Here is a 230,686-nt window from a genome sequence, read left to right on the forward strand (position 1 = left end):
AGGACAAGCCAAAGCACGGGGAAGCCTATGACGCTGGCGGCGACAAAGAAGTTCACATAGCCGAAGGCGTCTATATATTGACCCGAGAAGCCCGCCACAAACTTGGGAAACAGCAGCATGATAGAGGAGAGCAGCGCATATTGGGTGGCGCTGTAACCACTACTGGTGAGGCTTGATAGATAGGCGATAAAGGCCGCCGTGGCGATCCCGGCGCTGAAGTTGTCGATGGAGATCACCGCTGTCAGCAGCTGCAGGTTATAACCAATCATGGCCTGATAGGCGAATAGTAGGTTGGTCACCGCTACCATAAAGGCCCCTAGAAAGAGGATCTTCATGGTGCCATAGCGGGCCAATAATATACCGCCGGCACCGGCGCCCACCAAGGTCATGATCAGACCATAGACCTTGCTCAGAGTGGCGATCTCCGTCTTAGAAAAGCCCATATCCACGTAGAAGACGTTAGCCATGATCCCCATGACGATATCTGAGATCCGGTAGCAGGAGATAAGCAGCAGGATTAAGATAGCGCTGCGGCCATAGCGTTTAAAGAAGTCGATAAAAGGTAAGATACTGGCGGTGTACAGCCAGGATGCGGCGGCCGCCACGACCCTAGGGTAACGCTCAGATAATCTTTGTTGCAGCGCCGATTCTACCTCGTCGGCGTCTTTAGTATCGACCTCAGGCTCACTGCTCGCCAAGGTGGTTAAGATACCGATAAACATCAGGCACGCCATCGCAAAGTAGGCGGTCTGCCAGGAGGTGAGATTATAGCTGTCGCTAGTGGGGTCGACCCAGGCGGCAATGGTGAGCGCCCCTGCGGTGGCAACAATCATGGCGCTGCGATAACCCACCTGATAGGCGGCGGCGAGGGCGGCCTGCATCTTTTGCGGCGCCGATTCGATACGAAAGGCATCGATCACTATATCTTGGGTGGCCGAGGCAAAGGCGACCATTAAGGCAAATAGTGCCAGATGCTCGAGATCGGCGACCGGGTCGCTCTGGCTCATGCCTAAGATGGCGCACACTAACAGCGCCTGGGCGAACAACATCCAAGCGCGTCGCCGACCAAGCAGCCGGGTCAATATCGGTAATGACAGCCGATCCACCAGAGGTGACCAGGCCCACTTGAAACCATAGGCCAGGGCGATCCAACTGAAATAGCCGATGGCCGTTCTGTCGATCCCCGCCTCTCTAAGCCAAAATGAGAGGGTGGAGAACACCAGCATCAGTGGCAGACCGGCAGAAAAGCCAAGTAGCAGCAGAATCAGTACCCGTTTGTGACAATAGATAGTAAGGGCGTCTTTAAATCGGGATACTTGGGATGAAATCAAAATAGAGTAGGCTTTATAAGGCTAGGTGGGGTTAGCTTAAACGCTGACGCGACAAATAAAAAGTGAAAAATCCATCATGAAAAAAGCCCAGTCTCGAGAGACTGGGCTTGGCTTTCATAATTAAACGTTTTAAGACGTGAATTATGATATTGAGCTAGGTCGTGTTCCGACACAACAGCTAGGACATTGGCCGCCAAGACTGAGGAAATCACAGCAATCGTCTATCTGCTTGCGCAGAAACTGGTTGCCTTTAATTGTCCAGTCAGGCCATTTGTCGAAGGCGTGTATCAAGTGCCAAAACACTCGCTCGATATCGGTTTGCGCATCACCTTGATGATTGAACTGTTGCCACTCTTCCAAGGTGTCCCATAAGTAAAGCTGGATCTCATTGAAATCGAGTTGATTATTTAAGAACGCTTTTCCATATTGAGCCAGCTGGGGCGCTTTATTATCGATGAACTCATCTGGGGTCATCGTTCGCCTCCTTGCCACTACAGGGCTAATTATAGCCAGTGGATCTACCGGCGTTTGTCTGAGATAAAAAACTTAGCGTTCTGTTTTATGGCACTTTAGTGAAAGCGCCATTAATTTTGAGTGAACCCTAAGCCGTTGCTAACTTACTCTCTTGGGAGCAGGGTCGCCTTGTTCAGGATAATGGGGTTCACCGGAAAGTCGGCCCGGCCTAGCTTAGTGTTGATCTGTGTCTCTACCTCTGACATCGCCTCTAACACTTCCATCCCTTCAACCACCTCACCGAACACGGCGTAGCCCCAGCGGCGCTTGGAGGGATCGAGACGCTTGTTGTCGCCCACATTAAAGTAAAACTGCGCGGTGGCTGAGTGTGGGTTGTCGTCGCGGGCCATGGCGATGCTGCCCAGGCTGTTGCTGAGACCATTGCCCGACTCGTTTACGATTGGTTCACCGTAAGGCTTCTCTTCCAGCTTAGGGTTGAGTCCGCCGCCTTGTACCACAAAGCCTGGGATGATGCGGTGAAATAGGGTGTTGTCATAGTGGCCTTTGACCACATAGGTGAGAAAATTATCGACCGTAATGGGCGCACGTTTGCGATCCAGCTCGACGATGATATTACCCATGCTGGTTTCCAGCTTCACTTTGGGGTAGATGGTATCGCTCTGAATATCCAGAGCCTGAGCCAGGCTAGAAAATGACAACAGCAGCAGGGAGGCGAGCCAGATTCTCATGTAACACTCCTTATCTTATGATTATTGTTGGATAAACTCGTTGAGTTCGGGGTCGTTGATGATCTTAGCCGTGAGATCGCTCAGTAGATCGTTTACCGATAGCTCCAGAGTGGCAAAATCGGCACTAAAGGGGCCTGAAACCAGGTTGCGCGCCGTGTATCGCTTGGTAAAAGTCTTACTGGTATTGCTGGCGATCACATTGATGATGATGTCATTGGTGGCCTGATAGCCGAAGGTGGTGTCGCTCACATCGGTTAGCAGTTTCTCCAGCTGCAGCTGCATATGGTTTACCGAGGCAGGGTCGATGCGATAGCCAGCCTTGGTAAAGCCGTCTCTGAACACTTGCTCCAGCTGACGACGGGGTGACTCAGATGGGCTGACGAGTCTGGCGGCATCACCTTCATTATTAAAGCGGGCAATAAAGTTTGCCGAGCGGGTATCTATCATCTCGATAGCGATTGGCTTGCTGGGAATGCCCTGAGACTGTACCACAGGCAACTGAGGGTTCAGCGCCATATGGGTCGGAGTATGGCTGGCGCAGCCAAAGAGTAGGCCGGCACAGGCGATGATAGGAATAAAACGTTTCATAGCGATAAATCATGCTGTAAAAAGGTGGCATCAGCATACCAGAATCCTCATTGGATGCCAGCCTGAGGCGCTATTGTTAAGACTATGTTGCTCGGTAGGGTTTTAACTTAAACGAGAAAACGTTAGAGTAAAAATTCAAGTTTAAAATAGGCGGCAGACAGCCATTCGGCCCGATAATAATGACAAGCGATAATAAGCGATGAAGATGGATATTCAACCCGGTGCACTGCACACCCTGATCGCACCAGATAGCCTGATCTCAAATACGGGGCAGGTGCAATTTGGTCATTTTGATGGCCCGGTTAAATCGTTCGGGTTAGAGCATTTTCACTATACCAATGTAATGGATAAGCCAGCCAGTCACCTTGCCAGGCATTTTCATTTTAAGCAGTTTCAGTTTGTCTCTGTGGTTACCCCGAGATATGTCATTGGTGTCGCGATTGCAGACATTCGCTATGCCGGTACAGGTTTTTGTTACCTCTACGATATTAAAGCCAACCGCTTGGTAGAAACCAACTGGCTTAAGCCTCTGACGCTGGGCTGTAAGGTGGCTGAGTCACCTTGGTCGGGACGGGCGCAGCTTGCCAGTGGCAAGGGTAAGGTGGTTATCGATATCGAGCAAGGCCAGTGGCAGCTCCAGATAGATACGGCGCAAATTAAGGCCGAGCTCAGCCTGACCCCTATGCCGCTTAGCCTACCCATGGCCATGTGTAACCCAACGGGTTACAGCGGTTGGACCTATACCCAAAAACACAATGGTCTCAAGGTTGGTGGTAAGTTAACCATTAACCATGAGCCACAGCCTCTTAATCGTGCGCTCGGTGGCTATGATTTTTCGGCGGGCTATATGCGCCGCGAGACCAGTTGGCGCTGGGCGAGCATTAACGGCTATCAAGGTGACTCATTGGTTGGGCTCAACCTGGCTGCCGGGGTAAACGAAACCGGCTGCAATGAAAATGTCTTCTGGGTCGATGGCCAGCGACACCTGCTGGGGCCTGTGCACTTCGAATTCAGCCGCGCCCCACAGCATCATGATGATGCCAGCTGGGCTATTCGTTCGTTAGATGGTCGGGTGGACTTAAGTTTTCAACCGTTAAATTGTCGTCAGGAGAAACTCAACCTCTGGCTGCTTAAGAGTAACTTCAGACAATATCTGGGCTATTTCGATGGCCAGATCAAAGATGGCGAGGGGACGACTCACTATATCGATAACCTTTTGGGCTTGACCGAAGATCATTTTGCCCGTTGGTAACCCAAGGCTTACGTATTACTTAGGGACATAAAGGAATAATTAGATGGATTTTAATTCACTCATCACGCACCCAGAGGTGTTGCTATTGGTGCTGGCACCGCTGTTTTTCGTTTGTATCTTACTCGAATGGTATTTTGGCGATCGTAAGGGTCACCTGCCTGATAACGCCCGTTATCAACTGCCGGAAGTCTTGTGTAATTTTACGCTTGCGGGGCTGCATCAGGGGGCTGATATCCTGACCGGGCTATTGATTGCCAAGCTGTACCTTTGGTTTTTCGATTGGCGCCTGTTGGATATCCAGATGGGATTAAGCAGTTTTATCGCCCTGCTGATCGCGCAAGATTTCTGTTATTACTGGTTTCACCGCGCAAGCCACCGCGTGCGTTGGATGTGGGCAGCCCATGTGGCTCACCACAGTTCGGAGCGAATGAATTTCAGTACGGCCTTCAGGCAGAGCCTGATGTATCCCTTTGCCGGTATGTGGATCTTCTGGTTGCCGCTGGTGGTGCTAGGCTTCGATCCAAACTGGGTCGTGTTTGCCGTATTGCTTAATCTGGGTCTGCAATTTTTCGTTCACACCCAAGCGGTCAAGACGCTGGGGCCGCTGGAGTGGATCTTTAACACCCCCTCCCATCACAGGGTGCATCACGGACGTAACCCACAATATATCGATAAAAACTATGCCGGTGTGTTGATCATCTGGGACCGCTTGTTTGGCACCTATATTAAAGAGGAGGAGACTGTCGACTATGGCATTACCAAGCCGGTCAAAAGTTTCAACCCTCTGGTTGTGACCTTTAGCGAATGGCGCGACATGTTTAGCGAGGCCTTTGCGCCCGGCCTCAGCCTAAAGCAGCGTTGGCAGTTGTTATTTGCACCGCCACTCAGTAACTCTGATGTTAAGGCGACAGAAAAACGAGACGCTGCATAACAAAACAGGGCCAAATGGCCCTGTTTTGTTATCTTGAGTCATTAGCGTTATTCGGTTGCTGTTGAAGCATTTGCAGCCGTATTTACAGCTTTAGTCGCCTGAAGAATGACAAACTTACCGTTCGAGGCCACTGTGGTGCAGTTTTTAAATATGCGCTTGAGTTTCACATGGTAGGCCAGATGACGATTACCCACCACCTGCAGTAGGCCGCCTGGCCTTAACTTATGAAAAGCGTCTAAAAACATCTGCCAGGCAATATGGTCCGTGATGGCCTCTCCCTGGTGGAAGGGCGGGTTGCACAGCACCAGATCGGGTTGCAGCTCCTCACTTAAGTGGGTCAGGCAATCGTCCCAATGAAAATGTGCCTGTGGCAGGGGCTGATTTGCATTATCTAATTGGTTGCTCTGCCAGTTAAGCTTCGCCGAGGCGATAGCCATCTCAGAGTCGTCGACAAAATGGAGTATCGCGTCTGGATAAAGCTGTTTTGCCCTCAGGCCGAGAATGCCGTTGCCGCAGCCCAGATCCACTATGGTATCAAACTGCCCCTTGGGCATATTATCCAGCATGATACGGGCGCCGATATCCAGCTTATTGGCGGCAAACACGTTACTGAGATTACTGATAGTGAGATTAAACTCCTTCACCGGCCAGCAAACCTCGCTCGGCAGGGCTCTTGGCGTGCCGTCTGCGATACAGGTGATCACCCGGGTCTTCTTCCACGCTAGGCTGGCCGAGGCGGGACCTAAGTGCTGGGCGATGGTTTCAAGTAGTGCCTTATTGATCGATTTAGCCTTGGCGCCAATATAGACAGGAGTGCCAGGTGCCAGCGATCTTGAGAGGCGTATCAGCTGATGGGCAAAGTAGCTCAGGTTTTTTGGCAACTTCATCAGTACTAAGCCTATCCCTTGTGGCAGGGTGTCTCGGCTATTGAGCCAGGTGAGATTATCATGGCTCAAGTTGTTGCTAGCAAAGTTTTCCAGGGTGCCCAGGTGACTGGTCTTGGCATCGGTTTCGACCCACAAGGGCCAGTCGGCGGCCTGAGTGGTGAGCACCGCGCACAAGGCTCCAAAGCTATCGTTGATGATGGCAGTATTAACTTTTTCTTGCTCTATCTCCTGTAAGTGTTTTATCAGGTGCTCATCTGCCGCATCCCATGCTTGCAGGTTAGAGGCCTGCTTGGCCGGATAGCGAGAGAGTTGAAGCGTGATATCGGCGAAGGAGAATTGAGTTGTCATCACTTGGCTGCTACTTTGAAAATTAGGGTCGCGATTATCGCAGATTTACCCAGTCAGGTATATGCCCAGCACAAAGGGCAACAGGAAGAGAGATGCATCAACAAGACCTTGGTTTTGAACTACCGGGCACGGCAACCACAAAGCCGCCTATTAGCCTTATTCCCGGGTACCTTAATCAGGCACAGCAACAAGCGCTGATGCTTGAGGCCGAGCACTATCCCTTTAGCCGACCTGAGATAGCCGTATATGGTCGTATGCATCCGATCCCAAGGCGTCAGGTGTGGTTTGGTGATGATGGCTGCGACTATCAATATTCTGGCCTGTTTATTCGCGCCTTGCCCTGGCCTAAGTATGCTTTGCGTCTGCGAGATAAACTGGCGCATGACTTTGGCCTGATTAGCAATGGGGTCTTGGTCAATCACTACAAAGATGGGGCCGACACCATGGGGTGGCACAGTGATGATGAGGCTGAGATCATGCCAGGCTCTGATATCGCCTCCATCACCTTGGGGGCGAGCCGCCCCTTCTTTCTGCGCCATAAGCAGAGCAAACAGAAAGTGGAATTGCAGCTCAATAGTGGCGATCTATTAATCATGCACTGGCCGATGCAGGCGAGTTGGCAACATTCTTTGCCAAAAAGGGCCGGGGTGACTCAGCCTAGGCTAAACTTGACCTATCGCCATTTAATTCCACACTTTCATCAGGGATAATGTGTAAGGCTGAATTGTAACCTGGCTCTCACTCTTGGGGCGATGAAAGGTCTATCCTCAGGGGGAGCCCACAGCTCGAATAATCGCTGGATAATGAGACAAGCCCATCAAGGAGTCTGCTATGAATAAGATGTTCGTGACAACGGTAACCGGCACTGTCACCCCTGGAGTTGTGAAGGCGATGGCCAAACTGACCCGAGATGCCGGAGGCGAGTGGTTAAGCAGCAAGGTGATCAAGATGGATGCCTGGTTTGCCGCCATGATGAAGGTGGCAATTACTCAGGATAAGGTGGCGCAGCTACAGGCCAACTTTGTGCAGGAGTTTCCTGAGCTTACTTTTAGTTTCAGCGATATGGCGGAGCTACATAGCGAACACACCCGTAGCTTGAGATTCAATGTCGATTGTTCAGACAGACCTGGGCTGACAAGGGAGATAGTCGATATTCTCTCTAACCTGGATCTCGAAGTGGATCAGATGGAGTGCAACCGAGTACATGTCTCTACCCTAGGGCAGACGGTGTTTTCCGCTAAGTTGGCGGTATCCGTGCCCGATGAGATCAGCGGGGACAGCATCATAGAGTTACTGGAGAATGTCTCTCAAGATGCCAGAGTCAGCCTGACCTGATCTGAGGTTAGTGCTCTGCGGTGGGGACCGATGAAGATGAGTTGATCTTTTGATCCACTCAAAGTACTCTGCTGCCACTTAAGTTTTCTACTCGACAGAGATGATGACCATGTCAGTAAAACAGCAGATAATCGATACGCTCACAGAGGTTCTATCCCCAGTTCACCTAGAGGTGATCAATGAGAGCGACAACCACCACGTCCCACCTAATTCAGAGACTCACTTTAAGGTGATCGTTGCCAGCGCGGCTTTTGAAGGTAAGCGACTCATCGGTCGTCACCGCGCGGTCAATGAAGCGCTGCAGCCTCAGTTCGATGCTGGACTGCATGCCCTGTCTATGCACACTTTTACGCCTGACGAATGGGAGCAAGAGGCAGAAGTGCCTGATTCGCCTAAGTGTCGCGGTTAATCTAAGTCTCTCGGTTAACCTAATTGTCGCGGTTAACCCATGATTGTGCGGGCATAACAGTCCTTTAGGTGTTGATGAGAAATAGCTAGTTTAAAGCCACAGCAGGCATGGCCGCTGTGGTTTTTTATTGGCCGGGTTTTGAGATATGTTCACTTTACTTTGCTCGGCACCTACCGCATATTGTGTAGGTCAGTCGGCGGCTGAAGCTATCAGTCGGTCGCACTCAATCTAGGTGCCTTGGCAAACTCTGAGGTGCCTTTGTTTATGGGAGAAAAATAATGCCGTTACTCGATAGCTTTACCGTAGATCATACCCGTATGAATGCCCCTGCTGTGCGCGTTGCCAAGACGATGACCACCCCAAAGGGCGATACTATTACCGTTTTTGATCTGCGTTTCTGCGCCCCGAATAAAGATATTCTGAGCGAGCGCGGTATTCACACCCTAGAGCACCTTTTTGCCGGTTTTATGCGAGATCACCTCAATAGTGATAGCGTCGAGATCATCGATATCTCTCCTATGGGATGCCGCACCGGTTTCTACATGAGCCTTATTGGCACCCCCAAAGAAGCGGAAGTGGCCGAGTGCTGGCTGGCTGCCATGGAAGATGTGCTAAAGGTAAAGCAGCAGTCTGAGATCCCTGAGTTAAACGAGTACCAGTGTGGGACTTATGAGATGCATTCTTTGGAGCAGGCTAAGGATATCGCCAAAAATATCATCGCCGCCGGGGTTAATGTCAATCGTAACGATGAGCTTAAACTTAGTGACGATATTTTAAAGGGACTCTGATCTCAGCTCACCTTTTACCTGTTCAGAGACAAAAAGCAGCCGTGGCTGCTTTTTGTTTTTTTAGCCTGTTGGTGGTCGTAGAGGTGTTAAACAGGAAAAACCGGTAAATTCACTGGTTAAACTTTAGTCGAACAGTGTCGGGTTTTGTTGTTTTTTTGTCCAGCGAAATTCGCCAAAATAAGGCCGTGAAAAAGTAGATTTTTGGCTACTCAAATTCATATAACCCTGCTAGGACAGGGGGCTAAATTAATTTCCATTTACCTAAATCATAAAAATCACAGGAACTGTGATCTACTCCTCACTGTAGAAATCCCCTGAGTCCGTTTTAAAACACCCGTATTTTTCATAGCGATAAGGAATTATTTACGGTAAAATGCGCCCGACCAGCGTGATTGCGATCGCATTTCTGTAATAAATCTGCGCTAGCTCAATGCGATAGCTTCTGTTTGAAATCTATCTCATTTAGCAGGAACGCGACGCATTATCTTTCCTTCATAAACGTAGTGCTTGTGGATATGATTACAATAAAGAAAGGATTGGACCTGCCTATAACAGGTGGACCAGAGCAAGTTATCCATAATGGCCCAGCCATTAAACACGTAGCTACTTTGGGTGAAGAGTATATTGGCCTGCGCCCCACGATGAAGATCAAAGTGGGTGACAAAGTGCAAAAAGGTCAGGTGATTTTTGAAGACAAAAAGAATCCTGGCGTTAAATATACTGCTTTAGCCAGTGGCACAATCTCAGAAATTAACCGGGGCGCCCAGCGTGTTCTTCAGTCTGTCGTCATCGAGGTAGAGGGGGACGATAGCGTTTCTTTCGCCAAGTACGATGCCGCAGCATTAGACACCCTTGACCCGCAATTAGTGCGCGATAGCCTGATCGAATCAGGCATGTGGCCCGCCTTGCGTACGCGTCCTTTCAGCAAAGCACCTGCAGTTGACTCAACGCCTGCTGGTATTTTTGTGACCGCTATCGATACTCAACCTCTTGCTGCCGATCCTGCCGTTATCATTAACGAGCACAAGGAAGATTTTGCCAATGGCTTAAAAGTCCTTGCAAGATTGACAGAAGGTAAGGTGTATCTGTGTAAGGCGCCAGGAACCGATATTCCTGCAGCCAACGCACAAGTTGAAGAGTTTGCCGGTCCGCATCCTGCGGGTCTTGCCGGTACTCATATCCATTTTGTTCTGCCCGCATCGGCTAAGCGCACCGTTTGGCATGTTGGCTATCAAGATGTGATCGCAATCGGTCAACTATTTACTACTGGTGAGCTAAACACCCAACGTGTGGTCGCGATAGCAGGTCCTAAGGCGCTGAAGCCTAGACTGGTGCGCACTCAGAGTGGTGCATCTATTACCGAATTGACGACTGGCGAAGTGGCCCAAGGCGATGTTCGTGTAGTTGCAGGTTCAGTGCTCAACGGTAAAACGGCAACAGGCCCACATGCCTATTTAGGTCGTTTCTTTAACCAGATTTCTCTGCTTGAAGAAGGCCGTGAACAAGAGTTTATTGGCTGGGCGATGCCTGGTCCTAACAAGTTCTCTGTTACACGTGCATTCCTGGGGCACCTGTCACCGTCTCGTCTGTTTAACATGACGACCAGCACTGGTGGTTCTGACCGTGCCATGGTGCCAATTGGCAACTATGAGCGTGTTATGCCTCTCGACATTCTTCCTACCATGCTATTGCGTGACCTGGTGTCAGGTGATACCGACGGCGCTGCCACTTTAGGCGCGTTAGAGTTGGATGAAGAAGATTTGGCACTATGTACTTTCGTATGTCCTGGTAAGTATGACTATGCGTCGTACCTACGCGACTGCCTAGATACGATTGTGAGGGAAGGCTAATGGGCTTGAAACAATTTTTCAAAAGTATTGAACCCCAGTTTGAAAAGGGTGGGAAATACGAGAAGTGGTATGCGCTCTTCGAAGCGGCATACACGGTATTTTATACACCAGGCCACGTAAACAAGGGCCGTACTCATGTGCGTGATAACCTTGACCTGAAGCGTATGATGATTACGGTTTGGGCCTGTGCATTCCCTGCGATGTTCGTAGGTATGTACAACGTAGGTCTTCAGGCACAAGAAGCTTTAATGGCTGGCTTTGCCACTCCAGATACCTGGCAAGTGGCTTTGTTTGGCTTGTTTGGTACTGAGCTGACTGCTGATTCAGGTGTTGCTGCACTCATGTGGTATGGCGCCTGCTGGTTCCTCCCTATCTACGCGGTGACCTTTGCCGTGGGTGGTATCTGGGAAGTGCTGTTTGCTATGGTTCGTGGCCATGAAGTTAACGAAGGTTTCTTCGTCACCTCGATTCTGTTTGCGCTAACCCTGCCAGCAACCATTCCGCTATGGATGGTAGCGCTGGGTATCACCTTCGGTGTCGTCGTTGCCAAAGAGATCTTCGGTGGTACGGGTCGTAACTTCCTTAACCCTGCACTGGCCGGTCGTGCCTTCCTGTTCTTCGCTTACCCGCTAAACATGTCAGGCGATACCACTTGGGTGGTTGCAGACGGTTTCTCTGGTGCAACGGCGCTAAGCCAAGCGGCACAGGGCACTCTGGACTACGGCTTTAACCAAGCTTGGTGGGATGCCTTCCTAGGTTTCATTCCTGGTTCTGTGGGTGAAGTGTCTACTCTGGCGATTCTGCTGGGTGGTCTGGTGATTATCTACACCCGTATCGCGTCATGGCGCATCGTGGGTGGTGTGATGGTCGGTATGATTGCCGTTTCTTACCTACTTAACTTTATCGGTAGCGATACTAACCCTATGTTTGCTATGCCTTGGCACTGGCACTTGGTACTGGGTGGCTTTGCCTTCGGTATGATGTTTATGGCGACTGACCCAGTTTCTGCGTCTTTCACCAACCAAGCTAAGTGGGCGTACGGTATCTTGATTGGTGCTATGGCCGTGTTTATCCGTGTCATTAACCCTGCTTTCCCTGAAGGTATGATGTTGGCTATCTTATTCGCCAACCTGTTTGCGCCGCTATTCGACCACTTTGTGGTTCAAGCGAATGTTAAGCGGAGGATTGCTCGTGGCTAGTAATAAAGATTCGTTCGGTAGAACGCTGTTTGTTGTTGTTGGATTATGTTTTATCTGTTCGGTATTCGTTTCTACCGCGGCAGTACTGCTAAAGCCAACACAGCAAGAAAACAAATTGCTTGATAAGCAAAAGTACATTCTTGAAGCGGCTGGCTTGGTTGACACTAAGTCTGGCGAAGTGAGCAAGGATCAGATCCTTAATACTTATGAAAAGTATGTCGAAGCTAAGCTGGTTGACCTTAAGTCTGGTGACTGGGTAGAAGGCAACGCCGATACTTTTGATACTGAAAAGGCCGCTCGTACACCTGAGACCTCTTTTAAGCCTGAAAATGATATCGCTTCAGTGAAGCGTGTGGCGAATAAAGGCGTGGTCTACTTGGTTCGCGATGACGCTGGCACGCTACAGACTGTGATCATTCCGGTTAAAGGTTATGGTCTGTGGTCTACCATGTACGCTTTCCTAGCTGTTGAAGCCGACCTGAACACGATTCGTAGCTTAGTGTATTACGACTTTACCGGTTCAGGTGAAACCCCTGGTCTGGGTGGTGAAGTACAGAATCCTAAGTGGATTGCTAAGTGGGAAGGTAAGAAGCTTTATGATGACCAGGGTAACTTGGCGATTAAAGTGACTAAGAACCCTGTCGTCGCAGAAAGTGTGCACGGTGTAGATGCATTATCAGGGGCGACGCTTACCGGTAATGGCGTTCAAAACTCACTTGACTTCTGGTTAGGAGAAGAGGGTTTCGCTCGCTTTATCGAGAAGGCGCGCAACGGAGGGCTTAGCTAATGGCTGACGCTAAAGAACTTAAACAGGTTCTAACTGGACCTATTATCAGTAATAACCCGATTGCGTTGCAGATCCTGGGTGTATGTAGTGCGCTGGCGGTAACCAGTAAAATGGAAACCGCACTCGTGATGACCATTGCTCTGACTGCCGTAACGGCCTTGTCTAACCTGTTCATCTCGATGATACGTGGCCACATTCCAAGCAGTGTGCGTATTATCGTTCAGATGACCATTATCGCTTCATTGGTGATCGTGGTTGACCAGGTACTGCAAGCTTATGCCTATGACGTGGCTAAGCAGCTTTCGGTATTCGTGGGTCTGATCATTACCAACTGTATCGTAATGGGCCGCGCTGAAGCTTATGCGATGAAGACACCGCCTATGATGAGCTTCATGGACGGTATCGGTAACGGCTTGGGTTATGGTGCCATCTTGTTGTCAGTTGGCTTCGTGCGTGAATTGTTTGGTAACGGTTCGCTATTTGGCGTCGAGATCCTAAGCAAGATCTCTGACGGTGGCTGGTATCAGCCAAACGGTCTGCTACTGCTACCGCCAAGTGCGTTCTTCCTGATTGCTGCGTTAATCTGGATCATTCGTACCATCAAGCCAGAGCAAGTTGAAGCAAAAGGATAAGCGTAATGGAACATTTTATTAGTCTGTTAATTCGTTCTGTTTTCATTGAAAACATGGCGTTATCCTTCTTCCTTGGTATGTGTACTTTCTTGGCTGTGTCTAAGAAGGTAACCACAGCCATGGGCTTGGGTGTCGCTGTTATCGTGGTATTGGCTATCTCTGTACCCGTTAACCAAATTATCTATCAGAGTATTTTGGCACCGGGCGCCTTAGCCTGGGCTGGTGTACCTGATGCGGATCTGAGCTTCCTTAAGTTCATCACCTTTATCGGTGTGATCGCGGCGCTGGTTCAAATCCTTGAGATGACATTAGATAAGTATTTTCCACCGCTATACAACGCGCTGGGGATCTTCCTACCGCTAATCACCGTAAACTGTGCGATTTTTGGTGCGGTATCTTTCATGGTTGAGCGTGACTACAACCTGACTGAAAGTTTAGTGTTTGGCATAGGTTCGGGTATTGGTTGGGCGTTGGCGCTTGTCCTACTGGCCGGTATCCGTGAGAAGTTAAAATATGCTGATGTCCCTAATGGTCTACGTGGTCTAGGTATTACCTTTGTGACTGCAGGTTTGATGGCTCTAGGTTTCATGTCGTTCTCAGGTGTGTCTCTGTAAAGAGACACCTTAACGGCTTCTGAATTTGAACCTTAAAGGATAAGTTAATGGGTATTATTGAATCTACTCCAATCGATGTATACCTCGGTGTGAGTATGTTTACAGCCATTGTACTGGTATTAGTTTTGGTGATTTTGTTCGCCAAGTCTAAGTTGGTACCAAGTGGCGATATTACTATCGGCATCAATGAAGATGCGGATAAGGCGATTAAAACGGCTGCAGGCGGTAAACTGCTTGGCGCATTGGCGGAAAACGGCATCTTCGTTTCATCGGCCTGTGGTGGCGGTGGTTCTTGTGGCCAGTGTAAGGTGATCGTTAAGTCTGGTGGCGGTGATATTTTGCCAACAGAACTCGACCATATCTCTAAGGGCGATGCCCGTAATGGCTGTCGTTTATCTTGTCAGGTAAACGTTAAGTCAGATATGGAGATCGAGCTGGAAGAAGAGATCTTCGGTATCAAGAAATGGGATTGTGAAGTTATCTCTAACGATAACAAAGCAACCTTCATTAAAGAGCTTAAGCTGCAAATTCCTGATGGCGAGTCTGTACCTTTCCGTGCCGGTGGTTACATTCAGATCGAAGCACCTGCTCACCATGTTAAGTACGCCGATTTTGACGTACCTGAAGAATACCGTGGCGACTGGGAACACTTTGGCTTCTTCAAGCTAGAGTCTAAGGTTGATGAAGAGACAATCCGTGCGTACTCAATGGCGAACTATCCTGAAGAGGAAGGTATCATCATGTTGAACGTACGTATCGCGACGCCGCCTCCACGTAACCTGTCACTGCCTTGCGGTAAGATGTCTTCATACATCTGGAGCCTGAAGGCGGGCGACAAGGTAACTATCTCTGGTCCATTTGGTGAGTTCTTCGCTAAAGATACCGATGCGGAGATGGTATTCGTCGGTGGTGGTGCGGGTATGGCGCCTATGCGTTCGCATATCTTCGACCAACTTAAGCGTCTTAAGTCTAAGCGTAAGATGAGCTTCTGGTACGGTGCACGTTCTAAGCGTGAAATGTTCTATGTTGAAGATTTCGACGGCCTAGCGGCTGAAAACGATAACTTCGTATGGCACGTGGCCCTGTCAGATCCTCAACCAGAAGATAACTGGGATGGTTACACAGGCTTCATTCATAACGTCTTGTATGAAAACTACCTGCGTGACCACGAAGCGCCAGAAGATTGTGAGTACTACATGTGTGGACCTCCAATGATGAACGCAGCGGTTATCGGTATGCTTAAAGATCTTGGCGTTGAAGATGAAAATATCCTGTTGGATGACTTCGGCGGCTAAGCAACAATTCTTGTGATAATATTGCCCGCGATTATCGCTCTCCCTAAGACGCCACTGGCGCCCTTAGGGAGAGTATTACCGGGTTATCATTAAGGACAATGGTCAATATGTATAAGACCTTTATTAAGGGGTTAGTCCTGGCGGGACTAGCCTTTTTTATTTCAGCCTGTACCCAACCTGTTAAGACGATCTCCCTGTCTGGGCAGACCATGGGCACGACTTACCATATTAAATTTGTCGGCGATCAACAGATGCCTGACGAACAACTGCTGCAGGCGGAGATCGACCTGGCGCTGGAGCAGGTGAACGATCAGATGTCCACTTATCGCACGGACTCAGAGTTGTCACGCTTTAATCAGATGACGCTCGAAACTGGTCTGGCGGTATCGCCCGATACGGCCAAGGTGGTGCAGACGGGGATCGACCTCTATCGTAAGACTGACGGCGCGTTGGATATTACCCTAGGGCCACTGGTGAACCTGTGGGGCTTCGGACCCGATAAGCGTCCAACACGAGTGCCGAGCGCGGAACTTATCGCCCAGACCAAAGCTAAAACGGGTATCGAATACCTTAAGGTCGATGGCCTCAAACTGAGTAAAAGTAACCCTGACCTCTATGTGGATCTTTCCTCAATCGCTAAAGGTTTTGGGGTCGATAGGGTGGCCAAGCTGCTGAGTAAGTATCAACCCAAAGGATATCTGGTTGAGATAGGCGGCGAGATCAGCCTCTATGGCGTTAAGCTTGATGGCAGTGACTGGGTCATTGCTATAGAGCAGCCCGATGAGGATGAGCGCTCGGTGCAGCAATTGATCAGGCCAGGCAACATGGCCTTGGCAACTTCAGGCGACTATCGCAACTATTATGAGGAAGAGGGGCAGCGCTTTACCCATATCATTGACCCGCGTAATGGCTACCCCATAGACCACAAGCTGGCTTCGGTCACAGTGCTTGCCAAAGAGAGCATGATTGCTGACGGTTATGCTACGGCGATGATGGTGATGGGCACCGAGGCGTCGCTGGCACTGGCTGAGCGCGAAGGGCTGGCGATCATGTTGATTGAAAAGCAAGCGCAAGGTTTTAAGGTCTACTATAGTGATGCCTTTAAGCCTTTTGTGGGTTTGTGATAGAATAGGCCCCACTGGTGCGTCAGCTAGTCGTTTAGGGCTGGCTGAGCGCATTGTTGAATTAATAGGCATGTAAGTGGGTCAACCACTTATGTGTATCTGGAGTAAGTGATGAGCACTTTTTTAGCGGCTTTCGTGGTATTACTACTGTTTTTCGTTCTTATGTCTATCGGCTATCTGGTGAAGAAAAAGGCCGTGGCTGGTAGCTGTGGTGGCCTAGGGGCACTAGGCATAGATAAAGCCTGTGACTGTGATGACCCATGCGATAAGCGTAAGGCGAAGATGGCCGAAGAAGAGGCCCGCCGTGAAAAGCTGGCTAAAGATCGTATCATCTAGGTTAATAGACTCGTCCCGATTAAAGGTTCCATTTTGGAGCCTTTTTTATTGCTCTGAATTTGTCGACTCCCACTAATTTCTATCTATTTTTGAGTGCTTGAGCCTGACGTCGCTGGGGCAAGATGGCGCTTAACAGTCTGGATCTATTATCTTTAACCTCTTACTTTTTTATCGCTAATCAAAGCGCGAATAAGAATGATTATCTTTGATAACCAATTGAAACATAATGTTTATTTGTAATTGCCTTAAAATTGCTCTAGTCTTAAATATTGATTTAGATCAAGTTTATTAAGGAGATCAAATGAAGGGTCATCCGAATGTCATTCGTCAGTTAAATAAGATACTGACCTTTGAATTGACGGCAATCAATCAGTACTTCCTGCATGCGCGCATGTATAAAAATTGGGGTCTGGAAGAGCTCAATGAGAAGTGCTACAAGAAGTCGATTAAAGATATGAAGCACGCCGACAAGTTAATTGAGCGGGTGCTATTTCTCGAAGGCCTGCCTAATCTACAGCAGCTTGAAAAATTGCGTATCGGTGAGCATCCAGAGGAGATGTTGCAGTGTGACAAGACCATGCTTGAAGAGCAGCTGGTTGAGCTTCGCAGCGTCATAGACCTGTGCGAGACGGAGCAAGATTATGTCAGTCGTGAGATCCTCGAAGATCTGCTGGAAGATGAAGAGGAGTACCTTGACTGGATCGAGGCGCAGCAAGATCTCATTAAGATGACAGGCATTCAAAATTACCTGCAGTCACAGATAGAGTCGGAATAGGGAGTCAATATGAAAGGTAACCAAGAGGTGATCAACACACTGAACAAATTATTGACCGGCGAGCTGTCGGCAATGGATCAATATTTTGTTCATGGCCTGATGTATGACGACTGGGGACTGACCGAGCTGCATGAGCGTATCTCTCACGAGTCTGACGATGAGCGCGAACACGCCAAAAAGTTGGTCGAGCGCATTTTATTCCTCGAAGGTACACCCGATGTGGCCAGCCGTGAGGCACTCAACATAGGTAAAAACCCGCAGGAGATGCTGCAAAACGACCTTAACTATGAATATCAGGTCGCCAATAATCTGCGCGCCGCCATTGCGCTATGTGAAGAGAAGAAAGATTACGCCTCTCGGGAGTTGTTAGAGGTCTTGCTGGAAGAGACTGAGTCGGACCATATGTACTGGCTAGAGAAGCAGTTAGGCCTGATTGATAAGGTCGGCCTGCAGAATTATCTTCAGTCCAAAATGTAAGGCTTGAGATGTAAAATACCAGTCGCTGCATGATTGCCATGCGGCTGATTCAGATAAAGCCACCTTAAGGTGGCTTTTTACTGGGCGCAATTCAGTGCCAAGCTATCACCTTAGCGCAAAGCGATTGAATACTGTTTAAATGTACAGTATTCTTGGCGCTGGAGGTATTAAGGTGAAAAAGATTATTCATGTAGATATGGACTGCTTTTTTGCGGCGGTCGAGATGCGTGATTTTCCTGAGCTCAGGGGCAAGCCCATTGCCGTCGGTGGACGCAGCGATCGCCGCGGTGTGATCAGCACCTGTAACTATGAGGCGCGCAAGTTTGGTGTGCGCTCGGCCATGGCCTCCGCCTATGCCCTCAAGCTCTGCCCAGATCTTATCTTGGTGCCCGGCCGCATGTCTGTGTATAAGGAAGTCTCGGCGCAGATCCGAGAAGTGTTTGCCCGCTACACAGAGTTAATCGAGCCCCTCTCCCTGGATGAAGCCTATCTGGATGTCAGTGATTGCACTCAACATCAGGGCTCGGCCACCTTGATCGCCGAGGCAATACGCCAGGAGATCTTTGAGCAGACAGGACTCACCGCCTCAGCCGGTATCGCGCCGGTGAAGTTTCTGGCCAAGATTGCCTCAGATCTCAACAAGCCTAATGGCCAGTATGTGATCACCCCGCAGATGATCCCCGAGTTTGTGAAGACATTGCCACTGATCAAAATTCCCGGCGTCGGTAAGGTGACAGGCGCTAAGCTGGAGACCATGGGGCTGAAAACCTGCGCCGATGTGCAGGCTTGTAGTCGGCAGAGCCTGATGGAGCGCTTCGGTAAGTTTGGTGGTGTCTTGTATGACAGGGCGCAGGGGATAGACCCCCGCGGTATCTCGCCCCACAGAGAGCGTAAGTCTGTCGGCGTTGAGACCACGCTCGCCAAAGATATCTATAGCTACGAGCAGTGTCAGGCGGTGATGCCGCAGCTGATCCAGGAGCTATCCGGCCGTATTAGTCGCAGCGCCAAGTCGCGGCGTATTCACAAGCAGGTGGTTAAGCTCAAGTTTGATGACTTTAAACAGACCACCATAGAGCAGCGTAGCGACGAGGTGTCGGTGAAGTTGTTTTACGACCTGCTCAGCCAGGCTTTGGAGCGCCGCGCCGGGCAGGGCATTCGCTTGCTGGGAGTGTCGGTCGGACTCGAGAGTGCCGATGCTAGCCCTGGCCAGGAAGATGAAGTGCATGGGGCACAGATGGATCTCGGGTTTTAGCGTTAACCCTATTAACCTTTTTGACTCGTAGCTTGGACGGTTATTGCACCTGGTTAGATTTTTGAAGCTTTACCCTTCATGGCAATCTAACGCCTGCCCGGCGGGGGTTGTGCAGATACGCCTGTGACACGCTGTGCGCCATCTGATCTGCAGGGATGCTGGAGAGGCAAGTGAAGGTCATACCTTCGCTGTAATTAATAGCCTGCGGCTCGCTTTTGTGCAGATACATCTGCTACACGCCGTGAATACAGTGTAAACACATTTGTGACCTTCCGAGGCATGGATGCCGAGGCAGAGCTCACAAGGATGTGCTCGTAGCGTGTCACAAATGTGTTTGCACATGAGCCTGCCGCAGGCAATTCAAAACAATGAAGGTTAACGCTGGAGTTCGTTACGGTCAGAGCTATACCGTTGAATTCGGCACCAAAGAAGCAAAAAAGGCGTCTTGTTAGACGCCTTTTCTTATCAATGACCTTTTACGCTTTCTCTGGAATACGTTCCAGTACGGCGAGGAGTAGCTTCCAGTATTGGTCGACGGTTTCGATTAACACCATCTCATCAGGGCTGTGTGGGAAGCGGATGGTGGGGCCAATGGAAACCATATCCATCTCTGGGTAAGGTTTCTTGAACAGACCACACTCCAGACCCGCGTGGATCACCATGATGACAGGCTCTTTGTTGTAGATAGACTCGTAGGTGTCTTTCACAATCGCCATCACAGGAGAGCTACTGTCTGGCTTCCAGCCAGGGTAGGCGCCGCTGAATTCTACTTCGGCACCGGCCAGGTTGCTCAGTGCGGTGAGGTAGCCTTCAACTTCTTCGCGGCCTGAGTCGATTAGCGAGCGGATAAGGCAAAGTATGCTCACCGATTCGCCTTCTGTGGTGATCACACCAACGTTAAGCGAGGTCTCGGTGACCCCTTGGATCTCATCGCTCATGCGCATTACGCCATTAGGGCAGGCGTGTAGTAGATCGATCAGAGTCTGCTGTGTGGCTTCGCTCATTACCTGAGTGGCGGCTGGGATCTCACTGAGAGTCAGCAACATACCAGGGTCGGCGATGGCCAGTTCCTGACGTACCAGATCGGTATATTCCTGCATCAAGGCTTCGAGGCGTGGCAGGTTTTCGCTCGGCAGCATGAAGCTGACGCTGGCCTCACGAGGGATGGCGTTACGCAGTGAGCCGCCGCTAAAGTTGGTTAGCTCCAAGGCTAACTCGTCGGTATAGTTAAACAGGAAGCGCGCCAACAGCTTGTTGGCGTTGCCGCGGCCCAGGTGAATGTTCACCCCTGAGTGACCGCCTTTTAGCCCTGACAGGGTAAGGGTGTAGGTAGACAGACTCGGCTCAGCCGCCTGCCAAACCATAGGCACAGTGATCTGAGCATCGACGCCACCGGCGCAGCCCATGTAGATCTCGCCTTCTTGCTCAGAATCTGTGTTGATCAGGATCTCGGCGTCAAGGTAACCGGCTTCAAGGCCAAAAGCCCCTGTCATGCCTGCTTCTTCATCTATGGTCAGCAAGACTTCCAGTGGGCCGTGGGGGATATCGTCACTGCCAAGGATCGCTAATGCTGAGGCCATGCCGATGCCGTTATCTGAGCCCAGGGTGGTGCCTTTGGCCTTTACCCAGTCGCCGTCAACATAGGCTTCAATTGGATCTTTCTCAAAATCATGAACCTTGTCGGCATTTTTCTGCGGCACCATGTCGATATGTGCCTGCAGGGCGACAACTTTACGGTTTTCCATACCCGGTGTTGCGGGCTTCTTAATGATCAGGTTACCGACCTTATCTTCGACAACACTAAGTTGTTTGTCTTTGGCCCAGTTTTGGATGTATTGGCTTAGTGCCTGCTCATGCTTAGACGGGTGGGGAATGGCGCAGATCTGTTCAAACCACTGCCAAAGTGCCTGAGGTTGCAATTGACTTAATGTGCTCACGGACAAACTCCTCTGTAATAAAGGTCTTTGAGGTCTAATTTGGCGATAGTCTATCATAGACTCTGAGGCGTCGGGGGGATTTGCCGCGCCCAGAAGTGCGCAGGAAAGCGCGGAGCTTATGGGTAAAGTGTCATACTAAGTTGCCACCTGTTTCTGGGAGCCTTTGGGGCTTACATCATTATTTTCATTTGGCTTTAGTGCCAGATAGGAGAATAATGCCAACTCTCACGACGATTTAGCCTTGGCTGACATGGCCTTAACCCAACCCTCAAATTGCGGGTAAGTGGCCATATGAGGTTACTGAAATTTGGCTGGGCTAATGGCTAATGTCTTATGTCTTAGGAGCTAGGGCTAAGGGCTTAGCAAGACTCTGTATCGTCGCTAGAAGCTAGGTTGATATTCACGATAGGCAGGCACAGATCTGTCGAAAGGTAAGGGCACTTGTATCACTTATATAGGTGTCAGTTGATTCGGCTAAGACCGAAAAACCGTTAGATGAAAAGGATGAGGCATGACCGGGGTTAAATTTATAGATGTAACAGATTCAGAAGCTATTTTTGACGATAACCAGTGGGATGCTGTGGTCGTTGTGACCCATGGCCTAGACGCCATCGCTCAAGAGGAGCTGGCGATGCTTGCCAGCCATGGTGCCCAGGTGGATGCTAGAGTCGGTCGCTCGACCACACTATTGTTTGCCCCTGGGCTGGCCGGTGGTCGTCTGATCGTCGCGCCGCTAGCTGACAGCGACAGCGATATTCAGGATGTGCGGGTCTATAGTGATGCGGCGCGTCAAGGGATCAAGGTCGCCTTCGATTCGGGTGCCAGACGTCCCTTGTTGATTGTCACGCCATCGACTCAGGCGAGGTATCAGCAATCTTTGGGCGTTGCGGCGCTCGGCTGTGCCCAGGCATTGTGGCAGGCGCTGGAGCGCCGCGAGGCCATGGGGGAGATGGACAAGATTTCTCAAATTGGTCTGCTGGTTGACGACAAGGCTGGCGAGCTGCTTAGCGCCATCGAGGCCGGCAAACATCTGGCCCGTGACCTTTGTGGCACTGAGCCTGAGCGCATGTCTGCGCCAGCCTTTGCTCAATACTGTGTCGATGCAATGCAAGGGCTTGATCTGAATATCTTTGTGGTTGAAGACAGAGACGTGCTGGAGCGTGACTATCCCTTGCTGAGTGCAGTGGGCCGCGCCTCTTTCGCCGTACCACGACATCAGCCAAGAGTGGTTAAGCTGGAATATAAAGCCGAAGGGCCTATAGAGCGCAGCTATTTCTTTGCTGGTAAAGGTGTGGTGTACGACACGGGCGGCGCCGATCTTAAAGTGGGTGGTGCTATGGCGGGAATGAGCCGAGATAAGGGCGGCGCAGCCGCTGTTGCCGGCCTGATGAAGACTCTGGCATTGCTCAAGCCTAAAGGTGTGCGTGTGGTAGCCGAGCTTGGCCTAGTGCGTAACAGCATAGGTAGTGAGGCCTTTGTAACCGACGAGATCATCACCAGCCATGCTGGTGTGCGGGTACGTATCGGTAATACCGATGCCGAGGGGCGTTTGGTGCTGGCGGATCTCTTATCCCATCTTAGGCTCAAGGCGCAGCATGCGGAGGCGCCGCAGCTGTTTTCGGTGGCGACCCTGACTGGACATGTGGTGCGCTGTTATGGCGGCTATACGGCACTGGTGGAAAATGCGGTGGCGCGAGAGCAGAAGGTAGGACAAAACCTGCAGGCGATCAGCGAGGCCTGGGGCGAGCCGGTAGAGCTGTCGCGTCTGCGTCGTGAAGATTATCAGAAGATTGTTGATCCCTCTGGGGCGGCGGATATCTTGTCATCAAATAATGCGCCGTCGTCGGTTACCGCCAGGGGCCATCAATATCCGGCGGCCTTCCTGCTGAAAGCCTCTGGCCTTGAGGAACATGGGCTGACAAGCGACAAGCCGCTGGCTTATACCCATGTGGATATTGCTGGCAGTGCAACCGAAGGAGACCCGCTTTATGGCACGCCAACAGCGGCACCATTAGTGAGTCTGTGCCAGTTGATCCGCAGTTAAACGGCAAGAAATTTGACCGGGGCAGCCATCGCGCTGCCCTTTTTTATTGCCTGATCACTATTCAGCTGAAGTTTGTGATCTCGATCCATCCTGAGTAAGTGTTATTTTGTTGTAAAATTACATTTTGAGGCTGTTTTTAAAAAAAAATGGAAAAAATTCTTGTAATAAAACTACATTTAAATATAATGGCTCTCGTTGGTTAGACACAGTGTCTTCCACCTCAGGTCTATCCAGGACGGATAATTCTCCAAGGAACCGAGCGACAAGTTGAATACTGCGGCATAAGGCCTTCGATGAAGGTTTGCCAAGTTTCACTAGAGATTTTTTTTCAACTTTGTTAGGAGTTAATGACTATGGCTTATACCGGAATTCAGCACATTTATTGGCAGAATACTTGGTTTTGTACTGATGCCCTTCGTGGCGGTCTGTACGCTATGACTTTTAAGGGTTAACTACCCCTAAGATCATTTGGACCTAGTTCACTTGATTAAAGTAGTTGCATCATCCATCAACCTTGCCCCGTTTGGGGATTTTTAGACTCAAGTAGTCTATTGCTCATTGAGCGATAGACCAGTGTAACCCGCTAGCGCGGTAACTCTTTCCTTTCGGAACACTTGAAACATGTCTCGCCTGCTCTTTGAGCAGGCTTTTTTTTGCCTGAAATTTGCCGTTTGGTCCTCGCTGACGTGCCAATAAATCTGCTGTAGATCACCTTTATGAAACAGGCTTGAGTTATGGCTCTAAACTGGCTCGCGTTTGGTTAATTTTTGCGTATATAATCGTCGCTCAATATCAGGCTGTTAACCTGGTATTAACTTTACCCTACCTAAATAAACAATAATTAAATCAAGGAACCATGTTCCATGTTAGAGAAAGTATTCAAGTTAACCGAGCACCAAACGACGTTAAAACAAGAAGTTGTAGCCGGATTGACCACATTTTTAACCATGGCCTATATCATCTTCGTCAACCCTATGATGTTGGCTGATGCGGGTATGGATCACGGCGCCGTATTTGTCGCAACCTGTTTGGCCGCGGCAGTGGGCTGTTTGGTGATGGGGATTGTGGCTAACTATCCCATTGCACTGGCACCCGGCATGGGGCTTAACGCCTTCTTTACTTATACCGTAGTGGGCGAGATGGGCTATAGCTGGGAGACTGCGCTGGGCGCGGTATTCCTCTCGGGTATCTGCTTTTTGATCTTGTCTCTGGTGAAGATCCGTGAGTGGATCGTCAATAGTATTCCTATGTCGTTGCGTTTAGGGATCGCCGCCGGTATCGGTCTGTTTCTGGCGCTTATTGGCCTCAAGAGCGCCGGTATCGTGGTGGCCAGCCCGGCAACTTTGGTCACTATGGGCGATGTCACCGCCTTACCGGCTGTCATGTCTGTGCTTGGCTTCTTTATCATTATCGCCTTGGTACACAGAGGTTATCAGTCGGCGGTGATCATCAGCATTTTATCGATCACAGCGCTTGGGCTGTTGCTGGGGGACGTGCAGTATGGCGGATTGGTCTCGGCGCCACCCTCTATCGCACCGACCTTTATGAAGATGGATCTTGCCAATGTGCTTGAGATCAGCATGCTCTCCGTGGTGTTTGCCTTCCTGTTTGTGGATCTGTTCGATACCTCGGGGACCTTGGTGGCCGTGGCGCAGCGTGGTGGCTTTCTCGATGACAGAGGCAGATTGCCCCGACTTGGCCGTGCGCTGACCGCCGACAGCACGGCAACCATTGCCGGTGCCATGCTAGGCACGTCGACCACCACTAGCTATATTGAGAGCACTGCTGGGGTGAGCGCTGGTGGCCGCACCGGACTTACGGCCGTGGTGGTAGGGATCATGTTCTTGTTATCTCTGTTTATTTCGCCATTGGCGGGTATGGTGCCAGCCTACGCGACGGCAGGCACCTTGTTCTACGTAGCTATCTTAATGATGTCGGGACTGGTGCATGTGGACTGGGAAGATCTGACCGAGGCCGCGCCAGTGGTGGTGGTTTGTATCTTGATGCCGCTGACCTTCTCCATTGCCACTGGTATCGCGATGGGTTTTATCGCCTATGCGGGGATCAAGCTGTTTAGTGGCCGTTATAAGGATCTCACTTTCGGCGTGCTGATATTGGCGGCGCTCTTCTTAGCCAAGTTTATCTATGGATAAGCACAGCTAGGGTTAAGTTTAGTTATCGTTAGCTGAGTTTCTTGGTGAAAAGATTAAAGGTCATACAATGTATGGCCTTTTTTATGGGATTTTTTTGAAGGAAAGTAGACTTGCTCTAATCTTTTATCTACGCCGCTACCATTTGGTTTAGGGATTGGGTATAACTTGAGGTTCGGTTTTTTTCTGTCGATATGTAAATGAACTTAAGTGAGATAGGCTACCGCCGAGTGGTAGTGAAATTGGGCACCAGTGTGCTCACCTCTGGCTCGCGCCAGCTGGACAAGGCGCATATGGTGGAGCTGGCCAGACAGATGGCCAACTTGATGAAGGCGGGGGTTGAAGTGGTGCTGTGCACCTCAGGTGCCATCGCTGCGGGACGCGAACACTTAGGTTATCCGCAATTGCCCGATACCGTGGCCAACAAGCAGCTCTTGGCTGCCGTGGGGCAGAGCCAATTGATCCTCGCTTGGGCACAGCTGTTTAGTATCTATGGCTTGCATGTGGGCCAGCTACTGCTGACCCGCGCCGATCTGCATGACAGAGAGCGCTACCTTAATGCCAGAGACTCGCTTAACGCCCTGCTGGCGAACGGCATTATTCCTATCATCAATGAAAACGATGCCGTGGCCACCAATGAGATTAAGGTGGGTGATAACGATAATCTGTCGGCGCGGGCGGCGCTGCTGTGCGATGCCGATCTATTAATTTTGCTGACGGATCAGAAGGGCCTGTTTGATGCCGATCCCAGAACCAATCCCGATGCCAAGTTGATTAAGCAGGTGGTGAATATCGACGATAGCCTTCGCAGCCTGGCAGGCGGCGCAGTGTCTGGCTTGGGCACGGGGGGCATGGCGACTAAGTTACAGGCGGCAGATATTGCCCGCCGAGCAGGCATCGAGGTGGTGATCGCTTCGGGCCATCATCCTAAGGTGATTCTCGACGCCGTTTGTAAACAGCCTGTGGGCACTCACTTTACCGCGCTCGAAAATCCGTTGGAGAGCCGTAAGCAGTGGATTTTGGCGGGGCCTGCGACTAAGGGACGTTTGGTACTGGATAGCGGCGCCGTGAATGCGGTGACCCAGAAGGGGCGTAGTTTGCTGTCTAAAGGGGTGTTGTCTGTCAGTGGCGTGTTTGAACGGGGGGCCACCTTGCAGCTGGTGGATGAGCAGGGGCGTGAACATGCCAGGGGCATGAGCCGCTACAGCGCCAAAGATCTGCATAAGATAGCCGGTAAACATTCTGATGAAATTGAGTCGCTGCTGGGTTACGACTATGGCGATGCCATAGTGCACCGTAACGACATGGTGGTGTTGTAAGTGCTTGGCCAAATAGAGCGATGTGAGTGGAAGAGAAGCAATGGACGATAAACAGCAATATTTAAACACACTGGGCGAGCAGGCCAAGGCGGCGAGCTATGCCATGGCAAGCCTCACGGGTCAGCAAAAGCGTGAATTGTTGCGGGCAATTGCGCGTAAGCTTACCGACAATAGTCAGCAGATAGTGGCGGCTAACCAGCAAGATGTGGCCAAGGCACGAGAAAATGGCCTGAATGATGCCATGATCGACAGGTTGCTACTCGATGATGAACGTCTATCTGGGGTTATCGCGGACATAGAAAACGTGGTGGCCCTGGCCGATCCTATCGGTAGCGAGTTGGAGAGTCAGCTGCTGGAAAACGGCCTGCGTCTATCCCGTCGCCGTGTGCCGCTGGGGGTGCTTGGTGTTATCTATGAGGCGCGCCCCAATGTCACCGTAGATATCGCCGTGCTGGCCCTGAAGACAGGCAATGCGGTGATTCTGCGTGGTGGTAAAGAGACGCTGGCCTCTAACCAGGCCTTGAGTGAAACGATTCGCGCCGCTATCGCCGAACAGGGGCTACCGAGCGATGCGGTGCAGCTGATCCAAGACCCCGACAGAGCGCTAGTCTCAGGGCTTTTGAAGCTTGATAACTATGTCGACATGATAGTCCCAAGAGGCGGTCAAAACCTGCAGCGGCTGTGCGCCGAGCAGGCGACCATTCCGGTGATTTTAGGCGGTATCGGTATCTGCCATCTGTTTGTCGATAGCCAGGTGGATCAGGACAAGGCGGTTGAGGTCATTGCCAATGCCAAGGTGCAGCGGCCTACCGTGTGTAATGCCCTGGACACTGTGCTTATCCACAAAGACCTTGCCAATAGCTTCTTGCCTAAACTCTACGCTCATTTGCAAGGGCTTGGCGTGAGTTTTTATGCCTGCCCGCAGGCTAAGGCTGTGGCTGGTGACGCTGGTGTGGAGACCTTTGAGGCGAGCGATGAGACCTTTGGTACCGAGTGGTTGTCGCTGAATCTTGGCGTCAAGGTAGTCGATGATATCGATCAGGCGATTGCCCATATTCGCCGTTTCTCAAGTGGTCACTCAGAGGGGATCTTGAGCGATAACATTCATGCCACGGCGCATTTTATCAATCAGGTGGATGCGGCGGCCGTGTATGTCAATGCCAGTACCCGCTTTACCGATGGTGGCCAGTTTGGCCTGGGCGCCGAGGTGGCGGTATCGACTCAGAAGCTACATGCCAGAGGGCCCATGGGGCTTGAGGCGCTGACCACTTATAAGTGGATTGGCGTTGGGGATTACACCGCCAGAAGCTAAAGCAGAGGCCAAATGCTGGCCTAAGAATTGATGATAAAAGGAGCCTTATGGCTCCTTTTTGCTTTTAATCCAGTAAGCCATTTATGGTATTTAATCTGAGTGATGAATTTCACCAGTTATCTTGGTGAGTTTCACGATTTGTTTGCCTGGCTGTTAACTGATTATGTGCTATTTTTCTATAAAATCATTTAAATACAATCTGTTAGGTTTTTGGCATCTTGTTTGCTAGGTCTTATCTATTCTCACAGGGAGTCGATGAAGGGGCTTAAGATGAAAAGCAATAAGATAAACAAGATGTTGGTTGGAGCCAGTTTAGTGTTCGGGTTAATGAGCGCTGGTGCTCAGGCGGCATCTAGCATCACTTTAAATGATGAATTTGATTATCAGGGCCAGAAGGTGGTGTTGGACATGGAAGTTGGCCAGGCGGAATTGATCGCCAGCGACCAGGATATGGTGCGGGTTGAGGTTGAGGTGAAGCCCAGCAACTCTAAGTGGTTTGGTTTTTGGCAAAATACTGACGTGAGTTCGGCCAAGTTTGATGTGATCGATAATGGCGATCGCCTAGTGCTTAAACTGGCTGATCAAGATGATGTGAACCAGAAGTGGCGCATTTATCTGCCCCGTGACGCCGCATTAAAAGTTGATGCAGGTGTCGGCGAGGTGATTGTTAATGGTCTGAGTGCCAGCATAGAGGTCGATGTGGGTGTGGGCCGCGCCGAGATCACCCACCAGGCCAAGTATGGTGAGATCTCGCTCGAATCAGGCGTGGGTGAGGTGAAGGTACGTGATGGCGGTGAGCAGCTTAAGGTGGAGCGTAGCATGGTGAGCCAGAGCTATCATCAACGTGGCTCTGCCGGTGATGAGCATCTGTATGTGTCAGTGGGTGTGGGCGAGATTGACGTGCGTAACTAAGGCCCTTGCGAGACGGGCTTGAGTGCCTGTCTCTTACAGAGATTGTCTAAGTGACAAGCCATAAAAAAACCGACGAAATGTCGGTTTTTTATGGCCTTAAGAGTTGATGGAGGACTCGTTATTTGGCGGCATAGTATTGTCGAGCGTGACTGGTATCTCGGCGGCCAGGGTGGCTTTGGCATACCGCTTGGCGCGCAAACGACTTAGCTGTGGCAAGAGCTGCTGCAGCGCCAGCGCCGTTAAAATCAAGCCTAAGCCGATAAAGGTCGATGGCGTAATGGTCTCTTGTAAGATCCAGGCGATAAAGCCTACCGACAATACCGGCGTAATAAAGACCAAGGTACTCATGCTGGCGGTGCGATCCGCTTTTTTCAGCGCCACCAACCAGAGAACGAAAGTCACCCCCATTTCAAACAGGCCAACATAGATGCCCGCGCCAAAGGCTTTAAGATCCCAGCTGGGTAGCGACTGGGTCAACAGCAGCGTCACTAGGATAAAAGGCAGCCCCACCATGAAACTCAGCAGCAAGCTTACCACCGGATCGCCTTTATCTTTGGTGTTGACTATCCAATACAGCGACCAAAGCAGAGTACTGGTCAGTGCCAACATTACGCCTGTGGCACTCTCGAAGCGCATACTGGCGATTTCGCCATTGGTTGCGATAACAAATACCCCCATATAGGCGATAAGCGCTGCGGTGAGATCGCTCTTACGTAGTTTCTGCTTGAGCAGCGGCACTGCTAACAGGGGCAGCAAGATAGCCCAGGTGTAGTTGAGTGACAGGGCTTGTTGGGCGGGTAGCAGGGCGTAGGCTTTAAACAGCACCAGATAATAGAGAAACGGATTGAGCAGTCCAGTCTGTAGGTAAAACCAGGGGCGATTGACAAATTGGCGTCGAATCAGGTGTAGCTTACCCATTGCGGCCAAGATAACCCCTAAGGCCACGATAGAGGTAGAGACGGCGACAAACACCAGCTGCAGCGGAGTAAAGTGGCTCAGCGCCAACTTAAAGGCGGTGGCGACCGTCGACCAGAGTAAGATGGCCGCTATGGCGTAGAGATAAGCTTGGTTGGATGATTTCACTGAATCTTCTCACAAAACGAGACAACTAAAAAAATCCCGCAGGCTGGGCACAGAGGGACATTTACTTCGATTGCATGCATTATACGCTGCTTGTTGGTCACTCGGCAGCTTTTAAGATCAAAAAAATACTCAATTAAGTTAATTTTTATCTTTCTTGCCCTTGTAATCCCAATCGCTGTCCCAATATAGGGTGTTAAGGAAAGATATTGGCTTGGAAATATAGGCTTGAAAACAACTTCGCCTATCCCCATATCTGAATCAGATAACAAAGTTAGCGTAAGTTAAAAGTTTTTTGGAGGACTCCATGGGTAAAATTATTGGTATCGATTTAGGTACAACTAACTCTTGTGTAGCTGTACTTGATGGCGATAAAGCACGCGTAATTGAAAACGCGGAAGGCGATCGCACCACACCATCGATCATCGCATATACCGGCGAGGAAGTATTAGTTGGTCAGCCTGCGAAACGCCAAGCTGTAACAAACCCAAAGAATACCTTCTTTGCTATTAAGCGTCTTATCGGTCGTCGTTTTAAAGATGACGAAGTACAGCGCGACGTAGACATCATGCCATTTAAAATCATCGGTGCAGACAACGGTGATGCATGGGTTGAAGCGCACGATAAGAAGATGGCACCACCACAGGTTTCTGCAGAAATTCTGAAGAAGATGAAGAAGACTGCTGAAGACTACTTAGGTGAGCCAGTGACTGAAGCGGTGATTACCGTTCCAGCATACTTCAACGATTCACAGCGCCAGGCGACTAAAGATGCTGGCCGTATCGCGGGTCTTGAAGTGAAGCGTATTATCAACGAGCCAACCGCTGCGGCACTGGCTTATGGTATCGATAAGAAGCAAGGCGACAACATTGTTGCAGTATACGACTTAGGTGGTGGTACTTTCGATATCTCTATCATCGAGATCGATAGCGTTGATGGCGAGCAAACTTTCGAAGTGCTTGCAACTAACGGTGACACTCACTTAGGTGGTGAAGACTTTGATAACCGTCTGATCAACTACTTGGCTGACGAGTTCAAGAAAGAGCAATCACTGGATCTGCGTAACGATCCGCTAGCGATGCAGCGTCTGAAAGAAGCTGCCGAGAAGGCGAAGATCGAGCTATCTAGCACCACGCAGACTGAAGTTAACCTGCCATACATCACGGCAGATGCGACAGGTCCTAAGCACTTAGTGGTTAAGATCACTCGCGCTAAGCTTGAGTCTCTGGTTGAAGATCTGATCCAACGTTCACTTGAGCCGCTAAAAGTTGCACTGGCTGACGCAGACCTGTCTGTATCAGACATCAACGAAGTGATTCTGGTCGGTGGTCAGACACGTATGCCTAAGGTTCGTGAAGAGGTGTCTAGCTTCTTCGGTAAAGAGCTGCGTCAAGACGTTAACCCTGATGAAGCGGTTGCTATCGGTGCTGCGGTTCAGGCGGGTGTACTTTCTGGTGACGTGAAAGACGTACTGCTACTAGACGTTACACCACTATCTCTTGGTATCGAAACCATGGGTAGCGTAATGACTAAGCTTATCGAGAAGAATACGACTATCCCGACTAAGGCTAGTCAGACCTTCTCAACGGCTGATGACAACCAGAGCGCGGTAACCATCCACGTGCTACAGGGTGAGCGTAAGCAATCTAGCGCGAACAAGTCGCTGGGTCAGTTCAACCTGGAAGGTATCGAGCCTGCTCCACGTGGCATGCCACAAATTGAAGTGGCCTTCGATATCGACGCCGATGGTATCTTGCATGTGTCAGCAACTGACAAGAAGACAGGCAAGGCACAGAACATCACCATCAAGGCCTCTTCTGGTCTGAGTGATGAAGAAGTGGAAGCCATGGTACGTGACGCTGAGGCACACGCCGATGAAGACGCTAAGTTCGAAGAGCTAGTGACTGCACGTAACCAGGCTGATGGCATGGTTCACGCAACCAAGAAGCAGATCGAGGAAGCGGGCGACGCATTGCCAGCAGAAGATAAAGAGAAGATCGAAGCAGCAATGGCCGAAGTCGATACAGCCTCTAAGGGCAAAGACAAAGAAGCCATCGAAAAAGCAACGCAAGCCCTGATGGAAGCGTCTGCCAAGCTGATGGAGATCGCTCAAGCTAAGGCGCAAGCTGGCCAAGGCGAGCAGGCTCAGCAGTCTAATGAAGCTCCTGCTGACGATGTTGTCGATGCCGAGTTTGAAGAAGTTAAAGACGACAAAAAATAATTCAGGCCCAGCCTAAATTATTTCCAGCGGGCGTTATGGGGTAACTCTAACGCCCGTTCGTACAACTTTAGGGTCAGTTGACCTTTGCTGTTTGTTTTTGCAGTTATTTGTTGGTCAGTTATACAAGGCAGAGCCTGTGCGGTGTAGTTATTCTGCATAAGCAGGCGATAACGCCGTAGAAATGGCCAACAAACACTGTCCAAAGGATTCATCTAAACGCGCCTTGCCCAGCGTTATGTGCGACTTACATAGAATAACTATGCTACGCAGCGAGCGCCTTGGGCACAATGTTTAGATTGAACAAAAAGTAAACCTAAAAGGTCAACAGACCCTAGCGCAGAAAGTATGAGACTATGTCAAAGCGAGATTATTACGAAGTATTGGGCGTAGGTCGTGACGCCAGCGAGCGTGAGATTAAGAAAGCTTATAAGCGCCTCGCCATGAAATTTCACCCAGACCGCAATCCGGGTGACAAGGCAGCTGAAGCCAGCTTCAAAGAGGTAAAAGAAGCCTACGAAATTCTAACCGATAGCGATAAGAAGGCGGCCTATGACCAATTTGGTCATGCGGGTGTCGATCCTAATCGCGGCGGCGGTGGATTTGGCGGCGGCGCTGACTTCGGTGATGTATTCGGTGACGTCTTTGGTGACATTTTCGGCGGTGGACGCCGTGGTGGTCAACGCCAGGCGGCGCGCGGTTCCGATCTGCGATATAACCTCGAATTGTCACTGGAAGAAGCGGTCCGTGGCCTAACCAAAGAGCTACGCATTCCGACGTTAGCCACCTGTGATCTTTGTGATGGTAGCGGCGCCAAAAAAGGTAGTTCGCCAACCACATGTGGTACCTGTCACGGTCAGGGCCAGGTGCAGATGCGCCAAGGTTTCTTTGCGGTGCAGCAAGCCTGTCCTACCTGTCATGGCCGCGGCAAGATCATCAAAGATCCTTGTGGTAAGTGTCATGGTGAAGGCCGCGTAGAGAAGAGCAAGACACTGTCGGTGAAAATTCCGGCGGGTGTGGATACCGGCGACCGTATTCGTCTGTCGGGCGAAGGAGAAGCGGGCGAATTTGGCGCGCCTCCAGGAGATCTCTATGTGCAGGTTACTGTGCGTGAGCATGCCATCTTCGTGCGTGACGGTAATAACCTCTACTGCGAAGTGCCTATCTCCTTTAGCACAGCAGCACTGGGCGGTGAAATTGAGGTACCAACCCTAGATGGTAAGGTTAACCTGAAGATCCCATCGGAGACTCAGACTGGCCGTATGTTCCGTCTGCGTGGTAAAGGGGTTAAGTCTGTGCGCAGTCATGCGGTCGGCGACCTGCTGTGTAAGGTGGTGATGGAAACGCCGGTGAACTTGAGCGACAAGCAAAAAGAGCTACTACGAGAGTTCGATAACACCCTGACGGGTTCATCAAAGAAGCACAGCCCTAAGGCGGAAGGCTTCTTCGATGGCGTGAAGAAGTTCTTCCAGGACTTGAACAGTTAAGCCCTGCTGATACACAATAAAAACCTCGCAATGCGAGGTTTTTTTATGTCTATTTTTTACCGCTATTTTTAGTAGATACTCAAATAGCCAAGTTTCATAATCAGAAGGAACGAAAGATGAAGCAGTTAACCGCGGTGCTGGTGGTCCTACTATTAGTCGGTTGCGCAATGACACAGTCGCCTACTGGGCGCAATCAGACTCTATTGTTTTCATCGCAGCAGATGGATCAGATGGGCGCCGAATCATTTGCTCAGATGAAAAAGCAGCAGAAGGTGAGCCAGGATAAGCAGGTTAATCAGTATGTGACCTGTGTGGCCGAACGTATCACTTCCGTTTTACCAGGCCGTCAGCCAAATTGGGAGGTAGTGGTGTTTGAGTCCGATCAGGTTAACGCGTTTGCCTTGCCTGGTGGTCATATTGGTGTCTATACCGGGCTGCTCAAGGTGGCGAAGAACCAAGATCAGTTGGCAACTGTGATAGGTCATGAGGTGGCCCATGTGCTAGCGAACCACAGCAACGAGCAGGTATCAAGAGCCCAGTTAACGGGTGTGGGTATGCAGATCGCCGACGCTGCCATCGATGTTAGCGGCTTAAGTAATAAGGATCTCTATATGTCGGCCCTGGGACTGGGTGCCCAGTATGGTTTTATCCTCCCTTATGGCCGGGCACAAGAGAGTGAAGCCGATGTCATGGGGGTTGAGTTAATGGCACGAGCCGGTTTCGATCCTAGCCAGAGTATCAATCTGTGGCAAAACATGGCGAAGGCGGGGGGGAGTCAAGGCCCTGAGCTGTTATCGACTCATCCTTCTCATGGACATCGCATTGCCGACCTGCAACAGATGTTGCCTCAAGTAACGCCTCTGTATCGCACCGCGAGTGCCAGTGTAAAAAATCGCTGTGACTAGGGGCAATTTATGGGTTTTTTATCGCCGACTGTGATAAAATCCGCGCGAAATTAATTGAATAAATGAGAGTACAATCATTATGTCTGATAAGTTCACCACTATTGAACAGCACGCCAGCTACGGTGTTGGTCGCCAGTTAGGCGAGCAACTTGCAGCTAACTCATTCGAAGGTATCGATATTTCAGCTGTTCAAGTTGGTCTGGCAGATGCGTTTGAAGGCAAAGAGAGTGCTGTGTCTATGCAAGATCTTCAAACTGCATTCACAGAGATTAGTCAGCGTATTCAAAAGGTTCAGGAAGCTGCTGCTGCGGCGGCCTCGGCAGAAGGCGATGCCTTCCTTGCTGAAAACCAAAAGCGTGATGGCGTTGTGACCTTAGAGTCTGGTCTACAGTATGAGATCATCACCGAAGGTACTGGTGACAAGCCTGGTTATGATTCTACCGTTCGTACTCACTACCATGGTACTTTCATCAGCGGTGACGTATTTGACAGCTCAGTGCTGCGCGACCAACCTGCTGAGTTCCCAGTATCTGGTGTGATTGCTGGTTGGACCGAAGCCTTACAGCTAATGCCTGTTGGTTCTAAGTGGAAGCTATATGTTCCTCATCACCTGGCCTATGGCGAGCGTGGTGCTGGTGCCTCTATTCCTCCATATTCGGCGCTAGTGTTCGAAGTAGAATTACTCGACATTATCTAATAGAAAAGCCTAAGCGTTCGCTTAGGCTTTTTTTTGAATTGATTTGGCGTTAGCCTTAAGCCCAGTGGAAACCTTGAGTGTTTAGGAGAATTAGATGACAGAGCAAGTAAGAGTGGCAATAACCGGTGGCAGTGGTCGCATGGGCCGAACTCTTATTGAATCAGCAAAACTCAGCAGCAATATCTATTTAGGTGCAGCGGTTGAGCGTGCAGGTTCTACATTAATCGGTGTCGATGCAGGTGAACTTGCCGGTGTCGGTGCCATGAATGTTGCCATCACTGATTCGTTAGACAATGCCGTAGATGACTTTGACATCCTGATCGACTTTACCTCTCCCGAGGCTAGCGTGGTACATACCGATTGGTGTGCACGTAACGGTAAGGCGATTGTTATCGGTACCACTGGCTTTAATCATGCTCAGAAAGAGCAGATTGCTGCCTATGCCGAAACCACGCCTATCGTGATGGCGCCCAATATGTCTGTTGGGGTGAACCTGATGTGGCGTCTGCTTGAGCTAGCTGCCGAGGTGATGGGTGATTACACAGATATCGAGATTATCGAAGGCCATCATAGGCACAAGAAGGATGCACCTTCTGGTACCGCGCTTAAGATGGGTGAAGTGATCGCCGAGGTGCTGGGTCGTGACCTGGAAAAATGCGCTATCTATGGCCGTGAAGGGATCACCGAAGAACGCTCGCGTGAAACGATAGGTTTCTCGACCATTCGTGCCGGTGACTTGGTGGGTGAGCATACGGCAATGTTTGCCGATATCGGTGAGCGATTAGAGATCACCCATAAGGCGTCTAGCCGTATGACCTTTGCCAATGGTGCCATGCGTGCCGCGTTCTGGTTGGGCGATCAAGGCCCCGGATTATACGACATGCAGCAGGTCTTAGGCCTGAAGGATTAGTATTTAAAGAAACGCCAATTTGGCGTTTTTTTTTGAAAGAAAGTACCGCTTATCTGTAGACGATTTGCTTAATTACCTATAGAATTGACGGAATTTGTCAAAATTTCGTATTTAAGCGGAAATTGGTATTTTAAATATAAAATAAAACCCTATTATTCAATGGTTTGGCTCTTTTCGGAGGTCGCGTTGACAAAGTCTGCCTTACTCGTACTCGAAGATGGAACCGTATTCTCTGGCACAGCAATTGGTGCCGATGGACTCGCAGTTGGTGAAGTGGTGTTTAACACTTCAATGACGGGTTACCAAGAGATCCTTACGGATCCTTCCTATTCTCGTCAAATTGTTACTTTAACCTACCCACACATTGGTAACACAGGTACCAATAGTGAAGATGTCGAATCTGAAGCCGTACATGCTTGTGGTCTGATCATTCGTGATCTGCCATTACTGGCCAGCAACTTCAGAAATCAGCAATCTCTCAGCGATTACCTCAAAAGCAACAATGTGGTCGGCATTGCCGATATCGATACGCGTAAATTAACACGTATCCTAAGGGAAAAAGGGGCACAGGCGGGTGCTATCCTTGTTGGGGATATGGATGAAGCTAAGGCGCTAGCAGCGGCCAAGGCATTCCCTGGTTTGAAAGGCATGGATTTAGCCAAAGAGGTGACCACGGCGACGCAATACCAATGGCGCAGCGGTAGCTGGCGTTTAGTGGGCGGTCTGCCAAGTGACACACCTGAGTCTGAACTGAAATACAAAGTCGTGGCCTATGACTACGGCGTTAAGCGTAATATCCTACGTATGCTGGTCGACCGCGGTTGTGATGTAACTGTGGTGCCTGCACAAACTCCAGCGTCAGAAGTTTTGGCGATGAATCCTGATGGTATCTTCCTGTCAAACGGTCCTGGTGACCCAGAGCCATGTGATTACGCCATCGAAGCGATTCAAAGCATACTCAAGACTGACATTCCCGTATTTGGTATCTGCCTGGGCCACCAGTTGCTGGCACTGGCATCGGGTGCAAAAACCTTGAAGATGAAGTTTGGCCACCATGGTGCTAACCATCCGGTGAGCAACCTGGAGAAGGGCAATGTGATGATCACCAGCCAGAACCATGGTTTCGCTGCCGATGAAGCCAGCTTGCCAGCCAATGTGAAGGTGACCCATAAGTCACTGTTCGACGGTTCGTTGCAGGGGATTCATTTGACCGATAAGCCCGCATTTAGCTTCCAGGGTCACCCTGAGGCTAGCCCGGGTCCCCATGATGCCGCGCCATTGTTTGATCACTTTATCGACTTGATCGAAACATATCGTCACAACGCTAAGTAGTCCGGGAGAAAGATTCAGCAATGCCAAAACGTACAGATATAAAAAGTATTCTAATCCTGGGTGCCGGCCCGATCGTTATTGGTCAGGCGTGTGAGTTTGACTACTCTGGCGCTCAGGCCTGTAAGGCGCTTCGCGAAGAAGGTTACCGGGTTATTCTGGTGAACTCAAACCCTGCAACCATCATGACCGACCCAGAGATGGCCGATGCGACCTATATCGAGCCTATCCACTGGGAAGTCGTACGTAACATCATCGCCAAAGAGCGTCCCGATGCCATTCTGCCTACCATGGGCGGACAGACTGCACTGAACTGTGCGCTGCGCCTCGAGGCGGAAGGGGTTCTGGCCGAGTTTAACGTTGATATGATTGGCGCCACCGCCGATGCCATCGACAAGGCCGAAGACCGTAGTCGTTTCGACGCGGCGATGAAAAAGATTGGTCTTGAGTGTCCTCGAGCCGGTATCGCCCGCAGCATGGAAGATGCCTATCAGGTGCTTGAGCAGGTTGGTTTCCCTTGTATTATCCGTCCATCATTTACCATGGGTGGTTCGGGTGGCGGTATCGCCTACAACAAGGAGGAGTTTGAGGAGATCTGTTCTCAGGGTCTTGAGCTTTCTCCAACTAACGAACTGCTGATCGATGAATCGCTTATCGGTTGGAAAGAGTATGAGATGGAAGTGGTTCGTGACCGCAACGATAACAGCATTATCGTCTGCTCTATCGAAAACTTCGATCCTATGGGCGTGCATACCGGTGACTCTATTACCGTTGCGCCAGCACAGACCCTGACAGACAAAGAATATCAGTTAATGCGTAACGCATCTTTGGCGGTACTGCGTGAGATTGGTGTTGAAACCGGTGGTTCAAACGTACAGTTTGGTATTAACCCGAAAGATGGCCGCATGGTGATCATCGAGATGAACCCGCGTGTATCGCGTTCATCGGCGTTGGCATCTAAAGCGACTGGCTTCCCTATCGCTAAGATCGCGGCCAAGCTGGCGGTTGGCTTTACCCTTGATGAGCTGAGCAACGATATTACTGGCGGTGCGACACCTGCTTCGTTCGAGCCTGCCATCGACTATGTGGTCACCAAGGTGCCACGCTTCAACTTTGAAAAGTTTGCCGGTGCAAATGACCGCCTGACCACTCAGATGAAGTCAGTGGGTGAGGTGATGGCAATTGGTCGTACTTTCCAGGAGTCACTGCAAAAAGCATTGCGTGGTCTGGAAGTCGGCGTAAATGGTCTCGACTCTATCGTCGATGTGGAAGATAACGATGCCTTGTCACGTATCCGCCACGAACTGAAAGAGCCAGGTGCCGAGCGTATTTGGTATATCGCCGATGCCTTCCGTGCTGGATTGAGCCTTGAGGCTATCTTCAAGCTGACCAATATTGACCCTTGGTTCCTGGTTCAGATCGAAGAGTTGCTGACCCTTGAGAGTCAGGTAAAAGAAGCCGGTATGTCCAACATGGACAAAGACTTCCTTTACAAGCTTAAGCGCAAAGGCTTCTCTGATGCGCGTCTGGCTGAGTTGCTGGGTGTGAGCGAATCAGAGATGCGCAAGCTGCGTTATCGCTACGAAGTGTACCCTGTATACAAGCGTGTCGATACCTGTGCCGCCGAGTTCTCAACCGATACCGCCTACATGTACTCGACCTATGAGGAAGAGTGTGAGGCCAATCCTTCTAACCGTGACAAGATCATGGTGCTAGGTGGTGGCCCTAACCGTATCGGCCAAGGCATTGAGTTCGACTACTGCTGTGTTCACGCCGCACTGGCGCTACGTGAAGATGGTTATGAAACTATCATGGTTAACTGTAACCCTGAAACGGTTTCAACCGACTATGACACCTCTGACAGACTCTATTTCGAATCTGTGACCCTGGAAGACGTGCTGGAGATCGTGCGTATCGAGCAGCCAAAAGGGGTTATCGTTCAGTATGGTGGCCAGACACCGCTTAAGTTGGCTCGTGACCTAGAGGCTGCTGGTGTACCAATTATCGGTACAAGCCCAGATGCCATCGACCGCGCCGAAGACCGTGAGCGTTTCCAGCAGGCGATTCAACGCCTGGAGATGAAGCAACCTGAAAACGATACCGTGACTACGGTTGAAGGGGCTGTCCTCTCTGCCGAGCGCATCGGTTATCCACTTGTGGTACGTCCATCTTATGTGCTGGGTGGCCGCGCAATGGAGATCGTTTACGACGAGCAGGATCTGCGTCGTTACTTTAACGAAGCGGTGAGTGTCTCTAACGCCTCTCCAGTATTGTTGGACCACTTCCTCGATAACGCTACCGAAGTGGATATCGATGCGATTTGTGACGGCAAGACGGTAGTGGTTGGCGCCATCATGGAACATATCGAGCAGGCGGGTGTTCACTCGGGTGACTCGGGTTGTTCTCTGCCACCTTACACCTTAAGCCAAGAGATCCAGGATCAGATGCGCGAGCAGGTGCGTAAGCTGGCGATGGAACTCGGCGTTGTGGGTTTGATGAATGTGCAGTTCGCGGTACAAGACAACACCATCTACATGATTGAGGTTAACCCTCGTGCGGCGCGTACCGTGCCATTTGTCTCTAAGGCAACGGGTGTTCCTCTGGCTAAGATTGCCGCGCGCGTCATGGCCGGTCAAACACTGGAAGAGCTGGGCTTTACTGAAGAAGTGATCCCACCTTTCTACTCAGTCAAAGAAGTGGTGTTACCGTTCAACAAGTTCCCTGGTGTTGACCCGCTACTTGGCCCTGAAATGCGCTCTACCGGTGAGGTGATGGGCGTGGGTGATACCTTCGCCGAAGCTTATGCCAAGGCAGAACTGGGCGCGACCTCTGAGGTGCCTAAGTCTGGCCGTGCACTGCTCTCTGTGCGTAACAGCGATAAGAATCGTGTTGCCGACCTGGCTGCCAAGCTGATTGAGCTGGGCTATGAGATCGATGCGACTCACGGCACTGCGGTAGTGTTAGGCGAAGCGGGTATTAATCCTCGCTTGGTGAACAAGGTGCACGAAGGTCGTCCGCACATTCTTGACCGTATCAAGAACGATGAGTACACCTATATCGTCAACACCACAGAAGGTCGTCAGGCGATTGAAGACTCGCGTCAGCTGCGCCGTGGAGCACTGCGTTACAAGGTGAACTACACCACGACCTTGAACGCTGCCTTTGCGACCTGTATGGCACACTCTGCCGATAGCCGTACCAATGTGACTTCGGTGCAGGAGTTGCATCAGCGCATTAAAGGCTAATTCGCCGTTACCATTTAAAAAGGCCGCATTAGCGGCCTTTTTTATGGGCGGGTATTGAATCTAAGGCCTCTGTGTGGAGGATTGCGGCGGGTGAGACCATGGTCTTGGCCAATAATCACTAGCGCTGGGCGCGCTAAGGAACACACAGTTCTGGGCGCGCGATAACAAACTCTTGGTGATCCGATAGCTTCTGCCGTCGTCAGGGTATAGAATAGATTCATTCCAAGCGTTCTTTATTCCTAGTCAGTGGCCCAAGTGGTCAGGCTGACTAGGTTGCTTTTGTTTTAAGGAGACGAGTGTTCCTATGAATAAGGTTCCAATGACAGTTGTTGGTGCAGATCAACTACGTAAAGAGTTAGATTTTTTGAAGTTTGAGAAGCGACCAAAGATTGCTGAAGCCATTGGGGTTGCACGAGAACTTGGCGATCTGAAAGAGAATGCCGAATACCATGCGGCGCGTGAAGAGCAGGGCCTGTGTGAGGCGCGCGTGCGCGATATCGAAGGCAAGCTGTCTAATGCTCAGATCATCGATGTGACTAAGATGGAAAATACTGGTCGAGTGATCTTTGGCACAACTGTGACCATCTTAAATCTGGATAGCGAAGAGGAATTTACCTATCGTATCGTGGGAGAAGACGAAGCTGACATCAAGGCTAACTTGATCTCGGTAACGTCACCGATTGCTCGTGGTTTGATTGGAAAATCAGAAGGTGATGAAGTTTCTATTCAGACGCCGGGTGGCATGACAGATTATGAGATCACTGCGGTAGAGTATATTTAAGCACTGATGCTCAGCGACAAAAAAGCCGCTATCTCTAGCGGCTTTTTTGTGTAGCCCAAGAGTTATTTCGCTCTTGGCACGGCAATCTTCATCTCTGGAGATTGACGGAATAGGACCAATACGTGACCGATGAGCTGAACCTTTTCAGCTTGAGTTTCGCGTACAATGGCGTCAACGACTGCATTTTTTAGCTCTCTGTCTCCAGAGGCAACTTTCACTTTGATTAATTCATGATGAGAGAGTGCATTATCAATTTCAGCCAGTACACCTTCAGTCAGGCCATTGGCACCAAGCTGTACAACAGGCTTGAGGTTATGCGCTAAGCCTTTTAGATGCTGTTTCTGTTTGGTTGTTAAGTTCATTTCTACCAACTTTATGCTGAGTTACTGTTGAAAAACCGCTATTCTACCCTCATATAGCCTTTGTGTAACTCATATTTGTTGCGGATTTTAAATGTCAGGTAAAAAACGAACAGCCAGTTCCGCCCGTTGGATGCAGGAACATTTCGATGATCATTATGTTAAGTTGTCGCAAAAACGGGGATTGCGTTCGCGCGCTGCGTTTAAAATTGAAGAGATACAACAAAAGGATAAGCTGATCCGTCCGGGCATGACAGTGGTTGACCTTGGGGCTGCTCCCGGTGGTTGGTCGCAGATTGCCGTTAAGTTGGCGGGTGACACGGGTAAGGTTATCGCCTGTGATATCTTACCTATGGACCCAATAGTGGGCGTTGACTTTCTTCAGGGAGATTTTCGTGAAGAAAAGGTACTCGACGCCTTACTTGAACGGGTAGGCGATGCTAAAGTTGATGTTGTGCTATCGGATATGGCGCCCAATATGAGTGGTACAGGTGGTGTGGATCAGCCGCGCGCCATGTATTTGGTGGAATTGGCACTTGATATGTGTCATCAAGTGTTGGCACCAAATGGTAGTTTTGCTGTCAAAGTCTTTCAGGGGGAGGGCTTTGATGAGTATATGAAGGCGGTTAAAGAGGCATTTACCACCGTCAAAACACGTAAGCCAGACTCGTCGCGACCGCGTTCGCGTGAAGTCTATCTTGTGGCGACAGGATACAAGTTGTAGTAACCTAACGTCAGTAACCGCAAGACTGTATGAGGTCTAGTAATTTTGAGTGATATGGCAAAAAATTTAATTCTCTGGGTTGTCATCGCCGTTGTGTTGATGTCAGTGTTTCAGGGCTACTCCCCCTCTTCATCGAATTCCATGAAGATGGATTATTCAACATTCTTGGACGATGTGCGTTCTGGACAGATTAATACTGTCGAAGTGAAGAGCGACCAGCGTACTATCGAGGGTACCAAAAGAACCGGGGAAAAATTTACCACCATCATGCCTATGTATGACCAGGATCTGATCAATGATCTTGACCGTAAGGGCGTGACCATGAAGGGGCAGGAAGCGGAAGAGTCTGGTTTCTTAACGCAGATCTTTATCTCTTGGTTCCCTATGCTATTGCTTATCGGGGTATGGATCTTCTTCATGCGCCAGATGCAAGGCGGTGGCGGTAAAGGCGCCATGTCTTTTGGTAAGAGTAAAGCCAAGCTGATGAGCGAAGATCAGATCAAGACGACCTTCGGTGACGTTGCTGGCTGCGACGAAGCGAAGGAAGATGTCAAAGAGCTGGTCGATTATCTAAAAGAGCCAACCAAGTTCCAGAAACTGGGTGGTCGTATCCCGACGGGCGTGCTGTTAGTGGGCCCACCAGGTACAGGTAAAACCTTGCTGGCTAAAGCCATTGCCGGCGAAGCTAAGGTACCTTTCTTTACCATTTCGGGTTCTGATTTCGTAGAGATGTTTGTTGGTGTCGGTGCATCCCGTGTACGTGACATGTTCGAACAAGCCAAGAAGTCGGCACCATGTATCATCTTTATCGATGAGATCGATGCTGTAGGTCGCCAGCGTGGCGCCGGTGTCGGTGGTGGTCACGATGAGCGTGAGCAGACCCTTAACCAGATGCTGGTTGAGATGGATGGTTTTGAGGGTAACGAGGGTATTATCGTTATCGCTGCAACCAACCGTCCCGATGTGTTGGATGCCGCCTTGCTACGTCCGGGTCGTTTTGACCGTCAAGTGGTGGTTGGCCTGCCAGATGTGCGTGGTCGTGAGCAGATCCTTAAAGTGCATATGCGCAAGGTGCCTTTAGCCGATGATGTTAAGGCAAGCGTCATTGCCCGTGGTACGCCAGGTTTCTCTGGTGCCGACCTGGCTAACCTGGTGAATGAGGCAGCACTATTTGCCGCACGTGGCAACCGTCGTGTCGTTGGTATGGAAGAGTTTGAAAGTGCCAAAGATAAGATCATGATGGGCGCTGAGCGCCGTACCATGGTGATGTCAGAGGAAGAGAAGGAGATGACTGCCTATCACGAAGCGGGTCACGCTATCGTTGGCTGTCTGGTTCCTGAGCATGATCCTGTGCATAAGGTCACTATTATTCCTCGTGGCCGTGCTCTTGGGGTAACCTTCTTCCTGCCTGAAGCCGATGCTATCAGTCAGAGTCGTCGTAAGTTAGAGAGCCAAATCTCGGTAGCCTATGGTGGCCGTATTGCTGAAGAGTTGATCTACGGTAGCGAGCGTGTGTCAACGGGAGCTTCTCAAGACATTAAGTATGCGACATCCATTGCGCGTAACATGGTGACCCAATGGGGCTTCTCTGAGAAGCTGGGCCCAGTCCTCTATGCCGAAGATGAAAATGAAGTCTTTTTAGGCCGTAGTATGGGTAAGTCACAGCATATGTCTGATGAGACTGCCAAGGTTATTGATGACGAAGTGAAAATTCTTATCGATAGCAACTACGGAAGAGCTCATACTTTCTTAACAGAAAATATGGACATCCTTCATGCAATGAAAGATGCCTTGATGAAGTACGAGACTATCGACGCGACACAAATTGAAGATCTGATGGCTCGCCGCGAAGTGCGCGCACCAGCCGATTGGAACATGGATGAAAACGGTTCTAACGGCAAGGGAAAAGGCGGTCATGGTGAAGCTGTTGAGACTACTGATAAGGCCGAGCAAAGCGTTGAGGCTGAGCCTGCCAGTGAGCCAAAAGAAGGTGATGAATCACCTGTGGTTAAGTAAGCTTCATTGCGATAGATAAAACGCATAATGTCAGAAAACCCCGTCAGGGGTTTTCTTGTTTCAGTTAACCAGTAATAGATTAAGGGGCCTGTCTTGCAACAAGGGTTTCAACTCGTCAGTGGCGATAAATGCTTGGATCTTTCACAGCCTAGGGTGATGGGGATCCTCAATGTTACTCCAGATTCATTTTCAGACGGTGGCCGTTTTACTAGCATAGAGCGCGCTTGTCGCCATGCCGATGAGTTGGTGGCTCAAGGTGCCTGTTTTATCGATATTGGCGGCGAGTCAACCCGCCCCGGTGCTGCCGAAGTCAGTGTTCAAGATGAGCTGGAAAGAGTTATTCCGTTAGTCGAATATGTCAGTCGTCATCACGATGTGTGGATATCGGTGGATACCAGTAAACCTGAGGTGATGGCTGAGGCGGTCGCCGCTGGCGCGCATTTGATTAATGATGTACGCGCCTTGCAAGAGCCCGGTGCTTTAGCGGTAGCGGCAAAGCTGAATGTGCCTGTTTGTTTGATGCATATGCAGGGACAACCCCGAACCATGCAGGACTCGCCTGTTTATCAGGATATCATCAGTGATATCAGTCAGTTTTTTGAGCAACGAATCAGCGCTTGTTTGGCGGCTGGAATTAGACGAGAAAACCTGCTCTTGGACCCTGGCTATGGTTTTGGCAAGACCTTATCCCACAACTATGAGTTATTGAATCGTCAGGGTGAGCTCGCGTCTTTTGGTTTGCCTGTGCTTATAGGGTTATCGCGCAAGAGCATGATAGGCAATCTGTTAAATGTTCCTGTGGGTGAGCGACTGGCCGGCAGTCTGACCGCCGCGCTCTTGAGTATTCAGCATGGCGCGCATATTATCCGTGTCCATGATGTAAAACCGACCATGGATATGATCAGGGTCATGCAGGCTACGGCCAATTATCAGGCATTATAGATTAAAGTGCTGCCTAGAGGGCGGCAAGAAACGAGTGGATCACAGACATTAGCTCCTGGGAGGAGCCGAGGTAGAACAAGTGAGAAAATTTTTCGGAACCGATGGTATTAGAGGTAAAGTTGGCGCGGGTAAGATGACCCCTGAATTGGCGCTTAAACTTGGTTGGGCGGCTGGACGAGTCTTATCCCGTATCGGCACTAAGAAGGTGATCATAGGTAAGGATACTCGTATTTCAGGGTATCTGTTCGAATCCGCGATGGAAGCAGGTCTGTCTGCGGCAGGCTTAAATGTGATGCTGATGGGGCCTATGCCAACACCTGCTGTCGCTTACTTGACCCGCACCTTTAGAGCCGAAGCGGGTGTGGTGATCAGCGCCTCTCATAATCCTTACTATGACAACGGTATCAAGTTTTTTTCTACCGACGGCAGTAAGCTGGATGACGAGGTTGAGCTAGAAATCGAGCGAGAACTGGAAAAACCACTGGAGTGTGTTGAGTCACACCTGCTGGGTAAGGTGTCTCGTATTGATGACGCTGCAGGTCGTTATATCGAATACTGTAAGGGTAACTTCCCGGCAGAGCATACCCTAAATGGCCTAAAAATCGTGGTCGATTGTGCCCATGGTGCCACTTACCATATCGCACCGAGTGTGTTTCGTGAGCTAGGTGCTGAGGTGATCGCCATTGGCGATAAACCCAATGGCATCAATATCAATCATGAGGTAGGTGCTACCTCTATGGGTAAGATACGTGAAACCGTGATCGCCGAGAAGGCGGATCTGGGTATAGCGCTCGATGGCGACGGTGATCGTATCATGATGGTTAATCGTCATGGTAAGGTGATTGACGGTGACGAGATCCTCTATATCTTAGCTTGTGATGCCCAAGACAGAGGCGTGTTAAAGGGCGGTGTGGTAGGCACTCTGATGTCAAACCTGGGTCTCGATTTGGCGCTAAAGGCGCGTGATATTCCCTTCGCCCGCTCAAAGGTGGGTGACCGCTATGTGATGGAGCTGCTCAAAGAGAAGGAATGGCGTATCGGCGGAGAAAACTCAGGTCATATTCTTAATCTGGATCATGGCACCACAGGCGATGGCATAGTGGCCGGTATCTTAGTGTTGGCAGCCATGTGTCGTAAGCAGGCGACGCTTGAAGAGCTGACCGAAGGCATTAAGATGCTACCCCAGGTGCTGGTAAACGTGCGCTTCGAAGGGAGTCATGACCCTCTCAAGGCTGACAGCGTGTTAAACGCTCAAGCGGAAGTTGAGGCTAAGCTAGGTGACCGTGGCCGCGTACTCCTACGTAAGTCAGGTACTGAACCCTTGATCCGCGTGATGGTTGAAGGTGATGTAGCCAGCGATGTGAAGGCCCACGCCAACTATATTGCCGAAGCGATCAAGGCTTTGGTTTAACGCTTCGAACAGGAATTAGCCTTGTCGGGTTAATTCCTGCCCTATTTTTTGTGTGTGAGAATAAAAAGTAATCGCTTCGACGGTTTATCGCAAAAAATCGAGATTTAGGTATTGTAACTTAACAAGTGGTTCGCTATTATTCAGCCCGCTTTCAGAAGGAGACAGTGATGGCCCTAAGACGCCCAATGGTCGCTGGTAACTGGAAAATGAACGGTACTGCGCAACTAGCGCAAGAGTTATTTACCAAGTTTGCTACCAAGCTTCAAGATGATTCTGCGGAAGTGGTCTTATGTCCGCCAACTATTTTTCTTGAAAGTGTACGTCAGCAGTTAGACGCTAATAAAGAAGCCTTAAACGGTTGTCTGGTTCGGATGGGTGCGCAAAACCTAAGTCAGCATGACTTTGGCGCCTATACCGGTGAAGTGTCTGGGCAGATGTTAAAAGATTCTGGATGTCGCTATGTGATTATCGGTCACTCAGAGCGTCGTAGAATGTACGGCGAAACCAGCGATATCGTGGCGGAGAAATTTGCCGCTGCACAGAAGCATGGTTTGACCCCTATATTATGTGTAGGTGAGTCTGGCCCAGCTCGAGAAGCAAGACGCACCTTTGAGGTGATTGCGGAAGAGTTGGATGTGGTCATCGAGAAGAATGGCACCATGGCTTTTGATAATGCAATTATCGCCTATGAGCCGCTTTGGGCTGTAGGGACAGGTAAGAGCGCTACGCCAGAGCAGGCGCAAGAAGTACATGCGTTTATTCGCAAGCGTCTCTCTGAAGTGTCTCCGTTTATCGGAGAGAATATCAGGATTTTGTACGGTGGTAGCGTAACACCGAGTAATGCAGCAGATCTATTTGCGCAGCCTGATGTAGATGGTGGACTGATAGGCGGTGCTAGCTTAAACTCTACCGAGTTTTTAAGTTTATGTTCGATAGCGATGAGCGCATAATATGTACGAAGTTCTAATGGTTATTTACTTGTTGGTTGCGTTGGGCCTGATTGGCTTAATCCTCATCCAGCAAGGGAAAGGTGCTGACATGGGAGCCTCTTTTGGCGCCGGTGCTTCAGCAACATTGTTCGGTTCTTCTGGTTCGGGTAATTTTTTAACTCGTTCTACGGCGATTCTGGCGATTGCTTTCTTTGCCCTAAGTTTGACAATTGGCAATTTGAGCGCGAACCACACCAAGGCTGAAGAATCTTGGAAAGATTTAGGTGCCGACGCGGCAGCAGTGACTGAACAAGTGACTGACGCAGCACAAGATGCACCAAAGTCAGAAGATAAAATCCCTGACTAATTGCTCGAAAGAGCAAACGTAACCCTAGGTTACGTGACTGGAAGACTCGAGTAGCCTCACTACTCAAAAACAGAATCAACCAGTCTAAGTAATGATCACATGCGGATGTGGTGGAATTGGTAGACACGCCATCTTGAGGGGGTGGTGAGCTATGCTCGTGAGGGTTCAAGTCCCTCCATCCGCACCAAATTTAGATTGAGTCTTACTTAATCTGAATCGGTAAAGTAAAACATGAGTTTCGCTTTATCATTGCAAATATTGTTCTCTATCAATATAATTGCAGCAGTTGACGCGGGGTGGAGCAGTTTGGTAGCTCGTCGGGCTCATAACCCGAAGGTCGTCGGTTCAAATCCGGCCCCCGCAACCAGCTTCCCAGTGATGAAGTTTATCTTCATTTCTGTTACAGGTTCTGAATGATATGACCTCGTGATTACGGGGTTTTTTGTTATCTGGACTTTTGAAATATCGTCATTTGATGATGTCGTACTGGGGCTTTATGCCCTTTTTTGTTTTTCGGGGGGTAACCTTGGCAACTTTAGAAAGTAAGCTGGAACAGATGCTTATCGCACCAGTTGAAGCATTGGGCCATAGTCTGTGGGGACTTGAGTATGTGCAAGCAGGCAAGCATTCAGTGCTGCGTGTATATATAGATAATGAAAACGGCATTTTTATCGATGATTGTGCCGATGTCAGTCGCCAGATCAGTGCCGTGCTCGACGTCGAGGACCCGATCTCGAACGAATACACATTAGAAGTTTCTTCGCCTGGTGTAGATAGACCATTATTTACTGCAGAGCAGTATGCGCAATACACAGGTGAAACCGTAAAGGTACAACTGACTATGCCTGTCGCTGGTAGTCGTAATTTAAAAGGGACCGTCACGGGCGTTGAGGGGCAGATGCTGACTCTTACTGTTGATGGCAACGAACTGATTATTGCCTTGGATAATATCCGTAAGGGCAACCTAATCGCTAAGTTTTGATGGATTCGAGCTGAACGAGGCAAGAGAATGAACAAAGAGATTCTGCTAGTCGCTGAGGCGGTTTCAAATGAGAAGGCCGTGCCACGCGAAAAGATTTTTGAAGCGTTGGAAATCGCGTTAGCTACAGCAACCAAGAAAAAATATGAAGGCGATATTGAGGTTCGTGTCGCTATCGATCGTAAGACTGGTGAGTACGAAACCTTCCGTCGTTGGATGGTGGTTGAAGATCATGGTGAGGCGCTGGAAAATCCATTCCGCGAGATCACGCTTGAAGCCGCTCGCTATGAAAACCCAGAGATCCAAGTGGGTGATTATATCGAAGACGAGATTGAGTCAGTTGTCTTTGACCGTATTACTACACAAACTGCTAAGCAAGTGATTGTGCAGAAGGTGCGTGAAGCAGAACGTGCACAAATCGTTGATCAGTTCCTCGAAAAAGAGGGTGAGCTAATCACGGGTGTGGTGAAGAAGAGTAACCGCGAGAGCGTGGTTGTCGACCTCGGAAACAATGCCGATGCCGTGCTGTTTAAGGAAGACCTTATCTCGCGTGAAAGCTTCCGTCCGGGTGACCGTGTACGTGCGCTGCTTTATGCAGTGCGTCCAGAGGCGCGTGGTGCGCAGCTGTTCCTGACCCGTACCAAGCCAGACATGCTGATTGAGCTGTTCCGCGTAGAAGTACCTGAGATCGCCGATGAGATGATCGAGATCATGGGCGCTGCTCGTGACCCAGGTTCTCGCGCTAAGATCGCGGTGAAATCAAACGACCGTCGCATCGATCCTATCGGTGCCTGTGTGGGTATGCGCGGCGCGCGTGTTCAAGCGGTTTCAAATGAATTAGGCGGCGAGCGTGTTGATATCGTGCTTTGGGACGACAACCCTGCGCAATTTGTGATCAATGCGATGGCGCCCGCCGATGTGGCCTCTATCATAGTTGACGAAGATAACCATTCAATGGATATCGCGGTAGAAGCCGATTCACTGGCGCAAGCCATTGGCCGTAACGGTCAAAACGTACGTTTAGCCACTCAGTTATCGGGCTGGGAGCTGAACGTGATGACAGTGGAAGATATGCAGGCTAAACACCAGGCAGAAAGTGCCAAGGTTGTTAACCTGTTCGTTTCTGCACTGGATGTCGATGAAGATTTTGCTCAAGTATTGGCTGATGAAGGTTTTACCTCACTTGAAGAAGTGGCCTATGTACCTGAGTCAGAACTACTTGAAATCGACGGCTTCGACGAGGAGATCGTTGAGGCACTCAGAGAGCGCGCTAAGGCTGCAATCTCTACACGGGCTTTGGCATCCGAAGAGGCACTCGATGGTGCTGAGCCAAGCGAAGATTTACTTGCCCTAGAAGGTTTAGAACGTCATTTGGCGTACGTGTTGGCAAGTAAAGGCGTAATTACGCTTGAAGATTTAGCCGAACAAGGCATTGATGATTTGATCGAGATTGAAGAATTAACAGAAGAAAAGGCTGGTGAGCTCATCATGGCAGCCCGCAATATCTGTTGGTTTGGCGAAGAAGCTTAAGTCGATCAACAGAGGGGATTTTACAGATGTCAGATACCACAGTAGCAAAACTGGCCGAGGAAGTAGGGAAAAGTGCTGATCGATTAGTTGAGCAGTTTTCTGAGGCAGGAATTAAGAAGAGTAAAACAGATACTGTTTCTGAAGAAGAAAAGCAGAAGTTGCTTGAGTTTCTTAAGAAGCAACATGGCGGCGATGCAACGCCAACCAAGATGACACTACAGCGTAAATCCATTTCGACACTGAGCGTGTCGGGTAGTGGTGGTCAGTCTAAAGACATCAAAGTGGAAGTGCGTAAGAAGCGTACTTTCGTGAAGCGTGACCCAGCGGCAGAAGCCGAGGCGGAAGCCAAAGCTAAGGCTGAAGCGGAAGCTAAAGCGGCGGCAGAAGCCGAAGCTAAGGCCAAGGCAGAAGCGGAAGCCAAAGCTAAGGCTGAAGCAGAAGCCGCAGCAAAGGCCAAGGCTAAGGCCGAAGCTGAAGCTAAGGCGAAGAAAGCAGCCGAAGGTAAGCCAGTGGTTGAAGAGACTGCAGAAGAGAAAGCCGCCAAGGTGGAAGAAGCTCGTCTGTTAGCTGCTAAAGAAGCCGCTGCTAAGGCTAAAGCCGATGAAGAAGCTAAGGCTGCGGCCGAAGAAGCGCGTCGTCTTGCCGAAGAGAACGAAAAGCGTTGGGCTGAAGAAGAGCGCATTCGTAAAGAGTCAGAAAAAAGTGCCGATCACCATGTGACCACTTCAACTGAAGCGCGCGCAGCAGAAGACACTGCCGACATGAACGCAGAGAAGCGTGGCCGCCGTGCCCGTAAGCCTGCTGGCGGTAAGAAAGAAGCTCTGAACAAGAAGCGCGGCGGTAGAGATGCCCGTGGCGGTCGTAATCAGCGTAACCAGCGTAATGCGCCTGAGTCTATGGACCATGGCTTTAACAAGCCAGCAGTGGCTGTGACTCGTGATGTGAGCATCGGCGAGACAGTGACTGTTGCCGAGTTGGCACAGAAGATGGCGGTTAAAGCAACTGAGATCATCAAGCAGATGATGAAGATGGGGACTATGGTCACCATCAACCAGGTGCTTGATCAGGAAACTGCGCAGTTGGTTGCCGAAGAGATGGGCCACAAGGTTGTACTGATCCGTGAAAACGAGCTTGAGCATCAAGTACTCGCTGACCGTGACGGCAACGTTAAAGTTGAGCCTCGTGCGCCAGTGGTAACCATCATGGGTCACGTTGACCATGGTAAGACATCACTACTTGACTACATTCGCCGTGCGAAAGTGGCATCTGGTGAGGCCGGTGGTATTACCCAGCATATCGGTGCATACCATGTTGAAACCGGTAATGGCATGATCACCTTCTTAGATACGCCAGGTCACGCCGCGTTTACCGCAATGCGTGCTCGTGGAGCTAAGGCGACCGATATCGTGGTATTGGTTGTGGCGGCCGATGACGGCGTGATGCCACAGACCATCGAAGCGATTCAGCATGCTAAGGCCGGTGGTGTTCCACTGATTGTTGCAGTGAACAAGATAGATAAGCCAGAAGCAGACCCAGATCGCGTTAAGTCTGAACTTTCACAGCATGGTGTCATGTCTGAAGATTGGGGCGGGAACAACATGTTTGTTCACGTGTCAGCTAAGTCTGGTGAAGGTATCGACGAGTTGCTTGAAGGCATCTTGCTTGAAGCCGAAGTTCTTGAGCTTAAAGCGGTTCGTGAAGGCATGGCGGCCGGTGTGGTTGTTGAGTCTAAACTTGATAAGGGTCGCGGCCCTGTTGCCACCGTTTTGGTACAAGAAGGTACCCTGAAGCAGGGCGATATCGTTCTTTGTGGTCTTGAGTACGGTAAAGTCCGTGCGATGAAGGATGAGAACGGTAAGTCAATCACCGAAGCAGGTCCATCGATTCCGGTCGAGATCTTAGGCCTTTCTGGTGTGCCATCAGCTGGTGACGAAGCAACGGTTGTTCGTGACGAGCGTAAGGCGCGTGAAGTGGCGCTATACCGTCAAGGTAAGTTCCGCGATGTTAAGCTGGCACGTCAGCAGAAGTCTAAACTAGAGAATATGTTCGCTAACATGACTGAAGGCGAAGTCCAAGAGTTGAACATAGTGCTTAAGGCCGATGTACAAGGTTCTCTGGAAGCGATTTCTGACTCGCTCAACAAACTGTCTACCGATGAGGTGAAGGTAAATATCATCGCCAGCGGTGTGGGTGGTTTGACCGAGACTGATGCAACGCTTGCTGCGGCATCTAACGCTATTATGGTGGGCTTCAACGTTCGTGCCGATGCACAGGCGCGTAAGACCATCGAGAGCGAGAGTGTTGACCTACGTTACTACAGCGTTATCTATCATCTGATTGATGAAGTTAAAGCGGCCATGGGCGGCATGTTGTCTCCTGAGTTCAAGCAAGAGATCATTGGTCTTGCCGAAGTACGTGATGTGTTCAAGTCTCCTAAGATCGGTGCTATCGCCGGTTGTATGGTCACCGAAGGTACCATCAAGCGTAGCGCGCCTATCCGCGTACTGCGTGATAACGTGGTGATCTTCGAAGGTGAGCTGGAATCACTGCGTCGCTTTAAAGACGACGTTAGCGAAGTGCGTAACGGCATGGAGTGTGGTATCGGCGTGAAGAACTATAATGACGTCAAAGTTGGCGATCAGATAGAGGTCTTCGAAACGGTCGAAATCGCTCGAACCTTATAATCATAAAGGGGCGGCGTAAGCCGCCCTTTTTGTTCAGGCATGACCCAGAGTCAAGACGCGACCCAAGTAGCAGTGGTTGCAGCTTCACCGAGCCGGTCACCTGTTTTTGAGATGGCAAATATTATGGCAAGAGAATTTAGTCGTACTCGTCGCATCGCACAGCAGCTTCAGCAGGAGCTGGCCCAAGTGCTGCAACGCGACATCAAAGATCCGCGTATCGGCATGGTGACAGTAAACGATGTTGATGTGTCACGGGATCTTAGTTATGCAAAGGTCTATGTCACCTTCTTCGAGGAAGACAAGGCCGTTGTCGAGGAGAAGTTGGCGGCATTAGAGACAGCATCAGGTTATGTACGTTCTCTAGTGGCTGGCAGAATGAAGCTGAGGGTGATGCCCGAAATTCGCTTCATTTACGATGCCTCGTTGGTTGAAGGTATGCGTATGTCTAACTTGGTGAGTCAGGTGATCACTAAAGATGAGGCAAAAGCGCGGGAGCATGGTCGTGAAGATGACGACCAGGAAGCATCTGAGCAAGGTGATAAGTAATGGCGCGTAAACCTAGAGGTCGATTGGTCGACGGCATAGTGCTGCTGGACAAAGACACGGGAATGAGCTCCAACTTTGCCCTGCAAAGAGTTAAACGTATCTATAACGCGGCGAAGGCGGGCCACACAGGCGCGCTAGATCCACTCGCCACTGGCATGCTGCCTATCTGCTTGGGGGAAGCTACCAAGTTCTCCCAGCATCTGCTAGATGCCGATAAGCGCTATCTGGTCACCGCTAAATTGGGTGTGCGCACCGATACCAGCGATTCAGATGGTGAAGTGGTGCAGACGCGTCCTATCGACTTTACTCAGCAGCAACTCGAAGAGGCGCTTGAGTATTTTCGTGGTGAGACCATGCAGGTCCCTTCTATGTACTCGGCGCTCAAATATCAGGGCCAGCCTCTGTACAAGTATGCCCGTGAAGGCAAAGAGGTGCCCCGTGAGGCGCGTCCTATCACAGTGCATGAGCTTAACTTTATTAAGCTCGAAGGTGACGAACTGACGCTGGATATTCATTGTTCCAAGGGGACCTATATTCGCACGATCACAGACGATCTGGGTGAGATGTTAGGTTGTGGCGCGCATGTGATCATGTTACGCCGCACCGGGGTGGCAGGTTATCCTTATGACAAGATGGTGACCCTGGAACAACTAGAGGCACTGCTTGCTCAAGCTCAAAGTGAGGATGTTGCACCGAAAGTCTTACTCGATCCTTTATTGCTACCTATGGACACTGCGGTCAGCGATTTGAAAGAGATCAATGTCAGCGATGAGCTGGCCCATTATCTGATGAATGGTAACCCTGTTCAGGTAGCGAATCTGCCCGTCGATGAGCTGGTGCGGATCACCTTAGGTGAGGCAAGGCGATTTGTCGGTATTGGTCAGATGAATGACGATGGCTTACTGGCGCCAAAGCGCCTGGTGGTTCTGCATGACGAGCAGGCTTAATGCTTGCTTAATGGCCATAAAATCGGTAATATAGCGCGCTCTCTTCGGCTGAGTTAGTGATCGGCTGAAGCATTTATATACTTTTGGAGAAAAAAATGTCACTAAGTAAAGAAGTAAAAGCACAAATCCTGGCTGATTTCGGCCGTGGTGAGAATGATTCTGGTTCTACTGAAGTTCAGGTTGCACTGCTAACTGCACAAATCAACCACCTACAAGGTCACTTCAAAGAGCACATCCATGATCATCACTCACGTCGTGGTTTGCTTCGCATGGTTAACTCTCGTCGTAAGCTACTAGCTTACCTGAAGCGCACTGAAAACGAGCGCTATCAAGAGCTTATCAAGAAGTTAGGTCTACGTCGCTAATCAATCGATTAGTGCTGTAGTGAAAAAGGAGGCTTAGCCTCCTTTTTTTATGGATGTTTTTCGTGTGAACTTGATGTCAGTTGCGGCTAAATTTGGCTGATGCTGGCGGTATTGGGCGCGATATATTTTTCTTCGAATTCAGTAATATCCAGGGGCTGACTGTAGTAGAAGCCTTGACCTATTTCACAATCCATCTGCTTTAACCAATCGAGTTGCTGTTCGTTCTCTATGCCCTCCGCCACAATGTGCAGATTCAGTTGTTTGCCGAGCATCAAGATAGTAGAAGCGATGGCGCTTTCGTTGGGCAGATCGGTCACAAAACAGCGATCAATCTTCATCGTCGTGATCGGTAGATGGCGCAGATAAGAGAGAGAAGAGTAGCCAGTGCCGAAGTCATCGACCGCGATACCAAAGCCTGCACTCTTAAGTTGCTCGAGCTTATGAATAGCAAGCTCAATATCATTCATCAATGAGGTTTCGGTGATCTCTACCTCTAACAGGCTGGGGTTTATTTGATATCTCAGTGCAAGTTGTTTGATGTCAGGCACTAGGCTGGCATCGGCAAATTGCTGTGAGGCCACGTTAACGGCGATGGGGATGGCGTAGTTGTAGCGTTTGCGCCAGTGCTTTAGCGTGCGGCAGGCTTCTTCGATCACCCAACGTCCCAGTGGGATGATAATCCCCGTCTCTTCGGCAACGGGAATAAAAGACATTGGGCTAATGAGTCGGCCATCTTTTTTCCAGCGGATCAGGGCTTCACAAGCGATCACCTTACCGGTTTTGATATTAAATTTGGGTTGGAAGTGCAGTAAAAACTCGTTGTTCTTTAAGGCATCGTGAAGGGAGGCTTCGGTTCTTAGACGCACCGCGGCTCGTTCAGTCATCTGCTGCTTAAAGAAGGCCCATTGGTTCGACCCCGCCGCTTTGGCGCTGTACATGGCTATATCGGCGTGGCGAATCAAATCTTCGGCGCTCAAGCCATCGTCTGGGTAGATGGAGATCCCCACTGAGGCCGCAGGGTGAATCGTGTGTTCATTGAGTTGAAGCGGCACGTTGAGCTGCATCAACAGCTTGTCGACAAAGTCAGCCGCCTGATCTGGCGTTCTGGCATCTTCGGCCAAGATAACAAACTCATCGCCGCCGAGGCGGGCGACGGTACCACGATCGCCAACGACACGCTCTAACACCCTGGCGATACGCGCCAGAAATTGATCACCCAGAGCATGACCAAGTGAATCATTAACGTTTTTGAAGCGGTCGAGATCGATAAACAACATGGTAAATTGATGTTTATGTACTCTCGCTCTTTGAATCGATACCGCTATGGTTTCTAGTAGCAAGGTGCGGTTGGGCAGACCGGTTAAGGGATCTCGGGTGGCCATGCGGCGCAATTTGCTTTGGGTTTGACCAAATTGGATTAAGATTTGGTTAAATTTTGATGTCACTAATCCCAGCTCATCGTCCTGGTGGGCAGAGGACGTGGGCAGTAGGTTTTCATCCGGTAGTTCAGGGTCGATTTTATCTATCGCTTCACTGATCTCGGCAATGGGTTTAGTGAGGAAGCGATGGAAGATGATCGACAGAGCCATGGTTACCAGTAGGGCGCGGGCTAAGGTCGCCAGAAAACTGAAACGCAGCTGGGAAAAGAGTGTATTTGCCAGTTCCTGGGTGTTATAGAAAATGGTGAGTGTACCTATGACCTGCTGCTTCTCTGTTCCCTCAAAAAAAGAGGGCCGATATAAGGTGCGGCTGAACTGTTTTAAATCGCCAAACAGTTTTTCGCTCACTGTGCGGACTAAGGGGTTATCGGTAAAAGGATTATTCATTGAGACAAACATGCTGCCATCGTCGAGTTCGATCACTGCTTCGCCGACATGTTCAACCTTAAGTATTCCCTCAAGGGTTTGGGCGGCAAGATTATCATCAAGTGCCCAGACGGCATTGGCGGCGGGTTGTTCAATGGAATCTAGGAGTTCTTCTTGAGCAACGATAAGTTGTTGACGGGCGGAGATGCCGACAAGCGCGACTTCGACGATAAAAATAGCAACGGCAAAAAATAACGCTGAAAACACAACCAGTGTTGTTTGTTTCCATGTTAACGATTTGAACCGTGTGCTCATTTGCCACCCCTTACATTCTTAGTGACCAATCACATTCTATTTTTTAGAAAAAGCAGCGATAGACAGAAATTTATCTTTATCTACCCACTTTAGAGAAAAGATTACGCTTTGTCATCTACATGTGCTCTTTATCTATTGATTAGACTTGCAGTATACTTAGCCGCGAAATTAAGGTTATTAAATTAAGGAAAGGTTCACGTGAATCCAATCGTAAAGAGTTTTGAATATGGTCAGCACACAGTCACGCTAGAGACTGGGGTTATTGCACGTCAAGCAGACGCAGCTGTTTTGGCAAGTATGGGTGATACAACAGTATTGGTAACTGTTGTTGGCAAGAAAGCTGAAGAGCCAGGTCGTGACTTTTTCCCGTTAACCGTTAATTACCAGGAAAAAACTTACGCTGCGGGTAAAATCCCTGGTGGATTTTTCAAACGCGAAGGCCGTCCTTCAGAAGGCGAAACCCTTACTGCGCGTCTGATTGACCGTCCTATTCGTCCACTATTCCCGAATGGTTTTAAGAACGAAGTTCAAGTCATCATCACTGTGGTTTCTGTTGATCCAGAGATCAGCCCAGAAGTTATCTCTATGATAGGTACCTCTGCGGCGCTGTCTATCTCAGGCATCCCATTCAACGGTCCACTAGGTTCAGCCCAAGTTGGTTATGTCGATGGCGAATATATCCTCAACCCAACGGTTTCTCAGTTAAAAGAGAGCCAACTTGAGCTGTCTGTTGCTGGTACCGAAAATGCGGTACTTATGGTTGAGTCTGAAGCCAGCGCTCTGCCTGAAGAAGTTATGCTAGGTGCAGTGGTTTATGGTCACGAGCAGCAGCAAGTGGTGATCAATGCCATTAAAGAACTGCGCGCCGAAGTAAACAAGCCAATGTGGGACTGGAAACCAGCTGAAGTTGATGCTGAGTTGGTTGAGAAGATTCGCGTATTGGCCGAAGATGGTTTTACCAATGCTTACCAGATCACTGCTAAGCATGAGCGTCGTGACGCCGTTATCGAAGTGAAGCAAGCGGCTATCGCTAAGCTGGTAGAAGAAAATCCAGACGTTGATCTTGCTGAAGCCGACAAGCTGCTGGGTAGCCTTGAGAAGAAGGTTGTTCGTAGCCGCATCATCGCTGGTAACCCTCGTATCGACGGCCGTGAGCCAGATATGATCCGTGCCCTGAGCGTGATGGCTGGCGTACTGCCACGTACTCACGGTAGTGCACTGTTCACCCGTGGTGAAACTCAGGCACTGGTCACTTGTACCTTAGGTACTGAGCGTGACGCACAGAAGATCGATAGCATCATGGGCGAGCAAACCAGCCGCTTCATGCTGCACTACAACTTCCCACCATACTCTGTTGGTGAAACCGGTATGGTTGGTTCGCCTAAGCGTCGTGAAATTGGTCACGGTAAGCTAGCATGGCGCGGTATCAATGCCGTTATGCCAACGGCTGAAGAGTTCCCATACAGCGTACGTGTAGTGTCTGAAATCACAGAATCTAACGGTTCAAGCTCTATGGCTTCTGTATGTGGTACTTCTCTGGCACTGATGGACGCTGGTGTACCGATCAAGACTTCGGTTGCCGGTATTGCTATGGGTCTAGTGAAGGAAGGCGATGACTTTGTCGTTCTATCTGACATCTTGGGTGATGAAGATCACTTAGGTGACATGGACTTTAAAGTAGCCGGTACTCGTGACGGTATCACTGCACTGCAGATGGATATCAAGATCGAAGGTATCACTCAGGAGATCATGCAGATTGCACTGCAACAAGCCTATGGTGCTCGTGTGCATATCTTGAACGTGATGGACCAAGCTATCTCTGGTCACCGTGCAGATATCTCTGATCACGCTCCACGTATCACCACTCTGAAGATTAACCCAGAGAAGATTCGTGACGTGATTGGTAAGGGTGGCGCAACCATTCGTGCGCTAACCGAAGAGACTGGCACTACCATCGAGCTGGAAGATGACGGTACTGTGAAGATTGCTTCAGCTAACGGCGAAGCGACTAAAGAAGCTATCCGTCGTATCCAGGAGATCACTGCAGAAGTTGAAGTCGGTACTGTTTACAATGGTAAGGTTGTTCGTATCGTTGACTTCGGTGCCTTCGTGACTATCCTTCCGGGTAAAGACGGTCTGGTGCATATTTCACAAATCGCTGAAGAGCGTGTTGCTAACGTTTCTGACTACTTAGAAGTTGGTCAGGAAGTGAAGGTTAAGGTGATGGAAGTTGATCGCCAAGGCCGCGTACGTCTGTCGATGAAAGAAGCTCAGCCGAAAGAAGAAGCGGCAAGCGAATAATCGATAGCTAAAGCGAGTTGAGATTAAAAGGAGACCAATAGGTCTCCTTTTTTATTGGTTTTTACTAATTGAAGATAGCCGTGACTAGTTGGTATTGCTATGATTGGGGCTATTGCAGCGGTGAAAAGGTTAAATGGATGACTTATAAATTGCGCTCGGTCTCGTTAGCTATGATGACTGGCTTAAGTTTGTTACTAACAGGATGTGTATCGACTCAACCGGCGGCAACGGCGGAGCAGGGTAAGTTAATGGTCGCCCCCGTTATGCCTGACTACAAACTTGAAGTCACCCTGGCAAGGCTCAATGATATCTTAGCCTCTGCAGAGTTAACTCCAGAGCAGCGTGCTCGTTTTCACTATGATCGCGGCGTTATTTATGACAGTGTTGGCCTGCGCATTCTTAGCCGTATCGATTTTCACCAATCATTAAAACTCCAGCCTAATCTTGCTGATGCCTATAACTTTATCGGCATCTATTACACCCAGGAAGGCGAATTCGAGAGTGCCTATGAGGCGTTCGATGCCGTGCTCGAGTTATCACCCGAATATGATTATGCCTATCTGAATCGTGGTATAGCGCTTTACTACGGACAGCGTGATGAGCTTGCCGTTGCCGACATGCAATCTTTCTATCAGGCCAATGAGCAAGATGGCTATCGCGCCCTGTGGCTTTATATTACCGAGGTTAAGCGTGATGCCGAGCAGGCAAAGCTACACTTAGCTGAAAATCGAAGCAAGCTTGATGACTCTCAGTGGTCTACAACCTTAGTGGATTTTTATCTCGGTAAGCTGAGCCGCGACCAAGTGTTTCAGATCGCCAAGCAGGGCTTAAGTCATCCTAATGAGTACGCCGAGCGTCTGTGCGAAGCCTACTTTTACATCGCTAAAGTGGCTCAGAAGCAGGGTAACTACAGCGATGCTGCCAACTATTTCAGGCTTGCCTTAGCGACTAATATCTATGATTTCGTTGAACACAGGTATGCCAGGGTAGAGCTGGCAAACATGAGTGAGTTGCTCACCCAGCCCTAAGACGAGCGAAAGTTCAGTTAAACAGTGCTAAAGGCCCTTTTTGTGTGAAAGGGCCTTTCTCTTTCCGGCAATTGGGACACACCCTGTAAGGCGTCGCTAAGCCCTGCAGATTCCGGTTGCTAAACTAGCCATAAGCTAAGCTTGGCGCTATAATTGCCGGCTTTTAGCACTCCATCAAATTCGCAGGTAATCATGTCAGGCAATAAAGTTGAAGTCGACAAGCGTCGTACTTTCGCCATCATCTCGCACCCCGATGCGGGTAAAACCACTATCACCGAAAAGGTCTTGTTATTCGGACAGGCTCTGCAGAAGGCGGGAACGGTAAAAGGCAAGAAGTCGGGACAGCATGCCAAGTCTGACTGGATGGAGATGGAAAAAGATCGTGGTATTTCGATTACTACCTCTGTGATGCAGTTTCCCTATCGTGAAGCCCTGGTCAACCTGCTGGATACCCCGGGTCACGAAGACTTCTCGGAAGATACCTATCGTACGCTAACCGCGGTGGATTCTTGCCTTATGGTGATCGACTCGGCTAAAGGTGTAGAACAGCGCACAATTAAATTGATGGAAGTGACACGTCTGCGTGATACGCCTATTGTGACTTTCATGAACAAACTTGACCGCGATATCCGCGATCCTATCGAACTGATGGATGAAGTGGAAAACGTACTCAATATTGCCTGCGCGCCGATCACTTGGCCTATCGGTGCTGGCAAGGAGTTTAAAGGTGTCTATCACCTGCTGCGTGACGAAGTGGTACTGTATCAGGGCGGTATGGGTCATACCATTCAGGATTCTCGTGTCATCAAGGGACTGGATAATCCAGAACTCGATGAGGCGATCGGCAGCTATGCACAAGATCTGCGCGACGAGATGGAGTTGGTACTCGGTGCCTCTCACGAATTTGATTTAGAGGCTTTCCTTAAGGGCGAGCTGACGCCGGTATTCTTCGGTACTGCACTGGGTAACTTTGGTGTTGACCATATTCTTGACGGCATTGTCGAGTGGGCGCCGCGTCCTCAGGCGCGTGAGTCGGATCTACGTAATGTTGAGCCGGACGAACCTAAATTCAGTGGCTTCGTGTTTAAGATTCAAGCAAATATGGATCCTAAGCACAGAGACCGTGTGGCCTTTATGCGCATCTGCTCAGGACGTTACGAGCAGGGAATGAAGATGCACCATGTGCGCATAGGTAAAGATGTAAACGTAAGTGATGCCTTAACCTTTATGGCGGGTGACCGTAATCGCGCTGAGGCGGCTTATCCTGGCGATATTATCGGATTACACAATCACGGAACCATTCGCATTGGTGACACCTTTACTCAAGGCGAAAAGCTGCGCTTTACCGGTATTCCTAACTTTGCGCCTGAGATGTTCCGTCGTATCAGGCTTAAAGACCCGCTCAAGCAGAAGCAATTGCTTAAAGGTCTGGTTCAGCTCTCAGAAGAAGGTGCTGTGCAGGTGTTCCGCCCATTGGATACAAACGATCTGATTGTGGGCGCTGTCGGTGTGCTGCAGTTTGAGGTGGTAGTACAGCGTCTTAAGAGTGAATACAAGGTTGAGGCTATCTATGAGGCGATCAGCGTAGCCACGGCGCGTTGGGTGTACAGCAAAGATAGCAAGAAACTGGAAGAGTTTAAGCGTAAATGCAGTAATAACCTTGCACTCGATGGTGGCGATAACCTGACTTATGTCGCCCCGACTATGGTTAACCTTAACCTGTCGATGGAACGTTATCCGGATATCGAATTTGCCAAAACGCGGGAAAATTAATTCCGATAAAAAAGCAGCCTAGGCTGCTTTTTTTGTGCACATTTTTTGTTCGTTAAGTATAGTGATGATGATGTTTAAACCACTTGGGAGGAGATATGTTGGTTAAGTGGTGGCAAGCCTATGTGGCTTGGTGTGATCGTATGGGACTGACGCCGGAAAATCAGCGTTGCTGTGCTCCTAAACTCAGTGAGCCTGACTTGGTGTCGACTAAGCAGTCAAAAGCTGAAGCTGAGGCTAAATCAGCCGATACAGAAGCGTTGAAAGATGATGCCAAGCCCTAAACAAGCTTTATCGGGTGTCGTCCCTCCAGAGCCTCCCTTAGCCATGATCGATAGTCATGTACATCTGGACTTCGATGAGTTCGATGCTGACCGGGATGCCTTAGTGGCATCGCTTAAACGGGCTGGGGTCAGGCAGGCTGTGATCCCAGGTGTCAGCGCACAGAAGTGGGCGAAACAGTTGCTTGTCGCCTCTTCGTATGATTTTAGCTATGGCTTAGGCGTTCATCCTTGGTATTGCAATCACAATTGGCAGCAAGATATTGAAAACTTGTCTAAACTGCTTGAAGTGCAGGGCGATGATCCTCGTTTGGTCGCTGTGGGGGAGTGCGGGTTGGATGGCCTCCATAGGCAGAGCTGGGGCTATCAGCTTCCCTGTTTTGAGGCGCAATTACAGTTGGCGCAACGACATAAGTTACCGGTGATCTTACATAGCGTTAAAGCTCACAATGAGGCGCTTGCGTTACTTAAGCGGTATCCCCTGGTGAAAGGAGGTGTCATACATGGCTTTTATGGCTCGATGCAATTGGCTCAGCGCTATGTGGATGCGGGGTGTTACATAGGAATTGGCCATCTGTTGTTAGAGGAAAAGGCGAAAAAATTGCAAGAAACCCTTGTCAAGTTACCGTTAGATCATCTGGTGATAGAGACTGATTTAGCCCTGGTTTCGCAGGTTAAAAAGCCAGACTTTGCCGATAAAACCGGCGGTTCCAGCTTAATTTTGCGTTTGCTAATTCAGAAAATCGCTAAATTGCAGAAAAAATCTAGCGTTCGCGTCTCAGAACAGATGTTTCAAAATACGCTGCAACTCTTTGACCTCTAGTTTATTTTTAAAAAAACAGATGTTAATCGCACCAAGTTTTTTTTGTAAGGTCTTGAAATAAAACTTCAAAAACTTGATCAAAACGACGATTTTAGCCATACGGTCGGGTATAATCTGACGGTGAAAAAGGTTGGTTAACAACATAATTAAAAAGTATTAACAATAGGGTGATGGTTAATGGATATTTTAATGAGTTTAGTAGGGGTGGTCGTCCTACTCGGGATCGGTTTTTTACTGTCTAAAGACAGAAAAGCTATCAATATGCGTACCGTATTTGGTGCACTAGCGATTCAGGCGTTCTTCGCTGGTTTCGTGTTATATGTGCCAATCGGTAAAGACATTCTAAAAGGTGTTTCTGACGGCGTATCAAGCGTGATCAGTTATGCTCAAAACGGTATCAACTTCCTGTTCGGCGATTTAGCCCAGTTTAAAGTTGGTTTCATCTTCGCGATTAACGTTCTACCTGTTATCGTTTTCTTCTCTTCTCTAATCGCTGTGCTTTACTACCTAGGCATCATGCAGTGGATCATCCGTATCATCGGTGGTGGTCTACAGAAAGCCTTGGGTACCAGCCGCACAGAGTCTATGTCAGCAACTGCTAACATCTTCGTTGGTCAAACAGAAGCGCCACTTGTGGTTCGTCCGTTTATCGCGACTATGACTCAGTCTGAACTTTTCGCCATCATGGTGGGTGGTCTAGCGTCTATCGCTGGTTCAGTTCTTGCTGGTTACGCGCAGATGGGTGTACCAATTGAATACCTAGTAGCGGCGTCATTCATGGCTGCTCCAGGTGGTCTATTGATGGCTAAGCTGATGCATCCTGAAACAGATAAAACTGTTAACGAAATGGGAGAGCTGCCAGAAGATCCTGACAAGCCAGCTAACGTATTAGACGCTGCAGCAGCAGGTGCTTCATCTGGTATGCACCTTGCGCTAAACGTTGGTGCAATGTTGATCGCTTTCGTAGGCTTAATCGCTATGATCAACGGTATCATCGGTGGTGTGACAGGTATATTCGGTCTAGAAGGTATTACGCTAGAACTAATCCTAGGTTACATCTTCATGCCTCTGGCATTCCTTATCGGTGTGCCTTGGAACGAAGCCCTTGTTGCCGGTTCTTTCATTGGTCAGAAGATTGTTGTTAACGAATTCGTGGCTTACCTAAACTTTGCTCCATACCTAAAAGATGTTGCTGATGGCGGTATCTTAGTTGAAGCAACAAACGCGGTTATGTCTGACAGAACCAAAGCGATTATCTCATTTGCACTATGTGGATTTGCGAACCTATCTTCAATCGCCATTCTGCTTGGTGGTCTGGGTGCAATGGCTCCTACACGTCGCCACGACCTAGCTAAACTTGGTCTACGCGCTGTGGTTGCAGGTTCACTTGCTAACCTTATGAGTGCAACGCTAGCAGGTCTATTCCTAGCGTTATAAGTCTCAGGTAATTCCTTGGGGGGATGCCCCTGAACGGCGACTCTGTCCTGCAGGGCAGAGTCAGCGTTAACCCAACCATTTTTCGTAAAATTTTTGTAACAATATGGCGGTTTATCAGTCTTGCTGATGGAGAGCCATGTGTAAATGAACTTCGATTCAGTGGGTGATTAATCACCAATATTTGAGATAAATCAGAAGTTTGTTTTGATGTTAGAATTTTGTGTTCGCATTTTTACATTAATTATATTGTGATTTAATCCAATTTGAGTAAAATGCGGCGCCAACAAAGAAAGAAACGCTGACTCATAAAGAGCAGTGAAACCATAAAATAATGGGGTTGATGATGAAAAACGTTAAAACTTTAGCTTTAGCCGCTACGGCCGTAGCAGCAATGTCTAGCAACGCTTTTGCAGCTGATCGCTCAGATATCTACGCTACCGATTACAAGTGGATGCAGTTCAACGCTATGTACTCTGTAGATGAGCACCCAATTGCAGATGGTGTTGATGCGCACCACAACTACCTAGAGATGGAATTCGGTGGTCGTAAGGGTATCGTTGACCTATACGGTTATGTTGATGTGTTCAACCTAGGTAACGAAAGTTCAGGTGACAAAACTAACAACGCCAGCAAAATCTTCATGAAGTTTGCACCTCGCTTCTCTCTAGATGCGATCACTGGTCAGGACCTGTCTTTCGGCCCAGTACAAGAAGTTTACTTCTCAACTCTGTTCAACTGGGGTGGCGGCGGAATCACCGGTAACTACACTGCTTCAGACAAAGATTTCAATGAATTTGCTGCTTACACCAAGGGTGACGTAAACATGTCATTCTGGGGTCTAGGTGCTGACGTGAACGTGCCTTGGTTAGGCAAAACTGGCATGAACCTGTACGCTACTTACGATCTAAATGCAAAAGAGTGGAACGGTTATCAATTCTCTATGAACTGGTTCAAGCCTTTCCACTTCTTCGAAAACAAGAGTTTCCTATCTTTCCAAGGCTATGTTGATTGGCAGTTCGCGATGGATGAAGATGCAAGCGGCTTCAATGATTTTACCGGTAAGACAAATAACTCTTCTCACGGTGGTGCAGCCTTCTTCGGTCTATATTGGCACACTGACAACTACGCACTTGGTTATGGTGCTAAGTACTACAACAGAGTATACGGTCTAAACAACCAAGCATTCGCTAACGAATTCTGGGGTGGTCTGGACACTACTGGTTGGGGTCACTACTTCACTGCGACTTACAAGTTCTAAATCGAGCTAATGTAAGTCTTAGGAGCCGCGATATGGCGGCTCCTTATCTCTCACTCTGATTTGTCAAGATTGTTTAATCAAAGTGGGTAATCTTTATCTAAGCATGGACTATATTAAATAGAGTTTGTTTACATAAAGGTTAGTAGTTTTACGCGCTAAAAAGGATTTTTCGCGGAAAGGCTGGAACACTGCTCTACAAAGTATAATTACTCGTTCCCCCTTCCCGGTCTTCAAGGATTCAAGTCGTGACCCTTGTGTCAGGATCGCTTCTGGCTAATACCAGGGCATTGAATACCTGAATTAGTAAACTTGTTATGTCTTACTGATAAAACAAATTTACGGCAACGCCTGAAGGCCCGGCCATAAAAATAATCAAAAGATGCCAACTCTAGGTGCTGTCATACGTCAATTTTTTTATTTCTGAATTAATAATTTACGTTTCGGAGAGCTAATATGAGTGCTTTAAAAAAAGCAGCACAAAAAGCCATTGAGCTAATGGACCTGACTACGCTAAATGATGATGATACCGATCAGAAAGTGATCGAGTTATGTCACAAGGCGAAGACACCTGCAGGTAACACAGCTGCAATCTGTATTTATCCTCGTTTTATTCCTATTGCTCGCAAGACCCTAAATGAAATGGGTTGTGAAGAGATCAAAATTGCGACAGTCACTAACTTCCCCCATGGTAACGATGATATCGCGATCGCTGTGCTAGAGACCCGTGCGGCCGTTGCCTATGGTGCCGATGAGGTGGATGTGGTGTTCCCATATCGTGCTCTGATGGAAGGCAATGAGACTGTGGGTTATGAGCTGGTCAAAGCCTGTAAAGAAGCCTGTGGTGACGATGTATTGCTTAAGGTGATTATCGAGTCTGGCGTATTACAAGACCCAGCACTAATCCGTAAAGCCTCTGAACTGTCTATCGATGCAGGCGCTGACTTTATTAAGACCTCTACCGGTAAAGTGGAAGTGAACGCCACCTTAGAAGCGGCTGAGATCATGATGACGGTTATCGCCGAGAAGAACCCTAAAGTCGGATTCAAGCCAGCCGGTGGCGTGCGTGATGCTGCGGCTGCAGAAGAATTCTTAGGCGTTGCTGAACGCTTGCTAGGTAAAGACTGGGCAACTCCACGTACCTTCCGTTTTGGTGCATCGAGCTTGCTGACTAACTTGCTACACACTCTGGAGTTAGGTGAAGCGCCACAGGGACCTCAAGGTTACTAATCAGCGTGGTTAGCGTTATTAGTTAAGTGTGATCTAAATCTATTTGATAACGCCAAAACTTGTATATAGTTATTGTAATTAAATTACGGTTTTGGCGTTAAAAAAGAGAGTTTGTCACTAAAAAACGATTTTTTGTGACAAATTCGGAGGCAGTACCATGTTTCTAGCACAAGAGATTATTCGTAAAAAACGTAATGGCGAAGCTTTGTCGACCCAGGAGATCCAGTTTTTTGTTCAAGGGATCACTAACAACACGGTTTCAGAAGGTCAAATAGCCGCTTTGGGTATGGCGGTCTATTTCAAAGACATGAACATGGATGAACGTATTGCGCTAACCACAGCCATGCGTGACTCTGGCACCGTTCTCAACTGGAAAAACCTTGGCCTGGATGGTCCTATCATCGACAAACACAGTACTGGTGGTGTGGGTGATGTGATCAGCCTGATGCTTGGCCCCATGGCCGCCGCCTGTGGTGGTTATGTGCCAATGATTTCAGGTCGTGGCCTGGGTCATACAGGTGGAACTCTGGATAAGTTCGATGCTATTCCCGGTTACCAGACAGAGCCAGACAGCGACCTGTTCAGAAAAGTCGTGAAAGAAGCGGGTGTCGCCATCATAGGCCAAACCGGTGATCTGGTTCCCGCCGATAAACGTTTCTATTCTATTCGCGATAATACCGCCACCGTTGAATCCATTTCTCTCATCACAGCTTCTATTCTTTCCAAAAAACTTGCCGCTGGCCTCGATGCACTTGCCATGGACGTCAAGGTAGGTAGTGGCGCCTTTATGCCGACCTATGAAGCCTCTGAAGAGCTTGCCCGCAGTATCACTGCCGTGGCTAATGGTGCAGGCACTAAGACAACAGCCCTGCTCACAGACATGAACCAAGTTTTGGCATCATGTGCCGGTAACGCGGTAGAAGTAAAAGAAGCGGTTGATTTCCTAACCGGTGCTTATCGTAATCCGCGTCTTTATGAAGTGACCATGGGTCTGTGCGCCGAGATGTTACAGCTAGGTGGTCTTGCGGCAAATGAAGCTGAGGCTCGCGATAAGCTGAATAGGGTGTTGGATAACGGTAAGGCTGCAGATGTCTTTGGCCGTATGATCGCAGGCCTGGGCGGCCCGGCAGACTTTATCGAAAACTATGCTAAGTACCTGCCACAATCGCAAATTATTCGTCCAGTGTATGCTGACCGCAGCGGATTTGCTGCTGCGATGGATACCCGGGAGCTTGGCCTGGCGGTGGTGACCTTAGGTGGTGGCCGTCGTAAGCCTGGTGATGCACTCGATTATAGCGTAGGTCTGACTCAGGTATGTGCCCTGGGTGATGAGATCACCGCAGACAAGCCGATTGCCATGGTACATGCGCAATCGGAAAGCGCCTTCGAAGAAGCGGCTGCAGCCGTGAAGAAAGCGATTCACATTGGCGATGAAGCGCCAGAAAAAACACCAGAGATCTATCGGTACATTCGTCAGTCAGATCTCTAGGAGAGTAAAAGATGAAAAGAACAGTCATTATGATGCTCGACTCTTTTGGAGTGGGTGCAGCAAAAGATGCGGAAGCCTTCGGCGACACGGGCTCAAATACCTTCGGTCATATTGCTAAGGCATGTGCCGAGGGGAAGGCAAACGAAGGTCGTGAAGGTCCGCTTAAGCTACCTAACCTGGCCAAACTTGGCCTGGCACTTGCCGCCAAAGAGAGCACTGGCAGCTTTGCTGCTGGCTTCAGTGACGATGTTGAAGTGATTGGTGCTTACGGTCATGCCGATGAGTTGAGCTCGGGTAAAGATACGCCGAGTGGTCATTGGGAAATGGCGGGTGTGCCTGTGCTTTATGAGTGGGGCTACTTTAGCGACTTGAAAAACTCTTTCCCTAAAGAGCTGACCGATAAGATTTTAGAGCGTGCGGGTTTATCAGGTTTTCTGGGTAACTGCCACGCGTCAGGTACTGCGATTCTCGAAGAGCTCGGCGAAGAGCATATGCGCTCTGGACTGCCTATCTTCTATACCTCGGCAGACTCAGTGTTCCAAATCGCTTGTCATGAAGAGACATTTGGTCTGGAAAACCTCTATACCTTGTGTCAGATCGCCCGTGAAGAGCTTGAGCCATACAACATCGGCCGTGTTATAGCCCGTCCATTCGTTGGTAAGGACCCAAGTGATTTCGCCCGTACCGGTAACCGTAAAGACTATGCGGTTGAGCCACCATCAAAGACTGTACTCGACAAGTTAAAAGAGGCCGGTGGTGAAGTGGTGAGTGTGGGTAAGATTGCCGATATCTATGCCCATTGCGGTATTACTAAGAAGGTCAAGGCTACAGGTCTAGAAGACTTGTTCGATGCCACTTTAGAGCAGGTAAAGCAGGCCGGTGACCGTACCATCGTCTTTACCAACTTCGTTGATTTCGACTCTCACTATGGCCATCGCCGCGATATCGCCGGTTATGCTCGCGCGCTGGAGTACTTCGACAGCCGTCTGCCAGAGATGCTGGCTCTGCTGGGTGAAGAAGATCTTCTGCTGCTGACTGCTGACCATGGTTGTGACCCAACTTGGCAGGGTACAGATCATACCCGTGAGCGCGTGCCCGTATTGGCCTATGGCGCTGGCTTAGCACCAGGCTCTTTGGGGCGCCGTAATAGCTTCGCCGATATCGGTCAGAGCATTGCGACTTACTTCGGTCTGGAGCCGATGGAATACGGCGAATCATTTGTCGCCTAGGTGATAAGGATGGCTTCAGGCCATCCTGCTAACATATTAAGATTTGGTGGCTTCATTCGGCCACCGCTACTAGAAAAAGACTTAAGTCTAAAAATAGGGGTTATATAGATGGCTACACCACACATTAATGCAGTTGACGGTGCATTCGCTGATACAGTGTTATTCCCAGGCGATCCACTACGTGCTAAGTACATTGCAGAAACTTTCCTTGAGAACGTTGAGCAAGTGACTGACGTGCGTAACATGCTAGGTTTCACAGGTACTTACAAAGGCGTACGTATCTCTGTGATGGGTTCAGGCATGGGTATTCCTTCTTGCTCTATCTATGCGACTGAGCTGATCAAAGATTACGGCGTGAAGAACCTGATCCGCGTGGGTACTTGTGGTGCGATCAGCACTGACGTTAAGGTACGTGACGTGATCATCGGTATGGGTGCTTGTACTGACTCTCAAGTTAACCGTCTACGTTTCAAAGGCCAAGATTTCGCGGCTATCTGTGACTATGGTTTGTTAAGCGCCGTGGTTAAGGCTGCCGAAGCCAAAGGCACTAAGTACCGCGTAGGTAACGTTTTCTCTGCTGATCTTTTCTACACGCCAGATCCAGAAATGTTCGACGTGATGGAGAAGATGGACGTACTAGGTGTTGAGATGGAAGCCGCTGGTCTATACGGCGTTGCCAAAGAGTTTGGTGCTAAGGCGCTATGTGTGGTAACCGTATCTGATCATATCCGCACCGGTGAAAAGACCTCTTCTGACGAGCGTCAAACCACTTTCAACGAAATGATCGAAATGACACTGGAAGCGGCAATTACACTGTAATTATCACGCAAGTGTTCAGTAAAAACGGGCCTATTGGCCCGTTTTTTTGTGTCTGCTCCGAGATGTTCTAAGGCTTAGCCCGGCTTATGCGGCGCGGAAGAATTGTCTTTATCTTTGGCCAGGGACTGTTTCTTAGCACTGCCTTGCGCTGAGTCACTGGCAGCATCTGGGGAGGTGTCGTTGCTTTCCTGCGCATCACCCGACCCCAAAGTGGCAGCGAGTTTCTTACCCAGTCTGATCTTGGTCTTGCGGCGGTCAAAGTCGGCCCGCTTAAAGGAGAGGGCGCGCGAGAGCAGCATGCCAATCAGGCCGGCGATGATCAGCATCATCTGCTGTTGCTCCATGTTGAGCTGGTGCGCCTCTTTGATCTCGTTGAAGAAGCGCTGCGGCACCAGTCGCACTTCGATATAGCCGAGATTTTTATCATCTTGCAGTACGGCTTCGACATAGGGTGGGTAGGCAGAGAGCAGTGCTTTTAACTCATCAGATTCAGGTTCTAATGGCTCATCGGTGAAGCTCTGGGCGAAGGCTAGGCGTTGCCCTTGCTCACTAAATATGGTCGCCGACATCACTTTAGGATCCAACACCAAAGCGCTGGTGAGCCACTGCAGTTGCTCGTCATTTTGCAGTTGCAGGGCTGGGGCAGCACCATAGGCGGTCTGCTGCACTAATAAACGTGCCATCTTTTGGGTTTGGGACTTTAGAAGCTGCTGGCCTTGTAGTAGGCTAGTTTCCCATAACTGAAACAGCCCCACCATGAGTGCAATGGCGACACTGAACTGTAGCAGTCGCGTTAGCCTTTGGGTCTTTTTGAGTCCTTTAAGAAAAAACACTTTGTACCTGAAGATGATAAGGGTTTTATTAATCATAATGGATTATCTACAAACCCGATACCCGGAGAAGCATGACTAATGGCAAATCAGCGACAAAACGCACTGTTTTCATGGATATACGATGAGATCACCCCAAGCTTTACCTTAGGGGACTGTCATCTATTGCGCCACCAGGAAGCCAAGGCTCCTCAGGCTGGCTTGCGTCTGCGTTTGGTATATCAAGAGCTGATAACAGAAGCCCTGATTGCCGAGCGCATCGCTGCAACGACCAAGGCGTTGAGCATTGCCGTCATCTCGCGTCAAAATGATCTTTACTGCATCGAGCTTTGCCTCGACAAAGAGCCGGGGCAGCTTCTCGCCGAAACCCTTGCGACACTGGATAATGTTGAGCTGTTTCTGATGAGTGAACAGTCACCTAGATTAGACCTGCCTGGGCTCTTGGTAATGGATATGGATTCGACGGCGATTCAGATAGAGTGCATCGATGAGCTAGCTGCCATGGCTGGAGTGGGTGAGGCGGTTGCCGAGGTCACGGAGCGTGCCATGCAGGGAGAGCTGGATTTCGAGCAGAGTTTACGCGAGCGTGTGGCTAAGCTGGCTGGCGCCGATGCCTGCATCATAGATACCCTGTGCGGTAACTTACCTTTGATGCCTGGTCTTAAGGCCATGGTGGCTGAATTACAGGCCCATGGTTGGCGTCTGGTGTTGGCCTCGGGTGGTTTTACTCCCTTTGTCGGTCATCTCAAACAGCTGTTAAATTTAGATGCCGCCTATGCCAACGAGCTGGTGATTGTCGATGGCAAGCTCAAAGGAGAAGTGATTGGCACTGTGGTGGATGCGCAGTTTAAGGCTGACACTGTGCTGCGTAGCGCCGAGACCTGGCAGATACCTCAGGGTCAAAGGTTGGCCATCGGTGACGGTGCCAACGATATCCCCATGGTGCAGGCGGCCGATTTTGGTATTGCTTACCACGCCAAACCTAAGCTTGCGGCGGCTGCCGATGGCAAAATAGCTCAGCTGGATCTGCGCGTGCTGCCCTATATGTTACTCAAGTTGGACTAGCTTACCTATTAGACTCCTTAAGCGGCCCGGGCAGATATTGCCCGGGCTATGAGCAAGTCTACCTACACCCGGGGATTAGGGGTTACGAGCTTAAGGTATCTGGGGGGCTGCGTTTAAAACCTGCGATTTATCATTGATCTGAATACCTTTATTTTTTAACGCTTGTTTTTATTGTCTTGCGAGTGTTTTTCCTTCTTGTTTTATCCCTTTTAACTCAGTAAGTTAAGTTAAAAATTCTAACGGCAGTTTTATTTTGAGTCTCATCCAAGAATCCCGCTTTATTCCCTATCGACAAGGGCAGTTGCATTTGCGCCTGCTTAAGCGTCCCGACGCCGATATGACCCAGGCTCCTATTCTGATGCTCCATGGTGCCATGTCCAACGGCAGGGTCTTTTATAGCGAAAAGGGCAAAGGCCTGGGCTGTTATTTAGCCGAGGCGGGCTTTGTGGTGTATGTCCTCGATACCCTTGGGCGAGGGTTGAGCACGCCCAAATTAAGCGCTGGTGCCAGCCATGGACAGGGCGAAGTGATCCGCGAGCAGCTTCCCTTAGTGCAACATTATATCTTGTCTCAGCACCCAGAGACTCACAAGGTACATTGGTGCGGCCACTCATGGGGAGGGGTCTTGATGGCCAGTGCCATCGCCCGCTTTGATTTGTTCCAGAACAGTGTTGCTTCCTTATTGACCTTTGGTACCAAACGAGCCATCAAGGTGCGCTCCTTTAAAAAATGGTTGATGGTGGATTTAGCCTGGAATCGATTGGCACCGGCAATTGCCGCAGGTCATGGTTATCTGGCTGCCGATCGTTGGCGTATGGGGATGGATAATGAGACTAAGAACTCCTTGCTGCAAAGTATCGACTGGGTCAGAGGCGAGTGGATCGATCATGACGATGGCTTTGATTATGCCAAGGCAGCTAAGGCCCTCGCGGCAGAGAGGGGCTGGCCAAAGGCCTGGTTTATTGCTGGACTCGGCGATGAGGTGCTGGGGAATCCGGCCGATGTGCAGCGGATGATCAAAGAGTGTCACTTTAAGGAGGTGCGTTATACCTTACTATCTAAGGCTAATGGCAACTTACATGACTATGGTCACGCCGAGATGCTTACCCATAAAGACGCCATTAAAGATCACTTTCCTCTGGTGCTGGCTTGGTATCACTCGTTTTAGGTCGGTGATGCCGCTTGCAGCTCTGGGTAGCGCAGTAACACCTCATCTGTGATATCCAGCAGTTCGCCAACCCCTATGATTTGCCACATTAACTGTTCCAGTTTTTTGGCCTTGTGCTGTGCATGCACACCGATATATTCCAGCTCGCGCTTGATATAGTGAATATCCGGCTTACCGGCTGCGCCGCGATAGATACGTAGGGCCATGAAGCGTCCAAGGTTTTGGCTCTGACGGATAAAGTGAATTTGAGCCTGCTTGTCGCCTATCTCTCTTGCCTGTAGACATTTTATCTTGATACGCCCTTGAGATTGGCGAGAGATCTGGACATAGGTTTCAAAAAACTCCAGTCCATGCTGGGGCTTCATTTGCCGAATGGGATTAATAAAGTCATCTTTTAAGTGCCCTTTATCCAGCAGGGCGCTGAGATCATATCGCAGCGCTTCCTGGGTCGTGGCGGCAAAGAGGTCTGCGATCGCATTGGAGTGCTTGCTGACACCTAAGATACTCAATTTCGCCGATTTGCTGGTTTTCTCGATAAAGTAAGGCACTGAGGCCAGCTCTCGCATCAGCAGATTTTTCAGGCCATCGGAGAGTTCCTTCGTATCGCTGTTGGCTTCGGTGAGCTTTCTCAGCTTATCGTGATTGGCCTGGATCAATCGGTTCAGAAAGGCGACCCCCACGTGCGGGGTATGGCCGACCATGGCAGCGAGGTGTATGGTCACGCCGTTCTTACGGGTGCGGATCAGGCGATAGGGCAGCTGCGCCAGGCGAGTTTTACCTGCCAGATGTTGTAACTTGGGAAAGGCGATCATCACGGGCGCCGTGGTATCAAAGTTGGCCGGTTCATCCAGAGTGACCTGCAAGCCTTTACCTGAAATATCTAAGGTAAATCCATGATGTGTCTGTTTATCTTGGCTGACGGTGACCAGCGTCTTAAAGGAGAAACGCGCCTCGTTGCGCCGCTCAGTAAATTGCAGCGACAACAGCTTAATCTGGTCCTCTTGCAGTTTTTGCTGCCCAAAGCGTTTCAGCTCGTTGGCTTGATGACCTTTAGCGTCCCACTGTTCATAATGCGCCAGCACCTCTTCATTGGTCAGATCTATCAGTTGCAGCACATGGGTAAAGCGTTTGAGCTGCGCCTCTGTCAAGGAGGAATAGTAGCTGGAGTCTCCCGGCAGTATGCTGGATTTGTAGGAGGTGTGGTGGTCTATCTCGTGGCTAACGATCTTAAAGATGCGCCAGCTGGCCTTTGTGGTGCCAAAAGACAGAAAGAGTCCCAATAACTCGCTCTGTTTAAGTTCTGCCAGGCTAGCGGAGTAGAAGAAGATGGCGCCTTGAGCCTGAAAGGTAAAGCAGAAAAACAGATTGTGATCAGGGTCCAGAGGCGCATTAAACAGGGCTTGTAAACGCTCATGAGTCAACATGGCACCTAGCTGGCTGACCGATTTCTCATCGACAAAATACTGTTGTAGTTTCTGGTTGTCACGACTTAGTAGCTTATGGGTGATCTTATATTTCCCGTCCAGCTGTTCCACATACAGTGGAAGGTGTGGCAGATGGGGCAGGTAGTGACGCTCAAATCCCAGGCCGGTAGCGGCCACCAGGATGTCATTAATGTCGACCTTATAGCGGAATTTATATCCTTGGATCAGGTTGCCCAGCATGTCTGACAGGGCGTCGCTGCCGCCGATGCGCTTAAGGCGCATCCAGCTGTATTCATGATTGCTCTCAATATCGACCACCTGATATTCGACCCCTTTTTGCAGATCGTCGAAATAATATTCGGCGCTCAGTTCGAGCAATTTGACGATCAGAGGCTGGTCGGTATTGAAGTCGTGATTAACTGGCAAACGAATGCGGGCACCGCCGACCGAGAGGTCGACTGTGATCCCTTTGACCTCGGCGCGTCCAGGTTGTAACACACCGATACGAATCGCATAGTTCATCCGCTCTTCACTACGATTGAAGTAGCTGCCTAAGATGGCACCTCTGGCCACAAAGGGGGTGAGGGCCTTATCGGCATTGGGGTCGCCCTCGCGCGCACGTTGACGGCGCTGCTTGTGCGCCTCCATCACCTGCTCGTAAACCCCTAATGTATATTGCCCCTGATACAGGGCGAGCACTTGCACAAAGTTTTCTTTGGCCGGGGCGTCGAGAAAATGGGTCTGGGCACCACTGCTAAAGGGTTCACAGGCTAACTCAGATTTGTCTCTGAGATCGATAACCCGGGTGCAAGGCGAGGCGAGTCGGTTGAGTTCCATCTTGAGTAAGAAGCGGGTCGAGTTTGATTCTCCCGAGGTCAGGTGCTCAAACAACTCCTGGAAATTGGTTTCCATTAACAGAGGCTTTAGTTGTTCGATTAAGGCCTTATGCTGCTCTAAACTCATGGATAATATCTTTTCGACTCGTAATTGATGGTGCGGCTTATCTACCTGTGTCGGCAGGCTAAGTAAAAACTTGATAGCCCTATGTTTATTAAACACAATTTGCCGACTTTTTCGGCCAACGCGGCTTAATGATAGTCTTTGTAGCAGTGTAAGGTATTTTAACGCCGCTGTGGGAGGAAATTTTATCCGCTGTCGCCTTATTCCCCCTTCGCCGTGCCTGTTGTAAAGGGAGACTACAGCCTGGTTAGATACTCATGTAGAATGCGGCCAAGACGCGGCGTCGATAACAGAGCCCTTAGTGCATCATAAGAGCAAGCGGTTCTCGGCCCCCAAATGGAATGTAAAGATGGCGATCAGATAACAATATGGCGAAGAACAAAACAGCATACGTGTGCAGTGAATGTGGTCAGGACTTTCCCCGCTGGCAGGGGCAATGTAATGCTTGCGGCGAATGGAACACCATCACCGAAGTGCGTCTGGCACCGGCCAAGTCCAATAGCAGCTCAGTTGCCGGTTACGCGGGAGCGGTAGGCGGTGGCTCTAAGAAACTCAGTGAAGTGGAGGAGTTTGAGGCCAAGAAACTGCTCACCGGCATCGGCGAACTGGATCGTGTGTTGTGCGGCGGTCTCACTACAGGCTCGGTTAATATTATCTCTGGCGATCCTGGCGCCGGTAAGACCACCATCTTGTCGGATCTGGTGTCACGTATGTCGCAGCTCATGCCATCGCTTTACTGTACCGCTGAAGAGTCTTTATCGCAGTTTAAGAACCGGGTTAACCGTCTCAAGTTACAATGTAACGAAGATAATCTTTACTTAATGGCTGAGACCAATGTGGAAGCCATCATTGCCGAGCTGGAAGCCAAACAGGTTAAGTTTGCGGTGATCGACTCGATTCAGGCCGTAGTGACCGACTTGGCTAACGGCAGCCCAGGATCGCCGTCTCAGGTCAAAGGCAGTGCCCAGGCGCTCACCCAATACTGTAAGCAAAACAATGTCACCATGTTCCTGGTGGCCCACGTCAACAAGAACAATGAAACCGCCGGCCCGCAGACCCTTATTCATATCGTCGACTGCCTAACCCATCTTGAGTGTAACGATGGTCAGGTGCGTACCCTGAGGGCGAACAAGAACCGTTTTGGCGACGTGGATACCGTGGGGATCTTCAGAATGACAGAGCGGGGTATGATAAGTGTCGATAATCCCAGCGAGATCTTCTTATCTGGTTCCACCACAGAATCACCCGGCGCGGCGATCACTTGTATTCGTAAGGGCAATCGAAATTTACTGCTGGAGATCCAGTGTCTGACTACTGAGGTGGAAGGAGAGTTTCCCCAGCGGGTGTGTGTGGGTCTCAATATGAATCGGATCAAGATGCTCACCGGCATATTGCGCAAGCATACCCGCACCAAGATCTATCACGATACCTATTTTAACTTGGTCGGCGGGCTCAAGATTGATGAGTCGGAGACCTGCATCGACCTGGCCTTGGTGACAGCCCTGCTGAGCAGCTTGAACGAGTTTGTGGTGCCCAGAACCACCTGCATCATGGGTGAGCTGAGTCTCAATGGCGATGTCCGCCCTATCGACAGCGGCGTGCCCAGAGTCAAAGAGGCGGTGCAGCATGGTTTTACCGAGATCTTTATTCCCTATCGTAACTATCATAAATCGATGGAAGGGCTAGGTGCCAAGATCAATCCTATTAAGACAATCCACGAGCTGCTAGAGCTGATTAGTTAGTGCTTAGGTGTTCAAGGTAAAGATGCAGATAAGAATACGAAACGAAGTACCGGCTGATATTGCCGCAATTTATGCGCTGACAGAGGCGGCTTTTCTCGATGCGCCCCACACAGACCATACCGAGCAGTATATCGTGAATGCCCTGCGAGAGGCTGGCGCGCTGGCGATATCATTGGTTGTAGAATGCGAGGGGCGCTTGGTCGGTCACTTAGCACTCTCATTGGTGACCATATCGGATAACAGCCCACACTGGTATGGACTCGGTCCCATCTCAGTGCTGCCCGAGATGCAGGGAAAAGGGATTGGCAGTCAGTTGATGCAAGCGGGTATTGAAGCGTTAAAAAAAGCAAAGGCCAACGGCTGCGTCTTATTGGGTGAGCCCAAGTTTTATCAGCGTTTTGGCTTTGCACCTAAGACCGGGCTCGTGTTGCCGGGTGTACCTGAGGCGTATTTTCTTGCCCTTAAGCTTGCCGCTGAGCAGCCTGTGGGTGAGGTTAGCTATCACGCTGCCTTTCAGGTGAAAGGTGAATAGTCGTAATTAACATTGCCTGTCACTCGTTAAATGCCGCGACTTTGAGATTGGGTAATTTCGCTTGTTTGGCAATGCCCCTTTTTCGGCAGAGGTTTGGTTTTTCACAGAGATTAAAAAGGGGACGCTATGTCCCCTATTATTTGTATTGAGCTTAATGCCCTACTTATGCCCTAAGTAATGCATCTACCCTTGATCATGTACTTCGATAAACATCTTGAGTTCGCGGTCAAGCAATGAGGCGTCACCAATATTGAGCTCTAACATGCGCCTTAAGTGGCTGATGCTGTCGATATCGATATGTGAACACTCGAGTCCCAACTGCCCGCCTTGTTGATGGATAAGTTGGGTTTCCATGGTCACTTCTACATCCGAGCCGTCCAAGGTGAAGCTGAGTTGCAGCGGGCCAGGGCTTGGCGCGAAGTCTTGTGGCTGTTCGACCAAGGCTCCATTTAGGCTAAGGTCATGAAGCTTGGTCGACCATACTTTATCTTCTTGGGTAAGCGTCGCATTGACATCGAAGAAGATGCGCGAAAATTGCCGCCTTTCATCCATAATCTGTCCCTTGCTTCAGTGTGTGAGCCTTGCTTTATTAAGCTAAGCATAAGCTAACATGGGCCGAGTGTAAAAATCTTGATTTATATTTAGCTTTAGGCACTTGAAGCTACATTTTTCGACTCAAACTTCCTCGTGATGTTCTGATGCGTTAATCCCCCTGTTTTAATCGCTAGGTCTTGATCCCAATGCCTGAGTCTGTGATGGGTAAAAGCCGCGTCAGATCTCATAATTGAGATAAAGCTTATATGCAATTATGAAAAATTGTGAATAATAGCCTTAACCTTTATTTAACGTGTCTGGGAGCGGGGTCATGGCCCTAACTTCGTTACAACCTTGTGTGCTTGTGGTCGATGATGAGGCGGTGATCCGTGCTCGCCTAAAAGGCTATTTCGAGAAAGAGGGTTACCGTGTACTCGAAGCCGCCGACGGTGAAGAGATGTGGCAGCAGTTTAGTCAGCAACATATCGATCTCGTGATGCTGGATATCAATCTGCCAGGTGTTGATGGCTTAAGCCTTACCCGTGAGCTGCGCAGCCGCTCCGACGTGGGGATCATTCTGGTTACCGGACGCGATGAGGCGATCGATAAGATCATCGGTTTAGAGATGGGGGCGGACGATTATGTGACCAAGCCGTTTGAGCTGCGTGAACTATTGGTTCGGGTAAAGAATCTGCTCTGGCGCATCTCTCTGGTGAAAAAGGCGCAGCAACAGGCGATTGCGGAGCTTGAGCGCTGTGATGACCTTATCGAATTTGAAGACTATTGCCTGGCGCTTAACAGTCGCAAGCTCTCCAAGGGGGAGGAGGTGATTAAGTTAACTAAGGCCGAATTTGAACTGCTCACTGCCTTTGTGCTGCATCCGCAGCAGGTGCTGAGTCGCGAGCGTTTGATGCAGCTGACCAGTCATCGCAATCAGGATGTCAACGACAGAACCATAGATGTGATTATTCGCCGCCTGCGTAATAAGCTAGATGCTGAACTCTTTGTGACTGTGCATGGCGAAGGGTATCTGTTTGCCGCTAAGGTTGACGACTAGCGCTGGGTGCGTCGACCCGGTAGATGGGGTAGAAATCTGCCGGGGCCAGGCTGCCTGTCAGTTTTTTGATCTCGATATTATCTGGGGTCAGCGTCTTTATCTTGGGGCCGATATCGCCAAAGGGCCCTTCGCCTTCGAGTTCCCGCACCGTAATATCTATGGCAAGCCTGCCTTGTAATATCACCTGATCGTCACTGCTAAACGCGACCTTATGCCGATAGAGCCCTCTGAGGGTCGCCGGAGAAAGGTAACTGCTGACCAGTGCAATATTTGCGGGCGTGGCTTGCTGTGCCAGAGCGCCGATGGCGGCCTCTATGGCGACGGCGCTGCCGAGGATATAGTCAGGTTGATGATCGCCCAGTAGATGGTGTAGCTGATCCCGGTAAAGGTCGCGGTTGTTATCGGCATGGCGGTTAGAGGAGATAGTCACTTGACTGCCTTGCAGGGCGGCCATGATGCCTTGCTCAACCCAGGCACTCCCCCCCAGTTTTTCCGGGCCGGTCAATAGCGCTAGGCGTGCAGCTTTGTCTCCAGCGGTGCGGCGGATGTAATCGCCGGCGTGCCAGCCCATCTGATACCAGTTGACGCCGATTCGTGTGGTTACCAAGGGACTGTCTAGCCGGTTGACCAGGGCGATGATGGGTTTACTGATCTGCCACTGATAATGATTCATTAGCAGCGGATCGACCGTGCCAAGTAAGATGGCGTCGAAATCATTTTTCATGCAGTAATTGAGTTGCTCTAGCTGCTTGGCCTTACCGTAGTAGCTACCGGCTTCAAACAACTCAAGGGCAATACCTAACTGCTTAGCTCGGCTAACCAGGCCATAGTCTATGCCGATCCAGTAGGCATCTTTGAGATGAGGAACCAAGACGCAAATTCGCCAAGGGGTTTGTGCCTTAGTTAGTGGCTGATAGGCCAGTTTATTGACCTCCTGTATTTTAGCGTTGTAGGGGCGTCGCTGCTCAAGGGGCCAGGTGGTGTCAGCAAGAGCCTGAGCCTGCATGCACAGGCAGGCAAAAAACGTCAGCAAGGGCAGGAAAAATCGATATTTATTATGCTTCACCACGGGGCACTCAGTATAATGTAACCAGACGCATGTTATTGATTCATTGTAACAGTTAAACGGGAGCCATGTGGGCGCTTTATCACTGTCGGGGAAAAGTTTAGTCGGCCGTCTGATGCTGGCATTTGGCCTGTTGGCCGTGCTGCTACTGCTGCTGGTGACCCTGGGCAGTGTCTCCCTCTATTGGGTCAAGGTTGCCGACAAATACCTGTATGAGGAGGCCTTGCCTGCCTCTGAAGCGGCCCGTCAGCTGATGCAATCGGCCAATGCCTTGCTGGATAACGCCCAGGGGCTGGAGCGGGTCGAAGAGGAGGCGCAGCGCGCCTTTGTTGGCCGCAAGTTATCCATAGAGAGTAGTCATCTGCTTGGTGCCATTGCCAGACTCAAGACGCTGGATCTGAAAGGTGATGGCCATCTGGAGCTGGCCGCTGGTGAGATCATTCATGATCTTAGTGTGCTGGGGCGGCAGGTGGGCGAGCGTCTGACCTTGGCGAAACAGTTAAATCAAGATGGCCTTGCCCTGGCTGACGCCGCCAGTCGCTCGATAGAGCTGCTTGAAGCCGAGCTGGCTGTGGTGGATTCGGCTGTCTTGGCTAAGTTGAGTCTTGCCTATCCACAGGTGGCCGGTGAGCGTCAAAGTGGTTATCTGCTTGATACCATCATAGAAAAAGATCTCGAGATTCAGGCGCGTCTCAATCGTGCACTGGCGCTTATTCATCATCTGGCGCTGGTGGGCCAGCTATTGCAAACCCCTGAGCAGCACCTTGGTCTCAATAAGGTGTTGAGTAGCATGTCTCGGGTGCTGACCCAGCTGCCTGCCAGTGAATACCGAGTGCAGATGCCCGCCGGGCAAGCTGGTGCATTAAGCGACCAGGCTGATGGCCTTAATTTACCCAATCTGATGCCACTTGAGCTGCTAAAAGGAGTGGTGCGCGATCCGGTGCGGGCGACCGAGCTTGAGCATGAGTTAAAGGTTTTGCGCGGTGTTGGCGATAAACTCAGACTTCAGCAGCGCTATACCCAGGTGCTCAACACCCAGACCCAACAGCTGCAACGTCTTACCGATAAACTTGGGCGCCTCAATACCATGGTTGATGCTTCTATGACGGCGCAGCAGGCTCAGGCTGAACAGGCGCGGGGAGAGTTCTTACGGCAACTCTTCTGGGCGAAGGCTGGGCTGTGGGGCACGGGTTTGCTGATGCTGGTATTGATCTTAATGGTGGTCTACCGGGTGATTTACAAAGGGATCGCGCTGCGACTTCATGAGGCGACCGACGCTTTGTCTCGGCTGAGCCGTGGCGATACCCAGGTAGAACTTGATCCCCACGGCGATGATGAGCTAACGGCCATGGCCTCGGCCATAGATGCCTTCAAGCAGAAGACAGATCACAATCAACGTCTGCAATCGGCGCTGCAGGAGACAGCCTCAGAGTTGTCGGCCCATAAGGCATCACTGGAAACCACGGTCGAGGAGCGTACCCAGGCGCTGGCGCAAGCGAACCGACGCCTGGATGCCGAGGTGAAAGGCCATGCCCAGGCGAGGCAGATGGCTGAGGCGGCCGATCAGGCCAAGTCACTCTTCTTGGCGACCATGAGCCATGAGATCCGCACGCCCCTCAATGGCCTGCTCGGCACCTTGACTCTCTTGGCCGAATCAAAGCTGCCCACGGCGCAGAAACAGATGTTGGCACTATCTCAATACAGTGGTGCCCTGTTGCAGACTGTACTGAATGATATCTTAGACTTTTCCCGGTTGGAGCAGGGCAAACTCAGTAATGAGCCGCGTCCCGTCGCCATCAACGAGTTGCTCGACGAGGTGGTGGCCATCATGCTTGCCGGAGCCGGCAACGCAGGTCTTTCGCTGCGCTTGCAACGTGATCCCTTACCCGAATGGATCAGCCTCGATGGCCCCAAATTGCGTCAGGTGTTGTTTAACCTGCTGGGCAATGCCATTAAATTTACTCCCGCAGGGGAGATCTGCCTCAAGGTGCGTCAAGCTGGCGATCGACTCATATTCTCTGTGAGCGACACAGGCCTTGGGATCCCCGAAGATGCCAAGGCGCGGCTATTTACCGCCTATAGCGCCCAGCCTAATCAAGGACGCAGTCGGGGCACAGGTTTGGGGCTTGCCATTAGCAAGGAGTTGGTCTGTCTGATGGGGGCTGATGCCGAGGCGATCTGGGTCGAGACCAAGGTGAACAAGGGCAGCACCTTTGGCTTTAGTTTACCCTTGGTGATCTGTGAGGCGCCCAAGCTGAGCGCAACCGATATCGTGCCCACGGTATCGCCTAAGCGGGTACTGGTGGTGGAGGATAACCAGGTTAACGCCATGGTGGCTCAGGGCTTTTTAGCACATCTTGGCCATGAGGCGGTATTGGCCCAGAGCTGCGCCGAGGCCTTGAACGTCTGCCAGGCAGGGCGTTTCGATGCCGTCATGTTGGATATACAGCTCGCCGACGGTTCGGGCATAACGCTGCTCAGTCGTCTGCGGGAGATAGTCGATCCCGCGGTGCGCTTTGCCGCCTTTACCGCTCAGCTTCAGCCGCAAGATATTGAGTGCTATCGCCAGGTAGGGTTTGATGAGATTTTAGCCAAGCCTTTGAATATGCAGTCTCTAATGCACTGGATTGGCCGCGCCGCCCAAGAAGATGGCACCCCTGATATCCAAGATGATAGCAGAGGCGCCAAGCCTGGCTCGCTGGCAAGTCCTGAAGAGTCAGCAAGCCCCGAAGAGCCAGTAAGCGCAGCGCCCTTGCTCGATAGCGAGCAGTTTAGCGCCGATCTCAGCTGTCTTGGGCAGGCGGCGATGGAGCAGATGTTGACTCTGTATCGCAGTTCGAGTCAGGCGCAGATGGAGCAATTGGCTAAGCAGCCTTCCGAGGCGCCGAAACTGCTGCATGGCCTCAAGGGCAGTAGCGCCAATATGGCGATGCTGCGGCTGGCCGAGCGTTGCCAGCAACTGGAGAAGCGGAGCCTGCAACCTGAGGATATCGAGTCGTTAACCGGGCTGTGGCGTGAGTCGCTGGCTGAGTTTGAGCGATGTCTGTTCAGCCAATCCTAACCGGTATGGCTTAGCGCCTTTATGGACTAGTGCCGGGGCGCAAATCTGCTAAACTTGCGCCCCAATGGCCAACACATGTAGATCGTCACCTATGTTATTTTCACAAATGTCTCTCCCTGCGCCGCTGCAACAGGCGCTTAGCTCCCTAGCGTTTGAGCAAGCCACGCCGATTCAGGCTCAGGCGATCCCTTTGATCCTGGCCGGTGAGGACCTGTTGGCCTCGGCGCAAACGGGTACAGGCAAGACGGCGGCCTTTGCCTTGCCATTGCTGGCCATCTTGAGCCAGACCCCAAGCCAAGCACAGTCGCCTAAGGCGCTGGTGTTGGTGCCCACGCGGGAACTGGCGCTGCAAGTTCATCAATCGATTCAAGCACTGGGGCAGTTTACCTCCTTGTCGGCGGTAGTGATCTATGGCGGCGTGAGTATCGAGGCCCAGTGCCAACAGCTCAGCGCTGGCGTAGAGATCATTATCGCTACCCCGGGCCGGCTGCTAGACCTGCATCGACGCGGTGCGGCAAACCTCAATGAAGTGGCGCACCTGGTGTTCGATGAGGCCGATCGCATGCTGGATATGGGCTTTGCCGACGAGATAGCCCAGCTGATGGCCCTGCTACCGACTGAGCGTCAGACCCTGCTGTTTTCTGCCACCTTGGATGACAAGGTATTTAACTTGAGTCACAAGTGGCTTAATCAACCTAAACGCATTGCGGTGAGCCCAGAAAACAGCGCCAGCAAGGACGTTGAACAGCGGGTGTACGCGGTCGATAGTGAGCGCAAGTTTGCCCTCTTGTGTCATCTGATCAACAAGGGAGATTGGCAGCGTGTGCTGGTGTTTAGTCGCAAAAAGGTGGCGGCCGATAAGCTGGCGGAGCGTCTGTCGCAGCAGGCGATCAGCGCGCGGGCGTTTCATGGCGATCTGGGCCAAGGCGTTCGCGAACAGGTGCTAAATGGCTTCCGCCAAGGGGAGATTAAGGTGCTGGTGGCCACAGATGTCGCGGCTCGAGGCATAGATATCGATGCCTTAGATTATGTGGTTAACTATGAGCTGCCCTATGTGGCTCAGGACTATGTGCATCGTATTGGCCGTACCGGCCGAGCGGGTAAGCAAGGCGTCGCGGTGACCCTCTATAGCGAGGAGGATGCACTATTGCTGGAGGAGGTCGAGGCTCTGCTGGATAAACGTTTGCCTCAGCAGTGGTTGCCGGGATTTGAGCCCGACCTAACCAAGGCAGATCCCAATCCAAAGCGTCACGGTAAGGCGGCGCAGAAACGCCGTGCCAAGCGTCGTGGTCAGGGAGGCAGGCGTTAGCCCTGTTGGTAGTAAAGCATCTGGCCCTTAAAGCTGGGGGACATCTCGGCGGTGGGGGCGATTTTTTCCTGATGGTGACTATAGCCCAGGCTGCACATCTTCTTGCTAAAGGCGGCATGGTTACCACGGCCCGGGTCGACTAAGATCACCTCGCAGGCGGGCGCCGCATGGCGATGGATAAAGGTCGATAACAGCTCAATATGCTCTCGTTCGTAGAGCAAGTCTGCACCTATGATCAGGTCAAATTGCCCCAGACCATCGCTATGGGAGTCCCAGCTGGTGCGCAGAAAGGGAATAGTCTCGCCTTGGTTAAGACGCACATTTTCCCGTAAGAAGTTACCGGCCTCTGGGTGGTAATCTGTGGCGGTAATATCGGCTTGACGGCTGTTGAGCAGCAGGCTGGCCAGTGCCATGCCACAACCCACCTCTAAGATGCGCTTGTTGTCGATATCGAAACTCACCATCTGATCCGCCAGTGCCTTACCCGAATCCCACAGCACGCCAAACAGTGACCATTGGGCGGAGGAGATCCCTAATGACTCGGCCTCCCCAAGGGGATCTGAGTATTCCTGTCGGTCTCTGAGGCTGCGGATATGTATGTCTGTGTGGGGGTATTCCAGGGTCTGATAGCGGACGCGTGGCGCACTCATGGCGGTTAAACTCCTTGCGTTAACGGTAAACGCAACAAGCCTAGATCGATATCGATTCGCTACGTGTCGAGCGGCTACTATAAGGGGTATTAGCGCAAATAGCTATCGAGATGAAAAAGGCGCCGACAATGAGCGGCGCCTTTTGTGTGGGATTGTTATTCAATCATATTGATACTTATTGATTTTTTGACGAATGCTCGCAAAGCGCCTCACAATCGGCCTGTACCCAAAGTTTGGTGAGCTGAGCCAGTGCGCCATAAAAGGTCCCCTTATCGACCTTGGCCACCTGGTCGGCAAAGCTAGCTAACCAGGCATTCAGGTTCGGCGCGATAAAGGCCAGCTGGCTGGCATCGTCACGCTGACAGGCCTGGTGGGCCACATAGGCCAAGATCACTGCGATATGATCTGCGGGCTCGGGGAAATCCTTGTGCAGCTGAAGCTGACTCTGGGCTAACGTCTCCAGCATCGATTGATGTTGCTCACCAAACAGCAGGGTATTTGCCTGCTCCGCTTGGCTGAGGTACAAGCTGGCATAGGGGTTGGCGCTTAGTTTGCCGCCCACCAGAAAGAGTGAGCAGTAATCTGCAGCCAGTTCCAGCAGCTCTCTTTCGCTATTTAAGCTGCTTAATTTCTGCCTGAGTTGGCCAATCGACGTCGCCAGCTGGGGATCGGCAGCCAAGAGGTCAAAGAAGGCCTGCGCCTCAGGGCTGGTAAGCCGCTGTAGACTCTGGCTATCTATCTCGCGGGCGAATAGATCTGACAGTAGCGCATATACCTTGCCCCGAGCTTGGTTCTGGGGCGTATCATGGCGGTTTGTGCTGTGCATCTGTGTATCTCCTTTGACTTTGGCCACAGGGTTAGAGCGACGTCTCGATAGGGCCGCTAAAGGCGCTGACTTCTGGGGCCTTGCCGGTAAACTTCTCAAACTCCACCTGACAGGTATAGGCGGCGCAGGCCTGCGCCAGCTTAGAGCTGCCGATATCCTGAGTCAGGGTGTTGGGGTCGCCATAGCTGCACAGGGCACCTATCTCATTACCGCCTTGCTTGCTGCCATCCTTACCGACAGGGCCGTACCAGGCGCCTTCATGGATACGGATCACCCCCTGAGGGAAGCGGTTTGATACCCTCGCACCCGCCAGTAGCTGTCCTCTGTCGTTGAACACGCGCACCAGATCGCCATCCTTGATGCCGCGGGCTTTGGCGTCCAGCGGATTGAGGTAGACGGGCTCACGTCCCTGGACGGTATAGGTTTCACGGTACTCCTGCGACTCACACATCTGTGAGTGTAGACGCTGATCCGGGTGACAGGATTGCATCCAGATGGGGTACTTGTCAGAACCTGGGCCGCCGTGGCTACGCTCGTTCTTCTCCATCCAGGTGGGATGACCTGGGCAGTCGTCATAGTTGAACTGGGCGATCTTACGGCTGTAGATCTCGATAAGGCCCGATGGCGTGCCTAACGGGTTAATTTCGGGATCATCTCTAAAGTCGCTGTGGCGCGTCCAGGGCTCTCCTTCACCGAAGTGTACATAGCCCTGCTGCCAGAAAGTGTCGAAATCTGGCATCTCGAACTTACCGGCGTTGGCAGCCTTACACTCGTCATAGAGTTTTCTCAGCCAGTCGAATTCCGACAGACCGCGGGTGTATTGCTTCTCTTTGCCCATGATCGCGGCAAAGCGGGTGAAGATCTCAAAATCTGACAGACTCTCATACAGAGGCTCGACCATCTTCTGCATCGCCAATACGCCGCGGTTGGCGTAGCTGCCGTAGACGTCGATATCGTTGCGCTCAAAGGTGGTACAGGCCGGCAGCACGATATCGGAGAAGCGGCAGGTGGCTGTCCAGTTCACATCTATGGTGACCACACACTCCAGCTTATGGAAGGCGCGCTTCATCTTGTTTCTGTCTTGATGATGGTTCCAGGGGTTGTTGCCCGAGAACACCATCATCTTGATGTCGGGGTAGGTGACCTTGCTGCCGTTAGCATCTATGGTCTTGCCCGGTTCTAAGATGGCATCTATCCAGCGTGACACAGGAATCGTGCTGCTGGCGCCTTTGAAGTCTGTGCTGTCAAACAGCGGCTTTTGGCCTTCATCCAGGTTACGTGGGAAGGCGCCTGGCGCTGCCGCACCCGATGATGGTACGCCTATGCTGGAGTAGTGGTGACCATAGCTGATGCCGCCGCCCGGCAGGCCTATTTGGCCTATCATGGTGGCCAGTACCGCCGCCATCCAGTAAGGCTGCTCGCCATGTTGCTGGCGCTGAATACACCAGCCCATCATGATCTGGGTGCGCCCCTTGGTCATTACCTTCGCCAGATCTTTGATGATCTCGACGCTCACGCCAGTGATCTGGCTGGCCCACTCAGGGGTCTTGGCCACGCCATCTTTCTCGCCAAGCAGGTAGGGAAGGAACTGGTCGAAGCCCAGGCTGTAGCCTTCGATGAACGCCTTGTCGTGCAAGTTTTGGCTCACCATCTCGTGGGCGATACCCAGCATCAGGGCCACGTCGGTCTGTGGGTTGATGTAGAGCTGCTCACAGCCCAGGTATTTCTGGGTCTTGGTCACCACAGGATCTATGCTGATCACCCGAATCTTGCCCTGAGCCACTTTCTCTTTCAGCTGCGCCAGATAGCGGTAGGACTCGTGAGTCTCGGCATTCCAGCCCACCTGCAGATTCTTATAGGGATCGTTTGACCAGAGCACTATGGTGTCACTGTGCTCGAGGATCAGTGGCCAAGAGGTTCCCTGGGCATAGACCTCGGTCGAGCCGAGCACATAGGGCAGAATTGTCTGTCCGGCGCCAGTAGAGTAGTCGCCCACTTTCTTAACGAAGTTACCATGCATCCCCACCGCGCGTTGCATATGGCTGGTGGAGGAGTGCAGCTGACCGGTGGCGCGCCAACCCGTCTGACCCGCATGCAGCCCGGACGGGCCATACTTGGTCTGGATCTCATCTAATGAGTCCTTAAACAGTGATAAGGCCTTGTCCCAGGTGACGCGCACGAAACGATAGTCGCCGCGCTCCAGGGTGTTGCTCTTATGACCATTGAGCAGGAAATCGAGGCGCACCATAGGGTAGCGCACACGTGAGGGGTTATAGACCAGCCCCTTGATGCCCTTGATCATATCTGTAGGGTGATCATCTAAGTCGAAGGGGATCACCTGGTCGATGACGCCATTTTTACGTGTCATCTTAAAGGCGCCGAAATGGGAGCCCGTGGTTTTCCAGACTTCATCTGTACCCGTACTGGCCAGAGCGTTGAGCGGTGCCAACAGTGACGAGCCGCTTAGGGTGACATAGGAGCTGGCCGCGAGGCCTTTTAGAAAATCTCTTCTGTTCATGATGCTATCCTGTTAGTGCGCTGAGGTGGCAAAAGTCGATGAATGTTCTTGCAGGTATTTCTGCACTAAGGCCTGGGTGTCTTGGTCCATGTTGACGAAGGCGATCATTCCCTGAAACATACCTGGCCAGGTGTTGGCGTCGAAATGCGCTTCATCGGGCTGGGTGTGACAGACACTACAGCTGCTGGAGTAGGTTTCGCGGGCGTAGTCCCACAGTGGCTGAAGATCTTTGACCAGATAATCGCTATCTACCCAGATCTGCGCCTCGACCCGCTGCCAAGTTAGGCCGGTAAGGGGATCTTGTTGCTCTTCAAATACTTCCATCACGCCAGGCTCAAGTGCGGCATCTTTCGAGAGCTGGGCCGAGAGGATATTCATGCCGAAATCGAAGTAGATCACCCGGCCTGCGCCGATTTTTTTACGCCAGCCATCGATACCTATCTTGGCCCGTTGACCCTTGAGTTCGAGTACCTTCACCTTAGTGGCGATGTTGAGTGTGCCCGCCTCGACGTCGGTTTTCTCGTTGAAGAAGAGTGGCTTGGTTAGGGCGCTGAAGTAGCTTTCACCGAGTGTCAGGCTGCTCTCACCGGATCCCACCTGGGCGATAAGTTCAGGTGCGCGTGAGGTGCCCATGTCTGGCAGTTTGTGGGCGATCCCCTTGTGACAATCGATACAGCTTTGATCCAGTTCGGCGGCGCGTTTCATCTGCTTCTGGGCCAGCTTGGACATCTCGTCCCACTTCATCGAGTCATAGTTATGGCAGTTCTTACAGGCGAGGGAGTTATCGCGATCGAAACGTTTCCATTCGCGGCTCGCCATCTCCAGGCGCTTGGCCTCGAACTTCTCTTCTGTGTTAACGGTTTGCAGCAGCCAGCCCCACATGTCGTGTGACGCCTCTATCTTGCGTCCTATCTTACGGCTCCAGTTGTGGGGAACGTGACAGTCGGGGCAGGTGGCACGTACGCCAGAGTGATTCGACCAATGCACTGTGTTTTGCAGCTCCTGGTAGGGCTTACTCTCCATGCTGTGGCAGCTGATGCAGAAGGCTTCTGTGTTGGTTGCCTCAAGCGCGGTGTTGAAGCCGCCCCAGAAGATGATTCCCATCAGGAAGGCTGACAGGCTTATGGCACCTAGGGTAAGGGTTTTGGCGGGCTTATTGAGGGTACGCCAAAGGGTGATAAACCACTTCATAGCAAGATCCTTTCTCAAGTTGGTAATGGGTTAATGGGCGACGACGCCGCCAAAGGCCTGGATCATCCAGATAATGAAGCCATAGGCGCTAATGCCCGTGACGGTCAGCATCGGGAAGAGCAGCACTATGATGAAACCAAGGGCTTTGAGCTCTTTGGCCTTATCTTGCTTTGGTGTTTCGCTTATTGGGTGTGATGACATGACAGACTCTCTTAGTTGATCTTTGTCTATGCCTGCATGGTAGAGAAGGGATATGAATAGGGGTGATGCTGGGAATGAACCAAGAGTGACAAGTTATGAAAAAATATGAACAAAATTGAGTTGTAGCAGGGGGCGGGAATTTTTAGTTAATTAACGTGCTGATATCCCTAGAAATATTGTTTAACTCTTGTGGAGGAATGTCAGCTATAGTTGGTGCCATCTCAGCCTTAAAAAGCATTAGCACGAAAGTTGAACAAAAGTTTGGCGAATTGTTAGCTCGCTCTAGTTTATCCGCCCTGCTTTGCTGTAGAATGCGCCGCCAACAAAGGCTGTGTTATAGGTAAGTATTTGCTTACCTGAAAAGGTCGGTATCTCCTCAGTTACCGATTTGCAGGTCACGTAAGGTACACCAATAAGTACTTAGTGGATCTCTCACCCATGGATATCTGTCCTGGGGCTCTAACTTGCCATAGCCTTCCAAATTAAGAGATCAAAAAAGGTAACTACTATGAAGTCTGAACAGACTCTCGCTGCACCCGCTGTACCTGCAAGCTCCCTGCTTGACCGTTATTTCGCCATTACCGCCCGTGGTAGCACATTGCGCCAAGAGGTGATTGCCGGCTTAACTACCTTCCTTGCCATGGTCTATTCGGTGATCGTGGTGCCTAATATGTTGGGCGCGGCGGGTTTCGATCCCGGCGCCGTCTTCGTGGCCACCTGTCTGATTGCTTCCTTCGGCTCCCTCTTGATGGGGCTGTGGGCTAATCTGCCGATGGCGATTGGCTGCGCCATCTCACTGACCGCCTTTACCGCCTTTAGCATGGTGCTGGGTCAGGGGATCTCGATTCCCGTGACCCTAGGCGCCATCTTCCTTATGGGGGTGGTATTTACCCTGGTGAGCGTAACCGGTGTGCGTCAGTGGGTACTAACCAATCTACCTAAGGGGATCGCCCATGGTACAGGTATCGGTATCGGCCTGTTCCTGCTACTTATCGCCACCAACAGCGTGCACCTGATCGTGGCTAACGATGCAGGCCTGCCGGTGAAACTTGGCGACATTCATAGCTTGCCTGTCATCGCCACTGTAATTGGCCTTGCAGCGACCATAGGCCTTGAGCGACGCGGTGTGCCAGGTGGTATCTTATTAGTGATCATCGCTCTGTCACTCTTTGGCCTAGTGTTTGACTCAAGCGTGACTTATCAAGGTTTCTTTGCCCTGCCAGATTTGATGTCTGACAAGTCGCTTATCGGTCAGCTGGATATCATGGGTGCGTTAAACCCTGTGGTGCTGCCTATTGTGCTGGCGTTGGTGATGACGGCGATTTTTGATGCGACCGGCACTATCCGCGCTGTTGCAGGTCAGGCAGAGCTTTTGGATGAGAAAGACAATATTGTTGGCGGCGGTAAGGCGCTGACCTCTGATTCGGTGAGCAGCATCTTTGCGGGTGCCGTTGGCGGCGCGCCGGCAGCCGTGTATATCGAGTCGGCAGCGGGCACAGCCGCTGGTGGTAAGACGGGTCTGACGGCAACTATCGTCGGCGTACTCTTCCTGCTGATGGTGTTCCTGGCGCCGCTAAGCTACCTGGTACCGGCTTATGCCACGGCGCCTGCGCTCATGTATGTGGGCCTGTTGATGCTGAGCAATGTCACTAAGCTGAATTTCGATGACAAGATAGATGCCATGGCCGGTCTAACCTGCGCCGTGTTTATCATCCTAAGCTGCAATATCGTGACTGGTATCATGCTGGGCTTTGTGACCTTAGTGATCGGCCGTCTGGCCAGCGGTGAGTGGCGCGCACTGAAGCCTGGTGTGTTAGCCATCACTATCGGTCTGGTGGTCTTCTATATGGGTGGCTGGGCGATTTAAGCCTATATCGAATCCAAGGCTATTGGTTTAGCCGCGACGCCGATAAGATAAACCCAGGTCAAATGACCTGGGTTTATTGTTTAAGGCTTTCGATAAAGGCTTTTTAAAGAGGATTTTCACCAAGGGATTCGAGGCATTTAATTCAGCCCTTGGTTGAGACAAACGAGCGCTATGGCCGCTCTGGGTTTACCTCATCCTGGCTGAAGGCGCGCAGCAGATCTTTCCAGGTGATGATGCCAACGATTTTGTTAAAGCTCAGTACCGGCAAGCAACCTATGTTATGGGCCAACATCAGCTGGCTAGCGGTTTTGATATCGGCCTCGGGCGCTATGGTGATGGGGTCGCGAGTCATGACCTGATGGGCGCGGCGTTGCAGGGTGTCGCTGTCACGCTCTGTCTCACCTATGCTGCCTATATGAGGGCTAAGAGTGCGTAAATAATCGCGCTCCGACAAGACGCCCTGCAAGATGTCGTTCTCGATAACCAAGAGGTGGTGAAAGGGGGCGCTGTCAAAGATCTCTTTGACTATAGTGAGCCTGTCATCCATCTCTATGGTGACGACCCTGCTGCTCATGATCTCCGCTACCCGTATTGTCATCGCCAACTCCTAATGGGCTTAGGTTTTACTGAGTTTTGTATATATCTCAGAGACTTTGGTGAAATATCATCCTTGTTCAAGTTATAACAGATAAATGAATGTTCAACAAATGACCATCTAAATTTCACATAAATGTCATGGGCTTGCCTTCTAATGGCTGGGACTATCGCTACGCCTGAGGAATAGGATGAATTCTATGTCATTGGCTCCCCAATTAAGCCAGCCGAATTTGAATCAACATAAAGCGGTGCGTTACACCAGCGAACTGATTCGGCGGCGCTCTATCACCCCGGAAGATGCCGGTTGCCAGCAGTGGCTTGGCGCTAAATTGGCGGCACTGGGTTTTAAGGTATCCCATTATCAAGACCAAGGGGTGAGTAATCTGTTGGCCGAACTGGATGAGCGTCCGGCGCTGTTGGCATTGGCAGGTCATACGGATGTGGTGCCGCCTGGAGATCTGAGCCGTTGGCAGAGCCCGCCGTTTGCCGCTACTCTGGCGGGGGATCTGTTAATTGGCCGCGGCGCCGTGGACATGAAATCTGGGCTTGCCGTCATGTTGGCGGCGGTAGAAGATCATATCAATTGTCATGGAATGCCGGGGGCTAATTGGCAGTTTATCGTCACCAGTGACGAAGAGGGGGAGGCCGAGTTTGGTACCCGGGCTTTGGTGGAGCGTCTAGCGGCCCTGGGGCGTTTGCCCAAATACTGTGTGGTCGCTGAGCCCACCGCCGATAAGCGCGCCGGTGATGTGATTAAGATAGGTCGGCGCGGCGCCATCTCTGCACGCCTCAGTCTGAAGGGAAAACAGGGGCATGTGGCCTATCCGAAGAAGGCGGTGAATGCCCTGCATATGGCGGCGCGGGTGATGCAGGCGCTTGAGACCCTCAGTTGGGATGAGGGCAGCGACGATTTTCCCGGCACCAGCCTGCAGGTCACCCATGTGGACTCGGGTGAATTTACCGACAATATCGTCCCTGGAAGCTGCGAGATCTGCTTCAACATCCGCTATAGCTATCGTTACAGTCAAGGGGACATCATTGAGCGCATTCAGCGTTGCCTCGATGATCTGGCGCTGGGTGAGGATGCTATTTGCTTGCAGTGGGAGCGTGGCTGTCAGCCCTATCACACCCAGGAAAATGATGGCCAGAGCCTGATCGCCCAGGTGGAGTCGGCTATCTTTGAGGTGACTGCCAGCTTTCCGCGTCTCTCTACCTCTGGTGGTACCTCGGATGGGCGTTTCTTGTCATCGCCTCAGACCCAGGTGATTGAGCTGGGGCTGCCCAATCACACCATACATCAGGTCAATGAGCGGGTGGAGATTGCTGAAATAGTGCGCCTGTATCAGATCTATCGCGCCTTGTTGAGGCGTTTCGATGATCATGGTTAGTCTCAATATTTAGTTATAAAAAAGACGCCCATGAGGCGTCTTTTTCACTTTCTCTTAGCTAAAAATACTACTTGAGCAGGCTCTCTTCACCGCGAGTATTGAGCTCCGGCAGATGGCAGTCGATGTAGCGGGCACGTTTCTTGGCCTTAAGCTTATGGGTGTCGACCAGCACCAGGCCATCGATACAGTCGCCAAACTCGGGGTCGATACCAAAATCGAGGAAGCTCACACCTAAACCGTCGCACAGCTCGCCATATTGCTTGTACAGGGCTGGGACCGCCGCGCCCATGCTGGCCAGCGCCTGTTTGAGCTGCTTAAATTCCGTCTGATAGTCTTCGCCAGGAAAGAGGGCATCGAGCTGCTCATGCTGCTCTGGGGTAAAGCGGTAACGGCTGTTGGCATGGGCCAGTTCCTGCACCGGGCAAAAATGTGCCTGATAGAAATAGACCAGCATAGCCTTCGCCTGTTCGGGCAGGGCATCACTAATAGAGACAGGGCCAAACAGGTAGCGATAGTCGGGATTTTTGGCGAGGAAGGCGCCTATGCCGAACCAGAGGTAGTCCAGGCTGCGCTTACCCCAGTATTTGGGCTGCACAAAGCTGCGTCCCAGTTCCAAGCCCTGCTCGAAGTAGGGGCCAAACTCGTCCCGATACTGAAACAGGGATTGACTGTAGAGGCCTTGGTTCTCGCTTTGGTAGAGGTTTTTGGCGCTGGCAAAACGATAGGCGCCGACGATCTCCAGCACCTTGCGATCCCAAAGTACCAGGTGCAGGTAGTCGGCGTCATATCTGTCGGTATCTCGCCGCTTGCCGCTGCCTTCCCCCACGGCGCGAAAGGCGATTTCACGCAGCCTGCCTATCTCTCGCATGATGGGATTACTCTGCTTGTGGCGATAGAGATAGATGAGTTTCTCATCGTGGGTCTCGCCCAGTAGTTCACACTGAGACAGAGCTTCAATCAGATCGCTGCGCGACTCGGGATGGGCGATAGCATTCTGTGTCTTAAATAGCGGACTACGGTTCTTGCCGATGCGATAGAGATGGTTCTTGAGCAGCTTTACTTGGGTCTTGAGCGGGAAGTCGCTGCTGGCCACTATCTCCTTAGGGATCAGCTGACCGATACGTAGCGGCATGGTGCGTTTAGCCTGCTTAAACATCTCTTTCACAAGCAAGAGACTGGCCAAGGGCTTGTAGATCATCGAGGCGCCGTAGAAGGTGGCCGAGTTCTTGGCGTCGGCAAACATGGGCAGCAGCGGCGCCTGACAGGCCTTGGCAATCTTTAAAAAGCCGCTGTGCCAGTGCAGATCCCTGACGCCATTGGGGCGCAGACGCGAGACCTCGCCGGAAGGAAAGATAAGCAGGGCGCCTTCGCTCTTGAGATGGTGGTGGATGTTATCCAGATGCTGTTTGGGGGTGCCGCCTGTCATGTTACGCACAGGTAATAGTATGGAATGTAGTGGCTCCAGCGTCATCAACAGCTCGTTGGCCACCACCTTGATATCCGGTCGCACCTTGCTGATCAGTTTGATCATCGCCAGGGCATCGAGCGAGCCAATGGGGTGGTTGGCATAGATCACCACCCGGCCTTCGCTGGGGATATTCTCAACCTCAGTGCTGGGCACACTATAGGTGAAGTTGAAGCTGGCCAGTACCTGCTCGATAAAATCGACTCCCTCGAGATAGGCAAACTCCTGGGTGATGGCATGACACTCCTTTTCCATCAAAAAGTAGCGCAGCAGCGCCTTGGTGGGTGGGGCCAGCCAGGGACTTTGGTTGATCTTAGGCAGGTTATTGGCAACGACATCATCTACGGTAAAAATCATCTTTTGCATGGGATGGCTCACTGTGTTTGGCGCGGAGGCTGTCGAAAAACAGCCTCTCCATAGCAGCAGAGTAAGAGGGGAGTTTGACTAAGGGATGAACAAATTATTGCAGCCTGATGACGGCTAGCGCACGATGAGGCTGTCAGGCAGAGTGATGACAAAGGTACTGCCTTCACCTTGTCGAGAGGTGATGCTTATTTCCCCCTTGAGTACCTGAGTGACTATGTTGGAGACGATATTCATTCCTAAGCCACTGCCGCCTTTACCCCGTTTGGTGGTAAAGAAAGGTTGAAACACCTGGGCCTGGATCTCCTCTGACATGCCGCAGCCATCATCTTGATAGGTGATACGTATCCCATTCTCGCAGCGCTCCACCTCAAGGCTCAGTTGCCCCGCCTTGCCATCTGGATAGGCATGGATCACCGAGTTGTTAAACAGGTTACTGATGATCTGGTAGAAGGCTCCCGGTGTGCTGTTGATGATCAGTTTTTCAGGGCAGTGGTAATGATATTGATGCGGTGTACGCGACAACATAGGGTTGAGGGAGATAAAGATCTCTTCCAGGTAGGCATGCAGGTCAAACTCGCGCACATCTTCATGGGATTGATCCACCGAGACCTGCTTAAAGCTGGCGATAAGTTTTGAGGCGCGCTCTAGGTTAGCCAAGATCAGTTTACAACACTCGGCCACCTCGGTTTGGTATTGCTCGAAGTCTTCTTCGGTGATCTCGCCTTTGCGATAGAGCTGGTCGAAGTGTTTGACGCTCTCCTGCAGGTGGGAGGCGGCGGTGACGCTGATCCCTATGGGAGTGTTGACCTCATGGGTAATACTGGCCACCAAGCCGCCAAGGGCCGCCATTTTCTCCTTGTCCATCAACTCGCCCTGGGTATGCTCCAGCTCATCGAGTGTGTGTTTTAACTCATCGTTACGCATCTGCAGCTCTAGGGTGCGTTCGATGACCCGCTGTTCAAGTTGTTGATTGAGTTCTCGCAGCGCATGTTCCGTCTCTTTCTGCTGTTGGATATTCTTAATGGTACCGGCCACCCTCAGGGGGCGGCCCTGTTCGTCGCGCTCGACTACCTGACCGCGATTGAGTACCCAGAGCCACTTCCCACCTGGTGCCAGACCGCGATAGGTGAGAGAGAACTTATCTATTTGATCGCTCAAGCACTCTTTTACTACTCGTGAAACTTTCCGAATATCATCAGGATGCACGCAGGTGGTGATAGTTGTTTTAAGTTCTCCATCCTGCTCGGGATACTGCAAAAAGGTGTTGGTACGGGTGGCGATCCCCTTGGGTATGTTCCAGTCCCAAAACTCATCACCGCTGCCCCAGAGTGCCAGTTGCAATCGCTGCTCGCTCTGTGCCACCTCTTTTAGTAATAGTGCCTGTTGCTGATATTGAGACCACTTGCGAAAGAAGATGATGCTCACCAACATCAAGGTCAGCATGAAGTAGAAGGTGTAGGCGAAGGGGGATTGCCAGGGCGGCGGATCGAGCATGATCTTTAGCCGCCTGACAGGGCTGTATTGTTGATTGATATCTTTGGCCCGGATCTCGAACAGATAGTGGCCGGGATTGAGGCCGGTAAAGTAGGTGACCTGCTCTGGTGAGCTGGTGATCCAAGTATCATTTAACCCAAGCAGGCGATATTCATAACTGAGCCGGGTGGCGTTGTGTAGATCTGGGCTGTGATAGTGCAAAGAGAAGATATCAGCCGTGTGGGCCAGGGTTAAAGCAGGTGGCAAACGGGGCGTTGAATGCATCATATCCGGCAGTGGGTGAGCCTGGTCCAGCACAAACAGCTCGCTGATCACCGGCATAGTGGGCGGCTGGCGGGGGGGGATCTGCGCCGGATTGAAATGGTTGAAACCATTGACGCCCCCGAGGTAGAGAGTGTTGTTACTGCCCAGCGCCGCGGCGCCAAAGTTAAACTCGTTGTCCTGAATACCATCGATATCTGTGTAGTTGGTGGTCTGCAGCGTGTCGGGGTCGAGCTGGGTTAGCCCTTTGGTGGTGCCGAGCCAAAGGTGACGGCGCTGATCGGCAAACAGCAGATAGATGGTGTTGTCGATCAGGCCATCGGCCGTGGTCAACAGACGGCTACTGAAGTCTTGGGTATTGAAATGTAACAGTCCCTCGTTGCTGGCGATCCACAGAATATGATTGTTATCGGCGACGATGGAGAAGAGATGCTTCTTGGGAATAGTTGGGCTGGTATGCAGGGATAAATGGGTGATTTCACCGTCTGCTGTCAGTCTAATCAGTCCGTCACGTGATGAGGTGAGCCAGTAATTCCCCTCGCTATCTTGCAGCATGTCTGTGATAGTGGTGATAGGCAAAGGAACGGTGACAAACCCCTTTGTTATCCCCTCATATTTGGCGACACCGCCATCGCTGCTGGTGACCCAAGGGGTGCCCTGCTGGTCGAAATAGAGCGCGTACAGCTGATTGTTTGGCAAGCTGTTAGGGCTGTTAGCATCCGCTTGGTAATGTATGTAGCTCTGTTTGTCTGAGGTATAGATAAACAGGCCATCTCCCCGAGTGCCGATCCAGAGTTGGCCGGAGGCATCTTCCTTGATGAAGCTGATAAAACTTCGCCCCAGAATGGGGTTTTGCGGGTGGAAGGGCACAAAGCCGCTGAGTTCTCCTGAGGGATTTTTTTGTCCTTGGTAAACGCCGTTGGCGGTACCGACCCATAGCGTACCTTGTTTATCTTCTAGCAGGCTGCGGATATCCACATTGAGCAGGTTGTTGTCACTGAAGCTAAAACCGTGAATATGGCCGAAATACTGGGCGTCTAAAAAGGTTTTACTCATGCCGCCGCCCTTGCTACCGATCCACAGCTGTTGCTCGTTATCAATCCAGAGCGAGGTGATTACCGGGCTGTTGATACTGTAGCGGTTTTCGGCGGCCGAATTAAGCCTGTGGATCTCATTGCTGCTAGGGTTGTACCTTGCCAACCCTTGGGCGCGAAAGCCTATCCATAGGCTACCAAACTTATCTCGCTTAAGGGCGGCGATGGAAAAGCTGGGGCTAGCAGGTACGGCGCTGATCGCCTTGGTTTGATCATTGGTGATATCGAGTAAAAACAGTCCCCTGGTTTGGGTGCCTACCCAGAGTGTATTGCTCTTGCCCGCCTCGATGGCAGCAACCCCACGCAGCACCTCTTGGCCGTACGGAGTGACTTGCCATGCATTGTCTGTCTGTTTAAGGCTGGCCAGTCCGTTGAGTGTGCCTATCCATAACCGCTCTTGAGGATCGCGATATAAGGTGTTGATGCGTCCACTCGGCAGGCCTGGGGTGTTTGTACTCTCCAGAGTCGCCAGCACTTTGTTGCTGGTCGGTGAAAAGTAAAGCAGGCGATTGTCTGCTGTGGCTATCCACAGATTGCCTTGGGCGTCTTCGTTAAGATCGATAATATCATCGGGCAATGGGCTGTTGTTGCTGTTAAAGAGTTCAAAGGTTCCGCTCTTTTCATGGTATCTATTGATGCCGTCGTTGCGGGTGATCACCCATAGTGTGCTGCGGCTAAAATGTAGCTTTTTAATAAATCTCGCCGAAGGACCGAACTCATCGCCGCGGGTATCGAATATCTTAAAGTGCTTACCATCATAGCGGTTAAGCCCGGCCTGAGTTGCTATCCACAGATGTCCTTCTTTGTCATTGACGATATCTGTGATGGTGTTCATCGACAGCCCCTCTTTGGCGCCGAAAGAGTCAAATTGGGGCTGATAGCTGAAGGCTAGGCAACGGCTGCTGACTAAGCACAACAGGAAGAGAATGATTGCTCTCATTGAAGCGCGCCGAAATAGGTGTTTTTGCAATGCATTACTTGGCCCTTATGGTTAGCCTTTGTGTCCTTTGCTTGATCGCAGGTGTTACTGGTATATCCGCATAGCTTGACAAGATATGTCGCCGAATATCTCCGTCGAGAACATTCGATCAAATAGGCTGCTTATGAGTGTTTAAGTTTAGAAGTGTTTTGCGAAATTGCGAATTGAATGAATAAGATATTGTTGTGTGGCAGGCATAAAAAGGGCAGCTTAAGCTGCCCTTGATGAGATGAAGTCTCTTTAGAAAATGAGGTGTGCGACACCTGCAATCACAGGTAGGGTGACCAAGGTTCTTAGGATAAAAATCACAAACAACTCTGCGATATTCACCGGTATCTTACTGCCAATCAGTAGGGCGCCCACTTCACTCATGTAGATCAACTGGGTGACTGACATGGCAGCGATAATGAAACGTGTCATATCTGACTCGATGGCGCTGGCAAGAATAGAGGGAATAAACATGTCAGCAAAGCCCACCACTATGGTTTTAGAGGCTTCAGTCGCTTCCGGTACCTGTAGTAGTTCGAGTAATGGGATGAAAGGCATGCCCAAGTAGTCGAAGATCGGCGTATATTCGGCGATCATCAAGGCTACTGTGCCTATGGCCATGACCACAGGGATCACACCAAAAATCATGTCGATGACATTTTTCAGGCCATCTTTAAAGGTATGTCCTATACCATTGGCCTTGGCTGCCTTAGCCAGTGCCTGCTCCAAGCCCCAGGCGAATACGCCTTTGCCCTGTGGGATCACTTCATCATCAGGATGGCGTGGTGTCTCGTCTATGTAGTGATCTTTTTTCCACGACAGTGGCGGTAGTTTAGGCACAATAATCGCGGCAACAATACCAGCTAGACACACAGTTAGGTAGAAGGGAACAAACAGGTGTTCCAGTTTAACTTGAGAGATCACCACCAGAGAGAAGGTAATAGAGACCGCCGAGAAGGTGGTACCTATGACAGCCGCTTCTCTTTGAGTATAGAAGCGTGACTCATATTGTTTGCTGGTCATTAGAATACCGACACTGCCATCACCCAACCAAGAAGCCATACAATCGATGGCGCTACGACCCGGGAGGTTAAACACGGGGCGCATGATTTTGGTGAGTAGGGTACCGAAGAGCTCAAGCAAGCCGAAGTTGAGCAGCAGCGGCAACAGCATACCGGCAAAGATAAAGACGCAGAATAGGACGGGTAACAGGTCATTGAGCACCAAGGCCCCAGTATTACCTGAGTGAATCGCCTCCGGGCCAGTGCCGGTAAAAGTCAGTACGATAAAGATGGCACCTAATAGGCGAACTAATGTCCACATGGGGCTGACATTAAGCAGTGCCTTAAAAAAGGGGTAACGTGTCAGTATCTTGGGATTAAAGAGTTTGCAGGCCAAAGTGGCAAGAGCCGTTACTACAACTATGATGGTGACGATCGCGGTTATGCTGTCGCCTAATAGGTTTTGTAGCCCTTTAGATACGATGGCGATGGGAATCGTAATGGCATCTTGGTAGCTAATGGGAGTCATGAACAGTAACAGTCCGATAATAGATGGGACTAGAAACGTCAGCAGTGTTTTTATGTTATGGGTTTGTTTTTCAGCCACTTTATTTAGCCTATATTTTTGCTTCCCAACTTCGGGTAGCCATCTAATCTAATATCCGTTAATCAATACACTTTGAATATCCATTCAAGCGTAAGCGGGGAAGGTTACCCCCTAAGTCCAGTGATGTAAAACGATTATAATGCTTGGTAAGCCGTTTCACCTTTGCAGCATAGTTATTAGCACTTTATGACTATTTATATTGTACCTAAAAATACGTCGGGTGCGCTAGGTGAAAAATAGTTAAATTCTTTTAAAAACAAAGTTATGTGGCTGTGCTTTGCGTGTTAACGTGGAGCTAGGTGGTTGGTGACGATTTTTGAACCAGAACCTCTAGTATTAGTATGAGTGAATGTTGTTTGGATTTTATCCAGTGAGTGTTAGAAATATGCGCTAGACCTCGGCATAAATTTCTGATTCCATATATGGTTATGCAATGATGAATACAAAATATAAGGACCCTATGACTTCAAAAGAGCAGAAACTGTCTAAATTAGCATTTAGGTTTGGCTTGCTTGGACTCGTAGGACATCTCATTGGCTTGGTCGTCGCTGTGTTAGGCTTTAGCGACTATAGTGGCCAGGGGTTTAGTTTCTATAATTTTTCCTTGAGTGAGCTTGGCCAGTATGGTCATTCAGAGTTGGCCGTGGTGTTTAATGGTGGTCTGTTTTTCGGTAGTTTGAGTTTGACGCTCTTTGCCCTGTTTGCGCTGCAAAATAGTGATGGCCCCTGGGTACTAACCAGTTTCTTGCTTTTGGTTTTGTCACTGTTTGCGCTGACCTGCGTCGGTTTGTTTCCCATCAATGTCTACCATTTACACATACTGGGTATTGAGTACTTCTTCTATTTTTCTACCCTGTGTGTTGTTTTATATCTGGTTTATTTGCTACGTCATTGGCGCCGCCCAAAGCGCTTTGCCCTGCGTGGTAGCCTGGTGCTGAGCCTTTTGACTTTAGGGTTCTTGTCGAGTTTTATCTTGATGGCGCATAGCGATCAAGGTGTGGTTGCCAGCGGCATTTGGTTTTATCAAGATATGGTGATGGTAGAGCCCAGACCCGATATGCGCTGGCCTGTGATGGTGGAGTGGGGGGCGTTGCTCAGCTATATGCTGTGGTTGTTTTCTTTGGTGTGGACTCAGAGAGAAGCACGCCGAATCGCCTAAGTTTTCCCCGGCGCTTCGGCGTCTTGTTGTGAGTTACTCGCTCAGTGCCAGACCCGGTAGCTGATGCCAGTAGCCATTGCACTGCATATCCTGCTTGTCCGATTTTGTGGGTAAGGTTTCTGCCAAGGCGATGGATGCCATGGAAGAGGGCGAGATTCGGAAATAATCGACTCCCATCGCTTGCATCTGGGATTGCTGGCCGCAGAGATCCATATAATTTGCCGATTGTGTCTGAATACCGTTCAATCGCAGCAGTGGCTGATCTTCCTGAGTTTGCACCAGTAGGCCTTCCGGGTTTTCGATACAGATGGTTTGGCACTTGTCTTTAGTCAGCCCTTTGTGGCGAGCGGTAAAGCAGCGTGCCGAGTGAGCCAGCGGCATGAAACCATGACCAAAGACTTCCACTTCAACGTTTCGCGGTGCGAGATCGTCAAGCACCTGAGTGAGCCATGCCTTTGATAACTCCAACGGCATGACGAATCGCTGCATGCCCCAACTGGCAAATTTCTTCAGTGTCGCGGCGTTATAGCTGTTGATGCTGGGACCGCAAACGAAGGGCAATCCCTGCTCTTTGGCAAGATAGATGGCACCGATATCGTTGGCCTCTATGATAAATTCACCATTTTCTACCTGCTTCTTGAGTTCAGTAAATTCAGATTGAGCTTCAATCAGCGTCAAGGTGGAGAGCACCACCTCCTTACCTGAGTCCTTTAGCATCTTCGCCAAGGCCAGATAATCGCCGAACTTTAGCTCGCGGCGACGACTACAGACAGTCTCGCCCAAGTAGACGAGTGGGACATTGCTTTGCGCCACGGCTTGATAAAATTCGACCACCTTGTCTTTGGGCCAGCAATATTGAATCGGTCCTAATGAGGTTTTCATCTTGTTATCCTTTTATCTTTATTGCTCGATGTTATTGCCAGGTACGTTCGTAAGCGCCGAGCGTAGTGACCTGCCCTTCGGAGACTTTTGCTAAGGCGTTATCCCATTGGGCCTGTGTGGTATAGGCCTGCGGGTCATTTAAGTAGGTATCGATTGCTTGACGCCACACGCGGGTGACCTGCTCGACATAGGCTGGGCTACGTTGACGCCCTTCAATCTTGAGCGAGACCACCCGCGCCTTGGCTAGCTCAGGGATTAGGCTGAGGGTGTTGAGACTGGTGGGTGATTCCAGCAGATGGCTCGCCTCTTTACTGTCGCTGGTGGTGTATCGCCCCTTGCAAACCACGGGGTAACCCATCTGTTCATCTTTACTCGATTGATCGATTAACACATGGTTGAGCCGCGTCTGCTGGTTGTTACCCACCTCCTGCCAGCGCACATGCTTAGCCGGTGAGCAGGAGCCACCCGTGTTAGGGGATTGTCCCGTTACATAGGAGGAGAGATGACAGCGTCCTTCTGCCATGATGCACAGGCTGCCAAAGGCGAAAACCTCCAGATCCACTGGGGTTACCTTGGCGAGATCTCTTACCTGCTTCATCGACAACACACGGGGGAGCACCACACGTTCGATATTGAACTCTTTTTTATAGAGACTTAGGGCGCCTAAATTGGTGGCACTGGCCTGCACCGATAAGTGCAAAGGCAGATGGGGATAGCGGCTATGGGCATAATCAAGCAGGGAGAGATCAGCCATGATCAGCGCATCCACACCTGTGTTGGCTGCCAGGTCAATCGCCTGATACCAGCGCTGTTCTTCGCCAGGCTTGGGGAAGGTGTTGATGGTCAGAAAGATCTTCTTGCCCGCCTGTTGGGTGAGTTTAGCCGCTTGTGCTAATTTCTCTGGTGTAAAGTTAAGCCCAGCGAAGGAGCGGGCGTTAGTGTCATTCTTTAGCCCAAGATAGACGGCATCTGCACCGGCGTTTAAGGCGACTTTTAGTGAGGCAAGGTTACCCGCCGGACAAAGAAGTTCCATATGCTGTTCTCTCTTAAAAAGTGTGAAGTGTAAAAGGGAATGGCTGAACAATTCTTGATGTAAAACAGGTTTGTGATCATAAAATCTGGTTAAAATTGATTTCCGTATCACTTCCGATAGTTATTGTCGGGAATCGAGCAAAATATAGATCGAACTCATTATATCGGTCTTCAAATCGAGTAGGAGAACCTCAGTCATGCAGCGAAGTGTGTTGGCAAATATGGCCAAACATCTATTGCAATATGGGCCAAAAGTTATAGCCAAGCCTTTAAATTTAGTTCCATTTTCGATCAAGTCGCAGTTGTTGGAGCGGATATTGAATCTGCTGATGTCAGCCCAGATTAAAGATGGCGAACTGGATTTTTTGCATGATCGCTGGGTGAAGATCTCGGTAACCGATCTGGAGCTGAGCTTCGAGGTGAGCTTCGATGAGCGACTGATCGTCAGAGAGCGTGGTGAAGCCGAAGTGAGTTTCAGTGGTTGCAGTCAGGAGTTGCTGCTGATAGCTGCTGGTAAGGAAGATCCCGACACCCTGTTTTTCCAGCGCCGTCTGGCGATTGAGGGGGATACCGAGCTGGGGCTTGAGGTGAAAAACCTGTTGCTGAGCATAGAGTTCGATACCATGCCAGTGTTTATGCGCCAAAGCATCACTCAGGCGGCGAGCATGCTGACTCAGTTACAGCGTCAGGCCAATATGCCTTGGGCCTAAATGAACTCTTAAGCTAACGACTGATGAGTCATTAAAAAGCGAAGCTAATGCTTCGCTTTTTTGTCTCTATTTTTTATCTTTATTTTTGTTGCTCTAGAGGTGAGTGATTTATCACTCGAAGGGTTGGCGCCGCTTCGTCTTCGCGCGTTAATCGATGGGCTTGCCAGTGATCAGGTGATATTTGACCAGGAGTTCATCCTCAGATTCCACATGGGCCGGATCGGGATCGATACAGTCTATCGGGCAAACAGAGACACAGGTCGGCTTGTCATAATGACCGATACACTCGGTGCACAGGTTGGGATCTATCTCATAGATCTCTTCACCCATGGTGATCGCCTGGTTAGGACACTCAGGTTCACACATGTCACAGTTGATACAGCTGTCGTCGATCAGTAATGCCATTTTGTTTGTAACACCTTGTTTCTATCTTTAATAACAATCGCTTACATATAGTTCGGATTGTTGTCGATACTTTACGTTAGGCCGTATAAGGGCCCTTGCTTCACTTTGATTTTCCATTTTCAGTAACACAAAATAGCAACACAAACTTGGCCGAGTTTAATGTGATTCTTCTAAATCCAAATGAAGAATATTGCTATCTTATTTAGTGGGGAAAATGGCTTGAAACCTATTGTATCACAGCGTTCAGATAGACCTAGCTTATCAGATTATAAATTAGCATTGGCCAAGTGGGAGTCACTTACACCACCTTACTCGGCTACACACATACAATCTTGTGTTACGGCGGCGAAAAAGATTCTGGCTTATGATGGAAAGCATAGACGCTCAAAGTATGAGAAACAGAGCTTTTTGCGCATTGACTTTAATAAGACTGGGAAGGTTACCTACTATACAAGCTATCCACCAGAACTCGGTGTCAGGAACAGAAAGCTGGGTTGTTTTCCTCAATTGCAACCTCAGGTGGCGAGAATCAAGGCTGTCGAGATTGCAAATGGAGCGCGAACAGATGATACAGTTCATAGTGCGTTTGCCGTTTATTATGAAGACTTGAAGCGAAAGTGTGCCTCAGGAGTGTTAACAGAACGTTCCGTCGAAACATATGATTGTAGATTGAAAAAGTTAAAACTTTATTTTTCGTCAAAGACGATTTTCTCTGAAATCACGATAAGTGATTTCGAATCTGTTCTTCAGGAGATCATTGCTAACGAGTCTGCTAATTACGCGAATGAACTCTACGCCGAGCTTAGGAGAGTTTGGCGGTTTTGTGCCGGTAGATTTGCCGATGGTAATGATGTTGCCAAGCTTTGTGCGGACGATTATGTATCCTCTCGAGTAAAAAGACCCGGGCCATGTCGTTTATATACTGACTTGGATAGTATGAGCATTCTTTGGAATAAATTAGCCTTAACTTCGAGTCCGCATCAACGAAATGCAGTTAGATATATGATTATTACAGGCCTGAGACCTGTTAATGTGGCTTCGTTGAAGTGGGAGTGGATTAATGATGAATCTAATCCAACAAAAATATCTTATCCTGCAGGCGTTATGAAAAATAGTAAGCCTTTTACGCTTCCTGTAACACGCCAGATTAGGCAAATTCTGAAGGAACAAAAAAGCTGGAGAGATAGCGTAGCCCCCAGCTGCAATCTTGAGTATGTTTTCCTTAAACCTAGTGAGCCTATGGATGGTTTTTCACAGCGTTCCCTAGATGCGCTAGTTAAAGATTACTTCCCCGTCGATGGGGTTTTGGGAAAACGGACTGAACATACAGTGAAAGGTCGTGACGGCGCATTTAATACGCTGTGTCGAAAGTTTGTTCGAAGTCACGTTAAGGCGATATTTAGGCAGCAGGGAGAGACTTTGCAGGAGGCGACAAATGTCGCGAAACTTTGTTTACATCACTCTGGACATGTTGATGATAATCTACAGGAGTCATATGATTTTTCTGAAGAGTTATACGCTCTAGAGTTTCAGCTTATCAATAAAGCTCTTCAAATACATGAAGATAGAATTATTGAGAATGCTGATAAATTAGTCGATACTACAAGGCTAATAGGACTCGAAGTTCGTAAAAAAGCGGCTGAAAGGGAAAATAGTGAACGCCAGGAAGTGAGAAAGTTAATTGTCGACAGAGTTGGTCGAAATCGCTACCGAGCTTTTGTTGAGTCTTTTATCTGTAATTATTCATTAAAAATAAGTGACTTAGTTAAAACGCCTGATGGGCGAAAGCAAGTCATTAATTTCCTTTCCAAATAATACAAAGGGTTCTCTCTGCGATCCCTGTAGAGAGAACTTCTAGTTGCTTAATGAGCGCTAGTGGCTTTTACATCTTTCGATGAACTCATAAACTGATTTTTTACAGTAACGTACATTTTTGTGTGATAAGCGATAAACCGTCAAATATCTACGTAATTGGTGTTTATTGCAGTATTCACAAAGTGTTTTTCTACTAATATCTAAAATTTTGCAGACTTCGTCAGGCGTCAGAAACTCAGGCCAATCTTTAGAGCTGTTATCTGAATCTCTACTTGAACTATTATGCATTCATATTCCTTTTTTAAATAAGAAAAACATTCTCTCAACGAGCGGTTTTCGATGTAACCCGTTGATATGATGAAATGCTAAAGAGTATTTTTAAGACTGTAAACTGAGTAGATGTACCATTTTTTTAATCCTTAATGATTTTTTATGCGAAATTAATGGTTTTTTAACGACAGCTGTTTCTGATTGTTGTTTGAACAATCTTTGGTGGAGGAGTCGATTTTCAGTTTTTCGTGTATTAGGATTCTCTAATTGGTGTTGATGTCATTAGAAAAAAGCTGCTAAGAATCAGTTAGATCTTGCTAAGAATCAGTTACATAAAGTTGGTCAGAAAATAGAAATGTAGTTTTTGTGATAAAAACTACATATTGTTTTTATGCGGACAAGCTGTTTTTTTCTACAAGTGTAAATTTATGTAAAGACATTAGGGTTGTTGCAACTGAATTTTGCGTCTTTAAGTTAAAACTAGCTATTTCAATGGTTTATACTTGGCTGTCTATGGCCATTAACTTTTGACTGCTGACTTCCATTTTTCTCTCGTTAGAGGGTCATTACTATCTGAAATTGAGAGCAATGTGGTTTTCTTGCGATCTAAAATAGTTTACGGTGGCTAGTAAGTACTATCTGACAACTCACAGCTGAAGTGAAAATGGATGTTTACTGCTGGAACGAGCCGGGCGCTTACATCGACATCATCGCCTTGCCAATGGTGATCCCATCACAGATTTCTCTGCCGATTGGGGGCGTCTTTTAACGGATCACTTCAATGACGATCTCCACTACCATATCCATCATGAGAATCATAATCTCGAGCGAGCGGCTAACCAATTCTCCTTGTATCAGAGTCTGCTGGCACAGCAAGCAAAGTTGTGGACTTATCTATAATGAATCGGGTCAACTCGCCGTCCATGTTCCTTAAGATTGCTTCACATGTTTCTTCTACGTTGCTTTCGCTGTGCGTGGACGGTATCTAAATGAGCTGCGAGTCTGAGCAAACCTTGTTGAAGTGTTTGATAGTGTAGGGTTTCGTCAGCAGCTGTTGATGCTGAGAGGGGTTTGTTCGCCCAGATCTTGGTTATCTGCATGATCAAGGCCTCAGCCTGATTCAGTTCATCGTGGGCTAATTGCTTTGCCACCAGAAGCCGAAAGCAGTCAGACAAGAGGGTTAGCAGCAAGGTATCGGGTATTTCCGTCTCGTGGCGAAGGTAGACTTCTTTGTATCCTAGGGCTGTGATGAGGTTGGCAACAGTCGTTATGCTTGTGGCTCCGACAAACAGTGCCAGCACTTCGGGATCGTCCATGAGTTGTTGCTCGATTTTTTCGGCAAGCTTACCTTGCTGCCATTGCCTGCCTATAGCCTTGAGTAACGCCATTACAATGCCCTTTATGTGAGGTTGAAACTAGCGGTATAGCCGCGCCGAAATTGGGATAAGTTGTAAGCGCTGGCACAATCCATCCAGGTAGGCTTGGCTCAGTAGGGCAATACCAAGATAGAAATCGGTTCGGGCATGTTGTTGCATCAGGGTTAAGCAGCGACCTGACCAGGGCAATAGGTGTTGTTGCAATAAGATAAAGCAGTTGCGTTTAATGATTTCACTTTCTTCCGCTTGGGCCCATTGACTCAGCATCTGATCCAGCACAGCAAAGAAGAGACCGATATGGTCGACAGGTTGATTGTTATCTAGGTTGAAGCCAATCCCTTGCTCTTGATAAAAGGACTTAAGCGCCATAGTAGACTTGTCATTGAGCAGCTGTCTTTCGCTAAGATAAACAGATCCCCAAGGTGCGGCGCTAGGTTCACCCGGGCCATAAAATAGCTGCCCATAGTCCAGTTTGAGCGCCTGCTGTTGTGTCGGTGCCCACTGAGTCAGATAGTCCGATAGCAAGGTTTTTCCCCGGTGCTCTAAATCAGAGCAAGTGAAGTTGGGCCAGCTCTGAATCACCTGATGATCGATCAGGTCTTGGATAAAGGCTGGGCTGGGGTCATAGAACAGCGCGTGGTGGAGAATTCGGGCAATACCCTGGAGTTCATGAATCTCTTGTTTGTTAAGGAGTTGCATCTTAACCTCAATCTTTAGGAAGAGTAGTTGAGTGAGACTGAAAAAGGGTGCCAGCCCATTGCTTGGCACCCGATCAATCTTACACTTCTGAGTAGTTCAGCACTTCGCCATCGGTAGCGCCGCTAGGACGAGAGTGACGGTTAGGCGTGATCAGCAGGTTGGGCGTTGTGATACTGCTTTCTGGCAGAGGTGCGACATTTGGCGAGATTGCGCCAGGATATTTCGCCTTCAACTGTTCCATTGGCCCGAAGTCGATGGCTCGCATAGGGCATGATTCGACGCATGATGGTTGCTTACCCTCGGCCAAGCGCTCAAAGCAACCGTCACACTTAGTCATTACCTTACGGTCTTTATCTATCTGAGGTGCGTCGTAAGGGCAGGCTCTGGCACAGCTTTCACAACCGATACAGAGATCTGTGGCTACATGCACTAAACCATCTTCGCGTCGCTTATGCATGGCGCCGGTAGGGCATGCCTTAACGCACACAGGTTCAGAGCAATGGTTGCAGCCGATAGACATGTAATAGGCGAATACATTTTGGGTGACAGTACCATCACCGTTTTCTGTCCATTGGCCACCGCCATACTCATAGACGCGGCGCCAGTTAATGCCGACAGGCAGATCTTTGCGGTCTTTACAGGCGACCTGACAGGTCTTACAACCAGTGCATTTACTCGCGTCGACATGAAAGCCGTATTGGATATTGTTGTTCATTGTTAACTCCTATCAAGCCTTACGGATTTCAACCAGGTTGGTGTGTTGCGGGTTACCTTTGGTTATTGGGGTAGTCCGCTGCGTCGTGAGTACGTTGAGACAGCCGCCCTTATCGACGTCACCGCCGCCTTGGAACCAGGCGCCCTGGCCCAATGCTGTGACGCCGACCATGATGCGAGGAGTCACTTTGACTTCGACTTCGATGGTGCCGCGATCATTGAACACATGAACCCTGTCGCCGGTTTTTAAGCCGCGCTGATTTGCATCCAGTGGATTCATCCAGATTGCATCCTGTACCACTTCACGCAGCCAGGGCACGTTGTGGTAGCTAGAGTGGGCGCGGCCCTTGGTGTGGTAACCGGTTAGCTGTAGTGGGTATTTCTTTTTCGTTTCAGCATCTTCATAGCCTTCCCAGGTGGGGACATACTTAGGTAGAGCGGAGATGACATCGCCTTCCTTTAGCTTCCAGGTACGGGCTTTTTCGGCCAAACGTGAAGAGTAGATCTCAATTTTGCCCGATGGCGTGCCAAGTGGGTTGGCTTCAGGGTCTTTACGGAAATCTTCAAGCACGATATAGCTGCCGTTTGGCAGGTATTTACGGTAGATGCCCTGCTTGAGCATGACCTCCTTGCTCGGCAAGCCAGGTGTTGCGGCTTGAGATTCGGCATAGAATTGATCTAGCCAGTCTTTACGGCTCTTGCCTTCGGTAAATTCTGCTTCGACACCCATGCGCTTAGCGAGATCGACACAGACCTCATAGATTGGACGGCTTTCGAACATGGGTTCGACGCCACTACTCATCTGCACTAAGGTGGCAGTGTCACCGGCGGCATAGCTTTGGTAGATAAGGTCTTCCGATTCTAGCCAGGTCACATCGGGCAGGAGAATATCGGCAAACTTGGCACTTGGTGTCATCCAGTTGTCGACCACAAGAATGAATTCGCACTTGGATTCATCCTGCAATAGCTTCTCGGTTTTACGGACTTCAGAGTGCTGGTTAATCAGCGCGTTACCACCGTAGTTGATGATCGCTTTGATGTCTGTACCGAGTTTGCCATCGCCATTTTCATCAAGGTCTACCCCTTGTACCCCGTCAGCCAGTACCGTCATGTTCTTACCGTCTTCAATGGCTTGGGTGAAGGTAAAGAATGAGATGGCCTTTTTGACCGGATTTGACCCAGTAGGCATGAAGGGGGCATGCAAGAATGACCCTTTGCACAGGCCACCGCAGTTAGTCCCTGGTAGGCCTAGCTGGCCGAGTAAGATAGGGAGCATGTAGCCTGCGCGCGTGTTGTTTTCACCAGCCGCCTGACGGTTGAGTGATGCGGCAATTTGGATAAAGGGCGCGCGCGCTGCGGCTAACTCGCGGGCGAGTTCTTTGATCACATGGGCTTCGATCCCTGTGATCGATGCCGCCCACTCAGGGGTTTTTGCCTTAATACCAGGGGTAAGATCGCCAACTGTGGTGTTGTCGAGAATATAAGCCTTGTAGCTCTCTTCATAGCCGATACCGTCTGGCATGGTATTTTCGTCGTAGCCGACACAGTACTTGTCGAGGAAGGCCTGGTTAACCTTATTGGTGGTGATCCATTCAAAGGCCAGTGCTTCAAATAGCGCGGCGTCAGTGCCGGGGCGAATCGGTATCCATTGATCTTCTTTACCCACAGCCGAGTCTGTATAACGGGGATCGATTAGGATGGTTTTAAAGTTGTTTTTCTTCTTCTGCATCAAGAAGTCGTAGGCTTCACCCGAACCACTCATGCGGATCTCTGAGGGGTTATACCCCACCATCAGCACCAGATCTGAGTTCTGCATCTCTGACACACTACTGCCTTGCCAACCTGGGCCCGCAGAGCCATAAGTTTGTCCTGCTGCCTCATAAATTTGCGACCAACTGTAGTCGCCGTAAGCGTTGAGGTAGCCACCTTTGAGATTCATCAAGCGGTAGAGGCATTGCTTGCCCGAGAAATGGTAGCGGGCGCCAGAATTATAGGTAAAGTGAATCGACTCGTTACCATATTGATCTATGGTGCCTTGTAGTCTTTCCGCCACGATATCCAGTGCCTCATCCCAGCTGATACGTTCGAACTGACCACTACCACGTGGGCCAACACGTTTCATTGGATATTTAAGGCGATCGGGTGCGTAGACGCGTTTTCTTAGTGAGCGGCCGCGCAAGCAGGCACGTACGTCATGGTCACCATATTTATCTGTGGTGGTAAATTCAGATTCGACGCGGGTGATCACGCCATCCTGAGAGTAGACTTTGACCGGGCAGTTTGAACCGCAGTTAACCAGGCAAGCTGACCAATTAAGGTTTTCGCCGGTAACAGGCGGTTTAGGTGGGGTGACCTCGACCTCTTTAGAGCCAGAGTTACAGCCTGAAACTGTTGCTGCACAACTGAGTGCCGCACTCATTTTTAAGAAACTTCTGCGTTCCATTATTTTATCCTCATTGCAGTTATGATTAGCACTGGTTGCATTAACGCAGTTGGTAGCTAAACGACAACATCACTTGGTGCGCGTTATAGTTATGGTTCAGGTTGCCTAAGGTAGTCAGTCCCGGAACGGTATCGACATCAATTTGCGCGTAATCGGTGTCGTAGTAGCGCTCATACTGGTAAGCCAGTGATAGCGCCATCTCATCTGTGAATGCGTAGTTGGCACGCAGCTTCAGGCTGTGGTTAAACGCGTAGTAATCTCCCTGAGGTATGCTGGTAGCATGAGTCACCATGGTGTTGCTATCTGAGTTTGCAAACAGGTAGTCTCCGCCTATGCTGAGCTTGTCTTGCAATAAGCCTGAATAGTTAAAGCCCATGCCCAGGTTGATGAACTCATCTTCGATATCGGCTTGCCAATCGGCAGTCGAGAAAGCCTGACTGCCGTTTTGTTTGCTGCTAATCCATTGTTGGCCGACGAAGGCATAGCCAGATAACGATGGGTTCATCTGCAGGCCCAGGTTGATGTCGTAGCCATAATCTTCCGATTCGGTAAGGCCGATCTGGGTGTTCTTGTAATCGTCGAAGGCATAACGGCCAGTTATGTTTAGATTTAGCCATGAGGCTGGATTGTGATTGAGCTGGGTTTCAAAAGCGGTGCGAGACCTATCGGCAAGGTAGTATTTGCGTAGCAACGGATTGGTCTCCGATGAAGTCAGCGCCTGGGTTTGATATTCGCTGCCGCCGCGATTGTCTAAGCTAGCTTTAAACCTAATCTTAAGGTTGTCCAAGGCGCGAACATTAAGCTTGCTCCAAAGAGTGTCATCATGGGTCTGTTCCCGCTCGCTGTGGCTGCGCTCCATCACTTTGCGGTCATAGCCTGCTTGCAGGCGATAGTTGCCATTGAAACGGTAAGCGGCGTTGAGCTTCAGGCCACGACGCTCGGTGTCTAAAGGAGCATTTTGTTTAAATGCGCCGGTTAGTCCGTTGACTTCATATTGTGGGAACTCCCACACCGACCCTTGGTTGTCACGCTTGGCGTAGTCGATGCTGCCGCCCACTCTGAGTTTGTTGTTCAACTGGGAGGTGGCAGACAGTTTGCCATCTAAGATGGCGATTTCACCATCCCAGCGTTGCAGCGGGTTGCCAGACATCTGAATTAAGTCATCATTCTGAGTCATTTTTCCCGTCGCCAGGCGAGCACTCATCACGGTTCGACCCAGTTGATATTGTCCAGATAGATTGAGTTGCTGCGCCTCATTGTCAGGTGATGCCGCATAGACGTCATACCGATAGGGCTGGCTTAAGTTGTCAATGGCGTTGTGGTACCGGCTGACAAGATAATTGAGATCTGTCGTCCAGTTTACACCAGACATAGACATGCCTGCGGTGAGCTTGTCGGTGTCGGCATCGACAGGGAGACCGAAATTGACCGGCCGCGGCGTCACCATGCTGGCGCTTTGGTAACCTGTCTTATTTTCATGCTCATAGCGAACATATGCCTGATAAAAGTCTCGCCCAAAGTTCAAGCCTAGGCCTGCTTGGTTTCGCTGCAAAGAGAGAGTTTGGGTCTGCGTGTATTCACTGGGGGTGAGCATGTCGTCTTGGTACCACAGCTGGCTACGAGCATTACCAGACTGGTAGTGAGTAAGCTGCTGAAAATCGGCGACTAACTCATATTGATCTGGCTTGCCTGCTTCAAGGTGGGCGAAACCATTATCCAGTCCCAGACGGTGTGCCTGAAACCTAGCTTTGTAGCCTGTTGCATTTTGATAGTTGAGGTCGGCATCAATGCTGGCATTGGCACCGTCTTTATCGGTTGAAAATGCATTGCCAGCGTGAATATCGTCACTGTCGATATATGCGGCATTGAATCCAACAGTGCCAGTGTAACCGTCGATTTGAGGGCAACGCTTACACTGAAACATCTGTTGCTTGACCTGGCTGGTGTTGGCCTTGTTTACCCCAAAGTCAGCCGCAAATGCTGAGCCTGTCATACTGCCTGACATGGCGAGCAGTGATAAGGTGATAAGGTTTAATTTACAGTTCATGTTAGTGACTCCCTAATTAGCGCTGCAGTTTGCTGCCGGCGGGATGGTTGGAACCATGGATTTGGCTGTGGCAATTAAGACAGCTTTTGCCGCCGCCGAAGGCATCCGCGCCACCTTGTTGAACGGCACGACTGGCATGGCCATCGTCCATGTGGCATTGCTGACACAGTTGAGGTGCTCTATGGGTCAACATGGCTTCATTTACGCTGCCATGGGGGTTGTGACAGGTGCCGCAGTTCTCGGTGACAGGGGCATGCTCCCATAACACTGGTCCACGCTTTTCTGCGTGACAGCTGTAACAGGTATCATTGACGGTAGTGTGGTTTAGCGCGCTTTCATTCATTGAACCGTGTGGGTTATGGCAATCGATGCAGGTCATCTGCTCCCATTTCAACGGATGAGATGAGCGTTTGTTCATGTCAGCGCCTTGCTGCGAATGGCAAGTGGTACAGCTATCATTGATGCTAAGGCGATCTAGCATAGGATCTTTGGCAGTGTGAATTTGATGGCAGTTGCCGCAGGCTATCTCGTCGAGATTATGGCTGCTGTTGTGCCACGCCAATTGTTTAGTGTCGTTATGGCAACCCAGGCAGACGCTGTTTTGGCTTTGAGCCGATAGTTTGCTCTGCTTGCCAAAGGCGATCATAGGTTCTTTCCCGCCTTGGTTATGCTTGCCTAGCGGGCCATGACAAGCCTCGCATTGTAGGCCAGCCATTGGCGATTGAGAGGTGTTGCGGTTAGCGTGTGTGCCGGTGAAGAATGCCATGACCTTGTCATTTTTTTTATGGCACATCAGGCAGGTGTCAGCACCTTTCTTGGAATAGTTACCCTGTGCAAATTTCTCTGTTAATTGCTGTTCCAGCTGTTGTGGCGTAAGCGTGTCCCAGGGGGCTGCCTGAGCTGACAAGGGGAAGTGCGATAAACTTAAAATCCCAAATATCAACCCAGCGATAATATATTTACTCATCATCTTGGCCTTAGTAGTTAATTATTTGTAATTAGTGTGGTGTTTGTTAAATATCTTTTAATTAAATTCTACGAGGTAATTAAAGCCCTTGGAAGTTATTACTAAAGAGGTATTTTTATAAATGTGATCATTATTTTAAAATGTGTCTTACCGTGACTTGGTGCTTTTATGCGCAAAAGCTTTTTTAACTTGTGTTAATTTAATTTCTTAATCAGTTGGTCGTTCCTATCTATTTGATTTTAAATTATTTATACTTTTCACCTGTCTGTGGTGAAACTTTGTCTCTTGTGTTTTTTTGTAATTGATAATCTGTTCTAAATATATTTTTTTGTTAATTGTTGTGTAAATTTATTTTTATTTTTTCATATTGTTTTTATTTCTGTTCTTAATATTTTTTAAGTTTTAATATTTATTCTTAAGTTTTCATATCTTTTCATAATGACTTTATGGCTGAAGTTTGGTTGGTGTTTTGTTATTTTAAATTCTTGGTGTTTTTTTATTATTAATGGGTATGTGTACTCGATAGTATGATGGGCATCGGCGCCATCCCTGATGCCGTGCTGTCCTGCTTCACGGGTCATAAAGATCTTGGAGTGATACCGATCTCTTTTCCGATGGCGTGCTGAATCTGGTCGAGCAGGGGGGATCAATAACGATCGTAAGAAGGTGCATCTGGGAAAGCTGGTTATCGGCTTTGCCCTGAGTAGTCAGCGCTTGTATGACTATGTGAACGATAACCCTTCCGTGGTCTTCGTGGATATCGAGTAGGTCCATGACACCTAGATCATTCGTAAGAACTTCAATGTGATAGAGATCAACTCGATGCTGCAGGTGGGTATCTCGGGACAGATCTGGGCCGGCTTTCGAGGCACCGGTCTCTCGGAAGCCGGCCGCTCGGTAATCGCCTAGCATGGCGGCGGGTGGTAAGGTGTCCCACATCGCCAGCATGCTCTCTCCAGGTGCTGGTGTAGTGACCACTCGGGCCCATGTGCACTACATAGTCACAGAATATGGCTCGGCTAATTTGCGCGGCAAGTCGTTACGTGAGCAAGCCAGGGCGCTGATCGATATCGCCCATCCCAATTTCAGGGAGCAGCTTTGTAGGGAGACCTCGACATTTGGAAATTAAGGGGTTAGCGTGCCTTCCTATAACGAATAAAGCCCCTTTTCAATATACAATAAGGGGGCTTTTTCTTTTTTCTCATTTTTTACCTCAACCCGCCCTTTGGGTTAGGGAACGACAAAGAATTGAAATTCAGTGTTAATTTGCAGTCAGTTGAGGCTTTGTCATTAAGATATTGGAGGCGATGGCAAACAGGTAGTAGTCGGTGAAAAACCAGAAGCCGATTTCGAGCTGGGCGTGCATTATGATCAGGCTACCCATCTGCTTCTCAGCGTTACTGACAAGGTAGCTGATTATGATGGCTATCACAAATACATCGCCATGTTCCACTTGCCTATGACGTTGGAATAACATGTGAACAAAGTTGCCATGCTGCCTCTTGCGAAAACCAGTACCGCCTGTGTTAGTAGTTTTATAGGGGGGGGGATCACCGAGAAGGTGGCTATCAAGATGTCGACCAGCAGGTTACCGCTTTGCATCAGATCTTGCTCGGTCCCTAGTATGCAGCGGTGCTTATGATAGATTTCTACCTGACCCTCAACTAGTTAAAGCCGAGAAAGGCCGATACGGATCCCTGCACGCCGGACACTTCGTTGTTTTCTGTCATCAGCTATATGCTGGTCTGGGCAACTTGGTTTTGTCTGCCTAGTCATATAGCCTCAGCATGCGCAGGCTGAGTTTGGGGATAAGCAGGGGCGTGCGATAAGAATCACCAGTAATTGAGGCCATTAATTCCGTTGTGACATGGGGTCTCCATTTATCTAATCTTGCATAGGTTTCTAGATTAATTGGCTTGAACATCGGCTGAATTTCGCCGTCCATTTAAGAGCTAGCTTTTACCATTTCTAGACTCGGCTTTGAATCCCGGTCACTGCACATGAGCAATATTCTTTGCATCAGTGCAGGAGGAAGCCCTGTAGTCTTTTATGTTTTGAATGTAGAGAGTAGTTTAGCTCGAATAAAAATTTTGGCTGTAACACAAAAAGTAACACAATTTATTTTTTTCAACTAAGAGATTGTTATTAAAGTAAAATAAAATTGTTCTCACACATGTCGCAGTTAATACAGCTGTCGTCGATCAGTAATGCCATCTATTTGTCTTGCCTTCTAAAAAATCTCTATTAGTGCCTTGGGTCATGACCCCGTCAGGTAAGCGTCTTGGCAGACCGCCTGTCGGCCGGCCATTATAGCACAGGCACAGAGTAAGCCTAATCACCAGCTTCGTCTCTACTAAGCAGTATAGGAAAAATGCCAGGGTCCCCAAGTGACTGCTTGAGTCCAAAGGCCGTTGGGTTAAGCTTGGGGAGAGGCTCATAAAAAAACAGCCCGAGAGTCTCGGGCTGTTGCTGTTGTTTTACGGATGGGGCTGGCGAGTGCTCTGGCCATCGGTGAGGTTACGCATCAAGATGGCGCGCTCAACCTCGACTTCGGCGGGTACCGGTAAGTAGACGAAGTGACCCGAACCTAGCCCTGCCTCGACGCTCTCACCTTTGCGGTTTTCCAGGTGTTCTATGGTCAGATTCATGTTGCCCTGTGGCGTCATCAACTCGACGCTGTCGCCCACGGAGAACTTGTTCTTCACATCGATTTCCGCCATTCCTTTAACGTTGCGCTTGCCGGTAAATTCGCCGACAAACTGTTGGGTGTCGCTGATAGAGTAGCCGTAGTCGTAGTTTTGGTACTCGTCATGTACGTGGCGACGCAGGAAGCCTTCGGTGTAACCACGGTGCGCTAGCCCTTCGAGCTGATACATGAGCGCTGGATTAAACTCACGGCCCGCAGCGGCATCTTCGATTGCCTGGCGATAGAGCTGGGCGGTACGCGCCACATAGTAGAAGGACTTGGTACGACCTTCAATTTTCAGTGAATCTATGCCCATCTTAGTCAGACGCTCGACGTGCTGAATGGCGCGCAGATCCTTAGAGTTCATGATATAGGTGCCGTGTTCATCTTCGAAGGCGGGCATATATTCGCCCGGACGTCCGGCTTCTTGCAGCAAGACCACTTCGCTGCTCGGCGCACCTTCGCCCAGAGTTGGATTATGCATCTGCACCTCAGGGTTTACCGCCACTATGTCACCCGTTTCGGTTTGCACTGCTTCGTGGGCGTCATACTTCCAGCGACAGGCGTTGGTGCAGGTGCCTTGGTTAGGGTCACGCTTGTTGATATAGCCAGAGAGCAGGCAGCGTCCAGAGTAGGCCATGCACAGGGCGCCGTGGACGAAGACTTCGAGTTCAATATCAGGGCAGCGCTGGCGGATCTCTTCGATCTCGTCCAGCGACAGCTCGCGAGAGAGGATCACACGTTTGATGCCTTGCTGCTGCCAAAACTTGACCGAGGCCCAGTTGATGGCATTGGCCTGTACTGACAGGTGAACGGTCTGATCCGGAAAGGCTTCGCGTACCATCATGATAAGACCTGGGTCTGACATGATCAGCGCATCGGGCTGCATGGCCACCACAGGCTCCATATCCTTGATATAGGTTTTGAGCTTAGTGTTGTGGGGGGCGATATTGCTCACCACATAGAGTTTTTTGCCTAGGCTATGGGCCTCTTGGATACCTGTTGCGAGGTTTTCCATCTTGAAATCATTGTTTCTGACACGCAGGCTATATCTCGGTTGGCCTGCGTAGACCGCATCGGCGCCATATGCGAAGGCATAACGCATATTTTTAAGGGTCCCGGCAGGAGACAGCAGCTCAGGTTTAAACATCATTTCTCTCAATTAACAGGTATCGAACAAACTTGGGGCGGGCATTTTACTCAATGGGGCAAGGCTTATGCAAATCAGAAATTGATTATTTTATGTTCAATAGGTGGCAAAGGCGGTTGAAGGCCTCATATTCTGATAAAAATAAGGCAATTAATAACCTATAATCTGAAACTTAGCTAAAATTACACAAATTCTTAACTGGATGGGTGATTTTTACCATCGCGGTTAGCAAGAGTGCTGATATACTCTGTGGCAACATCATTTAGGGTATAGTTTTTTAAGGAGTTAGAATGTCTAGCGAGCATCAACTACTGGTTGGGTTACTCAAAAAGTTAAAGGCGGATGCGCTAATTCTGCCCACTTTGCCCGAGGTAGCAATGCGCGTTCAAGAGGTGGTCTCCCGCCCCGACTCCAGCCCGAAGCAGGTGGCCGAAATTATTGGTCAAGACGCTGCCATTTCGGCTCGTATGATCAAGGTGGCCAACAGTGCCATGTACAGCCGCGGCATTAAGGCCGAAAACATTAATGCAGCGGTGACCCGTATCGGCCTGACTCAGATCAAGGCAATTGCCACCTCGGTAGCCATGGAGCAGCTCTTCATCTCGACCAACGAGATGGTGTGGGAGGTGATGGATGAGGTGTGGCGTTCATCCATTGAGGTGACTTCAGCGGCCTGTGCCTTACTGCTTAAGTATTCTAAGACCCATAAGCAGTGTGGTTTAAACTATGACACCTTGACCCTGGCTAGCTTGGTTCACAATATCGGCGCCTTGCCTGTGTTAACCGAGGCTGAGGCAAACCCACACTTGTTTACCAGTATCGAGCAACTCAGAGCCTTGGTGAGAAAGATGCAGGGCCCACTGGGGCGCGCTGTACTCAAGAGCTGGGACTTCTCACCCGAGGTGATGGAAGTGGTCGAGCGCTGGGCCGATCTCCCTTATCTTCCTGATCATGTCACCTACCTGGATTTCGTGCGTTCTGCGGCCTTCTACACTGGCGAACTACGTGCCGGCCATGAGCTGGAAGAGCGTCTGGATGTGTTTGTAAAACGTGGTTTGCCTGTGACGCCTGAGTATCTGGGATCGGATGAGTTTCTCGATAATTATCATTCGATTAAGTTAAGTTATGAATAGTCTAGCGAGCTATGCATCAGGCATAGCCGCTTTTGTTGTTTCTCCTTTCAATTAAGCACTAGGGATAGCGTGGCTGCGACTGAGCTGATTTGGTTAATTGTATATCTGATAGCAATCGGCATCGCTGGTATCATTTATTGTTACTGGCATAGGCGCACTGAGCTTAAGTTTCTTAAACGCTTGGTTACTCAGCTGAGTCAGCAACATAAAGTGCGCCAGCCCCTCAATCTCGTCTCCATTCCCTATCGTTTCATTCCCTTGTATGTGCAGCTACAGCATCTGCTCAAGCAACTGCCTCCCCCAAAAGGGCGCGATAAGCTGACCGGACTGCTGAATCGGGTCGGTCTTAAGGCCGAGCTGACTCGCAAGATGCCGCTGACTCACGGAATGTTTGTGCTTATCGATATTCATCGTTTTCGTTATGTAAACGATCTCTTTGGCTTCTCCCTGGGAGATAAGCTACTGCAGGCGCTGGCGGAGCGATTGGCGCGCCGTATCGGCCATAAAGATATCTTGGCGAGAATGAATGAAGATGAGTTTCTGATCTATTTTAAGACTCCCATGAGTGAGGCTGAACTTAGCGTTTTGCAGCAGAGTCTGCAGCAGCCAATCGGTATCAAAGGGACTGTTATTAATCTGCAACTGCAAATTGGATATTTGGAGTTATCTTTACACCACGCCGATGTCAGCCAGATGCTGCGCCGTCTGGATTTGGCCTTGGTGCGAGCTAAGGAGAGTAGCAACTATATCGCCGCCTACCGTGAGGGGGATGATCGCAGCCAGCACAGGCAGTTGACCATAGTCAGTTGCTTCCCTAAGGCGCTTGAGCAGAACGAGCTCTATCTGGTGTATCAGCCCAAATATAACCTGGCAACGGGCAATTGTACCCATGCCGAAGCCTTGATCCGTTGGGAGAGTTCGGTACTGGGCACACTCTCTCCCGGGGAGTTTATTCCCTTGCTCGAGTGTGCCGGGATGATCAGTCTGCTGAGTCAGTGGGTGATCGATCAGGTGTTGCAGCAGCAGCTGCGCTGGCAAGAGAGCAATATTAGGTTGCAGGTGGCTATCAATCTGGCGATTGACGATCTTAGTGAGAGGCAGCTTAGCGAGCGAATCATCTCACGGCTTAAGCAGCAGGGCCTTAGCGCTAACCTGTTAGCGATAGAGATCACCGAGAGCCAGCTGATGACAGACATGGTGCGCACCGTTGCGGTATTGAATCGCCTTAAACGCGCTGGTGTAAATGTAGCCATCGATGACTTTGGTACAGGGCACTCCTCCTTGGCCTACCTTAAACATCTGCCTGTGGATGAGGTTAAGATAGACAGAGCGTTTCTTATGGGACTGGAATCTGACCCCCGAGCCCAGCATATCGTGAGCAGCGCCATCGAATTGGCGAAAGGCTTAGATTTCTCGGTAACGGTTGAGGGAGTGGAGCAGATGAGCGTGTTTAATCTGCTTAAAGATATGGGGGCGGATAAGGTGCAGGGGGATATTTTCGCTAAACCTATGACGGCGGCAGAGCTAGAGATGCACTGGCGCCGGCTTAATCGCCCCATAGGTGAAAAGGCCTCTTAGGTTCATCTGCAGATGTTACAGGCTAATAGGCTGATCAAAACTTTGGCTCAGCTTGGCAATAAGTGGCCCTGACATTGGGGACAGTTGCCTTGCCTTATTCATACAAACCATTTCGATATGCGCCGTAACAGCAGGCTTCTTACCATTAGGCCGCCAGATCTCTTGTTGCCATATGGTGCGGTATTTACTCTCAAAATAGAAGCGGGTACGCACATCTATGATGTCGGCAAATTCCACGCCCTCATGGCACAGCATGTCACTGCGGTAGACGGCAAAGCCGAGCCCTTCTTGATGCCATAACTGAGCCAGATTATCGGCCCCAATCACATGCTCGCGAGCTCGCTCGAAATATTTGAGAAAGTTGGGGTGGTAGACCACACCTGAAAAGTCTGTGTCTTCGTAATAGATCTGAACCGGGAAGTGAAAGGTGGCGCTGAATTTCTCTTGCTTACTGCTCATCTACACGTATGCCTAGGCTACAAAGAAAGGCGCTAGCTTAGCATATTCTTATTGTAACTCGCGCCCTAATCTGTCCCGATCGCCTTGAGACTGTTCATGATTGCCTGATAACTACCATCTTGTTTTAAAGCGTTTAGTCCCTGGTCTAATTTTTCGGCGTAGTGCTGAGCATTGGGGCTCTGTTTAGAGAAGGCGACATAGAGATCGCCGGTATGATTGTGCACGCTTGGGCCAATCACTCGATCAACCCCCATTTGCTGCAGGTATTGCTTGGCAACCTCGTCATACATAATGGCGGCGTCAATGCGATTGAGCAGTAGTAAATTGATTAACTGATTATGATTGTCCAGTTCGATCAATTTGAGTTGATTTAGCTGCTCTAGCTCGTCGCCGTATTCATATCCCTTGATAATGCCGACCACAAATCCTTGGGGCAGGTGCCACTTGTCTTCGGCCGTTATCGGGTGAGCATTATTTTGATAAAAAGAGGCCGATGCAGTAAATAGGGGCTGCTTACCGAAGATAAACTCCGACTCTGTTTTACGCTCTTTATGCAGGTTAAACACCCCATCGACAAGCCCTTGTTTGGTCATGACCACCCCTCTCGCGTAGGAGACCACTATACTATCGACATCGATATCAACGCGGGCGAAGGCCTGCTTAACCAGCTTGTGGGATAGTCCTTTGCCATAGGGATCGGCAAATGGGGCCCAATTATCTTCCGCCGCTAGTCTTACTTTGGTCGGTTCTGTGGCCACTTGGGGGGCTAGTTGAGATTGGGTCTCGGCCGTAACGCTACAACTGACAAGCGTCAGCAGCAGGCTCAAGCTGAGTCCAAAAGTGGTGAATAATTGCAGCATCAGATTCCTTGCAGAGTGCGCATCCTTAATGCGCCCATGATAAGGGGTTTTTAGGGGAGATCAACTGCGTAGCTTCGTGTTTTCTAATGATTTTTGTAGCCTTATTGCTACAGTTGGGCAGATTTGCGGCGTGTCTCGCTGCAACTTATACCAATCTTGGTGTGATCTCCTGTAGTGAAGGCTGCGCAGGAAGGAGTGAGTTACTTTCAAAATCATTGGCTTAAACTGATTTTTGTCAGTCCTTTTTTGTGGGGCTTCTGCTACACTCAGATTGATGTTATCAGATTGATAATAAAAACCTTAGATCCTCTATGAACCAAGATATTTTATTTGCGCTTTCTCAAAATGCCGCACTCTTGTTGATTTTGGTGTTTATCTACGATGCGGTGCCTCGTCAGCAACGCAGCGAGTATTTTCTATTGTGGCGTTTGGGTATAGGTGTCGTTATAGGTGCCATGACTGTGTTAATCATGGTCACCTCCTGGGAGTATCAAGAGGGCTTTTTCATTGATACCCGCTCAGTCGTCTTAGCCATTAGTGGTCTCTTTTTTGGTGGCTTACCGACCTTTATTGCCGCGTCGTGTGCCGCAGCTTACCGCCTGATTCAAGGTGGAGAGGGCATGTTTCTTGGACTAATCGTCATCATTGCCTCCGCCTTGTTTGGCAGTATTTGGCGCTACAATCGAAAGAGTGCTATTGCCGATTTAACTTTTACCGAACTCTATCTGTTTGGTTTTTTACTCCATTTTTCAATACTTTCTCTGCTTTTTGTTGTGCCATTCGCAATGTTTGTTGAGCTCCTGCTTCAGGTAGCTCTACCTGTGATGTTGATTTTCCCCTTGGTGACCGCGTTGATCGGGCTGCTGCTTGCAAGGCGGCTGGAGATTGAGCGCGACGCTAAGATCTTGCTACAAGACGATTTTATTTTTCGTTCGCAGTTTAATGTCGGCAACATGGGGATCGCCATTACCTCAGTCGATCAACGTTGGATGAAGGTAAACCCTCGCTTGTGCAAGATGCTTAAATACACAGAGGCTGAGCTGTTAAATCGTACCTGGTCGGAACTCACCTACTTTGAGGATCTTAATGCTGATTTAGAGCAGTTTGAGCGCATGCTTAAGGGGCAGATTGACGCTTACGAGATGGATAAACGTTTCGTTGCCAAGGATGGAGAGATTGTCTATACCCACCTGACCGTTGGGTGTCGACGCACCCACAATATGGTTGATATGGTGATTGCTGGTTTTATCGATATTACCGAACATAAAAGGGCTGAAATGGCGATGCGTACCAGTCAGGAGCGGCTAGCCTTGGTACTGGAGAGTAGCGATCTTGGCCTGTGGGATTGGGATATAAAGAGCAATCAAACCAAACGTAACCTATGGTGTGCCAGGGTGCTGGGTTGTGAGCTGGAGCAGCTCAATCAGGATAGTCGACTCTGGATCGACGCGATTCATCCCCAGGACAGAATGGAGGTGCTTAATTCTATCGAGCGCCATCTGAAAGGGGAGACGCAAAAACACAGCATAGAGTATCGCTTGATAAGCCACAGCGGAGAAGAGCATTGGATTTTAGATACGGGTAAGGTGGTGAGCCGGGACCGCAATGGTTTACCTACCCGTATGTGCGGCGTGCATTCAGATATTACCGAGCAGAAGCAGGTGCAGGAGTCACTGGAATTGGCAGCATCTGTGTATAACAACTCGAGCGAAGCTATGAGTGTGCAAGATGACCAGGGGTTCATCATCACCATCAATGCCGCCTTTACCTCAATCACAGGTTATACAGAAGATGAGGCGCTGCAAAAAAATATCCGTATCTTACAGTGCTCGCGGACGCCCAAAAGTCAATATGATGAGATGAACCGCGCCATTCGCGACAGTGGCTATTGGCAGGGGGAGCTCTGGATTAAGAGCAAGAGTGGTGATGAATACATGGTCTGGCTCACCATTAATACCATTTTCGACCAGTACGGTGAGGTTTACCGCCGGGTGGCCTTATTCTCCGATATTACCGAGAAGAAGGAGGCGGAGCAGATCATCTGGAAGCAGGCTAACTATGACCCGCTGACAGGCTTACCTAATCGCCGTATGTTACTGGAATACTTAAGTACCGAGATACTGCGAATCGATCGTAATAAAAGTCATTTTGCGCTGATGTTTCTCGATCTGGATTTCTTCAAAGAGGTTAACGATACCTTAGGCCATGATATGGGGGATCTGCTTCTGCAGGAAACCGCTAAGCGCCTTAAGGGCTGTATTCGTGAGTCGGATGTGGTGGCACGTTTAGGCGGTGATGAGTTTACCGTGGTGCTGACGGGCATTGATGCGCCCAGCGGCGTCGAGCGGGTGGCGCAGAGCATTCTGGAGCGGATTGCCGAACCCTATAGTTTAGGCGATGAAACCGCCTATATCAGTGCCAGTATTGGTATCACCATCTATCCCGACGATGCGACCAGTATCGAAGGTTTGCTTAAGCATGCCGATCAGGCGATGTACGCCGCCAAGGAGCAGGGACGCAATCGTTTTCACTATTTCACCCCTTCGATGCAGGAGTACGCCCGCTATCGTATGGCTTTGATTAAAGATTTGCGTAATGCCATCAATCGTAAGGAATTTGAGCTGTATTATCAGCCGATTGTCGATATGCAAAAGCAAGGTGTCTATAAGGCGGAAGCCTTGATCCGTTGGCAGCACCCCGAGCGGGGGCTGGTGTCGCCGGGTGAATTTATTCCTATCGCCGAGGAAACGGGATTGATCAACGATATCGGCAACTGGGTATTTGAGAAGGCGGCCCAGCAGAGTGCACGTTGGCGCACTCAGTATGGCGTTGAGATCCAGATCAGTATCAACAAGTCGCCCATCCAGTTCCGTGATGAAGGAGATACCTTTGCCGAATGGCTGGCGCTGCTGCGTCATTTAGAGCTATCGAGCAATGCGATTTGTGTCGAGATCACCGAGGGCTTACTGCTCGATGCCTCCATGGGGGTCAAAGATAAGCTACTGGCTTACCGTGATGCGGGGATTCAGGTGTCACTGGATGACTTTGGTACAGGTTATTCTTCTTTGGCTTACCTGAAAAAGTTTGATATCGATTATCTCAAGATTGATCAATCCTTTACTCGCCACCTTGAATCAGACAGCGATGGTGTCGCCCTGTGTGAGGCCATCACAGTGATGGCCCATAAATTAGGGATCAAGGTCATTGCCGAAGGGGTTGAGACTCAGTTTCAGCATGACATTCTCGCTAACGCCGGCTGCGATTTCGGCCAGGGGTATCTCTACTCACGGCCTGTATCGCTGGCTGAATTTGAACGCTGCTATGTGGTTAATCGTGATAGCTAGCCCTTTCCTACTCGATATAGCGATACCTTTAGTCCGGCATTTTTGCTAGACTCCGCGCTCACTTTTTGTCACCTCATAGGTCCCCCATGAATTTTGATGCACTCTCATTAAACCCACTGCTCGCTCAGGCTGCCGAGGCATGTGGTTATCAGGCATTGACTCAGGTGCAGGCCAAGGTGATCCCCAGCGCCTTAGCTGGGCTGGATCTGATGGCCTGTGCCGAAACGGGCACGGGCAAGACGGCGGCCTTTAGCTTTGTCCTCTTGCAGCGTTTGCTGAATGAGCCAAGAAGGCTGGGACAGCTCACGGCCTTGGTATTGACCCCGACTAGAGAGTTAGCCATGCAGGTCGCTGAGAGTATCAGCCGCTACAGCCAGTTTACCGAGCTGACAACCCTGGCCGTTTATGGCGGCGCCAACATCAATCCTCAGCGTAAGGCTTTAGCCAAAGGGGTGGACATTTTGGTAGCGACCCCAGGACGCCTATTTGACCTGATTGGTCAGCAGGCGCTGGATCTTGGCGAGGTCGCGCATCTGGTGATCGACGAAGCGGATCGCATGTTGGATATGGGGTTTGTCAAAGATATCGAGCGAACCAAGCGTCTGCTGGCTGAACCTCATTCCACTATGATGTTTTCCGCGACCTTTAGCCCGCAGGTCAAAGCCCTGGCAACCACTATGCTGGATAACCCTGAGTGGATTAACGTTGTCCGCCAAGGCAGTGGCCCCAAGATAGAGCAGAAGGTCTATACCTTGGATGGCCGTCGCAAGGCCGAGCTGCTCGCCGAATGGGTAGGGCGTCATAACTGGCAGCAGGTGCTGGTGTTTGTGAACACTAAGGAGAGCGCCGAGCGCCTGCACAGGGAATTGACGCTGGATGGCATTAAAAACGCCGTATTTCATGGTGATAAAACCCAGGGAGCGCGCAATCGAGCGTTAGAGCAGTTTAAGGCTGGTGAGCTCAGGGTATTGGTGGCAACCGATGTGGCCGCCCGTGGTCTGGATATTGCCGCCTTGCCTTTGGTGATCAACCTGGAGCTGCCAGATGATCCTCAGGATTATGTACACCGCATAGGTCGTACCGGCCGTGCAGGGTTAAGCGGTGTTAGTATTTCTTTGGTGGCCAAGAAAGATGAAGCCGCCCTGGCGACCATAGAGAGCCTTATCGGCATGACACTAGCGCGTCATGTTGAGCCTGGCTATGAACTCGGGGCGCCACTACCAGCCAGATACCGTGAGCTGGAGAGTGCGTCTCAGCCGAAGGCTGCAAAACGCGATAAGTTTAACAGCAAATTTAAGGGTAAGTCCCAGGGGCGATCAAATGGGGGCAAGCCTGACGGCGCGAAACGTGGTGCGGGGCGTACACACAAGAGCGGCCCTAAAGTAAACAAAGGCTGACCCAAACGAGACGCCAATTAGCCCTGCTGTGTTATTGAGTCCTTATATATCCTAGGACGTGTCGTGATATCTTGTTATCACTCGCGCCGCCCTAGTGATTGTTGATGTTGGAGCCTTGCATGATCCTCAAACCTATACCTTCCCATGTTATCACCGGCTTTCTTGGCGTAGGTAAAACCAGCCTTATTAAATATTTGCTGTCGAATAAGCCTGCCGATGAAACCTGGGCCGTACTGGTGAATGAGTTTGGTGAGATAGGCATAGACGGCGAGCTGTTAAAAGGAAGTGATACGGGGATTGCCATCAAAGAGGTGGCGGGTGGTTGCCTGTGCTGCGCCGCTGGCGTACCGACTCAGGTGGCGGTGAATCAACTGATTGCCCGGGCCAAACCCGACAGACTCTTGATTGAACCGACGGGTCTTGGGCACCCCAAGGAGATCGTCGAGGTGTTAAGTCAGGGGCATTTTCAGCAGGTGATCGCGCTAAAGAGCACTATCTGTCTGGTGGACCCGAGAAAACTACAAGATGATCGTTATCTACAGAGCAGTCTGTTCATCGATCAGTTAAGGATTGCCGACCTTATCCTGGCGACCAAGATGGATCTTAGCGATGAGGCGGATCTTACGCGTCTGCAAGGGTTTTTAACCCAGCAGGGGATCACGGCAGCTCCCGTACCTGTCAGTTTGATGCAGACACCTAAGGTGGGTGAGCAATCTCTGTTTGCTTTTATTTGCAGCCACTATTTTGAGCGGGCTACGGCCTGGCACACTCAGCCTGAGATCAAGGCGCCTGCTAACGCTATGATGCGGCCAGCACTGCCGTTTGAAGAGGCACCAGAAACAGAGATTGCATTTGATGAGCAGGGGATCTACCGCGCCAGTAATCAGCATGAGGGAAACTATAGCGCCGGTTGGGTGTTCGATTGCCGGTTTGAGTTTGATTTCGAGGGGCTGATCGCCTGGGTGAAGGGACTGGAGTGCTTACGTTTTAAGGCTGTGGTGATCACAGATGAGGGGATTGCCGCGCTTAACTTGGTGGATGGTCAACTGACGGTGATGGAGCTCGATGATAGTCTGGATTCTCGTCTCGAATTGATCGCCTCAACGGCTATCAATGTGACTGATATCGAAGCGGCGCTGCTGCAGCTATCTAAACCGCTCGCTATCTGATATCTTCGCATCCCAACAGCCGTTTGTGTCGATTTATTAACCCCTATGCTTGAAAGCAGCCAGAGTTCTCCCTTAGCCACTGAGCCCATCCCTAAACTGGTGTGGCGTTATGCTATTCCCACCATTCTCTCTATGGTGGTGACAGGCGTCTATGTGGCTATCGACGGTATGTTTGTGGGCCACTATCTGGGCGAGGTGGGGCTGGCCGGCATGATGTTGGCCTATCCTGTGGGCGCCATTCTCTATGCCATCGGCGCCCTGATCGGCATGGGTGCTGCTGCGTTAGTCTCGATTAATCTCGGGCTCAACGACGTTAGCCGGGCCAGACACCTGTTGGGTAACGCCTTTACTCTCTGTTTGCTGGCGGGGGCGGTTTTTGCGCTGGTGGGTACCCAATGGAGCGAGGCTGTGCTGATCTGGCTTGGCGCCGAAGGTGAGGTGCTGAGTAGTGCTCTGGAATATCTGTTTTGGTATTTTGCCCTCGGCGTCTTCCCCATCCTCGCCATCGCCTTTACCGCTTTGCTGCGAAACGATGGCAGGCCAGGATTTGTCACTGTTGTATTGATTATATCCGGATGCCTGAATGTGTTGTTAGACTGGCTCCTGATTGTCGTTTACCCCTTTGGATTAGCCGGGGCGGCGATTGCGACCATGATCTGTCAGGCCGTTACCGGGCTTCTTTGTCTGCAGCATTTCTTCACGTCTAAGACACGCCTGGGGATTAACTGGCAGCAGATGCGTCTTAATCTGGACCACTGCATTAATATCCTCAGGGTGGGCTTTCCCAGTTTCCTGATGAACCTCTATCTGTCTATCGTGCTCACCTTGCACAATATGGCGTTTCTCTGGGTGGGCGGCCCTATCCATGTGGCGGCTTATGGTGTGGTCAGTTATGCCGAAGCCCTCTTTTATCTCATTTTCGAAGGGATAGCTTTTGGCACCCAGCCACTTTTGAGTTTCAATACCGGGGCTAAGCGTTTTGACCGGGTCTTTGAGACCCTGAAAATCGTTATCATCATGACGCTGGTAACGGCGCTGGCGGGTGTTGCCTTTATCTATTGGGTACCAGAGTACCTGGTCTACATCTTTGCCGGCGATAACCCGGAATTAACGCCTGTGGCGATTGAGGGGATGCGTCTCTATTTCTGGGGGCTGCCGTTCGAAGGGCTGATCTTGGTGGGCGCGGCGTTTTTCCAGGCCATTAACCGTCCGCGCGAGGCGTCGATACTGACCGGCAGTAAGCTCGTGTTAATTGCTCTGGTGCTGTATCTGTTTGCTTGGTTGTTTGGCGTAGCTGGCGTGTGGGTCTCTCTAGCGACTTGCTCTTTAGTGCTGACACTTTGGATGATTTACGTTATGAGTAAGCTTTCAAAGGATTTAAGTCAGTCCTGATTCCTGATACCCTAGAGGGGATTTTCGTTTCCAGACCGAGAGTGGATACGCAGGATGTGCCAAGGTGGGCCTATCCTGGCTGTTAGCGGTAAGGCTGACAACGGAAACCTATGTTGGACGTTCACAAATAAGGATATTTGTTCATGAAAAAGTTTTTCTCCGGTGCCGCGTTACTAGTCTGCGCGCATCTTATTGCCCCGTTTGGCATCGCTTCCCCTTTTAGTGACAGTTACACAGCCTATCAGCAGGCACTTGCCGAGCAAGATAAGGCGAAGGTGGTGCTCACCGCAGCGAAAGCCTATGAGCTTGGGCAGGGCTATTTTGAGCCAGGCAGTGTGGATGTCGCCAACCTTGAGCTTAATTTGGCCACGGCGCTACAAGACAATGATGAGATACAGACTGCTCATCAACACTTCAACAATGTTATTGAGATCTATCGCCAGCACTTTGGTCGCGATGCCTTGGAGCTTATTGACCCCTTGATCGGTGCAGCGCAGACCATGGAAGCTTCTAAAGAGAAGGTGAAATTATTCCAACAGGCGATCTCTATCGCCCAGGATAGCGATAAGCCTTTGCTGCAGGCAGAAGTAAAGATGCTGACTTTTCATGGTTTGGTTTCGACCCAATTCTATACTCGAGATATTCGAGACGAGGCCTTAGAAGCCTACCAAATCTATCGTCATGAGCTGCCAGCCGATGCAATGGCGCGGATTAAGGCAACTTACTATGCCGGGATGATTAAGGCGGCGGAGAAAGATGAGGATGAGGCGATCGCCCTGCTGGAGGAGGTCGTCAAGCAATTCTCTGTACTGGACTATAGTCACCCCTATAAACTGGCCGCCCATGCTCGGTTGGTGGAGCTTTACGAGGCAGAAGGCCTCAGTGACAAGTCGACTCAGCATTGTGTGGCCATTGGCAGCATGAGGCCTTGGTCAGATGAACAGGATCAGGCACCTATCTACCGTGAGCCACCTAAATACCCTCTCTCATACGCCAGAGATGGCCGGGAGGGGTGGACTCAGATGAGCTTTACTGTGGATGAGCAGGGCTTTGTGCGCGACCCAGTGGTGCTTGCCTCTGAAGGGGGACAGTTGTTTACCCGGGAATCGTTGAAGGTGATCAAACGTTGGCGATATGCGCCTAAGTTTGTCGACGGAAAGCCGATACCGGCAGAGGTCACAGTGCAGCTACACTATCAGCTGAATTAATCTTAACGCCCGAGCTAAGCTCGGGCTTTTTGTTGCCAGTCTATAATCAGCTTTACCCACTTGAATTACTTGCTATATCGCCGCAGAGTGTTTCAAGCGAGGTTAAAACAGCTTGCTGCCCCAGCCAAGCTTGTTTCTTAGTACGTGGAAATAGTTGTAGCCCTTGGGGTGGATCAGTCTGAGCCGCTCTGAGCTGCGGCGCACTATGATCTCATCGCCAGGCAAGACTGGCAGGGTGACGTGACCGTCACAACTAACCTCTAAGGCGTCGCCATTATGGGGAGACACGACCAGCTTGATGATGCTGCAGGCGTCGACCACGATAGGTCGGCAGGAGAGGGTGTGTGGGAACATGGGGACTAAGATTAGTGCCTCAAGATTGGGCGTCAAAATCGCACCGCCAGCCGATAGCGAGTAGGCGGTCGAGCCTGTTGGCGTCGAGACTATCATGCCGTCGGCGCGCTGGCTGTACATGAACTTGTCGTCGATGTAGACCTCAAATTCGATCATATGGGCAATCTTTCCTGGGTGAAGTACCGCCTCGTTGACCGCGGTATTGCTGGACTTCATCTCGCCGTGCCTGTGCACCTCAGATTCCAGCAGGAACCTGTGCTCAGTTTCGTACTCGCCTTGCAGTACCTTGCCCAGTGCCTCTTCGAAAGTATCAGGGGGGAGATCGGTCAGGAAGCCTAAATTGCCGCGGTTAACTCCGATGACGCCGATATCGAAACGCGCGAGCACCCTTGCAGCACCCAGCATATTACCGTCGCCGCCTACGACAATGGCGAGATCGCAATATTCGCCTATTTGCAAAAGATCGACCGATTTGACCTGAGGGCCAATCTCTGCGGCCACCCGCTCTTCGACGTAAACATCATAAGACTGCATGGTTAGCCAATGATGCAGGCGTTTAAGGGTCTTATGCGTACCTGAATGGTGGGGTTTGCCGATTAAGCCGATTGTTTGAAACGCTTTGCTCATATTTCTGTTCGATCTATGCCTAGGGGCTATTGATCTTTCCTATTTGTTTTTGCAGCAATTTGTGGGCGATTTATATCAGGCAGAGCCCGAGTCGTTATTCTACATAAACGGGCGATAACCCAGCAGAAATCGCCTATATAAAGTTGCCTGAAGGGTTCATCTAAACGTCCCCAGCTCTGTGTTGCGTGCTATTTACATAGCATAAGGAAGCGACACAGTACGTGCCTTGAGCAAAACACGTTTAGATTGAACAAAAATCAAATCTGAAAGATAAACAGACCCTAGGGCTTGAAACCTCAAATTTGATCCCCATAATATGCCCAGAGCATGCAGAAACAAAGCATTTTTAGCTGGAGTAACAATGAGCAAAGAGTCAGACAAAGCCCAAGAACCACAAATTGAAGAAACTGAAGCTGTAGAAGTTGAAACCGAGGTGGTTGAAGATGCAGCCAGTTTGATGGACGAACTTACCCAAGCTAATTTCCGTGTTGAAGAGCTAGAACAAGCCCTGGCAGCTGCCGAGGCTAAAGTGGAAGAGCAGAAGGATTCTGTTATTCGCGCCGCTGCCGAAGTGGATAACGTACGTCGCCGCGCGGCTATCGATGTCGAGAAGGCGCATAAGTTTGCCCTGGAGAAGTTCGCAAATGAGCTTTTGCCTGTGATCGATAACATGGAGCGCGCCCTGCTAGGTACCAGCCCCGAAGATGAAGCCACTAAGGCGATCTATGAAGGGGTAGAGTTGACGCTGAAGAGTTTTACCAGTGCGGTAGAGAAGTTTGGCCTGACCCAGGTGAATCCACAAGGTGAGGCGTTTAACCCTGATCATCATCAGGCGATCGGTATGCAGCCAAGCGAAGAGTTCCCGGCTAATACTGTGATGATGGTAATGCAAAAAGGTTATATGCTGAACGAGCGTCTATTGCGTCCTGCCATGGTGATGGTGTCTCAGGGCGGCGCGAGCGTCGATACTCAGGCATAAGTTGATTGCTTTAAGAGATTAAAAAAGGCCTCATTAAGAGGCCTTTTTTGTGGGCTGAGGATCAGGCTTAGTCCGCCAGATAGGCGCGGATCTGCGCTTCGATACCCGGGCCATCGAGTTGCAGTTCGGCCAGGATCTCGCCGCATTCACCATGCTTGATAAACTCATCGGGCAGGCCGATATTGAGCACAGGCATAGGTTGCTTCAGCTGCTGTAGTACTTCCAGCACACCAGAGCCAGCGCCGCCCATGATGGCGTTCTCTTCCACCGTAACCAAGAGGTCATGACTGTCTGCCAGCTGTTTAATCAGCGCCACATCCAGTGGTTTAACAAAACGCATGTCGGCCAGGGTGGCATCTAAGGCGTCTGCGGCCTGACGCGCCGAGGCGAGCGTAGTGCCAAAGTTAAGGATGGCAATCTTCTTACCCTGACGTTTGATGAGGCCCTTGCCTATCTCCATCGCCGTCATGGTTTCAACCTGAGGCTCACCTGTGGCACTGCCTCTTGGATAACGTATGGCCGTGGGGCCCTCGTTATAGCAGTAACCTGTGTAGAGCATCTGACGACATTCGTTTTCATCCGAGGGCGCCATGATCACCATGTTTGGAATGGCGCGCATATAGCTGAGATCGAAGGCCCCTTGGTGGGTTGGTCCGTCTGGACCTACAATACCGCCGCGGTCGATAGCAAAGATCACCGGTAGCTTCTGTAGCGCCACGTCGTGGATCAGCTGATCATAGCCGCGCTGCAAGAAGGTGGAGTAGATAGCCAGTACTGGTTTATAGCCTTCACAGGCAAAACCTGCGGCTAGGGTGACCGCGTGTTGCTCAGCAATGGCGGCGTCGAAATACTGTTTCGGGAAACGCTGAGAAAATTCCACCATGCCAGAGCCTTCACGCATGGCGGGGGTGATCCCAAGTACCTTGTCATCCTTCTCTGCCATGTCACACAACCAGCGTCCAAACACCTGAGAGAAGGTGGGGTTAGCGGGTTTCGCGGCAGGTTTGGCGAAGGTCGATGGGTCAAACTTAGGTACGGCATGCCAGCCGATAGGATCTTTCTCGGCAGGCTCATAACCGCGACCTTTCTTGGTCATGATATGCAGTATCTGCGGGCCTGAAAGGTTACGCATGTTGCGTAACGTCTCGACCAGACCGTCGACATCATGGCCATCGATAGGGCCGATATAGTTAAAGCCGAGCTCTTCGAACATGGTGCCAGGGACAACCATGCCTTTTAGGTGTTCTTCGGTGCGCTTAGCCATCTCTTTGATGACTGGCATTCCCTTGAGCACCTTCTTACTGTTTTCGCGGATCGTGGTATAGAGACGACCCGACATCAGCTGTGCCAAATGATTGTTGAGTGCACCGACGTTTTCCGAGATAGACATCTCGTTGTCGTTGAGTACGACCAGCATGTCGTTGTGCAGATCGCCGGCGTGGTTCATGGCTTCAAATACCATGCCGCCTGTCATGGCGCCGTCACCGATGACGGCAACCACCTTACGACCGGCTTGCTCTTTTTCAGCGGCCACGGCCATAGCTAGCGCGGCACTGATAGAGGTGCCAGAGTGTCCTACGCTGAAGGTGTCATATTCACTCTCTTCACGCCAAGGGAAGGGATGAATACCGCCCTTTTGGCGAATGGTGTGCATTTTATCACGGCGGCCAGTGAGGATCTTATGGGGGTAAGCCTGATGACCCACATCCCAGATCAGGCGATCGAATGGCGTGTTGTAGACATAATGCAGCGCCACTGTCAGTTCAACCGTGCCAAGGCCAGAGGCGAAGTGGCCGCTGGAGATGCCTACCGACTGTAGGAGGTAACTTCTGAGTTCATCAGCAAGTTTTGGTAGCACCCCTTGTGGAAGCTGTCGTAATTCGTCGGGGGTGTCAGCCTGTGCCAGCACAGGGTATTTCGTAATATCCAAACTCATAGCGAGATTCTTTGGCTCTTTATTATACTCTTCGCTCAATGATGAAACGGGCGAATTCGGCAATTAACTGACTATTGTATGGTAATTTAGCCAGCGCTGATAGGGCGTCTTCAATCAAACTTTTTGCAGTCTCTTGTGCCCCGGATAAACCAAGTAGTTTCGGATAGGTACTTTTGTTCGACTCACAGTCCGATCCCTGGGGTTTCCCTAGTTCTTCTGTGCTGGCAATAATATCCAGTACATCATCTTGTACCTGAAAGGCGAGGCCTATTGCATCGGCAAATGTTAACAGATGGCGAGCTTGTTCATCTGTGACCTTGGCAGCAATGATAGGCAATTCTACTGCGCAGCGAATTAACGCACCGGTTTTTAATCTGTGAAGTCGTTTTAATGTGTCGAGATCTATCTGCTTATCTGTGGCGTTAAGATCCATCGCCTGACCACCACACATGCCGCTGTAACCCGAGGCTTTGGCGAGAGCCCGTACCATGGCCAGTTGCTGCTCGGCGGTGAGTTCGCTCTCTTCTCGGCTGATGATTTCAAACGCCAGGGTTTGCAGGGCATCACCTGCCAGTATGGCCGTGGCTTCATTAAAGGCGATATGTACAGTCGGTTGACCACGACGCAGGGCATCGTCATCCATGGCGGGGAGATCATCATGGATCAAAGAGTAGGCATGAATACATTCGATGGCAGCGGCGCAGGCATCGAGTCTTTCCAGTGGCACATTAAGCATTTCGCCGATGGCATAGACCAGAAAAGGGCGGATACGCTTGCCGCCGATTAGGGCGCCATGTTTCATGGCGGCCTTCAGTTGTGGCTCAGTCTCGTCTTGTGCCTTGATAAAATGGCGCAGCTGTTCATCGACGCGCTGCTGGTATCGCGTTATCGCTTCGTTTAGCAATTATTCGCCCTCTGGCAGATAGGGTTGCAAGCTGGGTTGATCCTGTTCCTGGGTCAAGATGGAGACTTTCTGTTGGGCCTGCTCGAGTTTGCCTTGGCTATTTCTGACCAGATTGATGCCGCGTTCAAATTGTTTGAGGGCGTCGTCTAAAGCCACATCGCCTTGCTCTAAGCTGGTGACGATCTGTTCTAATTCTGTGAGCGACTCTTCGAAGGTCAGGTTTTCAGGTTTTTTGGCCACGGTGATTTTCCCAAGAATTTAGCGACAGACAAAGTATCTCAGTCGACCCTAGGGGTCAAATTGCGCTGTCGTATATTTGTGCAATAGCACGCTTTAAGGAGGTTTTTTTATAAAAAATTGAATTTGTAGCTAAACTTGCGTGTAAGCTGTCCGATAATTGAATTAGAACAATACTCAATTTTGTCAGATATTATATCGTAAACTCCCGCCTGCGGTTAGGTGAATTCATGTCTAATTGGCGACTTTTATGTCACCACCCAGCGCAAATGAGATGTCTTAGATTATAAGAGTGAGTAGAGTGGATATCCGTCTCGAGATGATTATGGTGTTGACTGAGAGCTTGGTCATTAGGCCGAGATATTAGCAATAGCCGATACTGTATAAGAGGAAGAGTTGTGGATTTAGCGACCCTGATAGGCCTAATTGGTGCGTTTGGTTTTATTATCGGAGCTATGATCGGTAGTGGCGGCATTGCCATATTTATCGATGTGAATTCAGTGCTAATCGTATTGATAGGCTCGCTGTTTGTGGTGATGATGAAATACAACCTCAAACAGTTCCTCGGTTCGGTCAAGATCGCGGCCAAAGCCTTTATGTTTAAGATAGATAAGCCGGATGAGCTGATCGAGCAGGCGGTCACTATGGCCGATGCCGCGCGTAAAGGGGGCTTTTTGGCCCTTGAAGAAGCGGAGATCAGCAACAGCTTTATGCAAAAAGCGGTCGACATGCTCGTCGATGGGCATGATGGTGACGTAGTACGTGAGGCGCTGGAAAAAGATATCGCCCTCACCGAAGAGCGCCATAAAACCGGAATCGGTATCTTTAAGGCGCTGGGGGATGTGGCGCCCGCCATGGGGATGATTGGTACCCTTATCGGTCTGGTGGCCATGTTGTCTAACATGGATGATCCTAAGTCCATTGGGCCCGCGATGGCGGTAGCCTTGTTGACCACTCTCTATGGTGCCATTCTTGCCAACATGGTGGCCTTGCCTATTGCCGACAAACTCACGCTACGCATGAGTGAAGAGATGCTCAATCGAAACCTTATTATGGATGCGGTTTTGGCCATTCAAGATGGCCAAAACCCAAGGGTCATTGAGGGATTCTTGAAGAATTACCTCTCGGAGAAACAGCGAGAGATAGACACGACGGACGGGGAATAGCCAGATGGCTAAGAAGGTCAAATGCGATTGCCCTCCAGCCGGGGCGCCTATGTGGTTGGCAACTTTTGCCGACCTCATGTCGCTGCTGATGTGTTTTTTCGTCTTGCTGCTCGCCTTCTCTGAGATGGACGTCATGAAGTTCAAGCAGATCGCCGGGTCGATGAAGTATGCCTTTGGGGTACAGAATAAGGTCGAAGTTAAAGACATTCCCAAGGGAACCTCGGTGATCGCACTGGAGTTTCGCCCTGGTAAACCAGAACCCACACCGATTGAGATCATTAACCAACAAACCAACGAGATGACTGAGCCTACCATTGAGGTGCAGGCCGGTGAAGATGATAGCGCCGGCGGCGTGCAGCAACAGCAGGGTGAGCAACGTGGTGGCGAGGCATCATCGACGGCTCAGGAAGAGTCTGACGCTGAAGCGCAGGCCAAGCAACAGCAGCAAGAGGCAGCATCACAGGATCAGATCAATGATCAGGTGAAAAAAATGGCCCAGGAGCTCAATAAGGAGATCGTCGATGGGGCGATCGAGATTGAATCTCTCGGGCAGCAGATCATCATTCGCATCCGAGAGAAAGGGGCTTTCTCATCGGGTTCCGGTTTCCTTCAGCCTAGGTTTAAGCCTGTAGTGCGCCGCGTGGGTGAGCTGCTTAAGGATGTGCCGGGGATCATTACCGTCTCGGGTCACACCGACGATATGAAGATCAGTAACGAGCTTTACAGTTCTAACTGGGATCTCTCCAGCAAGCGTGCGGTGGCCGTCGCCCATGAGCTGGTACGCGTTTCAGGGTTTGATCAGCAGCGTATGAAGGTTGTTGGCATGGCCAGTACCGCGCCGTTAGTGCCCAATGACTCCGCCGATAACCGCGCTCGCAACCGCCGAGTTGAAATTGCGATTGAGCAAGGCAAGGCGAAGGAGTCTGATGAGATCCTCGTTGGGCAGTAAAATGAAATAAAGCTCCATAATGAAAAAGTCCACTTAGGTGGACTTTTTGCATTTCCATTACTCAGGCTAGGCCCTATCCCTTGTGAGCTGGCAAGGCATCGCTGAATAAAAATTGCTCACTTCTGCCTGACATGGCAGAAAATCCTTCCCGAGCCGCTGATTTATGGGCATTTGTGCAGTGGGCTTGGTATAATGGCAAGATTGCTGTTTAAATTTATTCCCTCGGAACGCCCATGAAATTTATCGTAAAACTGTTTCCTGAAATCATGATGAAAAGCAAACCGGTAAGAATGCGTTTTACCAAGATGCTTGAAACCAATATCCGCAATGTGCTGCGTAAGGTCGATGAAGAGGCCAAAGTACAGCGTCAGTGGGATAAGATCATGGTCAGGGTGCCAGAAGACAAACCAGAGATGATTGAGCGTTATGCCGAGCGTCTCGCCTGTATTCCAGGTATTGCCCATGTTCTGCAGGTGCGCGAGAGCACCTTCGAGTCAGTCGACGATATCTATCAGCAAACCTTGGCGCTTTATAAAGAGCAGTTAGCCGGTAAAACGTTCTGTGTGCGGGTTAAGCGTAGTGGTCAACACGATTTTAACTCGATAGAAGTTGAGCGTTATGTCGGTGGTGGGCTAAATCAGTTTACCGAAGCGGCTGGGGTTAGGCTTAAGAATCCCGATATGACGGTCAATCTTGAGATAGATAAGGAAAACCTATATCTGGTTGAGAAGCGTATCCAAGGTCTGGGAGGCTTCCCGATGGCAACTCAGGAAGATGTATTGTCATTGATCTCTGGCGGCTTCGACTCTGGCGTTTCTAGTTTCCAGTTTATCAAGCGTGGTTCTCGTACCCATTACTGTTTCTTTAATCTGGGCGGCGACCAGCATGAGATTGGTGTGAAGCAGGTGGCCTATCATCTGTGGCAGAAGTATGGCGAGTCACACAAGGTGAAATTTATCTCAGTTCCATTTGACCCTGTGGTGCAGGAGATCCTGGAGAAGGTCGATAACGGTCAGATGGGGGTTATCCTCAAGCGTATGATGATGCGTGCGGCTAGCCTTATCGCTGAGAAGATGGGTATTCAGGCCTTGGTGACGGGTGAAGCTATGGGGCAGGTCTCGAGTCAGACCCTGACCAATCTAAACGTGATTGACCGCAGCACAGATATGTTGATTCTGCGTCCGTTGATCGTGATGGATAAGCAAGACATCATTAATATAAGTCGCGAGATAGGTACTGAAGACTTTGCCAAGTCGATCCCTGAATATTGCGGTGTTATCTCGCAAAAGCCGACGGTGAAAGCTGTGATGGGTAAGATTCTCGCCGAGGAGGAGAAGTTCTCCGAAGATTTAATTGAGCGCGTAGTGGCTGCTGCCGAGGTGATTGATATTCGCGATATCGCTGCCAGCATGGATACTAAGATCACCGAGACCGAGACGGTTGATGCGGTGTCGGGCGGTGAAGTGGTGGTGGATATTCGCGCACCGGAAGAGGAAGAGCAGAGTCCGCTTGCCCTTGATGGCATAGAGGTGAAGTGTATTCCCTTCTTTAAGTTAGCGACACAGTTTGCCGATCTGGACAAAGAGAAGACCTATCTGCTTTATTGCGATAGAGGCGTCATGAGCAAGCTACAGGCGCTTTACCTGCAAGAGCAGGGATATCATAACGTTAAGGTCTATCGTCCTGTATAGCGCTTTTTAGGTGTCAGTGTAGTGACGAGAGCTAAGTGTTAAAGATAGAGGCTGCCAGTGGGCAGCCTTTTTTATGAGCGACTCTCACTATTACAGCTATAAATGCTTGGATTTATTGAGGGGCTGGCGTAATTTAACTGGGCTGATGCCTCACTCGTGGGTAACCGTCTTGGGTAACCATGAGCATAAAAAAGCCGCATCGAAGATGCGGCTTAATTGAAAAGGCTTTGAGATTATTCAGCGCGTTGAGCACTGATGCTGGTTTCTTGCTGCTCATCTTTTTGAGCGACCAGAATAGCGTTAAGGTCTTCGTTAAGATCTTGTTGCATCTGTTCTAAGCCTTCGGCCAGTTGTGCACTGATAGATGCATGCAGATCTGCGGTGTCGATAACTATCTCATCGGCGGTTGCAGCTGTTGATGCTGAGAGCAGTGCGATGGCAAATACAGTTTTAAAGTTAATCATAGTGGTCGCCTCCGGGCGGCATATCTTGGGGTGTCAGACACTCCCCATATACGTCGTCGAGGCTGTCTAACTATACTCATTTCGTTGGCGCAAAATTTAACCAAAAACCCTTCCCTTTACAAACGATAAAATGTAACAATACGGATTAGAAAAACTAATTAAAATGTGAGACAAGGATCACTATGTCGAGACGTTTACCTCCATTGAATGCAGTGAAGGCATTTGAAGCTGCTGCCCGTCACTTAAGCTTTACGCGCGCCGCGGAAGAACTTTTTGTGACACAGGCTGCGGTAAGTCATCAAATTAAAGCATTAGAAGAATATTTAGGGCTAAAACTTTTCCGTCGTAAGAACCGTTCCTTGCTATTGACCGAAGAGGGGCAGGGCTATTTTCTCGACATCAAAGATATTTTTGTTCAACTTGCTGATGCCACAGATAGATTATTGGCTCGAAGTGCCATCGGTTCCCTAACGGTAAGCACTTCACCGAGTTTTGCTATTCAGTGGCTGGTGCCTCGTCTGGCTAATTTTAGTGAGAATAATCCCGATATCGATGTGCGTATCAAGGCGGTGGATGATGAAACCAGTAGCCTGACCGATGACGTAGACGTGGCCATCTATTACGGCATGGGCAACTGGCCTGGCGTGCGTGCCGATAAGCTAAGAAACGAGGTGTTGATCCCCGTTTGTTCTCCGCTTTTACTTAATGGACCTAAGCCTTTATCTGAGCCGAGCGACCTGAGACATCACACCTTATTGCACGACTCCAGCCGCCATGATTGGCAGGCGTGGTTTAGACAATGTGGGATTAATGATATTAATGTGAATCAGGGGCCTATCTTTAGCCACTCCTCCTTGGTGTTACAGGCTGCTGCTCATGGTCAGGGTGTCGCGCTGGGTTATAGTGTATTGGCCCGACCCGACATCAAGGCTGGACGCTTGGTCTGTCCTTTCCCCGAAGTGCTCGTTAGTAAAAACGCTTACTATCTGGTGTGTCAGCAAAATCATGCCGAGATAGGTAAGATCGTGGCCTTTAGAAAGTGGATGCTAGACATGTTTGAAGAGGAGTCTCGCAGCGAGTTGTTGCCGGGATAATCTATTGGCGAGCATTTTAGGTGCCTCGCCATTATTAAGGGATAAGATGAGTTTTACGCAAGTATTGAATGAACGGCTTGGCGCAGCCGAGTTACCGCCTAGCCAGTGTCTGTTTTCGGGCCCAATTAAGGCGCAACAACTCGAGTGCGATACCCTGGTGGTGTTGGCGCACGGGGCCGGGGCCAACATGGAGCACGACTTTATGGCGCTGATGGCCGCTAAGCTCGCAGAGCAGGGCGTGGCCGTGGTCAGGTTTAACTTTCCTTATATGCGCAATAATGCCATTGATGGCAAGCGCCGCCCGCCGGATCGCGCGCCTAAGCTATTAAAAGATTTCTCTGTGCATCTCGATACCCTGCGCCAGGTATATCAGCCCAAACGCTTAGTGGTCATGGGGAAATCTATGGGAGGACGTATGGCCGCCATTCTGGGGGCTGAGATGCCACTCGATGGGGTGATCTGTCTAGGTTACCCCTTCGTGCCGCTTAAAGGGGGTGACCCCAGACTTGAGCCTATCGCCAAGTGCCAAGCACCGCTACTGATCCTTCAAGGTGAGCGGGACAAGTTTGGCGCCAAGGGGCAGGTGGAACCTTGGCTTGCCTCCTATAGTGCAAAACTTGAGTGGTTAGCCGATGGCGATCATAGTTTTCAACCAAGAAAGTCGTCAGGTACCAGTCTAGGCGCTAATCTGGATCTAGCTGTCTCACATAGTATCCATTTTATTAGGGGGTTAGATGCGTAAAGGGTTTTTATTGCTAGCAGCGCTAAGCGGTTTTTTAGCCGTTGCCTTAGGGGCTTTTGGTGCTCACGGACTAAAGCAGGTCACGACACCCGAGATGCTCGACATTTTTAACCTTGGGGTTGAGTATCAGTTTTATCATACCTTTGCCCTGATAGCCGTTGCCTTTAGTGGCCATTGGCTCAAGTCGCGTTTGATTGACTGGGCAGGTTATCTGTTTCTGTTGGGTATAGTACTGTTTTCCGGCTCGCTTTATCTCTATGTGCTGGTCGGCAGTAAGTGGACGGGCCCGGTAACGCCTATGGGCGGCGTTTGCTTCCTGGTCGGCTGGTTGTTTATTGCGGTGGCCGTGTGGCGTAATCGCGTAGTGGAGCTGGATGATTAGCCTGTGGCTAAAGCATTAAGATAATCGTATTCATTTTCGAGAAAGTGTAGAATGGCGGCCAATTGTGTGGGTCGCCATTTTTTATTCAGGATGTTCTGATGATAAACCTATTTTTATATTGCCGTGCCGGCTACGAGAAAGACTGCGCCGCCGAGATTCAGGAGCGGGCCGCGGAGCTGAATATTGGCGGCTTTGTAAAGACAAACCGTAACGATGGTTATGTGATCTTTCAGTGTTTTCAAGCGGGAGATGCGGATCTCTTGGCGGAGCAGCTAGAGCTGGACTCTTTGATCTTTACCCGCCAAATGTTTGCCGCCAATGAGCTGCTAAAGGATCTGCCTGAGGGTGATCGGGTGACGCCTATCGTCGAAGCGCTGGCGAAGGTACATAAGGCGGGTGAACTGAGGGTTGAGACGCCTGATACTAATGAGGCCAAAGAGCTCTCCACCTTCTGCCGTAAATTTACCGTGCCTTTGAGACAGGCACTGAAACGCAGCGGCGCCCTGCTTGAGAAAGAAAACCCTAAGCGACCCATTATCCATGTCTGCTTTGTTGGCCCGGGAACCGCTTATGTGGGCTATTCGCTTAGTCATAACAGTTCGCCCTATTTTATGGGGATCCCGAGACTCAAGATGGCCAGCGATGCGCCGAGTCGCTCGACGCTCAAGTTGGATGAAGCCTTTATCCACTTCATTCCTAAGTCAGAACAGGAACAGCGCCTGCGCAGTGGTATGAACTCGGTGGATCTCGGTGCTTGTCCCGGTGGCTGGACCTATCAGTTGGTGCGCCGCGGTATGTTTGTGGCGGCGGTTGATAACGGCCCCATGGCGCAGAATTTGATGGATACCGGTCAGGTGAGACACTATCAGGCCGACGGATTCCGTTTCGAGCCGCCAAAGAAGAATATCTACTGGCTGGTGTGCGACATGGTTGAAAAGCCTTCGCGTGTGGCCGAGCTGATGGAGGCCTGGGCGATTAACGGCTGGTTTAAGGAAGCGATCTTTAACCTTAAGCTGCCGATGAAGAGCCGTTATAAAGAGGTGTCGACCATCTTGGCAACCATGAAAGAGGTGCTGAGAGAAAATGGCATCGATGACTTCCACCTAGCCTGTAAGCATCTTTATCACGACAGAGACGAAGTGACTGTGCATCTCTGGTTGCGCCCAGGCGTAGGTTTTAATTTCGGTTAGCTTTGCTCAGCGTGCTAGCTAAGTGTGCTAAGTGTGCTAAGTGTGGTAAGAGAGCTAAGTGATAAAACAGCTAATAAAAAGCCCCGCGTTAAGCGGGGCTTTTTTGTCACTGATAGACCTTCAGGTGTCGATTACAGACGTTCGATAACCGCCTGAGTAAAGTCAGTCGTACCATGAGTACCGCCCAAGTCGCGGGTAGTACGGTCGCCTTCTTCGATAACGGCTGAAACCGCGTTACGAATAGCTTGTGCCTTGTCTGACATACCTAAGTATTCCAGCATCTGAATCGATGCCAGGATCACTGAGGTAGGGTTCGCCAGGTTCTTACCTGCGATATCTGGCGCACTGCCGTGAACCGCTTCGAAGATCGCTGCGTTTTTACCTATGTTGGCACCCGGTGCCATCCCTAGGCCGCCAACCAGACCGGCGCAAAGATCCGATAGGATATCGCCAAACAGGTTAGTGGTTACGATCACGTCGAAGTTTTCTGGGTTCATCACCAGTTTCATACAGGTCGCGTCGACAATCATCTCTTCAGTGGTGATGTCTGGGTAACGCTGGCTTACTTCGCGAGCCACTTTCAGGAACAGGCCTGAAGTTGACTTCATGATGTTAGCCTTGTGTACGATAGTGACCTTCTTACGACCCTCTTTACGCGCTAGCTCGTAGGCGAAGGTAGTGATCTGCTCTGCGCCCTGACGGGTGATGATACTGGTGGCTTCGGCGGTGGCACCGTCTTCAGAAACCGTTTGGCCTAGGCCTGAGTACATCCCCTCGGTGTTTTCACGTACCGTGATGATATCGATATTGTCGTAACGAGCCTGAGTACCTTTAAAAGACAATACAGGGCGTACGTTTGCGTAAAGGCTGAATTTTTTACGTAAAGTGACGTTGATTGAGGTAAAGCCTTCGCCAACTGGGGTGGTTAGCGGCCCTTTTAGGGTGATACGGTTCTTTTCAATTAGGTCTAGTGTGCGTTGGGGTAGAAGTTCACCTTGCTTCTCAAGTGCGGCTAGGCCAGCATCGGCGAACTCGTATTCGAAATCACATCCGGCTTTATCTAAGATCTTGATTGCTGAGTCGATTATGCTCGGGCCAATCCCATCACCTGGGATAACGGTAATTGTTCTTTTTGACATGGAGAGTCCTTCCACGGTTGGTCGTTACTGCTATTGTCTGACCATGTCGAAAGACACGGTTTTATGACTATGAATTTTTAGAATCTTATCAGCTTTATTTTAACTACTTTCGCGCAAATTTTACAGGAAATAGTGAGCAATCTCACGTTTTTTTGTGTAGGCTAACTTGCAATAATAGAGGCTAATCACGATGATTGATCCTTAAGCGTTAAAAAAGTCTACTTTAGTCTAACGTCCGTTAATAACAAGTTAAAACGAGGAAGACCTTGAAGCCATTACCAACCCTATCTTTGTTATGTGCCAGTCTTTTTTCTTGCGCCGCATTTAGCGCCGATGTGACACCCGATGTCATCATGAAATTCGAATCCCTCAATAAACCTGTCCTGTCGGCAAAAGGCAATGCTTTCGCCGTAGAGGTAAGCCCTGATAGAGGCGATAGCCATGGCTTGGTGAAACGTCTCGATGCAGACACTAGCTTTAGCGTGGCAGGTGCCAGCAAACCTATTATCAGCCACGATGGTCGCTTCGCCGCTTTCACCTTGGCGCCTAGTCTACTTGAGCAGGAAAAAGCCACGCCCAAGGCGCGCAAAAAAATGAAGTCAGGCGTTGTCTTAGTCGACACTCAAACGGGTAAAGAGACTCGCTATGACAAGGTAAAGCAGTTTGCCTTTAATGAAGCGGGGAGTCATTTGGCCATCTGGTATGAGGCGGGTGAAGAGGCCGATAACGACGCGGATGATGACGGGCAAAGTAACGATAAGAACAGTAAGCCTAAGGCGTCTGAGGCAGAGAAGCCACCAAAGGTCGACAAGTTTGATGAAGGGCGGACCTTAGAGCTGGTCAACCTAAAGACCGGCAGCAGTGAAAAGTTAGCCCATGTTACGGCTTACTATTTTGACAAAGTGGGTCATTCCTTGGTGGTTGCGCAAAATGATGCGGCCAACAATCTGCACAGGGTTCAGCGCCTGGACCTCAATAGCGGCGACTTGCAGGTGGTCTCGGGATATGTGGATCAGCAGATCGGCGCTGTGTCGGTCAGTGAAGATGGTAAATACATCGCCTACACCTATGGCAAGGCAGCTGATGCGCCTTGGGGGCGTGAATATCACCTAGCCTTGTATCAGACGGCAGATGAGACGTTGCACCAGGTGGCTAACCCCAAGGAGTGGACCTTAAATCGTTACAGCGAGCTGACCTTCTCAGACGACAGTAAGCGACTCTTTTTCGGCCGTGTGCCTGAGGTGAGCCAGCAGCTTGAGTTGCCTAAGGTGACCAAGAGTGAAGATCTTTATGACAACCAAGTGATCACCGGACAGCGTGAGCTGAGGGTTTGGCATGGTGATGACCCGCGCATTAAGCCTAACGAGGTAAAACAGTACAAGAAGGAGCTTAAACGCACCTATTTGGCTGTGCTGCATCTGGGCTCCAAGCAAGTGGTGCAACTGGCCGATCAGACGGTGCCTGATATCGAGTTAGGTCAACAGCAGCGCTTCGTGCTAGCCAGCACTGATGTGCCATATCTAAAGATGATCACTTGGGCGGGTTTCTACCGCGATTACTATTTGGTGGATCTCAATACGGGACGCAAGCAGGCGTTCTTGATCCAGCAACCTGTAGGTCAAAAGCCATCGCTATCACCTAACGAGCGATTCGTCGCCTATTACCAGCAGGGTAATATTTTCCTTTATCAGATCGCCCAGGATAGTCGGGTTAAACTGACTAAAGACTTTAAGACGCCATTTGCTGACGAAGACCATGACTACCCTTCGGCAGCACCAGGTTATGGTCTAGGGCCTTGGCTTGAAGATGGTTCGGCGTTTCTTGCCTATGATAAGTACGATATCTGGCAGTTCAATACCGACTCTTTCGATGCGTTTCGCATAACCGCAGCCAAGGGACGTAAGGCGCAGATCCAGTATCGTGTCACAGGTCTGCTAGAAAGAGAGGACAAGCCGGATCTGCTTAAGGAAAACCAAACCTTGCTGCTTCACGGCTACAACGAGCGCACCAAGGGTGATGGGTTCTATGAAGCCAAAGTAGGTGTCTCTGGCGTTAAGCCTTTGATGGAAGGCGATTACAAGCTTAAGTTGTTGGCACGCGCCGAACAGAGCGATGCCATTCTCTTTTCCAAAGAGCGTTATGATCTCTACCCAGATCTTTACGCCAGTAAGCTGTTGAGTCCGCAGCAGGCAAAGCGTCAGACACGTTTAGACGATCAGAAACGTCAACTTGACTGGGGCAAGGCCGAGTTGGTGCATTGGACTAATGGTGACGGTAAGCCACTCGATGGTGTGTTGATTAAGCCATCTAATTATGTGGCGGGTAAACGCTATCCTGTACTGGTTTATTTCTATCGCTTTATGAGTGACAGGCTGCACGCCTTCCCTGATATGAAGCTTAACCACAGACCTAACTTTGCCTGGTATGCCGATAATGGTTATGCCATCTTCTTGCCCGATATTCGCTTTGAAGTAGGTTACCCTGGCGCCAGCTCAGTGCAGGCCTTGACCTCTGGTGTGCAGAAGTTGATTGATATGGGCATTGCTGATGCCGATGCCGTGGGTATTCAGGGGCACTCATGGGGTGGTTATCAGACAGCCTTTGCCGTCACTCAGACCTCTATCTTCAAGGCGGCAGTTACCGGTGCTCCTGTATCTAACATGACCAGCGCCTACAGTGGTATTCGTCACGGTACAGGTCTGGCACGTCAGTTCCAGTATGAAACGGGTCAGAGCCGTATCGGTGAGAGTCTGTTTAAGGCGCCGCAGAAATATATCGAAAACTCACCCGTTTTCTATGTTGAGCGCATTAAGACACCTATGATGATCATGTTTGGTGATAAAGATGATGCAGTGCCTTGGGAGCAGGGCGTTGAGCTGTACCTAGCGATGCGCCGCGCGGGTAAGGATGTGGTGTTCCTGCAGTACCAGGATGAACCTCATCATCTGAAGAAGTACCCAAACAAGCTCGACTATAGCCTGCGTATGATGCAATACTTTGAGCATTATTTGAAAGGCAAGCCAGCGCCTAAATGGCTCTCTGAAGGAGAGGCCTATCAGGAGTATAAGAAGGCGGGTTAACCTCTTCTCGATACATCAAGCCGGGCAAGTGCCCGGCTTTTTTGTGCGAAGAAATGGTTGGTTTGGTCAGGAGATAGCGAATTTATGGAGAAGCATATGACAGGAGAGGATCGTCGAGGGGCCAGTGTAAAAGTGCCGCCACCGTTAATTTTTCTGGTTGCCATGGGGGCTGGTTACGCCTTGGAGCGGATCTGTCCACTAGCGCTAACACCTCATCCGGTTGGCCAGGTCGGCGGCGGGCTAATCTTGCTGGCTACTTGCTTGGTGTTATTACATATCATGTTGATCTTTAAGCGGCGTCAGACGGCAATCGAGCCGTGGAAGCCCACGAAACACATCATCACCTCTGGCTATTACGCTTATAGCCGCAACCCCATCTATGTGGCTTTTTGTGGCTTTCCTGTGGGGCTGGGGATCATGCTGGGATCCCCCTGGTTATTGCTCAGCACCTTGCCTGCCTGCGCGGCAGTCGATTGGCTGGCTATTCGTCGTGAAGAGGCTTATCTGTTGGCTAAATTTCCCAAGGAGTATGGTGCGTATCAACAGAAGGTGAGGCGCTGGTTATAACAGCGCCATTTCGAGGTGTAGTGGTCAGCCGCCGATGGGAGAGTTGAGATATTGCTGGTAAGTATCTTGTCCCCAGGCGATTAGCTTATTATTTTTAAACAGCAGCGGCGTACATTCATCTCGGGTGGTTTCACCATCAGATTTGCTGTGGTGGGTACGATAGAACAGCACCTGTAGTGTGTCGTTGTTACTGCTTTTTGCCTCGGAAAAGTCAGCCTTACCCAAGAGGGTTTTTATCTGCTCTATGGGTTGACCGATAGATAACTCAGTGAGTTTTGCATTGTTGTAGGCTTGCCTGTCCTCCCAATCCATATCATCGGGTGTTGGCTCATAAACCAGCACCACGACGGCGACAAAGGCAAGATAGGCCGCAAAGATAGTGCCTATGATCACTGGGACTTTAGATTTCATATTTCGTAGAGATCCTTCCATGTAGCGTGCGCATCTGCAGTGAATAATCCACCGCAACATATTGGTTACAATATAAAGCAGATGAAAAACGTATGGTAGTACCGTTTTCGCTTGTGATGGCCTGAAAGCCAAGAAATAAGTAACCGAATGTTTACGCCTGAGTCGGTTGTTCTGCCCTGAAATTCGCCAGGCGGGTGTTTAGGGGGATATCGGTTTGCAGTTGCACCAGCTTGTAGCTAAGCCTGGCCATTGGCCTGCCGGCTTCGAGTTTCTTAGCCTGTTTGGCGCCAATCTTATCGAGAGAGGCATACACATTGGCCAAAGTTCGAAAGGTTTTGAGTAGTTCACAGGCTGATTTGGGGCCTATTCCGGGTATGCCGGGGATCTTATTGCCGCTATCGCCAGCCATGGCAAGATAATCGATGAACTGACTACGATCGACGCCCAATTGCTGCTCGCGATCTTCGATAGTGATCTGTCGCTGGTTAAAGTAGTCCCATAGGCTAATGCCAGGGCCAAGCAACTGGGTGAAGCCTTTATCGGTAGAGATGATCAGCGCTTCCCCCTTAGCTTTAACCGTCTTACTGGCCAGGGTTGCGATCACATCATCGGCTTCGGCATTGGCATCGATGGAGTGAAATCCTCGCTGCGCCAGATGCTCTTTTAGATTAGGTAGGGCATCGCTTAAAGCCGTGGGCATCGGCTTGCGGCCTTTCTTATAATCTTGATATAGCTGTTTACGCCAGGAGATGGCATCGCCGTCCCATACGAGGGCTACATGTGTGGGTTGATGTTTGGCCATGAGTTTACGACAGGCAGATGTCACGCGCTCTGGTAGTCCATTGACATCATTTTCATCGGGCTGGGCGGCGTGTATGCGCCGCACCAGGTTGAGTCCATCTATGATTAAAAATCGATTCATCGTCTATCTAGCGTTAAGTTAAGTGGCGATCCGGTAGCAGGGCACATATTCGCTGCCGGGCAGCTTCATACGTTGCTGACTGACGAAAGCCTGTAACAGGGTGTCCATCAATCTCATTAACTCTTTGTCGCCTCTGAGCTCGAAGGGGCCTAAACGCTCTATCTCTCTCATGGTATCCATCTTGACGTTACCCGCGACTATACCAGAAAAAGCACGTCTCAGGTTGGCGGCCAGCTCAGCCTTGTTGTGCTGAAAGTAGAGATTGAGATTGCCCATGATCTCATGATCCGGGGTAAAGGGCAGCTGAAATTCAGGTTCTATCTTGAGTGACCAGTTGTATTGATAGGAATCGCCAGTATCTCTACGGTGTTGCTTAATCACAGTCATACCATGGCTCATGATCCGCGCAACGCGTACAGGATCGTCGATAACGATTTCATACTTGTTTTGTGCCTCTTCGCCCAGGGTCGCGCCAATAAACTCATCTATCTTAATAAAGTATTCGGCGCTGTCTCTCGGGCCTGTGAGCACCAAGGGGAATGGAATGTTGGCGTTCTCTTTGCAAAGTAAGATCCCCAGCAGATAGAGTAGCTCCTCCGCGGTACCCGCGCCGCCGGGGAAGATCACTATGCCATGACCTAAGCGCACGAATGCCTCGAGGCGCTTTTCGATATCTGGCAATATCACCAGCTCATTGACGATCTGATTGGGAGGCTCGGCGGCAATAATGCTGGGCTCAGTCAAACCGATATAACGCGCAGTGCGTACCCGTTGTTTGGCATGACCAATGGTGGCGCCTTTCATCGGCCCCTCCATGGCGCCGGGTCCACAGCCGGTGCAGATATCCATGCTGCGTAGTCCCAACTCATAACCCACTTCGCGGGTGTATTGATACTCTGTTGAGTTGATACTGTGCCCCCCCCAACAAACCACTATGTTAGGCTCTTGGCGAGGAATAACCTGAGCGTTACGCAAGATATCGAACACCACATTGGTGATATGGTTAGAGTTGGTTAAATTGATATTTTTGAGGTTGTCGTAGCGATCGCTGATATAGACGATATCCCTCAGCACGGCAAAAAGATGTTCTTGAATGCCTGCAATGATATTGCCATCGACAAAGGCTGCTTCGGGCGGGTTAACCAGTTCAATTTTGATGCCGCGTTCACGTCGCAGTACATTGATATTAAAATTGCGGTACTGCTCAAATAAACTGCAAGCGTCATCGCTCTCTAATCCAGAGGCGAGCACTGCCAAAGAGCAGTTGCGAAAGAGTTGGTAGAGTTCACTACTGGCATTTTGCTTGAGGCGATCGACTTCCAACTGGGAAAGTTGATCCATGCTGCCTCTGGGACTGATATTGACGATCATGGCGACTCCTTAGCAGTAGACGCAAGCCATGACACCGGGGGAGGGATGAAATACCCAGGTTGCCCTGGGTTAGGCGTCAATAATCACTCTGTCTCTGCTTTCATGTTTGGCCTTGTAGAGTGCTGCGTCGGCGCGTTCGAAGGTTTCGCTTATCTGTTCATTTTCAAGAATTTGTGCAGCACCTATTGATACTGTAACTGTAATTCTCTGATTTTTAAACTTAAAAGGAATATTTTTTACTTTCTCACGTACGCGGTTCAACAGGTGCTCAATATCGCTGGCCGAGACGTCAGGGATAAGTAGCACAAACTCTTCGCCGCCATAGCGAGCCACAAACTCAGATTCACGCAGCGAGTTCTTTAGCGCCATGGCAATCACCTGCAGCGTCTTATCGCCAGTGCTGTGACCAAAGTTATCATTGATCGATTTGAAGTGATCTATGTCTGCCACGGCGACCCAGAGTGGATGACGATGGCGCTGGTAGTTGCGGAACTCCTGTTCCATACGCTCTTCCAGCGCCGCACGATTGGGCAGCTGGGTCAGGGTATCGAGCAGATTGAGCTTTTGTTGTTCAAACAGGCGCTCTTTGTAGGCGTTGGCTTCTTTACTCAGCTCGTTAAGCTCATCGCGCATGGTTTCCATCGACTTGCGCAGCATCGCCTGTTCACGTTGTTCGAGCGCTTCTTTGCGCCCTAGCGCGGTGCGAATCGAGGCGAGCTGTTCGGTGACCTGTAACTTGAGTTGGCCGAGATCATCAATGTCGATAATGGCATCACCAACGTTATCGACGCGCGAATTGATCTCGCGGTTGAGCTGCTTCTTGAGCTGATAGCTGCGCTGGTTGCTGTTATAGGAGTCGTTGACCACCTCACGCACCGCGGAGAGGGCATCATTGAGCGCGTAGAGAAATTCCTGTGAGGCACTTTTTTCTAGGGCGATATTTTCCAGCAGCAGTGAGAGTATGGTCTGGTAGGCATCTATTAGCCCATCAACATCAATCTCGGCGGCCAGATAATCTTTGATCACTAACACCTGATCGCGCTGATCTTTACGAAACTCGATCTCTGAGATCATCTGCGCCAACTCATGAGCCTGCTGTCTGTGCTTGGGTAGTACGACTAACTTATCGCCCTGGTTGAGCTGCTCATTCATGATGGCTTCGAAAAAGCCAACCAGCCGCTCTACTTTGGGGAAATAATCCCAATAGGTATGAAATGGTTTACTGAGATCTTGCTTATAATAGGCGAGCTCTTTTTTCAGTTTTTCCGGTACGGAGTCGACACGCTGTAGCTGACGAATCACCTTAGAGAGACTGGTCCGCCCCTCTTCGAGCTGACTTATTACATGGTGGTATTGCTGCTTGAGAAGTTGCTCCACCTCGAGCAGATCGGGTAATGCTTCATCGATATGTTCGATAGTGCTCAGGTTGTGGCGTAGCTTGGCCAGCTTGTTGTCGAGTTCAATGCTTTGACCCTTACAGGCTAGGCTAAGGTGACCAATAAATTGCAATAGTGAGTTTTGGCTTTGGGCTTTTTGTTCTGTGAGTTCAGCTAATGCAGATTTGGCAGAATGAAGTTTCTGCTGAAGGAGTGATACCTTGGAAAGGCTTGTCATCGCGTCTTTCATTCTAGACCTTGTAAATAAGCTTCAGCGTAGGTTGAAAGTTGAAACTTCTATTTGGTAATGCGCTTAGAAGTCGCCGAATTATTTTACCATTGGCTAATAGAGACCTGTATGACTTCAATGGTATCCGATCCAATAGGTTATGCAAATAAACGTTAGAGGGTATGTGACCCACGCAGGATAGTTTCGTTAAATTATATCTACAGCTCATTATTTGCTCCCTGCCATTTGGGCCATTGGATGAGGGCCTTGTTCTCGTTGCTTTCGACCTTAACCAAGCCTCGGCCAATTCCTTTTTCCAAGTGTAAGTATAGCGGGTTAGACAAAATTGCAGCAGGAGCAAAATTAAGTGGCGTAATGGTGACATAACAATCTTTGTGTTTACCTAGACTCATTGCGCCTGCGACCAGCATCTGTAGTACGTTAAAATAGGTCTCAGGTGTCACTTTTATGTCGGGATTGCTTAGTAAAGGCACCTTGATAACGCCCAGGCTGAAATGAACGGATTGCATCTGAGGCTGTTCATCCAATACTGTTCGCATCTGTTCCAGCAAGGCCTCTGGTGACTTGAACTGTTTGAGGCTGATCAGCAGATGACCAGGGCGGATTAAGAAGCTTTCCCCGTCTAAGTTGCGATTCAGGGTATCCATTAACCTTGCCGTGGTCTCCAAGTAGATGTCGCTGCCTAGAGTGAGATCTTGTTTATAGCCGCCATCGAGAGAGATAAGAGCTAACTGCACCGTTTCCGTACTGTGGGCAAAATGTTCGATAAAGCCGTTATAACCGGGCAGCTGAGTCATTGGCTCCTGCTTCACTTTTTGCTTCAGTGTGGCCAACTCCTGTTTCAGTTTGGCTTTGCCGCGCCATTGGTTGAAGCCCACCAGCGCCAGTAGCAAACTGATGATAAAGATGAGGCTCGCTGCTAGTCTGGATTGATGGTTCTGCTTCTCTTGCGCTTTAGCTTCTGATTGCAGTTGGTTCAACTGCAACTTGAGTTTCTGCTCTGCCAGCACGCTAGGGTTATAGTCGGAAGGCGGGGCGCTGTTTGTGACGAGTTCTTGGCTGAGCGTGCTTAACTGATCCAGAGCATCGAGGGCTTTTTCGATATCGCCAAGCTCCTTTAGGGCGCGCGTTTTATACTGTAATGCCTCGAACATCTGTTCGGGGAGTTGCTTTTCTCGCGCCAACACGAAAGCTTTGGCTGCATAGGCATTAACCATGCTCCAATCACCTAATTTAGTGGCGACTTGGGCGATCAGCAGATCGTTATAGATAAGGTAATGATTGCTCTTTTTTTGTAAGAAGAGGCCGTTGGCCTTGAGCAGGTTAGTCAGCGCTCTTTTAGGCTCATTATTGTTAAAGTAGGCCTCGCCTAAGTTGTGCAAGTTCAGCGCTTGGGCGGTGAGGTTGCCGCGTCTGACATCTATCTGTTGAGCGTTGAGGTAATAATCGATCGCCTGGTTCCACAGTTGCTGCTCACCATAGACCATAGCGATCACCGTCATGGCGCTGGAGAGGAAGTTGTCTTTACCTATCAAAGTAAATCCATCTGCGGCTTTATGAGCATAGGTGAGGGCTTCGTCCCAAGACTTAAGATCTCTGTATACCCTTGCTAAGCGCAGCGATAAGATGGCATTTAAGAAGGGTTTGTCTAAACCTTCGGCTAGACGAATCGCCTCAGTATAATGCTGTAGTGCCTTGGCATATTGCTCCTCGCTGTTGTAATAGCGGCCGAGTGTCGCCTCAGCCTTGGCAATCAAATAATCGTCTCTTAGTTGGTAAGCGAGTTCACGGTATTGATTCAAGTGAGTGAGAGCCGCGCTTTTTTGCAGAGTAATACGATAAACGTCTCCCAATTGGTATTGAATACTGTGTAATAACAGTTGAGTGGGGAGATCTTCGCTCTGCTTTAACTGCTCTAAAGCCTGTTGATAGTAGATGATTGCTTGCTGATAATCTTGCTTGTCTCGACCGGCCTTTCTGCCCTCTAGCATTAATAGGTAGGCCTTGTCGTATGCGGTATCGGCGATGCTCCTTAGTTGGGTCATGATGCGCTGCGCCTGCTCTAGCGCATTGTCTGCGCCGATGCCTGGCTCCAGATAGACTCGTGCAAGCCATTGCAGTTGTTGCTCTAACTCTTCTGGGCTGTAGCCTTGGGCCTCTGCCAGTCGGTTAAACTCTATCTCATTGGTAAAATCAATCGGGAAGGAGAGGCTGGCACTGATCTCTTGATAAAATTCAGCTGCCGATTCTTTAAATTTGACCTCTTTGCTGATCAATTGGCTGAAGGCCGCGTTGGCCGTGGCTGAGTAGCAAAAAAACAACACAAGGCTATAGAGAAAAATGCGCATTTTGTAGCATCACCGAGCCGCAGGCGGGCATATTATGTTTTTAGAATTCTGTCCGCAGTGGCGGGGTAAATCGGGTTATACTGACGAACTTCACATAACAACTATGATAACAGAAGGAAGCCAGAGTGAAACTAGCTGTACCCTTGATTTTGATTTTTAGTCCTTTTTTCCTATCTCAAGCCCACGCAGATGTTAATTATAAGATCGATCTGACAACACCAGACCATCACCTGGCCAAGGTGGAAGTTGCGTTTCCTGCCTCTAACGCTAAACAGCTTAAGATCAATCTCCCTGTATGGCGCACCGGCAAATATCAGGTATTACCATTAGCCGATGCCATTCGTCACTTTAAGGCTGAGGATGATTCAGGTAAGGCGCTCGAGTGGCAGCGCACCGCGAGCGGCGAATGGCAGGTTAGTCTCGTTGAGCCCTCTCAGGTTAAGGTTTCTTACCAAGTCTATGCCAACACACTGGGTCAACGTGTGACGCATATCGATAGCAGCCATGCCTATTTAGATGCCAGCGGGGTGTTTGTCTACAGCCCTGAATTTCGCGACCAGCAGGTTAAGGTGTCGCTAGAGGTGCCTGAACAATGGCGTAGCTACTCAGGTATGGACGCAATCGGCCCACATAGCTTTAGCGCTGACAATTATGATGTGTTGGTGGATTCCCCCATTGAGACTGGGATTAACCAACATAGACGTTTTTCAGCTGATGGCCGCGACTATGAGTTAGTCGTTTGGGGAGAGGGCAACTATGACATCGACAAGATGGTTGAGGATCTCACTAGGCTCAGCGGACAGGCAAAAGCAATTTGGGATGGTTATCCTTTTGAGCGATATGTATACATGGTACATGCAACGAGCGGGGCAAGCGGCGCGACAGAGCACCTTAATTCAACCGTTATCCAGCGTCCGCGCTTTAGTTTTCGTGAGCGCAAAGATTACTTAGGTTTTATCAAGACCGCCTCCCATGAATTTATTCATACCTGGAATGTGAAGGCTTATCGTCCTCAGGGATTGGTACCCTATGATTATCAGGATGAGGGGATCACCGAGCTGCTGTGGATTGCCGAAGGCTCGACCAGCTATTTTCAGAGTCAGTTGCTCCTGCGTGCAGGCGTTATCACGCCGAAAGAATTTTTAGAGGATCTGGCCAAACGCATCGGCCGTAACGAACAGACTCCTGGGCGCGAGGTGCAAGCGATTGCCGAGGCGAGTGCCGGTCAGTGGGTGAGTGGTGGGGGAGATTATGCCCGAAATCACAGCAGCAATATCTATTCAGAGGGGTATTTGACCTCATTGGCGCTGGACTTCAGTCTACTGAGCGAGACTCAACTAAAGGCATCTTACCGGGATCTACATGCTAAGTTGTACCAAGAGTACAGGCTACCGGCCGGTTACCGCGTTGCCGATGTGCAGCAACTGCTCGCTGACTTGTCCGGCAAAGATTATGCTGACTGGTGGCAGCGCCATGTCAATCAGCCCCTGGCGCTAGATTTTGACGCCTTGTTGGCAAAGGCGGGTCTGCAGCGAGACTATGGCAAAGAGAATAAGGCGATTGCCGATGCTGGCATGGAGATCGCCGGCAGCTTGCGCCTGAGTCATGTGAGGCGTGAAGGCCCGGCTTGGCGTGCTGGCATAGTGGCGGGCGATGAGCTGGTGGCGATTAATGGCCTTAAGGTGACGGCCAAGGGATTTGAGGCGCGTATTAAAGACTTTAAGCCGGGCGACACTATCCGAGTGACCCTGTTTAGCAATGACACCCTGAAAGAAGTTTCCTTAACCTTAGGCCAGCAGCCGAGTGAGAAGCTAAAACTGACCAGTGTAGATAAGCCTAACCGTCAACAAAAAGCCTTCTTCAAGGCTTGGCTTGGCATTGACTGGCCCTTTGATGCGTCGGGCAAGTTGCAAGATTAAGTCGGCGCGAATAATAAAAAACCACCCATTCGGGTGGTTTTTTATTGCCTTACTGTGAAAAGCAAAGCTTGATATGACTGGCTTACAGACTATCTTCCAGGCCGCCAAGCACTTCAACTAGCGAGTTCATCAAGGCGATCAGTTCGCTGCCCATCAGGGCAAAGTCGGCATCGAGACGGGCGAGCGGGTCTTCGTTACCCACTTCGTCATTGTGAGCCCTAAACTCTTCGGAGAACTTAAGGCGTTTGATGCCAGCATCTGATTGCAGCACGAAGGCGATAGACTGACCGAAATGCAGCGCCAGTTTGTGAACCTGTTTGCCTACCTCGATATGTGCAAGCACCTCGTTTTCGGTCAGGTCTTGTTGCTTAAAGCGCACTATGCCGCCTTCATCAGAATCAGACTTGAGCTCGGCTTCATCTTGCATCTCAAAAGGGGCTGGCGTGCTGTTGCTCTTGAGCCACTCGGTCATCTGGGTCTCGATAGGCGTCTTGAAGCTCATAGGGATCACAGGTAGCGAACCTAAGGCTTTACGCAGCAGAGCCAGCAGTTCTTCTGCCTTAGTGGCGCTGGATGAGTCGACTAAGATCATCTCGATTTCAGGCAGGATCAGCGCGTGGATCTGGCTACGACGAGAGAAGGCGCGCGGCAGCAGGGTAGTGGTGATCTCATCCTTAAGGGCGTCTTTCTCTTTCTTAGCCAGTTTGCGGCTTTCTTCGGCTTCGATCTGCGCTACTTTTTCATCTAAGGCTTCTTTGATCACCTGTGATGGCAGGATCTTTTCCTCTTTCGTGGCACAGATAAGATGTCTGTTTTCGGCGCTGTGTACTAAGGTGTGGCCGAGTTTGCCCAGTGCCTTTGAAAAGCCAAATTTGCTGATGTCCTGGCTGGAACAGGGAGAAAAGGTAAAGTCTTCCAGGGACTTCTCTAGCGCTTCGGTATCGACAGAGAAAGGTTTATTAAAACGATATACAGTAAGATTCTTAAACCACATGATAGGCGCTCAATCAAAAATAAAGCCGCAGTGTAAGCCATTGCGCCGCGCGGGTAAACCGCTAACATTTTTCGCCAAAATGTCACAAAAAACGCCCAGGTGACATAATTCATTAAACTGTAATATTTCTAATCCTTGCTCTGAAGTGCCCATGGTTACTGGGGTTGCCGCTAGCGGGCCTCGTTGACTTCTATTCAATTACTCAGTCGCTAAATACTTGAAATAAAACTGCAACATAAAAATTGCAAACTTTCGGCCGTCCAAACCAATAACCAAGACGAACAAACGTCGAAAGGATTAAATGATGAACGTTTTTTGTAAAACACTACTCGCTTCTGCGCTAGCTACTGCCACTCTTGCTTCTGCACACGCTGCAGATCCTTTGACTGTTTACGGCAAATTAAACGTAACGGCTCAATCCAACGATGTAGATGGTGATGCAACGACGACTATTCAGAGCAACGCTTCTCGCTTTGGCGTGAAGGGGGCTTTCGAGCTAAGCAGCTCGCTGGAAGCTTTCTACACTGTTGAGTATGAAGTGGACACTGGTGATGACGTTAAGGAAAACTTCAAGGCTCGTAACCAGTTCGTTGGTGTAAAAGGTAACTTCGGTGCTGTTTCTATTGGCCGTAATGACACCATGCTTAAGATTTCACAAGGTAAAGTTGATCAGTTCAACGACCTGTCTGGTGACCTGAAAAACCTGTTCAAGGGTGAAAACCGCATTGAACAAACAGCGACTTACATGACGCCTAATTGGAGTGGTTTCAAGTTAGGTGTGACCTATGCTGCTGAAGGCGCAAGCTCACAGTATGGACAAGACGGTTTCAGTGTTGCCGCAATGTACGGTGATGCCAAGCTGAAAAAGACCCCAGTATTTGCCTCTATTGCCTATGATGCTGACGTTAAAGGTTACGAAGTTGTTCGTGCCACCATTCAAGGTAAGGTTGCAGGCCTGAAGCTTGGCGGTATGTACCAGCAGCAGGAAGAGACTTATAAGAAAGATGGTACTGAGGTTGTCGGTGCAGACAGCAAGACGGGTTACCTGTTTAGCGCATCTTACACAATTGATGCGGCAGTACTAAAAGGTCAGTATCAAGACATGGAAGATAAAGGTGATTCTTGGTCAGTCGGTATTGATTATAAGCTAGGTAAGCCAACTAAAGTGCTGGCATTCTACACTAACCGTGATTTTGAAGGTGACGACACTACCGATAAGTTCTTTGGCGTAGGTCTAGAACACAAGTTCTAAGTTATTGATAAATAATAGTCACTCGCGAGTCGGGTACTTGATAAAGGGAGGCTGATGCCTCCCTTTTTAATGTAAGATTTATGACAAAATTAGCCGTTTTATGACAAACTAGCCCGGCGGTTTCATAATTTTGTAATAAAAAAGACCAATAATGGACACGTGGGAATTCACAGATAGAAGATCGCATATGACTGCTAGGATTTTGATAGTTGAAGATGAGCTAGCCATCCGAGAGATGTTAGCTTTTGTTTTAGAACAACATGGATTCACGACAACTACAGCAGAGGATTTCGACTCGGCATTGGATATGTTGTCAGAGCCCTATCCAGATTTGGTATTGCTTGATTGGATGTTCCCAGGTGGAAGTGGTATCCAGTTAGCGAAGAAGCTACGCCAGGATGAGTTTACCCGTCACATCCCGGTTATCATGCTGACGGCCCGTGGTGAAGAGGAAGATAAGGTCAAAGGGCTCGAGGTGGGCGCCGATGACTATATCACCAAGCCCTTCTCACCTAAGGAGCTGGTGGCACGTATCAAGGCGGTTATGCGCCGTGCTGCGCCGACGGCTCTGGAAGAGCCAATTGACGTACAAGGATTGGTACTCGATCCTGTGAGCCACCGCGTGACGGTAGGTGAGCAGGTGCTTGAGATGGGACCGACCGAATTTAGGTTGCTCCATTTCTTCATGACCCATCCCGAGCGCGTCTATAGCCGCGAGCAGCTGTTGGACAACGTTTGGGGCACCAATGTGTATGTCGAAGACAGAACTGTCGATGTGCATATTCGTCGACTGCGTAAGGCGGTAGAACCGTCGAACCATGATCGCCTAATTCAAACCGTTCGTGGGGCGGGGTATCGTTTTTCGACCCGTCTATAGGGCCTGTATATTTGTGGCTTACTTTATGTTCAGGCTAAACACCTTTAAGCGGTAGTAATGAGAAAAGGTGTTTAGATGACCCTTAGGGGCAGCGGCTATTATCTCTTTTTTTCAGTAATCGCATGATGATATCGAGTAAGGATATTACTCATGTTTAGCCTTGAAAAAACATAATAGCGCGCTGCAGACACATACAGCAAAGGTCAACAGACCCTAGCAAATGGATAGGCACAAGAGGCAATATAAGCTATCTTGTGCCCATTCGCTCACTATGGCTTATCTATGTTTGATTCATATTCAGGGTATCAACTACTCACTCGACTAGTGATATATCTACTGCTCTGTCTTGCCGTTGGATTACTCATAAATCAAGTGCTGTGGATCATGTTGCTCGGCAGCCTCGCCTTGCTCGCCTGGCACTATAAACAGATATCTAGACTCAATTATTGGCTATGGCGCGATAAGCGTCTGACACCGCCCAATGGCAGTGGCAGCTGGGAAGGGGTGTTTAATGGTATCTATCGCCTGCAAGGGAAAAACAGAAAGCGCGTTAGTCAGTTAGCCTATCTTCTCGCCCGTTTCAGACAGGGGGCCGAGGCATTGCCCGATGCGGCTGTGGTGCTCGATTCAGAAAACAATATTGCCTGGTGTAATAAGCTGGCACAGCTGCTACTTGGCCTGGTATGGCCCCAAGATAATGGTCAGCGGATCGACAACCTAATCCGTCACCCTGACTTTGCTAAATACCTAAGGCAAGCCGATTTCGATGAGCCATTCGAGTTGATCGATACCCATAGCGATGGCCGAGTGTTAGAGATACGCATCATGGACTATGGCTCGGGGCAACGTTTGCTTATTGCCAGGGACATTACCCGTATTCGGCAACTTGAAGGGATGCGCAAGGAGTTTGTGGCCAACGTCTCTCACGAGCTCAAGACGCCGCTGACGGTGTTGCAAGGATACCTCGAGATGATGCAGGGGATGGCTGAGCCAGATTCGCCCAATCTCAAGGCGGTTTCACAGATGCAGCAACAAACCAATCGCATGCGATCTATGGTCGAGCAGCTGCTGGTGTTGTCGCGCATCGAAGATGGCAGCGCCGTTAACCTGGAGACCAAGGTGAATATGGGGCACCTCATCGATACCTTAAAAGAGGAAGCACTGGCCTTGGCCATGGATCAGTATGAGCTGACGATTCAGGCCGAACCCGGGCTGAACCTCTATGGCAGTGAGGTGCAGTTACGAAGTGCCTGCTCTAACTTGGTGTCTAATGCGATTCGTTATACGGAGCCCGGCGGCAAGATCACCATCTGCTGGAAACGGGTGCCTCTGGGGGCCGAATTTAGCGTGACCGATACGGGAGAGGGGATAGCGCCCCAGCACCTTACCCGACTGACCGAGCGCTTTTATCGGGTCGACAGCGCCCGTTCGCGTCAAAGTGGTGGAACCGGACTTGGCTTGGCCATTACTAAGCACGCCCTTAGTCACCATCAGAGCGATCTCATGATTGAGAGTAAGCTAGGTGTGGGGAGTCGCTTTAGTTTTATCATTCCTAATCACCTGCTCGATATACAGCGTTAGTCAGGGTAAGCTTGCTCACACGCCGTCATTATTGACGGCGTTTTTTATGGCGGCCAACCATGACGCAATCTTGACGATTTAATGTCAAACTCAATATAAAGAGGTGAAAATCGGCGTTTACGACAAGTTTATTAGCAGTTGTCATCTAAGTGTCACATCACAGTCATAGACTTGTCACTGTTGCGATTGATACTAGCTGCAACTTAAATGAAACGAGTAAGCAAGTCCGCTTAACACTGGAGCATAGAATGAAACTTAAACAGCTTGTCGGTGCGGTGAGTTTAACAGCCGCTAGTGTATTCTCAGCAGCCTCTGTGGCCGCTCTTGATCCATCACTGCCAACTTATGAGAAGAGCAGCGGTGTATCAGGTAACCTATCTTCTGTAGGTTCAGACACTTTAGCCAACATGATGACCCTATGGGCGGAAGAGTACAAAGAGATGTACCCTAACGTTAACATTCAGATTCAAGCCGCGGGTTCTTCTACTGCGCCACCAGCACTGACTGAAGGTACTTCACAGTTCGGCCCTATGAGCCGTAAGATGAAGCCTAACGAAATCGAAGCCTTTGAAAAGCATTACGGTTACCAGCCAACAGCTATCCGTGTTGCTATCGATGCCCTGGCGGTATTCGTACACAAGGATAACCCAATCAAGGGCCTAAGCATCGAGCAGATCGACGGTATCTTCTCTGCAACACACAAGTGTGGTGGTAGCGATGTTCAGCGTTGGAGCGATGTAGGCTTGGACGGTTCTTGGGCGGCTAAAGACGTACAGCTATATGGTCGTAACTCAGTATCTGGTACTTACGGTTACTTCAAGAAGAAGGCTCTTTGTAAGGGCGACTTCAAGGCTAACGTGAACGAGCAGCCTGGTTCTGCATCAGTGGTTCAGTCAGTTTCTCAATCACTTAACGCTATCGGTTACTCAGGTATCGGTTATAAGACAGCAGGTGTGAAAGCGGTTGCTATCTCTAAGAAGGGTGACAACTTTATCGAAGCGACTGCCGCTAACGCCGCTGACGGTAGCTACCCACTATCACGTTACCTGTACGTATACGTGAACAAGCATCCTAACAAAGATTTGGCACCACTTGAGCGTGAATTCCTGCGCTTCGTACTGTCAAAGCAGGGTCAGCAAATCGTAATGAAAGACGGTTATGTACCACTACCACGTAGTGTGACAGCTAAAGACCTGGAAAAAGCGGGTATCCGTCTGTAAGACTACCGCTTGATATAGAAAAGGCCTCCTAGTGAGGCCTTTTTTGTCTTCCAAATAAGACGATATTTTGTTTGCTTGAGTCGTATTTGACTGCAATCTCATTTGTTGAGTGTGTTTGAATGGCTCACCTTCATGGCAAGTTAACGCCTGCCGGGCGGGTGCTGTACATGGAAGTATCAATGTCGCGGTCACATGGTCAGTGATGTTCCATACATTACTCTGACATTTCCCACATCCCTATGGGTCAGATGTGATGGAGCGACGTATGTGCAGATTGTTAGAAGTTGAAACGTCAACCTGAGGATTAGCTTGATAGGTTTTTGATGGTCAATCCATTACTGTTACTAATAGCCTGCGGCTCGCTGATGTGCAGATACATCTGCTACACGCCGTGCATCCGTCCGTGGAGGCTCGACGATGGCATCCCTGCCATCGACGTCCGCAGATGCATCTACACTTGGTATCTAACGTATCTTCGATTTGGCCGTGTTTGGGGGTGACAAAGGGAATGAAAAAGCTGATTTGGTTTTGCCCCGAAGTGAGTTGTTGGTCAGCCAGTAAATCGCAAAATTACTACTCAATAATTTCTTATCTAAGTCCTGTTTGTGCGATTCACCACAAGAAGTAGAAACTGGACAGATACACAGTCATATTTAAATTATGTGACTTTTGGGTGATTTTAAGCCTAAATTCGTGCGCGTTTTGCCGTTGTTGATGATGTAAACCATCTTAAAATCAACTGATTGCAATCCTTGTCAAGTAGATAATAGGTTTGGAAAAAGCGCATGCGCGTTTTTCCAGATGGATTACTTATATGAAAAGCGGCAAAATATTGATAAGTTCATTACATACAGATAGTTAACTGTGCGCGTTTTCACTGGTCCAACGAGGTAAATGCGCATGCGCACTAATAAAATGTTATGAGTATTGATATGGAATACAGTGTTCATTTTTCACTGACTATTCAAAGTCTTGATGGTTCGAAAGCGGCATCGTTCGGTAAGCGAATGACGCTGCCGTTTGTGCCATTTATAGGTCTGCGATTGGCGGAGAGAGAAGGAGCCACTGATCCCGTGGTATCTGTGGTTTGGTCCGCATTAGATCAGGAGTTCCGCTGTCATATCGACTCCTCAGAAGTTGAAATGGCCGACGGCTACGATTTGGACATGGCCTTTCTGATCGACCAAGCAAAAGCCAATGGCTGGGAAGGAGCTGGTCGTATTTATGACACCAACTCATAACAAGGCCATTAAGGTCGTTCCGGGCCGATGGCCCTCCACCGGACGGCTTTCAGCCGCCGCTTATGGCTGGCGTTAGCTCTATAACAGAAATGGTAACCGAATGAATGATCTATATACTCAAGTGATCACCGTCTTTTTAGGTTTTTTTGCCATCATGAATCCTATCGCTAATACCGCAGCCTTTGCTGGTCTGGTAGGAGGTAAAAGCAAAGCAGAGCAAATTAAAATTGCATCGAAAGCACTCATTATTACATTTATTGTAATTCTATCTTTTGCTCTACTTGGAAAGGCAATTTTTCATTTATTTAGCATCACCATCTCCGCATTGAGGATAACTGGGGGCATTTTGGTGTTTCTTGTCGGGTATCACATGCTTAATGGGCATAGTTCCAAGATGCATTCAGCTGAAGGTAGTGAAGAAACGGATATCGCGGTATCGCCCCTGGCAGTCCCTCTTCTTGCTGGGCCTGGAACCATAGCAACGGCAATGAATTATTCTTCCTCAGGAGGAATAGCGGGGATATTAGTGACTGTTTCTGTATTTGCAGTTATGTGTCTTATCACTTTCGTCTGCTTTATTTTTAGTTCAAAGATTCTGGCAGTAATAGGTGAAAGTGGTCTTAGTATTGTCACTCGACTAATGGGGCTAATTCTTGCTGTCATGGGAACGCAAATGGTGATTACTGGGGTAACCACTGTTGTCAGTAACATCAGCTAGCAAGGCCATCCCAAATCGCCCTTCAGGCAGGACGTCGCTGACGCTCCGCTTTTTTAGTGGCGTTATCACATAGAAAACTCACATATATAGATCTGAGGTTCTAACTCGGTGTGAACACAGTTATGACCTTGTGAGGCACATCCATTTATTGACATCTATGTCTAACGCCCTGTTTGGCATCCATGTCTCTTGTTCATAGGTATGAAGCTTGGCATCAGTCACTGTGTCACAAATGTGTTTGCACATAAGCCTGCCGCAGGCAATTCAAAACCATGAAGGTAAATGTCGGCAAATTCAGGATAAAAAAAAGCGACCTTGATGAGGTCGCTCTAAGTTCCAAATTCGGAATCTAAGGATAGTTGCGCTAGAAACTATCTAAAGGGAATGATGATGAACGGTCAACACACTGATGATTAATTAAGACCTGTCACTGGATTAACTAATCGATGCAAATTCTGTTCATATAATCAGAGTACTTTCATCGGGTTTAGTTCAGAAAATTTTTTAAATATTTTCATATTTTTCAAAAAACCTCATTAAATCAATTAAAAAACTTCATGTTAAGCGTTGCCTAAAGTAGGCTTGGGTATCTGATTCATTCGCGACTTTAGGGACAATCTTCCATGAAATCTTCTTTCCTAACTGTGCCATTCGCGCCATTAACCATATTCTGCGTGAGTATCACATCCTTCTGCCTAGCCGCTGAGCCGATAAAAGCTGAGCAGATAAATGCCGGGCAGATAGTGGCAGGAGAGAGGGCGGCAGGGGAGAGCGCTTTAAGTGCGATTGAGCTAGGAAAGGTTGAAATCCCCCGCACTCAGGTCTTTGAGCTCACAGACCCCGTGAGTAAGCGGGTGTATCCACTTTGGGTCAAGTTACCGCGCTCTTATCAGCCTGATAGCACGAGGCGTTATCCTGTGATCTATGTGTCCGATGCGCCTTACGCCTTTCAGATCGTCTCGGGCATGACCCGCTTTCCCATGAATAGCGGCAAGATGCGTGAGGCCATCATAGTCGGGCTCTCCTATGCCAAAGGAGATAAGGGGCCGCAGAGCCGAGTGCGCGACTATACCCCATTCACCGATACAGATTGGAAGCTGACCACTGGCGGCGCCAGCCACTACGCAGATTATCTGCAGACTCAGGTTTTGCCCTTCATGGCCGAGCACTACCGGGTGGATGACAAGGAGCGCACCTTCGTGGGCAACTCGCTCGGTGGCCTGCTGGGTGCCTATCTGCTGCTTGAACGGCCGAATCTGTTTGCTAATTATGTGCTGGGCAGTCCGTCGGTGTGGTTTAAAGGCGAGCAGATCTTATCCCTGAAGGCCAAGGAGAGAGCCAAGGAGAAACAGCTGCTAAAACGCCGGATCTTTTTGGCGGTCGGCGCGCTGGAGACGCCGGATAAAGGTGACATGCAACACGACATGGTGGCCGGGGCGGATAAACTTAGGGCGCATTAAAAGCATCAGCTAGGCGATCTCATAGAGCTGGAGTCGCTCACCATTGAGGGAGCGCGTCACGAAATCGCCTTTCCCACCACGGCGAGCCAAGGCCTTTATTGGCTCTTGGCACGTGATGGTCAAAACAGCACTCGGTAAGAGGCTTAGCCTTAAGGCGTTTGATTTGAAGAGGCGCTGGCTGGATTCAGACGCTTAAGCCAGGCCTGAAATTCTGCATCCATGCTGGTGCCCCATTGGGTAACCAGGGCCTGATACCTGGGGTAGTCGCCCTTGCGGGTAAAGCCGAGCATAGTCTCTATTTTGTCTCTGTGGTGCTCCATCATGAAGCGCACCGCCAGATAACCCCAGCGATAGATGCGATCTGTCCCGCCATTTTGCTCATAGCTGGTGTTAAACAGCTCGCTGAGTTCGAACTGCTGTTTGGCGATGATCGCTATGGCCGCCGGGTTGTCATCGCCCTGTGAGATATATTCTCCCAAGCCTTCACTCCACCATACTAAATGAGGCAGTAGCGGCGCAGGTTTAGGGCAATACTCGGGGGCGCTGTGAGAGTCATGTAAAGATGCGCAGAAATCGCCATAGAGATTGAAGTGACCGTCGAGGTAATGCACATACTCGTGGGCCAGATTCCAGATCTGCCCGTTGCGCTCGTAAGCCACAAATTCGGCCTGATTACCTTCCTGATGAGGCAGTCCCTCTAAAAACATGCCGCCGTTGTCGCTGGGCACGTTAAAGTGCGCCGTGACATAACGGGTGTAGTCCTCGCGGCTGTGGTAAACATTGGCGCGCATGCGCTGATTGTTGTCATTGGCTACCGGCTTACCTTGGGTACCAAATAGCTGGTGGAACTTGGCCTCTTGTTTCTGCATTAGTGTGCAGGCTTGGGTGATTTGCTCCTTAGTCAAAGCCTGGGAGCGTATGGTGATCGTGGGGCTGCAGTCGTGGTGTTGACTTAAGACCTGTTGCAAGGAGGCAACGGGAGAGGTTTCACCTGCCTGCAAGGCAAAGCAGGTCAGCAAAGGCAGAGCCATCGCTGTAATACGTGTTAGGGCTGGCTGAGACACTGGGGTTTCCTTATTGTTATTTTTGTATAAAATATCCCAATTGTTCCATTTTCAATCGGTGAAGTCAATTTACACCCGCTTATCAAGATGAGCCCTTTGCTAGCGGCGATGACATTCGAGGCTACCGGGACTAAAATGGCACCAGCCCTTCATCATAAAAAAAAGGATTCCTTGTGGCAGAGCAGTGGGATAATCAACAAGACCATCATTCGTTTGCTAATGTCGATGACCTCAGGGTCACACACCTGAGTCTGGCCTTAAGCGTCGACTTTGCAGCGCAGCAACTGAGTGGCAGCGCCCGTTTAACCTTGGACTATCGCGATGGCGATTGTCGCAGCCTCTATCTCGACACGCGTGAACTGACTATCAAGAGTGTGCATGACCAGGCTGGTAATGCCTTGGCATTTCAGCTCGACCAGCAAGATAGCGTGCGCGGTCAGCGCCTGGTGATCACACTCGTCGAGCCCAGCAGCGAGGTTATCGTCAATTACCATACCTCGCCTCAGGCCCAGGGCTTACAGTGGTTATCGCCAGAGCAGACCAGCGGCAAGCTGCTTCCGTTTCTGTTCAGTCAGTCGCAGCCTATCAATGCGCGTAGCTGGGTGCCACTGCAAGACACCCCAAGGGCCAGAATCACCTTTGATGCCGAGATAAAAGTGCCCAAAGGGATGCGCGCCGTGATGAGTGCCATGAATCATGGTGATGCCCCCTTAGAGGGAATATTCCATTTCGAGATGGAAAAGCCAATTCCTACCCATCTGTTGGCCATTGCCGTCGGGGATCTGCACTTTGGCGCTATCGGTCCTCGCACTGGGGTATACGCCGAACCTCAGATGTTGAGTGCGGCGGTGAAGGAGTTTGAAGATACCGAGAAGATGGTCGAGATCGCCGAATCCCTGCTGGGGCCTTATGCCTGGGGACGATACGACATGTTGGTGTTGCCGCCAAGCTTTCCATTTGGCGGCATGGAAAACCCCAGACTCGCCTTTATGACGCCGACGCTGATCGCAGGAGACAAGAGCCTGGTATCGACCGTTGCCCATGAACTGGCACACTCCTGGACTGGTAATCTGGTCAGCAATGCCACCTGGCGTGATCTCTGGCTAAACGAGGGCTTTACCACCTATTTCACTAACCGTATTGTCGAAGCTGTGTATGGCAAGGAACTGGCTGAGCTTGAGGTGGTACTGGAATATGGTCGCCTCAAAGAGGAGCTTATCAGTATGCCTCTCACCTCGCAGACTCTGCCGGCCAATGTGCAGGCGGGTGACCCAAATGATGCCTTTAACCGCTTTACCTATGATAAGGCCTCCATGTTTGTTCATGAGCTGGAGCATCGCCTTGGCCGCGCCGACTTCGACCGTTTTCTGTTTGATTATGTAAATCATTTTGCCTTTCAGGCGATCACCACAGAAACCTTTGTCGAGTACGCCAAGTCAACCCTGCTGACCCAATATGGTGATAAGTTAACTGAGGCCGAGTTGCTGGAGTGGCTCTATGGCACTGGGATGCCATCTTGGTTTGTGCCGCCCACTTCCAATAGTCTGGAGAAGGTCGATCATCTGCGTACTGCCTGGCTCGCCGGTGAGCCCCTCAATAAGGCCAATACGGCTGATTGGCGCGTACACCATTGGCAATATTTTTTAAACAGCCTGCCCGAGGTGCTCGACCAGCAGGCGCTGATCGATCTCGATACCTGTTTCGATTTCAGCCGTAGCACCAATGCCGAAATCGCCTGTGATTGGTATCGAGTGGCGATCCGTAATCAATATGATCCTGTACTGCCTTTCGTTGAGGCATATTTGATTAAAATAGGTCGGGGGAAGTTTGTCAGGCCCCTGTATAACGAGCTGTTGCTGGCGGGATATCAGCAGGAGGTGCGTAGCATCTATCAAAAAGCGAGAGGAGGGTACCATCCATCGCTGTCGGTACACCTAGATAAACAGTTGCTGGGCTAGGTAAAAAAAATGGCAACCCAAGGGGTTGCCATAACAATTAATATGGAGAAAGAAACTTGTGCGCTAGCGAAATTTCTTGGCTCCAGAGACCAACAAGGTCTCAAAGGGAGATGATGAACAAACAATGATGAAAAATCTGTTACTCCTTATCAGAGTCATCATCTTTCACTTAGTTCCCCAGTGATTCAAAAAAAATTGATAAATTGTCATTTTCTCGCCTTAGGCGCTTCCAGGCTCAAAAATCCCATCAAAAAGACAAAAAAAATGGCAACCAAAGGTTGCCATAAAGCTAAATAGTGTCGAGTTATTAACCTATTGCGCTAGCGAGGTTAATGCTCTTGGGACCAATCGGTCGCCAAAGGGAAATGATGATGAACAATGAAACATAAACCAGGTATTCGCAGTAAAGCTTACTTTGCAACGAGTTACCCAATCCGCTAATCCGTTCACTTAATCAGAGTCAGCAAGTCCCGATTAGTTCAATAAAGCTTATAAAAATTTCAGATTTTTTTTCTAAGTCCCAGGAAAGTGGCCATTTTTATGGGTTTTCAACGGGCCTGTATCTTGAGGCCTTGTATGCCTCTGTCCAACTTAGATGTCCATTCGATGACAGACATTTAACGACTAAATTTTAATTAACATTATGATAATTATGGATTAATAAAAAAAGGCAACCAAGGAGGGTTGCCTGTCGATCTATGCAGATCTAGGGGGACTGCGCTAGAAGTCCCTGGGAGAATGATGAACATGAAAAAGCAAATCTTCGCGTTCAATATTTGGAGTATTCAAACAGTGATAAGTTCAAAAAATAAACAAAAATGTTTGAAAATATTTCCAACATTCTCTTATCTACTTGGATTGGTTAACTAAAGCTGAAATTTTTTCTGACAATGATTCGGGGGTCGTGGTGGGAGCGAAGCGCTCCAGCACTTTTCCTTCGCCATCTACCAGAAATTTAGTGAAGTTCCATTTAATCGATTCGCTACCCAACAGGCCTTTAGCCTCACGTTTGAGGTATCGATACAAGGGATGTGCCTGGTTGCCGTTAACCTCTATCTTGGCAAATAGCGGAAAGTTTACGCCAAAGTTTAATTCACAGAACTGACTTATCTCACTTTCGTCTCCCTGCTCCTGCTGACCAAACTGGTTGCAAGGAAAGCTAAGTACGGCAAATTTTTCCGGGCCAAACTGGTCATAGAGTGCTTGTAGGGCCTGATATTGCGGCGTAAAGCCGCACTTACTGGCGGTATTGACGATAAGCAGTACCTTACCTTTGAAATCTGCCATCGACTGGGTGCTGCCGTCGATACGGGTCAGTGAAAAATCATAAATAGACATAGTCGCTTCCTCTCGTTGATGGGATTAGCCTAGCAGTAAAATAGATTGCGCGCAATTTAAATAAGGTTCATTAGGGAAGACACCGACATTGGAGGTGGACTGTGCGGCTTATCTGTTAGCCATCTTTGTAGGTGGTTTATTTCAGTTGTAATAAGGTATCGTTAACTTATGTGGTGAAATGTTATAAACCCCTTTTAAAACAAGTTGATGAAGTATATTTAATGGTGGCATCTGCATCAGTTTGATACCCTGCGGCGATAGTAAAAAGACCTATCAAGGGGTGATGATGAAAACAAAATTGGCGCTGATGATTGTCGGCTGCTTCAGCCTGACGGCTCAGGCGACTAACCTGAACGTGGGGATCAATGATGATGTTATATCCACAGATCTGCAGATGGAGCTTAGTCCGTCGGCCAATCTGGTGATGGGGTATCTTTATTCTGATGATGAAGGCCATAGTATCTCGGCGGCGGCCCATATGACTCATGATGCTGGGGCTCATCATTTTGAGGTTGGCCCTAAGTTTTCGCATTATTGGGCGAAAAACAGCAGTAACGGCAGTGCAGTCGCCATTGGTGGCCGCTATTCGTTAGCGCTGGGATCAAACATTGCGCTAAAAGCCTCGGCTTATTATGCGCCTTCGGTACTCAGTTTTGGCAGCGTCGACGGGCAGTATGAGTTAGATGGTAAGGTCCAGTATCAGGTAAATCCAAGCCTGGGGCTATTTGTCGGTTATCGCAACATACGCTTGCAATATGATGATCGCCGTGACAATACCTTTGACACAGGTTTCTACATTGGCGCGAGCGCCAGTTTTTAAGAAGGTTTCCCCGGTGAACGCCAATTGGCGTTCACGCGCGGCTTGTCAAAGCGCTAAATCTTAACGCCACAGCTTATCCCAAATCTCTTGGTCGAACTCGTCATCATGCTCGTAACGCTTAGGCTGATTAGATTGATGTCGACGCCTCAGCTTGCTACGTAATTCATCCTGGGCATCGAACTCCCACGTTGGGGTTTCTCTAGATGCCATCTCAAACTCATCATAGTGTGACATGATCTCACCTATCTCTTGTGATTGAACCTTAATGCAAGTGGCATGGTAAATAGGCAAGATGACGTTTAGGTGACAGGGAAGAGACGAACTCATGACACGAGCGCCGTGAGGCCACGGCGCTGAAGAAGCTAGGGGACGACTAGTCTTGGCGTATCATCTTAGCGACAAACATACCGTCGCTATCTGCCTGATAGGGCAGTACGGTCAGCATTGAAGTCGCCTCGCCGGTAAAGGGATGAGTCAAGGTCTGCAGACTAAAATCAGTACGCTTCTTTAAGAAGGCTTCTACCACGGCCTGGTTTTCAGCTGGGCTGATAGAGCAGGTGGCATAGACCAGCGCGCCGCCGGGTTTTACTGCCTCACAGGCGCGACTTAAGATATCCAGTTGTAGGCTGGCCTTGTCCGTGATGGCGCTGACATCATCTAACCAGCGCATATCTGGGTTGCGACGCCAGGTGCCGGTGCAGCTGCAGGGGGCATCGACCAGTACGCCATCGAAGTGGCGAGCGGGTACCGGTAGGGCATCTGACAGCCAAGGCTGGGTGGTGATCCCTTTGAATTTGGCGCGTTTGGCGCGTTTGGCCAGTTCTTCGAGTGGCTTGCGACGAATATCTGAGGCAATCACCTTGCCACTGGCCTGCTTATCTTGTTTTAGCATCAAGGAGCGCAGTTGCAGACTCTTGCCGCCGGCGCCGCTGCAGGCGTCCCACCAGATCTCATCGGCCTTTGGCGCGCAGATATTGCCTATCACCTGAGAGCCCAAGTCTTGGATCTCTACCTTTCCCTCACTATAGAGAGGCAGGGCATTGAGGTTGAGACTCTTGTGACCCAGGTTGATGGCATCGCTGAAAAAGTCGCTGCCGCTTGCCGTGATGCCTTGCTCGGCGAGTTGGGCTTGAGCCTTTGCTAGGGTGATCCCTTGCAGACGGCCCCAGATAGGCGGACGGCTACACAGGGATTCAACCAGCTGTTGGCGCATCTCTGGTGAAGCAGGAAAGTGTGCCCAAAACCAGTCGGGTGCCAGGTCGTCAAATGCAAATGCTTGGCCGGGAATAGAAGTTTCAAGCAGGGCCTGTTTTTCTGTCAAATTGCTGTCGGGCTTTAACTGGCCAAGCTCAGCTAAGCCGCTAAAACCGCGCCATGCCTGAATGATCTCCTGCCAGCCGTGGGATTCAAGGGTGGCGGTCAGTGCGAGCTGGGCAAACCAGTGTTGGGTGGCGTCTTGCTGAGGCAAGCCTTTAAGCCAACCATGCCAGCGAAACAAGCCAAACAGGCTCTCGCGGATCACTCGTCTGTCTTTCGAGCCATGTTTCTTATGGGCGCGAAAATAATCGGCCAGAATACGATCCCCTGGCAGTTTGCTGTTCAGCGTCTCACAAAATAGGTGATGTATGGTCAGGCTATAACTTAGGGCGCGTTTTTCGGCGCCGCTTTGGGCGTCCACCGCCTGATGCAGCGCTTCACCCGATAGGCTGGCAATGGCCAGGTGGGTGGCTGGTGGTGTGTTTGTCGAAGATGTGGAGTCGCCCATGAATATACGCCTAAGCTAAGATCTATTACTAAGGGCGCAAGTGTACCAGAAGTCGGCCTATTTGCTATCACCAAGGTGGTTGCTGACTTCTTAAGATAAGGGGCTCAGGCCTTCATCTTGCTCAAGCATTTTTTCATCTTGTTTGACGCTGTTAATTTCGACTGTCGGTGATCCTTGAGCCCTATTGCCTTCTCAAAGTCTAAGCCAAGGCGGTGGATGATTTATCGCCGTGCTCAGCCTTTGTCATTAGTGCAAAAGCAGAGCAAGTGATAAGCTAGTATTGCTTTTTTTCTAATTGGGGCATGAGTCTGGAAATTTTTTCTGGTATGGTGCGGCTGAAACGAGAGGAGATTATGGAAAAGTACGAACAACTACTGATTTCGCTGCGCCGCGTGATCCGCGCCATCGATATACATTCTCGGCAGCTCAATAAGCAATCAGGTCTTACCGGGCCCCAGCTGATGGTGATGCAGACTATTGCCGCCTATGATCGCCCGCTAGCCAAGGAGATCGCCCAGGAAGTGGCGCTGAGTCCGGCTACGGTTGCCACCATTATCGACCGTCTCGAGGCACGAAACTTGGTGGTGAGAACCCGCAGCGAGTCAGATAAGCGCAAGTGGCATCTGTCGCTCAGTGAGGCTGGTATCGAGATTTTAAGGGCAGCCCCTAAGCCGCTTCAGGAACATTTTATCAAGCGTTATCAAAACCTTGAAGATTGGGAGCAGAGCCAGTTACTTTCAGCCGTTGAACGTATTGCCTCTATGATGGATGCCCAAGAGCTAGATGCCGCCCCTGTGTTGTTAGTTGGGCAGATCCAGGCGGAAGAGTAAGTGGCTAGCGCAGATTCTCCATCGCTTCATGCGCCTGAGCAGCACAGAACAACGGGTCACAATAGTGATGTGTACGCTGGCGAGCGAAAGATAGATAACTGCGCCTTGGTATTGGAAGGTGGCGGGCTGCGCGCCATCTACACCGCGGGTGTGCTCGATGCCTTTTTACAGGCTGGGCTTCATTTTCAGTACTTGGTGGGCGTGTCGGCTGGTGCTATTTATCCTGCCTCTTATCTTTCACGCCAACAGGGTCGTAACCTGACCATTCAACAAAATTTTCTTGCCGATAAGCGCTATATGGGGCTTAAGCATCTGCTGCGCACCGGCAACTATGTGAACACAGATTTTACCTATCGTCGCATGGCCCATGAGTTAGTGCCCTATGATTTTGACGCCTTTGCTCACAGTGAGGCTGAGTTTAAGGTGGGCGCCTTTAACTGCCTCACTGGCGAAACTGACTTTTTTGGCATGAGTGACTTTAGCGATCATGACACCTTATTAGAGGTGCTTATTGCCTCAAGCAGCCTGCCTTTTATCTCAAGACCGACCTGGCTCAAGGGAACGCCCTATCTCGACGGTGGTATAGGCGCGCCGATCCCCTTGGCACAGGCTCGTAAAGATGGTTTCAAGCGCCAGGTGGTGATCCTGACCCAGGAGCAGGACTATCGAAAATCGGCCTTTAAGGCCAAATGGCTGGCTAAGCGTCTCTATCGTCGCTATCCCAAGGTGGCCAATGCCCTGATTGAACGTCACAATACTTACAATCGGGCGCTCGATGAGTTGGCACAGGCGCAAGCTGACGGCACGGCTTTGGTATTGCAGCCCGCGACGCCCCTTGGGCTGTCTCGTCTTGAGCGGGATGTGACTAAGGTAGAGGCCGTTTACCGCCGCGGTCTTCGAGAGGGTGAAGCCTTTATCCCTCAGCTGATGGCGTTTATCGCTAACACCTAGCACCTAGCTACGAGCTACGAGCTACGAGCTACGAGCATCTTGCACGAGTTCCATATTGTCCTGCCACGTAAGGCGCAATCTTTCCTGCAAGCGGCAAGCTCAATCAATATAGCCGCAATCTATCCCTTAACCTTGGTATTAATCAGCTCTGGTGCTTTAGTCGCATTGGCATTGATTTAGGTTGACCTTTGGCTGTTTTACAAGCAACTTAAACAGCTGTTTTATTAAAGTATCAATTTAATCATGATGTTAAAGGAGTCCCCATGGATAAGGCCAAATACGATCAAGGGTTAGCCATCAGGCGCGAGGTGATGGGCGATAGCTTTGTAGACAAGGCGCTGTCATCGGCCAGCGATTTTACCCAGCCACTACAAGAGTTGGTGACCCGCAACGCCTGGGGAGAAGTGTGGGCCAGAGAGGGGCTCGACAGGCGAACCCGTAGCCTGATCACCATAGCCACCCTTGCGGCGCTCAAGGCATCTACCGAACTCAAGGGGCATGTACGCGGCGCACTGCGTAACGGCTGCACCGTCGAGGAGATCCAAGAGGTGTTGCTGCACTCCACCGTTTACTGCGGCATGCCGGCGGGCGTCGAGGCGTTTCGCGCGGCGAATGAGGTGATAGCCGAGTGGGACGGGGAGTCATAAGGGGACTCTTGCCCTTTTGTTTCTGTTTTTTGCGATTACCGGGGTTGTTGTTTGAAGGGGCGTTGAAGGTCGAACCTTCACTGTAATCTATCGCCTGCCCGGCGGGTGCTGTGCATGGATGTACCAATGTCGTGATCACATGGAAGTGAAAGAGCGACCTTATGTGCAGATACTGCTGTGACACGCTGTGCGCCATCTGACCTCCAAGGATGGAGGGAATGCCGAAAAATGTCGGGAACATTTTCGGCCCTGTTTCGGAAGCTCACCGGCGTATCTACACCGAGTATCTAACGTCTCTTCGATTCATCGTCGATTGTTTTCGATTAGGAGGCAGCATTTGGCCACATTTATATTTGTGAGGGATTTGAGGGTCGTACCTTCATGGCAATCTATCGCCTGCCCGGCGAGGGATGTGCAGATACACCTGTGAGACGCCGTGAATAAATCCCTTTAGGCTCTACCGAAACATCCCTGTTTCGGAAGCTCACCGGCGTATCTACACTCGGTATCTAACGTCTCTTCGATTTGGCCTCATCTGTTTTTTGCTGATACAAGTTATTAGTTTTAAGGAAAAAATGCATTGAAATGTGACCTATTATGTTGAATGCCAGCTAGAAGATAGATTAAAGTATCACCAATTACGGACAGAGCTAGGCCAACTCGAACCACATATCGACTACGCCATTCAGGGAATGAAAAAGCCAACCACATGCGCCAATCTCCTCCTTTAGAAGATTACTCTGACCCCCCACTTATTTACATGCTTGGTCTCCTACCTAACAAGGTAGCGTACCTTGCAAGGTCTCACTAATAAGTTGTTAAATTCAAGGAGTGATTATGAAGGTTCAAGGTAAATCAATAAGGTCAGTCACTAGATTAGTGGCCGCTGCTCAAGGATGCGAAGAAATAAAGATCGTATACAAAATATCCGAAGAAACTTCTGAAGTTCTTGAAGCCATAGGGTTTGATGTAGACCCTGAGGTGGGTGATTATCTAATACCTCAGCCTGTGGGGAAAGTGACGGCAAAGAATGCATATGGGAAAGATATTATCCGTAAAGACCTTCCGATGGAGCCTGAGCCTAGGTCTTACCATCGCACGTGGAAAGATTGGCATGGACAGGAACATTCGGGTATTCAAACTAGGTATATAAACATGTACCCAAGAGAGTACCAACCAGCGGAAGAAGAAACGCTGCACATTATCCAAATAAATGATGATAAATACGTTTCCACCGACAGTTTGGTGGTCGATACCGAAAATGAATCTCGAAACATTCATATTTCAAATTTAATGCTGGAGTGCTTTGGTGGTTTTGAAATTGTTGACGCCAAAGAGGGTAGTATTATAGGTGCTAAAGTAAAGCAATTGCATTGGGATATATTGCCGCCAGGTGAGTACCCATGGGCTAGGGCAAAGCCTCTCGTTGGAGAGGTCACGAAAAGACTTAAAGACTCTGAGAAAGGAGTTGTTGAGTCAAGAATGCAAAGTATCACGCGGTACAACCCAGATTTTCTTGCTACTGGTCGCGCAGGTTTTAGTGGCTATTTCATATATGGATTTGCTACCAAAGGAATATATATTTTAGAGAGCATCCACCTCGATAATGCTACTTATGTTTTTGGCGATGATTGGGAAAGACTTTCTAAACTAACAAAGAACCAGATTATAAACGGCGATATAGAGCACCAAAGAATCATCCATGACAATAAGTGGAATAGAGAAATTCGAAGCTTGTTGGTAGGTAGAATTTAACAATGTATTACAGCGGACGAGCCGCTTAATGCGGCGTTGGGGCGAGCTTGAGCTTTTGCTAGGGCTCGCCTTGTTTGTTTTAGCCCTTAAGGCATGACGCTGTGTTAGCCGTTGACGGCGATGATGGAGGGGCGTTGTTCCATCTTGGCGAGCCAGGCGGTGAGGTGGGGCTGGTCGTCGCTTGGGGTGATCTCCAGGTGTTTGATGAAGCTCATCATTACGTAAGCGGTGATGTCGGCGATGGAGAATTGCTGGCCGGCCACAAAAGGCTGCTCGCTGAGCTGTTTCTCAAGCGTGGGTAGAAATTCTATTACGCGCTGGCGGGATTCTTGGCCCCAGGCCTCGACGCAGCGCTCTCTGTCTTCATATATCTTGGTGATGTTTCTAAAGGCCTGAAAGGCGACGAACAGGCCTTGCAGCTCACAGATCCGCTGCCACATCTCAACCTGTGCCTTCTCCAGCGCCGTATCGCCAAACAGTGAGTGACTTGATGTGGTGATCTCGTCGAAGTAACGACAGATAGCAACCGATTCACATAGGCTCTGACCGTCGTCGAGTTCCAGCACCGGAATGCGGCCATTGACGCTAATGGCCTTAAATTCATCACTTAGGTTGTCACCCCCGCGCAGGTTAAGACTCACGCGCTCAAGACCTATCTCTTGCTCGTTGATGCCAAGTTCCTTAAGGAAGATATTGACGCGTCTGGCGCTGGGGGTCATGGCTAATTCGTAGAGTTTCATCTATCCCTCTCTGACTCTTGTGAAAGTTGTTGTGGTGGTCTCAGTTGAAGGTTTTTGCTTTAACTGAACGCTCGTTTAGAATAGAATCTAATTCATAACTGAACGTTCGGTCAAGAAACTTGTTGCGAACGCTTAACTAGGGTCTGTTGAACTTTTGCGTTTATTTTTGCAGCATTCTGTATCGATTTTATACAAGGCAGAGCGATTGCAGTGTAGTGTGCTACATCAATGAGTGATAACGCAGGAGAAAAATGATACAGACGCTGCCCGAAGGGTTCGTCTTGAGTACGTTCAACTTTTTGTTACTCGGCTTTTATATAGAATTACTATACCTCAAGCCTGGTGCCTCAATTTGAACGTACTCAATTAGAACAAAATTTGTTCTCAAAAGATAAACAGACCCTATAAACTCAGAGCAAAATCATCTATGGCGAGAAGTTGTAATTTTGATAGGCAGGAGAAGCTGATAGCGGCCATGGAGCTGTTCTGGCAGAAGGGTTATGCCGATACTTCGGTAGCGGATCTGGTCGAGCACCTTAAGATCAATCGTTTTAGCCTGTATAACAGCTTCGGCGATAAGCTTAGCCTGTACCGTGAGGCGCTGGGCTACTATTTCAATAACCACGCTATGCCTAATCTTTCACCGCTGCTGGCCGAAGAGGCGGGCCTAGACGAGATAGTGACCTACCTTGAAGCCTTTATCGTCAAGCAATCGACCCAGCCTTTTGGCTGCTTCTTGCAAAATGCCGTGCTGGAAAAATACCTCAGCGATGAGGTAGTGCAGGGGATCTGCGCCCGCCTGTTCGATGAGCTGCACCAGACGTTTGAGCGTGTGCTCGGCGCCGCACAGCAAAGGGGTGAGTTAGTGGCCAGCGCCCAAAGTGCGCAGCTGGCCAGCTTTTTGGTGATGCAGATGCAAGGAATACGCGTGTTGGGCAAGGCCAGGCAACAGGCGCGTATCGCCCAGGCGCGTGAGGTGCTCATGAGCTATCTTCATTCGCTTAAATCGAACACACCTGTCATCTAAGACCGATTATTTGGCACCTTTAATCAGAGGGATGCCGTTGGTGCCGACCGGAATATAGACAGTGGTATGGTTGGGCGAGTCGGCCATCTTCAATTGGGCATTAATCGCCTCGTGTTGCAGATAGTTAGGCGTTAGGGTCTCGTTGATGATCTGCTGCGCCTTGGCTATCCCCTTGGCCTCTTCGATACGGATCTCCGCATCCTTCTGGGCGATCTCTTTCTGGGTTTCTTTCTCCGACAATAGCTGCTGGGCGGCGAGTTTTTTCTCAACCGCGATAGCGACTATGTCGGGGTAGTTGATGTTACCGACAATCACATTGTTGAGCTGGAAGGGTGAGGTCTTGAGGTAGCCGTTGAGTTTGACCGATACTGCCTCGGCGATCTCCGAGCGGTTCTCTTTTAGCGCCACACTGTCATAACGCTGCACCTCGTCACGTACATAGGTACGGAAGGTCTCGCGCACGAAGCGGACATACCAGTTTTCAGCGCCATATTTTTCCACCACCTCTTTTACCGTGCCTGATTTGATGGCGATCACCGCATGAAAGTTAAAGCTGATATTGAGATCGTCCTTGGCGAGGATCTTAAAGTTTTCCGTGTAGGTGTTGGGGCGCATATCTATGTTGATCACCTCGTTGCGCCACAATGATACCCCATAGTTGCTTGGGCCAATCAGGGTGCCGCGATAGCCACCAGCGCCAAAGATACGCGGTTTCTCAAACACATAGCCCTCTTCTCCCGCAGGGGTGTTGGGGTTGGTACAGCCCGTTAGGCCTGTGGCCAGAGGCAGTACGATAATCAGCGGCGCAATAAATTTTAAGCCTTTGGCGTTAAAGCCTTGCGGGGGAAATAGCTTGTTGGGTTTGCGGTTAAACATTAAAAGTCCTTTTTAATAATCAAGATCCAGGGCAAAACAGAGGTAGCCCATCAGTTTATTGACCTGGCTGAATTGCTCGGCGCACCAGGTATCGAAGTGGTTGGCAAACAGCTGCTGTGGGTCGAGTGGTTTGATAGCGATAAAATCTTTGCGTTTAAGCTCATCTAGCATGGGGTGATGCTTGTCATAGCCCTTGGGCGGCCGCTGCAGGCTATCCCCCTCCATGACAAAGCCCGCAGCGCTGAGCTGTTTAAGCGCTTGTTTGTAGGCATTAGGGTTGTCGTCGATGCAGCTGCGAATTTGGCTTAGCGCCTTGCTGTCGGGGTGCCAGATCCCCGCGCCGAGAAAACAGCCGTCGTTGGCGATATGCAAATACAGTCCAGGAGCGTGTACATCTTTTCCCTGAAAATGGCGAAACTGTATGCCGACGTTAACCTTATAGGGGGTCTTATCCTTGCTAAAACGGGCATCGCGCTGAGGGCGCATTAAGCTGCCGCCGACCTTCTTAGGCACGGCAGTCAGCCGCGGCGAGAGCTGCTTGATATGAGGCGCCATAGCATCGATAAACTTGAGCGCGGGAGTGCGTACCTTAGCCTCATACTCGGCTTGATGGGTCTTGAACCATTCGCGCTCGTTATTGCTTGCCAGCTTGGCGAGAAAATCGAGACAATCCGGGCTAATTAGCGCTTCCTTGGGGGCTGATGTGGTCATAATCTATCTAATAAAAATCAATATCTTGAATAAATTACCATAATAGTTCCCTAGAGTGTTAATACCGCTTGCTGAGGAATAAGGTCACTCGTTATAAAGCGCGATAGCTATGCTATAGTGCTCGCAGCCATGATTGACTGTGATGACAGGAAGAAGAGATGAAGATTTGGGTCGATGCCGATGCCTGCCCCGGCGTGATTAAAGAGATACTGTTTCGCGCCGCCGAGCGCGCCGAGATTGCCGTGACCTTAGTGGCGAACCACGCCATGCGTATTCCGCCGTCGCGCTTTATTCAGCTGGTGACCGTCTCCTCCGGCTTCGATGTGGCCGACAATGAGATAGTGCGCCGCGCCGCCCCAGGCGATCTGGTGATCACCGCCGATATCCCTTTGGCCTCGGAGGTGATCGACAAGGGCGCCTTGGCGCTTAATCCAAGGGGTGAGCTCTATACTGAGCAAAATATTAAGTCCATTCTCAACATGCGTGACTTTATGGATACCATGCGCGCCAGCGGCTTACAGACCGGCGGCCCGGCGGCTATCGGTCAGAGTGAGAAGCAGGCCTTCGGTAACCAGTTGGATCGCCTGATCACTAAGCACCATAAGCGTTAAGCTGCGCTGCCACTCGATTAATGAGCGCCTGTTTGGCGCTTTTTTTGTGGCTAAAAGTGAGTACTTGCTGACGCCTCAGTGCCTATCAAGATGGAATATCTGCTGCAGGTGAATGAGGCGAACTTCACATAACTACTTGATTCTGATTTTGTTTCTCTTGCGCCTTCTGTTCAAATCGATTACCTTAAAACAAAAGTTTGCCATGCGAACATTTGTTTGTTGTGGCGAGCGATACCTATGCTTAGAGAGATCGCCTGAATGACGGAACGTGAATTAGAAATCTTAGCACTACTCAAGCAAGACCCTTTGATCCCACAGCAGGAGCTGGCCGACCGCATTGGCATCAGCCGCTCAGCGGTGGCGGGACATATCATGAATCTGACCCATAAAGGGGTTATTCGTGGCAAGGGCTATATTCTGGCAGAAGCCAGGTATGCCGTGGTAGTTGGCGGTGCCAACATGGACATTCTCGGTCGCCCCGCGTCTAGTCTGCGGGTGGGGGATTCTAACCCGGGTAGCGTAAGCTGCTCGCCTGGCGGAGTGGGGCGTAACATCGCCGAGAACCTGGCTCGCTTGGGGTCTGATACCCGTTTGATGACCGCCGTGGGTAAAGATGCCTATGGTCAGCAGATCGTCGAGCATTGCCAGCGCGCCGGTATCGACATGAAACCTAGTCTCCAACTGAGTGATGGCGTGACCTCAACCTATCTTTCCGTGCTCGACGGCGATAGCGACATGCATGTGGCGATCAACGATATGGCGATTCTCGAACGCCTGAGTGTGGATGTGCTCAAGGCTCAGCAAGCCATGCTAAAGCGGGCGAGTCTTATCATAGTCGATGCCAATCTCAGTGAGGCGGCTTTAGCCTATCTGCTGAGTAACTTTGCCGATATTCCGCTGTTTGTCGATACGGTTTCCTGTGCCAAGGCGGAGAAGATCAAGCCCTATCTTAGTGCCGTGCATACCCTTAAGCCGAACCTCAAAGAGGCGGAGCAGCTTTCGGGGGTCTCAATCGCCAACTACAACGAACTGCCTACGCTGGCCAACTGGTTCCACGACCAAGGCGTTAAGCGCGTTTTCTTGAGCCTGGGAGTTGACGGCGTCTTCTACAGCGATGGTCTGGAGCAGGCGCATATTCCGGCCATTCCAGTTGATATGGTCAATGCCAATGGCGCCGGTGATGCCTTCCTGGCGGGCCTAGCCCACGGCTTTATTCAAGACTGGTCGACTCGCAAGTCGACCGAGTTTGCCATGGCGGCGGCAGTGGTTGCCCTGTCGGATCTGGCAACCATCAATCCCAATATGTCAGAAATATCAGTTAACCGAGTTATCAAGGAGTCTCTATGTTAGCGCAGTACCTAGATATCAACCCTGAAGTGAAAGCGGCACTGGATGCCGGCCGTCCTGTGGTGGCGCTGGAATCGACCATCATCTCTCACGGTATGCCCTATCCGCAAAACGTCGAGACCGCTCTTAAGGTGGAGCAGATCATCCGTGACAACGGCGCGGTGCCAGCCACCATCGCCATCTTAAAGGGGCGGCTCAAGGTGGGCATGACCCATGACGAGATCGAGTATCTGGGTAAGGCGGGCCAGGCGGTGATCAAGACCAGTCGCCGTGACATTCCCTTTATCGTTGCTAAACAGGCCGATGGCGCGACCACTGTGGCCTCGACCATGATTTTAGCGGCGATGGCTGGCATCAAGGTATTTGCCACCGGCGGCATTGGCGGTGTGCATCGCGGCGCTCAGCAGACTTTTGATATTTCTGCCGACCTGCAGGAGCTGGCTAATACCGATGTGGCCGTGGTGTGCGCTGGCGCCAAATCGATTCTGGATATCGGTTTGACCCTGGAATACCTAGAGACCCAAGGTGTGCCGGTAGTGGGTTATGAAACCGAGACGCTACCTGCTTTCTATACCCGCGAGAGTGATTTTGGTGTCGACTATCGTCTGGATACGCCTAAGCAGGTGGCCGATGCTATGACGGCCAAGTGGCAGATGGGTCTCAAAGGTGGCGTGGTGGTGGCCAACCCTATTCCGGCCGAATATGCCCTGGATAAGGCAATGATCGATCAGGTGATTAAAGATGCCGTGGCAGAGATGGACGCCAAGGGGATATCAGGTAAGGCCTCGACGCCATTCCTGCTCGCCAAGGTGGCCGAAAAGACAGAGGGCAGCAGCCTGGCGGCCAATATTCAGCTGGTGTTTAACAATGCCAAGTTGGCGGCGCAGATCGCTTGCGAGTACAGCCGTTAATTGCTAGCAATAGGTATAAAAAAGAGCGCTTAGGCGCTCTTTTTTGTGGGGTTACGGGCAGTTTATCTTGAGGTGACTTTCATTAGTGAGTAGCTCATCGCGGATCAGCCTGAGTAGATAGGTCTCGCGCTCGATAGACAGTCCCTTCTTTTCGCTGTGGGCCATAGTGTGCTCGTTATGGGCAATCGCCTGGTGTATATCGATCCAGACCGGGCGCATGCCATTTTGCAGCTCATGGCTCTCAAGTTTGGTATCGCCCAGCTGTTCGCCAATGGTGCAAACAAAGCAGAAAGATTCCATCTGCACAAAATCGAACCTAGGCTTGTACCAGGGACGAAACTCTTGATAGCGGCCGAACTCGCTTAATATCTCAATAGTGTGGGCGCCGGTTTCCTCTTCCAGCTCGCGCATCAGGGCCTGGCGAATATCTTCGCCCTCATCCACGCCGCCACCGGGAATACTGTAATCGTGATAACGCGCCGTGTAGAGCATCAAGATTTCACTGCCCCTGAGCACTATGGCGCGCGCCGCGCGGCGGGTGAAGCCTTGCCCGACTATCGCATCGGGCGTAGCGGCATTAAGGTCGGGATGGATAGTGGATTTAAGCAGGTGCATAAATGGACTCGGTTGAAGATGATAAAGAGCAAGCCTTAGATGCCAAGTTGATTGAGCTGAGCTTGGTAATCTTGAATGGCGCGGCTGAGCAATTGGCGTTGCTCGATTGGATTTTCGCCCCTAAGCACCTGGGTATAGTGGGTTAATAGGCGAGTAAGGTAGGTTTGCTGAATCGCCATGGGCGCCGATGACCATAGCCCATCGCCAATCGCCGTGATGGGATGCTCTGCCTGACGCGCCAGATGTAACAGCTCATAACAGCGCTTATTTTCGCTGATAAGTCGCTCATCGAAGCGCTTTAGCCCGAGTGCATTGAGCCTCTCTCGGAGTTGATAGGTGTGATGCACAGGGCAGAGCAGAAATTCGATTTTTTGCCCTAGGGTATCGGCTTTTTGCTGAATAGCGCTCACCAACTCATAGGTTAGCTCACCACCAACGCCTGCGATGATCACCAGATGGGCCGCATCGGTAACATAGTTATCAAGCGGAAGTTTGGCCACATCCATGCAGTGCACCTGCCAGTCGGCGCTATCTGGTCTTGGCGGATAAAAGCGCCTTAGCTTGTCGGTGAGGCCTTGCATGATGTCCGGCACAATATCGACAAAATGTATGGTCGGTGCGGCCTGGCGTTTTAGCAGGGCCGCGCCGAGCAGGCCGTGATCGCAGCAGCAATCCCAGATATGGCCGTAGCGACTATCGACCATGTTCTCTAGCTGAGTGAGGCGTTGACTGAGTTTCAAGCGGTGGACTCGTTATAACCTTAAAGAGGGGCTCTTGGCATGACTGGCGTGAGTTTCCTGCCTTGCGTTACAGCAGGTCGATTTCCAGCAGAATATCGGTGCAGCCTTTTTTGCAAAACACGCCGTAGTGACCGGTTTTTGCCTTTTCGGTGGGCACGACTAACTTTAATGGTTGTTTGCAGGTATCACACTGGGCGCTGTTGCCCTTAAACAGTCGCTTGATCAGATTTTTCTGCTCGTTAAAGGACTTCGCCGTGGTCTTGTTGATGGCGGAGAAATCTAGCTTCTGGGTGTTGCTGCTACTTGGCTCTGTCATGCTCAATATCATCAGTTGATAAATAATGGCACTAGTATACCAGTCTGAGTTTCAGGCAAAAGGGGGTCTATGGCCTATTGTGGCCATATTAACTCTGGGAGCCAGTCTATATTAGTTAGCTATACTTTAGAGCAAGCGAAGGTATATAAGGTTGAGTGACTGGTTATATGCGTAAGTTCTCTGTGTCTGTGGCGCTATTAATGTTTTGCTCTGCCTGGGTGAGGGCTGTTCCTCTTGAGGTCGTCGCCATTAACTACCCACCGTTTACGCAAGAGTCCCAAGCTGATGGCGACCATGGGACGGCGTTCGGTATGCTGGCACAGGCGTTAGCCGATTCTCAGGTTACCTTGAAACCACAGTTTTATTCTGCCGCCAGGGCCAATAAGTTGATTCATTCTGGGCAATGGTGCGCCAGTTTCTATCCGCCTAAGCAGGCCTCATCTAACTATGTTCATGTTCCCTTATCTAGCCAACCAGTTGAGTTGGGCTTATATCGTAAGCGTCAAGCAGAGCCTTTTTCCTGGCAAGACTTGTCTGATCTAGCGGGCAGCCGCATCGCCTTTTTAAGAGGGTTTTCTCGTGATGGTCTGGGACTTAAGTTTAATCAGGCGGGGATAACCCTGTTTAATGTGGAAACGATTCGCCAGGGATTACAGCTGTTGCTTAAACAGCGAGTCGACTATGCCTTTGCCGATAATATTTCAGGCCCCATGCTCTTTAGTGAGTTGGGTGTTGATGCTAAAGACTATCAATTTTCCTCGACTTTGCTGGACAGTACACCCGTTGGCATCTGGCTAAATCTTGGCTGTGACGAGGCGGCTAAGGCGCGAAGAGACCTCAATGTCAAGGGGTATTAGCCTGACTTATCCTGGCTGTAGTGCTGGTGTTTGTTTGATAGTTAAACCTTATGTGGAAGGAGAGAAGACTAAATCAATCATAGTCCAGAAGCATTTAAAATGTACCATGGTGCAACATATGTTTATTTATTGTTAATATCTTGTTGCTATTGAGTTGGTGTGATAGCTTGTTGCTTGTTGTGTGGTAGTAAATGCCAAATTAGGTCGCAATATAAGAGAGATATACCGCGGCATTTGCTATTCAGGGAAGTTTTAATAAAAGACTCTTAACAAAATAAATATAATGGAGAGACCTCTATGAAGTTAACTAAATTGGCAAGTGCCGTAATGGCGTTAAGTGTAGGCCTGTCAACTCAGGCATTTGCCGATGATGATCGTTACATCATCCAGGTAGACAATGGCAGTAAAGGTGTTGTTAAGGCACTGGCAAAACAGTTAGGTGCACAGATCCATGTAGACGGTAACGGCTTTATTGCTGCGACCTTTGCTGGTAAAGATCTTGCCCAGGTCAAAGGACTGTTAAACAATCCACACGTTAAATTAGTAGAGGCGGATCAGCGTCGTCATCTGATGGGCTTTAGCGATGATGCGGGCAATCCTATGACTCAGCAGGTAACGCCTTACGCTGTTTATCAATCGCAGGCAGATCAGGTGGCCTTCAATGCCGCTGCTGGCATGAAGGTATGTGTTATCGACTCAGGTCTGGACGCGTCTAACCCAGATTTTGTGTGGAACAACATCACTGGCGACAACGACTCAGGCACAGGCAGCTGGAACGTTAACGGTGGTCCACACGGTACACACGTTGCGGGTACTATCGGTGCGGCCGACAACAATGTGGGCGTGATCGGTATGGCGCCAGGCGTCGACATGCACATCATTAAAGTATTTAACGCTGAAGGTTGGGGTTACTCATCTGATTTGGCTCACGCCACTAATTTGTGTAGTGCGGCCGGTGCCAACATCATCAGCATGAGCTTAGGTGGCGGCGGCGCTAACTCGACCGAATCTAATGCCTTCCAGGCGTTTGTTGATGCGGGCGGCCTAGTGGTTGCGGCAGCAGGTAACGACGGTAACAGCGTTCGTTCATACCCTGCGGGTTATCCATCTGTGATGATGGTGGGCGCAAACGATGCGAACAACAACATCGCCGATTTTTCTCAGTTCCCATCTTGTACTTCGGGCCGTGGTCCTAAGGCCACTACAGACGAAACTATCTGTGTGGAAGTGACCGCTGGTGGTGTCGATACACTGTCTACATATCCGGCAGGTATGGCAACCGCAGCTAACCTAACCGCTGATGGCGCTTCATTTGCCAGCAGCGCGATGGAAAACTCAGGTTCGGTTTCAGGTAGTACCTATTACATGGGCACCGCCGAAGCGACCGATTCGGGCGCTAACGGTAATATCTGTGTGATCGACCGTGGTGTGATCTCATTCCATGACAAGGTTGCTAACTGTGAGAGCTCTGGTGGTATCGGCGCGATCATTATCAACAATGAGCCAGGCATGTTGTATGGCACCTTAGGTGACACCAACAGCACTTCAATCCCTGCTGTCGGTACAGCGCAGGAAGATCGTGCGGCGCTATTGGCGGCAAGCACGGCAACTGTGGATATCGGTACCTCGGATTATGGTTTCATGAGCGGTACTTCTATGGCAACGCCTGCCGTATCAGGCATCGCCGCCCTGGTTTGGTCTAACCATAACCAATGTACTGGTAGCGAGATCCGTGCGGCGCTGAAAGCGACAGCTATGGACAGTGGTGCAGCGGGTAAAGATGTGTACTTCGGTTATGGTATCGTTCAGGCTGCAGCCGCCGATGCTTACCTGACAGCTAACGGCTGTGCTGGTGGTGACAATGGCGGCGGAACAGGTGGTGATTTCACCCTGTCGGCAAACGGCTACAAGAACAAGGGCGTTAAGACAGTGGATCTGACTTTCTCTGGCGCCGCTGGTGCAAACGTAGATGTTTACCGTGATGGCAGCATGATCGCGACCACTTCGGCAAGCAGCACCTATACCGACACTATCAACACTAAAGGTGGCGGAACTTACACTTATAAAGCTTGTGATGAAGGGACTACGACCTGTACTGCTGAACAGACAGTTGTCTTCTAAGTAAAGCTTTTGAGTCACACTAAAAACGCAGCTTAGGCTGCGTTTTTTTATGGTTAACTCATTACCCAATAAATGGGAGCAATGAATGGGCCGCAAATGAATGCGTGATGCCCTGAGTGTAAGCGGCTAAGTGTTCGCTTTGCCCAGTTTTCTTTGCAGATCTTGCTTGACTATCTCTAATGCCGCCAGTGCTACATCTGGTTCAATCTCATGACTCTCCAGAAGATAAATAAGGTTTACGGCGAGTTTTATGTCGTCACTCGCGTCATCAAGACCTGTCTTAGCTGTGGTCGAGTTATCTGCTGCTTGTGTCATATCCTTCCCTCAAATGTCTGCTGTCGATTCTCACATAGGCCGTCGATGGGAACAAGTTACTTAGGCTGTCCCTTGTACGCATCTATGTGTGGCTAAATAAAAAAACAGGCCATAAATGGCCTGTTTTTAGGGTGAGGAAGCGATACGAGATTAGTAGGTATATTTTGCTTCTAAGAAGACGTAACCACCATTAAAGCCAAATGGCGTATTGGTTAATGGATAGACGAAGATACCATTGAAGTTGTTGCTGTCCGGACGCTTCTCTGGATAGACATCAAACAGATTTTGCGCCCCGGCGGTAAAGCTCAGCGCCTCAGTTGCCGCATATTGCACTGACAAATCCATTACCCATTGGTCGCTATAAGTTACATCGCCAGAGGAATAACCCACGGTGTAATCGCCAAAATAGCTTAGACGAACGTTGGTTTTGAAGTCGCCAAGCCTATGGGTGAGTCCCAGGTTGCCTGTGTTGTTTGGCGTGGCCGAGGTCATACGGGTTTGTTCGATACGATCGAAGAGTTCTTTACCTACGCCGTCTAAGACTTGCGGGAAATGAATGTCTTGAATTTCCGTTTTGTTATAGGCATAGGCCAGGTTGGCCTGCAGATCGCCCCAAGCACCGATATCAAAGTCCTGGCTTATCACCAGGTCAACCCCTCGGGTACGGGTATCGACGGCGTTAATGAAGAAGCGTGCCGATTCGGCATTCGTGCCAGCCAAGGCTTGTGCAACGGCCGGTGAATCATCTGGCGTGACTGAGCTCGACAAGATGATACGATCATCGACCGATATCTGATAAGCGTCCAAGGTCAGTGCCAGGCCCGCGTCATTACGATAGACCAGACCGAGACTGAAAGATTGTGATAACTCTGGCTCTAGCTCATTGATCCCTAGCCCTTTTGTCACGGGGGATAGCGTGTTGAAGGTACCCGACTCTGTCGGTACTAACTGACCCGTGACAGGATCAGGGTTAAACAGGGTAGAGATATTGCTGAAATACAGCTGCTGTACACTAGGCGCTCTAAATCCTGTGTTGATGGTGCCGCGCAGGGCCAGGTTGTCGGTAAAGTCATAACGACCCGCTAGCTTCCAGCTGGTGTTGTCGCCGAAGTCTGAATAGTTTTCGTAACGCAGCGCCGCCGCCCAGTAAAAGCCATCGGTTAATTGGTTTTCTAGCTCGACATAAACGCCCGTGTTATCTCGAGTCTCGTCGACTTGAGTTTCTGGGGTAAAGCCCGAAAAGCCCTGGCTGCCAGCGGCGCGATTATCAAAACCCCCATTGACGTAGGAAGCAGTCTCGCCTGCTTCAATTTGGTAACCATTTTTACGCCATGACACACCCGCGGCAAAGAGGATCTCTGAGTCATTTGCAAAGGAGAAATAGCGCGACGCATCGACATTTACATTGGTTTCACGGGTCGACAAAGTGCCTGCATCAAACTCGGTTGGGCTGTCGGGGCCTAAAGATGCGTTTAATGAGTTAACAATATTGTAGTTAAATGAATTCTCGCCATGGCCTGCGGAAGTATCTATGTTCCATTCACCCAGGCTGAACTCATAGCCAAGTACTAACGAGGTATCGATAATTTCAGGGTTGATCTGGGGTAAGAAACCATCGGGATAAACCTCGGTTAAGTTACGTTTATCCAGGGCTCTGCGGTAGAAGGCGCCAGATTTGGTTTCGCGTTGGCTCACGCCACCGAAGGCGTATAGCTCGCCGTTGTCCGAAATAGCCTTGGCTGCGTTGATGAACAGCCCTAGGTTGTCGTATTCGGCATCGCCAACTTGGTGACTCTTGCGATTAAAAGTGGCTTCGCGAGGATCCGGCGAACCATCGGCTAGCTGCGGATACTGCTGGCGAGGATCTAGCCCTGCGCGGTTAGTGCTATTTTTATGGTGGGCCTCGAGAGAGACATTAATGAAGCCATCGTCACCCAGGGCTATGCCGTGGTTGGCGCCCACTCGCCACTGTTCACCGTCACCCGCGTAGGTCTGGCCGGCTTGTGCCGATACGCTACCACCTTGTTCACTGTCTTTTAGCACCACGTTGATGACGCCGGCAATGGCATCGGAACCATATTGCGCCGATGCGCCGTCGCGTAGGATCTCGATACGCTTGATAGCGGTCATCGGAATGGCGTTTAAGTCGACGTTAGATGAGCCTTTACCTACAGTGCCACTTAAATGGACCAATGCCGAACCGTGACGACGTTTACCATTGACCAAGACTAAGGTGTGATCCGGTGACAGGCCGCGCAGGCTTGCCGGGCGCACCGCATCTGAGCCATCGGTTACCGATGAGAATGGAAAGCTGTAACTTGGTGCGGCAAATTGCAGTGCCTTAGCCGTTTCTGTCATCCCCGTCGATTCGAGCTGCTCGGCGGTAATAATGTCCACTGGTGCCACACTATCTGTGGCGGTACGTAGTGCGATACGTGAACCTATGATCTCGATTTTTTCGAAGCTGGCTTGTTGATCTAAGCTGGCTTGTTGATCTTCAGCGTGGACGCCAGGAAGGATGAGTGCAGATGACACTGCTAATGCGGAAACAGCTAAGCGCATAAGGCCTCTTAATAATTTGTATGTAAAACAATAATGAGAAGCGCGGGATATTATCACTGTAACAATTGTTACATTTAGAAGGATATGTACTAACTCATTGCAGACGGTTCTATTGGGAGCTCGCAATAGCGTATCGGAGGGCAATCTTATGTCGCCTAACGCCGCTACAGAGCTTGATGACGTTTTTAACGGATCTTTGCGAGCGTTTTTGTATGGACCTATGAGTAGCTCTTTCTGTATGAGCCTTTCTGTATCGGTCTTTCTGTATCGGTCTTTCTGTATGGACCTCGCTGCATGGATTTAGGTATCGCCTTAATCCAGGCTGGAAGATTAACCTCGCGGCCTCCAGATAAGAGTGCACTAAGCATGAAAAACGACGGCTGCTTTGGGTAAGCAGCCGTCGTGTAAAAGACTCATCTGGATAGATTATTCAGCATGGTTTATTCAGGATAGCAGCGAGTCACTGTCAGCGGTGCACTGCGATGCTTCTCGGAATCTGTGACAAAACACTTATCACCGCTTATCCAAAGCTGCACGATTTGTGGCAGCTCAAAGTTGCGGCCCATTAACAGCTGCCCGTTAGGATCCGTATGGGGACTGCGCTCCAGGGCTAATCGACTGTTTTGAGTGAATGCATCGGCGGCTAGGGTCACCTTCTCCATCTGTAACAGTTTGGCGATGGCGTTTTCCAGCTCAGTCAGACTCTCAGCACTCGGTTCGCTGACTATGGCAGGTACTGGGGCAGGCACAGGGTCTGGCAAAGCAGCGTCTTGTGCCTGCAGTGAGCAGCCAAGGAGGGTTAACGGCATTAAGCCGATCATGATACGAACTATGCGTTTCATCATAAATCCTATTCAGGCTGAGTCAGAATCCGGCTATTTAACAGCAGATTTTGCTTGCGCGTATCTTCGAGAATGTAACCTGTGTCGATAAATCCTGGTTTGACTTGGCTACGTGCTGCGCTTGCAACCTGGGCTGGACAGAAGTTGCTATCGCGATAGTAAAGCGCCGCCGATAACAGACCTTCATTTTGGTCACCTAAAGCGTGGTTGAAGTCATCAGCCACATCACAACCAGGTACTTCGCTTGCTAGCGTTGGATTGCTGCTGGGGACAAAGCCGTCAGAGTAATCACCAAAGCCTTTATCGTTCTCACCCTTAAATTGAATGGTGAAATAGGTGGTGCCACAGTTTGGTGTTGGGTAGAAGCCATAGGGCTTACCACAGGTGGTGCCGCCAATTTGGATCACCTCAACATCGATACCGCGCAGGCTGTTGATCAGTGCCTCACTGGCTGAGCAGGTGTTGTCGGTCGTGAGGACAAATACTCGTGACAGATTAAGTGTCGGTAAACTCTGACCGCTTGATAGAAGGCCTGGATTAAAGCCAAGAGACTCATCGATGAAAGGCATTGGGGTCAAGGTTTGGCCTGTGACAGGATCTTTGGTTGGGTATTTGTCGTTAAAGGTGCTGCGCTCAAAGATACGATTTTGTGTCGCTTCTTTACCGGCAATCATATAGCCCAGCTGGCTGGCCATGGCCAGTAAGCCACCACCGTTGTATCGCAGATCCAGCACTAGGTCGTCAACCTTAGCGGTTGCCAGAGTGTTGATGGCATCGAACAGACCGCGCTCAGCGGTGGCGATGTGGGAATTGAACTGTAGATAGCCCACATTACCTGTTGGGGTGCTCACAACTTTAGTATTTTGCACTGGGGTTGAAACCACAGTTTGCGCCGTCAGTATCACATCTCGGGTCTGACTTGCGCCCAGATCTTGTATCGTGAATCGAGTCTCTTGTCCGGCATCGCTAGGGAACAAGCCATTATTTAAGGTATTGATTGACGCCATGTCATTGGCATCTTTTACGCTGACGCCATCTATGCTAACGATGACTGCCCCGCGGGCGATATTGGCATTGCTTGCAGGAGTGTTTGGTTCAGTGTAAGCAACGGTCACTTTTCTGTCTGTGGTGGCAGTGAGCTGCTGAAGATGAACACTCATGCCATAGCCGACCGATGCACCCGACTGATTAAGTTGTTCCCATTCGCTGGTAGGCATAGAGAAATGGAACTGGTCTTTGGGGTTGCCTGATGGCGATAGGTTTTCGGTTTTCAGTAGGCTGAAATATTCCAATACCTGATAAGGCGCCGGATCTCTGTCGATTATCTCGCTGTACCAGAGGTAGGTGTCGTTACTCCACGAACGTAACCAGAGTTTCTCCTTGAGACCCGTATCGCACTGAGCCGCTAACTGTGTATAAGGGGTAAATTCACCCTCGACCCATGTCACCGTGCCGCCCGACCCCGTGCCGATGGAACCGCCGTTGCCAGAGGTATCACTACCGCTGCCTCCTCCACTACAGCCAGTGAGCAAAAGGCCTGAAGCGAGCAGGCTTGTAAACAGAGCATTAGAGATTGACTTCATAAATAATCCTTTATTCTTAGACTCTTGTAACTTGGCACGTTGCGATTGTTATCGGCTCTTGCAAGTGGATACGCGGCTGCAACATAATTTTCACTATCTTAGCTAAGATTTGTGAGTAGGTATAGCCTGAGCGCGAGAGTGCGTAGACCTTTGTGGTTTGTTTTTGAGCTAGTTTGTAGACGATCCATAGAAACCAAAGGGGGTGACGCCTAGTGATTCAATATAAACCGTCGATAACACAGTAGAAATGGCTGATAAAAGCGCAGAGAGCACGATTTTAATGTTTTATCGGTCACCCTCTACAAAGCAGTATCAATTGCAGCGCTTTATAATTCACTTTCTATCTCCTGTGCTGATACGACCGCGATGTATCGCTCTGGTGGTAGACAATACCCTAGATAACAGAGTCATAGTGGCTTAAAGGTAAATAGAACCTAGGAAATAGAGTTGCAATATCAATAGGCTATGATTAAATGAAATGAGGTCTTCTGGTAGCCGGTTGCCATAGTTAACAAGTTGAATCCATGATGAATAATTATCTGCTCGATCTCATTGCTGTGATCTGTTTCTTTAGTTGTTGGATCGGGTACGCCCGCTTTGCCCGTCAGAAGGCTAAGACAACCAACTGTATTGCCCGTTGTTTGCACCAGCACAGGGTGCATTGGATGTATCAGTTACTTGGGCGCGAGGTGAGGGTGGCCGAGGCCGCATTACTGGCTAACTTAGAGCGTAATATTACCTTCTTTGCCAGTACCACTATGTTGGTGCTCGCCGGTGTGTTAACCCTGTTTGCTCAGGTCGAACGCCTGGAGGCTGTCATTACCTCAATCCCACTGACGGCGCCCCCTGTGCATCTGCTGATCCAGTTAAAATTGGGTATTTTGACCTTTATCTTTGTGATGGCCTTCTTTCAATTTACTTGGTCTATGCGTCAATATGGGTTTCTCAACGTGATGGTGGGGGCGACTCCGGTTGATAAGAGTGGCAACGACGAACGTCTCAAGGATTACGCCTATCAGATGGCGATAGTACAAGATAGGGCCGCCCATGCTTACAACTATGGCCTGCGTTCCTACTATTTTTCGATGGCGGTGCTGGGGTGGTTTTTCCATCCACTGCTGTTTATCGTCTCTAGCCTAGTGGTGGTCTATACCCTGTATCGCCGCGAATTTAAGTCCAGAGCGGTGCAGGCGATCACTCACGGGATGTTGATCCTCGATGAGCGCGAGCAGACGAAAGCAGCCAGCACTAAAGGCCTTTAATTATTAAAGGGGTATTGATTTCTGCATCTGGATGGCAAGTTGTAACCTTTGGGTTTCACTTGTTATCTGGCTGTTAATTGTTGTTTTTGATAATGTTTTTTTGCTTAGCTTTTATGAAGTTTTTATTGCGCTATTCCTAAACTATGGCTTATCGTTAGCGCCGCTAGGAGAGCACAGGATATTTATTCTTATAAATATCAGAAAATTACAATGGATTGAGTCCATCACCTTTCTATTTTTATCTTTTATTCTCCTAGCTTCATAAATATAAGGGAATACATTGATGAAAAAATCAGTAACAGCCGTTGCCATTCTTCTTGGTCTAAGCAGCATGAGCGCACTCGCGGTGCAAGACAACGCCTTTCAACACGAAGCTGGTTTGAACTACCAGTCGAACTCTGAAGAGTTCGGCGATGGTCTGTGGAAAGCAAATTACCGTTACTATGTGACGCCAGTGGATCAGAGCAGCAGCCCATACGTCCTAAATGGCTTCCTGGCGCAAAGCTCTAATCTGGGTGCTTACTACAGCAACTTTGACGATGCCGACCTGGACTCTTACGGCATCGACGGCACCTATGTTTTCGCCTCTAAGTGGTTTGTTGGTGTGAACTATCAGAAGCACGACTATGCTCACTTCGATTTCGACACCTATGGCGCCGAAGTGGGTTACTACTTCAACGACTCTTCAGCAGTTTCTGTCTTCTATGCCGATGGCGATGAAGGTGTCGAAGAGCGCTACGGTGTGAAGGTTCGCAGCTATATCGCGCTACAATCTACTGCCGGTGTGGATCTACAGGCTAACTGGACTCACAGTGACAATGACGACATGATCAACCTGGGCGCCGATTGGTATGTGAACAATGCTTGGTCTGTGGGTCTGGGTTATACCGATACAGAGTATGATGATGCATTTGATGTAAGAACCGCTTACTGGCTGCGCATTTCTGATAACGTCTCGGCGAACTTCCAGGTCGCGCGCGTGTTGGATTCTGACTTCGACGGCGTAAACATTGGTCTTGGCCTAGTAGGTCGTTTCTAAGACTAAGCCATGATTTGACTGTAAGGCCTGCTGGCGCCCTGGCTTGGCAGGCCTTTACTTTTACTTTGGCGATGCCGAATGTATCGCTGGGGTTGTTTTACCATCGCCTGTAAACCTTACTCTGCTAACCGATTGCTTTAACCTCGGCATCTTAAAGCCAAGTCTTAACCCACTTTGACTTATGGTATTCAGGCTTACTTCACATGGATTCAGGCTTACTTCACATGGATTGAGGCTTTAACTGCCTAAAACTCTGTGGAGTCAAAGGTCTTCTGAATCTTTATCACCTCGGGGAGCGCCTCATTTAGCGCGGCGACACAGCTGGCGTCTAATTTGTCTCCAGACAGTCTATTCAATTCGGCAAAGGCGTCGGCGTTCGTCCAGGCTGATTTATAGGGACGTTCGCTAGTGAGCGCGTCAAATACATCGGCCACCGCCACAATTCTTGCCTCAATGGGGATCGACTCACCGGCCAACCCGGCAGGGTAACCCTAACCGTCTATGGCTTCATGATGATAGAGCACGATATTGCGTAACACCTGAGTGTGATCCAGGTTGCTCAAGTGGTAGTTACAGAGCAGCTTGTCGATCAAGTTTCGCCCCGCCTCACAGTGTTTTTGCATCTCTTTGCGCTCTTGTGAGGTGAGTGGGCCACGTTTAAACAATATCTCGTCGGGCACGGTGATCTTGCAGATATCATGTAGAGGCGCAAACAGGAAGATATGTTCGATAAAGTGGTCGTTTAAATTTCTGTCATCGGCAACGCGTTGAGCGATCAGCCGAGAATAGTGGGCCATGCGGCTGAGATGGCCAGCGGTTTCCGGATCGCGAAAATGGGTCACATCGATGGCTGTTTTCATGGTCGAGGCGAGGGTCATGACCTCGCTTAATTCGTTGATCACCATTAGTGCCAGCAAGTTGCCGATAAGATCTAAGTGTTCAAGACAGCGTTTATCGAAAACATCTTTATCTTCGCTATTAAAGAAGATAAAGCCTAGCAGGTTGGTGCCAGACAGCAGCGGTAGGGTATAGCTACTGCGATAGCCTGCCTCATAAATCTTGATGGCGTGTTCGTGTTGGCTGTCCTCATAGATGCTGAGGTCTTGTACTACTCTGGCGGCGCGGGATTTGGCTATCTGTAATAGCGAGTGGCATTGACTGAGATTGGCTTGATAATGATTGAGCGGCGAAGGTTTACCGCTGTAAATAAAGGTGCGTACGAGATCGCTTTCTTCGTCAAACAGAGCGATGGCAATGCGAGTGATTTGTGGCAATTTTTCTTGTGTGGAGGTATGCAAGTGAGCCAGCTTGCTCATGAGTGATGAGTGATGAGTGATGAGTGATGAGTGTTGATTAAGATCCGTAGAGGTGTAGTACATGTGCCGCTCCCTTGCCATGCGGGTCGCTTGTTAAAGCCAAATGTCGCCAATACTCATTATAGTCAACAGATATGCATAGTTAGCACTATACCAAGGTATTAGCTAAAAAAGGCGTAAAAGCATGACCTTAATCAAGATACCGAGCCAATGGCCCGGTATCTGAGGTCTGTAAAGGAAGTTTATAAAAGACGCAGGGAGATGGGGTTATAGCGCCTTATCCAGGGCTTGAGACACATCCTGAATAATGTCATCGATATGCTCAATGCCAACTGAGATACGAATTAGGTCTTCTGATACCCCCGCCTTTGCGAGTTCCTCACCGTTGAGCTGCCTGTGGGTGGTGGTCGCCGGATGGCAGGCTAAGGATTTGGCATCGCCTATGTTCACCAAGCGTAGGATCATCTGTAGCGCATCGATAAAGCGTCCACCGGCGGCTTTTGCTTCTTCGCTGGTTTCGGCCTTGATACCAAAGCTTATGATGCCAGAGGCCTTGCCAGAAGTGATCTTCTCACAGTTACTACGATAGGGACTGTTTTGTAGTGCACCATAGTTGACCCAGCTTACTCTTGGGTCTTGTTCGAGAAACTTCGCCAGCGCCAGTGCATTATCGCAGTGGCGTTCCATACGAAGGGCCAGGGTTTCTAATCCTTGCAGCAGCAGGAAGGCACTCTGAGGGGCGAGGGCGGCACCAGTGTTGCGCAGCGGCACCACGCGGCAGCGACCAATAAAGGCCGCCGGGCCGAAGGCCTGGGTGTAGACCACACCATGATAGGAGGGATCTGGTTCGTTGAGTAAGGCAAAACGTTTAGGTTGCGATGCCCAGTCAAACTTACCTGAGTCGATGATCACCCCGCCTATGGTGGTGCCGTGGCCGCCAATATATTTAGTGAGCGAATGGATAACGATATCGGCGCCATGCTCGAAGGGGCGACAGAGCACCGGAGTGGCAACGGTATTATCTACGATCAGCGGTACGCCATGCTTATGGGCCAACTCGGCCAAACGGGCGATATCGACAATATTACCCGCCGGATTGCCGATAGACTCGCAAAACAGCGCCTTGGTATTGTCATCGATATGGGCTTCCAGCGCCTCGAAATCGTCGAAGGCTGCCATGCGCACCTCTACTCCTTGCCTCGGCAGAGTGTGGGCAAACAGATTATAGGTGCCGCCATAGAGCTGACTTGTGCTAACAATGTTATCGCCCACTTGGGTTAGGGCTTGAATGGCATAGGTGATGGCTGCCATCCCCGAGGCGAGCGCCAGTGCGCCTATGCCGCCCTCGATAGCGGCGAGACGCTGTTCGAGCACATCTGTGGTGGGGTTCATGATGCGAGTGTAGATATTGCCTGGCACCTTAAGGTCAAACAGGTCGGCCCCATGTTGGGTATCGTCAAAGGTATAGGAGGTGGTTTGGTAAATGGGAACCGCGGCCGCTTTGGTCGTCGCTTCCGATGTATAGCCGTGATGCAGTGCTAAAGATTCGAGTTTCATCTTGTTCATCCTATCCTGAGTAGAAAACCTGTGACCAAAAATGACCATAGCATTTAGACTTCTAGATGTCTAAATCTTTTTTGTTCGCTGAGATTAGTGCTTAAAGTCCCAGATATCGCAATCAGTTTTGTCTTTATTAGTCTCAAATCTTTGGTTGCACCTGCCTCAATTAAGGGACAAAAAAATAGCAATTTTGTTATGCCTTATAGGGGAATTTTTGTCCCACTTTTAATACTTTAGTTGCAACTAAATAAGGTGTATCTGCTTTATTGGTTTTATCGTTATAAAACTACATTGTTAACAGTTCTCAGGATTGGCTGGCGATCAAGATCACATTTTCAATCTAAAAACTGTTGTTAAGTTACAGCTTGGTGTCGGAATGTGACCTCAATATCGGAATCAAAGTTAACAAACTTTTACCATAAGGCATCCCAGTTTAGTAACGGTTGATGTTTGCGATGGCAGCTTTTCCAGACAAGATTAAGACGATAAAGAAGGGCTTAGATGTGCCTATCGCAGGTGAGCCTCGGCAAGAGATTGATTGCTGCGCTCGACCTGCAAAGGTAGCACTGCTAGGTGAGGAATATGTTGGCCTAAAACCCACACTCTTGGTGGAGGTTGGCGATCGGGTTAAGAAGGGCCAAGCGCTGTTCGAAGACAAGAAGGCACCAGGTGTGCGCTTTACCGCGCCGGCCAGTGGCCTGATTGTCGAGATCAATCGCGGCGAGCGCCGTGTATTGCAATCGGTCGTGATCCAAGTGGAGGGCGAGGAGCAGATCACTTTCCAAGCCTATTCAGACCTTAATCTGCTCAGCCGTGATGCCGTAAAACAAAACCTAGTAGAGAGTGGTCTATGGACCGCGCTACGTACCCGTCCTTTCTCGCGAGTGCCCCTGCTGGACAGCGAGCCTGTGGCAATATTTGTCAACGCCATGGACACCAATCCTTTAGCTGCCGATCCTCGGGTGATCATTAAAGATCAGCAAGAGGCCTTCGCTGCCGGACTCAAGGTGCTTAGCTATCTGACGCCGGGCAAGATTCATCTGTGCCACGATGTCGGTGAAGCCCTGCCTGGTGCAGACTTGCCTCAGGTTGAAAGCCATCAATTTGCCGGCGTGCATCCCGCCGGACTGGTTGGTACCCATATTCACTTTATTTCACCTGCTAGCCTGGAGCGTCCAGTCTGGCATCTGGGTTATCAGGATCTCATCGCCTACGGCAAGTTGTTCTTGACCGGTGAACTCTATACGGATCGCGTGGTCGCTCTAGGTGGGCCGACGGCGCTTAATCCAAGGCTGCTGCGCACTCAGCTCGGCGCTCAGTTAAGCGAGCTGGTAAAAGGCGAGGTTAAGCCTGGCAGCAATCGTATAGTGTCAGGCTCTGTATTGGCTGGCCATACCGCCGAAGGCGTTCATGACTATCTGGGCCGTTTCCATCAGCAGATCTCAGTGCTCGCCGAAGATATTAAGCATCAGCTGATGCCATGGGTACGTGGCGGCCGCGATAAGTTTTCTATTACCCGCGCCGTGACCTCTCGTTTTAAGGCCACTAAACGTTTGTTTGACCTGACCACCAACGCAGGCGGTTCTCATCGCGCCATGATGGCCTTTGGCCAGCTGGATCGCGTCATGCCGCTGGATATCTTACCCACGCTTTTGGTGCGCGATCTCGTGGTGCGTGACACCGATGAGGCTCAGGCCTTAGGGGCCTTAGAGCTGGATGAGGAAGATTTAGCCCTGTGTACTTTTGTCTGTCCCGGTAAGTATGACTTCGGGCAGGAACTGCGCATCTGCCTAGATATTATTGAGAGGGAAGGTTAATGAGTAAGCAAGACAATAAGCCAGATGTGCAAGAGAACTACTATGCCCATGGCTCGTCGATGCGCAGCTTCTTGCGCTCGCTGCTTTATGCCCATGGCCGCAGCACTAAAGGCAAGGTGCATGTGCGTGACGCGATTGATGTCAAACGTACCATGACCTTAGTGGGCCTTTGCCTGCTACCCGCCATATTGTTTGGTATTTATAACATAGGTTTACAAGCGCAGCAGGCATTGGCCGCTGGGCTGACGACACCTGAGAGTTGGCAGTTATGGGTGTTCAATGGCATTTCTGGAGGCCTCAGTGAGAAAACTGGGCTTTTAGGGCTATTTGCCTATGGCCTGAGCTTTTTCCTGCCCATCTATCTTACCGCGCTGGTGGTAAGCCTGTTTTGGGAAGTAGTGTTTGCCAAGGTGCGTCGTCAGGAGCTGCATGAAGGCTTCTTCGTTACTGCCTTGCTATTTACCTTGATTCTGCCGGTATCAACACCGCTTTGGATAGTTGCCCTGGGCATCACCTTTGGTGTGATCATGGCCAAGGAGGTGTTTGGTGGCATGGGGTATAACTTTTTAAACCCTGCGCTGGCCGGTTACGCCTTTATCTATTTCGCTTATCCGACAGAGGTGGCGCAGATTGCTCAGTTTGTGGCGGTCGATGGTTTCTCTGGCGCGACTGTGCTGCACGAAACTGCGGCGGGTAAGATGAGCTTTGAAGGCTACACCTGGTATCAGGCCTTTAGCGACCCGCTTTGGTGGGATGCCTTCTTTGGCTTCACCGTGGGATCGATTGCCGAAACCAGCACGCTGGCCATTCTTTTCGGTGGCCTGCTACTGCTGTTGACCCGTCTGGCCGACTGGCGTGTGGTGACAGGTGTAATGGCTGGCATGCTAGCCACTGCTCTGCTGTTTAATCTCATCGGCTCAGATAAGAACGCCATGTTCGCCATGCCGTGGACCTGGCATCTGGTCACTGGTGGTTTTGCCTTAGGGATGATGTTCATGGCGACCGACCCGGTCACCACTGCGTACACCCGTCAGGGTAAGTTTGCCTATGGTGCTCTTATCGGTTTCATGACTGTGCTGATCCGCGTGCTGAATCTCAAGATGCCAGAGGGGATTATGCTAGCGATACTGTTTGCCAACTTGTGGGCGCCTATTTTCGATTACCTGGTGGCGCGCAGCAATATCAAGCGGAGGCTGAAACGTAATGCCTTATAAATCTGAACATATGTTAAGGATCCAGACCGCCAACTTTTGGTCGTCAATTCTCGCATCCTTTTTGTTTCGTCGTTCCAGCCGCGCCGAGCGCGACACTATGGAGAAGCAACGCTAATGGCATTTAAGAAAGATACTGTTGTGGGGACCATGATCTTCACACTCGTCCTCTGCCTCTCTTGTTCTTTTATGATCACAGGTACGGCCGAGGTACTCAAAGAACGTAAGTTGGCCAAGAAGCGCGATGAGCTTAAGCGTTATGTACTCATTGCCGCCGATATTGATATCGGGGGAGATAAGGACTTTCGCGCCATCTTCGAGAAGTCGGTGACGCCTATGCTGGTGGATCTCGATTCTGGCGAGATAGACACTCAGGCCAATGTACTGGATTTTGACGACCGCATGGCGGCCATCAACCCGCAGACCTCGATCAAGCCTAAGAAGGATATCGCCAAGATTAAGACCCGCGCCAACCAGGCTCGCGTATTCAAGGTGTTTGACGAAAAAGGTGAACTCCATGCCGTGGTGCTACCCATCTATGGCAAGGGGCTCTGGTCGATCATCTATGGTTATGTGGCACTTAAGCCAGACCTGAACACTATCGAAAACGTGGTCTTCTATGAGCATGGTGAAACGCCTGGCATAGGTGATTTTCTCGATGACTCAGCCTGGACCGATAAGTTTAAAGGCAAGCAGCTGTTTGATGATAAAGGAAAAGTCTCTTTCAGTGTGGTTAAGGGTGGCGCTGAGCCGGGTGATCTGCATGGTGTTGATGCGGTCAGTGGCGCAACCATGACGGGACGCGGCGTACAACGTGCCGTGCAGTTCTGGTTCGGTGTCGAAGGTTATCAGACCTTCCTTCACAAGCTAAAAGCGTCGGAGGTTTAAGATGAGTAAGAGTATGACGGCGACGCGGGATATTTTAACCACGCCCATCTTCGCTAACAACCCGATTGCCATGCAGGTACTGGGGGTCTGTTCGGCGCTGGCGGTGAGCAACTCGATGCAAACCGCTTTGGTGATGACGCTGGCGGTGACCTTTGTGTTGGTGTTTTCCAACCTGATCATCTCCACAATCCGTAACTTTATTCCTAACAGTGTGCGCATCATCGCTCAGATGACAGTGATCGCATCCCTGGTGATTATCGTCGACATGGTGCTGCAAGATGTGGCCTATGAACTATCGCGCCAGTTGTCAGTGTTTGTGGGCTTGATCATTACTAACTGTATCATCATGGGCCGCGCTGAAGCTTACGCCATGAAGATGCCACCACATCTGGCCGTAGTAGACGCCATGGGTAACGCCATGGGTTATGGCGTTATCTTGCTCAGTGTCGCCTTTGTGCGTGAACTTCTGGGCTCGGGTACCCTGTTTGGCCATGAGATACTTAAGACTGTAGAGAACGACGGCTGGTATCTGGCGAACGAGATGTTCAAGCTACCGCCGAGTGCATTCTTCCTGATTGGCTTACTGATCTGGGCCATCAATGTTATCCAGCGTAAGCGAGGTTAAGGCTATGGAACACTATATTAATCTCTTTGTTCAGGCGGTCTTTATCGACAACATGGCGCTCTCTTTCTTCATGGGCATGTGTACTTTCCTGGCCGTGTCGAAAAAGGTGTCGACCTCTTTTGGTCTGGGTATCGCCGTGATTGTGGTGATGACACTCGCGGTGCCGCTAAACCAGCTGATCTATGCCAACGTGTTGGCACCTGGCGCGCTGGCTTGGGCCGGCTATCCCGAGCTTGACTTGAGCTACCTGCAGCTGATCACCTTTATCGGTGTGATCGCCGCACTGGTGCAGATCCTGGAGATGTTTCTGGATAAGTACATTCCTAGCCTCTATCAGAGCCTGGGGATCTTCCTGCCGCTGCTAACGGTTAACTGCGCTATCTTTGCCGGGGTGATCTTCATGGCAAACCGCGACTACAGCCTGGCTGAGTCAGTGGTGTTTGCTACTGGGTCGGGTTTGGGCTGGGCGATGGCGATTGTGCTGCTGGCCGGCCTGCGTGAGCGGATGAAGTTCCACGCCATCCCCGCGGGGCTGCAAGGTGTAGGCATCACCTTTATTACCACGGGCCTGATGGCATTAGGCTTTATGTCTTTCTCCGGCATTTCGCTCTAAGTGGCGTGCTTAAGTCAGTGCATTAAGAAAAGGGTTATTAGATGGAAATGGCAATAGGCATAGGCATGTTCACCATAGTCGTGTGCATGCTGGTAATAGTGATTTTAGTCGCCAAGAGCAAGTTAGTGATCAACGGTGATGTCAGCATTCGCATCAATGATGACGATGAGAAGAGCATTACCACGGCGGCGGGCGACAAGCTGCTGGGCGCGTTGGCAAGCAAGGATATCTTTATTCCTTCTGCTTGCGGCGGTGGCGGTACCTGCGGTCAGTGCCGAGTAAAGGTGAAGTCTGGAGGCGGCGATATTCTGCCTACCGAACGCGACCATATCAACAAGAAAGAGGCCAAAGAGGGTTGTCGTCTGGCCTGTCAGGTGGCGGTGAAGACTGACATGGAACTTGAGCTGGAAGAGGAGATCTTCGGCGTCAAGAAGTGGCAGTGTGAGGTGATCTCGAACGACAACCAGGCCACCTTTATCAAGGAGCTGCTGCTTAAGCTGCCCGAAGGTGAAGATGTTAAGTTTAAGGCCGGTGGTTACATTCAAATTGAAGCGCCGGCTCATCAGGTGAAATACAGCGATTTCGATATCCCGACCGAGTACCGTGACGATTGGGAAAAGTATGGCCTGTTCGATCTGGTTTCGACCGTAGATGAAGATGTGCTGCGTGCCTACTCTATGGCTAACTACCCTGATGAGAAGGGCATTATCATGCTGAACGTGCGTATCGCTACGCCGCCAGCCGATGGTTTGCCGCCGGGCAAGATGTCTTCTTATATCTTTAATCTTAAGGCGGGTGACAAGGTCACTATCTCTGGGCCATTTGGTGAGTTCTTTGTCAAAGAGACAGATGCCGAGATGGTGTTTATCGGTGGTGGTGCTGGTATGGCGCCGATGCGCTCACATATCTTCAACCAGCTTAAGGGTGAAAAGACCAAGCGTAAGATGACTTTCTGGTATGGTGCTCGCTCATGCCGTGAGATCTTCTATCAGGAGGATTTTGACGCACTGGCGGCTGAGAACGATAACTTTGAGTGGCATGTGGCTCTGTCGGATCCGCTCCCTGAGGACAACTGGGACGGTTACACCGGCTTTATCCATAATGTGCTCTATGAGAACTATCTGAAGAATCATAAGGCGCCGGAAGATTGTGAGTTCTATATGTGTGGCCCTCCAATCATGAACTCCTCGGTGATCAACATGCTGGAAAGCCTAGGTGTTGAGCAAGAGAATATCCTGCTGGATGACTTCGGCGATTAACCCTGAGTCTGTTAAGAAATAAAAAACGCAGCCATTGGCTGCGTTTTTTGTGGGGAATTTATAACTTTTCTTGCAAATACTTTATTGCTTTTTGATTACCACCATCCGCACTTTTATTCATCCAGGTTTCTCCTGCAGTCGTGGATTCTCTGTCCAGCAAATATTTCCCTAATCTATATTGGGCCTCACTATCGTTATGTTCAGCGGCTTTTCTCAGCCAGGTTAATCCCAATTCTTCATTAACGGGGATGCCTTCACCCTCAAGATAAAGTTCACTGAGATTTAACATGGCTGTTGTTTGCCCATGCCACTCTGCGGCAGAACGATAGAGGCTAACGGCTTGCTCAATGTCTTGCTTAACACCAAGGCCTAGGCGATACATCTCTCCAAGATTATTCGCGGCAGTTGAATCTTGTTGCTTGAGTGCCAATTCGTAAAAATGACGGGCTTGTAGGTAGTCCTGCTTAATCTCATTTCCAAAGAAAAAGAGATTTCCAAGTTTCATGTTTTCGTTATAGTTTCGTAACTTGCAAAAAGTGGTGTAGAGCTCAAGGCCATATTGCATGTTTTGAGGCACGCCTTCTCCGTTCATATAGAGTAGACCTAACCGCATATAAGCATAAGGATGTTCTCCTTCAATGCCTTTCTTATACCAAGCGATAGCTAGGTCTAAATCATGATGGTTGGGGCTACCATATTCGTATAGTTGACCTAAGTTAACGGTCGAGTCAATTTCTCCTTGTGAGTGAGCTTTCTCAAAATATGCAATGGCTTTATCAATATCGTGCTCGACTAAATCGCTTTTGTAGTAGATGACCCCTAGGTAGTGGGTTGCTAGGGAGTTACCTTCAGCTATCTCTAATAAGTAGGGGAGTGCGAGTTGATCATTTTTTTCTGTTCCTAAGCCTAAATGATAGGCTTTACCTACTTCAAAGTAGGCTTGCTCTAAGCCGAGATCTGCTGATTGTTGAAAAAGAGACAAGGCTTTAGTTCTGTCCCGCTTAACAGAGTTTCCATCTCGATAGATGGTGCCCAAATTATATAAAGCTTGGGGATTATTCATGGTCGCCGCTTTATTGAAAAGCTCTAGCCCTAATGCCGTATTTCGTTCAACATGATTGCCATTGAAGTAGATAGAAGCCATGTTGTTTAGCGCTAGTGCATTATTTTGTTGAGCCGCAAGCTGGTATAACTTTAGAGCCGTATCAATATCTTGAGGAACGTATTGTCCAGATTCAAAATAGGTCGCTAAGTTAACCATAGATCCCGCATCACCTAATTCCGCGGCTCTCTGGTAAATCTGTATAGCTAACTTCTGGTCTTGCTCTACAAACCAACCGAAATCGTACATATTGGCCATATAACCAACAGCAGATTTATGGTTTTGCTCAACGGCCAATAGAAGGTAATGTACACCCTTCTCGGGGTCTACTTTGGTGGCTACGCCATCGAAATATATAGTCGCCAAATTGTACTGAGCAGAAGCATTACCTGCGTCGGCAGCGAGTTTGTACCATTCAAATGATTGCTTAACGTTGTCTTTTTCAAAATGGTAGAGATACGCTAAACCTAGATAACAGGAAGCTAGCTGTTGCTTAGCACCAAGTAAAAAGTTTGCCTCGGCCTTTAGCAAGTCCTTCCTGGCTGGCTCGTCTAAATAGAGAAATCCTAACTCGCATGAAGCCATTGGAGCGTTCAACGAAATTGCTCGCTGATAATAATCTATCGCTTGATCGAGGTTTTGATCGACAAACTCACCATTTCGGTAAAACGCTGCAAGGTTTATTAAGGCTTGGGTATCATGCTGTTTTGCGGCTTTTAGATACCAGTGAAATGCAAGTTCGTTGTCTTCTTTAATACCTAGTGCGCCAACATCATAGATTAACCCTAATTCACTCTGAGCTCTGGGTAGTCCCTCGTTTGCAGTCTCTTTATATAGCATGAATGCTTTTTCGGGCTGACCACTTTCATAGTATTGCTGCGCTAGCGTTAGCTTTTCCTCGCTTGTTAATTTTGAGCTTTCTACCTGTAGATCGATAGACGGATTACTAGCCATCTCGGAGGAAGGGGGGTTAGTGTTAGTTGCAACGCAAGCACTTAGGATTCCTAGGCAAAATAAAGTCGAAATGGTACGGTACATGTCATTCCTTTAACATTTGTTTAATGCTTTTGCATCATATCGTTAGGGCTAGGAAAAAGTAAATGTCTATATTGCGGCTCAGGCAATTTAGGGACTGTCATTATGGTTTGATCTACATCAAGGAGCCTGTAGTTGGGGATCTCTATATTGTTTTGTTATCTAAAGGTTAATAAAGCGAATGATATGAGCGACGAGCTAGCGGGCAGTGAGAGCATAACGCCAAAGAGTACCTATACCGTGTCGGCCAGGGGCAAGGCCGATCACCAATCTGTGATGAAGTTTTTAAGGCAACACTTTGGTGCAGTGCCACTGGCCCAGGTAGAGAGCGTATTTGGTTTTGTGGAGCGCTCTAGCCTATATGGTGGCCGTTTTTATCTGATGCGACAGTTGTCTGAGCGGGATGTAGGCTTGTTGGCTGATAACAATATTGGTATCAGGATCCCTTTTACCAACCACTTTGCCACTAAGGAGGAATTTGACGCCAATCGATCCTTGCTGGCCAAATATCATCACAAACGCAATTCCATTATCTGCACCAATGACGACCTGGCTTATTGGATTAAGCAGGAGTTTCCCGACTATGACATCGAAGCCAGTGTGATTAAAAATTTAACCAAGGCCGAGCAGGTTGAGGAGGCGTTTACACTCTATGACACTGTGGTCTTGCCCATGGTACTCAATGATGACGAGGCGTTCTTGAGCGCGCTGCAACATAAAGATCGCATCCGTCTATTCGCCAACGCAGGATGTGCCTATACCTGTCCGGCTCGCACCTGCTACAAGTCTATCTCTAAGTTTAATAAGGGCAATGGTGGCGAGTTTAAATGTTCGCAAGACCTCAAGGCCCGCGAGATGCAGGGCATGGTAGATTTTGACCTCACCCGACTCAGACGTCTGGGATTTCATAAGTTTAAGCTGCTTAGGGCCAGGGCGGGAGAGCAGACGGGCTATTAGCAGCGCGCGTCCGATAACCTATCGATTTAGGTTATCGGTCATTGTGGTTTATCGGCCGATGATTTCGCCTTTAAGCGAGTAGGCGGCGAGCAGTAATTCCTGCTTCTCTTGTTGTCCCACCTGATGTTTATCTAACACCAGCATAATGTCGTCCAATACGGCTAAATACTCCTTTTCATTGATGTTCATGGTCTTGTGCGTCTCAATCATGCTCTTACCCGTATATTCCTGTGGCCCGCCGGTTGCGGCGCAGAGAAATTCCGTCACCTTTTCTATTACGGCGTGACGATCTGAATTGAGGTAACGGCTGGCGATATCGGGATTGTCTGCATGGGTATCAAAAATATCTGTCGCTATCTTGGCTATCTGAGTCTCACCGCCAAGACGTTCATAAAGCGTGGCATCACTCATAGTCTTGCCTCACTGGTTGCCGACACCTGGAGGTCGGTATCTCCTTACTTAGATGATCAATTGTAGTTGTCATCAGGAGAGGCGATGCTGCGTTAGCCGCGTCAGTTACCGTGAAGGCGAGTTAATTTGTAAGCGGATGATTCTTTAGGGCTTCTGGCTATTAAAAGCTTGTCTGCAGGATGATATTTGCCTAAGCAGCCGTTTTTTAAGGGCATGAGATGAAGGTGGTGAGCAGGCGTTGCACTCCTGTGAACCTTACAATTTGTTCACATTTTGATTTACACCTGTTTTTATTTGGGTATATTGTATACAGAGTATTTTATCTCTTAGGTAATGTTGTTATTCGTCTGGAGGGAAGCTAATACACCAAGGATATGGCTAATTAACCTAAAACCTAACAATAAGAGTGACTAATAACATGACCCATAAACTTACATTAGCCATTTTGGCTGCCCTGTTAACGAGCTCTGCCAGTGTGAGCGCCAAACAACCTGAATTTGCTGCCGACCATTGTAAGGCTGGCGAGATCAATGCTCAGCATTATCGTAATTTCCCCGCCGCTTTAGATGAGGCTAAGGCGCGCCATGCCAAGTTGTTTGAGCGTAAGCGTGCCATGGCTAAGCCTGGTAGCGACGCTCTCGAAGAGCTGGGGGATACCCCCCAAGCGCTGGCGCTGTCGACGACACCAAACTATGTGATTCCGGTGGTGTTTCATGTCTATGGAACAGAGTTCAATGGCAAGACAGTCAACGATGCGGTGATCATCGATGCGCTTAACAAGACTAATGAAGACTTTCAGGGACGCACAGCGGATTTTGCCGATATCGATCCCGAGTTCCAGGGGGTAAAGCAGGCGCTCAATATCGAGTTTCGCCTAGCCAGTATCGATCCTAATGGTAATCCCACTTCCGGTATCATCTATCATCCGGCGTCTTCTGGGGCGGGCAACTACTCAAGCTCCGACGTGAAACGGGATCATTGGGATAACTACAAGTATATGAATGTCTACATTCAGAACGATCTCTATGCCGATGGTGTCACCAATAACTCTGGTGTGGCCTGGTATCCGGACTCCACCATGTCCAATGAAGGCCTGGCACGTGTGACCTACAACGGCGCCTATTTGGGGAGCAATACCGATGAGAACTTCCGCTCAGTATTGACCCATGAGTTCGGTCACTTCCTGGATCTGATCCATACCTTCGAAGGTGGTTGTAAGCGTGGCATGGAGCGTCGCTGTGATACCACAGGCGATCAGAACTGTGACACGCCGCAGCAAAACAGCTGGCAGATGAACCCAGGTGATGGCGGCGTAGTGAACTGCATGGGCCAAACCATCAACTGGCAGAACTTTATGGCTTACTCAGATCAATATGCCAATTTCACCCAAGATCAGGTAGCCCGTATGACCAATGGTCTGGATAGTCAGGCTCGTGTGACCCTCTGGTCGGCGCCAAACCTGGCCGCGACTGGTGTGGCTAACTAATACAGAAAGCCATTAAAAAACGCAGCCTTGGCTGCGTTTTTTTGTTTGGGTTAGGCTGGTTTGCTTTGGATTAGTTAAATTGCTAGACAAATACCGGGGCGTCATATTCATAGCCCTCGTCGGTATAGGCAGTCACTATGGCATCATCCACTAAGCCGGCGGGGGAGCTTACCTGAGTCTCAAAGAAGTGCGTGATCTGCTGGCGACGACCGTGAGCCGCCCAGCTTTCGCCATCGGCCCAGATCTCGTTGAAGACGATAGGATAGTCGGTGCGGCTGGCACTCGGATGGTCTATCTGACGGGTGAGAATGTACTGAATACACCCCTGTTCCCGCAATGAGTCGGGCTCCAGTGCCTTGAGTACTTCAAAGAGTTCGGCTTCCTTGCCCGCCTTGGGGCGAAACTGGGCTATCACAAAAACACGAGTGGACATGGGTAAGTTCTCCTCAGAATAAAGACCGAGTTTAGCCTAGTTTTTCTATGGGTTGAAGCCGAGGCCTTTTTGCTACCTGTCAAAGCCATTGGTGAAGGAATCACTAGCCCTGTTAGGTCGACAATTTATTGGGAGTCACATTATCTCACCCTCATTATTTTGGGGCTGCGAGCAGTATTTGGCGAAGTATGTGAGCGACTGGCGAGGCAGGAAGGCTGACTTTGGCAGGTGGGTGAGCAGACAGGTGACGGCGAGTCTAGCTCGCCGCCTGAGTTGGTTTTAGTGATCTCGCTGTTTAATACGACCTTGCTGGCTGTGAGACGCTGCGCCGCGGGCCTGTGTGGACTGATGGCTGTTATTTCGCTGATAGCTCTTTGGCTGAGGGCTTCGCTCTCTTTGAAAGGCGTTGGGCTGAGGGCTCCGCTCTCTTTGAAAGTTATTGGGCTGAGGGCTCCGCTCTCTTTGAAAGTTATTGGGCTGAAGGCTCTTGTCACGTTGAAGCCCTTTATCACGCTGATAGCCGCTGTCGCGCTGAGGGCTCTTATCTCGCTGATAGCCGTTGTTGCGCTGAAGGCTCTTATCACGCTGAAGGCTCTTATCCCTTTGCCCTTGGCTCTGATGTGACCAATCCTTGGTTTTATTGCCCGAAGCTCGGTCGGCCTTTGGCTCGCCTTTTAGGTTGAGCTTGTCCCTTTTTTCATAGTATTTGGTCGGCTGCTGATGTTTATCGGCGCGAGTGACCTTGTGCTGACGAGTATCACTTAGTTTGTGGCTAAAGTTTTGCTCTCGACGTGCTTGGATCTGCGCTGAGCCTTGATGTTTAGCCGGATTCATTTTGTCATGGCGTCCGACATTTTTGTGCTGCTTGACATCATAACGGTTTGGGCGATATTGACCATAGCGAGCCTTGACCTTAGGCGAGCGGTAGGCAACACCGTGTCGATGTGCCGGTTTATGGTTCCAGCGCTGTGCGCCGTGACTAGTCACTATGCGTTTGTGGGGACGATAGTGCGCCGTATGGTGATGGTGAGTCACCACAATGTGACGGTGTCTCCAGCTAAAGGCACTGAAAAAGAAGTTAAAACTGATGCGAATCCCGCTGTTCCAGTAAAAGTGGCTTGAAAAATGCCCTGGGCGATAGTAACCATAGCTCGGTGGATAGGCCCAATAAACGGGTGGGTAGTTATACCAGTGCCAGTGTCCATAGACCACACGGGTGTCATAGTAAGGCACATAGATCACCTCCGGCTGCACCGGCTCTATGATGATCTGACGATTGACCTTAGTGACGCGCATATTTTTCATCTCATCGAAGGCGTCGGCCTCTTCTGCCTGCTGTCTCAGGCCTTGAATGCTATCTAAAACCCGACCCTCATCTTGCAGGAAGGCATCGCCGAGTTTCTGGGTCCATTCAAGATCGTCGCTCAGGCGTTGCAGCACATCGGGAAAGGCAACCAAAGCGGTGACGCTGGGATCCCAATCTTGCTTCTCTGCGCGTTTGACTGCTTCAGCGCTGTCTAAGTTTTGATGCTTGTCACGCCAACGCTTGGCCTGAACGACCTCAAGCGGGTAGGTGGAAGCAATCAAAATATGGGTGAGCAAACTGTCTGGATATAGTGCGATTGGAGCCAGCATCTGTGCTAACTCGGCGTTGCTAAACTGTATCTCCTGAGCAGCATCTTGCGCCCCTTCCAGTGCCGATACTGAAGGACTAAGCAGTGACTGTGAAACGGCAAAGAGCAGGAGCAAAGTCCATTGTCTGATGCTTTTCATAACGTCTCCTAGGCTTATCTGTCATTGGATTTGATCAGATGATAAACCGCCCAAGATGAACATTAGCTGAAGGCTATTTTATTCCTGAGATACCTATTGGTTGACGTAAGCCATGTGATGGAGAAAAGCGAAGAGCGAAGCACATGAAAAGCAACTATAGTTGTAATCATATCAGCTTATTAGCCGTAATGATTCGGTGTGTTAATAGATATAAAAGCTCAAGGTAAACAGGGGAAAAATAACTAACATCATCCCCCTGCGGGAGAGAATTATGGGGCAGACGGAGAGCGGGTGCTAGGTGAGTATTCAGAAAAAACTATTAGGTTTGCTGACGCTGTTATTCCTATTTGTATTTGCCAATATATTCATGGCTTACTTTTTAGAGCAAAAGAGTGAGCAGAAATTGAGTTGGGTTAATCATACCCATACCTTGCTGTCCTACTCAGATCAGCTTTTATTGGCGCTGGCCAATGCCGAGACGGGGCAGAGGGGGTATCTGCTCACGGGCCAAAGGCATTATCTTCAGCCTTATAACCTTTCGCTTAACACCATCGACGACTTGCTGAATAAGCTCACAATACTCACCCAGGACAACCTGAAACAGCAACAACTGTTAGGGCGCTTGAGCGCAGAGGTGGAGTTTAAAATAGCCGAGTTAAAAGAGTCATTAGCGCTTTACGAGCAAGACCAAGTTGCTGCTATGGCACTGGTGCGCAGTAATTTGGGCCAAGAATATATGGATAATATTCGTCATTATATCGATGATTTTAATCGCGAAGAGCAGCGCTTACTCGACATTCGTGTGGCCGAGCTCAGCGAGGTGATAAGTGATATTAGGACTGTTTTTATCATTGAAATCATAGTGACTCTGTTTTTGGCATTGGCAATCTTTGTGCTGATCAGAAAAGATTTGTTTGCCCCCTTAACTAAATTAGTCGATGCCACAAAGCGAATGGAGGCGGGGGAACGTCAACACCTGACCGATTTCTTGCCCAACAACGAGATCAGTTACTTGATGTCCTCATTTTACAAAATGAGCGAAGCCGTGTTTCAAAAGCATCAGCAACTGCATAAACAGGCGCATCTCGATGAACTCACGGGAGTCAGTAATAGGGTTTGTCTGTTTAAAGACATAAGCCATGCGATAGAGCAGGCGCTGCACAAAGAGACTATTTTGGCATTACTGTTTTTGGATATCGACAATTTCAAACAGATAAACGACAAGCATGGTCATCATTGCGGAGATCAGCTTTTGAAAGTGCTGGCAACAAGACTAACCCAGAGTTTGCGGCGCAGCGACGGTATTTATCGCTACGGTGGTGACGAGTTTATTATCTTGCTCAGTGATATGAGCAGCGTAGAAGAAGTTCATAAAACCCTAGCTGGGGTCGTCGCAAAAATGCAAGGTAGCTTTAGTTACCAAGGGGAAGAGCTGCCGCTGCACTTCAGTCTCGGTGCCGCACTGGTGCCTCAGGACTGCCAAAACAGTGAAACCTTGATTCGATATGCCGATATTGCCATGTACGTGTCTAAGCGAGAGGGACTGCAAAAACTGGTCTATTTCGAGTCCAAGATGCTTGAAGACAATAGCCAACAGCATACGGAGTCTTAACCTTGAGCAGTGCCAGCAAACCTTGAGGCTAACCTTAGGCCAGCATTAACTCGCAAATTGTTGTTCAAACATGAGTTCAAACTTGGCGCCACCTAAGCTCTTACTCTCATCTATGGATAGTGAGCCCTGATAGCTGTCCACCAAGTCACGCACTATGGCCAACCCGATACCATGTCCCTTCGCATAGGTGTCGGCGCGCTTTCCCCGTTCTAAGATGGTTTGCCGCTGAGCCGGGCTAATGCCTTGCCCATCATCTTCGACGCTGATAATGAGCTTGCCTGAGCGGCTTTCAACACTGAGTTCGACTCGTGATTGCGCGGCTTTACAAGCGTTATCCAGCAGGTTACCCAACATCTCGGTCAGATCGCTCTGATCGCCATAAAAGATATCTTGGTTGTCAGGCACCTTGCCATAGTTCAGTTGCACATCAGGGTGGATCTTGACCAAGGTACGCAGCAGTTTATCTGAGACTTGATTGACCTTAATCCCCAGATGCCAGGCGTTACCGGCCGCGCTTTGCGCCCGTTTGAGCTGATGGCCTATGGTGCGGTTAATCTGACTCACCTGTTCCTGTGAGGTCGCACTGAGATCTTTTTGACTTTGAATCACGGCTAAGGGGGTCTTCAGGCTGTGGGCCAAATCAGAAAGCGCATTACGATAGCGGCTGCGCTGGCGCTGCTCGGTACTGAGTAGGGTGTTGAGCTGTTTGGCCACATCCTGCAATTCGTTGGGGTAGTGACCGCTGAGCTGCTGCGCCTCGCCGCGCTGTACTTGTCCAAGCTCCTCTTTAAAGCGGGCCAGGGGTTTTAGTGTCCAGGCCAGCCAGGCAAATTGCGTCGCCAGCAAGACGGTCGTCAAGATAAACAGCCAGGTCCAGAGGTGTTGACTAAAGACCTGTTGTTGCTGCTCGACACCAGCCAAGTCTTTGATGATGTGGACGGTAATGGGGGCACTTAATGATTGCGGCTCAGTCGGGGCAAAGCGCACGCTAAAGCTGTAGATGAGATGGGGTTTGCCGTCCACCGTTATATTGCCAAATTCGCTGCGTCCCACCTTAGGGTGTGGCAGTGGTGCTGTCAGGCTAAGGCCAAGAAAAGAATTAGATGACCAAAGGAGGGCATTGTCAGTTGCGCCGTCGCCTTGGCGGTTGCTAGCAGTTAGGTTATTGCTCTGACGAACAATAATGGCATAAAGGCCAGAGCCGATAACATTAAATTGATTTTCCAGCAGCGCCTCTGGCATATAGAGTTTGTCGTCTTCCATCTCAGTCACGGCTAATACCGAATAGAGGTAGGCGCTCAGCTGCTCATTGACGTTATTAAGCACCTGTTGTTTAAAGGCGTTATTAAGAGTAAAGCCGATGGTGGGTAACAGCAGCAGGATTAATAGCAGCGCGCTGATGATCAGGCGAACCCTGAGGGAGTTAAGTTTGCCCTGTGGGGCTCGCAGACTGCTCATGCAATGGCCTCGGCTTAGTTGTCGTTGTCCAGTGGTTTGAGGCGATAGCCCTGGCCACGCAGGGTCTCAATCAGACCATAATGACCGTCTGGGTCGAGCTTTTTGCGCAGGCGGCGGATAAAGACCTCGATAACATTGGAGTCGAGATCGAAGTCCTGATCATAGATATGTTCGATAAGTATGCTCTTGGACTTCACTTCACCGATATGCAGCATGAAATACTCAAATAGCTTGTACTCTGAGCCGCTTAGACTCACGTTTTGTTCGCCAAATTTAATCTCATGGCTGCTGGTATTAAGGGAATAGGGGCCATTTTGGATTAGGGGACTGGACTTGCCTGCCGCCCGGCGGATCAGCGCCTTGAGGCGAGCGATCAGTTCTTCGGGGTGAAATGGCTTGGTTAGATAGTCATCGGCGCCGGCGTCTAACCCTTCAACCTTGTCCTGCCAGTTGTCGCGGGCGGTGAGTATCAGTATGGGATAGTCTATGCCCTGTTGCCTAAGTTGTGCGATGAGGGCGATACCGTCTAGTTTCGGCAAACCGACATCGATAATGGCTGCGTCATAGGGATATTCCTGCCCCTGAAACAGACCCTCTTCACCATCGCTGGCGATATCTATGGTGTAGTGGGCATCGAGCAGGTGCTGCTTCAAGTTTTCCTGCAGGGCTAAATCGTCTTCAACCAGTAGTAATCGCATTGGCGTGTCCTTTGTTGTTAATCTGGTCTATTGCCTGCGCATCTGCCCGGTAACCGCGTCGATGGCGACATAAAAAACGACACCATCTTGGCTGAGCAATTTAGCGCGGTAGCCGGGATTGCCGTTGACTCGCGTCGATTGTACGCTGAGCACTTTGGCGTTATAGCGTCCCTTTACCATCTGTGTTGCCTGCTGACGATTCTTAACTCTTAGATTTTGATGAGTATTTTTTTGAGCAGCGATTAACATGCTGCTCGTCGACGCCGATATGCCCAAGCCAGAGGCATGCCCTTGCAGTGGCAATATCAGCGTAAGGGTAGCGAGCAAAATTAAGGCTGTTTTCATCAAAATCACCTGTGTTGAATTCTCCGAACAGTGTAAAAGATCCTATAAAAATAAGAAACATATGCCTTCAAACGCGATGTGAGTTAAGAGGTTGCGGGCAAAGGTTAACAAGCATTATGGCTAGTGCCAGATGAACGCTACCTGAATGCTGTAATTGCCGCCATCTTATTGAATTGGTTAATTTTTAATGTTCAGCTTATGTTCATTTTCAATCCTTTCTAATGGCCTTAAGCAAGGCAAAAGCCATTTGATGGAGATTGATTATGAACAGATTCACGATTGAAAATAGTGCGGCCACGGCGGATAACTCTCGCGATGGCCTGGGAAAGCTGGCAAATGCTGTGCAGGCAGCGGCCCTACTCGTGATGCTGGGCAGTGGCGCTGTGATGGCGGCGGATGATTGGGTAAGCTCTGCATCGGTCAGTGTGGCACAAGATCAGCAGACGTTGTCACAAGGTTTTAGCCGCGCCGCACAGGTGATGACTGACACCCAAAAGGCAAGCGCCGAACAGCTTAAGTTACAAGCGGTGACACCGGCGCAGCGCAAGACCCGTGATCAGGTGATTGCCGAGCGCCAGGCATATACACAAGTCGCCGGTAAGACGTTAAAGTCGTCGGCCCAGCGGCTCGAGGCCGGGATTTACCATGAATTTGCTATCTACGAGGCCAGTAGTCGTCTGTTTGAAGATGTTGACTATGACGGCTTCTATCGCACCTTTAGTGTGACCTTCGATGCCGATGTGCATAGTTATTATCTGGGCGAGCATGCCAATGTTTATGCCGATCTCTATCTGAGCCGCAATGGCGGGCCTTGGGAGCTCTACCACACCACTGATGTATTCACTATTGTGGATGATGCCAGTGACGATGACTTTGAAGTGTTAACCACATTACATGCTGGCTATCCAACGGATCATTATGACGTGTTGATCGATCTCTATGAGGTGGGTTACAGCGATATCGTGGCGACCATCAGCAGCGACGATGTGGATGATCTCTATGGTTTGCCGCTAGAAAGCGCCGACCGTGACCAATATTTTGTCGATGAGGAAGTGGTGGTGAGTGGTGGTAGTCTCTCGATGGGATGGCTGGCGAGCTTGCTGGGAGTCGTGGGCATGAGTTATCTCAGACGTCGCCAGCAGGGCTAGTGGTCGCCTTTTGTTCATTAGCTAATTTAATCACTGAATCCAATACTCGGCTAAACCAATCGGACAAGGCTAGATAATCATGAAAATATTGTGGTTATTTAGCCTGCGAATGAAGCAAATTTCACAAAATTTTGCCCATGACAGGCGTATATTACCAATCACTAGGTACACGTCTGTGAAATGGGGGAGACGATGACACAAGAGATTAGGGCCGAACAGGTGAAGGTATACAAGGTGTGGGACAAACCCACGCGTATTTTTCACTGGGTTAATCTTGCATTGGTTATGACGATGATTCTTATCGGCTTTGTGATGCTATTTAAGGGTGAAATAGGCATCAGCGGACTCGAGGCTAAGATAGGCTTGAAGACGCTGCATGTCTGGGTTGGTTACTTGTTTGCGGTTAACCTCACCATCAGGCTGATCTGGGGGGTTATTGGCAGCAAGAGTGCTCGGCTGAGTCAATGCTTGCCGGATCTCAATGGGTTAGCCAAGTATAAGGCCAAGCTGGCTAAAGGGCAGTCACCTCAGTATTTAGGCCATAACCCTATGGGGCGTTTGGCGATATTTGCCATGATGTTATTGTTGGTGACCATAATGCTAACTGGATTGGTGCGCGCCGGAACCGATATCTATTATCCACCATTGGGCGGCGCGATCAGCGAGTATATCGCCCAGCCAGGTGTGGATGGTGCCAGCATTAAACCCTATGACGATACTGGCGTCGATGCGCAAAAAGTCGCGATCTTAAAACCTTTTAAGTCACTGGCTGGTGAGATACATGTGTATAGCGTTTATCTTTTGATCTTGATGATAGCCCTTCATGTGGCAGGGGTGATCGTTGCCGAGCTAAAGCATCAGCCAGGATTGGTTTCTGCAATGATCTCTGGCAATAAGGGTCTTACTAAGCCTGCCGAGGATGAGGAGCAGTAAACCTATTGCCGGTCCAGCCACTATCCTATGGCTGAGTCCTATTTAAAATTTGCAGCTCAGGCTGCATTTTTTATGGCCTGTGACTTGATCAGATTTGGGTGAGTTAACCCCATGGCGGTATTTTGCACTAGGTGGAATTAAAGACTTAATTTTATGCGATTTTTGGTCTAGTATGTTAGCTACTTGTAAATGTTTCGTTTCCGGGGGAAGCATGAAGCGCGCATCTTTGCTGGCACTGTCTTTGGCAAGCCTTACCGCATCAGGATCTGCGATGGCGGTTGCCGATATCAAGGGATATTACTTAGGGGCCATGGCGGGGTATTCCCAGCTTGAGGCGGGAGATTTTGACGAGTCAGCCGTGAGTTACGGTCTCTATGGCGGTTACTACTTCAGTAAAAACTTCGCCCTGGAGAGCACCTATGTGCTGACCGATAATTTTGTCGATGTGGGTGATGTGAAGGCCAATCAACTATCGCTCGCCGCTAAGTTTCATCACTATTTTGATAATACCTATTCGATGTTTATCAAGGCGGGGATGGCGGCCACTAAGGTCGATGCCGATCTCGACTATGATGGTGATGGCTGGCTCTGGGGAGCAGGATTTAATATGGCGTTTAAAAATGGCGTCAATGTTCGTATCGCCTACGAGATGCTCTATACAGATCTTGATGCCAGCGGGCTTGAACAGCAGGTTGAAAGCGATTGGGGCAATGTCTATCTGGGCGTACACTACCAGTTCTAGTCCGAGAGGATGATGTAAAAAACGCAGCTAAGGGCTGCGTTTTTTTGTGTTTGTTCGGCTTAATTGAGTGCGTTATTTACCCGGTAAGTATTTAAATCTGGCCATCTGTTCGCCGTGATGCTCGACGATTTTCGCGACCTGCTCATCACTCAATACCTGACGCCACTGATTCTTACTGCCCTGGCGGAAGAAGGATTTAGCGTTTTCATGTTTTTCGACGAATCCTCGCTTGGTTTCTTGAGCCTTGAGCTGGGCAAATGAGGAGTGCTTAATGGCGTTCTTGAGTCGGTTGGGGTCTTTCTTTAGCCCGAGGAAAGACTCTATTTTGCGAAATACCTTCTTGGGGTTATCTAAGATATCTTCATAACGCAGGATCAGCTTGGCGTCTTCGGGATCTTGAGTCCAACTAGAGACATGCATCGACCAGGAGGTGATCACCTGGGGCACGTTTTCGGGTTCGTTGGGGGTGCCTGTCATCTCTTCCGCCATATAGGCGATGGTTTCATCTATGCTGTAACCAAAGTAGTTAGCCATAGATACCGTCACATCCAAGGGGTTTCGCACGATATAGATGGAACCTGAAGTGACCGTGGAGTTATGCAGCGGGTGATCATTAAAGGTTCCCAGGTAGTTATGGGTCTTTACAAAGGTGGTGCCGTGGGCCTGTCTGGCGATATCGGCCTGCACTGTTGGTCTCAAGGCGCAGATCTCTTCCAGGCTAAGATCGGTTGTCTGGCGACCGTCCTGAAGATGGGCTTGAAAACGGTGCGCTGCTGACTCTGCGGTCGAGATAGTGTGCATTGTGTTGATATCTATCCCTTGCTCGGCATTTTGAATGTAATTCTCAAGAAACGCACGAACCCAAGTGTTGCCTGATTTGGGATAGGAGGCGACCCAAAGTATATTCCCCATCAATAAGTCCTTTCATTATTCTTATGACCAGCTGGACGTAGGTGTGTCCGAGTACAGGGATAAGAAACTACCGATTTGCCAGGCAAATGGCAAGGGAGAGTAAGGTAAGCCTTTCTTTGCTGTGGCGCTTTGCCTGCTAATTCATGGCTAACAGATTGGTTTCATGGCAAAGAGTGGTTATGCTGGATCTCTTTCGGACCATTTTTCGGCAAGGGAGTTAACAATGTTAGGCCAAATCATCCATAAGCCCAGTTTATTGGGCGCCCTGTTTGCTCTGACCGTGAGCCCAAGCCTTTGGGCGCAAGGCAACGAGTTGGCGCAGTCGGTCAAGCAAGCCATGCCGGCGCTCTCCAGCCTCTATCTCGAGCTGCATCAACACCCTGAACTTTCCTATCACGAACAGCAAAGTTCGGCGCGAATAGCCGCCGAATTTGACGCCTTAGGGATGTCGGTTACCCGTGATTTTGGTGGCCATGGCGTAGTAGGCATCTATCGCAACGGCAAGGGGCCGACCGTGATGATCCGCGCCGATACCGATGCCTTACCCATTGTCGAGGAGACGGGTAAAGCCTATGCCTCTAAGGTCACCACTCTAGACGCACAGGGCAATCAAGTTGGTGTGATGCATGCCTGTGGCCATGATGTGCATATGACCAATCTGGTGGGGACGGCTCAGCAGCTGATCAAGGCAAAGGATAAATGGCAGGGGACCTTGATGCTGGTGGCCCAGCCTGCCGAAGAGGTGGGCGGCGGGGCTAAAGCCATGTTGAAACAGGGACTGTTTAGTCAGTTCCCACTCCCTGATCATATTCTGGGGCTACATGTCAGTGCCTCTGTTCCTGCTGGTAAGGTGGCCATCGCCCCGGGTTATGCCCTGGCGAATGTCGATTCTGTGGATATCAGTGTCAAGGGGCGTGGTGGTCACGGTGCCTATCCGCATACAACGGTCGATCCTGTGGTATTGGCGGCGCGCATTGTGCTGGCGCTGCAAACTATCGTCAGCCGCGAGGTGTCTCCCTTGGCACCCAATGTGATCACTGTTGGTTCAATTCACGGTGGCTCGAAACATAACATCATAGGCAACGAGGTGAAGTTACAACTTACGCTACGTTCTTACGATCCTAAGGTGCGTGAGCAGCAGATCGCCGCCATCAAACGCCTTACTCAGGGGATCGCCAGCAGTGCAGGACTGGACGAGACCGAGTGGCCAGACGTTTACGTGCATCAAGAGGAGAGCATTCCCTCGACCTATAATGACCCGAATCAAACCGCCTTGGTGAAGGCGAGTATTGCTAAGCAGCTTGGGGATGACAATGTCTGGGAGGCATCGCCTGTGATGGCTGGAGAAGATTTTGGCTTGTATGGTCTAACCCCAGAGAAGCGCCCCATTACCCTGTTTTGGCTAGGGGCTGTGCCTGCGGATGACTACGCTGCCAGTCAGGTATCGGGTGCGATTTTGCCCTCGCTGCACTCAAGTAAGTTTGCGCCCGACTATCCGGTGAGCCTGGAGGCGGGAGTACAGGCGATGAGCCGGGCGGCGATCGATCTGTTTAACCACTAGCAGCCAAGGGCTAGAGGCCGGGAGGTGAAATTCCCGGCCAGATTTAAAGAGTTAGGGGAGGGTTGGTGTATCGAAGCCGTAACTGGCCAGAATTTCTTGCCCTTGAGGCGACAGAATAAATAGCGCCAGTTCGGCAGCGTGAGGCTGTGCTTCTCGGATCACCGTCAAGCCATAGTTAGCCCCCACACTCAAATGGTCGGGCAGTTGCACTATGTTAAGAGGTTTTACTTCTTTCTGGGCCAGTACGGCATTGGTGCAGTAAGTCAGAAAAATGTCCGCCCGTTTGTTTTCCATCACCCAGGCATAAGGATTACGCCCCTTGGGAGGCTTGGCGCTGTCAGGGCCGCCCGTTAGCTGCAGCGCCTTTGCCTCAAGCCGTTTCTGGGCGCCGACAGATACCTGCTCCGCCCGTTCAAACACTTTAAAGGCGTAGTCGCCAGCGGGATCTGCCTTCGGGGTTGAGGTGCCCAGGCGTATCTTGTTATCTAGCATCTGGTTAAGCAGGTTATCGCTACTGAGCTCAACCTCAGGCTGGGCTAATGCGCAGAGTTTGTTGCGGGCAAACATCACCACATCGCCGCTTAGTGATGCCTGACTCAGGGTTGTTGGATGTTTCATGTTGGCTGAGGCGAACAGATCGACCTTTTCGCCAGATTCGATCCGCTTTCGCAGTAATCCAGAGGGAGCAAAATCTGCTGTCACCACTGCGTGAGTCTTGCCTTGATAGGCGCTAATTATTTCCGTCATCGCGGCCTTTAGGCTGCCTGCGGCGCGAAATTCGATTGCGACATCGTGTGCGGCGAGGTGACTGCTAAAACCGGAGCCGGCAATGAAAAGTGTGCCCAGAATCCACTGATACTTCATGAAGAAAATTCCCTATTACTCATTGAATGCCATATCAAATCATCAGATAAGGGCAGCAGCAATTGCCCGATCAGAGATAAGTTAGACTTTGTCGCACGGATCGCTAAATTAAACTGGTGGCGAGACAAAATGTCGCGCACTAGAGGGAGTCTGTCTTGAGCTTCCTGAATTTGGGTTACTCATTCACGTTTGTCTTATGCCTGCAATTTCTTTGTTCCCGTGCTTTGGTTTTATCTACGAGCTAAGTCGAAAGGTTTGGCCCCGAGCTCTCACATTTGAATGTTTGGTTTGCAATGACGCTGTGGCTGAATATACTACGCCCTTTATAAAATTCATTTTTTCCCTTTTTTATCAACTGGTTAAGTTTGTTTTGCGTGTTGGGTTTTCGCGTTAAAAGAGAGTTGTTATGTTTACATTTTCGACAAAAAAAATACTTATGGCCTTTATTGGAGTAACACTTGTTGCCGGGTGCGCAACGGGTAATACGCCTGAGGCGAAGAAAGCTAATGCTCGCAAGGAGACACAAGAGGCTCTAGGCAGCATCTATGCTCAGCATCCTGGTGCAAAAAAAGCGGTAGCTAACTCAATTGCCCATGTGGTTTGCACTGGCAGTAATAGCTACCTGTTTGCCTTGTCGACTGGCGGCGGGGTTTGTGTACTTAATGAGGGTGGTAAAAGCAGTTACTACCGTTTCGCAACTGGGGGCGTTGGCGCGGGTATAGGTTGGAAGCAGGTTGCCTTTGTACAAGCCTTTATGAAGCGAGATGCTCTGCAAAGATTTAAAGAATCAGGCTATGAGGGACAGGCACAGGCTGAAGCCAGTGCGAAATATAAGGAAAATGATGAGCAAGTGTCTGCCAATCAATCTGTGGATGTCGATGGCGTAAAAACCTATCAGGTTAACCTGTTGGGGGCAGCAGCTCAGGCAACGGTGCAAGGTTATAAATACTGGCCTACCGATTTCAGTGAAGATTTTATGCAGAACAAAGGATAGTCTGATCTAAGGTCATGAGCGCCAAGGCAGGCAGTCTTGGCGCCAGTTAATTTGTCTCAATCAGGTTAGCTTTGGTAAAGCAACAGGCCGATCAGTTGGCCAAAAAAAAATGCCGTCATGCCTAATAATCCGAGTACCGCCAGTGCTAAAAGAGGTTTTAACAGCTCTGGGGTGGCGCTCCATACCTTAATTAGTGAATTCATACTCATCCTTTAGTCACCTTCCCGGGAATGTAATACCCGAGAGACTGTCCGTTCATCCTGCGTTATATATTAGCTTTAGATCTTGCCATAATAAAGTGGCATTCATGTTAAATCTTTTCTTGGTTTAACTATTTCATCAATGCCTTACCGCCAATGATCTTAAACGCTGGAACACCGCGTATCAGCGTTTCTCTGGCAAAACACTGATCACATTGGGGGCAGTGACAGGGAGTATGGGTATCGTCCTCGATAATCCGCTCCTTAAAGCATTTGACCAAGGCGCCTTTACCCCCTTTACGATACTTAAACAGCCTGGACTTGCATTTGGCGCAAAAGATCTCGACCGTGCGCTCCGGTGCTTTCTTGTTGGGTCTTGCCATAGGTTTAAAAGATGATGAACTATGAAGCAAGGTTAACAGGTATCGCGGACTAACTCGAATGGCACCTTGGGATGTCGAGGTTTGTTTGCTTGTTAACCTTAACCTAACTTGGCTATAGTAGTGGCCTGGGTTCAAGGATTGACGTTACTTCATGATAAAAATAATAAAACCTCTATTAGTTACATTTCTCTTTTTACTTTTTTTGCTTGCTATCTCGGTTTATGTGGCGCTTCATTTAAGTCTGCCTAAGTTGTCTGGCGAGGTGAGCAGTAGCAAGATAGCGGCTAAGGTGACCATAGACAGAGATCGTCTTGGCACTGCGGTGATCCATGGTGAGAATCGCCAGGATGTCGCCTTTGCACTGGGCTTTGCTCATGGTCAGGACAGGTTCTTTCAGATGGATCTGCTAAGGCGAAATTCAGCCGGTGAGTTGGCCGAGTTATTTGGTGAGCCCGCCTTGGCGCTGGATAAGTCGCGCCGTTTTCATCAACTTCGTCAACGCGCCAAGCGTATCTATGGGCAACTGCCTACGGCTCAGCAGCAGTTGTTGCAGCGCTATGCCGATGGCGTCAATCAGGCGTTGGCGGCGCAGACCCTTAAGTCGTTCGAGTATCTGCTGACCCACGCCAAGCCTGCGCCCTGGCAACCTGCCGACAGCCTGCTGGTGATCTACAGCATGTATCTGGACTTGCAAGGCAACAGCCTCAAGCGTGACCTGACTCTAGATCATATCGAGCGCCGCTTCGGCAGCGAAATGCGCGCCTTTATTACCCAGACCTCAAATTATCAGGCGGCGCTGGATAACAGTCTGTTTCCCTCTGATCCGCCGCCTGTCCCGAGTATGACCTCTTTGGCTGACACCTCTTTGGCCCAGCGTCTGGCGCTGATGATAGATGAGCCGATTGAGGTGGGCAGTAACAACTGGGCGGTTACCGGTGAGATGACCCACACCGCCAGTGCCATGTTATCCGATGATATGCACCTCTCCTTTGCCGTGCCCATCATCTGGTATCGGGCGCAGCTTAACTATCCTGATGCTAAGGGCAATGCCGTGCAGGTCACCGGGGTGTCGCTGCCTGGCGCGCCAGCTATAGTGGTGGGCAGCAACGGTAGACTGGCCTGGGGCTTTACCAATGCCTATATCGACACCGCCGATTGGGTGGCGCTGGACAGTGACGAGCCGCTTGAGGTGGTCAACGAGACGATCAAGCTACCAAAGAGGGAAGTGGACTTTGCCATCAAGCTGTCGCGCTTTGGCCCTGTGCTGCAAAAAGGCGATCAAGCCTATGCGCTCGCCTGGGTGGCCCATCAGGATTATGCGGTCAACATGGAGCTGATGGCGCTGGAGCAGGTCGATAACGTGCCTGAGGGACTGGCAATGGCCAGCGGCTTTGGGATTCCGGTGCAGAATTTGATGTTGGCCGACAGTCAAGGTCACGCCGGATGGCAGCTCGCGGGCGCCGTGCCCGCCAGAACCTTGACCAGTGATATCGCACTAACAAGCGAGCAGATTGAGTGGGCGAAGTGGCAGCAAAGGGATAGCGAGTTGCCTTCGCGTCTGGATCCGCCCGGCGGCCGGTTATGGAGTGCCAACGCCAGAGTGATGTCGACCCATGACGCGCAGCGTTTCGGCGATGGTGGTTATGCCCTGGGGGCCAGAAGCGCGCAGATCCGTGACAGATTGCTGGAGCAGGAGAAGTTCGATGAGGGCGATTTTTATCGGATTCAGCTCGATAACGAGGCGCGCTTCTATCGTCCCTGGCAGAGCTACCTGTTAGATGCTTTGATGCGTGAGCCCAAGCGCTTCGCCAAGGATATAGTACAGATCAGAGACTGGCAGGGCTGCGCCTGCGCCGAGTCTGTCGGCTTTACCCTGGTAAAAGCGTTTCGCAGTCAGATCCTTAACAGCGCCTTTGCCCCCATCGAAGCCGAGCTGGCCAAGGAGCAACTGAGCCTGGCGGTGCTAAAACGTTATCTTGAGCCTGGTATCTGGCAACTGCTCAAACAAGCGCCCAGCGACTGGCTACCCAAAGAGGTCGCCAGCTGGGATGAGTTAGTGATCGCCAGCTATGTCGCCGCCCGTGATAAGCTGCTTAGCCAGTACAGTGACGATGGCGAGCTGAGCGCGCTTAACTGGGGGCGGGTTAATACCCTAGCAATACAGCATCCTTTTAGTCGTCAGATGCCGTTCTTGAGTCGTTTCCTGGATATGCCTCAGGTGGCGGGCTTTGGTGACACCTTTATGCCAGCAGTGCAGCGCAAAAGTTTTGGCGCCTCCCAGCGCTTTATCGTGCAGCCAGGATATGAAGAGCGCGCCATCATGACGATACCAGGCGGTCAATCTGGTCATCCCTTGTCGAAATATTACCGGGCTGGATTTGGTGAATATGCTCGCGGCGCAGTCACGCCGCTGCTTCCTGCTGAGATAGAGGCGAGTTTGACCTTAGTGCCAAGCCAAAAGCAAGGCTAAGGCGCGCAGCTAGAATGTTAATTTAAGTTGCATTACTGATTGTATATTGGCCACTTACTTTGAGAGTGTGGATTGGTCAAACAGTTAACAAAGAGTAAGGAAATTCAACTGATGATTCAAAATCAATTATGTGGTTATTGTAATGTTAAGTTAACCAAAGAAGAGAATAGTCAAACTTGTCGTTCGCGAGAGCATTTGATTCCGAATGCAGCTTTGACCCAGAAAAGAAATTATGCTGAAGCGGATTTTTATGTTTGCAGAAGGTGCAATTTAAACAAGAGTAGAATGGACTACATAATTGGTTTTATTGCAAAAATACAGGCTAGTGATCCCGATATTGCTCTACAGGCCATTGCTAATGCTAAAAAGAAAAAGTTGGAAAATCAAAGATTTGAAAAGATGATAGATTCTACTGTTTTCAATGGTACAAACTATGAAATGACTATGCCGTTTACGGTGAATGAATTAGATTCGTATGTTTTATATTTAGCTAAGGGGCTTTATTTTAGAACATATAAAAAAACATTGAATACAACTCTTTTTATGGTTGATTTCAATTTGATTAATAAAAGAATGATAGATTCTATTTCGAGCTCTTATAGTATGATTCATGAATCAGATCCTATTGAAGATCTTAAGAAAAACCCTAATGCCGAACTCATTTTAAAAGGAGAGTGCATACTCATTCAGGGAGAAGGAGGTAAGCGTAACTATCTGATATTTTTCCAAAATGGGTTTGGCCTGCTCATCAATATAGTTAGACGTTCTCATAAAAATGTGAAGAAAAAACTAGACTACCTAAAAACTTTTTCTTCATTTCAATCCTAACTCGTCTTTTTGATTTTTTTGTTATAAATAGATTCTATTGTTTCAGGTTGTTTTTATTAACCTTTCATATTGAATGTATAAGACTTGAATGGTTATCGTAAAAAGCCACCGCTAGGGTGGCTTTTTTATGGCTGAAGAGAAGCGTTAAGCCAGTGGCTCAAGCGGTTTGTAGCGCAATAGCTCGGCCGGTAGCTTGACCCCTTGGGCGCTGATGGCGTTGATACGCGCTAGATAGGCGGCGCCATACATCAGGTGTTTGGCAAGATCCACCGCGTGACGCTTGCTGTAGTCGTCCAGGTAGCTGCCCTTGGCCCATTGGTTGAAGGCGCCAAGTGCGGGGCCTGCCCAGATCTGATAGTCCATCTCACGGCCTTGCTCACCTGTGTTTGACCAGCGGCTAGACAGCCCCAGATACCAGCGGAAGATGAGCGCCATCTTACGCTTGGGGTTACCCTCGGCGCGCTCTATCTGCTTAGGATCGCGTTCATTAAAGTGAGCAACCGTACCGGCCCAGATCTCATCCAGGCTCGCGCGAAACACCTGCTTCTCCAGC

General features: G+C 49.9%; 195 protein-coding genes, 2 tRNA genes and 3 pseudogenes (2 of these 200 only partly in view). 124 read left to right on the forward strand and 76 right to left on the reverse strand.

Features of this window, described 5'->3' with window-relative positions:
- The 4 genes from NY07_RS00340 to NY07_RS00355 form a co-directional block, all read right to left on the reverse strand.
- Window positions 1–1,331, reverse strand: partial view of an AmpG family muropeptide MFS transporter gene (locus NY07_RS00340; protein ID WP_033537362.1) — the 5' portion only. It extends 91 nt beyond the left edge of the window; only the first 1,331 of its 1,422 coding nucleotides appear in the window; the start codon lies at window positions 1,329–1,331; its stop codon lies off the left edge, out of view.
- A gap of 141 nt (window positions 1,332–1,472) precedes the next feature.
- On the reverse strand, window positions 1,473–1,805 hold the full coding sequence (locus NY07_RS00345) for a hypothetical protein (RefSeq protein ID WP_033537363.1): 333 nt from the start codon (window positions 1,803–1,805) through the stop codon (window positions 1,473–1,475).
- Between the two features lie 143 nt (window positions 1,806–1,948).
- Window positions 1,949–2,533 (reverse strand): peptidylprolyl isomerase, encoded by a 585-nt coding sequence (locus NY07_RS00350; protein ID WP_033537364.1) that lies wholly within the window; start codon window positions 2,531–2,533, stop codon window positions 1,949–1,951.
- Window positions 2,534–2,554: 21 nt separating this feature from the next.
- Window positions 2,555–3,121 (reverse strand): YajG family lipoprotein, encoded by a 567-nt coding sequence (locus NY07_RS00355; protein WP_033537365.1) that lies wholly within the window; start codon window positions 3,119–3,121, stop codon window positions 2,555–2,557.
- A gap of 199 nt (window positions 3,122–3,320) precedes the next feature.
- On the opposite strand from NY07_RS00355, the gene NY07_RS00360 reads away from it, so the two are divergent.
- Window positions 3,321–4,373 carry a DUF2804 domain-containing protein gene (locus NY07_RS00360; protein ID WP_033537366.1) on the forward strand — a complete coding sequence of 351 codons (1,053 nt, stop codon included), beginning with the start codon at window positions 3,321–3,323 and terminating at the stop codon, window positions 4,371–4,373.
- 43 nt (window positions 4,374–4,416) lie between these two features.
- Window positions 4,417–5,304: a sterol desaturase family protein gene (locus NY07_RS00365; RefSeq protein ID WP_033537367.1), complete on the forward strand. Its 888-nt coding sequence runs from the start codon at window positions 4,417–4,419 to the stop codon at window positions 5,302–5,304.
- 47 nt (window positions 5,305–5,351) lie between these two features.
- On the opposite strand, the gene NY07_RS00370 is transcribed toward NY07_RS00365, so the two are convergent.
- Window positions 5,352–6,539, reverse strand: a complete 1,188-nt coding sequence (locus NY07_RS00370) for a methyltransferase (RefSeq protein WP_052125435.1) — start codon at window positions 6,537–6,539, stop codon at window positions 5,352–5,354.
- Window positions 6,540–6,631: 92 nt separating this feature from the next.
- Here NY07_RS00370 and NY07_RS00375 point away from each other — a divergent pair, with 92 nt between their 5' ends.
- The 15 genes from NY07_RS00375 (at window position 6,632) to dinB (ending at window position 19,412) form a co-directional block, all read left to right on the forward strand.
- A complete protein-coding gene (locus NY07_RS00375) occupies window positions 6,632–7,249 on the forward strand; it encodes an alpha-ketoglutarate-dependent dioxygenase AlkB family protein (protein WP_033537368.1) in 618 nt (205 codons plus the stop codon).
- Between the two features lie 121 nt (window positions 7,250–7,370).
- Entirely contained in the window at window positions 7,371–7,874 is a 504-nt protein-coding gene (locus NY07_RS00380; RefSeq protein WP_033537369.1) for an ACT domain-containing protein, read from the forward strand.
- A 109-nt stretch (window positions 7,875–7,983) separates the two neighbouring features.
- Window positions 7,984–8,283 (forward strand): BolA family protein, encoded by a 300-nt coding sequence (locus tag NY07_RS00385; protein WP_033537370.1) that lies wholly within the window; start codon window positions 7,984–7,986, stop codon window positions 8,281–8,283.
- A 278-nt stretch (window positions 8,284–8,561) separates the two neighbouring features.
- Window positions 8,562–9,071: an S-ribosylhomocysteine lyase gene (gene luxS, locus NY07_RS00390; protein WP_033537371.1), complete on the forward strand. Its 510-nt coding sequence runs from the start codon at window positions 8,562–8,564 to the stop codon at window positions 9,069–9,071.
- 515 nt (window positions 9,072–9,586) lie between these two features.
- Window positions 9,587–10,921 (forward strand): Na(+)-translocating NADH-quinone reductase subunit A, encoded by a 1,335-nt coding sequence (locus tag NY07_RS00395; protein WP_033537746.1) that lies wholly within the window; start codon window positions 9,587–9,589, stop codon window positions 10,919–10,921.
- Window positions 10,921–12,120 carry an NADH:ubiquinone reductase (Na(+)-transporting) subunit B gene (locus NY07_RS00400; protein ID WP_033537372.1) on the forward strand — a complete coding sequence of 400 codons (1,200 nt, stop codon included), beginning with the start codon at window positions 10,921–10,923 and terminating at the stop codon, window positions 12,118–12,120. The genes NY07_RS00395 and NY07_RS00400 overlap by 1 nt, the downstream gene beginning before the upstream one ends.
- Window positions 12,113–12,907: a Na(+)-translocating NADH-quinone reductase subunit C gene (locus NY07_RS00405; protein WP_033537373.1), complete on the forward strand. Its 795-nt coding sequence runs from the start codon at window positions 12,113–12,115 to the stop codon at window positions 12,905–12,907. The genes NY07_RS00400 and NY07_RS00405 overlap by 8 nt, the downstream gene beginning before the upstream one ends.
- Window positions 12,907–13,539, forward strand: a complete 633-nt coding sequence (locus tag NY07_RS00410) for an NADH:ubiquinone reductase (Na(+)-transporting) subunit D (protein WP_033537374.1) — start codon at window positions 12,907–12,909, stop codon at window positions 13,537–13,539. The genes NY07_RS00405 and NY07_RS00410 overlap by 1 nt, the downstream gene beginning before the upstream one ends.
- A 5-nt stretch (window positions 13,540–13,544) precedes the next feature.
- A complete protein-coding gene (nqrE, locus tag NY07_RS00415; RefSeq protein ID WP_033537375.1) occupies window positions 13,545–14,153 on the forward strand; it encodes an NADH:ubiquinone reductase (Na(+)-transporting) subunit E in 609 nt (202 codons plus the stop codon).
- Between the two features lie 47 nt (window positions 14,154–14,200).
- On the forward strand, window positions 14,201–15,448 hold the full coding sequence (gene nqrF, locus NY07_RS00420; protein ID WP_033537376.1) for an NADH:ubiquinone reductase (Na(+)-transporting) subunit F: 1,248 nt from the start codon (window positions 14,201–14,203) through the stop codon (window positions 15,446–15,448).
- Between the two features lie 107 nt (window positions 15,449–15,555).
- Window positions 15,556–16,572 carry an FAD:protein FMN transferase gene (locus NY07_RS00425; protein ID WP_033537377.1) on the forward strand — a complete coding sequence of 339 codons (1,017 nt, stop codon included), beginning with the start codon at window positions 15,556–15,558 and terminating at the stop codon, window positions 16,570–16,572.
- A 111-nt stretch (window positions 16,573–16,683) separates the two neighbouring features.
- Window positions 16,684–16,908 (forward strand): (Na+)-NQR maturation NqrM, encoded by a 225-nt coding sequence (gene nqrM, locus NY07_RS00430; RefSeq protein ID WP_033537378.1) that lies wholly within the window; start codon window positions 16,684–16,686, stop codon window positions 16,906–16,908.
- 301 nt (window positions 16,909–17,209) lie between these two features.
- On the forward strand, window positions 17,210–17,683 hold the full coding sequence (gene bfr / locus NY07_RS00435; RefSeq protein WP_033537379.1) for a bacterioferritin: 474 nt from the start codon (window positions 17,210–17,212) through the stop codon (window positions 17,681–17,683).
- A gap of 9 nt (window positions 17,684–17,692) precedes the next feature.
- Window positions 17,693–18,160 carry a bacterioferritin gene (gene bfr, locus NY07_RS00440; protein WP_033537380.1) on the forward strand — a complete coding sequence of 156 codons (468 nt, stop codon included), beginning with the start codon at window positions 17,693–17,695 and terminating at the stop codon, window positions 18,158–18,160.
- 172 nt (window positions 18,161–18,332) lie between these two features.
- Window positions 18,333–19,412 (forward strand): DNA polymerase IV, encoded by a 1,080-nt coding sequence (gene dinB, locus NY07_RS00445; protein ID WP_033537747.1) that lies wholly within the window; start codon window positions 18,333–18,335, stop codon window positions 19,410–19,412.
- Between the two features lie 476 nt (window positions 19,413–19,888).
- Here the strand turns inward: dinB and NY07_RS00450 are convergent, their stop codons facing one another.
- Window positions 19,889–21,349: an aminoacyl-histidine dipeptidase gene (locus NY07_RS00450; protein ID WP_033537381.1), complete on the reverse strand. Its 1,461-nt coding sequence runs from the start codon at window positions 21,347–21,349 to the stop codon at window positions 19,889–19,891.
- Between the two features lie 511 nt (window positions 21,350–21,860).
- Here NY07_RS00450 and NY07_RS00455 point away from each other — a divergent pair.
- From NY07_RS00455 to NY07_RS00475, 5 genes are all read left to right on the forward strand, one after another.
- Window positions 21,861–23,393 carry a M17 family metallopeptidase gene (locus tag NY07_RS00455; protein WP_033537382.1) on the forward strand — a complete coding sequence of 511 codons (1,533 nt, stop codon included), beginning with the start codon at window positions 21,861–21,863 and terminating at the stop codon, window positions 23,391–23,393.
- 863 nt (window positions 23,394–24,256) lie between these two features.
- Entirely contained in the window at window positions 24,257–25,546 is a 1,290-nt protein-coding gene (locus NY07_RS00460; protein ID WP_033537383.1) for an NCS2 family permease, read from the forward strand.
- 197 nt (window positions 25,547–25,743) lie between these two features.
- Window positions 25,744–26,862, forward strand: a complete 1,119-nt coding sequence (gene proB, locus NY07_RS00465; protein ID WP_033537384.1) for a glutamate 5-kinase — start codon at window positions 25,744–25,746, stop codon at window positions 26,860–26,862.
- Between the two features lie 40 nt (window positions 26,863–26,902).
- Complete coding sequence (locus NY07_RS00470) at window positions 26,903–28,174, forward strand: glutamate-5-semialdehyde dehydrogenase (protein ID WP_033537385.1); 1,272 nt, start codon at window positions 26,903–26,905, stop codon at window positions 28,172–28,174.
- A gap of 270 nt (window positions 28,175–28,444) precedes the next feature.
- Window positions 28,445–29,086, forward strand: a complete 642-nt coding sequence (locus NY07_RS00475; RefSeq protein WP_033537748.1) for a hypothetical protein — start codon at window positions 28,445–28,447, stop codon at window positions 29,084–29,086.
- 96 nt (window positions 29,087–29,182) lie between these two features.
- Here NY07_RS00475 and NY07_RS00480 read toward each other — a convergent pair whose 3' ends face one another.
- Complete coding sequence (locus NY07_RS00480; RefSeq protein WP_235363869.1) at window positions 29,183–30,169, reverse strand: DMT family transporter; 987 nt, start codon at window positions 30,167–30,169, stop codon at window positions 29,183–29,185.
- A 304-nt stretch (window positions 30,170–30,473) separates the two neighbouring features.
- Here NY07_RS00480 and dnaK point away from each other — a divergent pair, with 304 nt between their 5' ends.
- From dnaK to greA, 8 genes are all read left to right on the forward strand, one after another.
- Window positions 30,474–32,387, forward strand: coding sequence for a molecular chaperone DnaK (gene dnaK, locus NY07_RS00490; RefSeq protein WP_033537387.1), 1,914 nt, complete (start codon window positions 30,474–30,476; stop codon window positions 32,385–32,387).
- A 353-nt stretch (window positions 32,388–32,740) separates the two neighbouring features.
- On the forward strand, window positions 32,741–33,871 hold the full coding sequence (dnaJ, locus tag NY07_RS00500) for a molecular chaperone DnaJ (protein ID WP_033537389.1): 1,131 nt from the start codon (window positions 32,741–32,743) through the stop codon (window positions 33,869–33,871).
- Window positions 33,872–33,987: 116 nt separating this feature from the next.
- Window positions 33,988–34,776, forward strand: a complete 789-nt coding sequence (locus NY07_RS00505) for a M48 family metallopeptidase (protein ID WP_033537390.1) — start codon at window positions 33,988–33,990, stop codon at window positions 34,774–34,776.
- Window positions 34,777–34,855: 79 nt separating this feature from the next.
- Entirely contained in the window at window positions 34,856–35,473 is a 618-nt protein-coding gene (locus NY07_RS00510; protein ID WP_033537391.1) for an FKBP-type peptidyl-prolyl cis-trans isomerase, read from the forward strand.
- Between the two features lie 94 nt (window positions 35,474–35,567).
- Window positions 35,568–36,383 carry a 4-hydroxy-tetrahydrodipicolinate reductase gene (dapB, locus tag NY07_RS00515; protein WP_033537392.1) on the forward strand — a complete coding sequence of 272 codons (816 nt, stop codon included), beginning with the start codon at window positions 35,568–35,570 and terminating at the stop codon, window positions 36,381–36,383.
- A 159-nt stretch (window positions 36,384–36,542) separates the two neighbouring features.
- A complete protein-coding gene (gene carA / locus NY07_RS00520) occupies window positions 36,543–37,715 on the forward strand; it encodes a glutamine-hydrolyzing carbamoyl-phosphate synthase small subunit (protein WP_088904095.1) in 1,173 nt (390 codons plus the stop codon).
- Between the two features lie 20 nt (window positions 37,716–37,735).
- The gene (carB, locus tag NY07_RS00525; protein WP_033537394.1) at window positions 37,736–40,957 is read left to right on the forward strand and encodes a carbamoyl-phosphate synthase large subunit; all 3,222 of its coding nucleotides are present in this window, start codon (window positions 37,736–37,738) and stop codon (window positions 40,955–40,957) included.
- Window positions 40,958–41,261: 304 nt separating this feature from the next.
- Window positions 41,262–41,738, forward strand: a complete 477-nt coding sequence (gene greA / locus NY07_RS00530; protein ID WP_033537395.1) for a transcription elongation factor GreA — start codon at window positions 41,262–41,264, stop codon at window positions 41,736–41,738.
- Window positions 41,739–41,800: 62 nt separating this feature from the next.
- Here the strand turns inward: greA and yhbY are convergent, their stop codons facing one another.
- Window positions 41,801–42,100: a ribosome assembly RNA-binding protein YhbY gene (gene yhbY, locus NY07_RS00535; RefSeq protein ID WP_033537396.1), complete on the reverse strand. Its 300-nt coding sequence runs from the start codon at window positions 42,098–42,100 to the stop codon at window positions 41,801–41,803.
- A 91-nt stretch (window positions 42,101–42,191) separates the two neighbouring features.
- On the opposite strand from yhbY, the gene rlmE reads away from it, so the two are divergent.
- From rlmE to rpsO, 14 genes are all read left to right on the forward strand, one after another.
- Window positions 42,192–42,821, forward strand: a complete 630-nt coding sequence (gene rlmE / locus NY07_RS00540) for a 23S rRNA (uridine(2552)-2'-O)-methyltransferase RlmE (protein WP_033537397.1) — start codon at window positions 42,192–42,194, stop codon at window positions 42,819–42,821.
- 45 nt (window positions 42,822–42,866) lie between these two features.
- Entirely contained in the window at window positions 42,867–44,837 is a 1,971-nt protein-coding gene (gene ftsH, locus NY07_RS00545; protein ID WP_088904097.1) for an ATP-dependent zinc metalloprotease FtsH, read from the forward strand.
- Window positions 44,838–44,993: 156 nt separating this feature from the next.
- Window positions 44,994–45,779: a dihydropteroate synthase gene (gene folP / locus NY07_RS00550; protein WP_052125437.1), complete on the forward strand. Its 786-nt coding sequence runs from the start codon at window positions 44,994–44,996 to the stop codon at window positions 45,777–45,779.
- A gap of 79 nt (window positions 45,780–45,858) precedes the next feature.
- Window positions 45,859–47,190, forward strand: coding sequence for a phosphoglucosamine mutase (gene glmM, locus NY07_RS00555; protein WP_033537400.1), 1,332 nt, complete (start codon window positions 45,859–45,861; stop codon window positions 47,188–47,190).
- A gap of 167 nt (window positions 47,191–47,357) precedes the next feature.
- Window positions 47,358–48,140 (forward strand): triose-phosphate isomerase, encoded by a 783-nt coding sequence (gene tpiA, locus NY07_RS00560; protein ID WP_033537401.1) that lies wholly within the window; start codon window positions 47,358–47,360, stop codon window positions 48,138–48,140.
- A 1-nt stretch (window position 48,141) separates the two neighbouring features.
- Entirely contained in the window at window positions 48,142–48,486 is a 345-nt protein-coding gene (gene secG, locus NY07_RS00565; RefSeq protein WP_033537402.1) for a preprotein translocase subunit SecG, read from the forward strand.
- A gap of 101 nt (window positions 48,487–48,587) precedes the next feature.
- A tRNA-Leu gene (locus NY07_RS00570) sits at window positions 48,588–48,673 on the forward strand.
- Window positions 48,674–48,776: 103 nt separating this feature from the next.
- Window positions 48,777–48,853 (forward strand) — tRNA-Met (locus NY07_RS00575).
- A 159-nt stretch (window positions 48,854–49,012) separates the two neighbouring features.
- Entirely contained in the window at window positions 49,013–49,468 is a 456-nt protein-coding gene (gene rimP / locus NY07_RS00580; protein WP_033537750.1) for a ribosome maturation factor RimP, read from the forward strand.
- A 27-nt stretch (window positions 49,469–49,495) separates the two neighbouring features.
- On the forward strand, window positions 49,496–50,995 hold the full coding sequence (nusA, locus tag NY07_RS00585; RefSeq protein ID WP_033537403.1) for a transcription termination factor NusA: 1,500 nt from the start codon (window positions 49,496–49,498) through the stop codon (window positions 50,993–50,995).
- A 26-nt stretch (window positions 50,996–51,021) separates the two neighbouring features.
- Entirely contained in the window at window positions 51,022–53,679 is a 2,658-nt protein-coding gene (gene infB, locus NY07_RS00590) for a translation initiation factor IF-2 (protein WP_033537404.1), read from the forward strand.
- A gap of 123 nt (window positions 53,680–53,802) precedes the next feature.
- Window positions 53,803–54,225 carry a 30S ribosome-binding factor RbfA gene (gene rbfA / locus NY07_RS00595; RefSeq protein ID WP_033537405.1) on the forward strand — a complete coding sequence of 141 codons (423 nt, stop codon included), beginning with the start codon at window positions 53,803–53,805 and terminating at the stop codon, window positions 54,223–54,225.
- Window positions 54,225–55,172, forward strand: coding sequence for a tRNA pseudouridine(55) synthase TruB (truB, locus tag NY07_RS00600; protein WP_033537406.1), 948 nt, complete (start codon window positions 54,225–54,227; stop codon window positions 55,170–55,172). Before rbfA ends, truB begins: the two co-directional genes overlap by 1 nt.
- A 95-nt stretch (window positions 55,173–55,267) precedes the next feature.
- A complete protein-coding gene (gene rpsO / locus NY07_RS00605; RefSeq protein ID WP_033537407.1) occupies window positions 55,268–55,537 on the forward strand; it encodes a 30S ribosomal protein S15 in 270 nt (89 codons plus the stop codon).
- 86 nt (window positions 55,538–55,623) lie between these two features.
- Here rpsO and NY07_RS00610 read toward each other — a convergent pair whose 3' ends face one another.
- Window positions 55,624–57,657: a putative bifunctional diguanylate cyclase/phosphodiesterase gene (locus NY07_RS00610; protein ID WP_033537408.1), complete on the reverse strand. Its 2,034-nt coding sequence runs from the start codon at window positions 57,655–57,657 to the stop codon at window positions 55,624–55,626.
- Window positions 57,658–57,855: 198 nt separating this feature from the next.
- Between NY07_RS00610 and pnp the strand changes: the two genes are divergently transcribed.
- The 11 genes from pnp to deoD all read left to right on the forward strand — a co-directional run bounded on the left by pnp (window position 57,856) and on the right by deoD (window position 71,319).
- Complete coding sequence (pnp, locus tag NY07_RS00615; RefSeq protein ID WP_033537409.1) at window positions 57,856–59,958, forward strand: polyribonucleotide nucleotidyltransferase; 2,103 nt, start codon at window positions 57,856–57,858, stop codon at window positions 59,956–59,958.
- 137 nt (window positions 59,959–60,095) lie between these two features.
- Window positions 60,096–60,986 (forward strand): lipoprotein NlpI, encoded by an 891-nt coding sequence (gene nlpI, locus NY07_RS00620; RefSeq protein ID WP_033537410.1) that lies wholly within the window; start codon window positions 60,096–60,098, stop codon window positions 60,984–60,986.
- A gap of 192 nt (window positions 60,987–61,178) precedes the next feature.
- Window positions 61,179–62,759 carry a peptide chain release factor 3 gene (prfC, locus tag NY07_RS00625; RefSeq protein WP_033537411.1) on the forward strand — a complete coding sequence of 527 codons (1,581 nt, stop codon included), beginning with the start codon at window positions 61,179–61,181 and terminating at the stop codon, window positions 62,757–62,759.
- A gap of 95 nt (window positions 62,760–62,854) precedes the next feature.
- Complete coding sequence (locus NY07_RS00630) at window positions 62,855–63,040, forward strand: hypothetical protein (RefSeq protein WP_033537412.1); 186 nt, start codon at window positions 62,855–62,857, stop codon at window positions 63,038–63,040.
- The gene (locus NY07_RS00635) at window positions 63,024–63,860 is read left to right on the forward strand and encodes a TatD family hydrolase (protein WP_235363870.1); all 837 of its coding nucleotides are present in this window, start codon (window positions 63,024–63,026) and stop codon (window positions 63,858–63,860) included. Before NY07_RS00630 ends, NY07_RS00635 begins: the two co-directional genes overlap by 17 nt.
- Window positions 63,861–64,037: 177 nt before the next feature.
- A complete protein-coding gene (locus NY07_RS00640; protein WP_033537413.1) occupies window positions 64,038–65,297 on the forward strand; it encodes a NupC/NupG family nucleoside CNT transporter in 1,260 nt (419 codons plus the stop codon).
- Between the two features lie 343 nt (window positions 65,298–65,640).
- The gene (locus NY07_RS00645; protein ID WP_033537752.1) at window positions 65,641–66,555 is read left to right on the forward strand and encodes a nucleoside-specific channel-forming Tsx family protein; all 915 of its coding nucleotides are present in this window, start codon (window positions 65,641–65,643) and stop codon (window positions 66,553–66,555) included.
- A gap of 453 nt (window positions 66,556–67,008) precedes the next feature.
- The gene (gene deoC, locus NY07_RS00650; RefSeq protein WP_033537414.1) at window positions 67,009–67,782 is read left to right on the forward strand and encodes a deoxyribose-phosphate aldolase; all 774 of its coding nucleotides are present in this window, start codon (window positions 67,009–67,011) and stop codon (window positions 67,780–67,782) included.
- A 157-nt stretch (window positions 67,783–67,939) separates the two neighbouring features.
- The gene (deoA, locus tag NY07_RS00655) at window positions 67,940–69,271 is read left to right on the forward strand and encodes a thymidine phosphorylase (protein ID WP_033537415.1); all 1,332 of its coding nucleotides are present in this window, start codon (window positions 67,940–67,942) and stop codon (window positions 69,269–69,271) included.
- A gap of 11 nt (window positions 69,272–69,282) precedes the next feature.
- Window positions 69,283–70,500: a phosphopentomutase gene (locus NY07_RS00660; RefSeq protein WP_033537416.1), complete on the forward strand. Its 1,218-nt coding sequence runs from the start codon at window positions 69,283–69,285 to the stop codon at window positions 70,498–70,500.
- Between the two features lie 108 nt (window positions 70,501–70,608).
- Window positions 70,609–71,319 carry a purine-nucleoside phosphorylase gene (gene deoD / locus NY07_RS00665; RefSeq protein WP_033537417.1) on the forward strand — a complete coding sequence of 237 codons (711 nt, stop codon included), beginning with the start codon at window positions 70,609–70,611 and terminating at the stop codon, window positions 71,317–71,319.
- A 74-nt stretch (window positions 71,320–71,393) separates the two neighbouring features.
- On the opposite strand, the gene NY07_RS00670 is transcribed toward deoD, so the two are convergent.
- Window positions 71,394–72,188 carry a YtjB family periplasmic protein gene (locus NY07_RS00670; RefSeq protein ID WP_235363871.1) on the reverse strand — a complete coding sequence of 265 codons (795 nt, stop codon included), beginning with the start codon at window positions 72,186–72,188 and terminating at the stop codon, window positions 71,394–71,396.
- Between the two features lie 42 nt (window positions 72,189–72,230).
- Here NY07_RS00670 and serB point away from each other — a divergent pair, with 42 nt between their 5' ends.
- Window positions 72,231–73,214 (forward strand): phosphoserine phosphatase SerB, encoded by a 984-nt coding sequence (gene serB / locus NY07_RS00675; protein WP_033537418.1) that lies wholly within the window; start codon window positions 72,231–72,233, stop codon window positions 73,212–73,214.
- A gap of 253 nt (window positions 73,215–73,467) precedes the next feature.
- Window positions 73,468–74,382: an alpha/beta fold hydrolase gene (locus tag NY07_RS00680; RefSeq protein WP_033537419.1), complete on the forward strand. Its 915-nt coding sequence runs from the start codon at window positions 73,468–73,470 to the stop codon at window positions 74,380–74,382.
- On the opposite strand, the gene NY07_RS00685 is transcribed toward NY07_RS00680, so the two are convergent.
- Window positions 74,379–76,769 carry a PilZ domain-containing protein gene (locus tag NY07_RS00685; RefSeq protein ID WP_033537420.1) on the reverse strand — a complete coding sequence of 797 codons (2,391 nt, stop codon included), beginning with the start codon at window positions 76,767–76,769 and terminating at the stop codon, window positions 74,379–74,381. The two genes, NY07_RS00680 and NY07_RS00685, sit on opposite strands and share 4 nt — an antisense overlap.
- Before the next feature lie 365 nt (window positions 76,770–77,134).
- Between NY07_RS00685 and radA the strand changes: the two genes are divergently transcribed.
- Window positions 77,135–78,508: a DNA repair protein RadA gene (gene radA, locus NY07_RS00690; protein WP_033537421.1), complete on the forward strand. Its 1,374-nt coding sequence runs from the start codon at window positions 77,135–77,137 to the stop codon at window positions 78,506–78,508.
- A gap of 22 nt (window positions 78,509–78,530) precedes the next feature.
- On the forward strand, window positions 78,531–79,040 hold the full coding sequence (locus NY07_RS00695) for a GNAT family N-acetyltransferase (protein ID WP_033537422.1): 510 nt from the start codon (window positions 78,531–78,533) through the stop codon (window positions 79,038–79,040).
- A 183-nt stretch (window positions 79,041–79,223) separates the two neighbouring features.
- On the opposite strand, the gene NY07_RS00700 is transcribed toward NY07_RS00695, so the two are convergent.
- On the reverse strand, window positions 79,224–79,592 hold the full coding sequence (locus NY07_RS00700) for a PilZ domain-containing protein (protein WP_033537423.1): 369 nt from the start codon (window positions 79,590–79,592) through the stop codon (window positions 79,224–79,226).
- Window positions 79,593–79,905: 313 nt separating this feature from the next.
- Here NY07_RS00700 and torR point away from each other — a divergent pair, with 313 nt between their 5' ends.
- Window positions 79,906–80,631, forward strand: a complete 726-nt coding sequence (torR, locus tag NY07_RS00705) for a two-component system response regulator TorR (RefSeq protein WP_033537424.1) — start codon at window positions 79,906–79,908, stop codon at window positions 80,629–80,631.
- Here torR and torT read toward each other — a convergent pair.
- Window positions 80,615–81,700, reverse strand: coding sequence for a TMAO reductase system periplasmic protein TorT (torT, locus tag NY07_RS00710; RefSeq protein WP_081953739.1), 1,086 nt, complete (start codon window positions 81,698–81,700; stop codon window positions 80,615–80,617). The two genes, torR and torT, sit on opposite strands and share 17 nt — an antisense overlap.
- A gap of 67 nt (window positions 81,701–81,767) precedes the next feature.
- Here torT and torS point away from each other — a divergent pair, with 67 nt between their 5' ends.
- Window positions 81,768–84,758: a TMAO reductase system sensor histidine kinase/response regulator TorS gene (torS, locus tag NY07_RS00715; protein ID WP_033537426.1), complete on the forward strand. Its 2,991-nt coding sequence runs from the start codon at window positions 81,768–81,770 to the stop codon at window positions 84,756–84,758.
- A 91-nt stretch (window positions 84,759–84,849) separates the two neighbouring features.
- The gene (locus tag NY07_RS00720) at window positions 84,850–86,067 is read left to right on the forward strand and encodes a DEAD/DEAH box helicase (protein WP_033537427.1); all 1,218 of its coding nucleotides are present in this window, start codon (window positions 84,850–84,852) and stop codon (window positions 86,065–86,067) included.
- Here NY07_RS00720 and NY07_RS00725 read toward each other — a convergent pair.
- The 5 genes from NY07_RS00725 to torE form a co-directional block, all read right to left on the reverse strand.
- Window positions 86,064–86,717, reverse strand: a complete 654-nt coding sequence (locus NY07_RS00725; RefSeq protein ID WP_033537428.1) for a class I SAM-dependent methyltransferase — start codon at window positions 86,715–86,717, stop codon at window positions 86,064–86,066. The genes NY07_RS00720 and NY07_RS00725 overlap by 4 nt on opposite strands.
- Before the next feature lie 175 nt (window positions 86,718–86,892).
- The gene (gene torD, locus NY07_RS00730) at window positions 86,893–87,543 is read right to left on the reverse strand and encodes a molecular chaperone TorD (protein WP_033537429.1); all 651 of its coding nucleotides are present in this window, start codon (window positions 87,541–87,543) and stop codon (window positions 86,893–86,895) included.
- Between the two features lie 31 nt (window positions 87,544–87,574).
- A complete protein-coding gene (gene torA / locus NY07_RS00735; RefSeq protein ID WP_033537430.1) occupies window positions 87,575–90,061 on the reverse strand; it encodes a trimethylamine-N-oxide reductase TorA in 2,487 nt (828 codons plus the stop codon).
- 12 nt (window positions 90,062–90,073) lie between these two features.
- Window positions 90,074–91,252, reverse strand: a complete 1,179-nt coding sequence (gene torC, locus NY07_RS00740; protein WP_033537431.1) for a pentaheme c-type cytochrome TorC — start codon at window positions 91,250–91,252, stop codon at window positions 90,074–90,076.
- Between the two features lie 30 nt (window positions 91,253–91,282).
- Window positions 91,283–91,453 (reverse strand): trimethylamine N-oxide reductase system protein TorE, encoded by a 171-nt coding sequence (gene torE, locus NY07_RS19095; RefSeq protein WP_081953740.1) that lies wholly within the window; start codon window positions 91,451–91,453, stop codon window positions 91,283–91,285.
- 508 nt (window positions 91,454–91,961) lie between these two features.
- Here torE and NY07_RS00745 point away from each other — a divergent pair.
- Window positions 91,962–93,320, forward strand: a complete 1,359-nt coding sequence (locus NY07_RS00745; RefSeq protein ID WP_033537432.1) for an NCS2 family permease — start codon at window positions 91,962–91,964, stop codon at window positions 93,318–93,320.
- A gap of 169 nt (window positions 93,321–93,489) precedes the next feature.
- Here the strand turns inward: NY07_RS00745 and NY07_RS00750 are convergent, their stop codons facing one another.
- Window positions 93,490–93,918 carry a CBS domain-containing protein gene (locus NY07_RS00750; RefSeq protein WP_033537433.1) on the reverse strand — a complete coding sequence of 143 codons (429 nt, stop codon included), beginning with the start codon at window positions 93,916–93,918 and terminating at the stop codon, window positions 93,490–93,492.
- 196 nt (window positions 93,919–94,114) lie between these two features.
- Here NY07_RS00750 and dapE point away from each other — a divergent pair, with 196 nt between their 5' ends.
- Complete coding sequence (gene dapE / locus NY07_RS00755; RefSeq protein WP_033537434.1) at window positions 94,115–95,305, forward strand: succinyl-diaminopimelate desuccinylase; 1,191 nt, start codon at window positions 94,115–94,117, stop codon at window positions 95,303–95,305.
- 67 nt (window positions 95,306–95,372) lie between these two features.
- Here the strand turns inward: dapE and NY07_RS00760 are convergent, their stop codons facing one another.
- The 3 genes from NY07_RS00760 to NY07_RS00770 all read right to left on the reverse strand — a co-directional run bounded on the left by NY07_RS00760 (window position 95,373) and on the right by NY07_RS00770 (window position 102,560).
- A complete protein-coding gene (locus NY07_RS00760) occupies window positions 95,373–97,136 on the reverse strand; it encodes a GNAT family N-acyltransferase (protein ID WP_140946871.1) in 1,764 nt (587 codons plus the stop codon).
- A gap of 114 nt (window positions 97,137–97,250) precedes the next feature.
- Window positions 97,251–100,925, reverse strand: a complete 3,675-nt coding sequence (locus NY07_RS00765) for a sensor histidine kinase (protein WP_033537435.1) — start codon at window positions 100,923–100,925, stop codon at window positions 97,251–97,253.
- A gap of 279 nt (window positions 100,926–101,204) precedes the next feature.
- Window positions 101,205–102,560 (reverse strand): YjiH family protein, encoded by a 1,356-nt coding sequence (locus NY07_RS00770; protein ID WP_033537436.1) that lies wholly within the window; start codon window positions 102,558–102,560, stop codon window positions 101,205–101,207.
- Between the two features lie 433 nt (window positions 102,561–102,993).
- Between NY07_RS00770 and NY07_RS00775 the strand changes: the two genes are divergently transcribed.
- Window positions 102,994–103,719, forward strand: coding sequence for a DUF998 domain-containing protein (locus NY07_RS00775; protein ID WP_052125438.1), 726 nt, complete (start codon window positions 102,994–102,996; stop codon window positions 103,717–103,719).
- A 33-nt stretch (window positions 103,720–103,752) separates the two neighbouring features.
- Here NY07_RS00775 and NY07_RS00780 read toward each other — a convergent pair whose 3' ends face one another.
- Both NY07_RS00780 and ubiU read right to left on the reverse strand, forming a co-directional pair.
- Entirely contained in the window at window positions 103,753–104,601 is an 849-nt protein-coding gene (locus NY07_RS00780) for a U32 family peptidase (RefSeq protein WP_033537437.1), read from the reverse strand.
- Between the two features lie 31 nt (window positions 104,602–104,632).
- Window positions 104,633–105,634 carry a ubiquinone anaerobic biosynthesis protein UbiU gene (gene ubiU / locus NY07_RS00785; RefSeq protein ID WP_033537438.1) on the reverse strand — a complete coding sequence of 334 codons (1,002 nt, stop codon included), beginning with the start codon at window positions 105,632–105,634 and terminating at the stop codon, window positions 104,633–104,635.
- A 196-nt stretch (window positions 105,635–105,830) separates the two neighbouring features.
- Between ubiU and ubiT the strand changes: the two genes are divergently transcribed.
- Complete coding sequence (ubiT, locus tag NY07_RS00790; protein ID WP_033537439.1) at window positions 105,831–106,343, forward strand: ubiquinone anaerobic biosynthesis accessory factor UbiT; 513 nt, start codon at window positions 105,831–105,833, stop codon at window positions 106,341–106,343.
- Between the two features lie 147 nt (window positions 106,344–106,490).
- Here the strand turns inward: ubiT and NY07_RS00795 are convergent, their stop codons facing one another.
- Window positions 106,491–106,748: a YfhL family 4Fe-4S dicluster ferredoxin gene (locus NY07_RS00795; protein ID WP_033537440.1), complete on the reverse strand. Its 258-nt coding sequence runs from the start codon at window positions 106,746–106,748 to the stop codon at window positions 106,491–106,493.
- 180 nt (window positions 106,749–106,928) lie between these two features.
- Here NY07_RS00795 and NY07_RS00800 point away from each other — a divergent pair, with 180 nt between their 5' ends.
- A complete protein-coding gene (locus NY07_RS00800; RefSeq protein WP_052125439.1) occupies window positions 106,929–108,563 on the forward strand; it encodes a tyrosine-type recombinase/integrase in 1,635 nt (544 codons plus the stop codon).
- Between the two features lie 57 nt (window positions 108,564–108,620).
- On the opposite strand, the gene NY07_RS19870 is transcribed toward NY07_RS00800, so the two are convergent.
- On the reverse strand, window positions 108,621–108,851 hold the full coding sequence (locus NY07_RS19870) for a helix-turn-helix domain-containing protein (RefSeq protein ID WP_081953742.1): 231 nt from the start codon (window positions 108,849–108,851) through the stop codon (window positions 108,621–108,623).
- 741 nt (window positions 108,852–109,592) lie between these two features.
- On the opposite strand from NY07_RS19870, the pseudogene NY07_RS19690 reads away from it, so the two are divergent.
- A pseudogene (locus tag NY07_RS19690) lies at window positions 109,593–109,733 on the forward strand (aminoglycoside phosphotransferase family protein); the annotation flags it as partial.
- 41 nt (window positions 109,734–109,774) lie between these two features.
- Here NY07_RS19690 and NY07_RS00805 read toward each other — a convergent pair.
- From NY07_RS00805 to NY07_RS00830, 6 genes are all read right to left on the reverse strand, one after another.
- Entirely contained in the window at window positions 109,775–110,221 is a 447-nt protein-coding gene (locus NY07_RS00805) for a hypothetical protein (RefSeq protein WP_033537441.1), read from the reverse strand.
- A gap of 27 nt (window positions 110,222–110,248) precedes the next feature.
- Window positions 110,249–110,908 carry a TorD/DmsD family molecular chaperone gene (locus NY07_RS00810; RefSeq protein ID WP_033537757.1) on the reverse strand — a complete coding sequence of 220 codons (660 nt, stop codon included), beginning with the start codon at window positions 110,906–110,908 and terminating at the stop codon, window positions 110,249–110,251.
- Window positions 110,909–110,987: 79 nt separating this feature from the next.
- Window positions 110,988–111,623 carry a DMSO/selenate family reductase complex B subunit gene (locus NY07_RS00815; protein WP_033537442.1) on the reverse strand — a complete coding sequence of 212 codons (636 nt, stop codon included), beginning with the start codon at window positions 111,621–111,623 and terminating at the stop codon, window positions 110,988–110,990.
- Window positions 111,624–111,635: 12 nt separating this feature from the next.
- On the reverse strand, window positions 111,636–114,065 hold the full coding sequence (locus NY07_RS00820) for a DMSO/selenate family reductase complex A subunit (protein ID WP_033537443.1): 2,430 nt from the start codon (window positions 114,063–114,065) through the stop codon (window positions 111,636–111,638).
- A 40-nt stretch (window positions 114,066–114,105) separates the two neighbouring features.
- Window positions 114,106–116,112, reverse strand: coding sequence for an MtrB/PioB family decaheme-associated outer membrane protein (locus NY07_RS00825; protein WP_033537444.1), 2,007 nt, complete (start codon window positions 116,110–116,112; stop codon window positions 114,106–114,108).
- A gap of 16 nt (window positions 116,113–116,128) precedes the next feature.
- Window positions 116,129–117,082, reverse strand: a complete 954-nt coding sequence (locus tag NY07_RS00830; protein WP_033537445.1) for a DmsE family decaheme c-type cytochrome — start codon at window positions 117,080–117,082, stop codon at window positions 116,129–116,131.
- Between the two features lie 527 nt (window positions 117,083–117,609).
- Between NY07_RS00830 and NY07_RS19375 the strand changes: the two are divergent.
- A pseudogene (locus NY07_RS19375) lies at window positions 117,610–118,216 on the forward strand (acetyl-CoA hydrolase/transferase C-terminal domain-containing protein); the annotation flags it as partial.
- 124 nt (window positions 118,217–118,340) lie between these two features.
- Here NY07_RS19375 and NY07_RS19695 read toward each other — a convergent pair.
- Together NY07_RS19695 and trhP are read right to left on the reverse strand one after the other, a co-directional pair.
- On the reverse strand, window positions 118,341–118,556 hold the full coding sequence (locus tag NY07_RS19695) for a hypothetical protein (protein ID WP_052125440.1): 216 nt from the start codon (window positions 118,554–118,556) through the stop codon (window positions 118,341–118,343).
- Between the two features lie 1,000 nt (window positions 118,557–119,556).
- Complete coding sequence (gene trhP / locus NY07_RS00850) at window positions 119,557–120,915, reverse strand: prephenate-dependent tRNA uridine(34) hydroxylase TrhP (RefSeq protein WP_033537448.1); 1,359 nt, start codon at window positions 120,913–120,915, stop codon at window positions 119,557–119,559.
- Window positions 120,916–121,205: 290 nt separating this feature from the next.
- Between trhP and NY07_RS00855 the strand changes: the two genes are divergently transcribed.
- Together NY07_RS00855 and NY07_RS00860 are read left to right on the forward strand one after the other, a co-directional pair.
- Complete coding sequence (locus NY07_RS00855) at window positions 121,206–122,048, forward strand: HDOD domain-containing protein (protein ID WP_033537449.1); 843 nt, start codon at window positions 121,206–121,208, stop codon at window positions 122,046–122,048.
- A gap of 69 nt (window positions 122,049–122,117) precedes the next feature.
- Window positions 122,118–123,626: a putative bifunctional diguanylate cyclase/phosphodiesterase gene (locus NY07_RS00860; protein ID WP_033537450.1), complete on the forward strand. Its 1,509-nt coding sequence runs from the start codon at window positions 122,118–122,120 to the stop codon at window positions 123,624–123,626.
- 15 nt (window positions 123,627–123,641) lie between these two features.
- Here NY07_RS00860 and NY07_RS00865 read toward each other — a convergent pair whose 3' ends face one another.
- Complete coding sequence (locus tag NY07_RS00865; RefSeq protein WP_033537451.1) at window positions 123,642–124,085, reverse strand: thioesterase family protein; 444 nt, start codon at window positions 124,083–124,085, stop codon at window positions 123,642–123,644.
- A 65-nt stretch (window positions 124,086–124,150) separates the two neighbouring features.
- Window positions 124,151–124,945 carry a substrate-binding periplasmic protein gene (locus tag NY07_RS00870; protein WP_033537452.1) on the reverse strand — a complete coding sequence of 265 codons (795 nt, stop codon included), beginning with the start codon at window positions 124,943–124,945 and terminating at the stop codon, window positions 124,151–124,153.
- A gap of 311 nt (window positions 124,946–125,256) precedes the next feature.
- Between NY07_RS00870 and NY07_RS00875 the strand changes: the two genes are divergently transcribed.
- The 5 genes from NY07_RS00875 to NY07_RS00895 all read left to right on the forward strand — a co-directional run bounded on the left by NY07_RS00875 (window position 125,257) and on the right by NY07_RS00895 (window position 133,455).
- On the forward strand, window positions 125,257–128,289 hold the full coding sequence (locus NY07_RS00875; RefSeq protein WP_033537453.1) for an EAL domain-containing protein: 3,033 nt from the start codon (window positions 125,257–125,259) through the stop codon (window positions 128,287–128,289).
- An 86-nt stretch (window positions 128,290–128,375) separates the two neighbouring features.
- The gene (locus NY07_RS00880) at window positions 128,376–129,686 is read left to right on the forward strand and encodes a DEAD/DEAH box helicase (protein WP_081953743.1); all 1,311 of its coding nucleotides are present in this window, start codon (window positions 128,376–128,378) and stop codon (window positions 129,684–129,686) included.
- A gap of 119 nt (window positions 129,687–129,805) precedes the next feature.
- A complete protein-coding gene (locus tag NY07_RS00885) occupies window positions 129,806–130,855 on the forward strand; it encodes a CobW family GTP-binding protein (RefSeq protein WP_033537454.1) in 1,050 nt (349 codons plus the stop codon).
- Window positions 130,856–130,900: 45 nt separating this feature from the next.
- Window positions 130,901–132,247, forward strand: a complete 1,347-nt coding sequence (locus NY07_RS00890; protein WP_033537455.1) for an MATE family efflux transporter — start codon at window positions 130,901–130,903, stop codon at window positions 132,245–132,247.
- Window positions 132,248–132,390: 143 nt separating this feature from the next.
- Window positions 132,391–133,455: a TonB family protein gene (locus NY07_RS00895; RefSeq protein WP_033537456.1), complete on the forward strand. Its 1,065-nt coding sequence runs from the start codon at window positions 132,391–132,393 to the stop codon at window positions 133,453–133,455.
- Between the two features lie 102 nt (window positions 133,456–133,557).
- Here the strand turns inward: NY07_RS00895 and nadK are convergent, their stop codons facing one another.
- The gene (gene nadK / locus NY07_RS00900) at window positions 133,558–134,436 is read right to left on the reverse strand and encodes an NAD(+) kinase (protein WP_033537457.1); all 879 of its coding nucleotides are present in this window, start codon (window positions 134,434–134,436) and stop codon (window positions 133,558–133,560) included.
- A 361-nt stretch (window positions 134,437–134,797) separates the two neighbouring features.
- Here nadK and grpE point away from each other — a divergent pair, with 361 nt between their 5' ends.
- Complete coding sequence (gene grpE / locus NY07_RS00905) at window positions 134,798–135,415, forward strand: nucleotide exchange factor GrpE (protein WP_033537458.1); 618 nt, start codon at window positions 134,798–134,800, stop codon at window positions 135,413–135,415.
- Window positions 135,416–135,482: 67 nt separating this feature from the next.
- On the opposite strand, the gene dxs is transcribed toward grpE, so the two are convergent.
- Genes dxs through xseB form a run of 3 tightly spaced genes read right to left on the reverse strand, consistent with a single transcriptional unit; the run spans window position 135,483 to window position 138,495 of the window.
- The gene (dxs, locus tag NY07_RS00910) at window positions 135,483–137,351 is read right to left on the reverse strand and encodes a 1-deoxy-D-xylulose-5-phosphate synthase (RefSeq protein WP_033537459.1); all 1,869 of its coding nucleotides are present in this window, start codon (window positions 137,349–137,351) and stop codon (window positions 135,483–135,485) included.
- Window positions 137,352–137,373: 22 nt separating this feature from the next.
- The gene (gene ispA, locus NY07_RS00915; RefSeq protein WP_033537460.1) at window positions 137,374–138,255 is read right to left on the reverse strand and encodes a (2E,6E)-farnesyl diphosphate synthase; all 882 of its coding nucleotides are present in this window, start codon (window positions 138,253–138,255) and stop codon (window positions 137,374–137,376) included.
- Entirely contained in the window at window positions 138,256–138,495 is a 240-nt protein-coding gene (gene xseB, locus NY07_RS00920) for an exodeoxyribonuclease VII small subunit (protein WP_033537461.1), read from the reverse strand. It lies immediately after the preceding gene.
- 395 nt (window positions 138,496–138,890) lie between these two features.
- Between xseB and pomA the strand changes: the two genes are divergently transcribed.
- The 3 genes from pomA to thiI all read left to right on the forward strand — a co-directional run bounded on the left by pomA (window position 138,891) and on the right by thiI (window position 142,298).
- Window positions 138,891–139,658, forward strand: a complete 768-nt coding sequence (gene pomA / locus NY07_RS00925) for a flagellar motor protein PomA (RefSeq protein ID WP_033537462.1) — start codon at window positions 138,891–138,893, stop codon at window positions 139,656–139,658.
- Window positions 139,659–139,662: 4 nt separating this feature from the next.
- Window positions 139,663–140,607 carry a flagellar motor protein MotB gene (locus NY07_RS00930; RefSeq protein WP_033537463.1) on the forward strand — a complete coding sequence of 315 codons (945 nt, stop codon included), beginning with the start codon at window positions 139,663–139,665 and terminating at the stop codon, window positions 140,605–140,607.
- 233 nt (window positions 140,608–140,840) lie between these two features.
- Entirely contained in the window at window positions 140,841–142,298 is a 1,458-nt protein-coding gene (thiI, locus tag NY07_RS00935) for a tRNA uracil 4-sulfurtransferase ThiI (protein WP_033537464.1), read from the forward strand.
- Between the two features lie 233 nt (window positions 142,299–142,531).
- On the opposite strand, the gene NY07_RS00940 is transcribed toward thiI, so the two are convergent.
- Window positions 142,532–142,762, reverse strand: a complete 231-nt coding sequence (locus NY07_RS00940; protein WP_033537465.1) for a hypothetical protein — start codon at window positions 142,760–142,762, stop codon at window positions 142,532–142,534.
- Between the two features lie 182 nt (window positions 142,763–142,944).
- Here NY07_RS00940 and NY07_RS00945 point away from each other — a divergent pair, with 182 nt between their 5' ends.
- The 4 genes from NY07_RS00945 (at window position 142,945) to rlmM (ending at window position 146,170) form a co-directional block, all read left to right on the forward strand.
- Window positions 142,945–143,856: a transcriptional regulator GcvA gene (locus NY07_RS00945; protein WP_033537466.1), complete on the forward strand. Its 912-nt coding sequence runs from the start codon at window positions 142,945–142,947 to the stop codon at window positions 143,854–143,856.
- A 46-nt stretch (window positions 143,857–143,902) separates the two neighbouring features.
- Window positions 143,903–144,598, forward strand: a complete 696-nt coding sequence (locus NY07_RS00950; RefSeq protein WP_081953744.1) for an alpha/beta fold hydrolase — start codon at window positions 143,903–143,905, stop codon at window positions 144,596–144,598.
- Window positions 144,591–144,980 (forward strand): DUF423 domain-containing protein, encoded by a 390-nt coding sequence (locus NY07_RS00955; RefSeq protein WP_033537467.1) that lies wholly within the window; start codon window positions 144,591–144,593, stop codon window positions 144,978–144,980. The genes NY07_RS00950 and NY07_RS00955 overlap by 8 nt, the downstream gene beginning before the upstream one ends.
- A 98-nt stretch (window positions 144,981–145,078) precedes the next feature.
- Window positions 145,079–146,170, forward strand: a complete 1,092-nt coding sequence (rlmM, locus tag NY07_RS00960; protein ID WP_033537468.1) for a 23S rRNA (cytidine(2498)-2'-O)-methyltransferase RlmM — start codon at window positions 145,079–145,081, stop codon at window positions 146,168–146,170.
- Between the two features lie 131 nt (window positions 146,171–146,301).
- Here rlmM and NY07_RS00965 read toward each other — a convergent pair whose 3' ends face one another.
- Window positions 146,302–147,309, reverse strand: coding sequence for an isocitrate dehydrogenase (locus NY07_RS00965; protein WP_033537469.1), 1,008 nt, complete (start codon window positions 147,307–147,309; stop codon window positions 146,302–146,304).
- Window positions 147,310–147,575: 266 nt separating this feature from the next.
- Here NY07_RS00965 and NY07_RS00970 point away from each other — a divergent pair, with 266 nt between their 5' ends.
- Window positions 147,576–150,389, forward strand: a complete 2,814-nt coding sequence (locus tag NY07_RS00970; protein WP_033537470.1) for a S9 family peptidase — start codon at window positions 147,576–147,578, stop codon at window positions 150,387–150,389.
- A gap of 96 nt (window positions 150,390–150,485) precedes the next feature.
- Complete coding sequence (locus NY07_RS00975) at window positions 150,486–150,956, forward strand: methyltransferase family protein (protein WP_235363872.1); 471 nt, start codon at window positions 150,486–150,488, stop codon at window positions 150,954–150,956.
- Between the two features lie 24 nt (window positions 150,957–150,980).
- Here the strand turns inward: NY07_RS00975 and NY07_RS00980 are convergent, their stop codons facing one another.
- The 5 genes from NY07_RS00980 to NY07_RS01000 all read right to left on the reverse strand — a co-directional run bounded on the left by NY07_RS00980 (window position 150,981) and on the right by NY07_RS01000 (window position 157,634).
- Window positions 150,981–151,367, reverse strand: coding sequence for a DUF3192 domain-containing protein (locus NY07_RS00980; RefSeq protein WP_033537472.1), 387 nt, complete (start codon window positions 151,365–151,367; stop codon window positions 150,981–150,983).
- 151 nt (window positions 151,368–151,518) lie between these two features.
- Window positions 151,519–152,289, reverse strand: a complete 771-nt coding sequence (xni, locus tag NY07_RS00985; protein WP_033537473.1) for a flap endonuclease Xni — start codon at window positions 152,287–152,289, stop codon at window positions 151,519–151,521.
- Window positions 152,290–152,307: 18 nt separating this feature from the next.
- Entirely contained in the window at window positions 152,308–153,660 is a 1,353-nt protein-coding gene (gene ppnN / locus NY07_RS00990) for a nucleotide 5'-monophosphate nucleosidase PpnN (protein ID WP_033537474.1), read from the reverse strand.
- A gap of 69 nt (window positions 153,661–153,729) precedes the next feature.
- Complete coding sequence (locus NY07_RS00995) at window positions 153,730–155,286, reverse strand: GGDEF domain-containing protein (protein WP_033537475.1); 1,557 nt, start codon at window positions 155,284–155,286, stop codon at window positions 153,730–153,732.
- 197 nt (window positions 155,287–155,483) lie between these two features.
- Complete coding sequence (locus tag NY07_RS01000; protein ID WP_033537476.1) at window positions 155,484–157,634, reverse strand: tetratricopeptide repeat protein; 2,151 nt, start codon at window positions 157,632–157,634, stop codon at window positions 155,484–155,486.
- Between the two features lie 125 nt (window positions 157,635–157,759).
- On the opposite strand from NY07_RS01000, the gene NY07_RS01005 reads away from it, so the two are divergent.
- On the forward strand, window positions 157,760–159,553 hold the full coding sequence (locus tag NY07_RS01005) for a M61 family metallopeptidase (RefSeq protein WP_033537477.1): 1,794 nt from the start codon (window positions 157,760–157,762) through the stop codon (window positions 159,551–159,553).
- An 82-nt stretch (window positions 159,554–159,635) separates the two neighbouring features.
- On the opposite strand, the gene rdgC is transcribed toward NY07_RS01005, so the two are convergent.
- Window positions 159,636–160,547, reverse strand: a complete 912-nt coding sequence (gene rdgC, locus NY07_RS01010; protein WP_033537478.1) for a recombination-associated protein RdgC — start codon at window positions 160,545–160,547, stop codon at window positions 159,636–159,638.
- A 301-nt stretch (window positions 160,548–160,848) separates the two neighbouring features.
- On the opposite strand from rdgC, the gene NY07_RS01015 reads away from it, so the two are divergent.
- The 7 genes from NY07_RS01015 to NY07_RS18850 all read left to right on the forward strand — a co-directional run bounded on the left by NY07_RS01015 (window position 160,849) and on the right by NY07_RS18850 (window position 168,896).
- Window positions 160,849–161,799 carry a porin gene (locus NY07_RS01015; protein ID WP_033537479.1) on the forward strand — a complete coding sequence of 317 codons (951 nt, stop codon included), beginning with the start codon at window positions 160,849–160,851 and terminating at the stop codon, window positions 161,797–161,799.
- 187 nt (window positions 161,800–161,986) lie between these two features.
- Window positions 161,987–162,676, forward strand: a complete 690-nt coding sequence (gene phoB / locus NY07_RS01020; RefSeq protein ID WP_033537480.1) for a phosphate regulon transcriptional regulator PhoB — start codon at window positions 161,987–161,989, stop codon at window positions 162,674–162,676.
- 282 nt (window positions 162,677–162,958) lie between these two features.
- Complete coding sequence (gene phoR / locus NY07_RS01025) at window positions 162,959–164,257, forward strand: phosphate regulon sensor histidine kinase PhoR (RefSeq protein WP_033537481.1); 1,299 nt, start codon at window positions 162,959–162,961, stop codon at window positions 164,255–164,257.
- 248 nt (window positions 164,258–164,505) lie between these two features.
- The gene (locus NY07_RS01030; RefSeq protein WP_033537482.1) at window positions 164,506–165,477 is read left to right on the forward strand and encodes a PstS family phosphate ABC transporter substrate-binding protein; all 972 of its coding nucleotides are present in this window, start codon (window positions 164,506–164,508) and stop codon (window positions 165,475–165,477) included.
- Window positions 165,478–166,409: 932 nt separating this feature from the next.
- The gene (locus NY07_RS01035; protein WP_140946872.1) at window positions 166,410–166,718 is read left to right on the forward strand and encodes a hypothetical protein; all 309 of its coding nucleotides are present in this window, start codon (window positions 166,410–166,412) and stop codon (window positions 166,716–166,718) included.
- 100 nt (window positions 166,719–166,818) lie between these two features.
- Window positions 166,819–167,436 carry a MarC family protein gene (locus tag NY07_RS01040; protein WP_033537484.1) on the forward strand — a complete coding sequence of 206 codons (618 nt, stop codon included), beginning with the start codon at window positions 166,819–166,821 and terminating at the stop codon, window positions 167,434–167,436.
- A gap of 623 nt (window positions 167,437–168,059) precedes the next feature.
- A complete protein-coding gene (locus NY07_RS18850) occupies window positions 168,060–168,896 on the forward strand; it encodes an alpha/beta hydrolase (protein WP_081953745.1) in 837 nt (278 codons plus the stop codon).
- A gap of 149 nt (window positions 168,897–169,045) precedes the next feature.
- Here the strand turns inward: NY07_RS18850 and NY07_RS01050 are convergent, their stop codons facing one another.
- Complete coding sequence (locus NY07_RS01050; protein ID WP_033537760.1) at window positions 169,046–169,927, reverse strand: collagenase; 882 nt, start codon at window positions 169,925–169,927, stop codon at window positions 169,046–169,048.
- Between the two features lie 206 nt (window positions 169,928–170,133).
- On the opposite strand from NY07_RS01050, the gene NY07_RS01055 reads away from it, so the two are divergent.
- Window positions 170,134–171,918, forward strand: coding sequence for a M1 family metallopeptidase (locus NY07_RS01055; protein WP_033537485.1), 1,785 nt, complete (start codon window positions 170,134–170,136; stop codon window positions 171,916–171,918).
- 849 nt (window positions 171,919–172,767) lie between these two features.
- Here NY07_RS01055 and NY07_RS01060 read toward each other — a convergent pair.
- Window positions 172,768–173,256, reverse strand: coding sequence for a glutathione peroxidase (locus NY07_RS01060; protein WP_033537486.1), 489 nt, complete (start codon window positions 173,254–173,256; stop codon window positions 172,768–172,770).
- A 283-nt stretch (window positions 173,257–173,539) separates the two neighbouring features.
- On the opposite strand from NY07_RS01060, the gene NY07_RS01065 reads away from it, so the two are divergent.
- Window positions 173,540–174,076 carry a YfaZ family outer membrane protein gene (locus NY07_RS01065; RefSeq protein WP_033537761.1) on the forward strand — a complete coding sequence of 179 codons (537 nt, stop codon included), beginning with the start codon at window positions 173,540–173,542 and terminating at the stop codon, window positions 174,074–174,076.
- A gap of 60 nt (window positions 174,077–174,136) precedes the next feature.
- On the opposite strand, the gene NY07_RS01070 is transcribed toward NY07_RS01065, so the two are convergent.
- A complete protein-coding gene (locus NY07_RS01070; RefSeq protein ID WP_033537487.1) occupies window positions 174,137–174,403 on the reverse strand; it encodes a hypothetical protein in 267 nt (88 codons plus the stop codon).
- A 46-nt stretch (window positions 174,404–174,449) separates the two neighbouring features.
- Window positions 174,450–175,841 (reverse strand): RsmB/NOP family class I SAM-dependent RNA methyltransferase, encoded by a 1,392-nt coding sequence (locus tag NY07_RS01075; protein WP_033537488.1) that lies wholly within the window; start codon window positions 175,839–175,841, stop codon window positions 174,450–174,452.
- Between the two features lie 353 nt (window positions 175,842–176,194).
- Between NY07_RS01075 and NY07_RS01080 the strand changes: the two genes are divergently transcribed.
- The 4 genes from NY07_RS01080 to NY07_RS01095 all read left to right on the forward strand — a co-directional run bounded on the left by NY07_RS01080 (window position 176,195) and on the right by NY07_RS01095 (window position 180,024).
- Window positions 176,195–176,671: a MarR family winged helix-turn-helix transcriptional regulator gene (locus NY07_RS01080; RefSeq protein ID WP_033537489.1), complete on the forward strand. Its 477-nt coding sequence runs from the start codon at window positions 176,195–176,197 to the stop codon at window positions 176,669–176,671.
- A 90-nt stretch (window positions 176,672–176,761) separates the two neighbouring features.
- Entirely contained in the window at window positions 176,762–177,622 is an 861-nt protein-coding gene (locus tag NY07_RS01085; RefSeq protein ID WP_033537762.1) for a patatin-like phospholipase family protein, read from the forward strand.
- Window positions 177,623–177,885: 263 nt separating this feature from the next.
- Window positions 177,886–178,269 (forward strand): 4-carboxymuconolactone decarboxylase, encoded by a 384-nt coding sequence (pcaC, locus tag NY07_RS01090; RefSeq protein ID WP_033537490.1) that lies wholly within the window; start codon window positions 177,886–177,888, stop codon window positions 178,267–178,269.
- A gap of 837 nt (window positions 178,270–179,106) precedes the next feature.
- The gene (locus NY07_RS01095; protein ID WP_033537491.1) at window positions 179,107–180,024 is read left to right on the forward strand and encodes a hypothetical protein; all 918 of its coding nucleotides are present in this window, start codon (window positions 179,107–179,109) and stop codon (window positions 180,022–180,024) included.
- A 104-nt stretch (window positions 180,025–180,128) separates the two neighbouring features.
- Here the strand turns inward: NY07_RS01095 and NY07_RS01100 are convergent, their stop codons facing one another.
- The gene (locus tag NY07_RS01100) at window positions 180,129–180,764 is read right to left on the reverse strand and encodes a glutathione S-transferase (protein ID WP_033537492.1); all 636 of its coding nucleotides are present in this window, start codon (window positions 180,762–180,764) and stop codon (window positions 180,129–180,131) included.
- Between the two features lie 427 nt (window positions 180,765–181,191).
- On the opposite strand from NY07_RS01100, the gene NY07_RS01105 reads away from it, so the two are divergent.
- Window positions 181,192–181,791, forward strand: a complete 600-nt coding sequence (locus NY07_RS01105) for a TetR/AcrR family transcriptional regulator (RefSeq protein WP_033537493.1) — start codon at window positions 181,192–181,194, stop codon at window positions 181,789–181,791.
- Between the two features lie 6 nt (window positions 181,792–181,797).
- Here NY07_RS01105 and NY07_RS01110 read toward each other — a convergent pair whose 3' ends face one another.
- Both NY07_RS01110 and NY07_RS01115 read right to left on the reverse strand, forming a co-directional pair.
- Window positions 181,798–182,667 (reverse strand): SPFH domain-containing protein, encoded by an 870-nt coding sequence (locus NY07_RS01110; RefSeq protein ID WP_235363873.1) that lies wholly within the window; start codon window positions 182,665–182,667, stop codon window positions 181,798–181,800.
- Window positions 182,668–182,679: 12 nt separating this feature from the next.
- Window positions 182,680–183,378 (reverse strand): DUF2461 domain-containing protein, encoded by a 699-nt coding sequence (locus NY07_RS01115; RefSeq protein ID WP_033537494.1) that lies wholly within the window; start codon window positions 183,376–183,378, stop codon window positions 182,680–182,682.
- A gap of 158 nt (window positions 183,379–183,536) precedes the next feature.
- On the opposite strand from NY07_RS01115, the gene NY07_RS01120 reads away from it, so the two are divergent.
- From NY07_RS01120 to NY07_RS01130, 3 genes are all read left to right on the forward strand, one after another.
- Window positions 183,537–183,989, forward strand: coding sequence for a YaiI/YqxD family protein (locus tag NY07_RS01120; protein WP_033537495.1), 453 nt, complete (start codon window positions 183,537–183,539; stop codon window positions 183,987–183,989).
- A 258-nt stretch (window positions 183,990–184,247) separates the two neighbouring features.
- Window positions 184,248–185,339 (forward strand): PfkB family carbohydrate kinase, encoded by a 1,092-nt coding sequence (locus tag NY07_RS01125; protein WP_033537496.1) that lies wholly within the window; start codon window positions 184,248–184,250, stop codon window positions 185,337–185,339.
- Entirely contained in the window at window positions 185,333–186,247 is a 915-nt protein-coding gene (locus tag NY07_RS01130; protein ID WP_033537497.1) for a pseudouridine-5'-phosphate glycosidase, read from the forward strand. The genes NY07_RS01125 and NY07_RS01130 overlap by 7 nt, the downstream gene beginning before the upstream one ends.
- A gap of 51 nt (window positions 186,248–186,298) precedes the next feature.
- Here the strand turns inward: NY07_RS01130 and NY07_RS01135 are convergent, their stop codons facing one another.
- The 3 genes from NY07_RS01135 to NY07_RS01145 form a co-directional block, all read right to left on the reverse strand.
- Window positions 186,299–186,862 (reverse strand): NUDIX domain-containing protein, encoded by a 564-nt coding sequence (locus tag NY07_RS01135; RefSeq protein ID WP_033537498.1) that lies wholly within the window; start codon window positions 186,860–186,862, stop codon window positions 186,299–186,301.
- Between the two features lie 35 nt (window positions 186,863–186,897).
- Window positions 186,898–187,602, reverse strand: coding sequence for a tRNA (adenine(22)-N(1))-methyltransferase (locus tag NY07_RS01140; protein WP_033537499.1), 705 nt, complete (start codon window positions 187,600–187,602; stop codon window positions 186,898–186,900).
- 67 nt (window positions 187,603–187,669) lie between these two features.
- Window positions 187,670–187,918 carry a hypothetical protein gene (locus NY07_RS01145; protein WP_033537500.1) on the reverse strand — a complete coding sequence of 83 codons (249 nt, stop codon included), beginning with the start codon at window positions 187,916–187,918 and terminating at the stop codon, window positions 187,670–187,672.
- Window positions 187,919–188,073: 155 nt separating this feature from the next.
- Between NY07_RS01145 and NY07_RS01150 the strand changes: the two genes are divergently transcribed.
- Window positions 188,074–188,775, forward strand: coding sequence for an amino acid ABC transporter substrate-binding protein (locus NY07_RS01150; RefSeq protein WP_140946873.1), 702 nt, complete (start codon window positions 188,074–188,076; stop codon window positions 188,773–188,775).
- A gap of 297 nt (window positions 188,776–189,072) precedes the next feature.
- Complete coding sequence (locus tag NY07_RS01155; RefSeq protein WP_033537502.1) at window positions 189,073–190,896, forward strand: S8 family serine peptidase; 1,824 nt, start codon at window positions 189,073–189,075, stop codon at window positions 190,894–190,896.
- Window positions 190,897–191,022: 126 nt separating this feature from the next.
- Here the strand turns inward: NY07_RS01155 and rsmS are convergent, their stop codons facing one another.
- From rsmS to NY07_RS01175, 4 genes are all read right to left on the reverse strand, one after another.
- Window positions 191,023–191,211, reverse strand: a complete 189-nt coding sequence (gene rsmS, locus NY07_RS01160) for a pleiotropic regulatory protein RsmS (protein ID WP_033537503.1) — start codon at window positions 191,209–191,211, stop codon at window positions 191,023–191,025.
- 150 nt (window positions 191,212–191,361) lie between these two features.
- The gene (locus NY07_RS01165; RefSeq protein ID WP_033537504.1) at window positions 191,362–193,773 is read right to left on the reverse strand and encodes a TonB-dependent receptor plug domain-containing protein; all 2,412 of its coding nucleotides are present in this window, start codon (window positions 193,771–193,773) and stop codon (window positions 191,362–191,364) included.
- A 440-nt stretch (window positions 193,774–194,213) separates the two neighbouring features.
- Window positions 194,214–194,615, reverse strand: a complete 402-nt coding sequence (locus tag NY07_RS01170; RefSeq protein ID WP_033537505.1) for a hypothetical protein — start codon at window positions 194,613–194,615, stop codon at window positions 194,214–194,216.
- An 8-nt stretch (window positions 194,616–194,623) separates the two neighbouring features.
- Window positions 194,624–196,198, reverse strand: coding sequence for a S41 family peptidase (locus tag NY07_RS01175; protein WP_033537506.1), 1,575 nt, complete (start codon window positions 196,196–196,198; stop codon window positions 194,624–194,626).
- Between the two features lie 524 nt (window positions 196,199–196,722).
- Between NY07_RS01175 and NY07_RS01180 the strand changes: the two genes are divergently transcribed.
- A complete protein-coding gene (locus NY07_RS01180) occupies window positions 196,723–197,460 on the forward strand; it encodes a DUF599 domain-containing protein (protein ID WP_373681767.1) in 738 nt (245 codons plus the stop codon).
- Window positions 197,461–197,743: 283 nt separating this feature from the next.
- Complete coding sequence (locus tag NY07_RS01185) at window positions 197,744–198,499, forward strand: putative porin (RefSeq protein ID WP_033537507.1); 756 nt, start codon at window positions 197,744–197,746, stop codon at window positions 198,497–198,499.
- A gap of 245 nt (window positions 198,500–198,744) precedes the next feature.
- Here the strand turns inward: NY07_RS01185 and NY07_RS18855 are convergent.
- Window positions 198,745–199,896: pseudogene (locus NY07_RS18855) on the reverse strand (HD domain-containing phosphohydrolase).
- Between the two features lie 186 nt (window positions 199,897–200,082).
- Entirely contained in the window at window positions 200,083–201,372 is a 1,290-nt protein-coding gene (locus tag NY07_RS01195; protein WP_033537508.1) for an O-acetylhomoserine aminocarboxypropyltransferase/cysteine synthase family protein, read from the reverse strand.
- Between the two features lie 458 nt (window positions 201,373–201,830).
- On the opposite strand from NY07_RS01195, the gene NY07_RS01200 reads away from it, so the two are divergent.
- The 6 genes from NY07_RS01200 to nqrF (NY07_RS01225) all read left to right on the forward strand — a co-directional run bounded on the left by NY07_RS01200 (window position 201,831) and on the right by nqrF (NY07_RS01225) (window position 207,788).
- Window positions 201,831–203,192, forward strand: a complete 1,362-nt coding sequence (locus tag NY07_RS01200; protein ID WP_033537765.1) for a Na(+)-translocating NADH-quinone reductase subunit A — start codon at window positions 201,831–201,833, stop codon at window positions 203,190–203,192.
- Window positions 203,192–204,406: an NADH:ubiquinone reductase (Na(+)-transporting) subunit B gene (locus tag NY07_RS01205; RefSeq protein WP_033537509.1), complete on the forward strand. Its 1,215-nt coding sequence runs from the start codon at window positions 203,192–203,194 to the stop codon at window positions 204,404–204,406. Before NY07_RS01200 ends, NY07_RS01205 begins: the two co-directional genes overlap by 1 nt.
- 114 nt (window positions 204,407–204,520) lie before the next feature.
- Window positions 204,521–205,291: a Na(+)-translocating NADH-quinone reductase subunit C gene (locus NY07_RS01210; RefSeq protein WP_033537510.1), complete on the forward strand. Its 771-nt coding sequence runs from the start codon at window positions 204,521–204,523 to the stop codon at window positions 205,289–205,291.
- Window position 205,292: 1 nt separating this feature from the next.
- Window positions 205,293–205,916 (forward strand): NADH:ubiquinone reductase (Na(+)-transporting) subunit D, encoded by a 624-nt coding sequence (locus NY07_RS01215; RefSeq protein ID WP_033537511.1) that lies wholly within the window; start codon window positions 205,293–205,295, stop codon window positions 205,914–205,916.
- Window positions 205,917–205,920: 4 nt separating this feature from the next.
- A complete protein-coding gene (nqrE, locus tag NY07_RS01220) occupies window positions 205,921–206,529 on the forward strand; it encodes an NADH:ubiquinone reductase (Na(+)-transporting) subunit E (RefSeq protein WP_033537512.1) in 609 nt (202 codons plus the stop codon).
- A gap of 41 nt (window positions 206,530–206,570) precedes the next feature.
- Window positions 206,571–207,788: an NADH:ubiquinone reductase (Na(+)-transporting) subunit F gene (nqrF, locus tag NY07_RS01225; protein ID WP_033537513.1), complete on the forward strand. Its 1,218-nt coding sequence runs from the start codon at window positions 206,571–206,573 to the stop codon at window positions 207,786–207,788.
- Window positions 207,789–207,846: 58 nt separating this feature from the next.
- Here the strand turns inward: nqrF (NY07_RS01225) and NY07_RS01230 are convergent, their stop codons facing one another.
- On the reverse strand, window positions 207,847–209,928 hold the full coding sequence (locus NY07_RS01230) for an SEL1-like repeat protein (RefSeq protein WP_033537514.1): 2,082 nt from the start codon (window positions 209,926–209,928) through the stop codon (window positions 207,847–207,849).
- Between the two features lie 183 nt (window positions 209,929–210,111).
- Here NY07_RS01230 and NY07_RS01235 point away from each other — a divergent pair, with 183 nt between their 5' ends.
- Window positions 210,112–210,882 carry a hypothetical protein gene (locus tag NY07_RS01235; protein ID WP_033537766.1) on the forward strand — a complete coding sequence of 257 codons (771 nt, stop codon included), beginning with the start codon at window positions 210,112–210,114 and terminating at the stop codon, window positions 210,880–210,882.
- Between the two features lie 48 nt (window positions 210,883–210,930).
- Here NY07_RS01235 and NY07_RS01240 read toward each other — a convergent pair whose 3' ends face one another.
- On the reverse strand, window positions 210,931–211,293 hold the full coding sequence (locus NY07_RS01240; RefSeq protein WP_033537515.1) for a group I truncated hemoglobin: 363 nt from the start codon (window positions 211,291–211,293) through the stop codon (window positions 210,931–210,933).
- A gap of 418 nt (window positions 211,294–211,711) precedes the next feature.
- On the opposite strand from NY07_RS01240, the gene NY07_RS01245 reads away from it, so the two are divergent.
- Window positions 211,712–212,779: a M43 family zinc metalloprotease gene (locus tag NY07_RS01245; RefSeq protein WP_033537516.1), complete on the forward strand. Its 1,068-nt coding sequence runs from the start codon at window positions 211,712–211,714 to the stop codon at window positions 212,777–212,779.
- Between the two features lie 82 nt (window positions 212,780–212,861).
- Here NY07_RS01245 and NY07_RS01250 read toward each other — a convergent pair whose 3' ends face one another.
- Window positions 212,862–213,212 (reverse strand): putative quinol monooxygenase, encoded by a 351-nt coding sequence (locus tag NY07_RS01250; protein WP_033537517.1) that lies wholly within the window; start codon window positions 213,210–213,212, stop codon window positions 212,862–212,864.
- 279 nt (window positions 213,213–213,491) lie between these two features.
- Window positions 213,492–214,985, reverse strand: coding sequence for a DUF3300 domain-containing protein (locus NY07_RS01255; protein ID WP_033537518.1), 1,494 nt, complete (start codon window positions 214,983–214,985; stop codon window positions 213,492–213,494).
- A 298-nt stretch (window positions 214,986–215,283) separates the two neighbouring features.
- On the opposite strand from NY07_RS01255, the gene NY07_RS01260 reads away from it, so the two are divergent.
- Window positions 215,284–216,597 (forward strand): diguanylate cyclase domain-containing protein, encoded by a 1,314-nt coding sequence (locus NY07_RS01260; RefSeq protein ID WP_052125441.1) that lies wholly within the window; start codon window positions 215,284–215,286, stop codon window positions 216,595–216,597.
- 45 nt (window positions 216,598–216,642) lie between these two features.
- On the opposite strand, the gene NY07_RS01265 is transcribed toward NY07_RS01260, so the two are convergent.
- Genes NY07_RS01265 through NY07_RS01275 form a run of 3 tightly spaced genes read right to left on the reverse strand, consistent with a single transcriptional unit; the run spans window position 216,643 to window position 219,098 of the window.
- A complete protein-coding gene (locus tag NY07_RS01265) occupies window positions 216,643–218,055 on the reverse strand; it encodes an ATP-binding protein (protein ID WP_033537519.1) in 1,413 nt (470 codons plus the stop codon).
- 14 nt (window positions 218,056–218,069) lie between these two features.
- Complete coding sequence (locus tag NY07_RS01270) at window positions 218,070–218,753, reverse strand: response regulator transcription factor (protein ID WP_033537520.1); 684 nt, start codon at window positions 218,751–218,753, stop codon at window positions 218,070–218,072.
- Between the two features lie 27 nt (window positions 218,754–218,780).
- Entirely contained in the window at window positions 218,781–219,098 is a 318-nt protein-coding gene (locus NY07_RS01275; protein WP_033537521.1) for a PepSY domain-containing protein, read from the reverse strand.
- Window positions 219,099–219,361: 263 nt separating this feature from the next.
- Between NY07_RS01275 and NY07_RS19575 the strand changes: the two genes are divergently transcribed.
- From NY07_RS19575 to NY07_RS01290, 3 genes are all read left to right on the forward strand, one after another.
- Window positions 219,362–220,246 (forward strand): choice-of-anchor H family protein, encoded by an 885-nt coding sequence (locus NY07_RS19575; protein ID WP_052125442.1) that lies wholly within the window; start codon window positions 219,362–219,364, stop codon window positions 220,244–220,246.
- A gap of 192 nt (window positions 220,247–220,438) precedes the next feature.
- Complete coding sequence (locus NY07_RS01285) at window positions 220,439–221,179, forward strand: cytochrome b/b6 domain-containing protein (protein ID WP_033537522.1); 741 nt, start codon at window positions 220,439–220,441, stop codon at window positions 221,177–221,179.
- A gap of 211 nt (window positions 221,180–221,390) precedes the next feature.
- Window positions 221,391–221,921, forward strand: a complete 531-nt coding sequence (locus tag NY07_RS01290) for an outer membrane beta-barrel protein (RefSeq protein WP_033537523.1) — start codon at window positions 221,391–221,393, stop codon at window positions 221,919–221,921.
- 72 nt (window positions 221,922–221,993) lie between these two features.
- Here the strand turns inward: NY07_RS01290 and NY07_RS01295 are convergent, their stop codons facing one another.
- On the reverse strand, window positions 221,994–222,833 hold the full coding sequence (locus NY07_RS01295) for a sulfotransferase domain-containing protein (RefSeq protein ID WP_033537524.1): 840 nt from the start codon (window positions 222,831–222,833) through the stop codon (window positions 221,994–221,996).
- Between the two features lie 223 nt (window positions 222,834–223,056).
- Between NY07_RS01295 and NY07_RS01300 the strand changes: the two genes are divergently transcribed.
- Window positions 223,057–224,394, forward strand: coding sequence for a M20 metallopeptidase family protein (locus NY07_RS01300; RefSeq protein WP_052125444.1), 1,338 nt, complete (start codon window positions 223,057–223,059; stop codon window positions 224,392–224,394).
- A 51-nt stretch (window positions 224,395–224,445) separates the two neighbouring features.
- On the opposite strand, the gene NY07_RS01305 is transcribed toward NY07_RS01300, so the two are convergent.
- Window positions 224,446–225,258 (reverse strand): molybdate ABC transporter substrate-binding protein, encoded by an 813-nt coding sequence (locus tag NY07_RS01305; RefSeq protein ID WP_033537525.1) that lies wholly within the window; start codon window positions 225,256–225,258, stop codon window positions 224,446–224,448.
- Window positions 225,259–225,664: 406 nt separating this feature from the next.
- On the opposite strand from NY07_RS01305, the gene NY07_RS01310 reads away from it, so the two are divergent.
- Window positions 225,665–226,252 carry a hypothetical protein gene (locus NY07_RS01310; protein ID WP_033537526.1) on the forward strand — a complete coding sequence of 196 codons (588 nt, stop codon included), beginning with the start codon at window positions 225,665–225,667 and terminating at the stop codon, window positions 226,250–226,252.
- A 65-nt stretch (window positions 226,253–226,317) separates the two neighbouring features.
- On the opposite strand, the gene NY07_RS19495 is transcribed toward NY07_RS01310, so the two are convergent.
- A complete protein-coding gene (locus NY07_RS19495; protein ID WP_157704951.1) occupies window positions 226,318–226,455 on the reverse strand; it encodes a hypothetical protein in 138 nt (45 codons plus the stop codon).
- A 128-nt stretch (window positions 226,456–226,583) separates the two neighbouring features.
- Entirely contained in the window at window positions 226,584–226,835 is a 252-nt protein-coding gene (locus NY07_RS01315; protein WP_033537527.1) for a hypothetical protein, read from the reverse strand.
- Window positions 226,836–226,986: 151 nt separating this feature from the next.
- On the opposite strand from NY07_RS01315, the gene NY07_RS01320 reads away from it, so the two are divergent.
- Together NY07_RS01320 and NY07_RS01325 are read left to right on the forward strand one after the other, a co-directional pair.
- Complete coding sequence (locus tag NY07_RS01320) at window positions 226,987–229,305, forward strand: penicillin acylase family protein (RefSeq protein WP_033537528.1); 2,319 nt, start codon at window positions 226,987–226,989, stop codon at window positions 229,303–229,305.
- A gap of 111 nt (window positions 229,306–229,416) precedes the next feature.
- Window positions 229,417–230,133, forward strand: coding sequence for a hypothetical protein (locus NY07_RS01325; RefSeq protein WP_033537529.1), 717 nt, complete (start codon window positions 229,417–229,419; stop codon window positions 230,131–230,133).
- A 144-nt stretch (window positions 230,134–230,277) separates the two neighbouring features.
- On the opposite strand, the gene pfaD is transcribed toward NY07_RS01325, so the two are convergent.
- On the reverse strand, window positions 230,278–230,686 hold the 3' end of the coding sequence (pfaD, locus tag NY07_RS01330) for an eicosapentaenoate synthase subunit PfaD (protein WP_033537530.1). Its footprint extends 1,214 nt past the window's final position; the window shows 409 of its 1,623 coding nt (coding positions 1,215–1,623); its start codon lies beyond the right edge, outside the window; the stop codon is at window positions 230,278–230,280.

The sequence above is a fragment of the Shewanella sp. ECSMB14101 genome (genome assembly GCF_000773485.1).
Classification (GTDB): domain Bacteria; phylum Pseudomonadota; class Gammaproteobacteria; order Enterobacterales; family Shewanellaceae; genus Shewanella; species Shewanella marisflavi.

Excerpts from the sequence above, each read along its gene's own strand:
- NY07_RS18850 (WP_081953745.1), top strand. The coding sequence starts at position 168,060 with ATGAAATCTTCTTTCCTAACTGTGCCATTCGCGCCATTAACCATATTC.
- thiI (WP_033537464.1), top strand. The coding sequence starts at position 140,841 with ATGAAATTTATCGTAAAACTGTTTCCTGAAATCATGATGAAAAGCAAA.
- tpiA (WP_033537401.1), top strand. The coding sequence starts at position 47,358 with ATGGCCCTAAGACGCCCAATGGTCGCTGGTAACTGGAAAATGAACGGT.
- rbfA (WP_033537405.1), top strand. The coding sequence starts at position 53,803 with ATGGCAAGAGAATTTAGTCGTACTCGTCGCATCGCACAGCAGCTTCAG.
- NY07_RS01070 (WP_033537487.1), bottom strand. The coding sequence starts at position 174,403 with ATGAGTTCGTCTCTTCCCTGTCACCTAAACGTCATCTTGCCTATTTAC.
- NY07_RS19695 (WP_052125440.1), bottom strand. The coding sequence starts at position 118,556 with ATGTTATTCCAACGTCATAGGCAAGTGGAACATGGCGATGTATTTGTG.
- NY07_RS01205 (WP_033537509.1), top strand. The coding sequence starts at position 203,192 with ATGAGTAAGCAAGACAATAAGCCAGATGTGCAAGAGAACTACTATGCC.
- dapE (WP_033537434.1), top strand. The coding sequence starts at position 94,115 with ATGTCATTGGCTCCCCAATTAAGCCAGCCGAATTTGAATCAACATAAA.
- NY07_RS01195 (WP_033537508.1), bottom strand. The coding sequence starts at position 201,372 with ATGAAACTCGAATCTTTAGCACTGCATCACGGCTATACATCGGAAGCG.
- carB (WP_033537394.1), top strand. The coding sequence starts at position 37,736 with ATGCCAAAACGTACAGATATAAAAAGTATTCTAATCCTGGGTGCCGGC.
- NY07_RS19495 (WP_157704951.1), bottom strand. The coding sequence starts at position 226,455 with ATGAATTCACTAATTAAGGTATGGAGCGCCACCCCAGAGCTGTTAAAA.
- yhbY (WP_033537396.1), bottom strand. The coding sequence starts at position 42,100 with ATGAACTTAACAACCAAACAGAAACAGCATCTAAAAGGCTTAGCGCAT.
- NY07_RS00670 (WP_235363871.1), bottom strand. The coding sequence starts at position 72,188 with ATGATTAATAAAACCCTTATCATCTTCAGGTACAAAGTGTTTTTTCTT.
- NY07_RS00370 (WP_052125435.1), bottom strand. The coding sequence starts at position 6,539 with ATGACAACTCAATTCTCCTTCGCCGATATCACGCTTCAACTCTCTCGC.
- torA (WP_033537430.1), bottom strand. The coding sequence starts at position 90,061 with ATGAACAGAAGAGATTTTCTAAAAGGCCTCGCGGCCAGCTCCTATGTC.
- NY07_RS00745 (WP_033537432.1), top strand. The coding sequence starts at position 91,962 with ATGAAGTCTGAACAGACTCTCGCTGCACCCGCTGTACCTGCAAGCTCC.
- NY07_RS00875 (WP_033537453.1), top strand. The coding sequence starts at position 125,257 with ATGAACCAAGATATTTTATTTGCGCTTTCTCAAAATGCCGCACTCTTG.
- NY07_RS01065 (WP_033537761.1), top strand. The coding sequence starts at position 173,540 with ATGATGAAAACAAAATTGGCGCTGATGATTGTCGGCTGCTTCAGCCTG.
- NY07_RS01000 (WP_033537476.1), bottom strand. The coding sequence starts at position 157,634 with ATGCGCATTTTTCTCTATAGCCTTGTGTTGTTTTTTTGCTACTCAGCC.
- NY07_RS01105 (WP_033537493.1), top strand. The coding sequence starts at position 181,192 with ATGGCGAGAAGTTGTAATTTTGATAGGCAGGAGAAGCTGATAGCGGCC.
- NY07_RS00955 (WP_033537467.1), top strand. The coding sequence starts at position 144,591 with ATGCGTAAAGGGTTTTTATTGCTAGCAGCGCTAAGCGGTTTTTTAGCC.
- NY07_RS01170 (WP_033537505.1), bottom strand. The coding sequence starts at position 194,615 with ATGAAACGCATAGTTCGTATCATGATCGGCTTAATGCCGTTAACCCTC.
- NY07_RS01180 (WP_373681767.1), top strand. The coding sequence starts at position 196,723 with ATGATGAATAATTATCTGCTCGATCTCATTGCTGTGATCTGTTTCTTT.
- NY07_RS00640 (WP_033537413.1), top strand. The coding sequence starts at position 64,038 with ATGGATATTTTAATGAGTTTAGTAGGGGTGGTCGTCCTACTCGGGATC.
- NY07_RS00805 (WP_033537441.1), bottom strand. The coding sequence starts at position 110,221 with ATGGCGTTACTCAAGGCTATAGGCAGGCAATGGCAGCAAGGTAAGCTT.
- NY07_RS01100 (WP_033537492.1), bottom strand. The coding sequence starts at position 180,764 with ATGAAACTCTACGAATTAGCCATGACCCCCAGCGCCAGACGCGTCAAT.
- NY07_RS01120 (WP_033537495.1), top strand. The coding sequence starts at position 183,537 with ATGAAGATTTGGGTCGATGCCGATGCCTGCCCCGGCGTGATTAAAGAG.
- grpE (WP_033537458.1), top strand. The coding sequence starts at position 134,798 with ATGAGCAAAGAGTCAGACAAAGCCCAAGAACCACAAATTGAAGAAACT.
- NY07_RS01230 (WP_033537514.1), bottom strand. The coding sequence starts at position 209,928 with ATGTACCGTACCATTTCGACTTTATTTTGCCTAGGAATCCTAAGTGCT.
- NY07_RS00965 (WP_033537469.1), bottom strand. The coding sequence starts at position 147,309 with ATGTCAAAAAGAACAATTACCGTTATCCCAGGTGATGGGATTGGCCCG.
- NY07_RS00385 (WP_033537370.1), top strand. The coding sequence starts at position 7,984 with ATGTCAGTAAAACAGCAGATAATCGATACGCTCACAGAGGTTCTATCC.
- bfr (WP_033537380.1), top strand. The coding sequence starts at position 17,693 with ATGAAAGGTAACCAAGAGGTGATCAACACACTGAACAAATTATTGACC.
- NY07_RS19870 (WP_081953742.1), bottom strand. The coding sequence starts at position 108,851 with ATGCATAATAGTTCAAGTAGAGATTCAGATAACAGCTCTAAAGATTGG.
- truB (WP_033537406.1), top strand. The coding sequence starts at position 54,225 with ATGGCGCGTAAACCTAGAGGTCGATTGGTCGACGGCATAGTGCTGCTG.
- rpsO (WP_033537407.1), top strand. The coding sequence starts at position 55,268 with ATGTCACTAAGTAAAGAAGTAAAAGCACAAATCCTGGCTGATTTCGGC.
- phoR (WP_033537481.1), top strand. The coding sequence starts at position 162,959 with ATGTTTGATTCATATTCAGGGTATCAACTACTCACTCGACTAGTGATA.
- NY07_RS00780 (WP_033537437.1), bottom strand. The coding sequence starts at position 104,601 with ATGAAAACCTCATTAGGACCGATTCAATATTGCTGGCCCAAAGACAAG.
- NY07_RS00865 (WP_033537451.1), bottom strand. The coding sequence starts at position 124,085 with ATGAGCAGTAAGCAAGAGAAATTCAGCGCCACCTTTCACTTCCCGGTT.
- NY07_RS01265 (WP_033537519.1), bottom strand. The coding sequence starts at position 218,055 with ATGAGCAGTCTGCGAGCCCCACAGGGCAAACTTAACTCCCTCAGGGTT.
- NY07_RS00660 (WP_033537416.1), top strand. The coding sequence starts at position 69,283 with ATGAAAAGAACAGTCATTATGATGCTCGACTCTTTTGGAGTGGGTGCA.
- NY07_RS00930 (WP_033537463.1), top strand. The coding sequence starts at position 139,663 with ATGGCTAAGAAGGTCAAATGCGATTGCCCTCCAGCCGGGGCGCCTATG.
- NY07_RS00870 (WP_033537452.1), bottom strand. The coding sequence starts at position 124,945 with ATGCTGCAATTATTCACCACTTTTGGACTCAGCTTGAGCCTGCTGCTG.
- NY07_RS00880 (WP_081953743.1), top strand. The coding sequence starts at position 128,376 with ATGAATTTTGATGCACTCTCATTAAACCCACTGCTCGCTCAGGCTGCC.
- rdgC (WP_033537478.1), bottom strand. The coding sequence starts at position 160,547 with ATGTGGTTTAAGAATCTTACTGTATATCGTTTTAATAAACCTTTCTCT.
- NY07_RS00645 (WP_033537752.1), top strand. The coding sequence starts at position 65,641 with ATGAAAAACGTTAAAACTTTAGCTTTAGCCGCTACGGCCGTAGCAGCA.
- nlpI (WP_033537410.1), top strand. The coding sequence starts at position 60,096 with ATGACTTATAAATTGCGCTCGGTCTCGTTAGCTATGATGACTGGCTTA.
- dnaJ (WP_033537389.1), top strand. The coding sequence starts at position 32,741 with ATGTCAAAGCGAGATTATTACGAAGTATTGGGCGTAGGTCGTGACGCC.
- nadK (WP_033537457.1), bottom strand. The coding sequence starts at position 134,436 with ATGAGCAAAGCGTTTCAAACAATCGGCTTAATCGGCAAACCCCACCAT.
- torR (WP_033537424.1), top strand. The coding sequence starts at position 79,906 with ATGGCCCTAACTTCGTTACAACCTTGTGTGCTTGTGGTCGATGATGAG.
- prfC (WP_033537411.1), top strand. The coding sequence starts at position 61,179 with ATGTCAGGCAATAAAGTTGAAGTCGACAAGCGTCGTACTTTCGCCATC.
- NY07_RS00720 (WP_033537427.1), top strand. The coding sequence starts at position 84,850 with ATGTTATTTTCACAAATGTCTCTCCCTGCGCCGCTGCAACAGGCGCTT.
- NY07_RS01310 (WP_033537526.1), top strand. The coding sequence starts at position 225,665 with ATGTTTACATTTTCGACAAAAAAAATACTTATGGCCTTTATTGGAGTA.
- NY07_RS00995 (WP_033537475.1), bottom strand. The coding sequence starts at position 155,286 with ATGAAAGACGCGATGACAAGCCTTTCCAAGGTATCACTCCTTCAGCAG.
- NY07_RS00975 (WP_235363872.1), top strand. The coding sequence starts at position 150,486 with ATGACAGGAGAGGATCGTCGAGGGGCCAGTGTAAAAGTGCCGCCACCG.
- NY07_RS00890 (WP_033537455.1), top strand. The coding sequence starts at position 130,901 with ATGCTTGAAAGCAGCCAGAGTTCTCCCTTAGCCACTGAGCCCATCCCT.
- NY07_RS01155 (WP_033537502.1), top strand. The coding sequence starts at position 189,073 with ATGAAGTTAACTAAATTGGCAAGTGCCGTAATGGCGTTAAGTGTAGGC.
- NY07_RS01290 (WP_033537523.1), top strand. The coding sequence starts at position 221,391 with ATGAAGCGCGCATCTTTGCTGGCACTGTCTTTGGCAAGCCTTACCGCA.
- NY07_RS00470 (WP_033537385.1), top strand. The coding sequence starts at position 26,903 with ATGGACGATAAACAGCAATATTTAAACACACTGGGCGAGCAGGCCAAG.
- dxs (WP_033537459.1), bottom strand. The coding sequence starts at position 137,351 with ATGAGTTTGGATATTACGAAATACCCTGTGCTGGCACAGGCTGACACC.
- NY07_RS01175 (WP_033537506.1), bottom strand. The coding sequence starts at position 196,198 with ATGAAGTCAATCTCTAATGCTCTGTTTACAAGCCTGCTCGCTTCAGGC.
- pcaC (WP_033537490.1), top strand. The coding sequence starts at position 177,886 with ATGGATAAGGCCAAATACGATCAAGGGTTAGCCATCAGGCGCGAGGTG.
- NY07_RS01325 (WP_033537529.1), top strand. The coding sequence starts at position 229,417 with ATGATTCAAAATCAATTATGTGGTTATTGTAATGTTAAGTTAACCAAA.
- NY07_RS00695 (WP_033537422.1), top strand. The coding sequence starts at position 78,531 with ATGCAGATAAGAATACGAAACGAAGTACCGGCTGATATTGCCGCAATT.
- nusA (WP_033537403.1), top strand. The coding sequence starts at position 49,496 with ATGAACAAAGAGATTCTGCTAGTCGCTGAGGCGGTTTCAAATGAGAAG.
- NY07_RS01295 (WP_033537524.1), bottom strand. The coding sequence starts at position 222,833 with ATGGGGAATATACTTTGGGTCGCCTCCTATCCCAAATCAGGCAACACT.
- phoB (WP_033537480.1), top strand. The coding sequence starts at position 161,987 with ATGACTGCTAGGATTTTGATAGTTGAAGATGAGCTAGCCATCCGAGAG.
- deoA (WP_033537415.1), top strand. The coding sequence starts at position 67,940 with ATGTTTCTAGCACAAGAGATTATTCGTAAAAAACGTAATGGCGAAGCT.
- NY07_RS01255 (WP_033537518.1), bottom strand. The coding sequence starts at position 214,985 with ATGAAAAGCATCAGACAATGGACTTTGCTCCTGCTCTTTGCCGTTTCA.
- NY07_RS01200 (WP_033537765.1), top strand. The coding sequence starts at position 201,831 with ATGGCAGCTTTTCCAGACAAGATTAAGACGATAAAGAAGGGCTTAGAT.
- rlmE (WP_033537397.1), top strand. The coding sequence starts at position 42,192 with ATGTCAGGTAAAAAACGAACAGCCAGTTCCGCCCGTTGGATGCAGGAA.
- NY07_RS01165 (WP_033537504.1), bottom strand. The coding sequence starts at position 193,773 with ATGCGCTTAGCTGTTTCCGCATTAGCAGTGTCATCTGCACTCATCCTT.
- NY07_RS00940 (WP_033537465.1), bottom strand. The coding sequence starts at position 142,762 with ATGATTAACTTTAAAACTGTATTTGCCATCGCACTGCTCTCAGCATCA.
- NY07_RS01235 (WP_033537766.1), top strand. The coding sequence starts at position 210,112 with ATGAGCGACGAGCTAGCGGGCAGTGAGAGCATAACGCCAAAGAGTACC.
- NY07_RS00360 (WP_033537366.1), top strand. The coding sequence starts at position 3,321 with ATGAAGATGGATATTCAACCCGGTGCACTGCACACCCTGATCGCACCA.
- NY07_RS00775 (WP_052125438.1), top strand. The coding sequence starts at position 102,994 with ATGATGAATACAAAATATAAGGACCCTATGACTTCAAAAGAGCAGAAA.
- deoC (WP_033537414.1), top strand. The coding sequence starts at position 67,009 with ATGAGTGCTTTAAAAAAAGCAGCACAAAAAGCCATTGAGCTAATGGAC.
- NY07_RS00510 (WP_033537391.1), top strand. The coding sequence starts at position 34,856 with ATGTCTGATAAGTTCACCACTATTGAACAGCACGCCAGCTACGGTGTT.
- radA (WP_033537421.1), top strand. The coding sequence starts at position 77,135 with ATGGCGAAGAACAAAACAGCATACGTGTGCAGTGAATGTGGTCAGGAC.
- NY07_RS00395 (WP_033537746.1), top strand. The coding sequence starts at position 9,587 with ATGATTACAATAAAGAAAGGATTGGACCTGCCTATAACAGGTGGACCA.
- NY07_RS00375 (WP_033537368.1), top strand. The coding sequence starts at position 6,632 with ATGCATCAACAAGACCTTGGTTTTGAACTACCGGGCACGGCAACCACA.
- NY07_RS00825 (WP_033537444.1), bottom strand. The coding sequence starts at position 116,112 with ATGAACTGTAAATTAAACCTTATCACCTTATCACTGCTCGCCATGTCA.
- NY07_RS01145 (WP_033537500.1), bottom strand. The coding sequence starts at position 187,918 with ATGACAGAGCCAAGTAGCAGCAACACCCAGAAGCTAGATTTCTCCGCC.
- NY07_RS01030 (WP_033537482.1), top strand. The coding sequence starts at position 164,506 with ATGAAACTTAAACAGCTTGTCGGTGCGGTGAGTTTAACAGCCGCTAGT.
- proB (WP_033537384.1), top strand. The coding sequence starts at position 25,744 with ATGAACTTAAGTGAGATAGGCTACCGCCGAGTGGTAGTGAAATTGGGC.
- dapB (WP_033537392.1), top strand. The coding sequence starts at position 35,568 with ATGACAGAGCAAGTAAGAGTGGCAATAACCGGTGGCAGTGGTCGCATG.
- NY07_RS01285 (WP_033537522.1), top strand. The coding sequence starts at position 220,439 with ATGACACAAGAGATTAGGGCCGAACAGGTGAAGGTATACAAGGTGTGG.
- NY07_RS01050 (WP_033537760.1), bottom strand. The coding sequence starts at position 169,927 with ATGGCTCTGCCTTTGCTGACCTGCTTTGCCTTGCAGGCAGGTGAAACC.
- serB (WP_033537418.1), top strand. The coding sequence starts at position 72,231 with ATGGCAAATCAGCGACAAAACGCACTGTTTTCATGGATATACGATGAG.
- NY07_RS00795 (WP_033537440.1), bottom strand. The coding sequence starts at position 106,748 with ATGGCATTACTGATCGACGACAGCTGTATCAACTGTGACATGTGTGAA.
- NY07_RS00355 (WP_033537365.1), bottom strand. The coding sequence starts at position 3,121 with ATGAAACGTTTTATTCCTATCATCGCCTGTGCCGGCCTACTCTTTGGC.
- NY07_RS01125 (WP_033537496.1), top strand. The coding sequence starts at position 184,248 with ATGACGGAACGTGAATTAGAAATCTTAGCACTACTCAAGCAAGACCCT.
- NY07_RS01095 (WP_033537491.1), top strand. The coding sequence starts at position 179,107 with ATGAAGGTTCAAGGTAAATCAATAAGGTCAGTCACTAGATTAGTGGCC.
- NY07_RS01115 (WP_033537494.1), bottom strand. The coding sequence starts at position 183,378 with ATGACCACATCAGCCCCCAAGGAAGCGCTAATTAGCCCGGATTGTCTC.
- nqrE (WP_033537375.1), top strand. The coding sequence starts at position 13,545 with ATGGAACATTTTATTAGTCTGTTAATTCGTTCTGTTTTCATTGAAAAC.
- NY07_RS00345 (WP_033537363.1), bottom strand. The coding sequence starts at position 1,805 with ATGACCCCAGATGAGTTCATCGATAATAAAGCGCCCCAGCTGGCTCAA.
- NY07_RS01135 (WP_033537498.1), bottom strand. The coding sequence starts at position 186,862 with ATGCACCTGCTTAAATCCACTATCCATCCCGACCTTAATGCCGCTACG.
- bfr (WP_033537379.1), top strand. The coding sequence starts at position 17,210 with ATGAAGGGTCATCCGAATGTCATTCGTCAGTTAAATAAGATACTGACC.
- NY07_RS01270 (WP_033537520.1), bottom strand. The coding sequence starts at position 218,753 with ATGCGATTACTACTGGTTGAAGACGATTTAGCCCTGCAGGAAAACTTG.
- NY07_RS00765 (WP_033537435.1), bottom strand. The coding sequence starts at position 100,925 with ATGAGAGCAATCATTCTCTTCCTGTTGTGCTTAGTCAGCAGCCGTTGC.
- NY07_RS00800 (WP_052125439.1), top strand. The coding sequence starts at position 106,929 with ATGAAGAATATTGCTATCTTATTTAGTGGGGAAAATGGCTTGAAACCT.
- NY07_RS00455 (WP_033537382.1), top strand. The coding sequence starts at position 21,861 with ATGACCGGGGTTAAATTTATAGATGTAACAGATTCAGAAGCTATTTTT.
- infB (WP_033537404.1), top strand. The coding sequence starts at position 51,022 with ATGTCAGATACCACAGTAGCAAAACTGGCCGAGGAAGTAGGGAAAAGT.
- NY07_RS01245 (WP_033537516.1), top strand. The coding sequence starts at position 211,712 with ATGACCCATAAACTTACATTAGCCATTTTGGCTGCCCTGTTAACGAGC.
- torE (WP_081953740.1), bottom strand. The coding sequence starts at position 91,453 with ATGTCATCACACCCAATAAGCGAAACACCAAAGCAAGATAAGGCCAAA.
- NY07_RS00895 (WP_033537456.1), top strand. The coding sequence starts at position 132,391 with ATGAAAAAGTTTTTCTCCGGTGCCGCGTTACTAGTCTGCGCGCATCTT.
- NY07_RS01250 (WP_033537517.1), bottom strand. The coding sequence starts at position 213,212 with ATGTCCACTCGTGTTTTTGTGATAGCCCAGTTTCGCCCCAAGGCGGGC.
- NY07_RS00830 (WP_033537445.1), bottom strand. The coding sequence starts at position 117,082 with ATGATGAGTAAATATATTATCGCTGGGTTGATATTTGGGATTTTAAGT.
- NY07_RS01035 (WP_140946872.1), top strand. The coding sequence starts at position 166,410 with ATGGAATACAGTGTTCATTTTTCACTGACTATTCAAAGTCTTGATGGT.
- NY07_RS00475 (WP_033537748.1), top strand. The coding sequence starts at position 28,445 with ATGAAAAGCAATAAGATAAACAAGATGTTGGTTGGAGCCAGTTTAGTG.
- deoD (WP_033537417.1), top strand. The coding sequence starts at position 70,609 with ATGGCTACACCACACATTAATGCAGTTGACGGTGCATTCGCTGATACA.
- NY07_RS00700 (WP_033537423.1), bottom strand. The coding sequence starts at position 79,592 with ATGGATGAAAGGCGGCAATTTTCGCGCATCTTCTTCGATGTCAATGCG.
- NY07_RS01075 (WP_033537488.1), bottom strand. The coding sequence starts at position 175,841 with ATGGGCGACTCCACATCTTCGACAAACACACCACCAGCCACCCACCTG.
- NY07_RS01315 (WP_033537527.1), bottom strand. The coding sequence starts at position 226,835 with ATGGCAAGACCCAACAAGAAAGCACCGGAGCGCACGGTCGAGATCTTT.
- NY07_RS00410 (WP_033537374.1), top strand. The coding sequence starts at position 12,907 with ATGGCTGACGCTAAAGAACTTAAACAGGTTCTAACTGGACCTATTATC.
- NY07_RS00610 (WP_033537408.1), bottom strand. The coding sequence starts at position 57,657 with ATGAGCACACGGTTCAAATCGTTAACATGGAAACAAACAACACTGGTT.
- NY07_RS01080 (WP_033537489.1), top strand. The coding sequence starts at position 176,195 with ATGGAAAAGTACGAACAACTACTGATTTCGCTGCGCCGCGTGATCCGC.
- NY07_RS00820 (WP_033537443.1), bottom strand. The coding sequence starts at position 114,065 with ATGGAACGCAGAAGTTTCTTAAAAATGAGTGCGGCACTCAGTTGTGCA.
- xni (WP_033537473.1), bottom strand. The coding sequence starts at position 152,289 with ATGAATCGATTTTTAATCATAGATGGACTCAACCTGGTGCGGCGCATA.
- greA (WP_033537395.1), top strand. The coding sequence starts at position 41,262 with ATGAATAAGGTTCCAATGACAGTTGTTGGTGCAGATCAACTACGTAAA.
- NY07_RS00350 (WP_033537364.1), bottom strand. The coding sequence starts at position 2,533 with ATGAGAATCTGGCTCGCCTCCCTGCTGCTGTTGTCATTTTCTAGCCTG.
- NY07_RS01185 (WP_033537507.1), top strand. The coding sequence starts at position 197,744 with ATGAAAAAATCAGTAACAGCCGTTGCCATTCTTCTTGGTCTAAGCAGC.
- NY07_RS00945 (WP_033537466.1), top strand. The coding sequence starts at position 142,945 with ATGTCGAGACGTTTACCTCCATTGAATGCAGTGAAGGCATTTGAAGCT.
- NY07_RS01110 (WP_235363873.1), bottom strand. The coding sequence starts at position 182,667 with ATGTTTAACCGCAAACCCAACAAGCTATTTCCCCCGCAAGGCTTTAAC.
- NY07_RS00885 (WP_033537454.1), top strand. The coding sequence starts at position 129,806 with ATGATCCTCAAACCTATACCTTCCCATGTTATCACCGGCTTTCTTGGC.
- NY07_RS00815 (WP_033537442.1), bottom strand. The coding sequence starts at position 111,623 with ATGAACAACAATATCCAATACGGCTTTCATGTCGACGCGAGTAAATGC.
- ubiU (WP_033537438.1), bottom strand. The coding sequence starts at position 105,634 with ATGGAACTTCTTTGTCCGGCGGGTAACCTTGCCTCACTAAAAGTCGCC.
- NY07_RS00365 (WP_033537367.1), top strand. The coding sequence starts at position 4,417 with ATGGATTTTAATTCACTCATCACGCACCCAGAGGTGTTGCTATTGGTG.
- nqrF (WP_033537513.1), top strand. The coding sequence starts at position 206,571 with ATGGAAATGGCAATAGGCATAGGCATGTTCACCATAGTCGTGTGCATG.
- NY07_RS00750 (WP_033537433.1), bottom strand. The coding sequence starts at position 93,918 with ATGACAATACGGGTAGCGGAGATCATGAGCAGCAGGGTCGTCACCATA.
- NY07_RS00380 (WP_033537369.1), top strand. The coding sequence starts at position 7,371 with ATGAATAAGATGTTCGTGACAACGGTAACCGGCACTGTCACCCCTGGA.
- NY07_RS01210 (WP_033537510.1), top strand. The coding sequence starts at position 204,521 with ATGGCATTTAAGAAAGATACTGTTGTGGGGACCATGATCTTCACACTC.
- NY07_RS01305 (WP_033537525.1), bottom strand. The coding sequence starts at position 225,258 with ATGAAGTATCAGTGGATTCTGGGCACACTTTTCATTGCCGGCTCCGGT.
- NY07_RS00425 (WP_033537377.1), top strand. The coding sequence starts at position 15,556 with ATGTATAAGACCTTTATTAAGGGGTTAGTCCTGGCGGGACTAGCCTTT.
- NY07_RS00855 (WP_033537449.1), top strand. The coding sequence starts at position 121,206 with ATGTCTAGCGAGCATCAACTACTGGTTGGGTTACTCAAAAAGTTAAAG.
- carA (WP_088904095.1), top strand. The coding sequence starts at position 36,543 with ATGGTTTGGCTCTTTTCGGAGGTCGCGTTGACAAAGTCTGCCTTACTC.
- NY07_RS00685 (WP_033537420.1), bottom strand. The coding sequence starts at position 76,769 with ATGAGTTTAGAGCAGCATAAGGCCTTAATCGAACAACTAAAGCCTCTG.
- NY07_RS00950 (WP_081953744.1), top strand. The coding sequence starts at position 143,903 with ATGAGTTTTACGCAAGTATTGAATGAACGGCTTGGCGCAGCCGAGTTA.
- NY07_RS01275 (WP_033537521.1), bottom strand. The coding sequence starts at position 219,098 with ATGAAAACAGCCTTAATTTTGCTCGCTACCCTTACGCTGATATTGCCA.
- NY07_RS00725 (WP_033537428.1), bottom strand. The coding sequence starts at position 86,717 with ATGAGTGCGCCACGCGTCCGCTATCAGACCCTGGAATACCCCCACACA.
- NY07_RS01130 (WP_033537497.1), top strand. The coding sequence starts at position 185,333 with ATGTTAGCGCAGTACCTAGATATCAACCCTGAAGTGAAAGCGGCACTG.
- rsmS (WP_033537503.1), bottom strand. The coding sequence starts at position 191,211 with ATGACACAAGCAGCAGATAACTCGACCACAGCTAAGACAGGTCTTGAT.
- NY07_RS01060 (WP_033537486.1), bottom strand. The coding sequence starts at position 173,256 with ATGTCTATTTATGATTTTTCACTGACCCGTATCGACGGCAGCACCCAG.
- NY07_RS01015 (WP_033537479.1), top strand. The coding sequence starts at position 160,849 with ATGATGAACGTTTTTTGTAAAACACTACTCGCTTCTGCGCTAGCTACT.
- rlmM (WP_033537468.1), top strand. The coding sequence starts at position 145,079 with ATGATAAACCTATTTTTATATTGCCGTGCCGGCTACGAGAAAGACTGC.
- NY07_RS00980 (WP_033537472.1), bottom strand. The coding sequence starts at position 151,367 with ATGAAATCTAAAGTCCCAGTGATCATAGGCACTATCTTTGCGGCCTAT.
- NY07_RS01300 (WP_052125444.1), top strand. The coding sequence starts at position 223,057 with ATGTTAGGCCAAATCATCCATAAGCCCAGTTTATTGGGCGCCCTGTTT.
- trhP (WP_033537448.1), bottom strand. The coding sequence starts at position 120,915 with ATGTTTAAACCTGAGCTGCTGTCTCCTGCCGGGACCCTTAAAAATATG.
- ppnN (WP_033537474.1), bottom strand. The coding sequence starts at position 153,660 with ATGATCGTCAATATCAGTCCCAGAGGCAGCATGGATCAACTTTCCCAG.
- NY07_RS00460 (WP_033537383.1), top strand. The coding sequence starts at position 24,257 with ATGTTAGAGAAAGTATTCAAGTTAACCGAGCACCAAACGACGTTAAAA.
- folP (WP_052125437.1), top strand. The coding sequence starts at position 44,994 with ATGGGGATCCTCAATGTTACTCCAGATTCATTTTCAGACGGTGGCCGT.
- nqrM (WP_033537378.1), top strand. The coding sequence starts at position 16,684 with ATGAGCACTTTTTTAGCGGCTTTCGTGGTATTACTACTGTTTTTCGTT.
- NY07_RS00400 (WP_033537372.1), top strand. The coding sequence starts at position 10,921 with ATGGGCTTGAAACAATTTTTCAAAAGTATTGAACCCCAGTTTGAAAAG.
- NY07_RS01240 (WP_033537515.1), bottom strand. The coding sequence starts at position 211,293 with ATGAGTGATGCCACGCTTTATGAACGTCTTGGCGGTGAGACTCAGATA.
- nqrF (WP_033537376.1), top strand. The coding sequence starts at position 14,201 with ATGGGTATTATTGAATCTACTCCAATCGATGTATACCTCGGTGTGAGT.
- NY07_RS01320 (WP_033537528.1), top strand. The coding sequence starts at position 226,987 with ATGATAAAAATAATAAAACCTCTATTAGTTACATTTCTCTTTTTACTT.
- NY07_RS00505 (WP_033537390.1), top strand. The coding sequence starts at position 33,988 with ATGAAGCAGTTAACCGCGGTGCTGGTGGTCCTACTATTAGTCGGTTGC.
- secG (WP_033537402.1), top strand. The coding sequence starts at position 48,142 with ATGTACGAAGTTCTAATGGTTATTTACTTGTTGGTTGCGTTGGGCCTG.
- NY07_RS01215 (WP_033537511.1), top strand. The coding sequence starts at position 205,293 with ATGAGTAAGAGTATGACGGCGACGCGGGATATTTTAACCACGCCCATC.
- NY07_RS19575 (WP_052125442.1), top strand. The coding sequence starts at position 219,362 with ATGAACAGATTCACGATTGAAAATAGTGCGGCCACGGCGGATAACTCT.
- torC (WP_033537431.1), bottom strand. The coding sequence starts at position 91,252 with ATGAAGTGGTTTATCACCCTTTGGCGTACCCTCAATAAGCCCGCCAAA.
- ubiT (WP_033537439.1), top strand. The coding sequence starts at position 105,831 with ATGCAGCGAAGTGTGTTGGCAAATATGGCCAAACATCTATTGCAATAT.
- dnaK (WP_033537387.1), top strand. The coding sequence starts at position 30,474 with ATGGGTAAAATTATTGGTATCGATTTAGGTACAACTAACTCTTGTGTA.
- NY07_RS00810 (WP_033537757.1), bottom strand. The coding sequence starts at position 110,908 with ATGCAACTCCTTAACAAACAAGAGATTCATGAACTCCAGGGTATTGCC.
- torD (WP_033537429.1), bottom strand. The coding sequence starts at position 87,543 with ATGCACAGCACAAACCGCCATGATACGCCCCAGAACCAAGCTCGGGGC.
- NY07_RS01040 (WP_033537484.1), top strand. The coding sequence starts at position 166,819 with ATGAATGATCTATATACTCAAGTGATCACCGTCTTTTTAGGTTTTTTT.
- luxS (WP_033537371.1), top strand. The coding sequence starts at position 8,562 with ATGCCGTTACTCGATAGCTTTACCGTAGATCATACCCGTATGAATGCC.
- NY07_RS00630 (WP_033537412.1), top strand. The coding sequence starts at position 62,855 with ATGTTGGTTAAGTGGTGGCAAGCCTATGTGGCTTGGTGTGATCGTATG.
- nqrE (WP_033537512.1), top strand. The coding sequence starts at position 205,921 with ATGGAACACTATATTAATCTCTTTGTTCAGGCGGTCTTTATCGACAAC.
- NY07_RS00635 (WP_235363870.1), top strand. The coding sequence starts at position 63,024 with ATGATGCCAAGCCCTAAACAAGCTTTATCGGGTGTCGTCCCTCCAGAG.
- NY07_RS00760 (WP_140946871.1), bottom strand. The coding sequence starts at position 97,136 with ATGCAAAAGATGATTTTTACCGTAGATGATGTCGTTGCCAATAACCTG.